Origin of the sequence: Phascolarctobacterium sp., assembly GCF_045124115.1 — a bacterium.
Lineage (GTDB): Bacteria > Bacillota > Negativicutes > Acidaminococcales > Acidaminococcaceae > Phascolarctobacterium_A.
In genome coordinates this window covers 1-164897 of sequence record NZ_JBGVLF010000031.1, presented here as the reverse complement: position 1 = coordinate 164897, position 164897 = coordinate 1, and the positions used below count along the sequence as shown (strand labels likewise).

The 164897-nt window shown below is 45.6% G+C and carries 159 protein-coding genes, 7 tRNA genes, 1 riboswitch and 2 other annotated features; of the genes, 124 read left to right on the top strand and 42 right to left on the bottom strand.

The window, feature by feature from the left end:
* Positions 1-578: 578 nt before the first annotated feature.
* The 4 genes from ACJMM4_RS05135 (at position 579) to ACJMM4_RS05120 (ending at position 5586) form a co-directional block, all read left to right on the top strand.
* Positions 579-1616, top strand: coding sequence for an ABC transporter substrate-binding protein (locus ACJMM4_RS05135; protein ID WP_405383400.1), 1038 nt, complete (start codon positions 579-581; stop codon positions 1614-1616).
* A gap of 161 nt (positions 1617-1777) precedes the next feature.
* Positions 1778-3451, top strand: a complete 1674-nt coding sequence (locus ACJMM4_RS05130; protein WP_405383398.1) for an ABC transporter permease — start codon at positions 1778-1780, stop codon at positions 3449-3451.
* 17 nt (positions 3452-3468) lie between these two features.
* On the top strand, positions 3469-4512 hold the full coding sequence (locus ACJMM4_RS05125; RefSeq protein WP_405383396.1) for an ABC transporter ATP-binding protein: 1044 nt from the start codon (positions 3469-3471) through the stop codon (positions 4510-4512).
* Between the two features lie 63 nt (positions 4513-4575).
* Positions 4576-5586: an extracellular solute-binding protein gene (locus tag ACJMM4_RS05120; protein WP_405383394.1), complete on the top strand. Its 1011-nt coding sequence runs from the start codon at positions 4576-4578 to the stop codon at positions 5584-5586.
* Between the two features lie 351 nt (positions 5587-5937).
* Here the strand turns inward: ACJMM4_RS05120 and ACJMM4_RS05115 are convergent, their stop codons facing one another.
* From ACJMM4_RS05115 to ACJMM4_RS05105, 3 genes are read right to left on the bottom strand one after another with little or no spacing between them, the layout of a single operon-like run.
* Positions 5938-6414: a DUF523 domain-containing protein gene (locus ACJMM4_RS05115; protein ID WP_405383392.1), complete on the bottom strand. Its 477-nt coding sequence runs from the start codon at positions 6412-6414 to the stop codon at positions 5938-5940.
* On the bottom strand, positions 6411-7154 hold the full coding sequence (locus tag ACJMM4_RS05110; RefSeq protein WP_405383390.1) for a ThiF family adenylyltransferase: 744 nt from the start codon (positions 7152-7154) through the stop codon (positions 6411-6413). The genes ACJMM4_RS05115 and ACJMM4_RS05110 overlap by 4 nt, the downstream gene beginning before the upstream one ends.
* Positions 7155-7165: 11 nt before the next feature.
* Positions 7166-7855 carry a hypothetical protein gene (locus tag ACJMM4_RS05105; RefSeq protein WP_405383388.1) on the bottom strand — a complete coding sequence of 230 codons (690 nt, stop codon included), beginning with the start codon at positions 7853-7855 and terminating at the stop codon, positions 7166-7168.
* Between the two features lie 290 nt (positions 7856-8145).
* Here ACJMM4_RS05105 and ACJMM4_RS05100 point away from each other — a divergent pair, with 290 nt between their 5' ends.
* The 8 genes from ACJMM4_RS05100 to ACJMM4_RS05065 all read left to right on the top strand — a co-directional run bounded on the left by ACJMM4_RS05100 (position 8146) and on the right by ACJMM4_RS05065 (position 15998).
* Positions 8146-9045 carry a radical SAM protein gene (locus tag ACJMM4_RS05100; RefSeq protein WP_405383386.1) on the top strand — a complete coding sequence of 300 codons (900 nt, stop codon included), beginning with the start codon at positions 8146-8148 and terminating at the stop codon, positions 9043-9045.
* Between the two features lie 36 nt (positions 9046-9081).
* Positions 9082-10962 carry a sigma-54-dependent Fis family transcriptional regulator gene (locus ACJMM4_RS05095; RefSeq protein WP_405383384.1) on the top strand — a complete coding sequence of 627 codons (1881 nt, stop codon included), beginning with the start codon at positions 9082-9084 and terminating at the stop codon, positions 10960-10962.
* Between the two features lie 92 nt (positions 10963-11054).
* Positions 11055-11501 (top strand): hypothetical protein, encoded by a 447-nt coding sequence (locus tag ACJMM4_RS05090; protein WP_405383382.1) that lies wholly within the window; start codon positions 11055-11057, stop codon positions 11499-11501.
* A gap of 2 nt (positions 11502-11503) precedes the next feature.
* Positions 11504-11788 (top strand): hypothetical protein, encoded by a 285-nt coding sequence (locus ACJMM4_RS05085; RefSeq protein WP_405381283.1) that lies wholly within the window; start codon positions 11504-11506, stop codon positions 11786-11788.
* Between the two features lie 66 nt (positions 11789-11854).
* Entirely contained in the window at positions 11855-13054 is a 1200-nt protein-coding gene (locus tag ACJMM4_RS05080; RefSeq protein WP_405381281.1) for an LL-diaminopimelate aminotransferase, read from the top strand.
* Between the two features lie 211 nt (positions 13055-13265).
* Entirely contained in the window at positions 13266-14378 is a 1113-nt protein-coding gene (locus ACJMM4_RS05075; protein ID WP_405383380.1) for a hypothetical protein, read from the top strand.
* Positions 14379-14496: 118 nt separating this feature from the next.
* Positions 14497-15252, top strand: coding sequence for a hypothetical protein (locus ACJMM4_RS05070; RefSeq protein WP_405383378.1), 756 nt, complete (start codon positions 14497-14499; stop codon positions 15250-15252).
* A gap of 173 nt (positions 15253-15425) precedes the next feature.
* A complete protein-coding gene (locus ACJMM4_RS05065) occupies positions 15426-15998 on the top strand; it encodes a DUF2284 domain-containing protein (protein WP_405383376.1) in 573 nt (190 codons plus the stop codon).
* Positions 15999-16076: 78 nt separating this feature from the next.
* On the opposite strand, the gene ACJMM4_RS05060 is transcribed toward ACJMM4_RS05065, so the two are convergent.
* Positions 16077-16286: a 2-hydroxymuconate tautomerase family protein gene (locus ACJMM4_RS05060; RefSeq protein ID WP_405383374.1), complete on the bottom strand. Its 210-nt coding sequence runs from the start codon at positions 16284-16286 to the stop codon at positions 16077-16079.
* 212 nt (positions 16287-16498) lie between these two features.
* Here ACJMM4_RS05060 and rsmI point away from each other — a divergent pair, with 212 nt between their 5' ends.
* The 24 genes from rsmI (at position 16499) to ACJMM4_RS04940 (ending at position 44642) form a co-directional block, all read left to right on the top strand.
* On the top strand, positions 16499-17353 hold the full coding sequence (rsmI, locus tag ACJMM4_RS05055; protein ID WP_405381275.1) for a 16S rRNA (cytidine(1402)-2'-O)-methyltransferase: 855 nt from the start codon (positions 16499-16501) through the stop codon (positions 17351-17353).
* Positions 17353-19308, top strand: a complete 1956-nt coding sequence (gene metG / locus ACJMM4_RS05050; protein ID WP_405381273.1) for a methionine--tRNA ligase — start codon at positions 17353-17355, stop codon at positions 19306-19308. The genes rsmI and metG overlap by 1 nt, the downstream gene beginning before the upstream one ends.
* A gap of 1 nt (position 19309) precedes the next feature.
* Positions 19310-20089 (top strand): TatD family hydrolase, encoded by a 780-nt coding sequence (locus tag ACJMM4_RS05045; protein WP_405383372.1) that lies wholly within the window; start codon positions 19310-19312, stop codon positions 20087-20089.
* Between the two features lie 55 nt (positions 20090-20144).
* Positions 20145-21017 (top strand): DMT family transporter, encoded by an 873-nt coding sequence (locus tag ACJMM4_RS05040; RefSeq protein ID WP_405381268.1) that lies wholly within the window; start codon positions 20145-20147, stop codon positions 21015-21017.
* A 57-nt stretch (positions 21018-21074) separates the two neighbouring features.
* Complete coding sequence (larA, locus tag ACJMM4_RS05035) at positions 21075-22352, top strand: nickel-dependent lactate racemase (protein ID WP_405381266.1); 1278 nt, start codon at positions 21075-21077, stop codon at positions 22350-22352.
* A 99-nt stretch (positions 22353-22451) separates the two neighbouring features.
* On the top strand, positions 22452-22874 hold the full coding sequence (locus ACJMM4_RS05030; RefSeq protein WP_405381264.1) for a helix-turn-helix domain-containing protein: 423 nt from the start codon (positions 22452-22454) through the stop codon (positions 22872-22874).
* Between the two features lie 18 nt (positions 22875-22892).
* Positions 22893-22968 (top strand) — tRNA-Thr (locus ACJMM4_RS05025).
* A 174-nt stretch (positions 22969-23142) separates the two neighbouring features.
* The gene (locus ACJMM4_RS05020) at positions 23143-24534 is read left to right on the top strand and encodes an ATP-binding protein (protein ID WP_405381262.1); all 1392 of its coding nucleotides are present in this window, start codon (positions 23143-23145) and stop codon (positions 24532-24534) included.
* A gap of 480 nt (positions 24535-25014) precedes the next feature.
* Positions 25015-25140, top strand: a complete 126-nt coding sequence (locus ACJMM4_RS05015) for a hypothetical protein (protein ID WP_405381259.1) — start codon at positions 25015-25017, stop codon at positions 25138-25140.
* Positions 25141-25457: 317 nt separating this feature from the next.
* The gene (locus ACJMM4_RS05010; protein WP_405381257.1) at positions 25458-25781 is read left to right on the top strand and encodes a heavy metal-binding domain-containing protein; all 324 of its coding nucleotides are present in this window, start codon (positions 25458-25460) and stop codon (positions 25779-25781) included.
* A gap of 144 nt (positions 25782-25925) precedes the next feature.
* Positions 25926-26198: a hypothetical protein gene (locus ACJMM4_RS05005; RefSeq protein ID WP_405381255.1), complete on the top strand. Its 273-nt coding sequence runs from the start codon at positions 25926-25928 to the stop codon at positions 26196-26198.
* Between the two features lie 215 nt (positions 26199-26413).
* Positions 26414-27094, top strand: a complete 681-nt coding sequence (locus tag ACJMM4_RS05000) for a bifunctional precorrin-2 dehydrogenase/sirohydrochlorin ferrochelatase (RefSeq protein WP_405381253.1) — start codon at positions 26414-26416, stop codon at positions 27092-27094.
* The gene (gene hemA, locus ACJMM4_RS04995; protein ID WP_405383370.1) at positions 27030-28334 is read left to right on the top strand and encodes a glutamyl-tRNA reductase; all 1305 of its coding nucleotides are present in this window, start codon (positions 27030-27032) and stop codon (positions 28332-28334) included. The genes ACJMM4_RS05000 and hemA overlap by 65 nt, the downstream gene beginning before the upstream one ends.
* Complete coding sequence (hemC, locus tag ACJMM4_RS04990) at positions 28306-29226, top strand: hydroxymethylbilane synthase (RefSeq protein ID WP_405381249.1); 921 nt, start codon at positions 28306-28308, stop codon at positions 29224-29226. The genes hemA and hemC overlap by 29 nt, the downstream gene beginning before the upstream one ends.
* Before the next feature lie 41 nt (positions 29227-29267).
* The gene (gene cobA / locus ACJMM4_RS04985; RefSeq protein ID WP_405383368.1) at positions 29268-30788 is read left to right on the top strand and encodes a uroporphyrinogen-III C-methyltransferase; all 1521 of its coding nucleotides are present in this window, start codon (positions 29268-29270) and stop codon (positions 30786-30788) included.
* A 5-nt stretch (positions 30789-30793) separates the two neighbouring features.
* The gene (gene hemB / locus ACJMM4_RS04980; RefSeq protein WP_405383366.1) at positions 30794-31777 is read left to right on the top strand and encodes a porphobilinogen synthase; all 984 of its coding nucleotides are present in this window, start codon (positions 30794-30796) and stop codon (positions 31775-31777) included.
* Positions 31774-33075 carry a glutamate-1-semialdehyde 2,1-aminomutase gene (gene hemL / locus ACJMM4_RS04975; protein WP_405383364.1) on the top strand — a complete coding sequence of 434 codons (1302 nt, stop codon included), beginning with the start codon at positions 31774-31776 and terminating at the stop codon, positions 33073-33075. The genes hemB and hemL overlap by 4 nt, the downstream gene beginning before the upstream one ends.
* Positions 33076-33250: 175 nt before the next feature.
* Positions 33251-33538, top strand: a complete 288-nt coding sequence (gene gatC / locus ACJMM4_RS04970) for an Asp-tRNA(Asn)/Glu-tRNA(Gln) amidotransferase subunit GatC (RefSeq protein ID WP_405381241.1) — start codon at positions 33251-33253, stop codon at positions 33536-33538.
* Between the two features lie 15 nt (positions 33539-33553).
* The gene (gene gatA / locus ACJMM4_RS04965; protein WP_405383362.1) at positions 33554-35023 is read left to right on the top strand and encodes an Asp-tRNA(Asn)/Glu-tRNA(Gln) amidotransferase subunit GatA; all 1470 of its coding nucleotides are present in this window, start codon (positions 33554-33556) and stop codon (positions 35021-35023) included.
* Positions 35023-36468 carry an Asp-tRNA(Asn)/Glu-tRNA(Gln) amidotransferase subunit GatB gene (gene gatB / locus ACJMM4_RS04960; RefSeq protein ID WP_405383360.1) on the top strand — a complete coding sequence of 482 codons (1446 nt, stop codon included), beginning with the start codon at positions 35023-35025 and terminating at the stop codon, positions 36466-36468. The genes gatA and gatB overlap by 1 nt, the downstream gene beginning before the upstream one ends.
* A 179-nt stretch (positions 36469-36647) precedes the next feature.
* Complete coding sequence (locus tag ACJMM4_RS04955; protein WP_405381235.1) at positions 36648-38030, top strand: ATP-binding protein; 1383 nt, start codon at positions 36648-36650, stop codon at positions 38028-38030.
* 587 nt (positions 38031-38617) lie between these two features.
* Positions 38618-41908 (top strand): type I restriction-modification system endonuclease, encoded by a 3291-nt coding sequence (gene hsdR / locus ACJMM4_RS04950; protein WP_405383358.1) that lies wholly within the window; start codon positions 38618-38620, stop codon positions 41906-41908.
* Positions 41905-43335 (top strand): N-6 DNA methylase, encoded by a 1431-nt coding sequence (locus ACJMM4_RS04945; protein WP_405383356.1) that lies wholly within the window; start codon positions 41905-41907, stop codon positions 43333-43335. The genes hsdR and ACJMM4_RS04945 overlap by 4 nt, the downstream gene beginning before the upstream one ends.
* Positions 43336-43340: 5 nt before the next feature.
* On the top strand, positions 43341-44642 hold the full coding sequence (locus ACJMM4_RS04940) for a restriction endonuclease subunit S (RefSeq protein ID WP_405383354.1): 1302 nt from the start codon (positions 43341-43343) through the stop codon (positions 44640-44642).
* Positions 44643-45252: 610 nt separating this feature from the next.
* On the opposite strand, the gene ACJMM4_RS04935 is transcribed toward ACJMM4_RS04940, so the two are convergent.
* Positions 45253-45312, bottom strand: a complete 60-nt coding sequence (locus ACJMM4_RS04935) for a putative holin-like toxin (protein WP_405383408.1) — start codon at positions 45310-45312, stop codon at positions 45253-45255.
* Positions 45313-45643: 331 nt separating this feature from the next.
* Between ACJMM4_RS04935 and ACJMM4_RS04930 the strand changes: the two genes are divergently transcribed.
* The 12 genes from ACJMM4_RS04930 to atpC all read left to right on the top strand — a co-directional run bounded on the left by ACJMM4_RS04930 (position 45644) and on the right by atpC (position 56629).
* Positions 45644-47188 carry a [FeFe] hydrogenase, group A gene (locus ACJMM4_RS04930; protein ID WP_405383406.1) on the top strand — a complete coding sequence of 515 codons (1545 nt, stop codon included), beginning with the start codon at positions 45644-45646 and terminating at the stop codon, positions 47186-47188.
* A 270-nt stretch (positions 47189-47458) separates the two neighbouring features.
* Positions 47459-48472: a glycosyltransferase family 4 protein gene (locus ACJMM4_RS04925; RefSeq protein ID WP_405379169.1), complete on the top strand. Its 1014-nt coding sequence runs from the start codon at positions 47459-47461 to the stop codon at positions 48470-48472.
* A gap of 15 nt (positions 48473-48487) precedes the next feature.
* Entirely contained in the window at positions 48488-49645 is a 1158-nt protein-coding gene (gene wecB, locus ACJMM4_RS04920) for a non-hydrolyzing UDP-N-acetylglucosamine 2-epimerase (RefSeq protein WP_405383352.1), read from the top strand.
* Positions 49646-49738: 93 nt separating this feature from the next.
* Positions 49739-49987, top strand: a complete 249-nt coding sequence (locus ACJMM4_RS04915; RefSeq protein WP_405379175.1) for a hypothetical protein — start codon at positions 49739-49741, stop codon at positions 49985-49987.
* A 61-nt stretch (positions 49988-50048) separates the two neighbouring features.
* Positions 50049-50399, top strand: a complete 351-nt coding sequence (locus ACJMM4_RS04910; RefSeq protein ID WP_405379178.1) for a hypothetical protein — start codon at positions 50049-50051, stop codon at positions 50397-50399.
* Positions 50400-50415: 16 nt separating this feature from the next.
* On the top strand, positions 50416-51126 hold the full coding sequence (gene atpB / locus ACJMM4_RS04905) for a F0F1 ATP synthase subunit A (RefSeq protein WP_405379181.1): 711 nt from the start codon (positions 50416-50418) through the stop codon (positions 51124-51126).
* 55 nt (positions 51127-51181) lie between these two features.
* Complete coding sequence (gene atpE, locus ACJMM4_RS04900; protein WP_405379183.1) at positions 51182-51445, top strand: ATP synthase F0 subunit C; 264 nt, start codon at positions 51182-51184, stop codon at positions 51443-51445.
* Between the two features lie 45 nt (positions 51446-51490).
* Positions 51491-51970: a F0F1 ATP synthase subunit B gene (atpF, locus tag ACJMM4_RS04895; RefSeq protein WP_405383350.1), complete on the top strand. Its 480-nt coding sequence runs from the start codon at positions 51491-51493 to the stop codon at positions 51968-51970.
* Positions 51971-52061: 91 nt separating this feature from the next.
* Entirely contained in the window at positions 52062-53888 is a 1827-nt protein-coding gene (atpA, locus tag ACJMM4_RS04890; RefSeq protein ID WP_405378546.1) for a F0F1 ATP synthase subunit alpha, read from the top strand.
* Positions 53889-53895: 7 nt separating this feature from the next.
* On the top strand, positions 53896-54780 hold the full coding sequence (atpG, locus tag ACJMM4_RS04885; RefSeq protein WP_405378548.1) for an ATP synthase F1 subunit gamma: 885 nt from the start codon (positions 53896-53898) through the stop codon (positions 54778-54780).
* A gap of 29 nt (positions 54781-54809) precedes the next feature.
* Positions 54810-56222 (top strand): F0F1 ATP synthase subunit beta, encoded by a 1413-nt coding sequence (atpD, locus tag ACJMM4_RS04880; protein WP_405378550.1) that lies wholly within the window; start codon positions 54810-54812, stop codon positions 56220-56222.
* 2 nt (positions 56223-56224) lie between these two features.
* Positions 56225-56629: an ATP synthase F1 subunit epsilon gene (gene atpC / locus ACJMM4_RS04875; RefSeq protein WP_405383349.1), complete on the top strand. Its 405-nt coding sequence runs from the start codon at positions 56225-56227 to the stop codon at positions 56627-56629.
* 147 nt (positions 56630-56776) lie between these two features.
* Here the strand turns inward: atpC and ACJMM4_RS04870 are convergent, their stop codons facing one another.
* The 11 genes from ACJMM4_RS04870 to ACJMM4_RS04820 all read right to left on the bottom strand — a co-directional run bounded on the left by ACJMM4_RS04870 (position 56777) and on the right by ACJMM4_RS04820 (position 66459).
* Positions 56777-57076, bottom strand: coding sequence for a helix-turn-helix domain-containing protein (locus ACJMM4_RS04870; protein WP_405378554.1), 300 nt, complete (start codon positions 57074-57076; stop codon positions 56777-56779).
* 175 nt (positions 57077-57251) lie between these two features.
* Positions 57252-58046, bottom strand: a complete 795-nt coding sequence (locus ACJMM4_RS04865) for an ABC transporter ATP-binding protein (RefSeq protein ID WP_405378556.1) — start codon at positions 58044-58046, stop codon at positions 57252-57254.
* Positions 58047-58928 (bottom strand): ABC transporter permease, encoded by an 882-nt coding sequence (locus ACJMM4_RS04860; protein ID WP_405383404.1) that lies wholly within the window; start codon positions 58926-58928, stop codon positions 58047-58049.
* A 59-nt stretch (positions 58929-58987) separates the two neighbouring features.
* Positions 58988-59992, bottom strand: a complete 1005-nt coding sequence (locus tag ACJMM4_RS04855) for an ABC transporter substrate-binding protein (protein ID WP_405383347.1) — start codon at positions 59990-59992, stop codon at positions 58988-58990.
* A gap of 145 nt (positions 59993-60137) precedes the next feature.
* A complete protein-coding gene (locus ACJMM4_RS04850; protein ID WP_405378560.1) occupies positions 60138-61145 on the bottom strand; it encodes an ABC transporter substrate binding protein in 1008 nt (335 codons plus the stop codon).
* A 172-nt stretch (positions 61146-61317) separates the two neighbouring features.
* The gene (locus ACJMM4_RS04845; protein WP_405383345.1) at positions 61318-62220 is read right to left on the bottom strand and encodes a sugar-binding transcriptional regulator; all 903 of its coding nucleotides are present in this window, start codon (positions 62218-62220) and stop codon (positions 61318-61320) included.
* A 1-nt stretch (position 62221) separates the two neighbouring features.
* Complete coding sequence (locus ACJMM4_RS04840; RefSeq protein ID WP_405378564.1) at positions 62222-62539, bottom strand: hypothetical protein; 318 nt, start codon at positions 62537-62539, stop codon at positions 62222-62224.
* Positions 62539-63420: a 3-hydroxy-5-phosphonooxypentane-2,4-dione thiolase gene (gene lsrF / locus ACJMM4_RS04835; RefSeq protein ID WP_405383342.1), complete on the bottom strand. Its 882-nt coding sequence runs from the start codon at positions 63418-63420 to the stop codon at positions 62539-62541. Before lsrF ends, ACJMM4_RS04840 begins: the two co-directional genes overlap by 1 nt.
* A gap of 24 nt (positions 63421-63444) precedes the next feature.
* Entirely contained in the window at positions 63445-64437 is a 993-nt protein-coding gene (locus ACJMM4_RS04830) for a dihydroxyacetone kinase subunit DhaK (protein ID WP_405383339.1), read from the bottom strand.
* 38 nt (positions 64438-64475) lie between these two features.
* Positions 64476-65093 carry a dihydroxyacetone kinase subunit DhaL gene (dhaL, locus tag ACJMM4_RS04825; protein ID WP_405383337.1) on the bottom strand — a complete coding sequence of 206 codons (618 nt, stop codon included), beginning with the start codon at positions 65091-65093 and terminating at the stop codon, positions 64476-64478.
* Between the two features lie 208 nt (positions 65094-65301).
* On the bottom strand, positions 65302-66459 hold the full coding sequence (locus ACJMM4_RS04820; RefSeq protein ID WP_405378571.1) for a peptidoglycan DD-metalloendopeptidase family protein: 1158 nt from the start codon (positions 66457-66459) through the stop codon (positions 65302-65304).
* Between the two features lie 419 nt (positions 66460-66878).
* Here ACJMM4_RS04820 and ACJMM4_RS04815 point away from each other — a divergent pair, with 419 nt between their 5' ends.
* Complete coding sequence (locus ACJMM4_RS04815; protein ID WP_405383335.1) at positions 66879-67568, top strand: hypothetical protein; 690 nt, start codon at positions 66879-66881, stop codon at positions 67566-67568.
* 251 nt (positions 67569-67819) lie between these two features.
* Here ACJMM4_RS04815 and pyc read toward each other — a convergent pair whose 3' ends face one another.
* The 4 genes from pyc to ACJMM4_RS04795 form a co-directional block, all read right to left on the bottom strand.
* On the bottom strand, positions 67820-71263 hold the full coding sequence (gene pyc, locus ACJMM4_RS04810) for a pyruvate carboxylase (protein WP_405378575.1): 3444 nt from the start codon (positions 71261-71263) through the stop codon (positions 67820-67822).
* Positions 71264-71564: 301 nt separating this feature from the next.
* Positions 71565-72323 carry an amino acid ABC transporter ATP-binding protein gene (locus tag ACJMM4_RS04805; RefSeq protein ID WP_405378577.1) on the bottom strand — a complete coding sequence of 253 codons (759 nt, stop codon included), beginning with the start codon at positions 72321-72323 and terminating at the stop codon, positions 71565-71567.
* Between the two features lie 9 nt (positions 72324-72332).
* On the bottom strand, positions 72333-72977 hold the full coding sequence (locus ACJMM4_RS04800) for an amino acid ABC transporter permease (RefSeq protein ID WP_405383333.1): 645 nt from the start codon (positions 72975-72977) through the stop codon (positions 72333-72335).
* 132 nt (positions 72978-73109) lie between these two features.
* A complete protein-coding gene (locus ACJMM4_RS04795) occupies positions 73110-73889 on the bottom strand; it encodes an amino acid ABC transporter substrate-binding protein (RefSeq protein WP_405378581.1) in 780 nt (259 codons plus the stop codon).
* Between the two features lie 186 nt (positions 73890-74075).
* Between ACJMM4_RS04795 and ACJMM4_RS04790 the strand changes: the two genes are divergently transcribed.
* The 12 genes from ACJMM4_RS04790 to ACJMM4_RS04735 all read left to right on the top strand — a co-directional run bounded on the left by ACJMM4_RS04790 (position 74076) and on the right by ACJMM4_RS04735 (position 86082).
* Complete coding sequence (locus tag ACJMM4_RS04790; RefSeq protein ID WP_405383331.1) at positions 74076-74981, top strand: VirK/YbjX family protein; 906 nt, start codon at positions 74076-74078, stop codon at positions 74979-74981.
* 54 nt (positions 74982-75035) lie between these two features.
* Entirely contained in the window at positions 75036-75965 is a 930-nt protein-coding gene (locus tag ACJMM4_RS04785; RefSeq protein ID WP_405383329.1) for a hypothetical protein, read from the top strand.
* A gap of 119 nt (positions 75966-76084) precedes the next feature.
* Positions 76085-77593 carry an organic solvent tolerance protein OstA gene (locus ACJMM4_RS04780; RefSeq protein ID WP_405383327.1) on the top strand — a complete coding sequence of 503 codons (1509 nt, stop codon included), beginning with the start codon at positions 76085-76087 and terminating at the stop codon, positions 77591-77593.
* 15 nt (positions 77594-77608) lie between these two features.
* A complete protein-coding gene (gene gmhA / locus ACJMM4_RS04775) occupies positions 77609-78172 on the top strand; it encodes a D-sedoheptulose 7-phosphate isomerase (RefSeq protein ID WP_405378589.1) in 564 nt (187 codons plus the stop codon).
* Positions 78162-79652 (top strand): D-glycero-beta-D-manno-heptose-7-phosphate kinase, encoded by a 1491-nt coding sequence (gene rfaE1, locus ACJMM4_RS04770; protein WP_405378591.1) that lies wholly within the window; start codon positions 78162-78164, stop codon positions 79650-79652. Before gmhA ends, rfaE1 begins: the two co-directional genes overlap by 11 nt.
* Positions 79649-80623 (top strand): ADP-glyceromanno-heptose 6-epimerase, encoded by a 975-nt coding sequence (gene rfaD, locus ACJMM4_RS04765; RefSeq protein ID WP_405378593.1) that lies wholly within the window; start codon positions 79649-79651, stop codon positions 80621-80623. Before rfaE1 ends, rfaD begins: the two co-directional genes overlap by 4 nt.
* On the top strand, positions 80613-81110 hold the full coding sequence (gmhB, locus tag ACJMM4_RS04760; RefSeq protein ID WP_405378595.1) for a D-glycero-beta-D-manno-heptose 1,7-bisphosphate 7-phosphatase: 498 nt from the start codon (positions 80613-80615) through the stop codon (positions 81108-81110). Before rfaD ends, gmhB begins: the two co-directional genes overlap by 11 nt.
* Entirely contained in the window at positions 81111-82154 is a 1044-nt protein-coding gene (gene waaC / locus ACJMM4_RS04755; RefSeq protein WP_405378597.1) for a lipopolysaccharide heptosyltransferase I, read from the top strand. It abuts the gene before it with no gap.
* Positions 82154-83224 (top strand): glycosyltransferase family 9 protein, encoded by a 1071-nt coding sequence (locus ACJMM4_RS04750; RefSeq protein ID WP_405383325.1) that lies wholly within the window; start codon positions 82154-82156, stop codon positions 83222-83224. The genes waaC and ACJMM4_RS04750 overlap by 1 nt, the downstream gene beginning before the upstream one ends.
* A complete protein-coding gene (locus tag ACJMM4_RS04745) occupies positions 83214-83873 on the top strand; it encodes a hypothetical protein (protein WP_405383323.1) in 660 nt (219 codons plus the stop codon). Before ACJMM4_RS04750 ends, ACJMM4_RS04745 begins: the two co-directional genes overlap by 11 nt.
* A gap of 255 nt (positions 83874-84128) precedes the next feature.
* Positions 84129-85382: an S-layer homology domain-containing protein gene (locus ACJMM4_RS04740; protein ID WP_405383321.1), complete on the top strand. Its 1254-nt coding sequence runs from the start codon at positions 84129-84131 to the stop codon at positions 85380-85382.
* Between the two features lie 148 nt (positions 85383-85530).
* A complete protein-coding gene (locus ACJMM4_RS04735) occupies positions 85531-86082 on the top strand; it encodes a hypothetical protein (RefSeq protein ID WP_405383319.1) in 552 nt (183 codons plus the stop codon).
* A gap of 50 nt (positions 86083-86132) precedes the next feature.
* On the opposite strand, the gene ACJMM4_RS04730 is transcribed toward ACJMM4_RS04735, so the two are convergent.
* A complete protein-coding gene (locus ACJMM4_RS04730; RefSeq protein ID WP_405383317.1) occupies positions 86133-86519 on the bottom strand; it encodes a thioesterase family protein in 387 nt (128 codons plus the stop codon).
* A 201-nt stretch (positions 86520-86720) separates the two neighbouring features.
* Between ACJMM4_RS04730 and ACJMM4_RS04725 the strand changes: the two genes are divergently transcribed.
* The 9 genes from ACJMM4_RS04725 (at position 86721) to ACJMM4_RS04685 (ending at position 94904) form a co-directional block, all read left to right on the top strand.
* The gene (locus ACJMM4_RS04725; protein WP_405381670.1) at positions 86721-87095 is read left to right on the top strand and encodes a DUF190 domain-containing protein; all 375 of its coding nucleotides are present in this window, start codon (positions 86721-86723) and stop codon (positions 87093-87095) included.
* A 93-nt stretch (positions 87096-87188) separates the two neighbouring features.
* Positions 87189-87698 (top strand): hypothetical protein, encoded by a 510-nt coding sequence (locus ACJMM4_RS04720; RefSeq protein ID WP_405381668.1) that lies wholly within the window; start codon positions 87189-87191, stop codon positions 87696-87698.
* Positions 87699-87727: 29 nt separating this feature from the next.
* Entirely contained in the window at positions 87728-89110 is a 1383-nt protein-coding gene (locus tag ACJMM4_RS04715) for an NAD(P)/FAD-dependent oxidoreductase (protein WP_405381666.1), read from the top strand.
* 3 nt (positions 89111-89113) lie between these two features.
* On the top strand, positions 89114-89506 hold the full coding sequence (locus tag ACJMM4_RS04710; protein ID WP_405383315.1) for a hypothetical protein: 393 nt from the start codon (positions 89114-89116) through the stop codon (positions 89504-89506).
* 148 nt (positions 89507-89654) lie between these two features.
* Positions 89655-90092 (top strand): universal stress protein, encoded by a 438-nt coding sequence (locus ACJMM4_RS04705; protein ID WP_405381662.1) that lies wholly within the window; start codon positions 89655-89657, stop codon positions 90090-90092.
* A 1-nt stretch (position 90093) separates the two neighbouring features.
* On the top strand, positions 90094-90510 hold the full coding sequence (locus tag ACJMM4_RS04700) for a universal stress protein (protein WP_405383313.1): 417 nt from the start codon (positions 90094-90096) through the stop codon (positions 90508-90510).
* Between the two features lie 201 nt (positions 90511-90711).
* The gene (gene nifJ, locus ACJMM4_RS04695) at positions 90712-94221 is read left to right on the top strand and encodes a pyruvate:ferredoxin (flavodoxin) oxidoreductase (protein ID WP_405383311.1); all 3510 of its coding nucleotides are present in this window, start codon (positions 90712-90714) and stop codon (positions 94219-94221) included.
* Positions 94222-94366: 145 nt separating this feature from the next.
* On the top strand, positions 94367-94642 hold the full coding sequence (locus tag ACJMM4_RS04690; protein WP_405381656.1) for a hypothetical protein: 276 nt from the start codon (positions 94367-94369) through the stop codon (positions 94640-94642).
* A complete protein-coding gene (locus ACJMM4_RS04685) occupies positions 94626-94904 on the top strand; it encodes a DUF4160 domain-containing protein (RefSeq protein ID WP_405381654.1) in 279 nt (92 codons plus the stop codon). Before ACJMM4_RS04690 ends, ACJMM4_RS04685 begins: the two co-directional genes overlap by 17 nt.
* A 75-nt stretch (positions 94905-94979) precedes the next feature.
* Here ACJMM4_RS04685 and trxA read toward each other — a convergent pair whose 3' ends face one another.
* From trxA to ACJMM4_RS04670, 3 genes are read right to left on the bottom strand one after another with little or no spacing between them, the layout of a single operon-like run.
* Positions 94980-95285: a thioredoxin gene (gene trxA / locus ACJMM4_RS04680; protein ID WP_405381652.1), complete on the bottom strand. Its 306-nt coding sequence runs from the start codon at positions 95283-95285 to the stop codon at positions 94980-94982.
* A gap of 30 nt (positions 95286-95315) precedes the next feature.
* A complete protein-coding gene (locus ACJMM4_RS04675) occupies positions 95316-96182 on the bottom strand; it encodes an NAD(P)/FAD-dependent oxidoreductase (RefSeq protein ID WP_405381650.1) in 867 nt (288 codons plus the stop codon).
* 1 nt (position 96183) lies between these two features.
* A complete protein-coding gene (locus ACJMM4_RS04670) occupies positions 96184-97251 on the bottom strand; it encodes a mechanosensitive ion channel family protein (protein ID WP_405383309.1) in 1068 nt (355 codons plus the stop codon).
* Between the two features lie 163 nt (positions 97252-97414).
* Here ACJMM4_RS04670 and ACJMM4_RS04665 point away from each other — a divergent pair, with 163 nt between their 5' ends.
* The 6 genes from ACJMM4_RS04665 (at position 97415) to ACJMM4_RS04640 (ending at position 102393) form a co-directional block, all read left to right on the top strand.
* Complete coding sequence (locus tag ACJMM4_RS04665) at positions 97415-97921, top strand: DUF456 family protein (protein ID WP_405383307.1); 507 nt, start codon at positions 97415-97417, stop codon at positions 97919-97921.
* An 11-nt stretch (positions 97922-97932) separates the two neighbouring features.
* Positions 97933-98301 (top strand): VOC family protein, encoded by a 369-nt coding sequence (locus tag ACJMM4_RS04660; RefSeq protein WP_405383402.1) that lies wholly within the window; start codon positions 97933-97935, stop codon positions 98299-98301.
* Positions 98302-98331: 30 nt separating this feature from the next.
* Positions 98332-99294, top strand: coding sequence for a 2-hydroxyacid dehydrogenase (locus tag ACJMM4_RS04655; protein ID WP_405383305.1), 963 nt, complete (start codon positions 98332-98334; stop codon positions 99292-99294).
* Entirely contained in the window at positions 99291-100577 is a 1287-nt protein-coding gene (locus ACJMM4_RS04650; protein WP_405383303.1) for a CHAD domain-containing protein, read from the top strand. Before ACJMM4_RS04655 ends, ACJMM4_RS04650 begins: the two co-directional genes overlap by 4 nt.
* A 27-nt stretch (positions 100578-100604) precedes the next feature.
* Entirely contained in the window at positions 100605-101675 is a 1071-nt protein-coding gene (locus ACJMM4_RS04645; protein ID WP_405383300.1) for a macro domain-containing protein, read from the top strand.
* A gap of 79 nt (positions 101676-101754) precedes the next feature.
* Positions 101755-102393: a vWA domain-containing protein gene (locus ACJMM4_RS04640; RefSeq protein ID WP_405381638.1), complete on the top strand. Its 639-nt coding sequence runs from the start codon at positions 101755-101757 to the stop codon at positions 102391-102393.
* 73 nt (positions 102394-102466) lie between these two features.
* On the opposite strand, the gene ACJMM4_RS04635 is transcribed toward ACJMM4_RS04640, so the two are convergent.
* The 3 genes from ACJMM4_RS04635 to ACJMM4_RS04625 all read right to left on the bottom strand — a co-directional run bounded on the left by ACJMM4_RS04635 (position 102467) and on the right by ACJMM4_RS04625 (position 105397).
* Complete coding sequence (locus ACJMM4_RS04635; RefSeq protein WP_405383298.1) at positions 102467-103594, bottom strand: type II toxin-antitoxin system HipA family toxin; 1128 nt, start codon at positions 103592-103594, stop codon at positions 102467-102469.
* A complete protein-coding gene (locus ACJMM4_RS04630; RefSeq protein ID WP_405381634.1) occupies positions 103572-103871 on the bottom strand; it encodes a helix-turn-helix domain-containing protein in 300 nt (99 codons plus the stop codon). Before ACJMM4_RS04630 ends, ACJMM4_RS04635 begins: the two co-directional genes overlap by 23 nt.
* Before the next feature lie 149 nt (positions 103872-104020).
* Complete coding sequence (locus ACJMM4_RS04625; protein WP_405381632.1) at positions 104021-105397, bottom strand: NAD(P)-dependent oxidoreductase; 1377 nt, start codon at positions 105395-105397, stop codon at positions 104021-104023.
* Positions 105398-105623: 226 nt separating this feature from the next.
* Between ACJMM4_RS04625 and ACJMM4_RS04620 the strand changes: the two genes are divergently transcribed.
* The 3 genes from ACJMM4_RS04620 (at position 105624) to ACJMM4_RS04610 (ending at position 108254) form a co-directional block, all read left to right on the top strand.
* Positions 105624-106931: an amidohydrolase gene (locus ACJMM4_RS04620; RefSeq protein ID WP_405381630.1), complete on the top strand. Its 1308-nt coding sequence runs from the start codon at positions 105624-105626 to the stop codon at positions 106929-106931.
* Positions 106932-107001: 70 nt separating this feature from the next.
* Positions 107002-107808: a DUF3100 domain-containing protein gene (locus tag ACJMM4_RS04615; protein WP_405381628.1), complete on the top strand. Its 807-nt coding sequence runs from the start codon at positions 107002-107004 to the stop codon at positions 107806-107808.
* Positions 107808-108254 carry a DUF340 domain-containing protein gene (locus tag ACJMM4_RS04610; protein WP_405381626.1) on the top strand — a complete coding sequence of 149 codons (447 nt, stop codon included), beginning with the start codon at positions 107808-107810 and terminating at the stop codon, positions 108252-108254. Before ACJMM4_RS04615 ends, ACJMM4_RS04610 begins: the two co-directional genes overlap by 1 nt.
* A 76-nt stretch (positions 108255-108330) precedes the next feature.
* On the opposite strand, the gene ACJMM4_RS04605 is transcribed toward ACJMM4_RS04610, so the two are convergent.
* From ACJMM4_RS04605 to ACJMM4_RS04590, 4 genes are all read right to left on the bottom strand, one after another.
* Positions 108331-109893, bottom strand: coding sequence for a helicase HerA-like domain-containing protein (locus ACJMM4_RS04605; protein WP_405381624.1), 1563 nt, complete (start codon positions 109891-109893; stop codon positions 108331-108333).
* Between the two features lie 13 nt (positions 109894-109906).
* On the bottom strand, positions 109907-110137 hold the full coding sequence (locus ACJMM4_RS04600; protein WP_405381622.1) for a hypothetical protein: 231 nt from the start codon (positions 110135-110137) through the stop codon (positions 109907-109909).
* A gap of 19 nt (positions 110138-110156) precedes the next feature.
* Positions 110157-111107, bottom strand: coding sequence for a magnesium transporter CorA family protein (locus tag ACJMM4_RS04595; RefSeq protein ID WP_405381620.1), 951 nt, complete (start codon positions 111105-111107; stop codon positions 110157-110159).
* Between the two features lie 69 nt (positions 111108-111176).
* Entirely contained in the window at positions 111177-111416 is a 240-nt protein-coding gene (locus ACJMM4_RS04590; RefSeq protein ID WP_405383296.1) for a TIGR03905 family TSCPD domain-containing protein, read from the bottom strand.
* 315 nt (positions 111417-111731) lie between these two features.
* Here ACJMM4_RS04590 and ACJMM4_RS04585 point away from each other — a divergent pair, with 315 nt between their 5' ends.
* The 12 genes from ACJMM4_RS04585 to ACJMM4_RS04530 all read left to right on the top strand — a co-directional run bounded on the left by ACJMM4_RS04585 (position 111732) and on the right by ACJMM4_RS04530 (position 118816).
* Complete coding sequence (locus ACJMM4_RS04585; RefSeq protein WP_405383294.1) at positions 111732-113162, top strand: sodium:solute symporter family protein; 1431 nt, start codon at positions 111732-111734, stop codon at positions 113160-113162.
* 3 nt (positions 113163-113165) lie between these two features.
* The gene (locus tag ACJMM4_RS04580) at positions 113166-113606 is read left to right on the top strand and encodes a HutP family protein (RefSeq protein WP_405383292.1); all 441 of its coding nucleotides are present in this window, start codon (positions 113166-113168) and stop codon (positions 113604-113606) included.
* A gap of 12 nt (positions 113607-113618) precedes the next feature.
* The gene (gene sdaAB, locus ACJMM4_RS04575) at positions 113619-114284 is read left to right on the top strand and encodes an L-serine ammonia-lyase, iron-sulfur-dependent subunit beta (protein WP_405383290.1); all 666 of its coding nucleotides are present in this window, start codon (positions 113619-113621) and stop codon (positions 114282-114284) included.
* Positions 114285-114294: 10 nt separating this feature from the next.
* Complete coding sequence (sdaAA, locus tag ACJMM4_RS04570) at positions 114295-115188, top strand: L-serine ammonia-lyase, iron-sulfur-dependent, subunit alpha (RefSeq protein WP_405383286.1); 894 nt, start codon at positions 114295-114297, stop codon at positions 115186-115188.
* Positions 115189-115208: 20 nt separating this feature from the next.
* A complete protein-coding gene (locus ACJMM4_RS04565; protein WP_405381096.1) occupies positions 115209-115583 on the top strand; it encodes a RidA family protein in 375 nt (124 codons plus the stop codon).
* A 105-nt stretch (positions 115584-115688) separates the two neighbouring features.
* Positions 115689-115764: transfer RNA gene (locus ACJMM4_RS04560), tRNA-His, on the top strand.
* Positions 115765-115797: 33 nt separating this feature from the next.
* A tRNA-Gln gene (locus tag ACJMM4_RS04555) sits at positions 115798-115873 on the top strand.
* A gap of 3 nt (positions 115874-115876) precedes the next feature.
* A tRNA-Lys gene (locus tag ACJMM4_RS04550) sits at positions 115877-115952 on the top strand.
* A 45-nt stretch (positions 115953-115997) separates the two neighbouring features.
* Positions 115998-116082: transfer RNA gene (locus ACJMM4_RS04545), tRNA-Leu, on the top strand.
* Positions 116083-116208: 126 nt separating this feature from the next.
* The gene (locus ACJMM4_RS04540; RefSeq protein WP_405383284.1) at positions 116209-116622 is read left to right on the top strand and encodes a hypothetical protein; all 414 of its coding nucleotides are present in this window, start codon (positions 116209-116211) and stop codon (positions 116620-116622) included.
* Complete coding sequence (locus ACJMM4_RS04535; protein ID WP_405383282.1) at positions 116613-116801, top strand: hypothetical protein; 189 nt, start codon at positions 116613-116615, stop codon at positions 116799-116801. The genes ACJMM4_RS04540 and ACJMM4_RS04535 overlap by 10 nt, the downstream gene beginning before the upstream one ends.
* Positions 116802-117583: 782 nt before the next feature.
* The gene (locus ACJMM4_RS04530) at positions 117584-118816 is read left to right on the top strand and encodes an S-layer homology domain-containing protein (RefSeq protein ID WP_405383280.1); all 1233 of its coding nucleotides are present in this window, start codon (positions 117584-117586) and stop codon (positions 118814-118816) included.
* A 574-nt stretch (positions 118817-119390) separates the two neighbouring features.
* Here the strand turns inward: ACJMM4_RS04530 and ACJMM4_RS04525 are convergent.
* From ACJMM4_RS04525 to ACJMM4_RS04510, 4 genes are all read right to left on the bottom strand, one after another.
* Entirely contained in the window at positions 119391-119756 is a 366-nt protein-coding gene (locus ACJMM4_RS04525) for an endonuclease domain-containing protein (protein WP_405383278.1), read from the bottom strand.
* A 423-nt stretch (positions 119757-120179) separates the two neighbouring features.
* The gene (locus ACJMM4_RS04520) at positions 120180-120383 is read right to left on the bottom strand and encodes a hypothetical protein (RefSeq protein ID WP_405383276.1); all 204 of its coding nucleotides are present in this window, start codon (positions 120381-120383) and stop codon (positions 120180-120182) included.
* Positions 120384-120498: 115 nt separating this feature from the next.
* Positions 120499-120774: a helix-turn-helix domain-containing protein gene (locus ACJMM4_RS04515; protein WP_405383274.1), complete on the bottom strand. Its 276-nt coding sequence runs from the start codon at positions 120772-120774 to the stop codon at positions 120499-120501.
* Complete coding sequence (locus ACJMM4_RS04510; protein ID WP_405383272.1) at positions 120771-121142, bottom strand: type II toxin-antitoxin system RelE/ParE family toxin; 372 nt, start codon at positions 121140-121142, stop codon at positions 120771-120773. Before ACJMM4_RS04510 ends, ACJMM4_RS04515 begins: the two co-directional genes overlap by 4 nt.
* Positions 121143-121432: 290 nt before the next feature.
* Positions 121433-121645: a binding site (T-box leader), on the top strand.
* Between the two features lie 42 nt (positions 121646-121687).
* On the opposite strand from ACJMM4_RS04510, the gene ACJMM4_RS04505 reads away from it, so the two are divergent.
* From ACJMM4_RS04505 to ACJMM4_RS04470, 8 genes are all read left to right on the top strand, one after another.
* A complete protein-coding gene (locus ACJMM4_RS04505; RefSeq protein ID WP_405383270.1) occupies positions 121688-124342 on the top strand; it encodes a valine--tRNA ligase in 2655 nt (884 codons plus the stop codon).
* 69 nt (positions 124343-124411) lie between these two features.
* Entirely contained in the window at positions 124412-125716 is a 1305-nt protein-coding gene (locus ACJMM4_RS04500; protein ID WP_405379319.1) for a bifunctional folylpolyglutamate synthase/dihydrofolate synthase, read from the top strand.
* A 24-nt stretch (positions 125717-125740) separates the two neighbouring features.
* Positions 125741-127039, top strand: a complete 1299-nt coding sequence (locus ACJMM4_RS04495; RefSeq protein ID WP_405383267.1) for an O-antigen ligase family protein — start codon at positions 125741-125743, stop codon at positions 127037-127039.
* A gap of 266 nt (positions 127040-127305) precedes the next feature.
* Positions 127306-127567, top strand: a binding site (T-box leader).
* Between the two features lie 92 nt (positions 127568-127659).
* On the top strand, positions 127660-128664 hold the full coding sequence (metA, locus tag ACJMM4_RS04490) for a homoserine O-succinyltransferase (RefSeq protein ID WP_405379317.1): 1005 nt from the start codon (positions 127660-127662) through the stop codon (positions 128662-128664).
* Positions 128665-128893: 229 nt separating this feature from the next.
* A complete protein-coding gene (locus tag ACJMM4_RS04485; RefSeq protein ID WP_405379316.1) occupies positions 128894-130186 on the top strand; it encodes an O-acetylhomoserine aminocarboxypropyltransferase/cysteine synthase family protein in 1293 nt (430 codons plus the stop codon).
* A gap of 77 nt (positions 130187-130263) precedes the next feature.
* Positions 130264-130349, top strand: a tRNA-Leu gene (locus ACJMM4_RS04480).
* 132 nt (positions 130350-130481) lie between these two features.
* Positions 130482-131063 carry a hypothetical protein gene (locus tag ACJMM4_RS04475; protein ID WP_405379315.1) on the top strand — a complete coding sequence of 194 codons (582 nt, stop codon included), beginning with the start codon at positions 130482-130484 and terminating at the stop codon, positions 131061-131063.
* 8 nt (positions 131064-131071) lie between these two features.
* On the top strand, positions 131072-131566 hold the full coding sequence (locus ACJMM4_RS04470) for a hypothetical protein (RefSeq protein WP_405379314.1): 495 nt from the start codon (positions 131072-131074) through the stop codon (positions 131564-131566).
* A 232-nt stretch (positions 131567-131798) separates the two neighbouring features.
* Here the strand turns inward: ACJMM4_RS04470 and ACJMM4_RS04465 are convergent, their stop codons facing one another.
* Entirely contained in the window at positions 131799-133016 is a 1218-nt protein-coding gene (locus ACJMM4_RS04465; protein WP_405379313.1) for a DUF401 family protein, read from the bottom strand.
* A 163-nt stretch (positions 133017-133179) separates the two neighbouring features.
* Between ACJMM4_RS04465 and ACJMM4_RS04460 the strand changes: the two genes are divergently transcribed.
* The 10 genes from ACJMM4_RS04460 to ACJMM4_RS04415 all read left to right on the top strand — a co-directional run bounded on the left by ACJMM4_RS04460 (position 133180) and on the right by ACJMM4_RS04415 (position 143934).
* Positions 133180-134496, top strand: coding sequence for an AAA family ATPase (locus ACJMM4_RS04460; protein WP_405383265.1), 1317 nt, complete (start codon positions 133180-133182; stop codon positions 134494-134496).
* Positions 134493-135272, top strand: coding sequence for a retron system putative HNH endonuclease (locus tag ACJMM4_RS04455; protein WP_405379311.1), 780 nt, complete (start codon positions 134493-134495; stop codon positions 135270-135272). The genes ACJMM4_RS04460 and ACJMM4_RS04455 overlap by 4 nt, the downstream gene beginning before the upstream one ends.
* Positions 135273-135399: 127 nt before the next feature.
* Entirely contained in the window at positions 135400-136767 is a 1368-nt protein-coding gene (locus ACJMM4_RS04450; protein ID WP_405383263.1) for a phosphomannomutase, read from the top strand.
* Positions 136768-136781: 14 nt separating this feature from the next.
* Positions 136782-137657 carry a UTP--glucose-1-phosphate uridylyltransferase GalU gene (gene galU / locus ACJMM4_RS04445; protein ID WP_405379309.1) on the top strand — a complete coding sequence of 292 codons (876 nt, stop codon included), beginning with the start codon at positions 136782-136784 and terminating at the stop codon, positions 137655-137657.
* Position 137658: 1 nt separating this feature from the next.
* Positions 137659-138657, top strand: coding sequence for a UDP-glucose 4-epimerase GalE (gene galE / locus ACJMM4_RS04440; protein ID WP_405383260.1), 999 nt, complete (start codon positions 137659-137661; stop codon positions 138655-138657).
* Between the two features lie 212 nt (positions 138658-138869).
* Positions 138870-140189, top strand: a complete 1320-nt coding sequence (locus ACJMM4_RS04435) for an ATP-binding protein (RefSeq protein WP_405379609.1) — start codon at positions 138870-138872, stop codon at positions 140187-140189.
* A gap of 183 nt (positions 140190-140372) precedes the next feature.
* Positions 140373-142316 (top strand): ABC-F family ATP-binding cassette domain-containing protein, encoded by a 1944-nt coding sequence (locus ACJMM4_RS04430; protein WP_405383258.1) that lies wholly within the window; start codon positions 140373-140375, stop codon positions 142314-142316.
* Positions 142316-142801 carry a tRNA adenosine(34) deaminase TadA gene (gene tadA, locus ACJMM4_RS04425; protein ID WP_405379611.1) on the top strand — a complete coding sequence of 162 codons (486 nt, stop codon included), beginning with the start codon at positions 142316-142318 and terminating at the stop codon, positions 142799-142801. Before ACJMM4_RS04430 ends, tadA begins: the two co-directional genes overlap by 1 nt.
* Positions 142802-142858: 57 nt before the next feature.
* Positions 142859-142949 (top strand) — tRNA-Ser (locus ACJMM4_RS04420).
* A gap of 397 nt (positions 142950-143346) precedes the next feature.
* On the top strand, positions 143347-143934 hold the full coding sequence (locus ACJMM4_RS04415) for a hypothetical protein (protein ID WP_405383256.1): 588 nt from the start codon (positions 143347-143349) through the stop codon (positions 143932-143934).
* A gap of 1161 nt (positions 143935-145095) precedes the next feature.
* Here the strand turns inward: ACJMM4_RS04415 and ACJMM4_RS04410 are convergent.
* Both ACJMM4_RS04410 and ACJMM4_RS04405 read right to left on the bottom strand, forming a co-directional pair.
* On the bottom strand, positions 145096-146166 hold the full coding sequence (locus ACJMM4_RS04410) for a LacI family DNA-binding transcriptional regulator (RefSeq protein WP_405383254.1): 1071 nt from the start codon (positions 146164-146166) through the stop codon (positions 145096-145098).
* 251 nt (positions 146167-146417) lie between these two features.
* A complete protein-coding gene (locus tag ACJMM4_RS04405; RefSeq protein WP_405379615.1) occupies positions 146418-147146 on the bottom strand; it encodes a glycerophosphodiester phosphodiesterase in 729 nt (242 codons plus the stop codon).
* A 274-nt stretch (positions 147147-147420) separates the two neighbouring features.
* Here ACJMM4_RS04405 and ACJMM4_RS04400 point away from each other — a divergent pair, with 274 nt between their 5' ends.
* The 6 genes from ACJMM4_RS04400 (at position 147421) to ACJMM4_RS04375 (ending at position 153673) form a co-directional block, all read left to right on the top strand.
* Positions 147421-148452, top strand: a complete 1032-nt coding sequence (locus ACJMM4_RS04400; protein WP_405379616.1) for a C4-dicarboxylate TRAP transporter substrate-binding protein — start codon at positions 147421-147423, stop codon at positions 148450-148452.
* Between the two features lie 122 nt (positions 148453-148574).
* Entirely contained in the window at positions 148575-149051 is a 477-nt protein-coding gene (locus ACJMM4_RS04395; RefSeq protein WP_405383252.1) for a TRAP transporter small permease, read from the top strand.
* Positions 149051-150328: a TRAP transporter large permease gene (locus ACJMM4_RS04390; protein WP_405383250.1), complete on the top strand. Its 1278-nt coding sequence runs from the start codon at positions 149051-149053 to the stop codon at positions 150326-150328. The genes ACJMM4_RS04395 and ACJMM4_RS04390 overlap by 1 nt, the downstream gene beginning before the upstream one ends.
* 73 nt (positions 150329-150401) lie before the next feature.
* The gene (glpK, locus tag ACJMM4_RS04385; RefSeq protein WP_405379619.1) at positions 150402-151910 is read left to right on the top strand and encodes a glycerol kinase GlpK; all 1509 of its coding nucleotides are present in this window, start codon (positions 150402-150404) and stop codon (positions 151908-151910) included.
* An 18-nt stretch (positions 151911-151928) separates the two neighbouring features.
* Positions 151929-152870: a cation diffusion facilitator family transporter gene (locus tag ACJMM4_RS04380; protein WP_405383248.1), complete on the top strand. Its 942-nt coding sequence runs from the start codon at positions 151929-151931 to the stop codon at positions 152868-152870.
* Between the two features lie 44 nt (positions 152871-152914).
* Complete coding sequence (locus tag ACJMM4_RS04375; protein ID WP_405383246.1) at positions 152915-153673, top strand: sulfite exporter TauE/SafE family protein; 759 nt, start codon at positions 152915-152917, stop codon at positions 153671-153673.
* Positions 153674-153932: 259 nt separating this feature from the next.
* Here the strand turns inward: ACJMM4_RS04375 and ACJMM4_RS04370 are convergent, their stop codons facing one another.
* Positions 153933-154760 carry a 4Fe-4S binding protein gene (locus ACJMM4_RS04370; RefSeq protein WP_405379622.1) on the bottom strand — a complete coding sequence of 276 codons (828 nt, stop codon included), beginning with the start codon at positions 154758-154760 and terminating at the stop codon, positions 153933-153935.
* 11 nt (positions 154761-154771) lie between these two features.
* Positions 154772-155374: a flavodoxin gene (locus ACJMM4_RS04365; RefSeq protein WP_405379623.1), complete on the bottom strand. Its 603-nt coding sequence runs from the start codon at positions 155372-155374 to the stop codon at positions 154772-154774.
* 202 nt (positions 155375-155576) lie between these two features.
* Between ACJMM4_RS04365 and crcB the strand changes: the two genes are divergently transcribed.
* Complete coding sequence (gene crcB, locus ACJMM4_RS04360) at positions 155577-155948, top strand: fluoride efflux transporter CrcB (RefSeq protein WP_405379680.1); 372 nt, start codon at positions 155577-155579, stop codon at positions 155946-155948.
* Between the two features lie 74 nt (positions 155949-156022).
* On the opposite strand, the gene ACJMM4_RS04355 is transcribed toward crcB, so the two are convergent.
* Positions 156023-157288: an FAD-dependent oxidoreductase gene (locus ACJMM4_RS04355; RefSeq protein WP_405383244.1), complete on the bottom strand. Its 1266-nt coding sequence runs from the start codon at positions 157286-157288 to the stop codon at positions 156023-156025.
* 266 nt (positions 157289-157554) lie between these two features.
* Here ACJMM4_RS04355 and ACJMM4_RS04350 point away from each other — a divergent pair, with 266 nt between their 5' ends.
* The 8 genes from ACJMM4_RS04350 (at position 157555) to ACJMM4_RS04315 (ending at position 163102) form a co-directional block, all read left to right on the top strand.
* Positions 157555-157776 (top strand): ferrous iron transport protein A, encoded by a 222-nt coding sequence (locus ACJMM4_RS04350; protein ID WP_405379625.1) that lies wholly within the window; start codon positions 157555-157557, stop codon positions 157774-157776.
* Positions 157777-157784: 8 nt separating this feature from the next.
* Complete coding sequence (feoB, locus tag ACJMM4_RS04345) at positions 157785-159941, top strand: ferrous iron transport protein B (RefSeq protein WP_405383242.1); 2157 nt, start codon at positions 157785-157787, stop codon at positions 159939-159941.
* Positions 159942-159972: 31 nt separating this feature from the next.
* On the top strand, positions 159973-160113 hold the full coding sequence (locus ACJMM4_RS04340) for a FeoB-associated Cys-rich membrane protein (RefSeq protein WP_405379627.1): 141 nt from the start codon (positions 159973-159975) through the stop codon (positions 160111-160113).
* An 82-nt stretch (positions 160114-160195) separates the two neighbouring features.
* A riboswitch (ZMP/ZTP riboswitch) is annotated at positions 160196-160277 on the top strand.
* A gap of 75 nt (positions 160278-160352) precedes the next feature.
* Positions 160353-161564: an OFA family MFS transporter gene (locus ACJMM4_RS04335; protein ID WP_405379628.1), complete on the top strand. Its 1212-nt coding sequence runs from the start codon at positions 160353-160355 to the stop codon at positions 161562-161564.
* Positions 161565-161704: 140 nt separating this feature from the next.
* Positions 161705-161854 carry a hypothetical protein gene (locus ACJMM4_RS04330; RefSeq protein WP_405379629.1) on the top strand — a complete coding sequence of 50 codons (150 nt, stop codon included), beginning with the start codon at positions 161705-161707 and terminating at the stop codon, positions 161852-161854.
* 196 nt (positions 161855-162050) lie between these two features.
* On the top strand, positions 162051-162347 hold the full coding sequence (locus tag ACJMM4_RS04325) for a BrnT family toxin (RefSeq protein ID WP_405379630.1): 297 nt from the start codon (positions 162051-162053) through the stop codon (positions 162345-162347).
* Positions 162334-162648: a BrnA antitoxin family protein gene (locus ACJMM4_RS04320; protein ID WP_405383240.1), complete on the top strand. Its 315-nt coding sequence runs from the start codon at positions 162334-162336 to the stop codon at positions 162646-162648. The genes ACJMM4_RS04325 and ACJMM4_RS04320 overlap by 14 nt, the downstream gene beginning before the upstream one ends.
* Positions 162649-162688: 40 nt before the next feature.
* A complete protein-coding gene (locus ACJMM4_RS04315) occupies positions 162689-163102 on the top strand; it encodes a nucleotidyltransferase domain-containing protein (RefSeq protein ID WP_405383238.1) in 414 nt (137 codons plus the stop codon).
* Between the two features lie 165 nt (positions 163103-163267).
* Here ACJMM4_RS04315 and ACJMM4_RS04310 read toward each other — a convergent pair whose 3' ends face one another.
* Positions 163268-164611 carry a GTPase family protein gene (locus ACJMM4_RS04310; protein WP_405383236.1) on the bottom strand — a complete coding sequence of 448 codons (1344 nt, stop codon included), beginning with the start codon at positions 164609-164611 and terminating at the stop codon, positions 163268-163270.
* Positions 164612-164897 lie beyond the last annotated feature (286 nt).

The following is a 164897-nucleotide window of genomic DNA, read 5'->3' as shown; positions in this document are numbered from 1 at the left end:
AACCCTAAGCCGCTTGCAGGATTCCGGTTACTAGAAGTAACGCACGCATGGAGAGCTACATTTACGGGAGGAGTTCTTGCTCTAGAGGTCTATACGCTCTTGCGCGTGCGAAGGGATGTGTCCGTTGCTGGCGCAATGTGTGCAAACATCGTCTGCTACCGTAGCCGTAATCCGTTCCTGTCTGCGCGGCGCGTGCTGGCGACATTCTTGGCTCCCTCTTGGAGGGAGCTGTCAAGCGTACCGCTGTGGCGGTGCGCTTGACTGAGGGAGTGGGAATGAAGGCTCACCCTAACAGAGGGAGCGTTATAACCTGAGAAGGAAACTTTTTATAATTACTTTCAACAAATGGGACACAAAATGTCCGTGTAGGACAAAAAATGTCAAATGTAATTTCGTGGTGGAATGTCTATCTAAAAAGCGTAAAAGTGACACAAAAAGCGAAATATTTGTTAAAATAATGTAAAGTGTAAGCAGGGAAAAAGCTGTCTTTAGCGAATTTTTCTAATAAAGGTGTATAATGTCGTTTACACTATCCAGATTATATATCGAAGTGGATTGAGAAAAAGGAGTGTTTGTGTATGAAAAAATCTAAATGGATGCTTGGTGCAGCTGCAATTCTGGCTTTGTCTGTAGCATTAGCTGGCTGCGGCGGCGGTGACAAAAAGGCTGACAGCAAAGCTGGCGGCACTAAAGGTGAATTGATGGTTTATACCTCCATTTATCCTGACATCATCGACAATATGTGCAAACCTAACGTAGCTAAAGCTTTCCCCGACATGAAAGTTAACTGGTTCCAAGGCGGCACTGAAAAAGTTGTTACCAAGATTACCGGCGAAATCAAAGCTAAGAAGATTGCTGCCGACGTACTGATGGTAGCTGATCCTTCCTACTACCTGAAACTGCAAGACCAAAAATTGCTGTTACCCTACAAATCCAAAGAAGAAAAAGCTTTGATCAACGATAAAGCTGAAGATGGTTCCTGGTATGCAGTTCGTGTTTGCAACATGATCATTGCTTACAACGGCGACAAACTGAAAGCTGAAGACGCTCCGAAAAACTGGACCGATCTGACTGATCCGAAATGGAAAGGCAAAATCGCTATGCCTAACCCCATGCTCTCCGGTACCGCTTATGTAGCAGTTGGCGCACTGGCTGACAAATATGGTTGGGAATACTTCGATAAACTGAAAGCAAACGGCATCCGCGTTGAAGAAGGCAACTCTGCTATTCAAAACAAATTGCTGACCGGCGAATATGCAGCTGCTATGATTCTGGAAGAAAACATTCTGAAATTGGCTGCTACTAAGAAAGAACCCTTGAAGGTTTCCTATCCTACCGACGGTGTAGTTCAAGTTCCTTCCCCGATCGCTATTTTCAACACTACCAAGAATCCTGAAGGCGCTAAAGCAATGGTTGACTGGTGGCTGAGCAAAGAAGGCCAAGAAGCAGTTGTTAAAGGCTGGATGCACTCTGTTCGTGGCGACGTTAAAGAACCTATCGGTTCCGTACCGACCAAACAACTGACCGACTCCAAGATTAAAGTTGACTGGAGAAAACTGGCTGACAACAACGCTAAGATCAAAGAAGAATTCCGTAAACGCGTAATGGACAAATAATCGAACGTAGATTATGAGGCTAATAGGCAAAACAGGGGACGCTTTGGGCGCTCCCTGTTTTTCCTGCTTTATCACAAAACACTAAAATAACCCCATTTTTGTAGGAAACTTCGCTTCAATGAGGTTCCTTAGATTCTGAGGGAAGGAGAAACATACTTTCCATGCTATCATCAAGAATTAACAGTAAGACTATCGTTATTTCGATCTCCGTCCTCCTGCTGCTGTACTTTGTAATTTTCCCCATGGGAATTTTGCTCTTCGACAGTATCGTTAAGGATGGTGCCATTAACTTAGAAAATTACCGCAATGTGTACAGCGCCGACGTCAACTGGAAAGCATTGACCAATACTGTGGAGCTGTCCCTGTTGGTTATGATTGCCAGTGTTATTATTACTTTCCCGCTGGCTTGGCTGGTTGGCCGTACAGATATGCCCGGTAAGAAAGCTTACCGCACTTTGCTGGTATCCAGCTATATGATTCCGCCTTATGTAGGTGCTATTGCTTGGGTGCAGCTGTTGAACCCTAGCGTAGGCTATTTGAACAATATTTTTAAGTGGATGTTTGGCTTGAACGCAGCACCCTTCGACATCTACACTTTCTGGGGTTTGGCTTGGGTATTGACTTTGTTCTATTCCCCCTTCGCTTTCATCACCATCTCCCGCGCTATGGAGAAGATGGATCCCACTTTGGAAGAAGCTGCCCGCGTTTCCGGTGCTTCTCCTCTGCGCACCGTTATTGACGTAACTCTGCCTTTGATGGCACCTTCCATTTTGGCAGGCGGCCTTTTGGTATTTATCGCTGCAGGCTCCTGCTTCGGTATTCCCTCCATCGTCGGTATGCCCGGTAATATCGAGGTTATGACCACCCGTATCGTAACCTACATCTACATGGGCGATGATGCAGGCGTACGTGATTCCACTGCTTTGGCAGCATCCTTGATGTTCATTGCCAACTTCCTGCTTATGGGCATGACTTGGATGATGGGCCGCAAGGACTACACCACTATTTCCGGTAAATCCACCCGCCCCAACATCGTTGAATTGGGCAAATGGAAATGGCCTGCCTTCTGTGCAGTTGGTCTGTACGGCGCTATTGCTGTAATCATTCCCTTGGGCTCCATCGTGCTGACTTCCTTCCTGAAGTCCATGTCCAAGCCTATCGAATGGTCTAACATCGGTATTGAACCGTGGATCCCCGTTATCACCAGTGCTCAGTACATGGAGAGCGTATGGAACTCCGTAATTTACGGTGTAATCGCTGCTACCATTGGTACTGCTCTGTCCCTGTTTGTTGCATACTTGGCTGTTAAAACCCAGCTGAAAGGCCGCAGCATTCCGGACCTTTTGGTAGTAATCGGCGGTTCTACTCCGTCCATCGTTATTGCTTTGGCTTTGATTATTACCTTCAGCGGTAACTATGGCCTGAATATGTATTCCACCATGTGGATTATTATCGTCAGCTACCTGGTTAAGTACATGACCATGTCCGTGCGTACTATTGCAGCGGCATTGAGCCAGGTACACGTATCTTTGGAAGAAGCTGCTTTGAACTCCGGTGCTAACTGGCTGCGTGTGTGCAAGGATATTATCATCCCCTTGATTGCACCTTCCGTAATCGCTGGCTGGTTCCTGATTTTCATGCCGTCCTTCTACGAATTGACCATGTCCCTGCTTCTCTACGGCAGCGACACCAAGACCATCGGCGTATTGCTGTACGAGCTGCAAACCTATGCTGATACTCAGAATGCTTCCGTACTTTCCGTAATCATTCTGATGATCGTATTGATTGGCAACCTGATTCTCAATAAAGTTTCCAAAGGTAATGTTGGTATTTAACAAGGAGTGAAAGATAAATGTCCGAGGTAAGAATTGAGCATGTATTTAAACGTTTTGGCAGTGTAACTGCTGTAAACGATTTTGATTTAGTTGTTAAGGATGGCGAATTCGTTTCCATCCTGGGTCCTTCCGGTTGCGGTAAAACCACCACCCTGCGTATGATTGCAGGCTTTGAGCGTGCTACCGAAGGTGAAATCTATATTGGCGATGCCTGCGTAAGCTCTTCCATTAAGGGTTCCTTTACCCCGCCGGAAAAACGCGACATCGGCATGGTATTCCAATCCTATGCAGTATGGCCCCACATGACCGTAGCAGAAAACGTTGGCTATCCTTTGAAAATTCAAAAGGTAGACAAGGCTGAACGTGAACGCCGCGTACAGGAAATGCTGGAACTGGTTCACTTGGGCGAATATGGCAAACGCTATCCTAACCAATTGTCCGGTGGTCAGCAACAGCGTGTTGCTTTGGCACGTGCTTTGGTTGCACAACCGGGACTGCTGCTGTTGGACGAACCCTTGTCCAACTTGGATGCTAAGCTGCGCGAATCCATGCGTTTTGAAATTTTGGAAATTCAAAAGAAAACCGGTATCACCGTTGTTTATGTAACCCATGACCAAGGTGAAGCAATGGCTATGAGCGACCGCGTAGTAGTAATGAGCATGGGCGTAGTGCAACAAATCGGCGCTCCCCACGAAATTTATACTAAACCTGCTAACAAGATGGTTGCAGACTTCATTGGTCTGGTTAACTTTATGGACGGCGAAGCTAAAGGCGACCGTGTCTTCCTCAAAGGCACCAATCTGTCCTTCCCCAACCACAGCAAAGTTACCGGCGAAGCTACCATTGCTGTTCGTCCGGAGAACATTACCATGTCCGCAAATGGCGGCCAATTGGAAGGCGTGCTGACGCACCGCTTCTATTTGGGCGACTCTGTAGACTATCGTGTTGCTGTTGGCGACCATATTATTCGCGTTATCGTCAAAGGTGCGGATCTTGATGCCTTCAAAGATGGCGAAACCGTATATCTGGACTTTGACCGCGTAATGGTTTTTGAAAAATAAAATCTCGTATGTTATCCGCTTTTCTATGCTATAATAGGAGTATAGAAAGGCGGATTTTTTTAATTGAAAAAAAGACTTTTATGCTTATTAAATATTTTCATAGTGGTTATGGCAGTTCTTATTGCCGGTTGCGGTGGCAGGGAGGAAAAACCTAAGGAACTTGCACTTTGCAGCAGTATGAGCAAAAATCGGACGGAACTTTTTGCCAATGCCTATAGCAAGGCTAGCGGAACTAAGGTTCGTATTAGCTATCTGCCCGGAGGCACGCTGCAGGAACGCCAGGGTTTCCTGCGAAAGCACAAGTTCGACGTGTGGCTGGGTGGAACTAGCGAGGAATACTTCCTAGCGGATGAGCAAAATATTTTGCAGCCCTATGTAGCGAAGGATTCCTATAAGGTACCTGCGGAGCTGCGCAACAGGACGGGGCAGTGGACCAGCTTGTATTTAAGCTATATTGCTTTGCTTAGCAATAAGAACAATCTGCATTCTTATGGATTGTATGCACCGGAAAGTTGGGATGAGCTGCTGGATCCGCAGCTGAAGGATGAAGTTGCCATGGCGGATTTCAATTTGGGTGGCGCCAGCTTTGGCATGCTGACTAGCATTTGGCAGCTGCGCGGCAAAGCATCTGCTTTGGCGTATGCTGCCAAGTTGAATAAGCAGAACCCTGTCTATACATCAGGCTTTGGGGAAGCAGTTGATATGGTGTATATTGGCAAGAAGACTGTGGCTGTAGTGCCTTTGGATTATGCTTTGCTGATGGAGATGCGCCATAGTCATTTGTTTGCTACTGTTCCCAAGGATGCCAACCGTAATATGCTGACAGGCGTAGCGATTATGCAGGGGGCTCCCAATGTGCAGGAAGCCCAAAGGTTTATCGACTATTTGATGAGCGACGAAGGAGCGAAGCTGCTACCGGAAAATGGCTACCATTATATGTGGCACGTAAAAAATTATCCCAATAATGTGGGACGCAGGGAGCTGATTGGTAATGTGCAGGTGCCTGTGGACGATTTGGGATGGACTTCTACTTATAAAAATGAAATTATACGGCAGTGGCTGGAAGCGAAATAAGCACTGCTAAAACAATGAGGCTGTGACATATATTGTCATGTCATCACATCCCCGCCTCACGAGCGATTTTTGACGCTCATTTCGAACCCCTCAGTCACCTATACAGCGTTCAGCAGTATAGGTGACAGCTCCCCTCAATAGGGGAGCCGAGACACTTTGGGCTTGCTTCCGATTGTTTACTAGATATATTCTAAGTATTCTTACGGAAAATATGTTATAGTGCCTCGTTCCCCCTGTTTAGGGGGATGTCATCGACGCGTAGCAAGATGACAGGGGGTGTTTGTGCGAGCTAAAATCGCAAATGATTCGTCTGGGGATATGATGAGCATGACTACTGTCACAGCCTCGCTTTTATTCTTCTAATAATTTTTTTAATAGTTCTTCCGTGAGGTCTTCTTCTCCGTAGATGGTGATGCCGTGGGCGGCAAGGAGGGCAGCGGTGGTGCCCATGCCGGGGGTGCGGGTGCCGGAAAAGGTGCCGTCATAAATTTCTTTGCTGCCACAGGAAGGACTGCGTTGTTTTAAAATAGCGGTGGTGATGTGGTGCTTTTGACAAAGTTCTAAGCACTGCTCAGCACCGCTTTTAAATTCTGCAGTAACGTCCACGCCTTGGTTGTTGATTAACGTAGCTTGTCCGCTCCAAATTTCCGCACCCGTGCCGCCGCGGATTTCCGCAGGTGGGCGGGGAGTGGGCAGTCCGCCTGCACATTCGGGGCAGAAGGCGAGCAACTTAGGCGAGTCTGCATATTGCATGAGCAGAGGACAAGGGTTGCCGTCGCCTTTATAGCGGACGGGGTGATTAAGTAAGCAGGCGCTGACTAAAATCATTGGGCTACCCCTTTGCGTTGTCCGCCTGTCCAACCAACTAAATCTTTAATGACTTCGGAGGCTATAATCAAGCCTGCTACGGAGGGGGTGAAGGCGGTGCTGCCAGGTAGGGCTCTACGCCCCGGTGCTACAGTTTCTTCCGTGCTCCCAATGGCTTCCAAAGGCAGTTCGGTGGAATAGACTACCTTTAAATTCTTTACGCCGCGTTTCTTCATAGCTTGGCGGATAACGCGGGCGAGGGGGTCGACGGAAGTCTTATAAATATCAGCAACTTGGAAAGCGGCAGGATCCATTTTATTGCCTGCGCCCATGGAGCTGATAACAGGTACGCCTGCTGCCTTGGCTGCCATAATAATGGCGATTTTGGCAGCAACGGTGTCGACGGCATCCACAACGTAGTCATACTGGCTGAAATCAAATTCGTGGGCGTTTTCCGGAAGAAAGAAGCATTGACGGCAGGTGACTTCAGCATCAGGATTAATATCAGCAATGCGGGCAGCCATTACTTCTACCTTGGGCTTACCGATAGTGCTGTGCAGGGCGACGATTTGGCGGTTGATATTGGTGAGAGAAACAGTGTCGTTGTCAATAAGCTCCAAGGCACCTACGCCGCTGCGGGCTAAAGCTTCCGTTACGTGGCCGCCCACGCCGCCAATGCCGAAAACTGCGACTTTGGCATGGTGCAGTTTATCCATGGCATCTTTGCCCACTAAAAGTTCTGTACGGGAAAACTGATTCATATCTTGCTCCTTTATTCTTCTTCCTTTATCTGCAGGATTACTTGTCCCTGTTCAACATCTTGATTGTTTTGCGCTTTGATTTCCACAATGGTGCCTGTACAAGGACTGGGAGCTTCTTGGCCCTGCTGTTTTTCTTTAGCTTGCGCCAGCTGGAGTTTCAGCATATCCACTACTTGCTGCTGACCTTTAATGGCTTGGGGAGAAGCGGGCTGTACGCTGATGGTGTTTGCTTGGGAGGCAGCCTGCAATCGCGCTGTAGCCTGCTGCAGTTCTACCTGCGCTGCTTGGGCTTGGTTGCGGGAAACAGCGCCTTGAGCCAGCAGATTATTCATTTTAGCAGCCTTTTGCTGTGCTGCAGCTACCTCCATTTGCAGGGCGGTGGTGTCCGCTGCAGGTTGGGCGTTGATGGTGCCGTTTTGCAAGCGTTTCAGTTCTGCCTCTGCTTTGGCTAGCTTGGTGGACAGGTCTTTGACTTTGCCGTCCAAAGCAGCGTCGCTAATGGCGAAAAGGGGTTGGTCCTTGCTGATGCGCTCGCCTTTTTCGGCAATTAAGCCAAGGACTTTGCCCGTAGCAGGCGCAGTTATATCGTGGATGGCAGCTTGCTTGGCTGTGTTGGTAGGCTGCAATGCGGGGGAGGCGCAGCCGTTAAGGAAAAGGGCAGCACCTAAAAATAATGTATAGATAAGCTTCTTTGTTTTCATAATCTACCTCGGATTCTAATCACTGCACTCTATTATAACATTATCCCGTGGCAAGTGTGTGACAATTTTACACTCTCACTACAGTTCACAAAATCTTTGTATAAAAAGTAACAAAAAGTTTTCAGTTTACCATTACAAAACCGCAAAAATCGTGTATAATATAGTTGAAAGTGTTTTAAATTTTACACTTGCGGCAAAGTGTAGCTAGCAAAAAGAGCTTTGCCCATACCGGCGCCACTGTTTTTTATTGTTTTTCTTTTTAATTTTATTTTTTATGAGTGAGGTAAACTATGTTTTTTGATTCTTATGACACACCGGTATTTCGTCCGCCCAGTGAGGCGAGAAGCTTTATTTTAAGAGTAACCAGAGGCTGCGCCCATAATAAATGCACTTATTGCAATATGTATCGCGGCGTACCTTTCCAAATATTAAAGGACGAGGAAATTTCCCGCCAGATTGCTATGGCCGCTTATTACGGCAAAGATAAAGTGCGCAGGGTTTTCTTGGCTGATGGTGATGCTTTGGTACTGCCTACGGCCAAACTTCTGAAAATTTTGCAAGCTTTGCGGGAGCAGTTCCCCAAACTGCAGCGTGTATCCAGCTACGCAGCACCTAAAGATATTTTGCGCAAGAGCGAAGAAGAACTGCGTCAGCTGAAGGAAGCAGGGCTGCAGCTTTTGTATTACGGCATGGAAACAGGCGACGATGCTACGTTGAAAGCCGTGAACAAAGGCGTCGATGCGGAAGAAGCCATTGAAGCAGGCCGCAGGGTAACTGCCAGCGGCATGAAGCTTTCTATGATGGTTATCCTTGGCTTAGCAGGGGTGGAGGGCAGTGCCCGCCACGCTTTAGCAACTGCCAAAGCCATCAACATTATTAAGCCCACCCACTTGAGCGCATTATGCCTGATGCTCTACCGTGGCAGTGAGCTTTTAGACCAATTTGAAGCAGGGCAGTTCAATCCCCTGTCCCCTGCAGGGCTGATGCAGGAACTGCATTTAATGCTCAAAAATATTGATTTGCCTGCGGACCACCATTGCCTATTCCGCAGCAACCATGTTTCCAACTACGTACAGTTGGCTGCAACTCTGCCGAAAGAAAAGGAGCGCCTACTCCGTCAGGTAGAAAGTGCAGTGGCCCAGCTGAGCAAGTTGAAGACTTGGGATGTTTATAATAACACTGAATACTGATGAGATAGATAAAATTTAACCGGGAGGGTCCAGTGTATGATTAGAGAGAGAAGAAATAAGGAGAAACTGGCTTCTTATTACAAAAAATTCATGGACGAGGGAGTTGTCGATCCCAACGTCCATCCTTGGGTTGCAGAAAGCTGGCAGCGTTGCCGCGCTATGAATCTGCCCCATGAAACCATGCCTAAAATCAACAAATTGAGCCGTGAGGAGATTATTGAACACCAAAAAACTCATGAGTTCATTGTTAAATATGTAGACGGTCTTTACGAGCAAAGCAAGCAGCATTTCAATATTCATAATCTGAGTATGCTGCTCATTGACGAAAACGGCTACGTTATTAAAAACTATGCTATGCCTTTCTTCCAACGCATTATCGAAGATATCCAAGGTATGCGTGTTTTGGAGGAAGATGTTGGTACCTCCAGCATCAGCGTAGCACGTGAGCATAATGTGCCCTTTTTGATGTTTGGCCCGGAAATGTGGATTAAGGACAGCCATTCCGGCGATGCCTGCAGTGCGCCTATCTGCGTAAACGGCAAAATCCGCTACATTATTTCCTTCTTCTCCTTGGATCAGAACGATCTGCCCTATGATTTGCTCCTTTCCCTGCTGTTGACCATGAAGTATTCCATTGAACAGCATTTGGCAATGTTGGAATCTTGGACCATTAACCGCATTATGATGGAGCAACTGCCCGTAGCTGTGTATTGGCTGGGCAAGGATGGCAGCGTAAAATATGCCAACGAAAACGGCAAAAAGCGTTTGGACGGTCATGACCGTTTGGACAGTGTGTTCTTGAACTATGAGCATATTCCCATCAAAAAAGCTTTGCGCGGCGTGCCTACCCAAAGAAGAGAAATTACTTGGATTACCCAAGATAGAACTTACGAAGATATTACTACTGTTATGCCTATTAAAGTGGGCAGCGAAGTGGAAAGCGCTTTGGTGCTGTCCATGTCCATTGAAGATTTGAAGACCACCATTGCCCATGCCACCGGTTATAGCAGCCGTTACAGTCTCTACAGCATGGTTGGCGAAACCAGCGAATTCTTGGCATTGCAGCACAAGGCTAGCCGTGTAGCCCGCACTGAGCACAACATCCTGCTCCAAGGCGAACCCGGTACCGGCAAGCAGCGTCTGGCTCATGGTATCCATCAAGCCAGCCCCCGTGCTGCTGCTCCCTTGATTGCCGTAAAATGCCACAATGCGCCTTTGGCTGAATTGGAAGAAGAATTCTTTGGGGCTAAGGATGGGGACCAACAGTCCGCAGGCAAGCTGGAATTGGCTATGGGCGGTACCCTGTTCTTGGACGAAGTAGAAAAACTGCCTATGGAAATGGGCGATAAATTGGCAGATGCTCTGACCCATGGTCTGCCTTCCTCTAAAAAAGGCGGCAAACCCCGTACCTTCGACGTACGCGTTATTGCAGCCTGCGACTCTAATCTGAAACGTTTGGCAGACAAGGGCTTGTTCAGCCGCAAACTGTACGAACTGGTGCTGGATACTACCATGCGTGTTCCGCCTCTGCGTGAGCGTGTAAAAGATATCGAAGTTATTGCAGGCCATATCTTGGTGGAAATGTCCGCACAGCACAACCTGCCGCAAAAACGCCTGTCTCCTGAAGCTGTGTCCCTGTTGCTCAGCTGCAGCTGGCCCGGCAACATCAAGCAACTGCAAGGCGTTATCGAGCAAGCTTTCTTCCATACTCCCGGTAGCATCATCGAAGCAGAAAATATTAAACTGCCCGGTGATAAGACTTTGGAGCGTTCTTGGAAGTACGATAAAGAAGCCTTCATTGCAGCTTGGAAATCTGCTGGCGGCAACATCAGTAAGCTGGCTTCCATGTTGGATGTAAGCCGTGTAACTTTGTACCGCTATTTGAAGAAGTACGGTTTGGGTCCCAAAACAAAATAACGTAAATTTTGCGTCTTCCCGCAAGGTTAGCTTATTGAAATAATTGGCAAGCTAGAGTAAAATATTACTATAAATCATGAGGAGGTATCATCATGTCTGAAATTTTAGCAGAAGCAACATTCCCCAGCGTGGTGCATAATAACGAAGTTTGCGAAGAAATCGTTAAGTGGGGCAACAAAAATGGTTTCCCTCTGAAAAAAGCAAAATTATACAATAAAATGGATGGCTATGTAGGTTTTTCTCCGGACAACTACTTTATTAAAGCAACTCGTCTGCCGCCTGTTCCCGGTGGTTGGAAAGTTGTTGTAGAAAAGTACGAAGCTGAAACCCGCATCATTCCTTTGAACGTAAAACCGGGTACCGGTGAAGTAAACCGCTTCATCCTGAAGATGATCGAGGAATACGAAAAAGAAGGTCTGAAGATGGAATTGGCTGACGAGACTTACGAGTCCTACGGCACCTATCTGCGCGACTTGAAGGTTATGGGTCATCCCGTACTTATCAACACCTTCGAAGATTTCATTGAAAACATGCGCTAATTATGAGCGTGTTAGAAAAACAGCTGGCAAGGGCGCTGGATAAGCGCTTGGCAGTGTTCGCCGCGAAAGCGGCGGACGGCAGCCTGCTGCAGGACGAAATGTCCCTGCGGGCTGCAGCCTATATGGCCAGTGAAATAATCATGCCCTGCTGCTGTATGCTGTGCAATAAAGATAAGCTGGCGCAGCTTTTGGGGCAGACAAGTTTGTGCAACGGTCAGCAGGAGCTGACTACTAAGCTGGCAGAACTTGTTTATGCTGATTTGGCCCGTTGCAACGGCTTGGGCTAAGCCAAAATCGCTATTATTTTAATACCTGCCTCTGGGTGGGTAAATTGTTTTTATGGGGGTTCTAAAATGGCGTTTGTTAACGAAAATTATTGTAACTTGAAAGAAAGCTTTTTATTTGCAGATATTGCGCACAAGGTAGAAGCATATAGCGCTGCACATCCGGAAAAGAAAATCATCCGCTTGGGCATTGGCGACGTAACCCTGCCTTTGGTTCCTGCTGTTATTGATGCTATGGCTAAAGCAGTACAGGAAATGGGCGTAAAGGAAACCTTCCGTGGCTATGGTCCCGAACAAGGCTACACCTTCCTGCATGATGCAATTGTAAAATATTATGCTTCTTTCGGCGTAGAGCTGGAAAGCAACGAAATCTTCATCAGCGATGGTGCTAAGAGCGACTGCGGTAACATTACCGATATTTTCAGCAATGCTAATACTATTTTGATTCCTGATCCGGTATACCCCGTATATCTGGATACCAATATTATGTGCGGCCGTAAAATCGTTTACATGGAAGGCAAACCGGAAAACAATTTCCTGCCCATGCCGGACGAAAACGTAAAGGCTGACGTAATCTATCTGTGCTCTCCTAATAACCCCACCGGTGCTGCTTACACCAAGGAACAATTGGAAGCATGGGTTGCTTACGCAATGAAAAATGATGCAGTAATCCTCTATGATGCTGCTTATGAAGCTTATGTAGCAGATGCATCTATTCCTCGCAGCATTTTTGTTGTAGAAGATGCTAAGAAATGCGCTATTGAACTGTGCTCCCTGTCCAAAACTGCAGGCTTCACCGGTACCCGTTGCGGTTACACCGTTGTGCCCCACGCACTGGTTCGCAAAACTGCAGGTGGCAAGGATATGGAACTGAATAAAATGTGGCTGCGTCGTCAAACCACTAAGTTCAACGGTGTTCCTTATATCATCCAACGCGGTGCGGAAGCAGTATTCAGCGAAGTTGGCATGGCACAATGCCGTGAAAACATTGCTTATTACATGGAAAATGCCCGTCTGATCAAAGAAGGCTTTGAAAAGATCGGCGTACAATGCTTTGGCGGCGTACATTCTCCCTACATTTGGCTGAAATGCCCCAACGGCATGAGCTCTTGGGAATTCTTCGACTACCTGCTGGATAACCTGGCTATTGTTGGTACTCCGGGCGCAGGCTTCGGTACCATGGGCGAAGGCTATTTCCGTCTGACCGGTTTTGGTAGCCGTGAAAACACCATTGAAGCTGTTAACCGCATTGTAGAAGGTTTGAAATAAGCGGCAATAGGTTGTGCTTGAGTAAAAATTAAAGAGTCGCGCGCTTTGTTCCTTTGGGGAGCAAGGTGTGCGGCTTTTTTTGTGTTGTGGGGAGTTTTTTTAATAATAATACGCATCGTAGGTTTGTAGGAGGATTTTGGGATAGTTAAGGAGTATAATAGAATTAAGGCTTTAAAATTTGACTATTCGCTATGCCGAAGGGGGAATACGCATGAATCGCAAGCATTTAGACATTGTTATAAGAAATTATATCGCTAAGTTTGCAGAGATTAATTATAATCCAGCTAATGACGAGGGGTATAAGTTGGTTGCTATTGATTGCTTTCAAAAGCATTGGGATATAAATGCGAAAGACTTTCAGCAAATGTTTAGCGATGCTGTGGCTGAAACGTATAATCTCATCGATAATACAGTTCAACCTCTAGGTGGTATTAAAAAATTACTAACTTTCGAAGAAGAGGTAGACTTTGTTAAAAGTTGTTTTGCTAAATTGTTTGTGGAAGATGGTGAAGATTTAGCAGAAAGGCTAAAACGTATTGATACATTTGTTGATGATGTTAATGGACGTATCGCTAAATATTATCCTAAGTCTTGGAGATATCAACAAAACAGAGCTAGTGTTATTCTCTATTTAAATCTTTGGGCTCCATATGACAACTATATTTATAAAGCGACAGAAGTTAAAGAAATGATGAACTGTATTGAATATAGTGATGATTTTGGTGGTGGGCAAAGCTTTTCCTTGGCTAAATATTATAAAATGTGCGATGCAATTCTTGCAGAGCTGCCAAGATATCCTGAGCTGTTACGATTACATGATGAGCTTCGCAATAAGAAAAATATTAAGGTCAAGGATGATTTGCACGTATTAGTATATGACCTTATATACTGTGCAGATTATTATAAACTTTATGACGATATTCCTGTAACGAAAACAGCTGCCAAAAAGAGTAAGGCTATGGGAAAAACTGTTGAAGACGCAGAAGAACGAGAAGCTCTGCTAGAACAATTAGTAACGGTGGAGCAACTTTTGACAGAAGTTTTAGCTGAGAAATTAGAATATCCTGATGTAGTGGGATTGCATGTAGTCCATAAAAAATTTGGCGAAGGTGTGGTAACAAGTGCTACCGCTGAAATGGTTACTATTGATTTTGCAGGGACTATAAAGAAATTCCAAACTTTAACCGGATTCGTTTCCAAATATTTTACTTGTGATGATAGTGCTGTCTTTACGCAAATAAATCGTATCGAAGAACATGAGCAGAAAAAAACTGCGTTGGAAACAGAGGTTAAAACGCTAAAAATGAAGTTGGCGAGATTCTAAGAGAAAGCAATCTTAGTAATGCTTGCATATAAGATTAAATGATAGTATGATAGTATTAGTATTTTAAATTTAATGTAATACTATGCTGAAATAATGCTTGTTGATGGGAGGAATAATTATGGTAAAAGCTAATCGATTTGCGGCAACTGTTTTAAGTGCATTACTTTTATTCAATGGGGTAGGGGTTCCTGTGGCTTGTGCTGCTTCTAATACCACTATGGCTGTTGTTGATGAGAATTATGATCCATTTGCTGAAGAACAGGTAGAACCTGCTGTAGATGAAAGTAAATTGACTTTTAAACAAAGGTTGCAACTTAAAAAAGAGCAAGAAGAAAAGCAAAATGCTAAAATTACAATCAGCAATGTTTTACCAGGACATGTATATATACCTAAAAAGACATTGCTAAATGTAGAACTGATTGAAGAAGCAAATTCTAAAAAATGCAAGAAAAACCAAATTGTAAAATTCCAAACAACAGAGAATTTAATTATAAATGGTGTTGTCGTAATTCCGAAGGGTACTGTTGGGCTAGGTTATGTATATGAAGTTCAAAAGGCTGGTGGATTTGGGCGCAAAGGCGTATTGCGCATAGCTGGTAAAGAATTGAAGACTATTAACAATGTGACTGTTCCGTTACGTCAAGGTTTAGAAGGAAAGGGGCATACTGATGGTGGTGCTGTGGCAGTTGCCGCTGCAGTTAGTCTAGTTGGTGGTTTGTTCATGAAAGGTAGCAATATTAACTATCCTGTAGGAACGCCATTCCAAGTAGAAGTAAGGGAAAATGTTGATTTGGAAGCAACACCGGAGAATCTTGCAGAGGTCATGAATCCCAATGTTCCACATGGACAAGAAATAGTTGTTGATGTAAGATAAAACTTGATTGATGCTAAAAAGGCGTGCTGTACAATTTGCAGTACGCTTTTTGCATATTGTGTCATTTGAAATCTTTGGAGAAAAAGTGTTAAAATAGATTTGTACATAATAGCATTTTTACAATGTATTTACTAAAGATACGATGGGACTAGTTTTATCAAGGAGGCTATCCGATGGAAAAAGAGCTTTTACAACAAAACTTGCAAAAATTAATGGACAAGGCTTTGGCTATGGGCGCCAGCGCGGCGAAGGTGGTGAGCGTGCCGCAGATTAAGACCGGTGCGTGGACAAGGATGAAGTGCCAATACGGCTGCCCTAATTATGGTGCCACTTTGTGCTGTCCTCCGTATACTCCCGATTACGAAGCTACACAGAAATTTCTCTCCGAATATGCATACGGTATCATTGTAGAATATACCATGGAACTGCCGGAAGGCGCAGGCCCAGGCGCCTTTACCAGTGCCGATTTAAAAATGTCCAATGGGTTGCTAGAGATTCTCCTAGGTTTGGAACGGGATGCTTTTTTGCTGAATAATTATCGTGCTTTCGCCCTCAAAGCAGGTCGTTGCCGTTTGTGCGACAAATGCAATCTCCAAAAATGCGTTAACCCCACTAAAGCACGTCCTTCCCTGGAAGCCTGCGGTATTGACGTCTTTGCTTTGGCTAACGACAATGGCTTTAAGATGGAAGTAATCACAGGGCCTATTAAGGAATTAAAAATTTACGGTTTACTATTGGTTGAATAACAGTTTAAGTCGTTGATGAAAAAACAGCGCTGGTTGCAACGTAGGAGCTGCAATCAGCGCTGATTAATTTAGCGTATGTTATTTTTTAGCGTTCTTGCGGATTTCTGTAACAGGTACGCCGCCGATGCCCCAGTTATCCACGTCCACTTCGTCGATAACTACAACGGTAGTAGCTTTGTTTTTGCCCAAAACATCATGGAGCAGATTGGTAGCACCTTCGATAAGCTGACGTTTTTGTTCCGGGGTAACATTACCTTCTTTGGTGATTTTAATATTTACGTATGGCATGCTAATGCCTCCCTTCGTAAAAATAACTCTGTCCATATTGTACGCCAAAGCCAAAAAGGGCGCAAGTGCCATTATCTTTATGAAAAAAGGCGCATATTCACCAGGATGATTGCTTTATTTCTTTCTTGCGTTGTGATAAAATAAATATATTATGGATTGGCCTGCGCTTTTAGTGACAAGTGCTGCCGAAGACCGTAGAGGAGGCGACGCTGTTGGCAGAAACTGAATATGGAACACTGTACCTGTGCGCTACGCCCATAGGCAATTTGGAGGATATGACTCCCCGTGCTTTGCGGATGCTGCAGGAAGCAGATATGATTGCCGCGGAAGATACCCGCCACACCCTACAGCTTTTAAACCATTTCGGTATTAAAGGTCGTCTTGTCCGTTATGATGAACACAGCAAGGAAAAGCAGGGCGCTTACCTATTGGAGCAGCTTTTGGCAGGGAAGAATATTGCCCTCGTTAGCGATGCAGGTTTTCCCGGTATTGCCGATCCAGGCGAAGCTTTAGCGAAAGATGCTATTGCTGCAGGCGTACGCGTAGTACCTGTCCCCGGCGCTAACGCTGCTTTGTGCGCGTTGATTGCCAGCGGACTGCCTGCCTATCCGTTTTTCTTCGGCGGCTTTCTGCCCAAGAGCAGACGTAACCGCAAGGAGCAGTTGGACGCATGGCGCTACATTCCTGCTACCATGCTTTTATACGAAGCACCCCACCGTATTGAAGAAGTTCTCAAGGATATTCTGGAATGTTGGGGGGATCGTCCCATGGCAGCGGCCAGGGAGCTGACCAAGCTTCACGAGGAGTTCTACCGTGGCACCATTAGCGGCTGTTTGGCTTGGCTGGAAGAAAACGGTGCTCGAGGCGAGTTCTGCCTAGTTATTGGGCCCAGTACCGAAGAAAGACCGCAAACAGAAGAAGTCCTAGAGCCTTTGGACGAAGTGCGCAAGCTGATTGCTGAAGGCATGGATAAAAAATCCGCCTTGGCCCAGGTAGCAAAACAACGTAAAATCCCCAAGCGGGAGCTATATAATCAATTAATTTCTGAAGAAGAAGGGGAAGCATAATGACAAAACCGAGTTACTATATTACCACTCCTATTTATTATCCCAGTGACAATCTGCACATTGGTCACGCATATTGCACCACCATTGCTGACAGCTTGGCACGTTTCCACCGCTTGAAAGGCGAAGATGTATTCTTCCTTACCGGTAGTGATGAGCATGGCCTGAAAATCCAACGTAAAGCAAAGGAAAAGGGCGTAACTCCCATCCAATATGTTGATGCGATTATTGCTAACTTCAAACTGCTGTGGGAAAAACTGCACATTTCCAATAACGACTTTATTCGTACTAGCCAAGAACGTCATCACAAAGTAGTACAAGACGCATTGCAAAAAATTTATGAGCAAGGTGATATCTATAAAAAGAACTATGAAGGTCTGTACTGCGTACCTTGCGAATCATACTGGCTGGAACGCCAACTGGATGAAAACGGCTGCTGCCCCGACTGCCATCGTCCTGTAGAAAAAATGCAGGAGGAAAGCTATTTCTTCAAAATGAGCAAATACGAAGGCTGGTGGCTGGACTTTATTGAAAAGCACCCTGACTTCATCCAACCTGCAAGCCGTCGTAACGAAATGATTAACTTCGTAAAACAAGGCTTGGAGGATTTGTGTATTACCCGTACTACCTTCGACTGGGGCATTCCTGTTCCCTTCGACAATAAGCACGTTGTATATGTATGGTTCGACGCACTGCTGAACTATCTGACCGGTATTAAATATGGCACCGATGATGCCTTCTTCCATAAATATTGGCCTGCAAGCCTCCACCTGGTAGGCAAGGAAATCGTACGTTTCCACACTATTATTTGGCCCATTATGCTCCACGCTATGGGTTTGGAAATGCCTCAAGAAGTATACGGCCACGGCTGGCTGGTAGTTGATGGCGACAAGATGTCCAAATCTAAGGGCAATGTTATTGATCCCTTGGCTTTGATTGACGAATTTGGCGCTGATGCTATCCGTTACTTCCTGCTCCGTGAAATCAATCTGGGTAGCGATGGCAACTTCTCCCGTGATGCTTTGATTAACCGTGTAAATGCGGATTTGGCTAACGATTTGGGCAACTTGCTCCACCGTACTGTTTCCATGATCGAAAAATATCATGGCGGTATTGTTGAAGACACCGGTGCTGCAGAGCCTATTGACGACGAGCTGAAAGCATTGGTTGCTGAAACCGTTGCCAACTACACCAAAGCCATGGACAACATGGAAATCAACAGCGCAATTAAAGGCGTATGGGCTATGATCAGCCGCGCTAACAAATATATTGATGAAACTGCTCCTTGGATTTTGGCTAAGGACGAAGCTAAGGCTGATCGTCTGAAGACTGTTATGTACAATTTGGCAGAGGTACTGCGTATTACCGCCATTCTCATCAGCCCCTATATTCCTACCACCAGCCCGAAAATCTATACCCAACTGGGCTTGGCAGTGCCGGAACAGTTCCTGCTGGCTGATGCAGTTTGGGGTGGTTTGGCTAACGGTACTAAGGTTGCTAAGGGCGATCCTCTCTATCCGCGTATTGAAGTTACCGAAGATGGCGCAACCATTATCGGTGGCAAGCGCTACGAGCCCAAGGTTGCTGCACCTGCTCCCAAGGAAGAAGAAAAACCTGCTATGGAGCCCATCAAACCGGAAATCTCCATTGATGACTTCAACAAGGTAGATTTGCGCGTTGGCAAGGTACTGGAAGCAGAAAAAGTAAAGAAATCCAAAAAGCTTTTGAAATTGCAAGTAGAAATCGGTGGCGAGGTTCGCACCATCGTCAGCGGTATTTCCCAATACTATGAACCTGAAGCTATGGTAGGCAAGAACGTAGTAGTAGTTGCTAACTTGGCACCGGCAAAACTTATGGGTATTGAATCCTATGGTATGCTGCTGTGCGCTTCCGATGGTCAAGGCAATTTGGTTCTGGCAGACGCTCCGGGCATGGCAAGCGGTAGCAGAGTAAAATAAGATGAGCAGGACTGGTTTGTGGGATTCTCATGCCCACCTGGATTCTGATTATTTTACTGACGACAGGGAAGAGCTCATTGCCAAGCTGCAGGAGGATCTTGACGGTATCGTCAATCCCGGCTGTGATGGACCTACCTCTGCTTTTGCAGTGGAGCTGGCGGAAAAATACGATTTTATTTATGCTGCTGTAGGCTGGCATCCGGAGGAGTTGAAGGGTATTCCTGCGGATTATCTGGAGCAGCTGGCTGCTTGGGCAGTGCATCCCAAGGTGGTGGCCATTGGCGAAATAGGCTTGGATTACTACTGGAAGGAAAACGAGCCTAAAGAGGTACAACAGCGCATTTTCCTTGAGCAGATTGATCTTGCTAAGCAGTTTGATTTGCCCATCATCATCCATGACCGCGATGCTCATGGGGATATGCTGGAGCTGTTCCAAAAGGAAGTCAAAGGGGTGCAGGCTGTGTTCCATTGCTTTAGCGGCAGTTTGGAAATGGCTAAGGAGCTTGCTAAACGAGGCTATTACTTTGGCTTCGGTGGCACTTCTACCTATAAGAACAACCAGAAGACTCGTGAGGTTATGCAGTACGTGCCTAAGGAGCTGTTGCTCTTTGAAACGGATAGTCCGTATTTGAGTCCTGTGCCTTTTAGAGGCAAGCGCAATAATCCGGGTTATGTGGAATACACTGCTCGTCATGCGGCAGAGCTTTTAGGCATGGATTTTGCAGAGCTGGCAGCTTTGACTGCGGCTAATACTAAGAGGCTCTTTAAGAAAATAAAATAGTAAGGTTGGGACGGTTTCGTCCCAGCCTTTTATGTTTTTATATCGAGGTTAGTCTATGCTGAAAGGTATAATTTTAATCGTCTGCGCTGCCAGCTTTTGGGGCTTGGGGGGCGTAGCGGGACAATTTCTTTTTAAATATTATGCCATGGATCCTTTTTGGCTGGTTATGGTACGCCAAATTATTGCAGGCAGCTGTTTTTTAGGCTATGCTGCTTTAGTGCATAAGGTGGATGTGTTTGACTTCCTGCGCAAGTATCCTGTGACCATGATCAAATTTTCCTTCATCGGTATTCTGGGGGCGCAGTTAGGCTTTTACTATACCATTAACCTGTGTAATGCCGCTACTGCTACGGTGTTGCAGTATTCCGCCCCTGTGTACGTAATGCTGTGGATGAGCTACACCCAGCGCCGTATGCCGGAAGGACGGGAGATCATTGGTATTTTTGGCGCGATTGTGGGCGTCTTCCTCATTGCGACCCATGGCAGTCTAAATAGTTTGGCGTTGAGTCCTGCAGCGTTGTTTGTAGGTCTGTTATCCGCCATTTCCTATGCTTATTACAGTATCAAGCCTGTGGATTTGTTGAAGGTTTATCCTGCTTCCGTCATTATCGGCTGGGGGCAGTTGATTTCCGGTTTATCCTTAATTTCCATGCGCAATCCTTTAGTTGTTCCGGTGGAGTTAGATACTATGGCTTGGGTGGCAATGGTGTACTTAATTTTGGGCGCTACTATTGCCAGTTATGGCTTGTACCTTGGCGGTTTGAAAATTGTCGGGCCTACCAAGGCGAGCCTGATTTCTTGCGCCGAACCTTTGGCATCCATTATTGCGGTAGTGCTGCTTTTAGACACTAAGCTGGTACTGCCTGACTACGTGGGCATGGGCTGCATTATTTTCACGGTATTGCTTTTGTCCTTGCCGAAAAAATAATACCCACGCCTGCATCCGTATGATACAATATAGGTAGCTGAAAACGGAGGTGTTACAATGACGGCAGTAACATATAAGTACAAATATGGTCATGGCTACAAAAGCTTTACTTTGGAAAAAGAGCATGTGTTGGACGAAATTAAAATTGCTCAATTTCCGCCTTTGGAAAATTTAAAGGCTGCAGTGCTGGATGCACTTTATCATCCTATTGATAGCGCGCCTATTAACGAACTGGTGGGCCCGGGGAAGAAGGTTGCCTTTATCTGCAACGATTCTACCCGCGTAGCTAATACCCATAGCTTTATGCCTATTTTGGTGGACGAACTGAATAAGCTGGGCGTGAAGGACGAGGATATGCGCATTGTTTTCGCTTTGGGCACCCATCGCAACATGAGCCACGAAGAAATGGTTGAGCAGGTTGGGGAAGAAGTGGCAGCACGTATGCCTATGTACAACAGTGATTGCCATAAGGATGAAGATTTTGAGTATTTCGGCGAAACTTCCTTTGGCACCCCTGTGTGGCTGAACAAGCTAATTTGTGATGTGGATCTTGTTATTATGACGGGTACGGTGGTGTACCATTTCTTCAGCGGCTTTGGCGGCGGGCGCAAGGCAATCCTGCCCGGTGTGGCGTTGATGGAGACTGTACGCAAGAACCACAGCCTGATGATGAGTCCCCATTCCCAACTGGGCAAGCTGCACGGCAACCCTGTTTACGACGACCAAATGGAAGGTGTGCGCCTTTTTGCTAAGGAGCATAAGCTGTTCTTGTTCAATCCTATTTTGGATGCACAAAAGAACTTTTTGAAGATTTTTGCAGGACATTGGGACACTGCTCATTTGGCAGCCTGCAAATTTGTAGAACAGGTTTATGGTGCGCCTATTGCGGAGCCTGCTGATATTGTTATTGCCAGCTGCGGCGGTTATCCTAAAGATATCAACATTTACCAATTGCAGAAGACTATGGACAATGCGTGGTGCGCAGTTAAAGAAGGCGGCGTAGTTATTATCTTGGGTGAATGTGAAGAAGGCAGCGGCAGTGCTGCTCTGGAAAAGGCGTTGCAGGAGCACCCTTCTCCCGATGCTATCAAGGAGCAGTTGGCGAAGAACTTCGTTATTGGCGCGCATAAAGCCTTTGCCATTACCCGCCTGATGAAGAAGGCGAAATTTATCCTAGTTTCCGCATTGGATAAAAAGCTGGCGAAGGATCTGCTCTTCGAGGCAGTGGATGATGTGGATGCAGCTATTGCCTTGGCGGAGCAGTACGTAGGTCCTGATTATAAAATCCTGCTGATGCCCCAAGGCAGTTTGACTGTACCGGTGCTGAAAAAATAAGCGCGGTAAATTTTCTTCGGCTTTGCTTGCCTTTTAGCGTTTTTTTCGATATAATTATAATGTTATATTAAGGTGTATCTAGATAAGGAGAGAAGATTAGTGACATTAGACATCGATTACAAGGCTATCGGCCTCAGAATTAAGGCTGCCCGTGGGCGCAAGGGTTTGACCCAGGGACATATAGCCCAGTTAACCGGTCTTTCAACTCCTCATATTAGCAATATTGAAACAGGCAACACTAAGTTGGGCTTGCCAACCATTATCCATTTGGCTAATGTGTTGGATGTATCCGTGGATGAGTTGCTGTGTGACAGTATTCACCGTAGCGAGCAAGTGTATAGCCACGAGCTGTCCGACTTATTGCAGGACTGCACTGTGGATGAACTGCATATTATTTCCGAGCTGGCCAAGGTTGTAAAGAAGGCTGGCATCAACAGTGCGAAGAAGGTGCGCAAGCGCCGCACGAAAGCGGAGATTGCAGCTGCGAAGGCAGCGGAGGCAGATAACGAAGTCGCTGTATAAATTTTATAATGCTTAATCGCTACCGTAGCTCAGCTGGTAGAGCAACTGATTCGTAATCAGTAGGTCGCAGGTTCGAATCCCGTCGGTAGCTCCAGTAAACATTGCCCCCAGACGCAAGTTTGGGGGCTTTTTGTATGGGTGGGGAGTCTAATGTGTTTTGTGTCCTAGGCTATTTTGCTTTATGATAGGAGTCCTTTTTTATTTATCTTGCAATTTTGTATAATCTAGATTATAATAATCGTGATTATACAGATTGGAGGAAATGCTTATGTTCATTGGCAGAGAGATGGAGTTAGGCTTTTTGGAAGATAGATATCAATCAGCAGGCGGGCAATTAGTCGTTATCTATGGTCGTAGACGTGTGGGCAAAACGGAGCTGTTGCGCAAGTTTTGCGAGGGCAAGGAGCATTTGTTTTATTCCTGCACCGAAAGTCTTGATGCTCAGCAATTGACGACCTTTAGTGAGCGTATGCTGCAAAAGAATATTCCTGCAGCTAAGTACATAAGCTGTTTTGCTAATTGGGAGCAGGCCTTGGGCAGTGTTCTTGAACTACCGGGGAATGGGAAAAAGCTTCTCATTATAGATGAATTTCCCTATATGGTAAAGGGAAATGCTTCCATTCCCTCTATTTTGCAAAATCTTTGGGATGCACAGCTAAAGAACGCCAATGTGATGATTGTACTTTGCGGTAGTGCTATGTCCTTTATCGAAAAAGAAATTTTAGCAGAAAAAAATCCTCTTTATGGACGTACTACAGGTATTTTAAAGGTACTTCCATTAGATTTTTATGATTCGGCAAAGTTTTTGCCCAGTTATTCCATGGCGGATAAGATTGCTGCCTATGCTATTTTGGGCGGTATACCTCATTACCTAAAACAGTTTGACGATGGATTAAGCTTGGAACAAAACATTTGTAAAAGCATTTTATCCCGTGGCAGCATCCTTTATAGCGAAGTGGAATTCCTTATGCGGCAGGAGCTGAGGGAAACATCTACCTATAATATGATTATCGAAGCCATTGCTCTTGGCAATACGGGCTTAAACGATATTTATCAAAAAACGCAGATTGATAAAACGAAGTTGAGTGCCTATCTGAAAAATTTGCGGGAGCTTGGAATTATTTATCGGGAGTTTTCTGTGGAAAGCTCGGTGAAGGAGCAAGCTAATGTGCAGCGTGGGTTGTACCAGCTTACGGATAACTACTTCCGTTTTTGGTACGCTTTTGTTTTCCCTAATTTATCCGAATTGGAGACTGGGGATGCTTTGGGCATCTGGCGTTATGTGGTGCAGCCTAAGCTAGATTTATTTATCAGTAGGATTTTTGAAGATATTTGTCGCCAATACCTGCGCAGACAGAATCGTAAAAACGCTTTACCGTTTCACTTTACTAAAATAGGGCGTTGGTGGAATAAGACGGATGAAATTGATATTTTGGCGATGGATAATCGTAAGCAGAAGTTGTTGCTAGGGGAGTGTAAATATAAAAATACTCCTATGCGCAAAGCTGATTTGGAGCATTTGCAAGGAAAGATGAAGTTTGCAGGGACAACGGAAGCATACTACTATTTGTTCTCTAAAAATGGTTATAGCGATGATGTTTTAGCTGCTGCTCAAGACGAACACGTTGTGGCGGTGGAGTTTGAACGGTTGTTGGATTAGTGTTCAGATTTGCGGAAAAGAACTTGACACTTCGCAGTGGATTCTGTACAAGTGCGACCAAAAAGATTTTGTGAAAAACGATTGAGAACAAAAAGGTTGTACATGTACAGTATAGGTTCACGTCGTTGTCAAAAAAAGACGTACTATATGTTGATACGGAAGGGATTTTTCCGATTGAAATTAAACGCGGATAGCTTCGAAAAAACCAACTAAAAATTTCAATGTTCTGCAAAAATACAATATGACTATAAAAACCGGTATTGTTCTTGATTCTACGGACAGAATCCGACCCTTGAACGATGTATCCTATTGTGTTCCTGTGACGATGCTGTAAAAGAAAATAACCCTAGCAGAGGAAGGAATGCAGAACATTTTAGGCGAAACAATTAGAAGAATCATATCTAGTTCTCAGATTCCAACACAATTGTATATAAGACTAAGACTACCAAACACGTTTCTAAAGAAAGAAGGGAAATGAATATGAAGGGTGAAGTTAATAAGACTAATCCAAAGCGATTTAGTGTTCCTGAACAATTTGAAGGAATTTGGTCCTTATTGTTGTTTGGAATAGGTGTCGCAAGTGGTTCATTGCTTTTCATTTTTTAAGTAGGTTGTAAACATTCTTAATTTGGCTTATGTTGTAAATATATTTATTTTTAAAAATATGTTATTCGTAATCAGTAGGTCGCAGGTTCGAATCCCGTCGGTAGCTCCAGTAAACATTGCCCTCAGACGCAAGTTTGGGGGCTTTTAATTTTTTAGGAGACGATTAATGTCGGAAATGTAGTAAATTTATCCACTTATCCACCGCACTTATACACATTGTGGATAACTTTTTGTGGAGAATGTGGAAAAGTAGCTTGTTACGAGGGTGTTGTGGTATAATTAATAAAAGATAAAATATATTCTAAGGAGGAAGAACCATGATTATTACGACTACTAACACTATTGAAGGCAAGCGTATTGTAGAATACAAGGGCCTTGTTTTTGGTGAGGTTGTTTCCGGCGTCAACTTTATTAAAGATTTCTTCGCCGGTTGGACCGATACGTTAGGCGGACGCAGCAGCACCTACGAATCCGAGGCGCAGGATGCACGTGACGATGCTGTTAAGGAAATGGCTAAACGTGCAGAAAAAATGGGTGCCAATGCTATTATCGGCGTGGAACTGGACTACCAAATCTTAGGCGAGAAAAATGGTATGATTATGGTTAACGTAATTGGTACTGCTGTAAGAGTGGAGGACTAATTTTTACAGCGTGGAAAAATTTCTATGAATTTTGTGGGCGTGGTTTAACAGCCTAATATTAGTACATAGTGAATGCTATAATGACTGCGAAGATGATGAATAAGAAAAAATACGTAAGAAGAAGCATTTTTGCAGGAGGGTATTATGGCAAGCACTAAACACGCACTACTCCGAATCTTGAAATTTATGGTAAAAACAGACGCGGATCATCCGGTGAATTCTTCCCAGCTATGCAAGCTTTTGGAAGAAACGGGACTGAAGGCGGAACGCAAATCCGTAACGGATAGCATTCACTGTCTCATGGACGAAGGCTTTGGCATCAAGCAATGCGAAAAGCAAAAGCTTGGCTTTTACATGGACAGGGAAGGCAAGCTACAGTTGATTCGTTATTTGGAAGAAAATCTAGAAGTTGGTTAAGAGAACCGGTGGGAGCAATCCTGCCGGTTTTTCTTTTGCCGAGATTTAAGGTGCGACTATTATTTTTTACTCTTTAGGGTTGTGATTATCTGCAGCTGTTTAAAATGTGAAATTTCCTTGGCAAAGCTTTCTTAATTTCCAAAACTATGGTAGTATATAGGCATATATAATTCTTAATAGAACTAATTATTGTGGATTAAGAAAAGGGTTAAATTATGCTTAATAAGAACAGTTTCGTATATTCAGCGATTATTAATCTGCAACAGAAAGAATGTGTCGTTGTAGGCGGGGGAAGGGTGGCAGAGCGTAAGCTAAAGGGCTTGATTGCTGCGGGTGCGGAAGTGAAACTGATTGCTCCTGAGTGTAGTAAACAAGTTGAAGAATTGGTGCAGAAGTACGCTTTTACATATGTGCAAGATGTATATAAAAAAGACTATGTTACCAAGGCTTTCTTAGTGATTGCTGCTACGGATGACAAGGCTGTAAACAGACAGATTTGCCTTGATGCACCGTGCTTATGCAATAATATCATGGAACCTCATCTTGGTAATTTTATCATTCCCGCTGCATTTACTAAGGGAGATATTACGGTGGCTGTAGCCACCGGTGGTGTACCTGCCTTTTCCCGTCTGCTTAAAGAGCGTTTGCAAGTGCTGGTTACGCCAGAGGTGGCGGGATTTAACAGTTTCCTAATGTCTGTGCGGGAACAGGTAAAAGCAATTCCTTCAACTTCTGCAGCACGGACGAATTTTTGGCGGCAGGTACTTACAACGGAAATTATGGAAATGGTAGCAACGGGAGAGGTTGCTATGGCAAAGGAGAAAGTTTTAGATGCAATTAGCAGTTTTAGGGCTCAATCACAAAACAGCACCGGTAGCAGTACGGGAGAAGTTTAATTTTCCCAATGAACGTGCCTGTGCTGTTTTGCGACGTTTGCGTAATTACGAGTATATTTCTGAAGCAATGCTGCTTTCCACATGTAATCGCACGGAGTTATACATGGTATTGGATAATGCGGCGGAAGCAGTGCCTTTTATCAAACGTTTAGTGCAGCATTGGGCAGGAGCCGACTATGAATCAGAATACTTCTATAACTTGTCGGGAACACTGTGTGTTAAGCACCTTTTTTATGTGGCTTCCAGCCTTGATTCTTTGATTATCGGGGAAGGGCAGATTTTAAGCCAAATTAAAAATGCCTATCAACTTTCCCGTAATATAGGGATGACGGGAACAATCTTGAATACTTTGCTTAACAGGGCGATTGCTGTGGGCAAAAAAGTCAGAACGGATACGCGGATTGCCTATAGCAGCGTTTCTGTTTCCAGTGCCGCTGTCGACATGGCTATAGCTGCTTTGGGGGATATTACTTCCGCGCAGATTCTAGTAGTTGGTGCAGGGCACATGGGCGAATTGACAGCGCAACATCTGCTTGATAAAGGTGCTAAAACGATCATTGTCAGCAATCGCAATTTCCGGCATGCACAAACTTTAGCAGAAAAGTTTAATGGTAGGGCGATTCCTTTTGATGATATGTTTAACCAAGCTGTGCGGGTGGATATTATCATTACTTCCACAGGTGCGCCTCATTATATCTTGACCAAAGAAAATTTAGGCCCTTTACTTCCCTTGCGCCAAGGACGGCCCTTGCTTGTCATAGATATAGCCGTGCCCCGTGATGTGGATCCTGATTTGGCGGATATGGCTGGCGTTACGGTTTACAACATTGATGATTTAGAAAATGTAGTGGATATTAATAAAGGCCTGCGCGCTAAGGAAGCTTACTTGGCTGAGCAGATTATTGAGGAAGAGATTGCCGCTTTGAAGGAACGCTTGCGGTATTATACCATGCGCCCGGTAATGGTACAGCTGCATGATAAGATGAACTTTATGCGGCAGAAGGTTTTGAAGAAAGCCTTTGTAAAAATGCCTGAATTGACAGATGCGCAACGTCGTCTGATTAATTTAATGACCCAGCGTTTAGAACACAAATTCCTGCGCGAACCCATGAAGGTTATGAACGCTATGGCGGGGACACCGCTGGAAGAGCAGTATAAGGAAACGATTCGTGATATTTTCTTGTTGAACGAAGATGGAGAGGAGTTCGGTGATGAAAGCTATATTGAAGATTGGGACTAGGAAAAGTCTTTTGGCGCTGTGGCAGAGCAATTACATCGCTGACAGTTTGCGGAGGGAATATCCTGAGTGTGAAGTGGTTTTAGAAAAAATCGTTACCAAAGGCGATAAAATTTTGGATGCGCCTTTAGCACAAATCGGTGGCAAGGGGCTTTTTACGAAAGAAATAGAGGAAGCTTTACTTACAGGCAAAATTGATTTTGCTGTCCACAGCTTGAAGGATATGCCCACTGTGTTACCGGACGGATTATGCCTGACCGCCATTACGGAGCGTGCTACAGCAGGAGATGCTTTTGTAAGCAATAAATATGCCAGTCTCAAAGATTTGCCTGCAGGAGCAGTAGTAGGTACTAGCAGCCTGCGCCGTAAGGCGCAGCTTTTAGCACTGCGACCAGATCTTGTGTGCCAAGATTTACGGGGCAATGTGGATACCCGTTTGCGCAAACTTGACGAAGGTATGTATGACGCCGTGATTCTAGCTGCAGCAGGATTGGAACGCTTGGGGCATGGGGACCGTATTACGGAACTGTTGCCTGTTAGCGCAGTTATGCCTGCAGTGGGACAGGGTGCTTTGGCTATAGAATGTCGCGCAGATGATCAGGAAACACGCGCCATGCTTGATTTTTTAAACCATTTACCTACGGTGCAAGCTACCAATGCGGAGCGGGCATTGCTGGGGCTTGTAGAAGGTGGTTGCCAAGTACCATTGGGCGTACACGCTACAGTGGCTGACGACAAGGTGCATATAGAAGCAGTTATTGCCGCTCTTGATGGTTCCAGCGTATTGCGGGATTCTGTTGACGGGCCTGCGAAAGAGGCAGTGTCCTTGGGGCGGGAGTTGGGACGACGCTTGCTTACTAATGGCGGACAGAAAATTCTTGATGCGATTTTATAAATGATATCGATATATTTAGACTAACTGAGGAGAGTGACATAATGAGAAAGCAGGGGAAAGTATATTTGCTTGGCGCCGGGCCCGGAGACCCAGGACTATTAAGTTTGAAAGCTAAAAAATGCTTGGAAAGTGCGGATGCAGTGGTCTATGATCGGTTGGCAGACCCGCGGATTTTGGCGTTCGCCCGCAAGGATGCAGAAATGATTTATGTGGGCAAAGCCAGTGCTAACCATGTTATGCGTCAGCCGGATATTAATAAATTGCTGGTAAAGCTGGCTGCGGAAGGTAAGACTGTGGCGCGGCTTAAAGGGGGCGATCCTTTTGTGTTCGGACGTGGCGGTGAGGAAGCCTTGGAACTTCAGGAAGCAGGGCTGCCTTTTGAATTTGTTCCCGGTGTAACCAGCGCTATTGCTGTGGCGGAGTACGCAGGGATTCCTGTTACCCATCGCCATGTGGCAACTTCTTTCGCTGTGGTTACAGGTCATGAGGACCCTGCTAAGGGTGCATCTACTATTAATTGGCGTGGCTTGGCTAAGGCGGTGGATACTTTAGTTTTCCTGATGGGCGTAGAAAATATTGATAAGATTAGTAGTCAGCTTGTTGCTAACGGACGCAGTGCGTCTACGCCTGCAGCGGTCATCCGTTGGGGGACCCATCCTGAGCAACGCACTCTTGTTACAACTTTGGGACAGGCTGCGGCGGATGTAAAGGCAAATAATTTGCAACCCCCTGCTATCTTCATCGTTGGCGAAGTGGTAAAGCTACGGAAACAGTTACAATGGTTTGATAATAAACCGCTTTTCGGCAAGACTGTCGTAGTTACTCGTGCCCGCGCCCAAGCCAGCGTGCTGACGCAAAAGTTAGAAGCATTAGGTGCTAAAGTTGTGGAAGTACCTGCTATTAAAATTGTACCTGCTGCAGACTACGCTCCTCTTGATAGTGCTATCGCTCATCTTGCAGACTATAGATGGCTTGTCTTTACTAGCGCTAACGGTGTGGAATTCTTCTTCCAACGTTTGGCAAAAGAAGGTAAGGATACCCGTGCACTTGCTGCAGTGAAGGTGGCAGCCATTGGCAGTGCCACTGCTGACGAACTCAGAGCTTACGGCGTTACTGCGGATTTGGTGCCTAGTGCCTATAAGGCAGAGGAACTGGCGGAAGCGTTGGCAGGCCAAGTGGCAGCGGGAGATAAAATCCTTATTGCCCGTGCTAAAGTGGCGCGGGAGGTGCTGCCTGTTGCTTTACGCCAATTGGGAGCCCAAGTAGATGTGTGCACTGCCTATGAAACTGTTAGCGATTGCGATAACAAAGAGGAACTTTTGGCAGCGTTGGCTCAAAAAGGTACGGTGGTTACTTTCACCAGTTCCAGCACCGTTACCAATCTGCTCCAAGTATTGGGTGAAAACAAAGAAATGCTAAAGAATGCAGTTCTTGCGGCAATTGGCCCTGTAACAGCAGCGACACTGCAGAAGCAGGGATTGAATGTGGGTGTTGAGGCTGCAGAATTCACCATCGACGGACTGGTCAAGGCAATTGAAGAATATTATAAATTTAAGGAGTGATAAGGATGACGGGTTTTCCTATTTATCGTCCCCGCCGTACCCGTGCTACGGAAAATCTGCGTGCCATGGTGCGTGAGACGAATATTAGTGTTAAAGATTTGATTTATCCGATTTTTGTAGTTCCAGGTAATAATATTAAACATGAAATAGAATCCCTGCCTGGAAATTACCATTGGTCCATCGACCGTTTGTCTGAATGTATGGATGAGGTTGCTGCCTTAGGCATTCCTGCAGTGTTGCTTTTTGGCGTTCCTTCCTACAAAGACGCTGTAGGAAGCAGTGCTTGGGATATGCAGGAGCCTGTACAGCAAGCCTGCAAATTAATCAAAGCCCAATATCCTGACATTGTAATTATCACCGACGTGTGTATGTGTGAATATACGGACCACGGTCATTGCGGCGTTTTGGAGCGTGGCTGCACTGTTAATAATGACGAAACTCTGCCTTTGCTGGCGAAGGTTGCCCTGTCCCACTGTCAAGCAGGAGCGGCTATGATTGCCCCTTCCAACATGATGGATGGCTATGTGCGCTCTATTCGTGAAGCATTGGATACTAATGGTTTTAATCATATTCCCATTATGGCTTATTCTGCTAAATTTGCTTCTGCGTACTATGGTCCTTTCCGTGCGGCTGCGGATTCTGCACCTTCCGCCGGGGATCGCAAAGGCTATCAAATGGACCCTGCCAACAGCGAGGAAGCGTTGCGCGAGGTAGCGCTGGACATTGAAGAAGGCGCAGATGTTATTATGGTCAAACCCGCCTTGGCGTTTTTAGACGTTGTGCAGCGTGTCCACGAAACTTTTAATCGTCCGTTGTGCGTATATAATGTCAGCGGGGAATACGCTATGGTCAAGGCTGCTGCTGCTAAAGGCTGGATTGACGAAAAACGTATTGTTATGGAAACCATGTTGGGCTTTAAACGAGCAGGTGCGAAGATGATTATTACGTATCACGCTTTGGATGTAGCGAAATGGCTTCAAGGAGAATGAAGATGAAGAATGAAAAATCTGCTGCGGCCTTTGCCGAAGCACGCCAGTATATCCCCGGCGGTGTGAATAGCCCTGTGCGTTCCTTCCGTAGTGTAGGCGGGGTACCTCCTTTTATCGTGGGTGGCAAAGGCAGCAAAATTTATGATGTGGACGGCAATGAATACATTGATTACGTACTTTCCTACGGGCCTTTGCTGCTGGGGCATTGTCCGGAGTCTGTAACGGAAGCAATCAAAGCTGCAGCGGAATGCGGCACGTCCTACGGAGCACCTACGGTAGCAGAGATTGAGTTGGCGAAGCTGGTGTGCCGTCTAGTTCCGTCCATGGACATGGTGCGCATGGTTAATAGTGGTACGGAAGCGACTATGAGCGCATTGCGTTTAGCCCGCGCTTATACAGGCAGGGACTGCATTGTTAAATTTATTGGTTGCTACCATGGCCATCACGATAGCCTTTTGGTAAAGGCTGGCAGTGGCGCTACTACCTTTGGCGTGCCTGATAGTCCCGGTGTTCCTAAAGCTGTGGCAGCAACTACTCTTACTGTGCCTTTTAATGATATTGCAGCTTTGGAAGAAGTTTTTGCTGCCCGTGGCGAAGAAATTGCTGCTGTAATTATGGAGCCTACTCCTGGTAATATGGGTTTGGTGCTGCCTAAGGAAGGCTTTTTAGAAGATGTGCGGGCGCTGACGAAAAAATACGGTGCCCTTTTGATTTGTGATGAAGTAATGAGCGGTTTTCGCAGCGCCCAAGGCGGCAGCCAGAGACTTTATAATATCGACCCGGACATTACCTGTTTGGGCAAGGTTATTGGCGGGGGCCTGCCTGTAGCGGCGTATGGCGGCAAGCGGGAGATTATGGAAATGGTTTCGCCTGCAGGCCCTATGTATCAAGCAGGCACTTTAAGCGGTAATCCCTTGGCAATGGCAGCGGGGATTGCAGCATTGACTTATATGGAAGAGCATGATGTCTGTGCTAAGCTGGAAGGTATGACTGCAACTTTAACAGACGGTTTGGAGCGTGCCGCACAAGCTGCAGGGGTGCTTGTACAAGTGCATCGTTTAGGCAGCATGTTTACGGTGTTCTTCAATGACAAACCTGTAACTGATTATGATAGTGCTGCTACTAGTGATTTGGAAGCCTTTAAGATTTACTTCCATGCTATGTTGGAGCAAGGCATCTATCTGCCTCCGTCCCAGTTTGAAACGAACTTTATGTCTTTGGCACATACTCCGGAAGATATTCAAAAAACTATTGACGCTGCTGCCGTGGCTTTCGCTAAAGTTGCAGCGAGCAGATAACAGCGTTATGTTTGCTCACTAAAATATATTGTTAACCGGTGGGAGCAATCCTGCCGGTTTTTCTTTTGCCGAGAATATTTCCCTTGGTTGCTGTTCACATTTGCGCGCAAGTTGTGCTATAATATAGCAAGGTATTTCTTTAAATAAATTTATATATTACTAGGATGGTGAAAAAATGAAAGTATCTGCTGAAGACGTTAAGCACATCGCACAGCTTTCCCGTTTAACTGTTCCTGAGGCTGAAATGGAAAAGTTCACTGAACAGTTCAACCAGATTCTTAACTATGCCGATATTCTTGAAAAAATCGATACTACCGGTATCGAGCCGACTCCCTACGTGCTGCCCGTTAGCAACGTATTGCGTGAGGACGTGGTTAAAGGCAGCGTATCCCATGAGGATGCTTTGCGCAACGCGCCTGCTGTCCATGAAGACGGCTTTAAAGTACCGCGCGTAATCGAATAAGAAGGAGGCACTACTGTGGAACTGTATAAATTGACAGCACACGAGCTCCACGACAAGCTCGTTAATAAAGAAGTCAGCTCCGTCGAACTGACCAACGCCCTGTATGAGCGTATCGACGAAGTTGAAGGCCAAGTTAACGCCTACGTTACTTTGGACAAGGAAAATGCTTTGGCACAAGCTGCTAAAGTTGACGCTAAAATCGCTGCCGGCGAAGCAATTGCTCCTTTGGCAGGCGTGCCCGGCGCTATTAAAGATAATATCTCTACTAAGGGCCTGCGCACCACTTGCTCTTCCAAAATGTTGAGCAACCTGATTCCCATTTATGATGCACATGTAATCAAAAATCTGCGTGCTGATGAAACCATTTTCTTGGGCAAAACCAACATGGACGAATTCGCTATGGGCTCCACCACCGAATCTTCCTTCTTTGGTCCTACCCACAACCCTTGGAACTTAGACCGCGTACCCGGTGGTTCTTCCGGCGGTAGCGCTGCTGCTATTGCAGCCGGCGAAGCAATCTGGACTTTGGGCTCCGATACCGGCGGTTCCATCCGTCAACCTGCTTCCTTCAATGGCTGCGTTGGTATTAAACCCACCTATGGCCGTGTATCCCGTTATGGCTGCGTAGCATTCGCATCCTCTTTGGACCAAATCGGACCTATCACCAAAGACGTAACCGACGCTGCTATCGTGCTGAACACCATTTGCGGTAAGGACGAAATGGACTCCACCTCTTTGAACGTAGAAGTTCCTGACTTTACTAAAGCATTGGTTGCTGACGTAAAGGGCTTGCGCATTGGTCTGCCCAAAGAATACTTTGGCGAAGGCATCAACCCGGAAGTTAAAGCAAAAATCCAAGAAGCAGTTAAAAAATACGAAGAGCTGGGTGCTGAAATCGTTGAGGTTTCCCTGCCCCATACTGAATATGCAGTAATCACCTACTACATCATTGCTCCTGCGGAAGCAAGTGCTAACTTGGCACGTTTTGACGGTGTTCGTTATGGCTACCGTAACATGAATGCAACCTCCGCACCGGAAATGACCACCATGAGCCGTACTGAAGGCTTTGGTCTGGAAGTTCGCCGCCGCATTATGCTGGGCACCTACGTACTGAGCAGTGGTTACTATGATGCTTACTACAACAAGGCAATGCAGGTTCGTACTTTGATCCGCCGCGACTTTGAAGCTGCTTTCGAAAAATGCGACGTATTGCTGACCCCCACCTCTCCTGTTCCTGCTTACAACATTGATGGTAAAATGGATCCGCTGACCATCTACATGCTGGACGTAACCACCATCCCTGTAAACATGGCCGGCCTGCCCGGTATTTCCATCCCCTGCGGTTTTGCAGCAGATGGTATGCCCATCGGTATGCAGCTGATTGGTAAGGTTCTGGATGAAGAAACCATTCTCCGTGCAGCTTATACCTTTGAACAAGCAACCGAATATCATAAAGTATTCGCACCGCTGGGAGGTAAGAAATAATGACTAGATATATTACCGTTATCGGCTTGGAAGTCCATGCCGAACTGAAAACTAAAACTAAAGCTTTCTGCGGCTGCTCCACTGCTTTCGGCAGCACCCCCAACACCCATGTATGCCCCGTATGCCTGGGTATGCCCGGTGCTCTGCCCGTACTGAACAAGCAAGTTGTAGACTTTGCTATTAAAGCAGGCTTGGCTTTGAACTGCGATATTCAAAAGTTCAACAAATTCGACCGTAAAAACTATTTCTATCCTGACCTGAGCAAGAACTACCAGATTTCCCAATTTGATAAACCCATCTGCTTGGGCGGTCATATTGATATTAAGCTTTCCAACGGCGAAGGCAAACGCATCGGCATTACCCGTATCCACATGGAAGAGGATGCAGGCAAGCTGAACCACAGTGGTGCAACCATCTCCACCTCCGACTCCTCCGCAGTTGACTACAACCGTGCCGGCGTACCTCTGATAGAAATCGTATCCGAACCCGATATGCGTAGTGCAGAAGAAGCACGCGCTTATATGGAAAACTTGAAGGCAATTTTGGAATACACCGATGTTTGTGACTGCAAGATGCAAGAAGGCAGCCTGCGTTGCGATGCTAACATTTCCATTATGCCTGAAGGCGCTAAAGAGTTCGGTACCCGTGCCGAAATCAAAAACCTGAACTCCTTCCGTGCTTTGGAACGTGCCATCAACTACGAAGTTGAACGCCAAAAAGAGATTTTGGAAGATGGCGGTCACGTTGTACAAGAAACCCGTACTTGGGACGAAGCAAACGGCGTAACCCTGTCCATGCGTTCCAAGGAAGAAGCTCATGACTATCGTTACTTCCCTGAACCTGACCTGGTTCCTGTGGAATTGGACGATGCTTGGATTGAGCGCATCCGCGAAACTCTGCCGGAACTGCCTGCTCAACGTCAAGAACGCTTGATGAAGGAACATGGTCTGCCGGAATATGATGCTTCCCAAATCGTTTCCAGCAAAGCTATGGCTGAATACTTTGATGCAGCAGTTAAAACTGCTAAAGACAGCAAGGGCGTTTCCAACTGGCTCTTGGGTGATGTTTCCGCTTATATGAATAACGAAGGCATTACCATCAGCGAGTTCAAGGTTGCTCCTGAGCACTTGGCAGAACTGGTTAACTTGATCAAAGACGGCGTACTGTCCAGCAAGCTGGCTAAGAAAGTATTCGCTGAAATGATCAAGACTGACGAAGCTCCTAAAGCTTTGGTTAAGAAGCTGGGGCTGGAGCAAGTAAGCGACGAAGGCGCTATCTTGAAGCTGGTTGAAGAAACCTTGGCAGAAAATCCCCAATCCGTTGCTGACTACAAGGCTGGCAAGGATAAAGCTATTGGCTTCTTGGTTGGTCAAATCATGAAAAAATCCCGTGGTAAAGCAAACCCGGGCATGGTTACCAAGATGCTGAAGGAGAAAATGCAATAAGCATTTTTCCTGCTAACTGAATAAAAACTTACACCCTGCGTTGACTGTAATGTTGGCGCAGGGTGTTCTTGTTGTGGGGGAAAATTTGTGATACAATTAAATATATCGTGATTAACATGATTACGATTAACATAATCATGATTTACATAATTTGGATATATCTAATTGGAGGTGCGAAGATGTTTGTAGGTAGAAGTTATGAGTTAGAGCAGTTAGAAGCGTTGTATAAGACTGAACGTTTTCAATGCGTAGTAATTTGGGGACGTAGACGTGTTGGTAAAACGACATTGATAAACCATTTTGTTGAGGAAAAACCGGTTATATATTTTACAGGTACGGAAAGTACTGCCAAAGAAAATTTAGAAAATCTAAGTAGAAGCATTGCTGCCTTGCAGGATGATGATTTTGTTGCACCCATATATCCTACTTATGAGATGGCGTTAGAGAAAATCTGTCAGCTTGCACAAAAGCAAAGAATAGTGTTGGTCATGGATGAATATCCATATTTGGCAAAGTCTTATAGTCCGATTTCGTCTGTATTACAAAAATATATTGATTTGAAATTTAAGAACGATAGTAAGCTTTTTATAATCCTGTGCGGCTCTTCCATGTCTTTTATGGAGAACCAGGTACTTGGCTACCAAAGTCCTTTATATGGTAGACGTACTGCACAATTCCATATTAAGCCTTTTAACTTTTTTGAAGTACAGGAATACTTTCAAAATTTTAATAGATATGATTTGGCCACAGTATACGGCATTACCGGTGGCATTCCTCAGTATTTGGCTTTTTTCGATGATCATTTAAGTTTAAAAGACAATATCATTAATAATTTCTTGAGACAAAATGGCTATATGTATGAGGAAGCCAATAACTTTATGAAGCAGGAACTGCGCGAGCCTGCGATTTATAACGCTATAATCAAGGCTGTTGCTACAGGCAGTTCTAAAAATTCGGAGATAGTTTCCAAGGTAGGGCTCGAAAGTTCCGCACTTGCAAATTATATGGATAAGCTTATAGAATTGGGAATTATTGCTAAGGAAAAACCTATAGGAAACCAGTCTGCCCGTAAAGCAATATACAAAGTCAAGGATGGCATGTTCAGGTTCTGGTATAAATTTATTCCGGATAATAATATGTTGATACAGCGTAATAGGTCGGAGGCAGCATGGAACAATATTGAAAAACTGATTCCCAATTATATGGGTAGTGTTTTTGAAGATATCTGTATGGATTATTTATGGGAAGTTTATGATACACTACCTGTTTTTTATAACGAAATAGGGCGTTGGTGGGGTGCAAATCCTAAACTGAAGCGGGAAGAAGAAATAGATATTGTTGCGGCGAATGATGAAGAGGCCATTGTGTGTGAATGTAAATGGCGTAATGAATTGACTGATGTGGACATAATTCATACTTTGTTGGAAAGAGCGAAGCTTTTGCATTATAAACGTTGCTATTACTACGTGTTCTCTAAAGTAGGATTTACTGAGGGAGCCAAAGCCTTCGCAGCAGAAAGACAAGATATCAAGCTGATCGAGTTTGCAGAGATGGTGAAATAAGTGTTGTGTCATTTTTTCTCGAGGGTGAGAAAATGGTAGCAGTGCTCCCTGCAGTTCCGCGTACTGTCACTTTTTCTCGTGGGTGAGAAAAAGTAACCAAAAAGAACCCTAAGCCGCTTGCAGGATTCCGGTTACTAGAAGTAACGCACGCATGGAGAGCTATATTTACGGGAGACGTTCTTGCGTTAGAGGTCTGTACGCTCTTGCGCGTGCGAAGGGATGTGTCCGTTGCGAGCGGAATGCGTGCAAACATCGTCTGCTTCCGTAGCCGTAATCCGTTCCTGTCTGCGCGGCGTGTGCTAGCAACGTTCAAAACCCCCTGTCGCTACGCGACATCCCCCTAACAGGGGGAACGAGGCGCTGTAGAGTGCTTCTGCTAGTGTACGTAGAGCTTTTAGTAACCATTGGGAAGTAATCTCAAAGTGCCTTGGCTCCCCTATTGAGGGGTGGTGCCGAGTGCAGACTGAGGGGTGGTGCATACATAAAAGTGCTCAGGAAAAGAGGATTTTTAGCGCTTTTTAGAGAAATAAAAAGGTTATATACTATGCAGTTAGCTTTACTGAATATATTGTAAGGGCGTGGATGTTATGAGTAGTAATTTCGCATTTTTACAAGAACATTTTCCTGCGTTGGCAAAGTTGGGCCAATGGGCGGAAGAATATTGCTATAGGGATGCCAACTCCTGCTTGATGAAGTTGGGAATGATGGGGGAAACCATCGTCAATTTAATTATTCAAATGGACGGCGTTGCCGTTGCTGACGGTGCTACCGCCGTGGATAAAATCAAGGCTTTGGTGTACGAGGATTTACTGCCTGCGGATTTGGCAGATATTCTGCATGGGTTACGCAAGGCACGGAATAAGGCGGCCCATGAAAACTATGCTTCGGAAGAAGAAGCCAAGAATCTTTTACAGACTGCTTATGGTTTGTGCGAATGGTTTATGCAGGTATATGGTGACTACCACTATGAGCATCATGATTTCGTGCTACCGCAGCCAGCTGCTGCTCCTGCCGTTACGGCAGTTTCCGTGGTCGCTAAAGAGCGGGAGGCAGCGGAAGAAGAAAAATTGGTAGCAGCTACTATGGCGCAAGCTGCTGCTGTTCCTGCAGTTTCCAAAGCGGAGCGTAGAAACCGTGCTAAGCAATTTGCCAACCAGCGCGTTCTGAGCGAAGCAGAAACCAGGATGCTGATTGATGAGCAACTAGAGCAGGTTGGTTGGGAAGCGGATACGGAAAATTTGCGCTACAGCAAGGGTACACGTCCGCAAAAGGGACGTAATCTTGCCATTGCCGAATGGCCTACGGATTCCACTGTGGGCAAGCAGGGTTTTGCTGACTACGTATTGTTCTGCGGGGAGCAGATGGTGGCGACGGTGGAAGCCAAAGCGATTCATAAGGATATTTCCTCCGTTATTGACTACCAATGCAGGGATTATTCTAAGAATATCCGTGCTTGCGACATGAAGTATGTACCGCAGGTTTATGGCGAGTATAAGGTGCCTTTTACTTTTGCTACCAATGGCAGACCCTACGTAAAACAATTGGATACTAAGTCCGGAATCTGGTTCCGTGATTTGCGCCAAGCTGCCAATACTCCCAAGGCTTTGAGTGGTTGGATCAGTCCCATGGGTATGCAGGAAATGTTGGCAAGGGATGTGCAGGGAGCTAATGCACGCCTTTTGGCTACGGATTACGATTTGCTGCAGGATGAGGACGGACTGCATCTGCGTGATTACCAGATTAGGGCGATTAAGGCAGCGGAGCAGGCAATTATCAATGGTCAGCAGAGTGTGCTTTTGGCAATGGCTACAGGTACGGGCAAAACACGTACTGTGTTGGGCATGATTTACCGTTTTCTAAAGACAAATCGCTTTAAACGTATTCTCTTTTTAGTAGATAGAAACTCTTTGGGCAAACAGGCGCAGGATGTTTTTAAAGATGTAAAACTGGAAGATTTGCAGCCTTTGACCAATATTTACGAAGTAAAGGAATTAGAAGATAAAACTATCAATGCGGAAACCCGTGTCCATGTGGCTACGGTACAGGGCATGGTGAAGCGTTTGCTCTATAACGCTGGGGAAAGCAAGCCTGCAGTTTCCGACTACGATTTGATTATTATCGACGAAGCCCATCGTGGTTATATTCTGGATAAGGAAATGACGGATAGCGAAAGCCTTTTCCGCGACCAAAGCGATTTTCAAAGCAAGTATCGCTCCGTTATTGACTATTTTAATGGGGTGAAGATTGCTTTGACGGCTACCCCTGCTCTGCACACCACCCAAATCTTTGGTATGCCTGTGTTTAAATACACTTATCGCGAGGCAGTTATTGAAGGTTATTTGGTGGACCATGATGCACCTTTCATGCTGCAGACCAAGTTGAGCCAAGAGGGAATCACCTATAAGAAAGGCGATAAGGTCAATGTGTACGACCCTGCTACAGGGGCAGTGGTTCCTTACGAGCTGATGGATGACGAACTGCATATTGATGTGGAAAACTTCAACAAGCGTGTTATTGTAGAAGGTTTTAATAGGGCGGTGTTGGAGGAAATCTCCGCGCATATCGACCCTGAGTCCAAAGAAAACGGCAAAACTTTGATTTATGCGGTTAATGACCAACATGCAGATTTGATTGTAAAGATTTTGAAGGAAATCTACAGCGCTAAGGGCATGGATACGGATGCCATTATGAAGATTACCGGCAGCGTGGGCGGTGGCAACCAAAAGAAGATCGAAGAAGCCATCAAGCGTTTTAAGAACGAGCGCTATCCCAGCATTGTGGTAACGGTGGATTTGCTGACTACAGGTATTGATGTGCCGGAAATTACGAAGTTGGTCTTCATGCGCAGGATTAAGAGCCGTATTCTTTTCGAGCAGATGTTGGGGCGTGCTACCCGACTGTGTCCTGCGATTCATAAAACCCATTTTGAGATTTTCGACCCCGTAGGCGTATACGAGGATTTGGAGCCTGTAAGCGAAATGAAGCCTACGGTGACGGATGCTAATGTGTCCCTTACGAAGTACATTCAGGATTTGGAGCATATTGACGATGATGCAGGGATTCGCGGCATTGTGGATGCCATTGTTGCCAAGCTGCAGCGCAAGAAACGCAATCTTACTCCTGCCAAGGAAGAGCGTTTCAAGGTGCTGACAGATGGTTTGACTATTGATGAATTTATCCGCCAACTGCTGCAGGACGATGCTCCTAAGAATAAGGCGAAGCTGCTGCTGTGCGGTGAGTTGTTCAAAATGCTGGATGAAGGCAAGTATGGTAAGGGCAAAGCGCCCATCCTCATTGATAACCAGAGCGATGTGGTTTTGAACAAAGGTTATGGTTATGGCATAGATAACAATATGCAGCGCCCGGAGGATTATTTGGACGAGTTTGCCCATTTCGTCAAGAACAATGTGAACAAGATAGATGCTTTGAACATTGTCTGCACCCGTCCCAAGGATTTAACGCGGAATCAGCTGCAAGAGCTGTGCTTGGCGTTGGATGACGAAGGCTATACGGAGTTGAAGTTGAACAATGCTTTGCAGCATGTGACTAACGAGGACATGACGGCGGATATTATTTCCCTTATCCGCAGGTTTGCCATTGGCTCCACCTTACTGAGTCATGAGGACAAGGTGAAGAAGGCAGTGAAGCGTTTGTTGAAAGCCCATGACTTTAACCAGATTCAAAAGAATTGGATTGCAAGGATAGAGCAGTACATGCTCAAGGAGTCCGTGCTGAATATGCAGACTTTTGATGAAGCGATGGCCTTTAAATCCAAAGGTGGCAGCAAAAGGCTCAATCTGCAGTTTGATGGCAAGCTGCAGGATGTGGTAACGGAATTGAATACGTATTTATATGATGATGGAGGACGAGTTGCTTGAATACCCAAGAGATTGTTAGTAAGCTGTGGAATTTGTGTAATGTGCTGCGTGATGATGGTATTACCTATCACCAATATGTTACGGAGCTGACTTATATTTTATTTTTGAAGATGGCGAAGGAAACCGGTGCGGAAAAGAATATTCCTGAGGAGTATCGCTGGGATAAATTGGTGGCACTGGATGGTTTGGAGCTGAAGAAGTTCTACAAGAAGCTTTTGGAACAATTGGGGGAAAGCAGCGGCCGTATTCGCGAGATTTACCAAGGTGCAAGCAGTAATATTGAAGAGCCTAAGAATTTGAAGAAGATTATTACTTCTATTGATGCTCTTGACTGGTATGAGGCGAGGGAAGACGAAAAGGGAGAAAATCTGGGTAAATTGTACGAGGGCTTGTTAGAGAAGAACGCTAACGAGAAAAAGAGCGGTGCAGGGCAATATTTTACTCCCAGATGCTTGATTAATGTGATGACACGCTTGGTGAAGCCTGCGGTGGGGGAACGCTGCAACGATCCTGCCTGCGGTACTTTTGGCTTTATGATTGCTGCCCATGAGTATGTAAAGAAGCAGACTGATGACTTTTTTGCCTTGACTGATGAGGAGCAGGAGTTTGAGGCGAAGCAGGCTTTTACCGGGTGCGAGCTGGTACACGATACCCATCGTTTGGCCTTGATGAATGCTATGCTCCATGATATTGAGGGCGAGATAAAGCTGGGTGATACTTTGTCCCCGGATGGAGCGAGTATGAAAGGTTATGACGTGGTGTTGACCAATCCGCCCTTTGGCACGAAAAAAGGCGGTGAGCGTGCTACCCGTGACGACTTTACTTATCCTACCAGCAATAAGCAGCTGAATTTTTTGCAGCATATTTACCGCAGCTTGAAGGCGGATGGCAAGGCGCGTGCGGCAGTGGTGCTGCCTGACAATGTGCTTTTTGCGGATGGCGATGGTGAAAAGATTCGTGTGGACTTGATGGATAAATGTAATCTGCACACTATTCTGCGTTTGCCTACGGGTATTTTCTACGCCCAGGGTGTTAAGACCAATGTGCTCTTCTTTACCCGCGGTGTGGAGGACAAGGGCAATACTAAGGAGGTATGGGTGTATGATATGCGCACCAATATGCCTTCCTTTGGCAAGACCAACCAATTGAATGAGAAACATTTTGCTGCTTTTGAGGCTGCTTATGAGGCGGAGGACCGCAGCAAGGTGGAGGATGAGCGTTGGCATTGCTTTACTCGTGAGCAGATTGCGGAAAAGGGGAATAGTCTTGATATTGGGTTGATTCGTGATGATTCCATTGTGGATTACGAGGACTTGCCCGACCCGGTGGAGAGCGGGGAGGAGGCTATTGCCCAACTGGAAGAAGCGGTGGATTTGCTGCAGAGCGTGGTCAATGAGCTTAAAGCATTGCGGACAGCGGAGGCGTAAGGATCATGGCGAAGAAAAAAGTGGAGCTTACGCCGGAGGAGAAGCTGGCACAGGCTTTGGTGCCTAAAGAGGAACAGCCTTATGAGATTCCCGAAGGGTGGAAGTGGGTAAGGCTAAGTGGAGTTTATCAAATTAATCCTAAAATAGATGCTCCTAAAGAGATTGATGCTGCGTTTATCCCTATGGAAAAGATTTCTGCAGGTATGGTTAGTGAATTTTCTTTTGATGTTCAAACATGGGAGAAGGCTAAAAAAGGTCATACTCAGTTTGCTGATAATGATGTTGCTTTTGCTAAAATTTCTCCGTGCTTTGAAAACAGAAAATCTATGATACTACAGGGATTACCAAATGGAATTGGTGGTGGCACTACTGAGTTAATTATATTGCGCTCTGAGTTTGTAATACCTAAATTTACATTCTGGCTTGTTAGTGATGAAAATTTTATTAGAGGTGGAAAACAAACATATAGTGGAACTGTTGGTCAGCAAAGAATAAGCATGGATTTTGTGAAAAACTATCCTGTTCCTCTTCCTCCTCTCGCAGACCAACAACGTATTGTGGAGCGTATTGAAAGTCTTTTCTCTAAGTTGGACGAGGCGAAGGAAAAGACACAGGCAGTGGTTGATGGTTTCGAGTTACGCAAGTCTGCAATTCTGCACAAGGCGTTTAGTGGGGAGCTGACCGCTAAGTGGAGGGAAGAACACGGCGTTGGCTTGGAGAGCTGGGAGAAGAAAGCTCTGAAAGATATACTAGATGTAAGAGATGGCACGCATGATTCTCCATTGTACTATGATGAAGGGTATGCTTTGGTTACTTCTAAAAATTTGAAGAACGGTACAATTACAGATGATGGAATAAAGTATATTTCTAGAGAAGATTTTATAAAAATCAATGAGAGAAGTAAAGTTGATATAGGAGACATCCTATTTGCCATGATTGGAACTATTGGTAATCCAGTAGTTGTTGAAAATGAACCTAATTATGCAATAAAAAATGTTGCGTTGTTAAAAAATGTTGGAAAAGTAAATCCGTATTACGTTAAGTATTATTTGGAATCACAGTATGTTAAGGACAAGATGAAGAAGGAGGCAAAAGGTTCTACGCAACGTTTTGTTCCCTTGGGTTATTTGAGAAAATTTGAGATTGTAGTTACGATTAATGATGAGCAAAAGGAAATCGTAAGGATTTTGGGCAGTTTGTTGGCGAAGGAGGCGCGTGCGAAGGAGGCTGCGGAGGCGGTGCTGGAGCAGGTGGAGGTTATGAAAAAGGCGGTGCTGGCAAGGGCGTTTAGAGGGGAGCTGTGTTAACCCCCTGTCGCTACGCGACATCCACCTAACAGGGGGAACGAGGCACTATAGAGTTTTTCCGCTAGTGTACGTAGAGATTCTAGTAACCATTGGGAAGCAAGCCAAAAGTGCCTTGGCTCCCCTACTAGGGGAGCTGCCGAAGCGTAGCGAAGGCTGAGGGGTGGTGTAGCGGTGCGCTTGACTGAGGGAGCGTTATAGCTGAGGGGTGGTGCTGTACTAACTACTTCTACCTTTAGCTTTACTGTAACTTTTAGGTAGAACAAGGAAGCTATGCTAACGCATAGCCTTGATGATACTGCAAGAAGAAACCGGAAAGAGAAAACCAAGTAAAAGAGAAAGGCAAAGAAGAAGTTCTATATATACAATTGCTTTTTTTGCTTGTTTTTTAAACCATTGGTTTGTGAATTATTTGTGAAATCTGCGATTAGAGAAAAGAAAAGCTCCCATCGCAAAGCAATCGGAGCGTAAAAATCTTTATTGCAAAATTGTGGAGAAATGATATAATATAAATACAAAGGCAACCGTCCACTAGGTGGTTTAGCCGGAAAGATTGTAGATTAACTACCCTGTTTCTGTGCCAAAGTTGAGGGTAGTTTTTCTATGTGCGGTACTACTTTTTCACAGTGATGAATGTGAGTAACGCTATGAGAAAAAGACCAAAGGACATCATGTCCTGAAAGGTAAAAATCTCCACAGACATCACCTCCGTTCTTTAAGAACCTCGGCGATAACCACCCGTAACACGGTTGCGGTAATATTATATCACGTTTTATGCTAAAATTAAATAATTTGTTTGTTTCGAACACGTATTATGCAGATGCGTGTTCTTTTTGTTTGTTTTATTTTTCGTTATTAGCCCTGCCAACTCGCTACGCTCGTTGACATCTCCCTAATTTAACATTTCCTCCTCTTTACACCCAAAGCTTTCTGTGCTAAAATAATAGAAAAAGCTTATGGATTATCATTAAATAATCATTATTGACAATATACAAGGAGGAATAATTATGGAGCATCTTTCTCTCGACATTCGCGTACCTATCGACCTTGACAACGAAGCCATTATGCGTGATGAGGACAAGTGCATCAAATGCGGTATGTGCAAGGATGTGTGCCAAAAGGCTATTGGCGTTCATGGTACCTACACTTTGGAACAGACCGGTGGCAGAGGCATCTGCGTGCATTGTGGTCAGTGCATCAACGTGTGCCCCACGGACAGCCTGCATGAACGTAAGGAAATCAATCCTGTGCGTATTGCTGTAGCAGATCCTGACAAGGTTGTCATCGTCAGCACTTCTCCCAGTGTGCGCGTAGGCTTGGGCGAAGAATTCGGTATGCCTGCAGGCAGTTTCGTGGAAGGTAAAATGGTCGCTTTGCTGCGCAAGCTGGGTGTGGACTACGTTTTGGACACCAACTTTGCTGCGGATATGACCATTGTGGAGGAAGCAAGCGAACTGATTGAACGTGTTACCAAAGGCACTGCGCCCTTGCCCCAGTTCACCAGCTGCTGCCCTGCTTGGGTAAAATTTGCAGAGATGTATTATCCGGAAATGCTGCCCCATATTTCCAGCGCCAAGAGTCCTATTGGTATGCAAGGCCCCACTATTAAAACTTACTTTGCTAAGAAGATGGGCATTGACCCTGCCAAGATTGTCAACGTTGCTTTGACTCCCTGTACTGCCAAAAAGTACGAAATCCGTCGCGAAGAAATGGGCGATGCAGGCAAATACTTAGGCATTGAAGGCCTGCGTGATATGGACTGCGTTATCACCACCCGTGAACTGGCGAAATGGGCGAAGGATGCGGATATTACTTTGGACGAATTGGAAGACAGCGCTTATGACCAATTTATGGGTGAAGCCAGCGGTGCAGGCGTAATCTTTGGCAATACCGGCGGCGTTATGGAAGCTGCTCTGCGTACTGCTTACGAATACATTACCGGGGAAGAAGCTCCGGAAGTGCTGTTGAACTTAGAACCTGTCCGTGGTTACGAAGGTATCCGCGAATCCACGTTGATTATTGGCGATAAAACTATCAACGTGGCTGTGGTTTACGGCACTGCCAACGCCCGCAAGATGATTGAGCGCGTAAAGGAAGGCAAGAAGCAGTATCATTTCATCGAGGTTATGACCTGTCCCGGTGGCTGCATTGGTGGCGGCGGTCAGCCGAAAGATGTGTTGAAAGATATGGATGCAGTGCGCAAGGAACGCATTGCCAGCCTGTATAAACGCGATGGGGAGCTGAAGGTACGCAAGAGCCACGAGAATCCTTCTATCAAGAAGTTGTACGAAGAATTCTATGGCAAGCCTTTAAGCGAACTGGCGGAAGCAATGCTGCACACCATGTACACGGATAAGAGCGGTTTGCTCCATGTTAATCCGGACGCTGCTCCCGTAGCACCGGCGGAACCTGCAGCGGAAGAGCCTGTTAGCGGCGGTGTAAAATGGAGATGTTCCGTCTGCGGCTACATCTATGACGGTGACGAACTGCCGGAAGGTTTCGTTTGCCCAGTTTGCAAACAGCCTGCCAGCGTTTTTGAAAAAATTTAAGATTACGTAGCGACGAGCGCTAGCTGTAGCTAGGGTGGAGATGGAGCCTGCGCCTGCCAGTGATGCTTATGAAATCGTTGTAGAAAAAGAAAATTTATAACTATTTACAATGGGGACCGAAGGTTTTCGGTCCCTTTTTGTGATTTTTGTTACAAAAAGAATTGACGCTTTGGCTAAAGATGATATACTATATAAAAGGCGAGGGCGAAGTATGTGCCCTTGGCAACAGACCTGTTTCGTGTTCGTGTGTAAATCTGGAGATAAATAACAATGCTTAGTGCTTATGGTTTTCCTTTTTTGCTTGCTGCTTTAGTAAGCTATATATTGACCCCTTACATTAAAAAATTAGCCTTCCTCATCGGTGCTATCGATAAGCCCGATAACCGCAAGGTGCATAAGAAGATTATGCCGCGCTTGGGTGGGTTGGCTATCTATATTGCCTTTATGGTAGCCGCAGTGGCTAGCTTGGAGATGACTTGGGATATTGTGGGTATCCTTATCGGTGGTACGGTGATTGTCGCTGTGGGCGTTTTGGATGACAAATACCAACTTCCTGCTAAAGTAAAGCTGCTGGGGCAGATTTTTGCTGCCTGCGTACTGGTTCTGTTTGATATTCGTATTGAATGGGTCAACAATCCTTTTGGCGGCTATTTTTATTTAGAGTATTTGTCCATTCCGCTGACTATCTTCTGGGTAATCAGCTTTACTAACGTGGTGAACCTGATTGACGGTCTGGACGGCTTGGCAGCAGGTGTATCTGCCATCGCTTCCTTGACTGTTATTTTGGTGGCTGTGCAGATGGGGTACTATCATATTGCGGTGATGACTGCGGCTTTGGCTGGCGGCATCATTGGCTTTATTCGCTATAATTTCAATCCTGCCACCATCTTTATGGGTGACACGGGCAGTATGTTTATCGGCTATATGCTGGCAGCTATTTCCGTATACGGTGCAGTAAAGACTGCTGCAACCGTGGCGTTGATTGTGCCCTTCATTGCTTTGGGCCTGCCCATTATGGACACTGCCTTTGCTATTATGCGCCGTTATACTAACGGCCGCCCAATTTTTCAACCGGACAAAGGCCATCTGCACCACCGTCTGTTGGCTATGGGTATGAACCAGAAGCAGGCAGTGCTGCTGATGTACGCGATTACTGCTGTGCTGGGTATTGCAGCAGTGCTGTGGGCTGAGGTAGACGGTTTCTACGCTGCTTTGATTATTGCAGTAATTATTACGGCTGTTGCCGTAGGTGCAAAAAAAATCGGTATTCTGAACGACAGATAAAGGGGAGGAAGAACCGTGGAGAAAATTAAACTGATGACTGTTTTCGGCACGCGTCCGGAAGCAATTAAAATGTGTCCGTTGGTGTTGGAGATGCGTAAGTATCCCGAATATATCCAACCCATTGTGGCAGTAACCGCCCAACACAGAGAGATGCTGGATCAGGTGCTGGATTTGTTCGGCATTAAACCTGACTATGATTTGAACATCATGACCAGCGGGCAAACGCTGTACGATGTAACTACTCGTGCTTTGATGGGCTTGAAGCCTGTTATGGAAGAAGCTAAACCCGACATGGTGCTTGTCCATGGCGACACCACCACTACCTTTGCCGGTGCTTTGGCTGCCTTCTATGCGCAAATTCCTGTAGGCCATGTGGAAGCAGGCTTGCGTACCGGGAACAAGTATTCCCCCTATCCGGAGGAAATGAACCGCAAGCTGACAGGCTCCATTGCTGATATGCACTTTGCGCCCACTTCCACCAGTAAGGGCAACCTGCTGAAGGAAAATGTGGATCCTGCTACTATCCTGGTAACAGGCAACACCGTTATTGATGCTTTGCAGACTACTGTTAAGCATAACTACCAATTTGCTGATGAATCCTTCAATAAAGTTTTTGAAAGCGGTCATCGCCTGATTCTGATGACCACCCATCGCCGTGAGAACTTGGGCGAGCCTATGCGCCACGTTTACCGCGCATTAAAGAGTGTGCTGGAAACCCATTCTGACGTAGAGGCAATTTTTCCTGTGCACAAGAATCCTAAAGTACGTGAAATCGTTAATGAAGAACTTGGTCATCTGGATCGCGTACACCTGATTGAACCCATGGACTACGAGCCTTTTGCTAATCTGATGGCGAAGGTGGACATCGTCCTCACTGATAGCGGCGGTATTCAAGAGGAAGCGCCTGCTTTGGGCAAACCTGTTCTGGTACTGCGCGACACTACCGAGCGTCCGGAAGCAGTGGATGCAGGTACTGTCAAACTGGTGGGCACTGCTTATGAAGACGTACTCCGTGAAACAAATATGCTCCTAGATGATGCAAATCATTATCGCTCTATGGCGGAGGCTGCTAATCCTTATGGTGATGGCAAGGCCTGCGAGCGTATCATTAAGGCGATTTTGAGAAAAAATGGCTATGATGTAGAAATTTTTTCCGAATTTCAGCATAATTGAGTAGACATTATTTGTGAAATAATTTAAAATTATAGTGTGCCATTCTGTGAACTATGGGTGGCCTATTAAGTGTGTAAAAATAAAAGGAGCAGTATGGACAATCGGAAGGAGAGCAAAGAACGCGCAAAAATGTTGAGCGCTTTGGCTACAGTGTCGTCATTGGCAATGATGATTGTGTGCGATTTTATGCTCGCTTATTTCGGTGGCGATTGGTTGGACAACTATTTTCAAACCGGTGACCATACCTTTAGGGTAGCCTGTATCTGTCTAGCTATTGCAACGGTGTTCCTAACATTTTTTAAGCTTATTTATTCTGTGATTGTTGACAAGGACGACGATTGATAAAGTTATGATGCACTTTGATTTAGGGCCCGCAATAAAAGGGGGCTACAAACGCTTTCTTATGGGTCCGGCTCTGGCAGGGTTGGCCTTTGTTGCTGTGCTCTACGGAGCGGGCAAGCCCGATTGGGCGCTAGCGCTGTTCAGAGGCATTATCTTGGGCCTGTTGGATACGGTTATCCTGATTCATGGTATCCGTAAGGCTATGCCTTACGATAAGGAGCCCAAGAAGGGGTTGGTTATTATGCGCCGGTACCGTTGGTATCGCATTATTGCCGCCTCCAGTATTATTATCTTGTTGTTGAGGCAAGGGTCCGCTGTGGCAGGTGTCTGCCTAGGGCTTTTGTTGATACATATATTTTTACTTTTTAATTTAACATTTATCGCGTACCGACTGAATAAGGAGGAGACGTGAAGAAAGGAGTAAAAGAATGGGAAATGAAGCAGCAGCAGCTCAGGAGCATTCCGGCGAGATTATCCATTATCTTGCACAGGAAGTAGCACCTGGCATCGTTATCAACATGCAGACTATGTACATGACTTGGATCACCATGGCTGTAGTACTGGTCCTCTTTGTGATGGCTTCAAGAAATCCGAAGCTGGTTCCCAGCGGTTTACAAAATGTAATGGAATTTTTTGTCGACTTCCTTAATGGTCTGATGGAAGGTACCCTTGGTGCTAAAGGAAGCAAATATATGGCTCCTTTTATCATCACCCTCTTTATGTTTATCTTCATCGCCAATGAAATCGGCATGCTTCCGCAAGTTGGTGTACACTGGACTTCTCCGACCAACGACGTTAACACTTGCTTTGGTCTGTCTCTGACAGTAGCAATCGGTGTTTATATCGTAGGCGTAATGAAGAACGGTTTGGGTCACTTCAAACATTTTGTTAGCCCTTCCCCGGCTTTCTTGCCTCTGCATTTGTTGGACGAACTCACCAAACCGCTGACCATGGCTCTTCGTCTCTTTGGTAACATCCTGGCAGGCGAAATTCTGTTGATCGTTCTGTATCAACTGGCACCGTGGGTAGTACCCGAACTCTGGGTAATGTTCAGCTTGTTTATCGGCTTCTTGCAGGCCTTTATCTTCACCATGCTGGCTCTGACCAGCTATGCTATGGTATTCGCTCATCACGAATAAATAGCGCTTCCGCAAGGTTGTTAATTAAAAATTAAAAATCACTTAGTTTGAAAGGATGAAAGAAATGACTGAAAACGCTATTATCACTGCAGCATCTATGGTTGCTGTTGGATTTATCTGCTTGGGTGCCGCTCTTGGCGCTGCTATGGGCAACGGCAACCTGACCGGTAAAGGTCTGGAATCCATGGCTCGTCAACCTGAAGAATCTGGCAAGCTGTTCACCAACATGCTGGTTTCCGTAGGTCTGGTAGAATCCATGCCTATCCTGTGCTACGTTATCGCTGTAGTACTGGTATTCGCTAACCCCTTCGTAAAATAATTCCGTATCCCCTAATTAAGAAAACAATAAAGGAGAGTGCTATAATTGGTTAATATTAACGCAACACTTATCGCGCAAATCCTGAACTTTTTGGTTCTTGTTTTCGTTCTTGCCAAATTCGCTTACAAACCTTTGCTGGGTATGATGGAAGAGCGCAAGAATAAAATTGCTAGCGATTTAGAAACTGCTGAACAAGCTAAAAAAGACGCTGAAGCAGTTAAAGCTGAATATGCTGCAAAATTAGCGGATGCAAGACAGGAAGCACAGGCTATTATTGATAATGCTCGCAAAACCGCTCAAGCAGCTCATGACAAGATTATGGCTGACACCAAGGTTGAACAAGAGCAATATGTAAATGCTCAAAAAGAAATCATTGCTACCGAGAAGAAGAAGGCTATGGACGAAGTTCGTGCACAAGTTATCAGCCTGTCTATGATCGCTGCCGGCAAGATTGTTGAGCAAAAACTGGGTTCTGAAGAAGACAAAGCATTAGCAGGCAAAATCGTTGATTCTATCATGAAATAATTTTGCTGCTTTCCCTATTAGGCCGGACGAAATCTGCTGAAACTGCGAATCAGCAAGACAAGAGCCGGTATTCGGAGGTGATTGGTACAATATGAAGAGTGAAGAAAATATTGCTTTACTGAAGCAAGAATTATCCGACTTCAACATTGATCTGGGTTCCATTAAAGAACTCTTAGACGTAAACGTTACTACAGCTAAGAAATTGACTGTTGACGAGTATCAATCCATTTCTGCAATTCTGACCGAGAAACTGGGTCGCGAAATTTTCTTGAACAAGAAAGTTGATCCTGCAATCCTCGGCGGCATCATCGTACAAGTTGGCGATAAGGTATTCGACGCTTCTGCAGCTCGCAAACTGAAGAAGATGGAAGTTGCCCTGAGCGGCATCGACATCCACGAATACACTAAACCCGAAGCTATGGGTGATGCTCTCAGCGCTAAGCTGGAGAATTACAAAGTGGACACTGATCTCGAAGAGGTTGGTATCGTTGAAAAGATCGGTGACGGCATCGCAACCGTTATCGGTATGAAAAACGCAATGGCTGGCGAATTGGTAGAACTGCCCCACAACGTATCCGGCATGGTATTGAACCTGAACCCGGACTCCGTTGGTATCGTATTGATGGGCGGCGAAACCAAGATTAAAGAAGGCGACGTTGTTCGCCGTACCGGCCGCATCATGGAAGTTCCCGTTGGCGAAGCTCTGCTGGGTCGTGTAGTTTCCGCTATCGGTGCTCCTATCGACGGCAAAGGCGAAATCGCTGCTGCTGAACATCGTCCTGTTGAATCCCCTGCACATGGTATTGCAGACCGTAAGTCCGTAGATACCCCGTTGCAGACCGGTATTAAATGTATCGACGCCCTCGTTCCTATCGGACGTGGCCAGCGCGAACTGATCATCGGCGACCGCGGCACCGGCAAAACTGCTGTTGCTATCGATACTATCATCAACCAAAAAGGCCTGGGCGTTATCTGCATTTATGTAGCTATCGGCCAAAAGGCTTCCAACGTTGCCCGTATCGTTCGTACCCTCGAACAACACGGCGCTATGGAATACACCATCATCGTTGCCGCTACTGCAGCTGACTCTGCTCCGTTGCAATACCTGGCTCCGTACGCTGGCGTTACCATGGCTGAGTACTTCATGGATCAAGGCAAAGACGTTCTGTGCGTATACGACGACCTGTCCAAGCACGCTGTTGCTTACCGCGCAATGTCCCTGCTGCTCCGTCGTCCTCCCGGACGTGAAGCTTACCCCGGCGACGTATTCTATTTGCACTCCCGTCTGCTGGAACGCGCAGCTAAGTTGAATGACGAGCTGAAGGGCGGTTCCATCACTGCACTGCCGGTTATCGAAACCTTGGCAGGCGACGTAGGCGGCTTTATTCCGACCAACGTAATTTCCATTACCGACGGTCAGATCTTCCTGGAATCCGAGCTGTTCTATTCCGGTATCCGTCCGGCTATCAACTCCGGTCTGTCCGTATCCCGTGTAGGCGGTGCAGCTCAGATTAAAGCTATGAAACAGGTTGCAGGTACCCTGCGTCTGGATCTGGCACAGTTCCGCGAACTGGCAGCATTTGCTCAGTTTGCTTCTGACCTGGATAAAGCTACCAAAGCTCAGCTGGATCGTGGCCAACGCTTGACCGAAGTTCTGAAACAAGGTCAATACAGCCCGCTGTCCGTTGAGAAACAGGTTATGGCTATTTACCTTGGCACCAAAGGCTATCTGGATGACGTAGCAGTTAAAGAAGTAACTCGCTGCGAAAAAGAATTCCTGGACTTCATGGAAGCTAACCATCCTGAAGTTGGCGCAGATATCCTGAAAACCAAGAAAATCACTGACGAAAATGAAGAAGCACTGAAGAAAGCTATCGCTGAGTTCAAAGAAACCTTTGTGAACAGTGAAGGCAGGTGATTAACTAATGGCTACTGCACGCGAGATTCATCGCCACATGAAGAGCGTAGGTAACATTGGTAAGATCACTAAGGCTATGAAGATGGTTGCTGCTGCCCGCCTGAGACGTGCTCAGGAACGTGCTGCTGCTAGCCGTCCTTATGCCATCAAGATCAAAGAAGTGTTGTCCAACGTTGTGAGCGATCCGAGTATTCTTGCAGGCCTAAGTGCCAAACAACACCCGCTGCTTCAACATCGTGAAGTGAAAAAAGTTGGTTATCTGGTGCTCGCCTCTGATAAAGGTCTGGCAGGCGCATATAGCTCCAACGCTTTGAAAATGGCAGTTGCTGAAATCTCCGCCTGTGAGGACGAGGTTGTCGTTATCACCAGCGGCCGTAAGGCAAGAGATTTCTTCACCCGTCGCGGCTATAATGTGCTGAGTTCCCATTTCGGCTACTCTGACAGACCCTCTTACGATAACGCAGTAGAAATTGCCCAAGATGCTGCAAAACGTTTTGCTAGCGAAGGCTTTGACGAACTGCGTATCGTATTCACCGTATTTAAAACTGCTTTGTCCCAAGTTCCTACCTGCGAAAAGATTCTGCCGGTAGAAGCTCCTAAAAAGGAAAAAGGCAAAGCTGAAGCAAGCTTTATGTTCGAACCCGGCGAAAACGAAATCCTGCAAGTACTTGCACCCAAGTACCTGGAAACCGTTGTATATGCCGCACTGGTTCAATCCGCAGCCAGTGAGTTGGGTTCCCGTATGACCGCTATGTCTTCTGCTACTGATAACGCTGCTAAGCTGGTACAAAACCTGGAACTGTCCTATAACAAGGCACGTCAGGCATCCATTACCCGCGAGCTCAACGAAATCGTTGGCGGCGTAGAAGCACTGAAGCAAGCACAACAATAAACTGAAACATTCGTAGGGAGGCTAAAACCTTGAATACAGGTAGAATCGTACAAGTTGTTGGCCCTGTTATCGACATCGAGTTCCCTCCGAAGAGCATGCCCGCTATCCTGAACGCAATCCACATCGATGGCACCACTGATGACGGCAAGGTAAAAATCCACCTGACCGCTGAAGTTATGCAACACATCGGCTACAATGTAGTTCGTGCCGTTGCTATGAGCTCCACCGATGGTTTGGTTCGCGGCATGGAAGCTGTAGATACCGGCGCTCCTATCAGCGTACCGGTAGGCCCCGGCGTACTGGGCCGTATCTTCAACGTGCTCGGCGAGACTGTTGACCATGACGATACTCCGGTTGAAGCTGCTGATCATTGGCCGATCCACAGACCGGCTCCCACCTTCGACCAACAGGCAACATCTACTAAAATTTTGGAAACCGGCATTAAAGTCGTAGACTTGATCGCTCCGTATGCAATGGGCGGTAAAATCGGTCTGTTCGGCGGTGCTGGCGTAGGTAAAACCGTTATTATTATGGAATTGATCCATAACATCGCTACTGCACACGGCGGCTATTCCGTATTTGCAGGCGTAGGCGAACGTACCCGTGAAGGTAATGACCTGTGGGGCGAAATGAAAGAATCCGGCGTTATTAACAAGACTGCTCTTGTTTACGGCCAGATGAACGAACCCCCCGGAGCTCGTATGCGCGTAGGCTTGACCGGTTTGACCATGGCTGAATACTTCCGTGATGTAGGCGGCCAAGACGTATTGCTGTTTATCGATAACATCTTCCGTTTCATCCAGGCTGGTTCCGAAGTATCCGCATTGCTGGGCCGTATGCCTTCCGCAGTAGGTTACCAACCCACCCTGGCAAACGATATCGGCGCTTTGCAAGAGCGTATTACCTCCACCAAGACCGGTTCTATCACTTCCGTACAGGCCGTATATGTACCTGCGGATGACTTGACTGACCCGGCTCCGGCAGGCACCTTCGCTCACTTGGATGCAACCACCGTATTGTCCCGTTCTATTGCAGAACTTGGTATTTATCCGGCAGTTGACCCGCTCGACTCCACCAGCCGTATCCTGGATCCGCTGGTAATCGGCGAAGAGCACTACAAAGTTGCCCGTGGCGTACAAGCTATCCTGCAACGCTATAAAGAATTGCAAGATATCATCGCAATTCTGGGTATGGAAGAATTGAGCGAAGAGGACAAAGTTACCGTTGCTCGCGCTCGTAAGATTCAGAAATTCCTCAGCCAAGCATTCTTCGTTGCTGAACAATTTACCGGTACCCCCGGCCAATATGTTCCTCTGAAAGAAACCATCCGTGGCTTTAAAGAAATCCTGGAAGGCAAGCATGACGACCTGCCCGAAGGTGCTTTCTACATGGTTGGTACCATCGACGATGCAATCGCTAAGGCTGCAACTATGAAGGATTAATAATGGCTACTCCGTTTACATTTGAAATTGTCACGCCGGATAAAATGCTTTTTTCCGCTGAAAATGTAACCTATGTAGGCTTCCGCTCTTTGGCAGGCGGTATGGGTATCAAGGCAAAGCATTTGCCTGTTATTGCATCCCTGGATATCGCTCCCATGAAATTGGAATTTGAAGACGGCAGCACCAAGACCTTCGCTGTATGCGGCGGTTTCTTGGAGATGAAAAATAACAAGTGCACCGTATTGGCAACTATTGCTGATGCAGACACTGATATTGACACTGTTCGTGCTGAAGCTTCCAAAGAACGTGCAGAAAAACGTTTGGCTTCCAAAGAAGCTGAAATCGACCATGCACGTGCGGAACGCTCTTTGAAGAGAGCTATTACCCGTCTGAAGGTTGCAAGATAAGCTGTCAAAAGCTTAAGACAATGCAATGAAACATTTAAACCCCCGTTCCTGGAACGGGGGTTTTTTGCATATAAAAAATACAGGAAAAAAGCCGTTGGTCATACAACCAACGGCTAATTATTACACGATTCATTGTGTAAAGGGATGTTAATTTTGCTTAGTTTTTTTCAGCAACTTCGCTAATTGCAAAACATCATTGAGACTGATGTCAGTTTGCGTTTCTTCCTCTACATGATCTAAGTCAACAAAGAAGGAAGCCATATTGCAGTTTAACAAATCATGAAGCTTCAACAAATTAGGAAGCGTGACCGGTACGCGGCCGCATTCAATATTGCATAAATGGGTCTGGGAGATACCCATTTCTTTAGCCAAACTTGTTTGGGTTAGACCTTTGGCAGTACGCAACAATCTGATTCTACGACCTATAAGTTTTATTTCCTCTTGCATATTTCTACATCACCTTTCGGATAACTCACAACAAATCATCTACACACGGATTTCTATATAAGTGTATCACGAAATAGAATTTTTTCAAGAGTATTTTATTAGATTTTATTAAGTTTTCACAATGTTTTTATATCTATAGTAATAAAAACAAATTAAAAGAACAAAACGGAATGCATCAACCCAAAAGCAGGCGGTCGCTAACCATTTCGGAACCACTGGCTTTTTCAAACATTTCCAGCAAATCAGGAATTTGCAGATGCTTCTTTTCTTCCCCTTGTACGTCGATGATGACACGGCCGTTATGGAGCATAATCAAGCGGTTTCCATAGCTAAGAGCATCACGCATATTATGGGTAATCATTAAAGTGGTGAGGTTATCACGGGTAACGATTTTCTCCGTTAGAGCTAATACCTTAGCTGCAGTTTTGGGGTCTAGCGCTGCAGTATGTTCGTCTAACAACAGCAGCTTAGGCTTTTTCAAGGTAGCCATGAGCAGGGTCAAGGCTTGGCGCTGACCACCGCTGAGCAAGCCAACCTTAGCAGTCATACGGTTTTCCAAACCCAAGTCCAATTCCTTCAACAATTCATAGAAACGATCATGTTGGTCGGAAGAAAGGCTCCAGCCTAAACCGGGAGTTTCGCCGCGACGGGAAGCCAAAGCAAGGTTTTCTTCAATCATCATGCCTGCAGCAGTACCAAGCATAGGGTCCTGGAAGACACGGCCGATATATTTAGCACGTTTGTGTTCAGGTTTTTTAGTAATGTCTTCGCCATCGATAATAATGCGTCCGCTGTCAATAGGGAAGACGCCGGCAATGGCATTCAGAGTAGTGGATTTACCGGCGCCATTGCCGCCGATTACAGTAGCAAAGTCACCGGGACGCAGATTTAAGGAAAGATCCTGCAGGGCACGTTTTTCGTTGATAGTGCCGGGGAAAAAAGTTTTGGAAACGTGTTCAACTTGCAGCATTTAACGAACCGCCTTTCTACCGCTTAATTTGCCTTTGATGAGGGGCATGGACAATGCCAGAGCCACCAGTACGGAAGTGAAGAGTTTCAAATCGTTAGGCGGCATACCCATTGCCAATACAGCGGCAATAACGATACGGTAAACGATGGAGCCAAGGACTACGGAAATCAGGCAGTTCTTAAAGCTACGGGTGCCAAAAAGCACTTCGCCGATAATAACGGAGGCCAAGCCGATAACGATGGTACCGGTGCCCATGCCTACGTCGGAGAAACCATTGGATTGGGCTACCAGAGCGCCGGAAAGGGCCACCAGACCGTTGGAAAGCAACAGGCCTAGGATAATAGTCACGTCAGTGTCAACGCCTTGTGCACGAATCATTTGTTGGTTAAAACCTGTAGCACGGATAGCGGCACCGATTTGAGTACCGAAGAACCAGTACAGGAACACGCCCACAACAACAGTGGCAATCAGGCCGACTACGAAGGTGGTTTGTGCCATATTCAGGCTCAACATATTCCTAGCGATTTTAAAGCAGGTATCTACGCCCAGCAAAGACAAGTTAGCTTTGCCCATAATACGCAGGTTGACGGAGTAGAGGGCGATCATGGTGAGGATGCCTGCCAAGAGGGCGGGAATCTTCATCTTGGTATGCAAAAGACCGGTAACAACACCTGCCAGCATACCGGTAATGAAGGCTGCTATAAGAGAAGTAAACATCCCGTAGCCTGCCACCATCAGGGAGGCAGCAGTAGCTGCGCCCAGAGGGAAGCTGCCTTCAACAGTCAAATCCGCTATGTCCAGCACGCGGAAGGTTACGTATACACCTAAAGCCATCAGTGCCCAAAGTAAGCCTTGGGCTACTGTTGGGATTAACAAATCTATCATTTATTTCCATCCTTCCTCAAGGTAAAGCGCGTTTACGCACTTTCCTACCTTCGTTATTATTTAATGATTTCTGCGTCCTTCAGCAGTGCTTCCGGAAGCTTGAGGCCGATTTTTTCTGCAGTCTTCATGTTAAGCAGTACCTTGAATTCCTTTTGGGGCTGAATGGGCATATCTGCAGGTTTGGCTTTACCAGCCAAAATATCAGCAGCCATTTCACCGCTTTGGAAGCCTAACTTGTAGTAATCTACGCCTAAGGTTGCCAAGCCACCGTCCATAACAGTACCTTTTTCGCCACAGATAACAGGAATCTTTGCTTCTTGGGTAATGCCTGCTACCGTAGGCATAGCAGAAGCGATTAAATTGTCCGTTGGTACGTAGATAGCATCCACCTTGCCCACAAGGCTGTGGGTGGATTGGAGCAGGTCGTTAATAGTGGTGACAGGGGCTTCCTGTACTTTAACGTTTTTTGCTGCCGCAGCTTTTTTCAAGATATCCACCTGCAGTTGGGAGTTAACTTCACTAGAGCAGTAGAGCACGCCCACAGTTTTAGCAGTGGGGACGATTTGCAGCAGTAAATCTAACTGTTTGGCTACAGGGTTCATATCAGTGGTGCCGGTAACATTTTTACCAGGCTTGAGCGGATCCTGCACCAGTTTAGCCGTTGTGTAATCAGTTACAGCAGTGGCAACGATGGGGATATCCGTGGTGGCGTGAGCCATAGCTTGGGCAGCCGGAGTAGCAATAGCGCAAATTAAATCTGTTTTTCTGGTTATAAAACGGTGTGCGATATTGGCAAGATTGGACTGGTCGCCTTGGGCGTTCTGGCGGTCAAAAGTGATGTTCTGACCTTCCTTATAGCCTTTGGCAGCTAAGCCGTCCACAATGCCCTTTGCGGCTGCATCAAGGGCCTTATGCTCTACTACCTGCACAATGCCTACAGTGGGCTTGGCGTTTTTGGCAGTATCCTTTTTCTCGTTGGCGCAACCAAAGGCACCAAGGGCAAGGGTAAGCATCATAGCGGCAGCAACAGCCTGCATACCGTGTTTTTTGCGTAATAGCATTCCTACCATCCTTCCATACTTATAGTTAATGTTATTATAACATTTTAAGTGCTGTTTCATCAACTAAAGCGGATAAATTTTCAGACAAATAAAGAGGACCGGAGCTTGCGCTCCGGCCCAAATAGGATTTACTTTTGAGAAAAGCTTATTTAACGATTTCAGCGCCCTTGAGTACGTCTTCAGGAATCTTCAGACCAATTTTTTCAGCTTCTTTAGCATTGATGATGGCTTTGAACTCTTTTTGAGCTTGGATTGCCATATCTGCAGGTTTGGATTTGCCATCCAGAATATCAGCAGCCATTTCGCCTGCTTGGAAGCCAAGTTTGTAGTAGTCTACGCCCAAGGTAGCAACGCCGCCTGCTTTAACCATGCCGCCTTCACCGCAGATAACGGGGAGTTTAGCTTCTTCGGTTACGGTTGCCAGAGTAGGCATTGCGGAAGCCAGAATGTTATCGGTAGGAACATAGATTGCCTGTACTTTACCAACTAAGCTACGAGCAGCTTGTTGAATATCGTTAACGTTGGAAACAGTTGCTTCTTTAACAACTACGCCTTTGTCAGCAGCAGCTTTTTTCAGAATGTCAACTTGCAGCTGGGAGTTAACTTCGCTGGAGCAGTAGATGGTACCAATGGATTTAGCATGGGGAACAATCTTCAACAGCAGATCCAACTGTTGGGCAACAGGGTTCATATCGGTAGTGCCGGTTACGTTGGTGCCAGGTTTAGCATTGTCTTTAACAAGTTTAGCTGCTTTGTAGTCAGTTACAGCAGTTGCTACGATAGGAATATCGGGAGTAACGTTAGCTACAGTTTGCGCAGCAGGAGTTGCAATTGCGCAAATCAGATTAACTTTGTTGTTAACAAAGCGGTGAGCGATGTTTTGCAGGTTAGATTGATCTGCTTGTGCATTTTGGCGGTCATAAGTAACGTTTTGACCTTCTTTATAGCCTTTGGATGCCAAGCCGTCTACAAAGCCCTTGTTAGCAGCGTCCAGTGCAGCATGTTCAACAAGTTGAACGATACCTACATTAACTTTTTCTGCTTTTTTAGGAGCATCTTTTTTGTCGCCACCGCAGCCAACTACGCCGAGAGCCAAGGTGAGCATTAAGCCTGCAGCCAAAGCTTTAATTTTAGAATTTTTCAAAGAGAACATGATAACCATCCTTCCGTACTACATTATTTTGTGTATGTTGTAGATAGAATTATTGTATACTCTTTATTGGTAAAAGTAAAGAAATTCTGTCTAAATTTGGAAAACTTTGTGAAATAGCCTTAATATTGTACATTTGATACAAAAAATGCTAAAACAAAGCTCTTTCATTCTCCTACAGCAGCCTTCGCGCTTGCTCTTCATTAACGATTAAGTTGGTAATAAGACCTGTGGCAAGTGCGCCTAAGATAGCTTTATCCGTGGTATTGGTACCAATGGCGATAACTTTGCGGCAATGGCGCAGTTGCGCTAAAGGCACATGGATACAGAAATCATTATTACCGCTGATAAATTCGCCCCGCTCGTTATAATAGTAGGACAAAAAGGAGCCTACAGCCTTCTGCTGCTTTAAGGCGTCGCCAAAGCGGGTGGCCGTTGCTTGATCGGGAACGCTGGGGAAGCCTTTAAGATGTACAATCGCAGCGTCCATCTGCTGCCATAAGTTTTGTAATTTACTAAAGGAAGCAGTGGATTCCAGCCTGTCACGTTCTTCAGCAGAGTCGGGGAAGGCAGGGCAGTTCAAAGGGAAACCGCTGCGCCCTGTAGCTTCCGCCCATGTGTGCACAAGGTCGTCGGGGTGATAGCCTCGATGGGGGAAGTGAGCAGTGCCAACTAAAGGGTAGATGCTGCCATTCTGCGGTTGTATGGGGAAGGTGCCTAGCACGGAGCAGATTTCCCCAAGAACATAGCCCCAGCCTAAACCGAGGTTGCTGTCGTAGCTTGTTTCTGCAACCAGGTAGCGGGCAATTTGCTGCCACAAGTTTTTATCTGCAGGGAGTACGCAGCCACCTAAAAGGCCGTAGCGCAGCTGTAGCTGCTCTAACAGATCGGCATCGCCTTCAGCACCGGCGCAGATTTCAATGCGGACAATTCCAACTTCTCGGGCCTTGGTGAGCATTTTGCTGACGGATGGACGGGAGATTCCCAGCTTTTGTGCTACCTGGGCCTGGGTTAAATTGTCTTCATAATACAAACGGGCAGCAGCAATAAGCTGTGCCCGTTCGCCCGATTGGAGCATTTTATTTAACTTCTTCCATCAATTCAAAAAGGATACCGTCCTTCATAATGAAAGCAATGCGAGTGTGCTCGTCAGCCATCCAAGGTTCTACAACAACCTTGTTTTCTGCTAACTGCTTATCCAAATCGTCAACTTTGTAAGCTACATGGACCAAAGTCTGCAGTTCTTCCGGCAGGGGAGTATCTTTTTCAAAGCGCAGGTACTCAATATGGAATTCGTTGGTATCGGGAGTAATGATGTGGGTTTTAATGCCTTCGGCATAAATTTCGCCTTCGCGGGCAATATCAGTAGGAACGCCTACATGCATAAATTCTTTCATTATTTCACATCCTTCTTCAACAATTCATAAGCCTTGAAGGCTTCTTCCGGTTTAGCGTTTTCATGGACAACCATGCGGATAGCCTGCAACATAGCGATGGGGGATTCTGCTTGAAGCACATTACGACCCATATCTACGCCTGCAGCGCCTTCGCTGATAGCACGATAAGCCATATCCAATGCTTCAGCTTCGGGAATCTTTTTGCCGCCGGCAATTACGATAGGTACGGGGCAGGCAGCAGTGATTTGTTCAAAGTTGTCGCAGTAGTAGGTTTTGATAATATGGGCACCGTTTTCTGCCAAAAGGCGGGTTGCCAAGGAGAAGTATTTAGTGGTGCGCTCCATTTGCTTGCCTACAGCAACAACGCCTAATACGGGGATGCCGTATTTTTCACCATTGTTTACATAGTAGGATAAGTTTTTAAAGGAATCCATTTCGCCATCAGAGCCGATGAAGCATTGTACTGCCAAGCAGGAAGCATTCATGCGGATGGCATCCTCAATATCTACGTTGGTAGTACCAAAAGACATATCGTCTTTGATTACGCTGGTATCGGCAGTGCAGCGCAGTGCTACAGCCTTGTGATGGTTAGAGGGGATGCAGGTGCGCAAAGCACCGCGGGTTGCCATCAAGCAGTCAGCATATTGCATAATGGAGGGGATTACGAGATCCAAACGCTCCAAGCCTGCAGTAGAGCCCATAATGTAGCCGTGGTCGAAAGCCAACATAATGGTGCGTCCATCGTCACTGAAAATTTGGGATAAACGGCTTTGCATGCCCCAGCCTGCACATTGATGACCCTTAACGGGGAAAATGCGTGTAGGCGGTTTAATGCCGATGCCGTAGTCTTTTGCTAAAATGTTACCGTCTTTATCTGCCATTTTAAACCTCCACTAAGATTATTCTTAGTTCTTGAAGTACGGAGTACGTGCCGGAGCGTTCCAGTAGCCAAGCAGTTCGTCATCCATGCGGGCAATGAACATTTGGAAACCTGCGGTTTCTTGTACAGTCAGGATTTCGCCAACCATGTTAGCAACGATTTCGATGCCTCTTTCAGCCAACAACTTGTGGCAAGCACGGAAGATAATCAATTGTTCCATCAAAGTGGTAGCGCCGCTGCCGTTGATGCAAACCATCAATTTTTCGCCTGCTTTAACGTCCAAGTCTTTCAGCAGAGCAGTCAGCATGATTTCTGCAGTTTCGTCAGCAGTTTTCATAGGTTGGCTGCCGCCGCCGCCTTCGCCGTGTTGGCCCATGCCGACTTCCATATAACCATCTTCAATATGAGCGATTTCCATACCGGTTGCAGGATGGGTAGCGCCTTTAGTTGCTACGGCGATGGTAGCCATGTTGTCAGCAAATTTTTGAGCGATAGCAGCAACTTCTTCCAAGGATTTGCCTTGAGCTGCAGCAGCACCGGCAATGTGGTACAGAGGTACGCAGCCTACCAGACCGCGACGATCGTCTGCGTTTTCACGAGGAGCATTAGCAATATCTTCTTGAGTTACAACTTTGATAACGGGGATGCCCAGTTTTTTGATTTGTTTCATGGTCAGGTTGCCGGTCAGCATATCGCCTGCATGGTTCAATACAACAAAAAGTACGCCGTGACCTTTATCTGCCATTTTAATAGCTTCTACGCAGGCTTGGGGGCCGGGAGCTGCAAAGATATTACCGGCAACGGAAATATCAATCATGCCTTCGCCAACAAAGCCGCTGATAGCAGGTTCATGACCGGTGCCGCCCAAAGTAACGATGGTTACACGGTCAGCTTCTGCCAGTTTTTTGTTAACGATTAAGTTACCTTGTTCACAGGTGATCAGATCAGCATTGGAAAGAACAAGACCTTCTAACAGTTCGCTGGTCAGATTTTCAGGATTGTTGATAAATTTTTTCATAGTGAATACCTCCGTTTTTAATGCTTTTTATATACACGTTATAAGGCTTGCGCCATGGAAACAAAGAGGATGGAAAGAGAAACAGCACCGGGGTCCTTGGTGCCTAGGCTGCGTTCGCCCAAGTTTTTCGCTCTGCCAAAACGGGCTACCATGTCAGCAGTAGCATCCGCACCTTTTACTGCAGCCTCTGCCATAGCTGTAAAGATAGCTTTGGCGTCGCCTGTAGCTGCCATACCTGCGTCTAAAGCAGGGTAGAGAGCGTCGACCATGGTTTTGTCACCAATCTTCGCTTTAGAGATGCATTCAAAGTCATCCTTTGCGCCTTCCAACATAGCGTGGATGCCCGCTTCGTCCAACTCTGTAACGCCTTCTTCAACACCTTCTGCCATACCTTCAAAAACAGTGCCCCATAAGGGACCGGCGCTGCCGCCGTTAGTGTTCATAAAGGCCATGGACAGATCGTCTAACAACCCTTTGATGTCGGTACTATCATTTGCAGCTATTTTTTCGTTAATAGCATCAGCAATACGGGCAATGGTCAAGCCGTGGTCGCCATCACCGCATACGCCGTCTAATTCACAAAGCATCAAGCTTTTATCCTTCAGCTCTACAGCAGCTGCTAATAGCATCTTTTGCAGTAATTCTAAAGTAAGCATAGTATCACCGTACCTTTCTTTAGCACCATTGTAACATTTGTTAGAACAAATGTAAACTGTTATCTGAAATTTTACATTGTTCAAAAATCGGGACCGATAGCGTCCGCTAGGGACATAACTGTGCATCTGCTACACAAAAAAGCTGTTGGAACACTGCCCTCGAAGGGACGGTCTTCCAACAGCTTTTGGTAAGCGTTGCAATATGTTATTAGATGTAGCGCAGGGGGTTTACTTGTTTGCCGTAGCGCATTAATTCAAAGTGCAGATGCGGACCGGTGCTGTAGCCGCTGGAGCCGACATAGCCGATGATTTCGCCTTTTTCTACGTATTGACCGCTGGAAACTGCCAATCTGCTCATGTGGCCGTAGGCAGTTACATAGCCATAGTCATGGTTGATACGGATGTAGCGGCCATAACCGCCATACCAACCGGATTGAGCTACGTAGCCTGCTGCACTGGCATAGACCGGTGCGCCATAGTAGTTGGCAATATCAATTCCGGGATGCCAATCAGGGCTGTAGCCATCAAAAGGATTAGCACGGCCGCCAAAGTAGGAGGTAATTTCGCCACCATCAGTGGGCCATTGGCTGGGGGTCATTTCCTTGCGATAATTTTCATTTTCAATGGCGCTCAGCAGGTTTTCCATATCTGTGCGTCTAGCTTTAGCTTCATTGCGGATATTCTTTTCCTGCTCCAGCATATAGCCTACAGGGCTGCTATCACCCAAAGAAGGACCACCTTTGCCTGCAAAGGTGCTGACATCAGTCTTGGGAGGAAGTTCAGTACCGTTTTTAGCCATTTCCTTACGTACCTTGTCTTCCAGTTTAGTCAGGTAAGCAAGCTGCTTTTGGTTATCCTCAGCAATTTTTTGTAATTTTTGGATTTTAGCTTCCTGTTCTTGTTTAGTAGCCTTATATTCAGCGATTTCACGCTTTTGGTTTTCATTTTGAATAGCAAAGTGAGCCAATACGCCAATGGTAATGGATACAACTACCAAAAAAGAAGCCACACCGGTAAAGGCGTATTTAATATGTTTCTTTTTAACATGGGTCTTGGTTACGTGCTGTCCGTTGGCAGGGATCAACCAAAAGGTATAGTGCTGGTTGATTCGCCACGTGCGACGCATTGCATCGTATTTTTTCTGCATACGATAGGAGCAATCGCGGGCACGAGCGTCTGCACGATTGATAGCAGCTTCTGCATTGGCATGGATTTGGGAGTAAATGTCTTTTACTCTAGTGTTTACATCTTCGTATACAGCTAAGGCATACTTGCGGACACGGGTGTAGCGCATTTGCCACTGAATTTTGGCTACAGCCAATGCCACTTGCAGCTTCGCTAAAAAACATTGCCAGAAAAAATTCACTTTTGCCAAAATAATTTCCTTGCAGTTTGAAAATTTTTCTGTACACATTTGTATAATAAAATCTAACTTCTCTTGTAATCGCTGTTGCATATTACGCTCCTTCTACTAAAAAAACCAAAAAACTTATCACTAATCACAGCGTTGCTTGCTAATGTTTACAAAATAACGCTAATATTGTAACATTTTTTGGGATAATAGTCAAAAAAATTTACTTGTTTAATAGTGAAAAATGAATAACGGAAAGCAGATTTTTTCGAAAATTCTAGTATTTTTATATGGACTTATTCTAAAAAAGTAGTATAATAAATAGTAACAAAAATAAAATAAGGATAAATCACAAAAAGAATTATTAGATTGTATTTAAAGATTATTAATAAATTAATAAAGTGATAATTGCGTGGAAAGAAGGCGTAGTTAAATTGGGGAAGAACTATTACAGTGTAGCTACGGAGCGGGAAGTAAATAGGTTTATGCAACGCTATTGCAAAAATGAAAGCAGTAGGTTGCGCATAAGCAAATGGTTCCTTGTGGATGCGGAAGTATATGAGGATTTAGCGCCGGGGCAACAAGTGTACAGTTGGATTTGTGGAGGAAAACTTATTGGCGAATCCATCATGACCTTAAAAGTTAAGGACTTTGCCCATATGAAAATTTATTATCCGATTTTTCCTGCAGATATGGGAAGAAAGTTATTGCGGAGCTGGAAAATAGAGATGCCGCCTAAATGGAGTGTTTATGCAGATTCTTACCGGCATGAAAACGTGGAAGCGTTGAATTTAGAGATGCGTCATCTTTTGGTTTACGCAAGATTGTTTATCTCCATGCAACGGAAAAGTTCTAGTGCTATGCCTTACGGTTTTAAAGAAATTTACCTGCAGTTACACGCTTTTCCTGACCATACTGTTGACGCCAGTGTTATTATGCTTGTTAACAATATTCTGGGTCAGTATTTGCATTTGGAGGGTAACTGCATAAATTGGGAAAATTTGCAGGAATTCATCACTTATCTGCATAGTAAATATACAATGCTAAAATTTGTGGATGCCGATTTCTCCGGATTAAGGCAGATTTATCAACAGCAAGACACTGATGAACCTTGTTATTTTTAAAACACAATATAAAAGAGGCTGGGACATATATAGCCATGTTACCATATTCCGACTCACGTGCAATTTCTTAACGCTCATTTCGTGCAGAATCACAACGAAGATTCGCGGCCGATCTTGTTTGCAAAACAATTTGCTGTTCGGCTCGCTTCACTTCGGTGATTCTAAGCACTTATGAGCTGAAATCGCAATGATTCGTCTAGGAATATGGTAACGATGACTGGTTTTGTCCCAGCCTCTTTTTACATCTGACGTTATTGCATTTGTGTTTTGATTTCCATGAGGCAGTCGCCGCTTTCAACGCGTTCGCCGGCGTTGACATGGATAATGGAAACGATGCCGCTAACAGGAGCGGAGAGCGTAGTTTCCATCTTCATGGCTTCGGTAACGATCAAAGGAGTGCCTTTAGTTACGGCTTGGCCTTTTTCTACTAGGATTTTAACAACGGAACCGGAAAGAGAAGCACCAATTTCGCCTGCTTTAGACTTGTCAGCCTTCTTACGGGTTACGGTAGTTGCCTTTGCGTTACGGTCTTTAATGAGGATATCACGGGGCAGACCGTTGAAGTCGAAGGTAACAGTACGCATACCGGCAGCATTGGCTTCGGAGATATGGTCCAGTTTAATAACGAGAACTTTGCCTTGTTCAATTTCAACTTTGATGGTTTCACCGGGAGTCATGCCAAAGAAGAAGGTGGGCGTATCCAGTACGGATACATCGCCAAATTCATTGTAACGATTTACCCAATCGGTGAATACTTTGGGATACAGGCAGTAGGAGCTGATAGCTTCATCAGTAGTGGGTGCACCCATTTCTTCTAATTGAGTACGAACTTTGTCGAAGTCCACCGGTTCTAAAGCAGCACCGGGGCGTACAGTAATGGGTTCTCTACCTTTGAGAATGATCTTTTGCAGCTTTTCAGGGAAACCTTGGTAGGGTTCACCTATACGGCCTTCAAAGAATTCTACGACGGAGGCAGGGAAGTCTAAAATATCGCCTTTAGCATAAACATCCTCTTCGCTGAGATCGTTTTGTACCATAAACAAGGCCATGTCGCCAACAATTTTAGAGGAAGGAGTAACCTTGATCAAATCGCCAAACATCATGGATACGCGATGGTACATATCTTTGATTTCTTCCCAACGATGGATGAGACCTAAAGCTTGGGCTTGTTGTTTCAAGTTGGTGTATTGGCCACCGGGCATTTCGTGTACGTATACTTCAGGGTTGGGGAAGTTTTCTGTTCTATCCGCAGCTTTGTAGTAGGGGCGTACAGTTTCCCAATAGCGGGACAATTCGTTAAGAGAATCCACGTCTAAACGGGGTTGGCGGGGATGTCCGCTTAATGCGTAGTACAGGCTGCTGGTGGAAGGTTGGCTGGTACCGCAGCTCATAGCGCTCATAGCGGTATCTACAATGTCTACGCCTGCATCGATAGCACGGGCATAGGTGTAGATAGCGTTGCCGCTGCCTTCGTGGGTGTGCAGGTGAATGGGCACGCCAACATAGGATTTGAGGCTGCTTACAAGGCGGAAGGCTGCTTCAGGTTTCAAGAGACCTGCCATATCTTTAATAGCGATGATGTTGGCACCTGCTTTTTCCAGCTCTTTAGCCATATTGATGTAGTATTGCAAATCGTATTTATCGCGATGGGGGTCAAGAATATCACCGGTGTAGCACAGGGCTGCTTCCGCAACTTTGCCGCATTCGCGAACGGTGTCGATGGACAGGCGCATATTGTCAAGACCGTTAAGGCTGTCGAAAATACGGAAGACATCAATACCATTTTTAGCTGCCAATTGGATGAATTGTTTAACTACGTTGTCAGGATAACTGGTGTAGCCAACAGCGTTAGCACCACGGAGCAGCATTTGGAAGAGAATATTGGGCGCAGCTTCGCGGAATTGTGCCAAACGCTGCCACGGGCTTTCGTCCAAGAAACGATAAGCTACGTCGAAGGTAGCACCGCCCCAACATTCAAAGGAGAACAGTCCGGGCAGCTTGCCTGCAGTATCGCGCATTACACGGAGCATATCGCTGGTGCGCAGACGGGTAGCGAACAGGGATTGGTGGGCATCACGGAAGGTGGTGTCGGTTACAAGGACTTCTTGTTGGGACATAACCCAATCAGACAACCCTTCAGGACCACGAGTGTCCAGAATGTGTTTTGCACCCAGTGCTAAAATACCATTGTAAGGCTTGGGCATATTCAGGGGAGCAAAGTCCGGTTTGGGCTGTACGCCTACGTTGGAGTAACCATTAACAGTAATGTCCGCAATGTAATGGAGCAATTTATTACCACGGTCCAAGGTTTTGGGGAAGACGAAAAGTTCAGGAGTCAGATCCACAAAGTCCGTAGTATAGTCGCCTTTAACGAAATGTTCGTTTTGCAACACGTTTTCCAGGAATTGAATATTGGTCTTAACGCCGCGGATACGGAATTCCTTCAAGCAGCGCAGCATTTTGGTAATGGCGATTTGGTGGGTAAGGCCCCAAGTAGTTGCCTTTACCAGCAGGGAGTCATAGTAGGGGGTGATGACGGAGCCGGTGAAAGCATTACCGCCATCCAGACGAATACCGAAACCACCGCCGCTGCGATAGGTAATCAATTTGCCGGTGTCAGGCATAAAGTTGTTGGATGGGTCTTCTGTAGTAATACGGCATTGGATAGCATGGCCGATAGTGTGCAGGTCTTTTTGTTCAGGCAGAGCGATTTCCGGGCTGTGGAGGCTGTAGCCTTCAGCAACTTTGATTTGGGTTTGCACAATGTCGATACCGGTAATTTGCTCTGTAACGGTATGTTCTACTTGGATACGGGGGTTAACTTCGATGAAATAGAATTTGCCATCGGGAGTAGCAAGGAACTCTACCGTACCTGCGCTGACATAGTTAACATTCTTCATCAGCTTGACTGCAGCGTCGCAGATAGCTTGGCGTTGTTCCATGGGCAGGGAGAAAGCAGGAGCAATCTCTACCAGCTTCTGGTGACGGCGCTGTACGGAGCAGTCACGCTCGAACAGGTGCATCAAATTGCCTTGGTTATCACCAATAATCTGTACTTCAATATGTTTGGGATTCTGCAGATATTTTTCTAAGTAAATTTCATCATTACCAAAAGCTTTTTTTGCTTCGCTCTTGGCTAAGTCATAGGCAGTTACTGCTTCTTCCGCACTGTTAACGACGCGCATACCGCGGCCGCCACCGCCGTTTACTGCTTTGATGATAATGGGATAGCCATACGCTTCGCCAAAGTCCAATACTTCTTGCAGGCTGTTGACAGTGCCGTCACTGCCGGGAATCATGGGGATGCCTGCCAGTTTGGCTTGTTCACGAGCATTGATTTTATCGCCGAACATAATCAAGTGTTCCAGGCGGGGACCGATGAAGATTAAGCCTTCTTCAGCACAGCGACGGGCAAGATTGCTGTTCTCAGACAGGAAACCATAGCCGGGATGAATAGCATCTACATCATGCTCACGAGCAATGCGCATAATGTCTTCAATGTCTAAATAAGCATCGGTGGGGCTTTTACCTTCGCCAACAAGGTATGCTTCGTCAGCTTTATTACGATGCAAGGAGAGAGTATCTTCCTTGGAATATATAGCAATAGTACGAATTCCTAATTCGTTGCAGGCGCGAAAAACGCGGATGGCGATTTCGCCACGATTGGCAACTAAAACGGTATTAATCTTAGCCATAGTTGAACCTCCTTTATGGTTACAGGCTAATTGTATATAAAAGTTATAAACTTTGCAAGATTTGCAATGCATGTATACAGGTATATTTAAAAAACGTACTTTTTGCATATAAAATTAGGGCGTGCCCTACGAACGGACACGCCCTAAAAAGGAGAGGTGTATGATGAAAAAGATATGTCGAAAAGAGTAGGTTCAGATAGATTGCTTGCCTAGGGCAACCATCTTTCCTTCCTCGCTTACTATTCTAACAAATGGATTTGACCAAAGTACGTAAAATACGTAAAAAGAATGTGAAATAAGCTTATTTCAGAATAACATTCAAAAAGGCTTTTAAACGGTCGTTTTTAGGATTGTCGAAAATTTCTTCCGGAGTACCTTGTTCCTGTACTTTACCGTCAGCCATGAAGACAACTTTAGTAGCAACTTCTCTAGCGAAGCCCATTTCGTGGGTAACTACTACCATGGTCATTTTTTCTTCGGCTAATTCACGCATGGTCTTTAAAACTTCGCCGGTAAGCTCCGGGTCCAGGGAAGAGGTGGGCTCGTCGAAAAGCATAATGGCGGGCTTCATTGCTAAAGCGCGGGCGATAGCGACACGCTGCTGTTGACCGCCGCTCAGCTTGCGGGGATATTCGTCGCGTTTGTCGGACAGACCTACTTTGGCTAGCAAAACTTCTGCCTCGGCAATGACAGTAGCCTTGTCACGTTTTTGCACGTTAACAGGGGCTTCAATCAGATTTTGCAGTACGGTCATGTGGGGGAACAGGTTGAATTGTTGGAACACCATCCCCATCTTGCAGGCGATGCGGCGTACTTCGTTATTGTCAACATATTCCGTACCGGTAGCGGTTTCTTTGCACAATGCTTCGCCATCAATGATAACGCTGCCACGGTCGACGGTTTCCAATTTGTTCAAGCAGCGGAGCAAGGTGCTCTTGCCACCGCCGGAAGGACCGATGACAGCAACAACTTCGCCTTCGTTGACTTCCAAATCGATGCCTTTGAGGACTTCTAATTTATTAAACTTTTTCCAAATGTTTTGCGCTTTAATCTTGTTCATGGGCTCCTCCTATTGTTCATATCTGGAGTAGTGTTTTTCCAGACGTTCGAAGATCATTGTCAAAATCAAAGTGGCAGCTAGATAGAATACTGCTGCTACAATGAAGGGCATGATGCTGAAGTCCCGTTGTACTAGGTTGCGGGCTGTACGCATCAAATCGTTCATAGCTAAAACGTATACCAAGGAAGTATCTTTGACCAAGGTAATGGTTTCATTGCTAATAGGAGGCAGGATAATGCGGATAACTTGGGGCAGGATAATGCGGCGCATGGTTTGAACATAGTTCATGCCTAAAGTGTGGGCTGCTTCGTACTGTCCTTTAGGAATAGCTTGGATGCCTGCACGGAAGATTTCGCAGAAATACGCTGCATAGTTAAGCACGAAGGCTACAATGGCGGATTCAAAGTCCGGCAGACGGATACCCACGGAAGGAAGAACGAAGTAAACAAAGAAAATTTGCAGCATCAACGGACTGCCACGCAGTACCCATACGTAGAAGCCAATAACTTTTTGTAAAATCTTGATGCCGGATACACGGCCTAAGCTCAGCAGTACGCCCAAGGGGATACTGAGGACGATGGTGATAAGGAATACTTGGGCGGACGTAATGCAGCCTTCAAGCATTTGGGGGATAATTCTAATAACGTAATCCATAATTCTCTCCATTTAAATAAGATAGTAATAATACGTTCTTTATTGTATCACTTTGCTAAAGGATTGACAAGAAAAAAGGCGGGAAGCTAAGAAAAAAGGACCGAATTTCTTCGGCCCTTTCAAAACTTAGGATTAGTATTTAATAATGTCGGCGCCCATCCATTTTTCGGAAATCTTTTTGCAGGTGCCGTCTTTCTTCATTTCGTCCATAACTTTGTCAATGCGTTGCAGGAATTCTTTGTCGTCTTTACGGAAAGCAATTGCTACAACTTCATCGCCCATGGTTTCATCCAGCATCTCGTATTGGCCGGGTTTCAGTTTGTCATAATAACCGCGAGCTAAAACTGCGTCAACAATAGCTGCATCAACGCGTTTGTTGTCCAGTTCCATGTAGATAGCTGCGAAGTCAGGATATTTACGATAGTCTTTCAGGCTGTCTTTCAATTCCTTGTTTTTGGGGAGTTCCAACAGGTAGGAGCCGGTGCTGTCGTCTTGAACTGCAACTACTTTGCCTTTCAAGTCGGAAATCTTTTTAATGTCGGAGCCTTTGGGAACAACAACCAATTGGGAGTTTACCAGGTAAGGCTTGGACAGGCCATATGTTTTTTCACGTTCCGGGTTAACGGTGAAGCAGTTCCAAATAGCATCAATGCGTTTGGATTTCAGTTCAGCTTCCTTAGCACCCCAATCGATAGGTTTGAATTCAACTTCCATGTTCAAGCGTTTGCAAGCTTCACGAGCCAAGTCGATATCCATACCAACGATTTCGTTTTTATCATTGCGGTAGCCCATAGGAGCAAAGTTATCATCCAAACCGATAACGATTTTTTTAGGACCGCTGCTGCCGCAACCGGCAACCATCATCAACATCATCATGAGACCCATCAACAGGGCTAACATTTTTTTCATCATTAAACACCTCTCATTAAAATTTTGCTTGTTTAAGCAGCTCTCATTGAGTATGTGTTTATTATACTTTAACGTATTAAATTTGTAAAGTGGTAAACGAAAAAATTTTATAAAATTTTTTCTGGCTTACGCTGCAGCGCGGTTTTGTGTTATAATGTTAATAACTATAACGTTGATTAGAGGTAAGAGATGGATAAAAATATTTTAGAATATGTAGGCAAGAGCCTTTACAATACTAGCGTTTTGAAAGAAATGAAACGGTACTTGGTTTTTCGTACCCGTTGCAAGCTGCACAGCAGCGCTGTTAATGATTTACTGGACTTCTTCGCAGAAAAGCCTCAACGCATGGCTTGGCTGAAAGGCTGTCCTGCGCTGTTAGAGCAAACTACCCGTGCTTTCTTCTATAGAGGCTCTACTTGGGACGAACGCATGGAACTGGTGAAGAACCATATCCTGATTATGGAGCAATATTTCAAACCGGAACTGATGGACGAACTGTATGCCGAGAAGAAAATGGTGCAACTTTGGGAGGATACGTATTTGGATAAACCGCTGACACTGCATTTGTGGTTTCATGCCGGTCAGCGAAAAGAAGGCTGTTTATCCCTTGTGTTGATGTATGAAGGGCAGGCTTTGTACCAGATTATGTTCTGGTTAGCAAAGAATATTGCGGATGGTAGAAATGTAATTGCTATTGGTGCGCTGCAAGGCCCGCAAAATGGTAACGAATTGATTAAAGGTCTTACAAAGGCTTTCTTCGGCTACCGTACTAAGAACCTTGTTTTCTACGGTCTGCGTTCTTTTGCCAAGGCTTTGGGTATTTCTAATATTTATGCTGTGGCTAATGAAGGTTACTATGCTATGAACCATATCCGTATGGACCGTAAGCTGAAGACGGACTTTGGTGCCTTTTGGCAGGAGTGCGAAGGCAGCCAATGTGCTGACCGTCGTTTCTACATTATGCCTGTTGCGGAATACCGTAAGTCCATGGAAGAATTGAAGCCTTCCAAACGTGCTCAGCATCGTCGCCGTTTCGCTAAATTGGATGAAATGGAAGCTGCAGTAGCTGCGGCAGTGGAAAAGTGGCACAAGTAAGACTTGTATGCTATAATTAAGGAAAATATAATCATTTGTTAGGAGGTAAGTAAATTGAAAAAGCAATTAGCATCCCTTGTACTCACCTTTATCTTCTGCTTTACCATGGTGGTGCCCGGCTTTGCTGCTGACACCAATCTGTCCGTAGCAGAAAAAATTGGCGCTATGGAAAAAATTCTTTATGGTACTGAACAAACCGGCTCTTTGATCCAACGTGTAGACAGCTTGGAGGACGATGTTTATGGTGCCTTGACTACGGATGCAGTACTGACCCGTGTAGACAATATGTATGATTATTTGGAAGGTACTCCCGATAGCGGTGAAGCGTCCTTCGCAACTAAACTCAATGTAGTTGAATGGCGCATGAATGAAAGCATGTCCGGTGGTCCTGCGAAAAATAGGATTGAAGCTCAGGAAAAACTTTTATACGGCCAAGCGCAAGCGGGTTCTCTGTCCGGTCGTTTGGAAGAACTGCTGAAATTGGCTTCCTACACTGATGGCAATGTGCCTGTACAACAAGTTACTCTGCCTAAAGATTCTGTATTTAAGATTACCTTTACTAAAGAAATGAGCACTAAAATGACTCGTCAAGGCGACGAAGTAAACTTTAAAGCTTCTGACAACCTGTACGTTAATGATGTGCTGGTGCTGCCGAAAGGCGCTACCGGTATTGGTGTAGTGAAGAAGGTCGTACAGCCCGGTATCTTTGGTAAGGATGGCCGCATTGATATTACCTTTACCCATATTTATGGCGTAGATGGTACTAAGATACCTCTGACTGTTGGCGAATTGGCACAACAAAAAGCTGAAAGCATTGCGGGCGCAGCCGGTGCAGCTATTGGCGGTATGGTTATTCTTGGCCCTGTAGGCATTGTTGGCGGTGCATTCGTAAAGGGCAACAGCGTGACTATTCCTGTTGGCTGCGAAACTTTTGTACAAACTGCTGAGGATATTTCTCTGCAAGGTGTCGTTTACCAAGAATAATAAGAAGAAAACACAAAAAGCTCACTCGAAAAGGGTGAGCTTTTCTTTTTTTTGTGATATAATGATAAATGGCTAATTATGAGTATTTTACTTTTCAACTATACAAAAGGAGCATTCCCATGAAAAAATCATTATGCGCAGCTGCTTTGGCTATGAGCTTGTGCGTTCCTGCCTATGCAGCTCAATTTACCAATTCTGATTCTAGCCGTTATGATAGTCCGACATTTGCTGATGAAGCAGAAGATTCTACTGTTAATAAATCTGTAGAGCCTAAGCGTTCTAAGGAAGTGGTGGAGGCTCAAGAGGTCGTTCCTATTCATTTGACTGCAGAGCATGTAGAGTATGACAATGTCAGCGGTGATTTCCATGCCCAAGGTAATGTGACTGTTACCCAAGGCAAGGAAAAATTAGTTACTACTTATGCCCATGGCAACATGAAGACCGGTGATGTCTTTTTGAGCCAAGGTGGTACGGTTGTGCAGCCGGACAGTGTTATGCATGGTAAGTGGGCTCATTATAATTTCAATAATAAGACTGGTGAAATTAAAGAAATCAGTGGCAGCAGTTTGAAAGATATTTATTCTGCACCGCATGCTACTATTTACCCTGATAAAATGGTGGTGGATGAAGGCGGCACCATGTCCCGTTGTCCTTCTGTAAAACATCCGTCCTGCCTATCTATTACTGCTAAAACCTTTGAAATTTATCCTAAAGTAAAAATGGTTGCCCATGATGTAAAGGTTTATGTTCGTGGCAGACACGTATATTCCCGTGATATTTGGGTAAACAACTTTAATGATGAAGGCAAGACTAAGATTATGCCTCGTCTTGGTTATGATGGCAGCGATAATGGCGCTTATATCAAGTTGGAACTGTCACAGCCTGTTACGGAAAAAACCATGGTAAGTATGGAACTGCCAAAATATTCCAAAGTTGGCTTCAAGCCTGTTTACAAGATTGACCATAACGAGCGTAATTTTAAAATCTCTTACCTGCATGGTTGGGATGAAGATGATGGCGATTGGTATAAGAAACAAAATACTTGGCGCTTTGATTACAAAAACCATCATATTGCCGATGGCCTGCCTTTGAGTTATTCTGCGTACTATGAATATGGTTTGTGGAATAGATGGTATGAAGGCAGTGGCAAAAGTGGTCCCAAGAGCTGGCATAAAGAGTATGCTGTTTACTTAAACCATGATCCTATCTATTTGTTCAATTCCAAAAATACAGTGTTGAATTTGACTGTTGGCAAGAAATGGGTTAATGATAGCTTGAGCGGTGACACCAGATCTACCGACATGTATTACGCAACCTTGGGTCAAAAATTGACTGATAAATGGCGTACTTGGGTTGGTTACTATTGGGAAAAAGAAACCAGTACTTTATTTGATTTAGGCCAACCTGATATGGAACGTGAACTGCGCAATGGTTTGCAATGGTCTCCAGACTCTAAAAATGTGCTGAGCGTTGTTAATCGTTATGACTTAGGCAAACACAATAATTACGAAACGGATTATCGTTGGCTGCATAAATTCTGCTGCTGGGCTTTGGAGTTTACTTATGAAGACGAGCAACAAGAAGGTGATGGTACCTTCAAGGTAATGTATTATTTCTATAATCTGTAATATTTGAGGTATAAAATGGACAAGCTTATCCGACAAAGATTTTTAGATCATTTAGAGGTTGCCCAAGCCGTTATAGATAGCGGCATTTTGGCGCAAATCGCTACTATTGCCCAGGAAATAAAAAAAGCGTTAGCTAATGGGCACAAGGTGCTTTTCTGTGGTAACGGCGGCAGTGCTGCCGACAGCCAACATCTGGCTGCTGAGTTTGTAGGCCGTTTCCAAAAGGAACGTGCCGGTCTGCCTGCTATTGCTCTTACTGTTGACACTTCTATCCTGACTGCTGTAGGCAATGACTATGGTTATGACAAAGTTTTTGTCCGCCAAGTAGAAGCTTTGGCGCAGGCAGGCGATGTGCTGGTGGGCATTTCTACCAGCGGCAATAGTCCTAATGTTGTACAAGCTATTGAATTGGCAAAAACCAAGGGCGTGTACTGCGTAGGCATGACTGCTGCAGGTGGCGGCAAAATGGCAAATCTCTGTGATGAGTGCATTGCGGTGCCTGCTAAAGTTACTGCCCGTGCTCAAGAAATGCATATTTTGATTGGTCACATTCTGTGTGAGCTGGTGGATGGTGAATAAAGTGGCTGATTTAGCAGTAACTACCTTTTTAGCTGAACATATAAGTAAATTGCGCATTGCTGTTATTGGCGACGTAATGCTCGATCGTTATTTTCACGGCGAAGTAAAGCGCATTTCTCCGGAAGCACCTGTGCCTGTAACTAAAATCAACAAAATCAAGTCCGTTTTGGGCGGTGCCGCTAATGTGGCTGCTAACTTGGCTCATTTGGAATGTCAAGTATTTATGGGCGGTGTTACCGGTGACGATGACAACCGTGTACTTTTGGAGCGCTTGATGGATGACGCGGGCATTGATCACAGCGGCCTGGTGAAAAGCTCCTACCGTAAGACTATTACTAAATTGCGCGTGTTAGGCGGCAACCAGCAAATGCTGCGTCTTGATTTTGAAGAAACAGGGGATTTGTATCCTGAAGAAATTATAGAGTTGCGCCATTGGTTAGCTAATTTATTAGACCATGGTTTGGACGGCATTATTGTTTCCGACTATGCTAAGGGCGTTTGCTCCGATGATTTTTGCCAATGGGTGATTGCTCAAGGTCATGCCTACGGTATTCCCGTACTCATCGATCCTAAAGGTGCAGATTGGACTAAATACAGCGGGTGCGATTTTATTACTCCTAATCTGAAAGAAATGTGCGAAGCTGCAGGCTGTCAAAAGGACAACGAAGACGCTGCTGTAGTCGCTATGGCTAGGGAAGCCCGGGATAAATTCCAGATTAAGAATGTAGTTGTTACCCGTAGTGAACGCGGTATGAGCCTTGTTAACGAAAAGGACGTGCTCCATAGTCCTGCTACTGCCATCGAAGTTTTTGATGTATCCGGTGCCGGTGACACTGTTGCTGCTACCCTGCTGGCAGGTGTGGCAGGTAAGCTGGAGCTGGCGGATGCTATCTATATGGCGAACCGCGCTGCAGGTATTGTAGTAGCTAAGGTTGGCACTTATCCTGTACATCGTGACGAATTGCTGAAAGATTTGCTGACGGAAGAACGCAAACAGGGCAAAGGCTACCGCACTTTAAGTTGGCAGGAAATCGCTTCTTTGGCGGCTACGTGGAAAGCTTGCGGTGAAAAGATTGTCTTTACTAATGGTTGCTTTGATATCCTCCATGTAGGTCATGTCACTTACTTGGAGAAAGCGCGTAGCTTAGGCAAGCACTTGATTGTGGGGTTAAATACGGATGCTTCTGTCCGTCGCTTGAAGGGCGAAACCCGTCCCTTGACTCATGAGCTGGACCGTGCTAGAGTGTTAGCTGCTTTGGCGTGTGTTGATGCCGTGGTGCTTTTTGACCAAGATACGCCTACAGAGCTGATTGAAAAAATCCGTCCTGACATCCTTGTTAAAGGTGGCGATTATAAGCCTGAAGAAGTTGCAGGACGGGAATATGCGGGCGAAGTCCGTATTATAGATTTTGAAGAAGGCTACTCTACTACCGGAGTAGTGGAAAAGATTGCTAAAATGGTGAAGGAGGGCAAATTATGATTATTGTAACCGGTGGTGCCGGCTTTATCGGCAGTAACATTGTTAAAGGTTTAAACGATCGCGGTATTGATGACATTCTCGTTGTTGATAACCTGACCAATATGGTAAAATTTAAAAATATCCAAGGCTTGAAAGTGCATGACTACATGGATAAGTTTGCTTTTATGGATGCATTGAAGGCAGGCAAATTCAACCATGAAAAGATTGACGTTATTTTCCACGAGGGCGCTTGCTCCGATACTATGGAATATAATGGCAAATACATGATGGAGAACAATTTCGAGTATACTAAGAATGTGCTGCATTTCTGCTTGGATCGTAAAATCCAAATGATGTATGCTTCCTCTGCTTCTACTTATGGCAGTGGCGCTCACGGCTTCCGCGAAGAGCCTGCTTGCGAAGAAGCACTGAATGTATATGCTTTCTCCAAACTTTTCTTTGATAACTATTTGCGCCGTTTGCTGCCCACTGCTCAAAGCCAAGTAGTTGGTCTGCGTTATTTCAACGTTTATGGTCCTCAAGAAAACCATAAAGGCAAAATGGCTTCCATGATTTACCAAATGTATAACCAATGGAAAGCAGAACATAAAGTACGTCTCTTTGGTGAATATGCAGGCTATGGTCCCGGCGAACACACCCGTGATTTTGTCTATGTAAAAGACGTTGTCAAGGTTAACCTGTATTTCTGGGAACATCCGGAAATCAGCGGTATCTTCAACTGCGGTACCGGTCATGCGCACCAATTCAACACTTTGGCTAAGGCTGTACTGAATCACTTTGGCAGCGGTGAACTGGAATACGTTCCCTTCCCGGAAGTATTGAAGGGCAAATATCAAAGCTTTACTGAAGCAGATGCAACCAATTTGTTGGCTGCAGGTTATGACGGCGGCTTCACTCCTATTGAAGAAGCTGCTGAAGAATATTGCCAATTGCTGGATAAGACCGGCGGTTACTACGTATATGAAGGCTAAGGCGGTCTTTTTTGATAGGGACGGTGTCCTGAATGTGGACGTTGCCTATCTGTACAAAATAGAAGATTTACAATGGGTGGAAGGCGCTAGGGAAGCTGTCGCCTATCTGACCCGGGCGGGCTATAAGATTTTTGTAGTTACCAACCAAAGCGGTATTGCCCGCGGCTATTATACCGTAGAGCAAATGCAGGCGCTCCATGAGCACATGCAGCAGGAAATCGCTAAAATGGGCGGTGCTATCGAAAAAATCTATTATTGCCCCCATCATAAAGAGGGCAAAGTGCCTGCATACACTTGTGACTGCAGCTGCCGTAAGCCTAAACCGGGTATGCTGCTGCAAGCATTTGCTGAATATGAGATTGATAAGGAAAACAGTTTCCTCATCGGTGACAGTCCCCGTGATGTAGAAGCGGCGGAGGCCGCAGGCATCCGCGGTTATCTGTTTAAGGGTGGCAGTCTCCTAAATTTTGTGAAAGAGTTAGTTTAAATGGAATACAAAAATATTTTACTGATCAAAATGAGCTCCTTGGGCGATATTCTGCACACGTTGCCCTTTGCAGCAGCGCTGCGTAAGCGTTATCCCCATGCCCGTATTACTTGGCTGGTGCATCCTCAGTTTGCAGGCTTTGTGCCTGATCCGCCGGTAATTGATGAGGTTTTGTACTTTGACAAAGTTAAATTTAACAAAATGGGCTTAGGCGAGAAGCTGAAATATTTTTGCGAAATGCGGGATTTACTCCATAGCAAGCATTTTGATTTGGTCATTGATATGCAGGGTCTTTTTAAAAGCGCTGTTTTGGCAGCTATTTGCGGTTGCAGCAATCGTATCGGTTACTGCGAAATGCGCGAAGGCAGCGGTTTTGTAAGCAAAGCTATTAGCGGTGCTCACAGCAAAGATCATGTTATCGAGCGTTATCTTGATGTAGCTCGTTATTTGGGGGCTAAAGTGGAATCTTTAGATGATGTGGAGTTCCCTATGCCTGATTTGTCCAAGGAAACAGCATCTGTTAAGGAAAAACTGCACAGCTTGGGCTGGGATGGCAATAAATACGTGGTCGTTGTGCCCGGTGCCCGCTGGTGGACCAAGGAATGGCCTGTGGAGCATTACGTTGCTTTAGCAAAGATGTTGACCCAAGATGGTACCAATGTAGTCTTGGCAGGTGGGCCCGACGATGCGGCCAAGGGCAAAGTTATTGCCGAACAATGTGCTACGGGAAGAGTGTTGGATATGACTGGTAAGACTTCCCTGCGGGAGTTGGCTGCATTGATTAAAGATTGCAGTTTCTATATCAGTGCCGATACAGGTCCTTTGCATTTTGCGGCAGCATTGAAAAAGCCTTTAGTAGCTATGTATGGTCCTACTAAGGCGGACCGTACCGGCCCTTATGGCAGCAAAAATTCCACTGTGCTGCTTTCTCCCGCCAAATGCGCAGGTTGTTTAAAGAAAAAATGTGATGATTGGCATTGTATGCATGATATTACCCCAGAAATGGTTTATGAAATCTATGTGAAAAAGGTGGAGCAAAAGTAATGGCAAAAGCAGTAGAACTGAATGGTAAAAAAATATTGGTAACTTTTTTGATGCATTTGGGCGATCTGACTTTGACCACCCCTTTTATTCATGCTTTACGTAAAGCTGCACCTGATGCTCACATCACCTTTCTGGCGGATGAAAAGCTGAAGGATGTAGTTTTGCACAATCCGTATTTGGATGAGGTTATTACCATTGACAAAAAGGGCAGGGACAACAGCCTGTTGGCTTTGGCTGCCTGCGCCCGTCGTTTAAGCAAGATGGACTTTGACGTGCTGATTAATCTGCATCCCAACGAGCGTTGTTCTTTTATTTGTGCGTTGACTAAGACCAAATTGCGTACAGGTACTACCCATACGCTGTTTAAACCTTTATGGGATGTTTTCACTCCGTTGAACCGCCAGATTCATGCTGCAGATATGTACTTGAATGTGCTTACTCAGTTGGGCGTGGAAAAATTGGAGCATAATGGCTTGGAAATTTTCCCCAGTGAGGAGCATTTTCACAGTGCGGAAGAATTTTGGCGCGAGCATGGTGTCTTCGGTACTGATAAATTAGTGGGCTTTAACATTGGCAGTGCCGTAGTAACCAAGCGTTGGGCACCGGAGCGTTTTGCCCAGGTTGCTGATGCATTGGCTGCCAAAGGCTACAAGCCTGTTTTCTTCGGCGGAACTATGGATGAGGATATGGTGCAGGAGGCTGTTAGCCATATGCAGACTACTCCCGTAGTGGCAACAGGTTACTTTACCATCGGCGGTTTGGCTGCTGCTATGCGTCGTTGCAGCTTGATTATCACCAATGACAGCGGTCCTATGCACGTGGCTATTAGCCAAAAGGTACCCATTGTGGCTATGTACGGTCCTTCTATTCCTAAACTGTATGGTCCCTATACTGATGATGCTACCATCGTTACATCCATTCCCCGCTGCATGGGCTGTGCCGATGGCATGAAGCACAAGTGTGACGATATGCGTTGTATGCGTGAGCTGACCGTGGCACAGGTGTTGGAGGCTGCGGAAGCAATGCTGGCAAAGCATGGCGTAACAGCAGGTGCTAACGATGCTGAATAAAGTAAATAAGCAGGAGTTCTTCCTTAGCGGGGAACTCCTGCTTTTGTGCGAGCGGATGGAAATGGCGCGCTTTCTGCGCGTTTACCTGCATCATCTTTTCCGTAAGGGATTGGTGCTGCCTAAGGTACAATTTTATTGCTATCGCAGTATGGAGCAGCTGCCCATGGTAGTGGAGCAGCTCCCTGTTATGGAGGGTAGCGGTCAAGTGCGCAAGGTAGTGCTTTTTGCTGATGCAGGGGACAATGTGGATGCCCGCCGTAATATTATGGATATAGTGCGCGACAGTGCTTTCTTAGCAACAAGGGAGTACTGCGCGCATTTTTTCTTCCCCGGCAAGGGCAGGGGGCGACGGTGGCGCAAAGGCTGCTTAGAGGATCTGCTATTGGAAGCTTTAGCAGAGGCAGATGTAGGTACGCAGCTTAGTCTACTGAATGTGGCACGGGAATATCTATTTTCTGTGGACAATGTGCGGGGAAAAATGTCGCTTCAGAGTGGTAGACGCTTGCTGCACACATATTTAGCAGGAACGGAAGAATATGCAGGTTTATCCCTCAGCGATGCTGCCCAAGCAGGCGCTTTTGACTTGGATAGTGCTGCTTTAGCAGGCTTACGTAGCTGTTTTGCAGCTTTAGTGGATAAAATGGATTAGAAAAACTAATAATTTTATAAGAAAAATTGTATACATGCTGTTTTGCTATTGCGTAGGCAGGGTGTGTATGCTACAATAAATTCATGAAAATTTTGCATGGACTTAACACATGCTTAACAAGGATTAGTGGATTCTTGTGGAATAGTAGAGGAAACAAGGCAACTCTTACCACGAAGCAAGGAACAAACTCCAAGGAAAGCGTGTTGCGGAACGTGCAGGATTTTCAAATATACACCCCTATTGGAGGAATTTACAATGAAAAAATCTTTAGTACTCGCAATGGCTATGGCACTGGGCGTAACCGCTTCTGCTTATGCTGCAAATCCGTTCTCTGATGTTCCTGCTGGCCACTGGGCTTATGACAGCATTAACAAACTGGCTGCTGCCGGCGTAATCGACGGCTACGGCGACGCTACCTTCGGCGGTGACAAACTGATGACCCGTTATGAAATGGCTCAAATCGTTGCTAAAGCAATGGCTAAAGGCGCTAACGTTGACAAGCTGGCTGCTGAATTCGCTGACGAACTGGACAACCTGGGCGTTCGCGTAGCTAACCTGGAAAAGAAAGCTGACAACGTTAAAATCACCGGTCAAGTTCGTGCTCGTTATCATTCCTATGATGGTCGCGGGGATGAACATGATTCTTCTTCCCTGCGTACTCGTCTGTGGGTAGAAGGTCAAGTAAATGAAGACTGGACCGCTACTGCAATGATTCAAAACACTCAAGATTTCACCAATGACAATGGCGACGAAAAGACTGAACTGTTGCGCGTTTATGTTGATGGCCGTATTGGTGGCTTAGACGTACATGCTGGTCGTTGGGATGAATGCACTTCCACCGCTAACATTCTGGATTCCTATGTTGACGGTGTAAAAGTTTCCTATGGCGACAAAGTTAAAGTATACGGCATGGCTCTGAAAGGTGCTGATGGCGATGCTGCATCTGCATTTGATAAAAATCTGACTGTTGATAGCAACGCTCGCATTTATGTTGTTGGTGCTGAAGCTCAAATTGGTGCAGTAAACGCTTATGCTAACTGGTTCAAAGCTGACGATGTAGTAAGAGATGGCAAATGGATTGATGATAAGAAGACTTTCACTGTTAAAGAACATGGTGAAAAAGAAATCTACAATGTAGGTCTGTCTTTCGACGTTGCTAAAGATTTGAATTTGGCTTATGAATACATGTGGGCTGATAAGCAATATGACAAGCGTGTTTCCAAAGACGGCTATGTAGCTACTTTGGCTTACAAAGGTGCTGATGCTGCTACTCCGGGTACTTGGGGCCTGCATGCAACCTACTTCGATCAACCCATCAATGCAATCCTGAGCCCGACCACCGATGCTGATTCCTTCATGGATGAAGGCGGTTACAAAGGCTGGCAAGTAGGCGCTGACTACGCTTTGGCTAAAAACATCACTTTGGAAGTTAACTACTTCGACACCGAAGCAAAAGCTGGCAAAGATGACGACAAATCCATCTACGCTGATCTGTACTTCGCATTCTAATCTAACTGCAAAAGTTCGCAAGAATTTTCAAGGAGTCTCCTCAAGGAGACTCCTTTTTTGTAGCAATTTTTCCTTAAAGTATGGGCAGAGTTTTACTTTTATGATATAATGAAATCTGCTTTATTTGGCAAATGAGGAGGAAAATATAATGAAGAATATTGTACGTTATTTAGTAATGACTGTGTTAGCTTTGTGCTTGAGCGTTCCCTGCTTCGGTACTGCTGCCGAGGCTGCATCCGTAGCCCTGCTGCCATTGATTAACAATGTGGAAGGCGACCAATTGGCTAACCAAGTATACTATAAGGAAGCTATTAAAGCATTAAACGCTAAACAGGGCTTTGTTCTAGTGGAAAACGATGCTTTGACTGCTGTGATTGACAGCGTAGGTGCGAAGACTGCTGTCCCCACTAAGGAAGAACTGGTAAAGATTGCTAAGGAAGGCAAAGTTGATATTGTTATTTCCATGGAATTGGATAGACTTACTTCCAAAGCTTTGCTGCGTTCTCGTGAACGTGAACTGAAGCTGGATATGCGTGGCAAGGCTGTAGCTTACAATGCTTTGACCGGTGCTTATTACGAGCATAATATTTATGGCGATAAGATTATTGACGAAGCACTGACCAGCCGTTTCGATTGGACTCACGAAGAATTTGGCCGTGCAGTAGTAAAAGAAATTAATCGTGCTTTAGCAGCAAAATAAATTAGGAAAAAAATCCGGAGCGTCAGCTCCGGATTTTTTTTTGTACGCTTTTACTTATTCACCTTCGCCATGAACTTTTCGTTGTCAATAATGAAACGTTCATGGGTGCCTTTGCCAATGATGTCTTTGCTGTCGCTGGCTTCAACGCTGTAGGTCAGCTTGCGGCCTTCTACCGCAGTCAAAGTTGCAGTTGCCGTAACAGTGTCCCCCATTTTGGTAGCACGGTCGTGGGTAATGTTCAGGCTGATGCCTACGCTGCCGCTACCTTCCTCCAGATAAGCGTTGACAGCCGCACAAGCTGCTTCTTCCATCAAGGCGCACATGGCGGGAGTAGCAAAAACAGCCAAACTGCCGCTTTTCATGGTGGCTGCAATATTGGCAGTGGTTACAGTGGTGGTGGCGGTGCCTACAAGGCCCGCAGTTAAAGTATTGCTCATATAAATCTATCTCCTTTATCACAAAAATATACTTGCTAGCTTATATAATAAATTAAGTGAGGGATGATTACAAGGGAAAAATGTATCAATAGAACAAATTTGTATAATTTGGATTTATCTCACAAAAATTTCTTACACAAGTACGGAGAACGTGCTATAATTGAATCAGAAAGAGCATTGCAACTATTTGGAGGTGGGCTTATGGCTTTAGAATTCAGACAAGTTACATTTCTAAAAGTATATACCGGTGAAGATGTGCTTTATAATGACATTCCCTTATACAAAGCGATTTTGCGTGAAGCGCGCAAGCTTGGCTTGGCAGGTGGTACCGTTATGAAAGGCATTGAAGGTTATGCTGCGAAAGTGCGCGGCATGGGACGTGCTGTAAATAATCTGATGAGCGGTAATGCTAATCTGCCTGTTATGGTTGAGATTGTCGATAAACACGAAAATATTGAAAAGATCCTGCCTTGGCTGGAAAAGAATGCAGCGCATTCTTTGGTTTTAGTAGAAGACAGCACTTTTATGGTTACTGACTATATGCGTGAGAAAGTTCTTACGGATAACAAGAAATAGTCTATAGTTATAGGGATAATGTGATTAAAAAGCTAGGATGATTTGCCACGGGTATTTTTTCCTAGCTTTTACCATGTTTGAAAGGAGCTCGTTATGACTGAAGAAATGAAAGACGATGTTAAGGTTGCAGAAAATGTAGAAGTTATTGACGATAGAGTTCGCGAGGAAGAAGCGGAGTCCCTGTGCCGTTGGGCTGCTGCCCGTGCCGGCGTAATCGTTGTTGCTCCCTTAGTTGGCACCATGAGCTTGATTGCCAACGAAGTCTACATGATTATGAAATTAGGCAAAGTATATGGGGAAGAAATGAACCAACAGGCAGCTGTAAGCGTATTGGGCAGCCTTAGCGCTTATTTTGTAGGCAGCACTTTGACTACCTTGATTCCCTTTGCACCCTTGCAAATACCTGTAGCAGTGGGCACCACCTACGCTTTAGGCCGTGTAGTTACGGAATGGCTCAAGGCAGGCAAGCCTAAGGATATGAGCCCGTTCAAAACTGTTTATGACGATGCTATGAATATGGCCAAGAAAAACTTGGATATCTTCAAGAACGACCCCCATAAGGACGAGCCTTTGGGCGACGAAAAGCAGCATTACGAGATTTAAGCTTTTAGTATATTATTTGGAGGATGACTATGTTTGATGTAGCCATTATTGGCGGCGGTCCTGCCGCAATTTTTGCAGCCTATGAATTTGTGTTGAAGTATCCTAAGCTGAAGATTGTTATGCTGGAAGCAGGCAACTCTATTGAGAAACGTTTCTGTCCTTTGGCAGCGAAAAAAGTTGACCACTGCATCAACTGCAAACCCTGCAGTATTATGCGTGGTTTTGGTGGTGCAGGTGCCTTCTCCGATGGTAAGTACAACTTTACTACGGAGTTCGGTGGTTGGCTGAACGAATACCTGCCTGAAGATAAAGTAATTGAGCTAATCGACTACGTAGACGAGCTGAACTGCCGTCATGGTGCCCCCGGTGAATACTTCACCACTAAGAACAGCCACATCGGTCAAAAGGCTTTGCGTTACGATTTGCATTTGCTCAACGCTAAAGTACGTCACTTGGGTACGGAAAATAATTTAGTAATCATGGAGAACATCTACAAGTTCCTCCAAGATAAAATCGAAATCCGTTGCAATACTGCTGTGGAAGAAATCATCCGCCAAGAAGATGGTACTTTTGAACTGCAGTTGTCCCAAGGAGAAAAGGTAGCTGCCAAGTATATCATTGCTGCGCCCGGTCGTGCCGGTGCGGAATGGTACACGGAGCAATGCCGCAAAATGGGCTTGTCCTTTATCAATAACCAAGTTGATATCGGTGTGCGCGTGGAAGTGCCTGCTGATGTGTTCAAACATATTACGGACGAAGTGTACGAAGCAAAAATTTTGTATCGTACCCAAGTTTATAATGATATGGTACGTACTTTCTGCATGAACCCTTATGGCTACGTTGTGGCAGAAAATACTGATGGTATCATCACCGTAAACGGTCACAGCTATCGCGACCCCAAACTCCACAGCAAGAATACCAACTTTGCCTTATTGGTAAGCAGCAAGTTTACAGAGCCTTTCCATGAGCCTTTGCAGTACGGTAAACGCATTGCTTCCTTCTCTAATATGTTAGGCGGTGGCGTTTTGGTACAGCGCTTCGGCGATTTGATTAAAGGTAGACGTACTAATGAAAAGCGCCTGCAAAAGAGCTTTACCAAGCCTACTTTGAGCGCAACTCCCGGCGATTTAAGCTTAGTCTTGCCTAAACGCCAATTAGATGATATCATTGAAATGATTTATGCTCTGGATAAGATTGCTCCGGGCATGGCTAATGCTGATACCCTGCTTTATGGTGTAGAGGTAAAATTCTACAGTGCACGCTTGGAACTGGATGGCAATTTGGAAACGAAGGTTCCCAATATGTTTGCCATTGGTGACGGTGCAGGCATCACCCGCGGTTTGTCCCAAGCCAGCGCCAGTGGTGTGTGGGTAGCAAGGGTTATTGGCGAAAGAATTGAGGAAGGTGTTTAATCAGTGAATTTTGAGTTCTTTGCATTCTTAGTGTTTATGTCCTTTACTTCCTTTGCTATGGCCTTTTTGGCTTATGGCATGGTAGTTCGTTTCATGGGTAAGGAAAGCTTTGCTTCCCGTATGGCGCAGATTGTGCTGGTGCCTGCCTGCATCGTTATTTATGACTTTATTACCATTGCTTCCCCCAGTGGCTATCGTTATTGGGTAGGCGGTGCACCGTTACTGTTGTGTGCAGGTATTGTTATTTATTATCGCTTTATCAAGGGTGAAGATTTTACTGAATCCCAAAAGAGCCCTATGGAGTTGGCACAAATGCAGGCTAATAGCGAGCCGAAAAAGTTTAGCAAAAAGTCCGCCCGTATTCACGAAGCGCGTAAAAAACGCGGCGGCAAATAAGTTACATATTGTTTACAAAAACCGCTGATTAAATTTCTTTAGTCAGCGGTTTTTTGCAGGAAAAAAGCAGGCGAAGCAAGAATAATATAGACAAAGAGTGGATTGCTTCTATCCGGTTTGACCGGTTCATTTTTATGGAGGTGTTATTATGTTTAAAAAAATTCTTGTTCCTGTAGATGGTAGTGAAGGCTCCTGGAGAGCGTTGAATACAGCAGTAGAACTGGGGAAGAAATTCGAAAGCGAACTGTTGATAGTAAATGTAATCCAACCTTATAACAATGCAGCTTTGTTGGCAGTGCCTTTGGATCATGCCACCGTAACCCAAGGCAACAGCGAATTGGAAAAAATTGGTGACAGAGTTCTGGAAATGGCGGAAGAACATTTGGGTTCCTACCCCTACAAGACCGAATACAGCTTGGAGGTAGGACATCCTTCCGAGCGTATTATTGCGTTGGCTAAAAAGGCTGATGCAGATGCTATCGTTATCGGTAGCCGTGGTCTGTCCGGCATTGCGGAATTCTTCTTGGGCAGTGTAAGCTCCAAGGTTTCCCAATATGCTTCCGTTCCTGTACTTATTGTGAAATAGTATGTTAAAACGTATTTTGGTGCCTATAGATGGTACCGAACATTCCTGGAGGGCATTGGAATATGCTTGCGAGCTGGTTGCTTATACTAGGGGCAGCTTGGTAATAATGACTGTGTCCGGAGGAATGACAAAGCAACCCGTCATTGAGAGCAACGGGGACATCCTCTATGCTCAGATTGGCGACGAGGTGCTGGATGCTGCCCATGCTATGCTTTTGGGTAAGAACATCGATTGTACCTATCTGTTGGAAAATGGTGGCAATATAGCAGAGAATATCCTCCGTACAGTGGAGGAGGAGCGTTGCGACGGTATTGTTCTGGGTAGCAGAGGTTTAGGTGTTTTACAAGGTTTGTTACGCAACAGCGTTAGCCATACAGTGTTAGAGAACGCAACTGTGCCTGTAACAATCGTCAAATAATCTTCGAGGGGAGGTGGCTGTAGAGGCGCCTCCCTTTAGCTTTTACACTTGTAAAAATTTTGTAATACAAGTGTTACTTTGCTTGCTTTTGATTTTACAAAACAAGTCAAATAGGGTATACTATTTTTATGCAGATTAAGTCCGTTTTCATGCGGGCTTGAAGATTTTATTATGTTATTTTCAACGAAAGAAGGGGATCCAATGGTCAAAATGAAAACTATGGATGGCAACACTGCTGCTGCGTATATTTCCTACGCTTTTACTGATGTTGCTGCAATTTATCCTATTACTCCGTCCTCTCCTATGGCAGAGGTTGTTGATGAATGGGCTGCCCAAGGCAAAAAGAATGTCTTTGGTCAAACTGTTAAACTGCTGGAAATGCAGTCTGAAGCAGGTGCTTCCGGTGCAGTGCACGGCTCTTTGCAGTCCGGTGCATTGACTACCACCTACACTGCTTCCCAAGGCTTGCTTTTGATGATTCCTAATATGTATAAAATGGCCGGTGAACTTTTGCCTGCAGTATTCCATGTATCTGCACGCGCACTGGCAACCAGCTCCCTGTCCATCTTCGGCGATCACCAAGACGTTATGGCTTGCCGCCAAACCGGTTTCGCTCTGTTGGCAGAAGGCAGCGTACAAGAAGTTATGGACTTGGCTGGCGTAGCTCATTTGGCAGCTATTAAAGGTCGTGTTCCTTTCCTGAACTTCTTTGATGGCTTCCGTACTTCCCACGAAATTCAAAAAATCGAAGTGCTGGATTACGAAGATCTGGGCAAATTGCTGGATAAAGAAGCAGTTGCTGAATTCCGTCATCGCGGCTTGAACCCTGATAACCCGGTTATCCGCGGTACTGCCCAAAACCCCGATATCTACTTCCAAACTCGTGAAGCAGTAAATGGCTACTATGAAGCTCTGCCGGAAATCGTTGAAGAATATATGGGCAAAATCAACGAACTGACCGGTCGTGAATACCATCTGTTCAACTACTATGGCGCTCCTGATGCAGAAAACATCATCATCGCTATGGGTTCCGCAACTGAGACCATCCGCACTGTTGTAGAAGCAAAAGTTGCCAAAGGCGAAAAAGTCGGCGTACTGTGCATCCATCTGTATCGTCCTTTCAGCATCAAACATTTTATGGACGCTATTCCTGCTACCGTAAAACGTATTGCTGTTCTGGACCGCACCAAAGAACCCGGCTCCTTCGGCGAACCCCTGTACTTGGACGTTCGTGGCGCTTTCTATGCTAGCGACCGCAACCCCATGATCATTGGCGGCCGTTATGGTTTGGGCTCCAAAGATCTGTTGCCCGGCGATATCGTTGCTGTATTTGATAATCTGGCTAGCGCTGAACCTAAGAACAACTTTACCCTGTCCATTATTGATGACCTGTCCAACACCTCCCTGCCCACTGTTGAAGGCGTGGATGTTACTCCTGCAGGCACCAAAGGCTGCAAATTCTGGGGCTTGGGCAGTGATGGTACTGTTGGCGCTAATAAGAGCGCAATTAAGATTATCGGCGACCACACCGATATGTACGCACAAGGCTACTTCTTCTATGATTCCAAGAAGAGCGGTGGCGTAACCGTATCCCATCTGCGTTTCGGTCATACCCCCATCATGGCACCGTACCTGATCAATGCTGCTGACTTTGTAGCTGTTCACAACCAAAGCTATGTTGATAAATATGACGTAACTGCAGGCTTGAAAAAAGGCGGTACCTTCCTGCTGAACTGCAACTGGAGTGCAGAAGAGCTAGATGCTAAGCTGCCCGGTCAGTTGAAACGTTATATCGCTCAAAACGACATTAAATTCTATATCATTGATGCTGTAAAGATTGCTCAAGAAATCGGTCTGGGCGGTCGCATCAACATGATTATGCAATCCGCATTCTTCAAACTGGCAGACATTATTCCTATTGAAGATGCAGTTAAATACTTGAAGGACGCTGTAGAACATTCCTATGGCAAGAAGGGCCAGAACGTTGTTGATATGAACAACGCTGCTATTGACCAAGGCATCGGTGCTATCGTTCCTGTAGAAGTTCCTGCTGCTTGGGCAGAAGCTGCTGACACTGTAACCGCTGCTGCTACCGGCAATGACTTCATTGACAAGGTACTGGTTCCCATGAACCGTCTGGAAGGCGACAAGCTGCCCGTAAGCACTTTCAAAGATTATGCAGACGGCACTTTCCCCAGCGGTACTGCTGCTTTTGAAAAACGTGGTATTGCTATTGATGTTCCGGAATGGCAGATTGATACCTGTATCCAATGTAACCAATGTGCTTTCGTTTGCCCCCATGCTGCAATCCGTCCTGTACTGCTGACTGATGAAGAAGCAGCTAAGGCTCCTGCAACTTTGAAATCCAAACCTGCTATTGGCGCTAAAGGTTTGAACTTCGCTATGGCAATTTCTCCGCTGGACTGCACTGGTTGCGGCAACTGCGCACAAGTTTGCCCTGCTCCTAAAGCTAAGGCTCTGGTTATGAAACCGCTGGCTAGCCAACTGGATAAGACCGCTGCTTGGGATTACAGCCAAAAAGAAGTTGCTCCCAAGGCTAACCCCATGAACAAGAAGACCATGAAGGGCATTCAATTCGAGAAACCCTTGCTGGAGTTCTCCGGTGCCTGCGCAGGCTGCGGCGAAACCCCGTATGCTAAACTAGTTACCCAATTGGTTGGCGACCGTATGATGATTGCCAATGCTACCGGCTGTACTTCTATTTGGGGTGCTTCCGCTCCTTCCATGCCTTATACTAAGAACGAAAAAGGTCATGGTCCCAGCTGGGCAAACTCCCTCTTCGAAGATAATGCTGAATATGGCTTGGGCATGTTCCTGGGCGTAAAACAATCCCGTGAACGTGTTGCGCAAATGATTGAAGCTCTGCCTGCTGAAGCTCCTGCAGATTTGCTGGAAGCTGCTAAGGCTTGGCTGGAAGGCATGAACGTTAGTGAAGGTACTCGTGAACGTGCAGAAGCACTGACTGCAGTACTGGAAAAATATAAAGACGAATGCGATAAATGCGCTGCCCTCTATGCAGAGAAGCAATTCTTTGTAAAACGCAGCCACTGGATCTTCGGTGGCGACGGCTGGGCTTATGATATCGGCTACGGCGGTTTGGACCATGTACTGGCATCCGGCGAAAACGTAAACGTAATGGTATTCGATACCGAAGTTTACTCCAACACCGGCGGTCAATCCTCTAAATCCACTCCGACTGCTGCTATTGCTAAGTTCGCTGCTAGCGGCAAGAAGACCAAGAAGAAAGACCTTGGCATGATGGCTATGAGCTATGGTTATGTATACGTAGCACAAGTTGCTATGGGCGCAGACAAGAACCAAACTCTGAAAGCTATTGCTGAAGCAGAAGCTTATGACGGCCCGTCCCTGATCATTGCTTATGCTCCTTGCATCAACCACGGTTTGAAGGTTGGTATGGGCTGCAGCCAATTGGAAGAAAAACGTGCTGTTGAATGTGGTTACTGGGCAACCTACCGCTATAATCCTGAACTGAAGGAAGAAGGCAAGAACCCCTTCATTCTGGATTCTAAGGAACCCACTGCAAACTTCCGTGACTTCCTCATGGGCGAAGTTCGTTTCAGCTCCTTGCAAAAACTGTTCCCGGACACTGCAGAAGCCCTCTTCGAAAAGACCGAGCAAGATGCTAAGAACCGTCTGGATGGCTACAAAAAGCTGGCAGGCAAGGAATAAGCGATACGCTTAGTTAAAACTAAATAAAACACAACACCCCCGCTTGCGTGCTACCGTAAAAGTAGACGTAGGCGGGGGTGTATTTGTTTTTATTAGTTAAAATACCGTTGATGTGTTATAATGTACTTAAAAAGAGAGGAGGCGCGTGGCTGTGATTTATCCTTTTGTTGAATTAGCAGATAAAACAGAGATTGTACATTCTGAAATGAAACCTGACGGACGTGTGATGGTTTGCATTGAAAAGCCTATTGAAGGCGGTTTCAAGAGTGCTGTATGCTGGTTGCCTAAATATGAATGGGAAGATATTGATGGTTATAGCGAAGCAGAGATTGAAGAACTGCAGCATAAAATTGAAAATTGGGCGCATTTAATCATGCAATTTTCTCAAGAGGGGGGATTCGCAGGTGCCTCAAGTTTTTAAAATTGGTTCCTATATCGTTTACTTTTGGGTAAATGAAGGCTTGCCAACAGAGCCCATCCATTTACATGTAGCAGAAGGGACGCCCAGTCCTAATGCTACTAAAATATGGATTACTAGAGCAGGAAGATGCTTGCTGGCTAACAATAAAAGCAAAATTCCTGATAAAGCTTTACGAAATATCATGGCAATTATTGAGGCTGATAGTGATAGTATAAAAGCCTTTTGGGAAAAACGCTTTGGTGAAATCAGTTATTACTGTTAACTAAATAAAACACAACACCCCCGCTTGCGTGCTACCGTAAAAGTAGACGTAGGCGGGGGTGTATTATTTTGCGTGTTATTCTACTAAGGCTTCCAACCCTTTTTTATCGTGGAGGCCCACAGCATTATTCACCAACTTGCCATCTTTGAAAACAAGCAGAGTGGGGATGGACATAATGCGGAACTTTTCGGCTAACTCGCCTTGTTCATCCACATTAACCTTGCCAACTTTTACTTCGGGATGTTCCTTGGCAAAAGCTTCTAAAATGGGACCTTGCATACGGCAGGGACCGCACCAAGTAGCCCAAAAGTCGATGAGCACAGTGCCCTTGTAATCTAATACTTCAGCGACAAAATTTTCACGAGTAAGTTCTAATTCCATGTTTATTCTCCTTTACAAATAAAATTATATTTACAGATTTCTAATATATTTTACAGCAGACATACCTGCCAGAGAGCCTTCGTAAACTGCTTTGGCAACTTGGCGTAAGCCGCCGGTACAGTCACCTGCTGCAAAAAGACCGGGGACGTTGGTCGCACCTTGTTCATCAATAGCAACATAGCGTTCCTTTAATTGGGCGCCTAGCTTGCGGGCTAAATCCGTGCTATCGGCAGTGCCAAGAGCGAGGAAGAGACCATCCGCCTCCATAGTAGTGCCATCGTCAAAATGAACAGCTTCCAACCTGCCATCGCCACTAACCTTTGTCAAAGGTGTAGTAATGGTGGCGAAGCCTGCTTCTTTAGCAAGGCTGTCCTCCTTGCCGTTGGTTAAAATAGTGACGGAAGCAGCCAAGTGCTTCAAGTGTTCTGCTTCGTGGATAGCGTAAGGTCCATTGCCAACTACTGCTACCTTTTTCTTGCGGAAGAAGAAACCATCGCAGACAGCGCAGTAGCTGATGCCTCTGCCTTCTAAGGCTGCCAAGCCTTCAATGGCAAGGGAGATGTTCTTGGTGCCTGTAGCCAGGATAATAACAGGCGCAGTCAATGGTTCTGCAGTATTTTTGAGGGTTACCATGTAGCTGCCCGTGTACTCTACGGCTAAAACTTCATCTTGGATAATGGTTGCGCCTAAAGCTGCAGCCTGCTCCAAACCTTCTGCGTACATCTTGATGCCGCTGGCAGAAATGCCGTAATAGTTATCGATTTTGTGGGCTCTGGCTAAAGCACCGGGTCCGTTTTCGATAATGGCGGTGCTGATATTGGCACGAGCCAGATAGAGCGCTGCACTAACGCCGGCAGGTCCACCGCCGATGATAATTGCTTGAAAATTAGTAGTCATTTTACTTATCTTCTTTCTGTGTTAAAGGGTTTTCAAAATAGATACTTTGGCTGGGGAATGCGCAGGATACGCCTTCCTCTTTCATTAAAGTCATAACTTTAAGGTTGATTTCCTGGAGAATGTTCAAATATTCTACTTGGCTGCCTGTGCGGGCGTAGCAAGCTACTGCAACGTCTAAACTACTACCGTTATACGTAGTAAAATGCACGCGTACATCATCATCGTAGATTTTGGGGTTGTGTTCCAGATAGCTTTTCAGCATAGCGATGAAATGTTCTAAATGTTCCGCAGTGGTGCTGTAGGTGAGTCCCAAGGTGAAGGTGATGCGGCGCTTTTCCCTCAGCGTGTAGTTGATAATGGGGGTGTTGCTCAACAGAGAGTTGGGGATATACACCAATTCCTGGGGGAAGGTGCGGATGCAGGTACTGCGGAAGGAAACCTTTTCAACAATACCTTCAACATTGTTCGCCATAACCCAATCGCCGATTTTAAAAGGCTTATCTAGGATGATGACTAAGCTGCCAAAAACATTTGCCAAAGCATCCTTCGCAGCGAATGCTACAGCAACGGAACCAATACTTAAGGAGGCGATGAAACCGGTAATGTCGTAGTTCCATTCTTTGGCGATAGTAACGAAGCAAAGCACAACTACTAAGAGGCGCAGGATGGTGGAGCACACATTGGAAAGTGCTTCCTCAGAACGAATGCCGATTTTTTCCAAGGTATCCAGCATAATGCCGTGAGTAGTGTCGCTGACATTGTACAAGCCCCAAAAGAAACACAGGACGATGCTGCTGCGCAGTACTTTGTCTAAAATAGGCAGCAGACGGACAAATTCCGTGGGTGCCAAGTTAAAAGCAGAATAGATTGCCAGCACATAGAGCATGGCATTAATAGGACTTTCAAAAGCATCTAACAAATCTTCGCCATGTTTGAAAGAGATGATGTTGTTGATTCTGCGTACCAGGTTCAGCAGTACATTTTTGTGCAGGTAACGGAGCACGGTAAAAAAGCAAAAGGCACCGATGGACGGTAGCCAAGGGGTAAGAATAGACATAAGATCTTCCACTGGGTATCCTCATTTCCTTATAAACTTTGTATCTTTATTTTATCATTTTGTGCAGCGCAGGACAATGATTTTACATTTATTTCGAATTCTTGTGACATTATTTTGTAATTGTGTTTTACTATATATGATATAATAGGACTTAATAAATACGAGGAGGTTCGGTATGGATTTCTTTCTGGAACGGGCGTTAACCGCTTTTCTAGTAGTTTTCTGTCCTTTATTAAGTATATTTGATTTGCCCGGCAATTCCTTGCTGCTGCTCAGCGCTTTTGGCTTTGCTTTTTGGAACGAGGGCGCATATTTTAACGGACGCTTGTTGTCCGCTATGGTGCTTGTCTATGTGTTGGGTGAATGTTGGGAATTTGTGGTCGGACTGTTTGGTATCAAGAAAGAAAAAGTTTCTTGGCTTGCGGTGTTCCTCATAGGTGTCGGCGGTTTTGCCGGAACTATTATGGGCACTATGGCTGTGCCTATTTTGGGCTCTGTTGTGGGCGGCATTGCCGGTGCTGCGGCGACTGCTTTCGTCTACGAGTTTATCCGCACAGGTATGCAGGCGGATGCAGCACACTTGGCGTGGGCTGCTGCCAAAATGAAATTTTTAGCTGTTATTGGTAAAATTGCAGCAGGCATTACTTTGGCTGTGCTGCTTGTTAAATTAGTATATTTTTGAGGAGGATTATGATGAATTTTACTTTTGCACACAACAATTTTAACGTTTTGGATTTGGAAAAAAGCTTGAAGTTTTACGCAGAGGCACTGGGCTTGAAGGAAGCACGCCGTAAGGTTGCTGACGATGGTAGCTTTATTCTGGTATATTTGACCGATGGTGTTACTCCCCATTTGTTGGAGCTGACCTGGTTACGCGATCGTAAAGAGCCCTATAATCTGGGTGAGAACGAATTCCATCTGGCGTTCGAAGTAGAAGATTACGAAGCTGCTCATGCTAAGCATAAGGAAATGGGCTGCATCTGCTACGAAAATCCTGCTATGGGCATCTATTTCATTATTGACCCGGACAATTATTGGCTGGAAATTGTGCCGAAAAAATAAGCTTAAATTAGTATGCCGGAGGGTGTTTTGATGAAAGAATATGTAGTTGTGGCCAATGGCAAGCTGCGCCAATGTGCCTATGATAAATTAAACGAAACTGTTACTCTGCTTGGCTGGCAGCAGGGCGGTAAAATGCCTAGGGAAGTGTTGGAAGAAAGATTAGCCAACGCTGACGCCCTTTATTCCACTGGCGGTATCCGCATTGCTGAAAGTTTGCTGGCGAAAGCACCTAAGTTGAAGGTGGTTGCCCAAGCTTCCGTAGGTTACGACAATATTGATGTTGCAGCCTGCACTGCCCGTGGTATTCCTGTGGGCAATACTCCCGGGGTGTTGGTGGATGCAGTGGCAGATACTGCTTACGCATTGCTTTTGGACAGTGCCCGTCGTATTGTTAAGGCCCATGAACACGTAGCCAGCGGCAAGTGGGGCGAACGCAAGCCCTTTGGTCTGACTGTGGATTTGGCAGGAAAAACTTTGGGTATTATCGGTATGGGGGATATTGGCAGTGCTATTGCCAAACGCGCCCAAGTGAGCAAGATGCGCGTTATTTATAACAACCGCCATCAACGTCCTGACGATGCAGAGTTGGGCGTAACCTTCGTAAGTAAGGAAGAACTGTTGGCGGAGGCGGATTTTGTGCTGCTTGCCGTAACGCTGAACGAATCTACCAAACATCTGCTGAACAAAGAAACTTTTGCCATGATGAAAAAGGGCGCCCGCTTGATCAATATCAGCCGTGGGGGCGTAGTGGATACGGATGCCCTCTATGATGCTTTGGCAAGCGGTCACTTGGCTTATGCTGCCCTCGATGTAACGGATCCTGAGCCTTTGCCCGGAGACCACAAGCTGTTGACTCTGCCCAATATCACTATCACTCCCCACATGGCAAGCGCTACCGTGGAAACACGCGATGCTATGGCTATGCTGACGGTGGATAATATTTTGGCAGGTTTGGCAGGCAAGCCTCTGCCAGCTCAAGTAGGCAGAAAATGAAGGGCAAGGTTTGTCTGCACGGCGTTGGCATCAAGCACCAGTCCCAACTTTTGGGGCAGTTAAAGCGTTTGTTGCCCAGTGCTGCCGTAAAATATAAAGTCAAAGAAAAATATTTCCATGATAACGATATGTATAAATGTCGTTTAGCACGTTTTCGTACCAAAGGTAAAGCCTATCTGCGTGCTACCTGTGCCTGGGGCACTTTGGTTGTCTGCGATAAATTGCTGCCCGTAGCAGATATTACGGTAGAGTTCGATTGCAAGGATGCGGCTTCTGTGGCAGCAGCGGACGAACTTTTAACGCGCTTGTTAAACGGCAAAGTCCAATACGTGGTAGAGGAACCTGACTTGTCCCTGCGTATTGACAGTTTGCGTGGCTGTTTTTGGCCTGCCAATGTGGAGGCTTATGACGCTAGTGATGCAGGCACCGCTTTGGTGTGCCACCTGCCGTGGCAGGTTTACGGCATCAGCAGGCTGTGGGAGCAGGTGTTGGCGCAGGGTGGCGAACGCCAGCAGTGGCGCCAACTAAGGGTAAAGCTGCGCCGACTGCGTTCTTCCTTAGTTTTGCTCAAACCCTTGCTGCCTACTGGTGAGGCAACCGTATGGCAGCAGGCGTTGAAAAACAGGGCTGCAACTCTGTCCGCAGTGCGGGAGTACGATGTACTGCTGCAAAATTGCGCGCGCTTGCGCTTTGCTCCCGGAGCTGGTTGTGACGACCAGCAGGAAGCAGTACCTTGTTTGGCTGCAATTTTACGTGATTTGCGGCAACAGGAACTGGATAAGGCTTTTGCATCCTTAAAGTTGAACAAGCTGACTTTGGAATTGGCGCGTTTCTTGCTGTGGCTACAGCAGGGGGCAGTGGCACAGGATGTTTCCATGAAGGATTTCTTCCGCAAACGTTTAAACAGTTGGGCGGAAAAACTGAAGGAAGCACCGGAGAAATCACCCAATATGCGGGATATGGTACAATTGCACCGCTTGCGCATTAAGCTGAAACGCTTCCGCTATGCGCTGCAGTCCGTACCGGAGATTGCTACCTCCGCCCGTTTGTTGCGCAGTTTGAAATATCTGCAGGATGCCTTGGGTGTGCTCCATGACGATTACGTCAATGGACAACTGCTGGAGCAGTTAGTACAGGAGCATAGCGAGGTGGAAGAACTGCGCTACGAAGCAGCCATGCTTTCCGGATGGGAGCAGGCACGGGCTGATGTGGCAATGGAACAGCTGCCTAACCAGTGGGAAGAGTTTTGCATCTTATTGGAGGAATGGCAGCAGGAACTGTAAGATGATCTTGACATAGGGAGGGGTACTATGCCTTTACGGTTTATTCGCGCTGATTTGGCACGGGTACAGGTAGACGCTATTGTTAATACGGTTAGCAAGCGGCCCATAGTGGGTAGCGGAACGGACGGGCATTTAAATACTGTCGCCGGACCGGAACTGTTGGCTGCGCGCAAGCAGATTGGCTATATGCATCCGGGAGAGGTGGCGGTTACGCTTGCGTTCCATCTGCCTGCCAAATACGTTATTCACACGGTGGCGCCTCATTTTCTGCGGGATACACAGCCGGAAAAGTTATTGCGCCAGTGCTATCTGGGCGCTTTGCAGGCAGCAGTGGAGCGTGGCTGCCAATCCATTGCTTTTCCTCTCTTAGCTACAGGGTATAGAAGCTTTCCCAAGGAATTGGCTTTTAATATTGCGGTAGAAGCATTTACGGATTTTTTAGCGGAACATGATTTAGATATTTCCCTAGTGCTTTTTGACAAGCAGTCTTTGGCAATTCCCAGTCCTTTACTGCAGGATGTACAAAGCTTTATTGATGACCATGCTTGTGGACATTTGTTGGCCATGGAGCGCAGGCGTAGGCAGTGGCGCGATGAAAATAGAAACTACTGCAGCGAGCAGCTTGAAAATCTTGATCATGAAGACTTTCAAGCTATGTTCGAGTTAGATGACGACCTTGTTGCTAAGGATGTTGGAATAGCATTTAATAAAGCATATTCTCCAAAAGCATCTTTGGAGGATATGGTAGCGCATCTTGATTCAGGCTTTTCCGAAACGCTGCTCAAATTGATTGACGCCAGCGGACATAGTGATGCCGAAGTGTATAAGAAAGCCAACATGGACCGCAAACTGTTTTCGAAAATCCGCAACAGTAAGGATTATCGTCCTAAGATGCAGACAGTTATGGCGTTGGCGATTGCCTTGGAGCTTGATCTGCCCACTACGGAAGATTTGCTTAGCCGTGCAGGTTACGCTTTGAATTCTAGCAAATTGTTTGATGTCATCGTCAAATATTTCATCATCCATAAAAATTACGATATAGTCAAAATCAATGAGGTGCTGTTTGAATATGATCAGCAACTTTTAGGTTACAATTAAAATGTCGCTTGACAAGCGACCTAAACCTCCTTTGAATCTTGTAAAATTAAGACAACAAGAAACGAAGGAGGTTTTTCTTATGACTACAGAATTGATTTTTATTTTGGACCGCAGTGGTTCTATGTATGGTTTGGAAAAAGATACGATTGGTGGGTTTAACTCCATGCTTGACAAGCAGAAAAAAGAAGGTGGCAATGTCTACGTTTCTACAGTGCTTTTCAATCAACACAGCAAGGTTATTCATGACCGTGTGCAGTTGGAAAAAGTAGAGCCTTTGACGGAAAATGATTACGAGCCTTACGGATGCACGGCTTTGTTGGACGCCATAGGTGATGCTATTCATCACATGGGCAACGTACATAAATACGCGCGCAAGGAAGATGTGCCGGAGAAAACTTTGGTGGTTATCACTACGGATGGTTTGGAGAACGCTAGCCATCGCTATAATTATGAAAAGATTAAGAAGATGATTGCCCGCCAGCAGGAAAAATACGGTTGGGAATTTATCTTCCTGGGTGCTAATATTGATGCAGCTGCAGAGGCAGGACGCTTTGGTATTAGGGAGGATCGCACTATTAACTTCATCAATGACGATATCGGTATCAGCACTTGTTATGCTGCTGTGGGCGAGGCAGTAACCAGTATGTGTATGGCGAAACCTTTAAGTGCGGATTGGAAAGAACGCAACGAGGAAGATTTTGAGAAGAGAAAGAAATGAAGGGAGAAAAAGAACAACAACGCACCCTGCGTGCTTCAGTAAGTTGGGAAGTACGCCAGGGTGCGTTTGGCGTTTAGAGATATTCTTTTAAGTATTCATGCACGTATTCTTCTGTTGTTTTAGCAATGCGGAGTGCGGGGGATTCCTCCATGCCAATGTTTTTAGCTACAGCTAGCAAATCATCTAAGCTAGGATTTGTACCGTTACCATGTATTGTGGTAGCGTGCTCTCCGCCTATGGAATAGCTATAGGTTAAGTCGTAGGCAGGAGATAGTTGCCATCGAGATTCTTCGTCGTTATATACGAAGGTAAAATTTTTGGAATGATCATCTCTGTTGTGAGCGTAGACGTTAAAGCACATCAAGCGGTAGAGTTTTTCAACTTCGCTAAAACTTTTTGTCAGATTCAAAGTTAGCTTCATGAGAATGTCGTAATCAAGATTGGGGATTCTATGGGACGTTTCTAAAAGACCGCTAGCGGTAATCATGTGAACTCGCTCTGTACCGCGTACAGTTTTTATGCGGTCAAAGCGTTTGGTACCGAAATAACCACTGCAAATTTGTGAAGGGAAAAGGCGTGTTTCGCTCATCTCAATACCGCAAGCTTTAGCACATTGGGAATAGTCATATTCCTGTTTGCCGATGTTTTTATCATCACTGCTAGCGGGAAACTTGATAATCCATTCTTCATCGTTTATGGAAGTGAGAATTTTAGGACGTGCACCACCGGAAGAGCCACCAAGGTAGAATAGCGTATCCAAATCATCTGTGGATTCTGATTGCAGAATTTTGCTACATTCTTGCGCAAGTTTATCTAAATCTAAGCTTGGTTGTGTGCTTGGCAAATTGACTTCCGGTTCGTAGGTCAGGGCACCCATGCCACTGTTGCCGACGATAGCCAAACGGTCTAAATTAGCGATTGTGCGTGGATTGACTCCATTTTTCAATAACACCCTATCAACCAACAGTCTACCCCAGCCATCAGGAAGGCTGTCGGCAAAAACACCGAAGAGGCCATCTAATGGATCTAGCTTCGGTATAAAAACTTGCTTACGCAAAGGCAGGGAATAAGGGCTGATAGAAAAACCATTGGTAAGCCATTCGTCGCTATATTCAAATGCGCAAAGATAATTCTTTACTAGGCACATAGAGCCAACTATGCGGCCCTTGTACATTACATTAAGCTTTTTGTTTTTGTTCATTTTCTATCTCCTTAAGGGACAAATAGGGAACGTCGCTGAAAAGAGTGCATAGCTCTTTTTCAATATCTAGTGCAATCGCGATTTTGGTTAAGGATAGCAAAGAAATTTCGCCACTTGTCTCGAAGCGTTTCACAGAACCTAAGCTTACTCCTGACAACTCGCTTAGTTTTTTCTGCGTTATTTTACGGCGCTTGCGGATGGTACGTATTCTTTGGGCGATACCATTATTTATATCCACCGGGGACGTGTTTTGAAAAAGAAAATCAAAGTTGTTCATAGCTAATATTTTAGCTTAAAATACCAATTTTAGCAAGAAAAAGCTAATATATTAGCTGTAAAATTTGTGCTTAAAAATACAACAACGCACCCTGCGTGCTTCCGTAAGTTGGGAAGTAGCCAGGGTGCGTTTAGCTTTTTTATTCTCTTTTACTCCAGATTGCAGTCTTCCAAAAGCTTTTTAGCGTCGATGTATTGGGCGATGCCTGCAGCAACTTTTTTGGATTCCTTCATAGCCAAAACTACAGTTGCAGGACCGTGTACCACATCACCGCTGCTGAAGACGCCGGCACGGGTAGTCATGCCGTAGGGGCGGTCGCGGGTAATGACAAAACCGCGCTCGTCCACTTGGATGCCTTTAGTGGTGCTGACAATGCGGGCTGCAGGCTTTTGTCCCACCGCCAAGATTACGCAATCGCAGGGGATAACTTCCTGACCACCTTCAGCAACGAATTTGCCATCAGCGGTTTTTACAATGTTTTGCACTAAAAGACCTGCCAACTTCGTTTCGTCCGCAGGGGTAGCCTGACGGCGGATGTTGTTGACTGCACGCATTTGTTTCTTATTAAAATAAGCAATAGGCTGTTTCAAGAATTTGAACTGTACGCCTTCTGCCACTGCTGCTTCGTATTCAGAGGGGAAGGCGCTAACTTCGGCATCGGTTTTGTGGTAGACGATGGTAACATTTTTCGCACCACGGCGTACCGCAGTACGGGCTGCGTCCATAGCTACGTTGCCTGCACCAACGACGATAACGTTGTCACCGGTGTGGAGCAGCGTTTCACTAGCGTCCAGTTTACCTTCGTTGGCAAGTACAACCATGCGCAGAAAGTAGGTTGCGGTCAAGATGCCGCTTAACTCTTTGCCGGGCAGGTCGAGAATACGGGGCAGGGAAGTGCCTGTACCCATAAAGATAGCGTCATAGCCTTGGCTGAACAGGTCGTCCACAGTAAAGTCTACGCCTGCCAATTGGTTGGTTTTGATTTCTACGCCGATGGTCAGCAGTTCGTCGATTTCACGACGCACTACGTCTTTCTGCAGGCGGAATTCCGGAATGCCGAAAAGCAGCACGCCGCCAGGTTCGCCTTGAGCTTCGAAAATAGTAACATCGAAGTCCATTTTTGCCAAGTCGCCTGCTACAGTCAAGCCTGCAGGACCGCTGCCGATAACGGCAACCTTACCACGTTTTTTGCTGGAGGGAGAGGTGGGTTTCAAATCATTCTTATGGGCGAAATCGGCGATGAACATTTCCAAGCTGCCGATTTCAATACCGCTGTGTTTCTTCGCCAAAACGCAGTGAGCCTCGCATTGGCGTTCGTGGGGGCATACCCTGCCGCAGATAGCAGGCAGATTGCTGCGTTCGGAGATGATTTCGTAGGCCATGCCGATATTACCTTCGCTGAGGGCACGGATGAACCCGGGAATATTGTTTTCAATGGGACAGCCTGTGCGGCACAGGGGGCGGGTGCAGTTAAGGCAGCGGCGCGCTTCCTGAATCGCTTCGGCGGTAGTTAAAACTCTGCTCATGATCTATTACCTCGTATTTACAATGGAGTAAATTTACACTATTCGTATCTTATATCATATCATAGCAGAGGCAATGGGTAAATAAAAAAATGTAAAATTTGCGATGGAAAGGGTTCTGTGTACCTGCTTGTGTTTGACAATTGCACAATAAGTGCTATAATATAAACAAAATACTTAAATTTTTCGATGTTTGTCTTTTGTATACAAACATCATGGAGGCTTACTAATGGATAAAGAATTATTGAAGCAAAAGGTGTGCGCAGCAATTGATGCGTCCGCTGATAAGATAAAAGCCATTGCCGGCAGCATTGAAAGCGAACCGGAACTGGGCTTTAAGGAGGTAAAAACTTCTGCTAAAGTTGCGGAATTTATGCGTGAATTAGGCTTGGAAACCCAAACCGGATTGGCAATCAATGGCGTCAAGGGCCGTGCCCATGGCGGCAAACCCGGTCCCACCGCCGCAGTTTTAGGCGAATTGGACGCAGTGGGCTGTCCTGAAAGCGCTAAGGCAGATCCTTTGACCGGTGCTGCTCATGCTTGCGGTCATAACCTGCAAATCGCCACTATGCTGGGTGCTGCCTGCGGTATTATGAAGTCCGGTGTGCTTAGCGAATTGTGCGGTGACGTTGTCTTCTTCGGCGTGCCTGCGGAAGAATACATTGAAATCGAATACCGCAAAAAATTGGTGCAAGCAGGCAAGCTGCACTTCCTCAGCGGTAAAGGTCAATTGATTTACGAAGGCGCTTTCGACGATATCGACATGGCAATGCAGATGCATGCAGATAAGAATATGCCTCGTCCCACCGTTTCCATCGGCGACAGCAGCAATGGTTTCGTGGGCAAGACTGTGCAATATGTTGGCAAAACTGCCCATGCTGCCGATGCTCCCCATGAAGGCATCAATGCTTTGAATGCTGCTATGTTGGGACTTATGGGTATCAACGCTCTCCGTGAAACCTTCCGCGAGCAGGACGTTGTCCGTGTACATCCCATCATTACTAAGGGTGGCGACTTTGTTAACAGCGTGCCTGCGGACGTACGCATGGAACTGTATGTGCGCGCGAAAACCATGAACGCTATTGATAATACCCATAAACGCGTGGACGCAGCACTCAAGGCTGGCGGTGACGCTATTGGTGCAGAAACCATTATTACCACTCTGCCCGGCATGATGCCTTTGAACTGCAACCGTCGCATGAATGAATTGATGGTAGCAAACTCCCGTAAGGTAAATCCTGATGTGGATATTAAGGATGCAGGCCATTTCAGTGCTTCTACCGACATGGGCGATGTTTCCCATCTGATGCCTGTTATCCATCCCTTTATTGGCGGTACCGACGGCTTGCTGCACACCGGTGGCTTCCATGTAGTGGATTTTGATGCGGCAGTGCTGCTGCCTGCCAAAGCTTTTGCCATGATGCTGGTTGACCTGCTGGCAGATGATGCGCAAGAGGCAAAAGGTATTTTGGCTGACTTTACTCCGATTCTGACTAAAGAGGAGTACGTTGCCAAAATGGAAAGCTATTTTGGTTAAGACTGCTAACAAAGTGGTTGCTTTGTTTACGGCCTTTATGAAAATAGAATTTTTTTAGGAGGGGTTTGTAATGAAAAATATCAAATTACATGCCATTATTCTGGCGCTGATTATCGTTGCAGAGCTAATCGGCACTCACACAATTACTATTGGCATTGGTCGCATTGTGCTGCTGCCCATGCTTTTTGCTCTGCTGTTGGGTATTTTGACTACTCCCAAATTCCTTAACCTGTCCGGTCAAAAGGAAATGGTTGACGCAAGCAGCTTGATTGGTGTAACATTGATGCTGCTTATGGCTCGTTATGGCACTTTGGTAGGTCCTACTCTGCCCAAGATTCTGGCTGCTTCCCCGGCATTGATCCTGCAAGAGTTTGGTAATCTGGGTACTGTACTTCTGGGCGTTCCTGTTGCAGTTTATCTGGGACTCAAACGCGAAACCATCGGTGCTGCTCACTCTGTAGCTCGTGAACCTAACGTTGCTCTGATCGGTGAAAAATATGGTCTGGACTCCAGCGAAGGTCGCGGCGTTATGGGCGTTTACATTGCAGGTACCGTATTCGGCACCATCTTCTTCGGCATTATGGCCAGCGTTGCTGCTTCTACTCTGCCCATCCATCCTTATGCATTGGCTATGGCTGCAGGCGTAGGTTCTGCCAGCATGATGACTGCTGCAGTTGGTTCTTTGGTTGCTATGTATCCTGATATGGCTGACCAATTGGCTGCTTTCGGTGCTGCTTCCAATATGCTGTCCGGCTTGGACGGTCTGTATATGTCCGTATGGCTGGGCTTGCCCATGACCGAATGGCTGTACAAAAAATTCTATAAGCTTAAATATGGTGTTGAACCTGAAGAACCCAAGAAAGGAGAGGAAGCATAATGAAAGTTAAAGATACTCTTATTGTTTTAGCAATCGTATCCTTCATGAGCCTGTTCTCCAATGTGTTGGGTACTAAAGCCAATATAATTCAATCCATCCCCGGTTTGTTGATTTTGGGCGCTATTGCCTTTGTAGGCATGATGATGTCCAAGTATCTGCCAGGTGGCATTCCGGCTGCTGCTTACGTTGTAACCATTGGCTGCATTCTGACTGTTCCCGGTGTTCCCGGTGCGGATATTATCAATGCTTATGTTAAGAATGTAGGCTTCGTTGCTCTGTGTACTCCGATTCTGGCTTATGCAGGCGTTGCGATTGGTAAAGATTTGGATGCTTTCGCTAAATCCGGTTGGCGCATCTGCGTGCTGGCCATCGTAGTATTCGTTGGCACCTACATCGCTAGCGCAATCATCGCTCAAGGCATCCTGAAATCCTTAGGTCAAATCTAAGAATTTCTTAGCTAACTAAAAATTGCTAAATTTAAAGGCTCCGTCCTCGCTTGGGGACGGAGCCTGTTTTACTATATTATTTCTTTTTCAGTAAGCTGCCAAGGAGGCCGCGTGCTAAACCGGTAGCTATGGATCTACCAAAGGTTTGCAGGGCGCTGGTAGCAACTTTCTCCAGTACGCTGGGCGCTTCTTTAGGCGCACGGCTGGAGGTTCTGCGGGCAGAAGTTTTGGCAGTGGTACTGCGCCCACTGGTGCTGCGAGGAGCGTTGCGGCGTACTTCCTCACGCAGGCTGGTAGTTTCTTCGTCTGCGTCTTCGTCGCACTCTTGAGTTTCTGCTTCCGCTTGTTCAGCACGTTTCATCAGTACTTCGTAGGCGGATTCGCGGTCGATGGCCTCTGCATATTTGCTATAGAGAGCATCATTCTTTATAGCCTTTTGGCGCATTTCGTCGCTGCAGGTGCCCAAATAGCTTCTGGGAGGCATAACGTAAGCACGCTGTACCATGGTGGGCACGCCTTCTGCATCCAGCAGAGAAACGAGGACTTCGCCCGTACCCAGTTCGCCTAAAGCAGTTTCTGCGTTCAGTTCGGGGTTGGGGCGGAAGGCTTGGGCTGCTGCCTTTAAGCCTTTGCGCTCTTTAGGCGTATAGGCGCGCAGTGCGTGCTGCAACTTATTGCCCAACTGCGCTAAAACACTGTCGGGGATATCCGCAGGCTGTTGGGTGATGAAGTAAATGCCAATACCTTTAGAACGGATAAGGCGGACGATTTGCTCTACCTTGTCCAATAGGGAGCGAGGTGCATCCTTAAAGATTAAGTGGGCTTCGTCAAAGAAGAAGACCATCTTGGGCTTTTCTAAATCGCCTGCTTCCGGCATCATTTCGTACAGTTCGGAAAGCATCCACAGCAGGAAGGTGGAGTAGAGCAAGGGATTTTGGAAGAGCTCTGTGCAGTGGAGCAGGTTGATAACGCCTTTGCCGTCTTCAGTAGCAAACCAGTCTTTAATATCCAAAGCAGGTTCGCCAAAGAAGATGTTGCCGCCTTGGTCCTCCAAACGCAGCAATGCACGTTGGATAGCGCCTAAGCTTTGGGAAGAAACGTTACCGTATTTCAATTTAATATCTGCCGCATTATCGCCAACGTATTGCACCATGCTGCGCAAATCCTTTAAATCAAGGAGCAGCAGGCCTTGTTCGTCAGCTACGCGGAAGACGATGTTCATAACACCGGATTGGGTGTCGTTTAATTCTAACAAACGGCTGAGCAGTTCCGGACCCATTTCGGAGATGGTGGTGCGCACGGGCAGACCCATTTTGCCATACACATCCCAAAAGCGCAGGGGATAGCCTTGGAACTTCCAATCCATTTCCAAACCCAGTTTATTCTTAATGCGCTTTTGGAAGCCTTCGCTGTCTTCGCCGGGCAAGCACATGCCGGAAACGTCGCCTTTAATATCGGCCAAGAAAACAGGCACGCCCATTTCGCTAAAGCCTTCTGCCATAACCTTCAAGGTTACGGTTTTACCGGTGCCGGTAGCACCGGCAATCAGGCCGTGGCGGTTTGCCATTTTCGGTGTCAGATAAATGCCGCCGTTGGCGTTTTGACAGAGCCACAGCTTATGTAATTTTTCGATATACATATAATCCTCTCCTTTAAAAAGAGCGTTTTCCTAATAGGGGATGGCTGCAGGGGCGTAGGCTCAGGTGCTGTACCATGTCGGATGCTTCCTCCAAGGGCAGGTCTTCTTTGCTGCCTTGACGCTCCAGCACGCAGAGGGGATTATCCACGCCAACTTCGCCACCGGGGAGATAAATATACTCTTCATTATCTGCGTCGCCGAAAATATAACCGGCGGACAGTTTTTCTGCAATAACTTTGGACATAATGCTCCTTTAATCTACTTTAGAACATGCGCCGCTTCCACAGGAGCCAAGCACTGCCGATGGCAACGGTGAAGGCGATGGCGACAACAAAGGCGAAACCGTAGGGGCTGTCTGCAAAGGGAACGGCAACGTTCATGCCCCACAGGCCGCTGATTAACGTAGGGATTGCCAGCAAAATGGTGACGGACGCCAAGAACTTCATGACAAGGTTCAAGTTGTTACTGATGATGCTGGCGAATACTTCCATCATGCTGTTAAGAATGTGGCTGTACATCTCAACCATTTCTACCGCCTGCTTGTATTCGATGATAACGTCTTCCAGTAAATCTTCGTCTTCCTCGTACACTTTGATTAAATGTTGGGAGGCAGTGGCGCTGCGCAGGCGGAGCAAGCGCTCCATAACGATGGAGTTGCTACGCAGAGAGGTGGAGAAGTAGGTCAAGGACTTCTGCAGATCCAGCAGGTTGAACAGCTCGTTGTTTTCCATGGACTGACGCAGGTGGATTTCCAATTCGTCAGTTCTGCGGATGATGATACGGATATATTTCAAATAGAGGGTGGCAGATTTATACAGGATTTGGAACAGGAAACGGGTTTTCTTGAAGGTGCTGAACATGCGGCTGTTGTGGGTGCCGAAGTCAGCAGTAACGCCGTTAGGTTCCAAGCAGATGGTAGCAATGCCGTCCGCTGTAATGACGATGCCCAAAGGCAAAGTGTCGTAATCCTTATTACTGCGTAGGAAAGGAATGTCCACCAAAATCAAGATTTGGTCATCTTCCACTTCGATACGGGATTTTTCTTCTTCGTCCAGTGCGGCGCTTAAAAAGTCCATTTGGATATGGGTTGCGTCGGCGATTTCCTGCAGCTCCTCTTCAGAGGGGGCCACTACGTCCAGCCAATAGCCTTTTTCCAAACGGTCCAGCTCCAGCTCATCCAAGCCTTGGTCCGTGCTTTTTACAATTTTGTACATGGCGCTCCCTCCTCTCTATGGTCATCTCTTCGAACTCACTTCGTCAGAGACTCCCACGTTTTCTAATATTTATAATCTTTCTAAAATAGCTTTAGACAGTTGGTCTGCACAGCTGGTGCCGCGGCCGCGGCAGTCGTTGCCTGCCAAAATTTCGGCAACTTCGCGGGCATCCTTGCCTTCTACCAGTTTGCCGATGGCGAGCAGGTTGCCTGGGCAGCCGCCAATGAATTCTACGTTGTGCAGTTTGCCGTCAACAATATCAAAATTTATTTTACGGGAGCAAACTCCCACAGGTGTGTAGCTATACATATTTTTAACCTCCAGTGGATTGTTCAATTTGAGACAGTCTGACAATATACAGTAAGAATTTCGACACAAAGAGAAAAAATCCTTTTTTACTATGTAAAACGTAGAAAAAATTTCCGTGTACGTGGCAGATGGATAAAAAGTAAATTTTGTTTAAAAGTTCTTCCTTTTGAGAGCAAATCTTGCTATAATAAAAGGTAATTTATTACCGTGTCGTAGTATGGTAGTAGGGGCTGTAGGAACAAGTAGGACGTGTAGAGTTTCTGCGGCATATTGTACGTGCATTTTGTAGCATGGAAGAAAGGTAGTGTATTTTTTATGTCCATCCAATTAGTTATCGTCTGTCTTTACATTTTGTTGCTCTTCGGCATCAGCTTCTGGGTTAAGCGCCGTGCCGACAAGGGTTCCACCGAGTACCTGCTGGCAGGTCGTAAGCTGGGCACTTTGCTCATCGCTGTAAACATCACCGGTCTTGCTGTAGGCGCTGCTTCTACCGTAGGTGTAGCGGAACGCGCTTTCTCCATCGGTATGGCTGCAGGCTGGTACAACGCTGCTTGGGCTGCAGGCTCTGTAGTTATGGGCCTTTTTGCTGCAGGCAAGCTGCGCAAGATGAAGGTTTCCACTATTCCGGAATTCTTTGAAAAATATTATGATACTAAAGGTCGTGTAATCAGCGCTGTAGGCTTGATCATCATCCTCAGCGTTATCACTTCCTTGCAATATTTGGCAGGTGGTGCGATTCTGTCTTCCCTGTTGCCCAATATTTTCTCCTTCCAAGGCGGTATGCTTATGAGCGCTGCTGTGTTCATCGGTATTACCTTAATTGGCGGTCTGTGGTCCAGCGGTTTGGCAAACATCGTCAGCGTAGTGCTGATTTACTTGGGCATCATCTACTCCTGCGTAGAAGCTGTTGGTAACATTGGCGGCTTTGCTGCTTTAGAGGCTAATCTGCCCAATGCAGAAACTATGATTAATCCTTTGGGCGGTATTCCCATTGTTGTTATCGTTAGCTGGTTCGTAGTTATGATTACTCAAGCTATTACTTCCGGTCCTGTACCCATCGCTTGCGGTGCCAGCAGCGAAAAATCTGCCCGTAACGGCTTTTTGCTGGGCGGTCTTTTGATTTTCCCTATTGGCTTCCTGTGCGCTATTTTGGGCTTGGTGGCTAAGGTTATGTTCCCGGAAATCCCTGTAGAAAAAGCTGCTCTGGCTATGCCTAAAGTAGTTATGAGCTTGAACCCCATTGCCTCCGGTGCAACTTTGGCAGCACTGTGGGCTGCAGACGTTTCCACCGCTTGCACCATTTTGCTGGGCGCAGGCACTTTGTTCTCCCAAGATATTTACAAACGCTTTGTTGATCCCCAAATCTCCGATGAAAAATTCGTTAAAGTTAACCGCGTAATTATCTTTGCTATTGGCTTGGTAACTTTGTGGCTGGCATTTAATGCAGTTGGTATTTTGAAGACCATGATTACCGGCCTGTCCATGACCACTGCTTTGACCTGTATTTTCTTCTTCACCGTTTATGCTCCCGGTCTGTGCCGTCGCAGCAGCGCTTTCTGGACCACTTTGGTTGGTATCGTAGGCATTGTGCTGTGGTTCATGCCCGGTAACGTTTTAGGCTGCATCAAACCGATTTTCAAAGAAGTTGTATATTTTGAATGGGTAATCTGCATTATTACCTTCCTGCTTGTTTCCGTTATTGACAAGAACAAGATTAAGGAAGTAGAAGTTGCAAGCGAGGAATAAATTATGTACGAAAACTCCGGCAAAGGCTGTAGTAGTATTGAAGTAGGCCGTGCTGCTCTGCATATCGCCCTTACTGCTAACCGCTGTGAGGAAAACCGTATGAAGGAGCAGTTGGCATCACAGGGAATAAAATCTACCGCTGTTGATTTTGGCGGCGAATTTATTCCTTCCATAGTAAAAATTATTGAAAGGGCTGTAGTTGCAGCCCAACGCCAACATTTGGTGACGGAAACCCATGTAGGTGCAGGCGCTGTGGCAGGTGCTGCCCACGAAGCTTTAGAGCAAGTGAAAAACAAGGCTGTAGGCTTTAATGTAGGCGGCAAGATCGGCATTGCCCGCTGTGGCGAGCATTTATGCGTCGCTATTTATATGGGCGTAGGCGTACTGAACCTTAACGAAATGTGCGTGGGGCTTGCTCACCGTAGTTTGGCAAGTGATGAATAAGGAGGTCCTTTTATGAACCTTATTGATGTAATCGGCCCTGTAATGATTGGGCCTTCCAGCTCCCATACAGCAGGTGCTGCCCGTTTGGGGCTTTTAGCTGCCAGCATTTTAGGCAGCCGTCCCGTCCATGCAGATATCTACCTGCATGGCTCCTTTGCCGAAACCTACCAAGGTCACGGTACGGACATGGCGCTTTTAGCAGGGTTGATGGGCTGGTTGCCGGATGACGAGCGTATTCCGGAAGCTATGGACCACGCTGGGGAAGCAGGCTTGCAGTATGCTTTCCACAAGGTTGATTTGGGTAACGCTGCGCATCCCAACACGGTGCTGTTCAAATTGACCGGCGAAAACGGCGCTTACTGCGAAATTGTTGGTTCCTCCATTGGCGGCGGCCAAGTCAAAGTAACGGAAATTGATGGCTTCCCTGTGGAGCTGACAGGTCGTCTGCCGGCTATTTTAACCGTGCATACGGATACCAGAGGCGTTATTGCCCTTGTTACAGGTACTTTGGCTAACGCAGGGGTGAATATTGCCACCATGCGTCTGTTCCGCAGCAATAAGGGCGGCATGGCTTCCATGGTTATTGAATGTGACGAGGCAGTACCCCAAGAGATTTTAAATTTGATTGGCGCTTTGCAGCAGATTGAATCTGTTCGCTTTATCGCCAGTGTGTTATAAGGAGCATCCCATGAAGAAAGAAATGCTTTCATTGAACAGCTGGATAGAGGAGGCTACCCGTTGGCAGCAATCCATGGATGAATTCCTGCTGGATTATAATATGAGGGAAATGGAATGCAGCCAAGAAGATTTATTGGCGAAGATGCAGGAAATGTTGCAGGTAATGGAGAAATCTGTAGAGCATGGTCTTACAGGTGTCCGTTCCCACAGCGGTCTGACCGGCGGTGACGCTAAACGCTTGACGGAAGCTGCAGGCGGTGGCAAGTTTGCCGGCCTGTTAGGCGATAAAGCTTTGGATGCTGTTATTTATGCTACAGCAGTGGGCGAATGCAACGCTGCTATGGGCAGAATCGTGGCAGCGCCTACAGCAGGTGCTAGCGGCGTGCTGCCCGGTGTCTTCTTCTCTTTGAAGAAACACTGTAATTTAAGCGATGAAACTTTGGCTCGCGGCCTAGTGGTTGCAGGCAGCATCGGTATGGTCATCGGTCAACGTGCGTCTCTGGCAGGTGCAACAGGTGGCTGCCAAGCCGAATGCGGCAGTGCTGCCGCTATGGCAGCAGGCGCAGCTGTAGCTATGCTGGGAGGCACGCCTGCCCAAGTGGGTACTGCGGTAGCCATTGTCTTTAAAAACGTGCTGGGGCTTGTTTGCGACCCTGTGGCGGGGCTTGTAGAAGTGCCCTGCATTAAACGCAACGGCGCATGCGCATTGCAGGCGCTGCTGGCAGCGGAATTGGCGCTGGCAGGTATTGGCAGCTTTATTTCCGCTGATGAAGCTATTGACGCTATGAAGAGCGTAGGCGATAGTTTGCCTTGCGCTTTGAAAGAAACCGCAGGCGGCGGTATGGCCGCATGTCCTACGGCAGTGGCTTGGGCAAAAGCATATTTTGCCAAGTCCGCACAATAAATTACAAAGGAGAGATAATCATGAAAATTATTTGCAGTGACAAAGCTCCCGAAGCATTGGGTCCCTATTCCCAAGCAGTACAAATCGGTTTTACTCTGTGCATTTCCGGACAAATCGCTATTAACCGCGAAACCGGTGAAATGGTGCAATCCTCCATTGAAGCGGAGACCGAACAAGTAATGGCTAACATTGAAGCAATTCTGGAGGAAGCAGGCTATGGCTTCCGCAATGTTTGCAAGACTACTATCTATGCGACCGACATCAACGATTTTGCTGCGATTAACGGCGTATATGGTAAATACTTCAAAACCGAACCTCCTGCACGCTCCTTTGTACAGGTTGCAGCACTGCCGAAAGGCGCTCGTGTAGAGATCGAAACCATCGCTTCCAAATAATTTGAAAAAAATCTAAAGTTTTTTCAAAAAAGGTGTTGACATCTACTACCCAGTATAGTATAATTACATTCGTCGCCAAGCTATGAAGTTTGGAAACAAAATTTGGTGGCTGTGGTGAAGTGGTTAACACGGCGGATTGTGGCTCCGTTACGCGTGGGTTCGACTCCCACCAGTCACCCCACCTTTCGCAGAAAAGGGTTAACCAATTTAATCTTGGGGCGTAGCCAAGTCGGTAAGGCACGGGACTTTGACTCCCGCATGCGTTGGTTCGAGTCCAGCCGCCCCAGCCATGTGATTCACTAGCTCAGTTGGTAGAGCACCTGACTTTTAATCAGGGTGTCCCGAGTTCGAGTCTCGGGTGAATCACCACGAAATCCAGCCGTCCGTAGCAATGCGGACGGTTTTTGATTATATGCGAGTGTGGCGGAACTGGCAGACGCACTAGACTTAGGATCTAGCGCCTTACGGCGTGCAGGTTCGATTCCTGTCACTCGCACCAAAAAAATTATGGTCGGACGTTGGTCCGGCCTTTTTATTTTTCAAAATAAGTCAAGTTTGAAAAAAACTGTTAATTATGATATAATAACATGAATTTAGACTGAACAGTCAGTAAAGGATGGTTGTAGTGTTTCGTAAAGATAAGTGGTTTAAATTGGGTTGGGCTTATTTTGTTGTGATGTTTATATTAGAAATTATTCTGCCCGCATGGACGGGAGAAGAAAACGGTGTGATTGAAAACTTGCAGATGCTGTGGCTTTTTGCAGGGTTGTGGTACAGTTGGAAGATGATCCGCACCAAGCAGCGCTTTCTGGAGCAGGCAAAATATCTGTGGACTGCAGGCTGCGTATATTTCTTCCTATTGATTATGCGCGAGATTAGCTGGGGCAGAGTTTTCTTTGTGGATGAAAAAGGGCACATGGCGCAGTACAGCGATTTAGGGCTGTATGGCAAGCTGGTGCATCCTACGGTGGCAGTGTTTATTGTGGTAGCGCTGTCTGCCTGTACAAAGCGAAAATTTGGCGCACGTTATTGGCGGTGAAGCTGCCTATTAAATCTTTTGTGCTGCTGTTGCTCTTTATCTTTATGTCCTGGGTGGGCGAAAAGAGCAATTTCACCGGTTTCCATGGCGAGGTTGCCGAGGAGCTGGCGGAGTTTGGCGCCTACATGATGATGTACGTACTGACCAAGGATATGGGCAGACGGTTATTAGAAGAATAGAGAATTTGAGGGGGAGCGTAAAGCTCCCCCTTTTTTTTCGTTGTAAACACCACCCCTCAGGCAACTGCGCCTCTGCGAGGCTTGCTGACAGCTCCCAGAGGCACCACCCCTCAGCCTTCGCTACGCTTCGGCAGCTCCCCTATTAGGGGAGCCGAGACACTTTGGGAGTACTTCCGTATGGTTTAGGAATATTGCCAATAGAATGACCCCTCAGTCAGCTGCGCCTCTACAAGGCTTGCTGACAGCTCCCCTAGAAAGGGGAGCCGAGGCGCTTTGGGTGTGCGTCCGTATGGTTACTAACTACTCTAAGTACACTAGCGAAAGAACACTACAGAGTCTCGTTCCCCCTGCTAGGGGGATGTCAGTGAGCGTAGCGAACTGACAGGGGGTTTGTTATGGGGAATGCTTTTCGTTGCAATCGTTGTGCAACGAAAACGGTTATCGTTGCATTTCGTTTGCGACGCAAAATGCATTATCTTTCTTAACACATCTCTATATATTAGCAAAACGCTAGACTTTCATAAGTTTTACATAAATTATCAGATAAATCTATTGACTTGCGGGTCAAAATGGTATACAATAACCCTAGCGATGCAAAGGTCGTAAGGCAAAAAAGACTGTTGCATTTGCTACACACCCCTCGTATTATAAGGTCCCTGAGGCGCAGGTAATGACCGCATGGTAGAGGAAACAAGGCAACTCTTACCGGACTTGCGGAAATGAGCTTGGGCAAAGGGGTTTTGTAATAAATAAATATCTCTTTTGAAGAGGAGGAAATTATTATGAAAAAATCCTTAGTACTCGCAATGGCTATGGCACTGGGCGTAACCGCTTCTGCTTATGCTGCAAATCCGTTCTCTGATGTTCCTGCTGGCCACTGGGCATATGACAGTATCAACAAACTGGCTGCTGCTGGCGTTATCGACGGCTACGGCGACGCTACCTTCGGCGGCGACAAACTGATGACCCGTTATGAAATGGCTCAAATCGTTGCTAAAGCTATGGCTAAAGGCGCTAATGTTGACAAACTGGCTGCTGAATTCGCTGACGAACTGGACAACCTGGGCGTTCGCGTAGCTAACCTGGAAAAGAAAGCTGACAACGTTAAAATCACTGGCGAAACCAAACTGCGTTACTGGAGCTGGGATAACAAAGGCACCGACAAGACCGTTCAACGTTCTCGTGTATTCATCAACGGTCAAGTAAACGAAGATTGGAGCTTCACTGGTATGTTGGAAAACATCCAAAACTATGGCCATGACGATGATGGCGATGAAGATACTAACTTCCAACGTGCTTATGTAAACGGCAAAATCGGCGGCTTGAAAGTTCAAGCTGGTCGTTACAGCTGGGCTGACTTCAACGGCGGTCTGATTTATGATTCCCGTGTTGATGGCATCCAAGCTTCCTATGGCAAAGACATCAACCTGACTGTTGGCGCTGGTAAAGCTGCTAACGCTGATGGTAGCCATGTTGCTGAAGATATGCTGTATGCTCAATTGGGTGGCAAGATCGGCGTTGTAGAAGCTAAAGCTGGCTACTATAAATTTGACGATGTAAAAGACTTTGGTCCTAAGAATGGCGTAGATAAGGATGGCAAAGACACTTTTGATACCGCTGAAACCGAAATTTGGACTTTAGGTTTGGCTCTGCCTATCGCTAAAGACTTGAAACTGTCCGGCACCTATCTGAATGCTGACGTTGACGGCTATGATGGCGATGATGACGGCTATGTAATTGGTTTGGACTACAAAGGCGCTAAAGCTGCAAAAGCTGGTTCTTGGGGTCTGTGGGCTAAATATTATGACCAAGGCTTCGGCACCACCGTTGCTCACACCATGGAAGGTGACTACTACAAATCCATTGCTACCGAAGGCTTCAAAGGTTATGGCGTAGGCGCTAACTACACCTTCGCTAAGAACATCGTTGGTGCTGTTAAGTACTACGATTTGGAAGCTAAAGAAGGCACCAAAGAAGAAGAAACCCTGTACGCTGAATTGAACTTCATGTTCTAATTCCTGCGCTAGCAGAATTGAATAAACTTCAACATTTACGGGACTGCGTAAGCAGTCCCGTTTTTGTCGTGTTCGGTGTTCGCTTTAATGTCTTGGCTCTCCCTGGGGAGAGCTGTCAACGAGCTGCAAAGCAGCGAAGTTGACTGAGAGGGGAAGATAGAATGAATAAAAGCTAGAAAGCCCCTCTCAGACTGCATCGCCTCTGACGAGGCTCGCAGCCAGCTCTCCCGGAGGGCGAGCCGAGAAGTTCGGAGTTTGTTTTATTGTCTTGGCTCTTCTTATGAAGAAAGTGGAACGTGAAGTGTTCTACTACCACCCTTGGCTCTCCCTGGGGAGAGCTGTCAACGAGCTGCAGAGCAGCGAAGTTGACTGAGAGGGGAATAGAGAATGAGTAAAGGGAAAAGCCCCTCTCAGACTGCATCGCCTCTATGAGGCTCGCAGCCAGCTCTCCCAGAGGGCGAGCCGAGAAGTTAGCGTTATGCGACCACCCTTGGCTCTCCCTGGGGAGAGCTGTCAACGAGCTGCGGAGCAGCGAAGTTGACTGAGAGGGGAACTTGCCAATGTATATAGTCAACTATTTTTGTAAAGTTCTCTCTTTAACCATTTTGTCGATAGCTTCACACACAGAACTAAAATGTTGATTGATATCAATATTTGTAAACCGCATAACAAATAATGAATATTTTTCTAATACTTTACTCCTAAGATTATCATATGTCATACCGTCTTCTGAAAAATGTTGAGACCCATCTAGTTCAATTACAAGCTTTGCTTTATCACAATAGAAATCTACAATGAAATCATCTATTGGCGTTTGTTTTCGGAATTTTAGTGGATAGTTCCGCAGGAATAAATACCAGAGCTTTCTTTCTTCAGTTGTCATGGAGTGTCGTAAGGATTTGGCTTTAGTCAAATTTTCTTTTTTGTAATTTAGAACCATCAAGAGCACTTCCTTTCATGACAGAGTATAGCAATAAAAAACAATATGCGCAAGAAAATTCTGAAAATTATTAGGCGGTTGTTCCTAACCCCTCTCAGTCTGCTCGCCTCTATGAGGCTCGCAGCCAGCTCTCCCAAAGGGCGAGCCGAGAAGTTCGAAATTAGCTATATTGTCTTGGCTCTCCTTGGGGGAAAGGCGTACGTAAAGCGTTATGCGACCATCCTTGGCTCTCCCTGGGGAGAGCTGTCAACGAGCTGCGAAGCAGCGAAGTTGACTGAGAGGGGAAAATCGCGGTGCCCATTGCTATCTTAATTTCTTTATAAAATTAAAAGTCCGATGAGATTTAGAAAGTCTAAAATCTCGTCGGACTTTTCTTAAAGCGTTTTGCTCCAATCCCGCATGGAGATAATGGAGGGCTTTAGGCTATACAGCGATAGCTTTTACTTGCTCTAAAGTGAGTTCGGTTGCTTTGGCGATTTCCTCGTCGCTGAGGACCTTCATCGCTTTAAGATTTTTTGCGGTACTTAAAGCTTTTTGCAGCATGCCGCGTTTTTCGCCACGAGCCTCACCGCGGGCTTCACCACGGGCTTCACCTTCACGTTGAGCTATTTCTATAATTCCAGCCATGTTTTCATCCTCCTTCTTGATGTCTTCGTAAGTTATAATATTAGCAGAACTGCTAGCGTTCACGATTGACAGAAGATTTGCATTTTACATTTTGCAAGAACTCTAATTTTTCAACTTATGCTGGAGTAACTGTTAACTTTAATCCTAAGTTATGAAAGATCTTTAATAACGTATCGATATTAGGTGCAGTTTTCATGGTTTCGATGCGTGCAATAGAAGATTGCGGCATATTGCAAAGTTCTGCTAATTCTCGCTGACTCATACCTTTGCTGTTACGCTGTTTAATTATAGCAGTGATAATTTGCGCTTGTTCTTCTATAGCTTCCATATCATGTTTGTCAGTATCGTCGATTGCTTTTACATACTCCTTATAATCATTCCAGGTTTTCATTGATTACTGCCTCCGTTTCTGCTGAGATAATCATCGCGTTCTGCTTTAGCCTTTTCAATTTCACGTCTAGGCGTTTTCTGTGTCTTTTTTCTAAAGTGATGTAGAAGAATAAATTTGTTCTTGTTAAAACAGAAAAATAGGACTCTGTTATTTCCGGGACGTAATTCCCAAATATTTTCTTCTAGGTGTTTAACAATGTTTTCGTTGATATTAACACCGTTTTCTTGAAGCAATTCAATATAAAGAGACATTTGCTTGAATTGGATTCTAGCGTCTTTGTTTGTCGTGCTTTTCAAGCGCAATTCCTCAAGGAATATCCATAGGTTAGAGTTACCATTTCTGTCTTCGTAAAATTCTACTTGGTACAATTTGTATTCCTTTCTATTATAATAGCATAAATGCTATCACGATTCAACGATGTATTGGGTAAAAGTTTAGCTTGGTTCAAAGATTTCTTCTCCCATAATAAAAACCATCCCCACACTTCTATCTTATTATTTTCTCAAACACATTTCATTAACCATTTTTGTCACTAATGTGATTTCTGTGTGACGAGCAGTAGGCGTTGAGTACAGTAGAATTAATCGCTCTTCCCAAGTAAACACTTGACACAACCACTTTAAATTGTTAAGATATAGTGTGTACAATTTTAAAACACCTAATGGCAAGGAACGGAAGGGCTTTGATGGTAGCCGGCAAAGAGAGGCAGCGGTTGGTGCGAGCTGTGCGGCAAAGTGGAAGCTGTAGTCCGGGAGCCGCTTTGCTGAAATACCAGTAGGCAGGGCCGTGTAGCAGACGTTATTGCAAAGAGTGCCCTGCGCTGAGCGCGTAAGGAAAATAGGTGGTACCGCGGTTAATTATCGCCCTGTTCGTAATGGACAGGGCTTTTTTATTTGCTTAAGGAGGAAAACAAATGGCAGAGGAACACAATATTCCCAAAGTATACGATCCTGCTTCCGTAGAGAAGAAATGGTACGAGTTTTGGGAAAAGAATCGTTATTTTCACGCAGAAGTAGAGGAAGGCAAGGATGCATTCAGCATCGTTATCCCCCCTCCGAATATTACCGGCCAATTGCACATGGGCCACGCTTTGGACAACACCCTGCAAGACATCCTGATCCGTTGGCACCGTATGATGGGTCACAATACTCTGTGGATGCCTGGCTATGACCATGCAGGCTTGGCAACTCAAATCAAGGTAGAAGAAGTTATTAAAAAAGAAGAAGGCAAGACTCGTTACGACTTAGGTCGTGAAGAATTCCTGAAACGCGTTTGGGCTTGGAAGGAACAATATGGCGACCGCATCATCAACCAGCTGAAACATTTGGGCGTATCCTGCGACTGGGAGCGTAAACGCTTTACCATGGACGAAGGCTGTTCCAAAGCTGTACGCGAAGTATTCTGCAGCCTGTACGAAAAGGGCTTGATCTATAAAGGCACCCGTATTACCAACTGGTGCGTAAACTGCAACACTGCTCTGTCCGATATTGAAGTAGAGCATAAGGATGACCCGGGCCATCTGTGGTACTTCCGTTATCCCGTTGTGGAAGAAGAAGGCACCTATCTGACCATTGCTACCACCCGTCCGGAAACCATCCCCGGCGATACTGCTGTCGCAGTTAACCCCGAAGACCCCCGCTACGGTCATCTGGTTGGCAAAACTCTGCGCCTCCCTGTAAATGGTCGCATTATCCCCATCATTGCTGATAGCTATGTTGATTTGGAATTTGGTACCGGTGCTGTAAAAATCACTCCGTCCCACGACCCCAACGACTATGAAATGGGTATCCGTCACAACCTGCCCAGCATCGTAGTAATCGGCATGGACGGCATTATGACCAAAGAAGCCGGCAAATACGAAGGTCAAACCCGCGAAGAATGCCGCAAGAACATTGTTGCTGATTTGAAGGAAGCAGGCTATCTGGTTAAGATTGAAGAACATTCCCATGCAGTTGGCCATTGCCAACGTTGCGGTTGCATTGTAGAACCTTTGGTATCCACCCAATGGTTCGTAAAAATGGAGCCCTTGGTAAAAGCTGCTGTTGATTGCGTAGAAGACGGTCGTACTCAATTCGTACCGGAACGCTTCACCAAAACCTACACCGGTTGGATGGATAATATCCGCGATTGGTGTATTTCCCGCCAAATCTGGTGGGGACATCGTATCCCCGTATGGTACTGCGATGACTGCGGCGAAATGCACGCCAGCCGTACCGACCTGACTGCCTGCCCCAAATGCGGCAGCACCCATATCCATCAGGACGAGGATGCACTGGATACTTGGTTCAGTAGCGCCCTGTGGCCCTTCTCCACTATGGGCTGGCCGGAAAAGACTCCGCTCTTAAAACAATTCTATCCCACCAGCGTACTGGTAACCGGTTACGATATCATTTTCTTCTGGGTTGCACGTATGCTGATCATGGGCATGGAATTCATGAAGGATATTCCCTTTGAAAAGGTATTCATCCATGGCTTGGTACGCGACAGCCAAGGTCGCAAAATGTCCAAATCCCTGGGCAATGGTATCGATCCCTTGGAAGTTATTGATAAATACGGCGCTGATACCCTGCGCTTTATGCTGATTACCGGCAACACTCCGGGCAACGATATGCGTTTCTACTGGGAGCGTGTGGAAGCAACCCGTAACTTTGCCAACAAGATTTGGAATGCTTCCCGTTTCGCTTTGATGAACATGGAAGGCTACGATCCCAAGGCAGAGCTTGCTCCCTACACTCTGGCAGACAAATGGATTTTGAGCCGTTTGCAGCATACTGCTAAGAGCGTAACCGAAATGCTGGAGAAGTTCGAGCTGGGCGAAGCAGGCCGTATGATTTACGACTTCATCTGGGGCGAAGTTTGCGACTGGTATATCGAGCTGGCAAAACCCCGTCTGTACAATAAAGAGAACCCTGCAGAACGTGCTACCGCACAACATGTACTGGCTAAAGTACTGACTAGCGCTATGCAGCTCCTGCATCCCTATATGCCCTTCATCACCGAAGAAATCTACCAATGCCTGCCTCACGAAGCAGAAAGCATCATGATCAGCAAATGGCCTGAAGCTGATGCTGCATTGATGGACGATGAAGCAGAACGCCTCATGGGCGCTATTATGGAAAGCATTAAGGCTGTCCGCAATATGCGTGCAGAAGTAAATGTTCCTCCCGGAAAGAAAGTTCCTGCAACTATGCTGGTAGCTGCAGACTTGAAGGCCGGTGTAGAGGCTAATGCCGACTACGTACATCTGATGGGTGCTATTAGCGAGCTGACCGTGCTGGATGACAATGCTGCTAAACCGGAAAACGCTATGGCTGCAGTTGTAAGCGGTATTGAAGTATATCTGCCTTTGGCTGGCCTGATCGACGTGGAAAAGGAAACCCAACGTTTGAACAAGGAATTGGCTGCCATCGACAAGGAATTGAGCCGTGTAGAAGGCAAGCTGGGCAACGAAGGCTTCCTAGCTAAAGCTCCTGAAGCAGTTATTGTGAAGGAAAAATCTAAGGCTGAAGAACTGAATGGCAAGAAAGCTGCTATTAACGAACGTCTGGCATATTTGAAAACCCTGTAAGCAATATCTAATAACTAACAGAGAGGTTGGCTCGTCCAGCCTCTCTCTTTCCTATATGGAGGAAGCACTATGAATTATGTAGAAAGCCTTGGCTATTTAGATGGCTTGGGCAAATTCGGTATCCAGCTGGGCATGGAGCGTATTGAAGGCCTTTTGCGTGAACTGGGCAATCCGGAACAAAAGATTAAAACCATTCACGTAACCGGTACCAATGGCAAGGGATCCGTCACCAGTATGATTACCAACATCCTGTTGGCAGCAAATTTGAAGGTGGGCAAGTTTACTTCTCCCCATCTTGTGAAATACAACGAGCGCATCTGCCTCAATGGTAAGGATATTAGCGATGATGATTTTGCCATGGCTATTAGTGCAGTACGCGTGGCCGCGGAAAGCGTAGTGAAAAAAGGCGTGTGTCAACAACCCACCCAATTTGAAATCCTGACTGCTGCAGCATTTTTGTACTTCTATCTGCAAAAGGTGGATTATGCTGTCATCGAAGTTGGCATGGGCGGTTTGTGGGATTCCACCAATGTAATTACGCCTGTAGTCAGCGTTATTACTAACGTGGCTTTGGACCATACTGATCGTTGCGGTGCTACTGTGGAGCGTATCGCTATGCAAAAGGCAGGCATTATTAAGGAAAAGGTGCCCGTAGTAACTGCTGCGGAAAGCAACGAAGCTTTGGGACCCATCATCAGCTTTGCCATGTTCAAGGAAGCACCTGTGTATCTGTATGGCAAGGCATTTTGGGGGACGGAGGTAGAAAGCAGTATGGCAGGGCAGAAGTTCACCCTCCATGCAGGCAATACCTACGCCTCCGATTACGAAATCAAGCTGCCCGGTGAGCATCAAATAAAAAATACCAGCCTAGCAATTGTAGCAGCCAAACTGGTATCCAAGCAGGATGACCGCATTAACGAGGTGGCTTTGCATATTGGCGTTGCCAATACACTGTGGCCTGGTCGTTTAGAGCGCATCCATGTTAAGCCTGATATTATTTTAGATGGTGCTCATAACCCTAATGGGGCAGAAGCACTACGTAAAGCTTTGGATAAATATTACCCTGGTAAAAAAGTTACCTTCGTCTTCGGCATGATGGGAGACAAGGACATGACCGGTGTTATTAAAACTTTGATTCATGCTGACGATGTGGTGTACACCGTGCGTGCGGACCAAGGTGCTCGTGCAGCAGAGGCTAAGGGCTTGGCACAATTAGTGGGCCCTAACGCTATTCCTATGGCAAGTCTGGCGGAAGCTTACAGCACTGCTCTTGCTTCCGTAAAAGAGGACGACGTGCTCTGCGTTTGCGGCAGTCTGTATCTGGTTGGCGAATTTAAGAAAATGCTGTTGGAAGAACGCCAAAGCATGAACTAAAGTTATTAGCAAGGATTGGACAAAATGGATTGGCAAAAACTTGCAGATAAATTAGACAAAAAAATATACTTGATGTTGCTGTTTACGGTTGCTGTGATTCCTTTACGGCAGGAGTTCACTGCTTTCTGCGTCAGCATGACGTTCTTAGCAGCGCTTTTTGTGGCAGTGGTGCAGAAAAAGCAAGCACCGCAGGTACTGCGCCCTTGGCAGCAGGGAGCGTTATGGGTGCTTGTGGCAATCAGCATCATTTCCATCTATTTTTCCCGTGACCGCTTTATTTCCTCGTGGAATTGGTTGTACGTGGTGGGGCAGTACTGCGCCTTGTTCTTTGTATTGCTGCGCTACGGTTGGCGGGAGCAGGAAAGCTGTCAGGCTGCACTGCGGGAGCAGGGGAGCCTGTGGCAGCGTTTTCAAAGCTTGCCAAGGCCTTTGCAGCTAGTGGGCGCTTTTTTGGCAGTGTCCGTTTTTGTTAGTGCCTTGGGCATTCTGCAAAAAGTTTTGGGCATTGCGGGAGAAGGTATTTGGTCGGACCCGGACCAGTTCCCTGACCTTAAAGTGCGCGTTTATTCTACATTGGTCAACCCCAACATTTTAGCGGGCTACTTAGTTTTGGTCATTGCCTATGCTACCGCCTTTTTCAACGTAGCCAAGAGCAGACTGAAACTGCGCCTGATCTTCTTAGGCATTGGTATTTTGGCGGCGTTATGCCTGCTCTATACCTACAGCCGTGGTAATTGGCTGGCCTGCGCTGCCGTGCTTTTGGCGTTCTGCATCTTGTTCTGCCATAAAGCTTTTGTGCCCGTGTTGGCAGGTGGCGCTGCTGCCTTGGCAGTGGGCGGTGCTGCAGTTATGCAGCGTTTAGCTTCCATCACCAGCGGCGAAGATACTTCTGCTGCCTTGCGCATTGCCTATATGGAAAGCACTGTGGCGGTTATTGAAGATTTCCCTTGGGGTGTAGGCTGGTGCGGATATCGCTTTGTTTATCCTGACTATAATTTTTATTTGGATGATACCAGTGTCATCATGTACCATTGCCATAACATTTTCCTCAACGTTTTTGCGGAACTGGGGGTGCAGGGCATCCTTGCCTTCCTTTTGGTATGGTGGGGTATCTTCCTGCCTGCAGGCTGGCGTTTAGCCTACGCAGGGCGTACTTTGTGGCTGAAAGCTATGGGCAGAGGCTACGTGCTGGCAACAGTGGGCATTGCTATTGGCGGTCTTACGGATCACGTCTACTTTAATACTCAAATGGGCTTGCTCTTTTGGCTCTTAGGTGGCTTGACCATGCTGTGCGCTAAAATAAACTCTGATAGAAATATGTAAGAAATTTTACAGTTAGTCTGCAAAATAAAAATAAAATTGAAAATTTGTTAAAAATGGTTGACTTGAATTAAAATATAAAGTATACTCACTATCAAATTGAAAAAGAGGGAGCAAAGGCGAAACGAATTCGTACCGATGGCGAGAGATATTTTCGTATGGCAAGGAAGATGTCGCGCAGGAGTAGCAGAGCTACTTCAAGTGACATCTGACGCAGGCAGGCGGAAATAGATCCGGCATTGGGGCGGATGAGTAAGACTTTGTTCCCGATGTGAGCGATGATAAGAAGAGTAGTCAGGCGAGCTTGGCGCAGAGAGCCTCCATAATGGTGCAAGGAGGAGCAAGTGGTTCTGATGAAGATGGTCTTGGAGCTGATTGGCTGAGATGCGTGGCATTTAGGTCGTCCGGGAGCGCCCGTTACAGCGCCAGAGTATTAAAGGGTAGCCAATCCCTGCGTACTTGCTGAGGTCTACGCGGTGACGCGTGGATGAACAAGGGTGGTATCACGAAGCTATAGCTTTCGTCCCTGTATTTTTACAGGAACGGAAGCTTTTTTATTTGCCTCCGCAAGTATTCCTGTAAACAGCATTTTATTTACCAAGGAAGTTTAGGAGGAAGAACCAATGCCTATTAAAGTCAACGACAATTTAGCTGCTATTAGCCAATTACAAGAAGAAGGTATTTTTACCATGACCTTAGAACGTGCTCAAAACCAAAGAGTACGTCCTTTGAAAGTGTGCGTGCTGAACTTAATGCCTTTGAAAAAACCGACGGAAATCCAATTGCTCCGCCTTTTGGGCAACTCCCCGCTGCAGATTGAAGTTGATTTCTGCCGTACTGTCAGCCGCGAAACTACCCATACTGATAATTCTTATCTTGACCGCGCTTACTTAGAATTCAACGATATTAAAGACAACTACTACGATGCTTTTTTAATGACAGGCGCTCCTGTAGAAACCATTCCCTTTGAAGAAGTGGACTATTGGAAGGAGATTGAAGCTTATCTGGACTGGGCAGAATACCATTGCTATTCTACCATGACACTGTGTTGGGGTGCCCAAGCTGCGCTATACCATTACTACGGTGTTAATAAGACTGTTCTGCCTGCGAAAATGTTTGGCATTTTCCCCTACGGCTTGACTGTCAAGAACCATCCTCTGCTCCGTGGCTTTGACGACCGCTATTTTATTCCCCAATCTCGCCACACTGCAGTAGATGATGATGCTATTGATGCTTGCAAAGCGCTGCAGGTACTGTCCCGCTCCGTAGAAAACGGCATTAATATTTGCGCTACCAAGGACTTGCGTAGAATCTTCGTACTGGGCCATTTTGAGTATGACCGCTACACATTGGCAGACGAATACTATCGCGATAAAAAGAAAAATCTGCCCATCGAGCCGCCTAAATTCTACTTCCCGGAAAACGACACTACCCAAGAGCCTGTGTTCAAATGGCGCAGTTACGCCCACCTGTTCTACATGAACTGGTTGAACATCGTTTACCAAGATACTCCTTACGATCTGACTCAATTGGCGCCTGCGGAAGAAGACAAGCTGAATAAGGCTATGAACAATTACAATAAAGTTCTGCTGCAACTTCAACAGCTGCAACAAAACGTAACGAAATAAGAAATAGATACTACAATGAGAAAAATATAAATTACAGAGTGACTAGCGTTTTTCAAGATTGAATTGTTGGAACAATAGAAGGTGAGGGCGCAGAGAAGTAAAGCGAAAGCTAACAAATTGTCCCGCAACCTTCGTGATTGTTCCCAATGAAAGCGCAGAAAAACGCTTTGGAACGGAGTAATTTATATTTTCGAAGGTGATACATCAATCATGGAAAGGATGACATAAAATGACTAAGCAATCTATTAATACAACCTGCGTACAAGGGGGCTACCGTCCCGGAAACGGCGAACCGCGCCAAGTACCCATTATCCAATCTACCACTTTTAAATACGACACTAGCGAAGACATGGGCAAGCTGTTCGATTTGGAAGCAACAGGCTACTTCTACTCCCGCCTGCAGAATCCCACCTGTGATTATGTAGCAGCAAAAATTGCTGAGCTGGAAGGCGGTGCAGCAGCTATGCTCACTTCTTCCGGTCAAGCAGCCAACTTCTTTGCTCTGTTCAACATTTGCGAAGCAGGGGATCACATTGTTGCTTCCTCCTCCATCTACGGCGGAACTTTTAACTTGATCGCTGTAACTATGGCGAAGATGGGTGTTACCGCTACTTTTGTTTCTCCTGATTGCAGCGAAGAGGAACTGCACGCTGCTTTCCAAGAAAACACTAAGGCGGTTTTTGGCGAAACCATTGCCAATCCTGCACTGACGGTACTGGATATCGAAAAATTTGCTAAGGCAGCCCATGCTCATGGCGTACCCTTGATCGTGGACAATACTTTCCCCACTCCTATTAACTGCAGACCTATTGAATGGGGTGCCGATATTGTTACTCATTCTACTACTAAATACATGGATGGTCATGGTTCCTGCGTTGGTGGCGTAGTAGTGGACAGCGGTAAATTTGATTGGCTGGCCCATGCTGATAAATTCCCCGGCTTGTGCAGTCCTGACGAATCCTACCATGGCATTACTTATGCGGAAAAATTTGGTAAAGAAGGCGCCTTTATTACTAAAGCTACAGCACAATTAATGCGTGACTTTGGCTGCACCCAATCTCCCCAAAGTGCATTTATTTTGAACTTAGGTCTAGAATCCCTCCATGTACGTATGCCCCGCCACGTAGAAAATGGTCAGGCTGTGGCAGAATTTTTGGAGAAGCAGCCTCAAGTTGAATATGTAAATTATCCCGGTCTGCCCTCTAACAAATATTATGCACGGGCGCAAAAATATCTTGGCAATGGTGGTTGCGGCGTAGTGTCCTTCAACCTGAAGGGCGGTCGCAAGGCTGCGGAAACCTTTATGAAGCATTTGCGTGTGGCTGCTATTGAAACCCATGTTGCGGATGCACGTACCTGCTGCTTGAACCCTGCTACCAGCACCCATCGCCAAATGACCGATGAACAATTGGCTACCGCAGGCATTCCTGCAGGTTTGGTGCGTATTTCCTGCGGTTTGGAAGATAAAGCAGATTTGATTGCAGATTTGGCACAAGCCTTAGCAAAAATTGACGAAAAATAAAAAATACCTGTTGACAGTTTTGTGAACTTATGGTATTATATATACGTTGCTGATGCAACGGCAAACTTCAAAGAGATGCGGTAGTGGCGGAACGGCAGACGCGCTAGCCTCAGGAGCTAGTGGGGGCAACCCCGTGGAGGTTCAAATCCTCTCTACCGCACCAAAGAAATTTCGACCTAGGTTTTTAACCTAGGTCTTTTTGTTTTTCCGCTCTTGAATTATTAGTCTAAGTATGTGACAATATAGGTATATATTTTTATGGTACTGTACAAATAATAATGAAGGAGGGTGTAAAATGACCTTCTCCAGAGAATTGAAAGCTAAAGCTTTTGTGCTGACAGGTTTCTTTGCTATCGGCATTATTGCAGGCGCCTGCCACGCTTTAATCTCTAGTAATTCCCTAAACGTAACTAAATATAATGTGGGGCGCTTGACGGAAAACTTGCGCTATGCAGAGGTGCAGGAGGGCAGGCTGCAATGCGTAGTCTTGACCGACGGTGCGGAATTGTTTAATAAGCCTTCTGCATTGACGGGCACTGTGATTGACAGGATGTCCAAAGGTGTCAAAGTGGACTACGTAGAAACCGTGTCCGGCATGGATAAGGAAGATGACCAAGCTGTTACAACGGTGGAGCTGCAGTTCCAGCGCTTGTGGGGCAGGCGCTACGTTATTCCTGCAGGCAGCAAGGTGCAGATCCTGCGCCGTGGTGAGGATGAAACTAAAGGTCGCGTCCTTGTAGACGGCAAATATTTTGATAAAGATTTTGACAATGCTTACCTGCGTTTCCCCTACGTGGGGCAATGGCGTAAGGTGGAGTTCCAAGGCAAGCCCGGGTATATGCGTTTTGACGCTTTGTCCGAGGAAGGCTTGATGTGAGGTGTCCTATGAGTAAGAGAACGATAATGATAATCCTGTGCCTGCTGTGCTTTGTGGCAGGTTATGCTGTAGCGGATAATATGCTGGGCACCCGCATTAGGACGATTACGGTGCAGACAGGCGATGCTTTTTACCAGGAGCCTTCTTTGGCAGCGGCAAGCAGTACGGATTTGTTCAAGGTTGATGAAGAACTGCTGGTCATTGACAAGCTGGAATTGGACAAGCCTACGGCAGTGGTAATGCAGAAAAATCTGCTCCTGGAAAATAAAGAGCATGTTAAGTATAAGCTGGTTGCTGATGCTGTGTACAAGCTGGCAGAGGCTAATTTGGCGAAGCCTGCAGCTCCCTGCGTAATCGAGGTGCAGACTGTGGCAGGCAATACGGTGCAGTTGGAGGTGCCTAAGGAGGCAGTGCGTCCGATAAACGAAGGGACGTGGCTGCGGGTACGCCAAAAGCATGGGAAGCAGGAAGCGTGGAAGTTGAGTTCCACTAAATGGTATTAAAAAACGAAAAGAGACTGAACTTTATAGTATCATGTCCCATATCCCGACTCACGTGCGATTTTTTACGCTCATTTCGTGCAGAATCACAACGAAGATTCGCGGCCAATCTTGTTCGAAGAATAAGTTGCTCTGCGTTTCGCTTCACTTCTGTGATTCTAGGCACTCATGAGCTAAAATCGCAATGATTCGTCTAGGGATAATGGGACATGACTGGAGTTCAGTCTCTTGTTTTTTACCATACCATGTAGGTGTATGCGGAGAAGATGGTGAGGATGATGATTTCGCCTACGAGGATGGGCTTCAAAGTTTGGAAGAAGTTGGATTTAAAGTAGTCCACTGTTACTACTAGGCACATGTGGGTGGGAGTGAGCATTTGCCCTGCTACACCAAAGGCCATGGCAACACCGGCAAGGTTCAAGCTGCCTGTCTGCATGGCGGCAACAATGGGCATAACGATGGCTACGTGGCCTTGGCTCATGCCGGTGAGAACGCCGATGATGAAGCTGACACTGCCGATAATCACGGGAATGGGCAGGGGAGATGCTTGGAAGGCTACTACGATTTCGTTGAGCACGTTAGTAACGGTTAAGATTTGGATAAAGTAGAGGATGCAGAGGACATTGAAGAACATTTTCATATCCAAAGCACCGGTAACGATTTCCTTGATGCTTACAGGGCGTTTAGTGAACTGCAGGACGAAGAATAGGCCCACGGTTACTAAGCCCATGCCAACGGAGGCATTGAGGTTGCAGAAGACTACCAATACGAAGGTAAGCACTACAGGGGAAAGGGATAACCACAAATCTTGGGTGTTTTGATTTTTTTCCAAGGCGTCTTCTTTGTAGTCCGTTTCTGCATCGCATTTAATTGGGCGGATGAGGACGAACCAACCGGCGATGAAGGCTAACACGGTGAGCCAGCAGATATGCATAATGAAATCGCTGTAGGTAACACCGGCGATATTGCAGGCCATAATCATACCGGGAATAATGGGACTGGAAAATTCAAAGATGTGGCGGAACCAGAAGTTGATGGCTGCGCGATGTTCTTGGGTGATGTCCAAATCTTTGCTGGCTTCTTCAACAATGGGGGCGGAAAAACGGGCACCGCCCAAGGAGGGGAGCAGGCCGAGAAAAGCAGGCATAACGGCAAGGGTTACTTTGGTACTGGAAAAAATACGTTGCAAAGCGTGGACCATGCCTGCCAGGGCACCGCTGGTACGCAGTTCGATTTCTAGGCACATAACGAAGTACAAAGCCCAAAGAATATCGTAGGTACGGGGAAGGGTAAGGGTTTCCAGAAAGGCTTGGGCAAGAAAGGCAAAGCTGGGCGCCTTTACTGCCCAAATCAACAGACCGCCTGCCAACATACAGGGACCAATGGGGATGTGGCGCCTGAGCAGGATGATGATTAAGCCCATGGCGATGGTTAATAAAACAAATATATTCATTGCTATCTCTCCTTATGGTACTTGGCTTGGCGCCAAGAAATTTGCAGTCCTTATATTATAACACCAATTCCACAGTTTTGCCTAATCTTTGTCACAAAAACACTTATATTTACTATAAATTAGGGGTATAATGTTAAGAGAGAAACAGATCGGAGGAGAGAATATGCAGATAAATAAGCTAAAGGTGAAAAATTTCCGATGCTATGAAGATATGGAAATAGATTTTGATCCTCGCTTGACTGTTATTGTAGGCGAAAACGGCAAAGGCAAGACCGCGATTTTTGATGCTATTGCCATGGGACTAGAACCTTATTTGCAAAGTTTAGGTGTAGAGGGACGTAGGATTGGGGTTAAGGATGTTCGCCGTGTTCCGGAATATAAAGAGGATGGCGTACACATTGAGCGGATGGTTAATCAGTATCCCTTGGAGATTACTTTGACAGGTGAAACTTCCGGTAAGACCGTTAGCTGCACTAAGACTATGCATGAAGATGGCAGTGTTACTGTACGTGCTTCAGGGATGATTGAAGGCGCTGCCTCCTTGCGTGATAAGCTGGCTAAACATGAAGATATTGTGCTGCCTGCTTTTGCTTATTACGGTACTGCCCGCATTTGGGCGGACAGTAGTTTGATGGCGGATTACGATACTTCTCTGGAAAAGCGCGAGATTGGTTACAAAGAATGTATGGAGCCTTCTTCTTCCTATAATAATTTTGGTACGTGGTTTGAGCATGTTTCCCGTTGTGCACAGCAGGAGCATAAGGTTGCGGAAGAACTGCAGCGCCACCAAATGGTCAAGAACGCTATTCAAAGAGCTATTGATACGTGCTTGCAAAGCACAGGTTTCCATGATCTATATTATAATTTCCAATTAGGTGCTTTCGTAATTAATCATCCCGATATGGGCGAAATGTTGGTGGATGATTTAAGCGATGGCTTCCGTAGTGTGTTAAGCATGGTGGCGGACTTGGCTTACCGCATGGTACGCCTTAATCCGCAGTTAGGGGAGAACGCTGTAGTAGAAACTCCCGGTTTGGTGTTGGTGGACGAAATCGATATGCATCTGCATCCTGCGTGGCAGCAGACGGTGCTGCTAGATGTGCAGCGTGCTTTTCCTTTGGTACAGTTCATCGTTACTACCCACAGTCCCCAGGTGCTGAGCAGCGTGCCTGCGGAAAGCATCCGCGTGCTGATGTGGGGACGCCACTTCGAAGGTGTGCGCCGCGTATCTTTCGCTATGGGTGCTACCAGTACCCAGATTTTGCAGGATATTCAAAATGTGGGTCTGCGTGCAGAAAGTCTGCCCATTGTACAGGATTTGAAACGCTATTTGAATTTGGTTAGCCAGGACAAATGGGATACGCCGGAGGCATTGGCATTGCGCAAGCGCCTTGATGCTTGGGCCAAGGGCAATGAACCTGCACTATTGCGGGCGGATATGGATATCCGGATGCGTCAGTTCCGGAGGAAACGGTCATGAAACGTGTGTATAAAACCACCATCGAGCCGGAGGCGTTGAAACGTTACCGCCTGCGTTTTCCCGAAGAAACTTGGGAACATTTCCGCCGTCGCGCCCGTCATGGCTACCAAGAAGTGAAACAGCAAATCTTGAAGGATCAGCATGGCTTGTGTGCTTACTGCGAAATCAGCATCAAGTTGGCGGAGCAGGAAGGCGAAGTGGATGACTTCCGCGTGGAGCATTTCTTCCCTAAGAATGCGACCCAGGAGCATGGGCATAACTACCATTTGGATTGGCGCAATCTTTTAGGCGTATGCCACGGTGGCAGTCAGCCTTATGTGCCTGATGCCCAATGGCGCTTTTCTGCCAACAAAGGCGATCGTAGCTGCGATGTGCCTAAAGGTGGCAAACCCATTAGCGAAATCATTCTTAATCCTTTGAAAATACCTGGCGATGTCCGTATTTTCCGCTACGTGGAGCATACGGGGAAAATTGAAGTGGATGACACCAGCTGCCCCAAATATTTACGGCGTAAAGCCAAAAGCACCATCCGTGAATTGAATTTGAATGCTCCTCGCTTGATGCGGATGCGCTTAGCAGTAATCCAAAAGTTGGAGGATGAGATTGCTGCGGAACTGGAGCAGGGAGCACAGCTGGAAGATGTGTTGACGCTCTTAGCGGAAACCTGCCTTGTTCCTGATTATGAGGGACGGACGCTGCCTTTCTTTTCTGTTACCCGCTGGTATTTGGGCGAAGCTGCGGAAAAGATTATTAGCACCAGCGGTGACAAGCTTTGATTACGTAAAAAATCCTGCCAAAATCTTGTTATGGCAGGATTTTTCTCTTTAATGTAGAAAATATTACAGAAATATGCCAGAAGCATTTTTGTAAAGATAAATAATTTGTAGTAAAGGATGAGAAACGATGGAAGTTACAAACAAAGCTTTTAAAGCCTATGACGTTCGCGGCGTGTACCCCACCGAGGTTAATGAAGAAATGGCCTATCGTATGGGCCGTGTTTTTTCTGCCATGTTTGCAGCTGAAACTGTAGTTGTTGGTCACGATATCCGTTTAAGCGGACGTGCGTTGGTGGATGCTTTGACGGAAGGTCTGCGTCATGGCGGTACCAAGGTTATTGATATTGGTCAATGTGGTACGGAAATGATTTATTTCGCCACTGCCCATTTAAAAGCAGATGGCGGTATTATGGTTACTGCCAGCCACAATCCTAAGGAATATAACGGTATGAAGTTGGTGCGCCGTGATGCCAGACCCATTTCTGCAGATACCGGTCTGAAAGAAATCGGTACTATGGTGGCTGCATCCGACTTTGTGCATTGCTTGGCACCCGGTAAGGCTATGGGCGAAGTTGAGCAAGTGGATATTGTACCTGCCTACATTGAGCATTTACTGAGCTATGTGGATTTGACAGCGCTGAAGCCCATGAAGATTGTCGCTAACCCGGGTAATGGTGGTGCAGGTCCTATTTTGAAGGAACTGGCGAAGCACCTGCCTTTTGAATTTATCACTTTAAACGAAACTCCTGACGGTACTTTCCCCAATGGTGTACCTAATCCCCTGCTGATGCCTAACCGCGAAGCAACTGCTAAAGTTGTACGTGAAAGCGGTGCAGATTTGGGTATTGCATGGGATGGTGACTTCGACCGTTGCTTCCTCTTTGACGAAAACGCTGACTTCATCGAAGGTTACTATATTGTTGGCCTGTTGGCAGAGGTGTTCCTGCACAAAGAGCCCGGTGCCAAGATTATGTTCGACCCGCGTCTGACTTGGAATACGGAAGCTATTTTGGAGCGTGACGGCGGTGTGCCTGTACGTTGCAAGAGCGGTCATGCCTTTATGAAGGAATGTATGCGCAATAACGGTGTGCTCTATGGTGGCGAAATGAGCGCTCACCACTATTTCCGTGATTTCTCCTGTTGCGACAGCGGTATGATTCCCTGGCTGCTAGTAACGGAGTTGATCTGCCGTAGCGGCAAGACACTGTCCCAATTGGTAGGCGAGCGTGTAGATATGTACCCCTGCAGTGGTGAAATCAACCGCAAGGTTGCTGATTCTGCAGCAGTTTTGGCAGAGTTGGGCAAAAAGTACGCAGATGGCGAGCAGGACTTTATGGATGGTTTAAGCGTTGCTTATGACAAGTGGCGTTTCAATGTCCGCGTTTCCAACACTGAGCCTGTAATGCGCTTGAATGTGGAAACTAAAGGCGATAAAGAGTTGTTGGCTGCTAAAACCGCTGAACTGTTGGCGGTTATTGGTGGCGAAGAAGCATAAAGGAGCAAAAAATAATGAAACAAGTACGTAAAGCCGTTATTCCGGCAGCAGGTTTGGGAACCCGTTTCCTGCCTGCAACCAAAGCAACTCCCAAGGAGATGCTGCCCATTGTTGATAAACCTACCATTCAATACATTATTGAAGAAGCACTTGCTTCCGGGATTGAAGATATTTTGATTATTACCGGTCGCAGCAAACGCGCTATTGAAGACCATTTCGACAAGAGTATTGAATTGGAACTGAATTTGGAAGACCATGGCAAGCTGAAGGAATTGGAAATGGTAAGAGCTATCTCCAATATCCGCATTCACTACATCCGCCAAAAAGAACCGCGCGGACTTGGTCATGCTATTCTTTGCGCTAAGCATTTCGTAGGCGATGAGCCTTTTGCCGTACTTTTGGGCGACGATGTGGTTGATAGCAAAGTGCCTGCCTTAAAGCAATTAATTGATGTGTATGATAAAACCGGTGCCAGCGTTTTGGGTGTACAGGAAGTACCGCTGGAGAAGGTTTCTTCCTACGGTATCGTTGCCAGCCAACCTACGGAGGAAGCGCGTACTTTCGCAGTAAGCGATATGGTGGAAAAACCTGCAGTGGAAGAAGCTCCTTCCCGTTTGGCAGTGCTGGGCCGCTACGTTATTACTCCGGAAGTATTCGACATTTTGGAAGAAACTGCTCCCGGTCGCGGTGGTGAAATCCAACTGACCGACGCGTTGAAGGTGTTGGCGCAAAAACAGCCTATGTATGCTTATAATTTCGAAGGCCGTCGCTATGATGTAGGCGATAAGCAGGGCTTCTTGGAAGCAACTGTGGAAATGGCGCTGAAACGCCCGGAACTTCATGACAAGTTCTTGGCATATTTAAAAGAAATCGTAGCTAAAGAGGGTTAAAATGGAAAAGAAAAATATTCTTGTAACCGGTGGTGCCGGTTATATTGGTTCCCATGTGGTGGAAGAACTGCAAAAGTGCGGTTATACACCCATTGTTTATGATAATTTTTCTACGGGACATGAGGATGCAGTGCCGGAAACAGTGCAGTTGGTGGAAGGCGATATCCATGATGTACGTTTTGCCAAGCATATTATGGAGCAGTTTAAGATTGATGCTGTAATTCATTTTGCTGCTAGCAGCTTGGTAGGCGAGTCCATGACCAATCCTTCCAAATATTACTTCAACAATGTGGAGGGCAGTCTGCATTTGCTGGAAGCAATGCGTGGTGCAGGTGTGGATCGTATTGTTTTTTCTTCTACTGCTGCCGTATATGGTGAGCCGGAACAGGTGCCCATTACGGAAGACAGCAAGCTGCAGCCTACCAATGTCTACGGCCGTAGCAAGCTGATGATTGAAAGAATGTTGGCAGATTACGATATGGCTTATGATATGCGTTACGTGGCTTTGCGTTATTTCAATGCTGCAGGCGCATCTCCTACCAGTGATATTGGTGAGGATCACAATCCTGAAAGTCATTTGATTCCTTTGATTTTGAAAACTGCACAGGGCGTGCGCAAACAAGTAGCAATTTTTGGCACGGATTATCCTACGGAGGATGGTACGTGCATTCGCGACTATATCCATGTATGCGATTTGGCACGTGCTCATGTATTAGCATTGGAGCATCTGCTCAAGGGCGGTGAAAGCCGCGTGTACAATCTGGGCAGCGAAAATGGCTTCAGCGTGCGCCAGATGATTGATTCTGCGAAGAAGGTCACAGGTGTGGACTTTACCGTAGTGGAGGAAGAACGCCGTGCAGGGGATCCTGCGGTGCTCATCGCTTCTTCGGAAAAGATTCGCAGCGAACTGGGCTGGGTACCCACCCATAGCAGCGTGGATGAAGTTATCAGTACTGCTTGGAAATGGCATAAAGGCCATCCCAATGGCTATAATGGTTAAAAAAGCATAGTGAATTTTTAGGGCTGGACGTTCGCTTGAACGCTCAGCCCTATTTTTGCGCGTAAAAAATGTAAACTGCCACACTTTTTCGTTGAAAAAAATGTTGTTGCTTACATTTTTTCGGTGAAAAAAATGTAGAGGGTAACATTTTTTTCGTTGAAAAAAGTGTAATTCGGTGTTATGATGGTATCAGATGAAAGTGAGGTAGGCTTATGTATAGACAATTAATAGAAGCATTAAAAGCATGGAAAGCTAAGCTGAATCGCAAGCCATTGATTATAGAAGGTGCACGCCAAGTAGGAAAAACTTGGTTAATGAAGGAATTTGGCAGGGTAGCATATAAGGATAGTATTTATATTAATTTTGATGCTAATCCTCAAATGGAAACATTATTTGCTAAAAGCTTAGATGCACAGCATATTTTGGCAGGTATTGAGCTATATAGTGGCAAAAAGGTGGATCCCGAAAATACTCTGCTGATTTTTGACGAAGTGCAGGAGGTTCCGCGAGCTTTATCCAGTTTAAAGTATTTTTGTGAAAATGCGCCACAATACCATATTGTATGTGCAGGTTCTTTGTTAGGTGTGGCATTGCATCAGGGGACGTCTTTCCCTGTTGGCAAAGTGGATTTTTTGAAGCTTGCACCATTAAGCTTTGTTGAATTTTTGCAGGCAGTAGGGCAAGAAAATTTTGCAAACCAACTGTTACAGCAAAATTATGTAATGACCAATAGTTTTCATGATGTATATACGGAGTGGTTACGTAAGTACTATATTGTGGGAGGCATGCCGGAGGCTGTGCAATATTTTGCTGACACCGGTGACTTTACTGAGGTGCGTGCAATTCAACGGCGAATTTTAAATGCCTATGAGCAGGACTTTTCCAAACATGCACCAAGTGAAATAGTTCCTCGTTTGCGAATGCTTTGGCACAGCGTTCCTTCTCAATTAGCTAAGGAAAACAAAAAATTTATCTATGGCTTGGTACGTGAAGGAGCGAGAGCCAAAGAGTATGAAACAGCTTTGATGTGGTTGACGGATTGTGGGCTTTTGCATAAGGTAAGTCGTATTAGTACACCAAAGATACCATTATTAGCTTATGAGGATCTGAAGGCTTTTAAATTATTTTTACTAGATGTTGGGTTGCTTGGTTGCATGGCTGGACTTAGTGAACAACTACTTTTGAATGGTAGTCAGCTTTTTGTAGAGTTTAAGGGTGCGTTGACGGAACAGTTTGTTTTGCAACAGTTGAAATTACAAGAGCAGTTAAACATTTATTATTATACAAATGAGCGTAGTACGGCAGAAATTGACTTTGTAATTGATAATGGATTTAGTGTGGTTCCCGTAGAGGTAAAAGCGGAAACAAACAATAAGGCTAAAAGCTTAAAGACCTATATGGATAAGTTTCAACCGCAGTTGGCTTTGCGTGTGTCGATGAATCAATATCGCAAGGATGATAATTTGATTAATTTACCTTTATATGCAGTTAATCAAATGGCGGAAGTTGTGCAAACAACCTTACAAAACTAGAATATATATTCATATATAGAAAGATATATTTGTAAATAAAAAGTGAGAAAATAGGCGATGCATATTTCATGAGGATAAAAGCTGTAGTAGTTGCATATTTCATGAGGATAAAATATGCATCAGCCCTTGAAGGTGGAAAAATATGTTTCGCTTTTCGTGGATATAAAACTAGAGGTGTGCAAGATGCAATTAGTGGTAGATGGTATTGCCAAGGCTTTTGGCATCCATGAGATATTTAATAATGTAAGCTTTATGATTGAGCAGGGGGAACACGTGGGCTTAGTCGGCGTAAACGGCAGTGGCAAGACTACTTTGCTCCGCTGCCTGCTGAACCCCGATTATGTGGACAAAGGCAGCATCAAATTTGAACCCGGCATTAGTGTGGGCTATGTGCAACAGGGCTTTACGGAAATTAAAGGTACGATTTGGCAGTTTATGTCCGAAGCCTGCCCTGAGATTATCGCTTTGCGGAAAAAGTTGGCGCAACTGGAGGCGGATTCTGCCAACTTGCAGGGCGATGCTCTAGAGGAATGTTTGGAAGAATACGGACGTGTGACCAAGCGCTACGAATTTATTGATGGTTATAATTTCGAAAACCGCATTAAGCGTGTACTGATTGGTTTGGGTTATACAGAAGAGTGGTGGAGCCACGATGCTCAAAACTTGAGCGGTGGTCAAAAAACACGCTTGATGTTAGCGGCTGCTTTAGTACGCAATCCTGATTTTATGATTTTGGACGAACCTACCAACCATTTGGATATTCTGATGACCCAATGGCTGGAAAATTATTTGCGTGAATTTAGAGGCGGTCTTTTGGTTGTCAGCCATGACCGTGCTTTTTTGGACAATGTGGCTGTGCGCATTTTGGAAATGGAAGGTGGCAAGCTGCAAAGCTTCAAAGGCAATTACAGTCGTTACTTGGAGCAAAAGGCGATCCAAACAGCTACCTTGACTGCTGCCTACAATGCGCAGCAGGATTATATTGCGCGCACGGAAGCCTACATCCGTCGCTTTAAAGCTGGTATCAAGAGCAAGATGGCCCGTGGTCGTCAGTCCCAATTGGACAGGCTGGAACGCATTGACGCTCCTGTACAGAATGAAGAATTCCAGCTACGTCTGCCTCCTGCTGCAGAATGTGCTGACCGTGTGTTGATTATGGAAGACCTTGCTATTGGTTATGGGGACAAAGTGCTGGCTAAAGGTATCAACTTAACCCTGCGCCGAGGGGAAAAGGCTGCCTTATTGGGTGCAAATGGTACAGGTAAGACAACACTTTTGCGCACTATTTTAGGAGAGATTCCTCCTGTAAAGGGACGTACAAAAATTGGCAACAGAGTGCAGATTGGCTATTTTTCCCAAAGCTATGAACGCTTGGATCCCAAACAGACTTTGCTAGAAAACTTTGTGATTGAATATGGCTTTACTGAGGAACATACCCGTTCTATGCTGGGTGGGATGCTTTTCCATGGGGATGATGTGTTCAAAAAGATTGGCGAGCTTAGCGGTGGTCAAAAGGCACGTCTAGTTTTGCTCAAACTGGTACTGGACGGCGCTAACTGCCTAGTATTGGACGAACCTACCAACCATCTTGATATTATGGCTCGTGAAACTGTAGAAGCAGCTTTGGAAGCTTTTGACGGTACAGTATTAGTAGTCAGCCATGACCGTTACTTTGTTAATGAAGTGGCCGACCGCATTTGGGAGATTGAAGACCAAGAGGTTAAGGATTACAAGGGAAATTACGATTACTATCTGGAAGAACGCCAAAAGCAGGCCCAGGATGCAGCGGAGGCAGCCGCAGAAGCAGAGCGTCAGGCCGAATACGCAGCTAAGCAGCAGAAGGCTGTAGCAGAAACTGCTCCTGCACCGAAAATAACGCCTAAGCAGGAAAAACAGAAACGCTATAGTCCGGAAGAAGCTGCGAAGCTGCTGCCCAAAGTGGAGCTGCAGATTCGGGAGCAGGAGGCTATGATGGGGCTTTTAGAAAAGCAAATGGCAGATCCTGCCAACCATGCAGACCCTGCTCATAGTGCAGCAATGGCGGCGGAGCACGATGCTTACGAAAGCAAGATTGCGGAACTGATGGCGAAATGGGAGCTGCTGATGGAAGCAGCGGAGGACGCATAATGACTCACGAAGAATATATGCAGATTGCTTTAGCGGAAGCACGCAAGGCAGCGGCATTGGGAGAAATTCCCATTGGCGCAGTACTTGTTTGTGAGGGCGAAGTGGTTGCTCAAGCCCACAATATGCGGGAAACGTGGCAGGATGGTACTGCTCATGCGGAGATTATCGTCATCCAAGAAGCCTGCAAAAAGTTAGGCCGTTGGCGTTTGAGCGGCTGCAGTTTGTACGTAACCGTGGAGCCATGCCCTATGTGCAGTGGCGCCATTGTTAACAGTCGCATTGATACGGTTGTCTATGGCTGTCCTGATGTGAAAGCAGGAGGGGCAGAGTCAATCTTTAACATTATTACTAATCCCAATTTAAATCACTGTGCTACTGTAATCAGTGGAATTTGCGAGGCGGAGTGCGCCCAAGTAATGAAGGATTTTTTTAAACGCCGCCGCTTGGAAAACAAAGCCCGGAAGCAATGTTGCCAACAAGAGTGATTTAAGCTATAATACTATGTAGTTTATACAGCGCTTTCTTTAGAAAGCGAAATATTTGGAGATGTAGCGAAGTGGTCATAACGCGGCTGACTCGAAATCAGTTAGGCATTAAGTTGTCACGTGGGTTCGAATCCCACCATCTCCGCCAAGAAAAAGTTTAGAGGTTGGGACATATATAGCCATGTTACCATATTCCGACTCACGTGCGATTTTTAACGCTCATTTCGTGCAGAATCACAACGAAGATTCGCGGCCAATCTTGTTCGCAAAACAATTTACTGTTCGGTTCGCTTCACTTCGGTGATTCTAAGCACTTATGAGCTAAAATCGCAATGATTCGTCTAGGAATATGGTAACGATGATTGGTTTTGTCCCAGCCTCTTTTTTATTTTAGCTTAAATTAAGCTTGCTCTGCTACATTTGAAAAGACTAAAGATACCTTGACTGACCAGTCAGAAAATTTTATTAAAAGCTGTTCAAATTGGCAGAAATGTGTTAAAATAACAATAGTCTGTAATCATTTATAGGATTTGGAGGAATCACTAATGAAAAAAGTTCTGCGTTATTTATTAATGACTGTTATGGCACTGTGCTTGAGCGTTCCGTGCTTTGGTACTGCTGCAGAAGCTGCTAGCGTAGCTTTGTTGCCCTTGATCAACAACGTTGAAGGCGATCAACTGTCCAACCAAATTTACTACAAGAGTGCTATTGCTGCAATCAATGCGCAAAAAGGTTTCATGATTGTAGAAAATGACAAGCTGACCGCTGCTATTGATGCTGCTAAGATTGGCAAAGAAGTTCCTACTTCCGCAGCTCTGGCTAAAATTGCTAAAGATGGCGATGTAGACATCGTTATCGCTATGCAACTGGATAAACTGGAAGACTTGGCTCTGTACTCCAGTGAAGAAAACAAGCTGCAATTGGTTCTGGAAGGCAGAGCTGTTGCTTACAACAGATTGACCGGTAAAGCTTACAACCACAGAATTTATGACGATAAAGTAATCCCCGAAGCTCTGTCTTCTCGTTGGGATTGGACTCATGAAGAATTCGGCCGCAACGTACGCGCTGAAATCAACCGCATCTTGGAAGTAAAGAAAATCAACCTGGATGCTCCGAGAATGTCCGGTCTGTAATTTAAAAACGCATTTTAGTGGGACCTGCACGTGTGCAGGTCCTATATTTTTTTGAAAAAATTTAAAGTTTTTTCTGTCTGTGTTTGTGTAAAATCCATGTAAAACCGCATGGTTACTGGCTTTAGAGGCTTTTTACCAATACGCGGGACACAAAAAGTCCATACTGGACAAAAGCGCTCCAAGGTGCTATAATGTAACCATGTTAAGGATAGAACACGAAGGGAGTGAAAGAAATGACTTTTGAAAAATTCGTAGAAACTCTGTGCAGCTTCAAATGGTATATGGTTCACTAAGATTGGAGGAATGCAAAATGTTGGAAAGCTTCGTAAAAGCATTGTATGAATTAAACTTCTACATGATTCACTAATAGGTATAGAAAAATGAATAGCGACGTTAGATAAAGACGCCCTGCGAAAAAATGCAAGGCGTCTTTTTTGTGTGTGACAAACGCTTGGGCAACCATCAACCTTTCCCAATGTTTCGTGAAGGAATGAAGGTTTTTGTTGAAAAAATTAATAAAGCTAAGATTGATGCAAAACCTAAAAAGCATCTGAAATTAGGTTAATAGTTATAACATAATACACAAAGAAAGCGGTAAGGTATAAAGCTTTATTGCTTTCTTTTATATATTTATTAATACAAATTACTGATAAAATTATTTTAATAAAATGCTATTTAGAGTATTGACATTCTTAATGATAACAGTTATAATTAAAGCATCAAATCAATATTTCGTATGAAGCGCTAACTGGTGCAAATCCACACGGTCCCGCCGCTGTAACGGATGTAATCCGGAGTCAGCAAAGCGTTTGATACAAGCATTGCTTGACCTGCGGGTGACAGGAGAGATGTTAACAGATGAGGTGCTGTTTATGTGAGAGTGGCAGTGGCCTTAGATGCGTGCATTAATCCCTCCTGCGTTGTAGGAGGGATTTTTTATCGATGGTTACCAAGCAGGGCGAAATATTGATTTAGCTTTTCAAGAACATAAGCAAACCGGACATTTGCTTAGCATATACTGATTATGCCGTTCTGATTTCAAGTCATTTCCTTATCCTTTTCTCCTCCATAATGTTAGCTACTATTGAGAGTGGGAGCTAAATAAAAAGACCGCCATGAGGGCGGTTTTTTTATTGCCCAAATGGCGGTAGCAGAACGTATTTATTTTTGAGGCGCCGGTCCGCTGCTTTTGCGGGGAACTAGGCGGCATTTATATTCCACATGGGTAATGCTTTGGAACTTGCCATGGCGCTCGTAGTTGGCGATTTCTTCTTCCAAAAGGTGGAAGGCACTTTTGCCACATTCTGTCAAAGAATTGTCGATGGTCGTAAGACCGATGCCTTGGAGACGGGAGGGGAAGATATTGTCAAAACCGCAAAGGCTGATATCTTCGGGGATGCGCAAGCCTTGGTCGCAAATAGCATCATAAGCACCATAGGCAACCATGTCGTTGATAGCGACGATTGCCGTTGTTTCCGGACTCTGCTTGAGGCAGGTAGTGGCTAATTCATAACCAGTAGTGTATTCTACATCCACATTGGAAATTTCATAATCCGGGGTGATTTCTTTAGTGAAAACTTTCAAGCCTGCGCCTTGGTACGCTTTGCAGGCAGCTTCTAAGCCTTGGCAGCGGCGTACACGGGAAGTGTGTTGCTCGTTCAAGGTTGTGGAAATGTAGGCGATGTTGCGATGCCCGTATTCCAGCAGGTGCTTGCCCATCAACTGTCCTGCAGTGAAGTTGTTCATGTCCACTGTTGCTAACTCTAAATCACCGCAGCGATCACCGATAGCGACTACAGGTAGCTTGCGCCCCAGTTCGTATGCTAGTTGGGGCTGCTGGGGAATCATAGCAAAGATAACTCCGGCAACATTGAATTTGCGTGCCTGCTCCATAATGAATTTTTCTGTTTCCGTATCCCAATAGGTAGTGTGGACGCTGGTCACAAAGCCTTGCTTGCGGGCAGCGATTTCTATACCTTGAATAATGGTGGTGTAGAAGGGGTTGAAGACGGAGGGGCAGACAATGGTAATCAATGTGTCCGAAGGTTTGACTAGGCTATAGTTTTTTCCCTTGCTGCTTTGGTAGCCCATGGATTCTACGAGGGCGAAGACCTGCTCTACGGTTTCTTTGTTGAAACGGTCGATGCTGCGCCTGTTTAAAATCATGGAGACGCTGGCAGGGGAGATGCCTGCTGCAGCAGCAATATCTTTTAAAGTTACTTTCTTTGCCATCAGGCACTCCTTTCAATAAAGAATGAGGCTGGGACATATATAGTCATATTGCCATATCCCGACTCACGTGCGATTTTTTAACGCTCATTTCGCGCAGAATCACAACGAAGATTCGCGGCCAATCTTGTTCGCAAAACAAGATACGTTTCGGTTCGCTTCACTTCGGTGATTCTAAGCACTCATGAGCTAAAATCGCAATGATTCGTCTAGGGATATGGCAACGATGACCGCTTTTGTTCCAGCCTCAGCTTTTATTTGCCTACAACTTTAGCAGCGATGTCGGGATAGTTGGTAATCAGTACGTCACAACCACGGTCGATGAGTTCTTGCATCAGTTCGGGGGTGTTAGGGGTCCAAGCCTGCAGTTGTACACCATGTTTGTGCAGGTCGTCGGCAACGCCTTCTTTAGCACCGAAGTAGCTGCATGCGTTAACGCTGGCAGCGCCTTGAGAAGCAGCATATTCGCCAACATTCATCATCCAAGTGTCCATCAAAAGACCGACTTTAGCTTCGGGCATTAATGCTTTGATCTTAGCGCAGGTGTAGTGGTTGAAAGAAGAATACCAGATTTGGTCTTCCAGACCATACTCTTTTACCAAAGCGATGAGTTTTTCTTCAATGCCTTCGTATTCAAAAACACCGGTTTTCAACTCGATGTTGGTGATCAGCTTGGTGGTTTTCAGCCATGCAAAATATTCACGCATGGTGGGAATGGTTTGGCGGGGGAAGAAACCTTTTACGTTTACGCCTACAGAAAGCATTTTCAGTTCTTCCAAGGTGTAGTCTTTCAGATAACCGCTGCCATTGGTGGTGCGATCCAGCTTTTCGTCATGCATAATAACGATTTCGCCGTCTTTAGTCAGTTGTACGTCCAGTTCAATACCATCAGCAACAGTTTCTTCTGCTACTTTTTGGAAAGCCAGCATGGTGTTTTCGGGATAGTAACCGGAAAAACCACGATGTGCAAAAATCATAGTCATAATAATAACCTCCTGCGTTTTTACCGTTTTGTGAAAACGTTCAACAATATTCAACACAATAATACCACACCTTACACAAAAAAACAAGCGGGACATTCAAAGTCCATAGCGGACAAAAAATGTCCAAAACTCAGTCTGCGTGGGCGTTTCGTCAAATTACTGTAAAATTATTGACAATCTTGTAAAGCTCTGTTAAGATTGTATTCAGGAGCAATGTACGGGGACGTCCCGTAGAATTTTCAACAAAATTCAACAAAAGTTGAGGAGGATGGATATGAAAAAGATTATTGCTTTACTGATGATGGCCGTTATGATGTTGGCTCTGTGTGGCTGCGGCGGCGACAAAAAAGCTGAAAACAAACCTGCTAATGACAAGAAAATCGTGCTGAAATTGAGCCACGTTTTCTCTCCCGATGAACAACTCTACAAATCCATGGAGTTGGTTGCAGGCCGTATTAAAGAAAAAACCAATGGTCGTGTTGAAATCCAATGCTATGGCCAAAACCAATTGGCTTGCTACAAGGATGGCTTGGAGCAAGTAGCTAACGGTGCAAACTTCATTTCCGTTGAAGACCCCTCTTACTTGGGCGACTACGTTCCTGACTTCAAACCCTTGGTTGGTCCTATGCTGTACCAATCCTATGACGAATATGCAAAGATGATCGAAACCCCGTTGGTAAAAGACATGGTTGCTAAAGCTGAAAAGAAAGGCATTAAAGTTTTGGCTCTGGACTATGTATTTGGTTTCCGTAACCTGATTACCAACAAAGTTATCACCAAACCGGAAGATTTGAAAGGCATGAAACTGCGTACCCCCGGTAGCAAGCTGTTCATTGACACCATCAATGCTATGGGCGCTACTGCAACCAGCCTGCCCTTCTCTGAGACTCTGTCCGGCGTTTCTCAAGGCGTAGTTGATGGCTTGGAAGGCTCCGAATTCACCAACATCGGCACTAAATGCTATGAACATTGCAAAAACGTAGCAACTACTAAACACTTCCTGGGTACTTGCGGTGTATATATCTCCACCAAAGTTTGGGATAAGATTTCTCCGGAAGACCAAAAGATCGTTGCTGAAGAATTCGCTTATGGCGGTAAAGAAATGACCAAGATTGGTACCGAATCCTATAACAAGGTTTACAAAGAGCTGGAAAGCAAAGGCGTAAAATTCAACGATGTTGACCATGCTGCTTTCGAAAAAGCTACTGAACCCGTCTTCAAACAAATGGAAGAAAAAGAAGGCGCAACCCCCGGTATCTATGAAAAGCTGAAAGCTGAATTGAAAAAAATCCGCGCAGCTAAATAATTATTTCTGACTCTCTAAGCAAAGCGTTTCGCCTTTTCGCGGAACGCTTTGTTTTCCTAAGTAAGTACATATTTTTCCGTCCTACCCAGATGTCTGTGTCCCTTGGAGGTATTCTTTTAGTTATGAATGGTAAATTTATTTTGAAAAATCTCGAGGATATTGTGGCAGCGGTATTTATCTCCATTACCACTATTCTTGTTATCTTAAATATTATTATGCGTTATGGTCTTAATTCCGGTTTAGTTTGGTCCGAGGAGGTAGCAACAGGCTGCTTCGTATGGTCCGTGTTCATTGGCGCTGTAGCCGTATTCAAACATCGTGGGCACGTTGGTGTTGACCTAGTTGTAAAACGTTTTCCTGCGGTTGTCCAAAAGGCAATCCGCCTGATTACCGATTTGATTTTAGTTGTGCTCAATGGTTATATGGCATATCTTTCTGTGCTCTATATCCAAACCTCCTACACTAAGATGACTCCGGTATTGGGCGTTTCTTCTGCCTATATCAGTTCTTCCGTACTCATCGCTTTCATTCTGATGACTGTTTATTCTATTGTATTTGTTTATGAAGATATTACCGGTAAAAAGGAGGTTGAAGCATAATGGCTTATTTGCCCGTCATCATCGTCTTTATCCTCTATTTTTCCAGTATTCCTATTGCTTACGCGCTGTTCGGTGCTACAGTGTCCTATTTTACCTTTATCGATAGCGCTTCTCCCACCCACTTGATGTTCCAGCGTATTATTACTAGCACCCAAAGCTTCCCGCTGTTGGCAATTCCATTCTTCATTATGGCAGGCTCCATTATGAACTACGCAGGTATCAGCGATAAACTGATGAAGTTTACTGATGTGCTCATGGGCCACATGACCGGTGGCTTGGCACAGGTTAACGTATTGCTGTCCTTGCTTATGGGCGGTGTATCCGGCAGTGCCAATGCTGACGCTGCTATGCAAAGTAAAATGTTGGTGCCGGAAATGGAAAAACGTGGCTACAGCCGTGCTTTTTCCGCGGCGGTAACTGCTGCGTCTTCTGCCAGCACTCCCGTTATTCCTCCCGGTATCAACCTGATTATTTATGCGCTGATTGCCAGCGTATCTGTTACCAAGATGTTTATGGCAGGTTATGTGCCCGGCATTTTGATGGCTTTGTCCATGATGGTGGTTGTTGCCTATGTTTCTAAAAAACGTGGCTATAAGCCCTCTCGCGAAAAGGCTGCTACTTTTGGCGAAATTATGGCCCAGTTGAAGGAATCCATTTGGGCATTACTCTTTCCATTCGGCATTATTGCCGGCCTGCGTATGGGTATGTTCACTCCTTCCGAAGCAGGCGCTGTTGCTGTTGTGTACTGCATTTTTGTAGGCTCCTTTATTTATAAGGAGTTGAAATGGGAATATGCATGGCCTATCATGAAGGAAACTATTTACGGTACTAGCTCCGTTTGCTTGATTATCGTAGCTGCTTCCTTCTTCGGCTACTATATGAACTGGGAACGTATTCCCCAATCCATCACTAGCGCGCTCTTGGACTTCACTAAGAATCCGTATCTGATGTTGATGTTGATCAACCTTTTGCTTTTGGTTCTGGGGATGTTCTTGGAAGGCGGTGCTGCTTTGATTATTTTGGCACCGTTGCTGGTTCCTGTTGTAACCAAACTGGGCGTTGACCCTGTACACTTTGGCATTATCTGCATCGTTAATATTATGATTGGCGGTTTGACGCCACCATTTGGCTCCATGATGTTTACAGTGTGCGCCATTACGGAAACACCCTTGGGTGACTTCTTTAAGGAAGTTTTGCCCTTTATTATTGCTTTGCTGGTAGCATTGTTAATCGTTACCTACGTTCCGGGACTTGTAATGTTCCTGCCAAACCTGTAAAATAATAAATAACAAGTAACGCCACACCCCCTGCCGTTGGTTGGGGGTGTACGTGCTGAAAGGATGTGCAACTATGTCTGAGAAAAAATATATTATGGCTTTAGATTTGGGTACTACTAGCTGTCGTTGTATCCTCTTTAACAAGCAGGGAGAAATCTGCAGCGTAGCACAAAAGGAATTTACCCAATATTTTCCTAAGGCAGGTTGGGTAGAACATGATGCTGACGAAATCTGGGCTAACCAATTAGGCCTGATTCACGAGGCTATGGAAAAAGTTAATGCTTCTGCTGCTGATATCGCAGGCATTGGTATTACCAACCAACGTGAAACCACTGTGGTATGGGATAAAGTAACAGGCCGCCCTGTCTATAAAGCTATTGTGTGGCAGTGCCGCCGTACTGCAGAGTATTGCGACTTGCTGAAAATCAAAGGCTATTCTAATATGTTCCGCGAAAAGACTGGTCTGGTTTTGGATGCTTATTTCTCCGGCACGAAGCTGCACTGGATTCTAGAGAATGTTCCCGGTGTCCGTGAGAAGGCTGACAGCGGTCGCTTGTTGTTCGGTACCATCGATACTTGGATTATTTGGAAATTGACCGGTGGCAAGGTGCACGTAACCGACTATTCCAATGCTTCCCGTACTTTGATGTTCAATATTCATACCTTGGAATGGGATGACGAAATTCTGACCATTTTAGGCGTGCCGAAAGATATGCTGCCTGAGGTTAAACCCTCCAGCTGCGTATATGGTTATACTGACCACCGCCTTTTTGAAGAAGCGATTCCTATTGCCGGTGCTGCCGGTGACCAACAGTGCGCACTTTTTGGTCAAACTTGTTTTGCACCCGGTGAAGCAAAGAACACCTATGGTACTGGTGGCTTTATGCTGATGAATACAGGCGAAACTCCTGTAACATCTAAAAACGGTCTTGTTACTACCATCGCTTGGGGTGTGGATGGCAAGGTAGAATATGCATTGGAAGGCTCTATCTTTATTGCCGGTGCTGCCATTCAATGGCTCCGCGACGAGCTGGGCTTGATTCGTTCCTCTGCTGAGTCCGAAACTTTGGCTACCCAGGTAGAAAATTCTAATGGTTGTTATGTAGTGCCTGCTTTTGTAGGTTTAGGTGCTCCTTATTGGAACCAATACGCACGTGGCGCCATTGTGGGTTTAACTCGTGGCGTTAACCGCAACCATATTGTCCGTGCAACTTTGGAAGGTATTGCTTACCAAGTCTATGACGTATTGAAAGCAATGGAAGAAGACAGCGGTATCAAGTTGTCCTCCCTGCAGGTTGATGGCGGTGCTTGCGCTAACAACTTCCTTATGCAGTTCCAAGCGGATTTGATTGATACCCAGGTAGCACGTCCTGCCTGCGTTGAAACTACGGCAACCGGTGCTGCGTATTTGGCAGGCTTGGCTGTAGGCTTCTGGGAAAGCAAGGAAGAAATCAAAAAGAACCATATTATGGAGACTACTTTTGCTCCTAATATGGATGACGAAAAACGTCAAAAAATGCTGCATAGCTGGCATCGCGCTGTTAAAGCAGCTTGCGTACGCTTGCAGCCTGAAGAAGAATAGAGAGAAGGCTTTGGCTTTATGAACTTTGTTAACGAAGAAGAACGCATCGCCATGGTGGTGTCCTTCAACAGTATTATTGCCAATTTAGTGTTGTCCTTGGCTAAATTAGCTGCAGGCTTTATGGCTCATTCTGCAGCTATGATTTCCGATGGTGTGCATTCTGCTTCTGATGTATTCAGCACCTTTATCGTTATGGCCGGTGTAAAGCTGAGCAATAAGGCCTCCGATTCCCAGCACCAGTACGGTCATGAGCGTATGGAGTGCGTTGCTGCGATTTTGCTGGCAGTAATGTTGGCGTTGGTGGCAGTGGGCATCGGGTATAGTGGCTACGAGAAAATTTTTGCTACCGATCCGGAAGATTTAATCGTTCCTGGACAGTTGGCATTGTGGGCTGCCATTCTTTCCATTGTGGTTAAGGAAGCAATGTTCTGGTACACTAAAAATGCTGCGGAAAAAATCAACAGTGGTGCTTTGATGGCAGATGCTTGGCACCATCGTAGCGACGCCTTGTCTTCCATTGGCTCTTTTGTAGGTATTTTGGGTGCACGCATGGGCTATCCTGTTTTAGATCCTGTGGCAAGTATTATTATTTGCTTGATGATTCTCTATGCCGCTTACGAAGTGTTTAAGGACGCTATGGACAAAATGGTGGACCATAGCTGTGATGACGAAACTTGTAAGCAACTGGAAGAACTTATTGAACGAGTTCCAGGGGTAGAGCATATGGATGCGCTGCATACCCGTATGTTTGGCAGCCGTATTTACGTGGATACGGAAATCAGCGTTAAGGACAATCTTAGTCTTTTAGAGGCTCATTGTATTGCCGAAATGGTGCATACTGCTATTGAGGCAAACTTCCCTCTAGTAAAGCATTGCATGGTGCATGTTAATCCTTTAAGCGAAAAGATTCATGACGCTTGTCCTATGCTGCCGCCGGAGCTGCGTCCTAAATCTAAATAAAAGAAAAATTAGCAATAGAGTGAGAGAGTGAGTAAGGGATTGCGATGATTATTTTTGGTACATTGGCTTTAGGCTTTTTCTTGGGGCTTGTAGGTGCAGGCGGTTCCGGTATGACTATTACCCTGCTGTCCGTTGGCTACGGTGTGCCTATCCATAGCGCTTTGGGCGTTGCATTGGCAGCTATGAGCTTTACCATGCTGTCAGGCACCATCAGCCACTTCCGCGAAGGGGATGTGGATGTTAAAATCGGTGCTTTAGTAGGCGGTTTCGGTATGGTGGGTGCCTTTTTGGGCAGCCGTGTGGCTAACAGCATGCCTACGAAGGAGTTAACTGCTTTTACAGCTATATTGCTGATGTCTTCGGCCATCGTCCTTTACTTTCAGCTTTTCCATAAGGAAATGGTGCAGGCCTTTGTGGCTAAGCACGCTGCACCGACCAAAGGTGTAAAGTTCCTTATCTGTGGTGCTTGTATCGGTATTTTCAATGGCTTTTTATCCGGTGCTTTTGGCATTGGTGCTACCGCTTATATCCAAATAGCAATTATGTTGTTCTTTGGGGTGGACCTTTTCCATGCTATTGGCACAACCATGATGATTATTCTACCGATTTCTGTTTCCGGTGGTCTTGGCTATTTGCTTAGCGGGCATCTTGATTTCGGCATTTTTGTGCAGACTTTGTGTGGTCTTACGGCAGGTGCCTATGTTGGTGCGAAGTTTACTCGTTTGATACCTGCAACCTTGTTGAGGTGTTTGATTATCGGTATGCCTTTAACAGGTGGTGCCATCCTTTTTTTCAATCGCTAAAATAATACAAAATTTTTCTGAGAGGCTGTGACTTTTGTCGCAGTCTTTTTTTATATAAAATTCTAAAAAGTTTATAGGGTTATAACCGTAAAAGTTCTTGAAAAATAGAAGTTTATATGGTTATAACCGTAAAACTTTGTGGAAAGTAGAAGCTTATAGGGGTATAACCATGAAACTATTGATAAGTAACTGTTACAAACAAAAATCGAGCCGTAGGCGTGCTGCCTGCGGCTCGAAGTGTTTCTAGGGGTAGAAGCTGCTATTTAGTTTTGCTATATCTGCAGCCAAAGTAAATGCAGTTGGTAGGGCAGTGGCTTTTGCACTTACCGCAGGCGATGCATTCACTGTCGCCTATATGCTTTACATCCAAGAGGCAGTTACGGATGCAGGCATTGCAGCCAATGCATTGTTCTTTGTCCACACAGATGGCGTAGATGCTGATTTTACTAAAGAGGGCGTAGAAGGCGCCCAAGGGGCAGAAGAAACGACAAAACGCACGGTAGATGAAGATAGCTCCACCGACAAAAAGAAAGGCAATAAGCACTTTGGTACTGTTAATCAAGGCGTAACCAAAGCCGAAGCCTGTGCCTGTAGCAACCATAAATAGTCCGCTGAATAAACCATTGGGGCAAAGATACTCACAAAAAGTCGCAAGACCTTTTTCGTTAGCAACAAAATAATACAAGGGCAGGAGTATAACTGCACCTAGGAGCACTGCGTATTTTAGATAGGTGAGCTTAGCTGTATAGGAGTTTTTCATCAGCTTAGGCGTAGGTATTTTATAGAGCAGGTCTTGCAGTAAGCCAAAGGGGCAGAGCCAACCGCAGATAATGCGCCCCAAAAGTAACGCTATTAGCATAATACTGGCTAGTGCGTAAAAGGGCAGGCGCATTAAACCGCTACCAAAAGCGTACTGCAATGTGCCTACAGGACAGCCTGCTATGGCACCGGGGCAGTAGGCGCAGTTGAAGCCGGGGACGCATACCTTGCCTGCAGGAATGATTTTGCGAGGAAGATTGCTAAAAAAGTTAGCGTTATAAAGAATACTGGCACAAAATTGAGTAAGCATTCTGCTGAGTTCTAACATAGTTTTACACCTTAAAAACCGTATTTGCTAAGCCATTTTTCGGTGCCGTCAGTATCAGTGGAATAGAGAAGCAAACCTTCGCTGAATTTAGCATTGCTCAGTGCTTTTGCTAAACCGGGAGTACTTTCGCCAATGGGACTGCCACCGCTGGTGCAGAAGGAAATGACAGTTTTACCGCTTAAATTGTTTTGTTCGATAAAGGTATAAATCGCCATGGGAGCATCATGCCACCAAATAGGGAAGCCCAAGAAAACGACGTCATAATCTTTGATGTTGTCCACCTTGCCTTTAATGGGCGGGTGAACGTTTTGCTCTTTTTCTGCTTTAGCAACTTCGGTACATTGACGATATGCAGAAGGATAAGGGGTGATAGTTTCGATTTTAAAGAGGTCGCCTTTGGTTTTGGCTTGGATATCTTTAGCAACACGCTCTGTTTGACCGCTGTAGGAGAAGTAGGCAACAAGCACTTTCTTACCTGCTAAAGAGTTTTCTGCAGGTGCGGCACTAGCGGTTTTAGTGGCAGTGGCACTAGGCGTAGAATTGTTATTGCCTCCGCAGGCAGTAAGACCTAGAATACAGAAGGTAGTAAGAAGCATAGCTAAGAACTTTTTCATGACAAATCGACCTTTCTTTATTAATGTTTAACTTCATTATACAGGTTAAAGTTCACTTTAAGTCAAGAGGTATTATGTGAAAAATATGTTGTATTTTCTAGAGTTTTTAGCAAATCGTATACTTGCTATCTGATGTAGTAGGAGCGTATAATGTACCTATCGCATTTACAAGAAAGTTATACATACGGAGAGTGATTGTTTGATGAATTTATTGGCTGTTGGTTTAGGTGGCGCTTTGGGTGCTATTAGTAGATATTTGGTGGGAAATATAATTAGTAAAGCCTGTGGTAGCAGTCTGCCTTGGGGTACTTTTGTCATCAATGTTTGTGGCTGTTTTGCCATGGGCCTTTTGATGACCTTGATTGTAGATAGGGGGATGTTGCCTGCTTCCTGGCGTTTGTTTCTCTGCGTAGGTCTGCTTGGTGGCTTCACTACTTTTTCCTCTTTTGGCTATGAAACCCTGATGCTCTTGGCTGAAGGGCGTGTGCTACCTGCTTTTGCCTATGCAGGAGGAAGTATTCTCTTTGGCTTGGGGGCCGCGGCAGTGGGCGTGCTATGCGCAAGGATGGTGTAAATAGTAGTACTTCAAAATTAGAGCCGTAGGTTCTGCTTAATGGTAGCACCTACGGCTTTAGTATTTTCTTGCTATTAAAGGTTGCGCAGATAGTGGATTGCACTTTGGGCAGCAATAGCGCCGTCATTAGTGGCAGTAACTACTTGGCGCAGAACTTTGTCGCACACATCACCTGCACCGTAAATTCCGGGGATGGCAGTGGACATATCATTCTTGACCAATAGATAGCCTTTGTCATTAGTGATACCTAAATCATGGCAGAACTCCGTAGCAGGATCCGCACCGATATAGGGGAAGATACCTTTAGCCGGAAGCGTTTTTACTTTTCCACTTTGCTTATCTAGCACTCGCATACCGGCAACACGTTCATTTTCAATAACTACCTCTTGGGGAACATGCCAATTCAGTACGGTGATCTTGGGATGAGCAAGTACTTTATCCTGCACGATTTGCTCCGCAACGTATCTGTCGCTACGGACTAATATGGTTATATGGCTGGCAAAATCCGTCAGATAAAGAGATTCTTCAAAGGCAGCATTGCCTGCGCCCACAACAATAACAGGCTTGTTGCGGTAGAAGGCTGCATCACAGACAGCGCAGAAGCTGACGCCACGACCAATCATTTCTTCTTCGCCGGGAATGTGCAGTAAGCGTTCCACCGTTCCTGTAGCAATAATAACCGTAGGCGCAGTAAATTTGCGACCGCTACTGCAGTGGACAGTATGCAGTTTGTCTTTTTGCGTAATGCCCTCCACTTTTTCGTAAAGGTAGTTGGTGCCTAAAGCCATAGCCTGTTCATAGATGTCGTAAGCAAGTTGGGAGCCATTGACACTTTTTAAGCCAGGCCAGTTTTCCAGTTCGAAAGTTTTGATAAGCTTGCCACCGGGGGCAAAGGCTTCTAAAATCAACACCTTGAGGCCTGCACGACGAGCGTAGATTGCAGCAGTAAGACCGGCTGCACCGCCACCAATGATCACCATATCGTAGTTTTCTTCCGGCTCAGGCTCCGTAGGTGGTTCCTGTCCTAACAATTTTTCTAGGCGAGGCTGTAGGCGTTCTAAGGGAAGAAAGCCTGTATAGCGGTCTGCAATCTGTCCGTCCTTGATGAAGAAAAGGCCGGGGATAATAGTTACGTCCATTGCTTCTGTCAGCTCAGGCTCTTGATCAATATCTATCTTGACGATGTCTATACGGTCACCCATGTGTTTTTCAATATCATCTAAGACGTAGCTGAGCATTTTACAAGGTCCGCACCAAGTTGCGTAAAAATCTGCTAGAAAGGTACGCTTTTCTGCCAGCATTTGTCTAAACTGCGTTGCATTTACGTGCAAGATTGCCATTTATATCACTCCTTTAGGATAATAATTCTTTCTGCCTTCATTATACTATAATTTGTCAGCGTTATTTGTGAAAAAGTTAGGGAAAGTTTTGCGTAAAGCGTAAGCTAACTATATTGCGAGATTAGCTGTGACATTTATGAAAAATTCTTGACAAAAGAAAAGCTCATGTTGTACAATAAATTATGTAGTTAGCGAGTGTTAACTACATAATTTTTGACGATGAGTTAGCTTGTGCTTACTGCTGCGGAAAGAGGTGCGATAGATTTATGATGACGTTAAAAGATGTGTCCGTTGGACAAAAGGCAAAAGTTGTGCGGTTAGAGGGCGAAGGTCCTCTGCGTCGCAGAATTATGGATATGGGTGTGACTAAGGGCGTAGAAATTTATGTACGTCGCGTTGCTCCGTTCGGAGATCCCATGGAGGTAACACTGCGTGGTTATCAATTGAGCTTGCGTAAAAGTGAAGCAGAAAAGATTATTGTGGAGTGAGGTAGAAAATGCAGCAATATAAAATCGCTTTAGTTGGCAATCCTAACTGTGGCAAAACAACCATGTTCAACCAATTGACCGGTGCCCGTCAATATGTTGGTAACTGGCCTGGTGTTACTGTAGAAAAGAAAGAAGGCTCCCTGCAAGGTAGAGATGACGTTATTGTAACCGACTTACCCGGTATCTATTCCCTTTCCCCTTATACATTGGAGGAAGTAATCGCTCGTGATTATTTACAGAAGAGCAATGTGGATGCCGTCCTGAACTTGGTGGATGCTTCCAATATGGAGCGCAACCTGTATCTGACTACCCAGCTTTTGGAAATGGGCATTCCTGTTGCTATCGCTTTAAATATGATGGACGTAGTCCGCAAGTGCGGTGATAAGGTCAATGTGGAAGCTTTAGCAAAGGAGCTGGACTGTCATTTAGTAGAAACTAGTGCTTTGACCGGTGAAGGTACAGCGCAGGCAGCACAAATTGCACTGCAGCAGGCAGGCGGTCCCGCTCCCAAGTATTTACGCTTTAGCACGTCTGTAGAAGAGGCGTTGGTGCAGATTGTAGCTTTGGCTGGCGATAAAATCGATGGTCTTGCTAAGCGTTGGTTGGCAGTAAAAATTTTCGAGCGTGACAGAAAAGTGTTGGCAGCGCTGCAGTTGCACAAAGACGTGCGTGCAGAAATTGAAGAAGTAATTGCTGCTTGTGAAAAGCACATGGCTGATGATAGTGAAAGCATTATTACTAATGAGCGCTACACCTATATTGAAGGCTTGATGCGTAAATGCGTAGTGAAGGCTAATGTTGGTCGTACTATGTCTGATAGGATTGACGCTGTTGTTACCAATCGCTTTTTGGCATTGCCGATTTTTGCAGCAGTAATGTTCTTGGTATACTATATTGCCATTGAATCCTTGGGTACGATTGTAACGGACTTTACTAACGACACGCTGTTTGGCGAGTGGATTATGCCTTGGGCTGCAGAAAAATTGGAGGCCCTGGGTACGGAAGAGTGGATGATTTCCCTTGTTGTTGATGGTATTATCGGCGGTATTGGCGCACCTGTGGGTTTTGCACCCCAGATGGCGATTGTCTTCCTGCTATTGGGCTTCTTGGAAGATTGCGGTTATATGTCCCGTATCGCCTTTATCATGGACCGCATCTTCCGTCACTTCGGCATGAACGGCAAAAGCTTTATTCCTATGCTGATTTCCACAGGTTGCGGCGTACCCGGTATTATGGCAAGCCGTACTCTGGAAAATGAGCAGGACCGCCGTTTGACTATTATGACTACTACCTTTGTACCCTGTAGCGCTAAATTACCTGTAATTGCCCTGTTAAGTGGTGCTATTATGGGTGGCGAATGGTATATGGCTCCTTTAATGTACTTTATCGGTTTCTTTGCAGTAATTATTGCCTGCATCATTCTCAAAAAGAGCGAGCTGTTTGCAGGCGAGGCTGCTCCTTTCGTTATGGAGATGCCTCCTTATCACATGCCTTTGGCGAAGAACCTGTTCCTGCATACTTGGGAGCGCGTGTCCGAGTTCCTGAAAAAAGCAGGTACTGTTATCTTCCTGTGCTGCTTGGCAATGTGGTTCTTGGCATCCTGTGGTATTGTGGATGGCGGCCTGACGCTGGTAGAAGAAACGGAGCAAAGTTTTATGGCTGTGATTGGCGGAGCTTTGGCACCAATCTTTGCACCTTTAGGATTCAACAGTTGGCAGGCAGTGGCTGCAGCTTTCAGTGGTTTTGTGGCCAAAGAGGCAATTGTTAGTACCATGGCTATCTTGGCAGGTTTGGGCGAGGCTACGGAAGCAGAGCCTGATTTGTGGGCATCTGTTATGGCAATGTTCCCCAATGCGGTGGCAGCCTTTTCCTTCCTGATTTTCAATTTGTTGAACTCTCCCTGCTTGGCAGCGATTTCTACCATGAGCCAAGAAATGAACAGCAGAAAGTGGACTTGGGCGACTATCGCCTTCCAAAACTTGTTTGCTTACACCATCTGCTTGATTGTGTACCAATTAGGTAATGTGTTTGTAGGCGGTGCAGAGTTTGGTCCGGGGGCAGCAGTGGCTTGTGTGCTGTTAGTGGGCTTCATCTACTTGTTGCTGCGTCCGGCGCAAGGTAAAACAACTAATGGTAAATCTACGTTAAGTGTTGATGTACACTAAGATATAGCAATGAATTTCTGGAGGTGTGATTATGGCAACTTTGATTGTTGGTTTAATTATAGCCGGTGCGGCGTATTTGGCTTATAAGCTGACTGCGGAAGCACACAAAAATGGCAAGTGTGTGGGCTGCGGCTCTTGCGGTAAAGGTGCCTGCCCATTAAGAGGAAAATAAACAACATTTAGATGGTATTGTAAAATTTTCCACAAGATATTGACAATTGCATATTATAGGCTATAATAAACGTATAATTTAACAGGCAATGCAGATCCTGACGGATGAGTGGAGCTTACCACGTGGACTGCGTTGTGATATGGCCGACCGTCTGGGCAAGCAGCTGCTGCCCAGACTTTTTTATTGGGCGGAGCTGCTAGGTTTATCTATTTTTGATGTACAGAAAAGGGGTATTCGCAATGCAGCAACGCAAAAACAAATGGCTCATCGTTCTCGCCGCTATCGGCATCCACATTTCCATCGGTTCCGTTTATGCTTGGAGCGTCCTTACGCGTCCCATTATGGAAACTATGGGTTTTACTATGCAACAGGTTACGTGGGCTTTTTCTCTGGCAATCTTGTTTCTAGGCACTTCTGCAGGTTTTTTAGGTACTTGGGTAGAACGGCACGGTCCGAGGGTTAGCGGTTTAGTGGCTGCGGCCTGCTTTGGCAGTGGTATGCTGGGGACGGCGTGGGCGTTGAGCTGCCAAAGTTTAACCATGCTTTACCTTTGCTATGGCGTTATTGGTGGCGTAGGCTTGGGGGTGGGGTATATTACACCTGTGTCTACGTTGGTGAAATGGTTCCCTAATAACAGAGGCCTTGCTACCGGACTTGCCATTATGGGCTTTGGGTTTGCTAGCTTGCTCGCAGGACCTTTGATGCAGATGCTGATAGCAGCTTATGGTTTGGTAAACAATTTTATCATTATGGGCTGTGTCTATGTGGTAGTCATTGCTTGTTCTGCTTTGTATTTGGAGCCTCCGCAAATTAATGTGCAAGCAGCTAAGGGAACCCATAAAGCACAGCTGCCGGAGAATCTGCCGCGACAATATACAGTAAAGGAAGCAATGCGCACTTGGGAGTTTTACGCTTTGTGGTTAGTGTTCTTCCTTAATATTACCTGTGGTATTGCTTTACTGGCAGTGGCTTCTCCCATGGCGCAGGAGGTAATCGGCATGACGCCTATGGCAGCGGCTTCCATGGTAGGTATCATTGGTATTTTGAACGGTGGCGGACGTATTTTTTGGTCCACTGTTTCTGATTATATCGGCAGGAAGAACACTTATATTGTCTTTTTCGTTATTGAAGTCTTGGCGTTCTACCTTTTGGCAGGCGTAAAGGATAGCTTAGCTTTCCAACTTTTGCTCTTTATCATTATTACCTGCTATGGTGGCGGTTTTTCTTGTATGCCCGCATATTTAAGCGATTTGTATGGTACGAAGCAGTTAAGCGCCATTCATGGTCGCGTTTTGACTGCGTGGGGCTTGGCCGGTATTGCAGGGCCTTTACTGCTCTCCGTTCTGCATGAGTGTACCCATAGCTATACGGTGCCTTTATATTTCTTCAGCGGCTGCTTTGTGGTGAGCTTAGTCGTAGCAGTGCTGCTGAAATTGAAAGGTGGCAAATAGCGGATTTTACTACCTTTTAACATTACACTGACCTTATTTAATTTTTGTTTAATATTAGGATGTTATCCTATGAATAAATTAAGAGATCAGCATTTAGTGATAAGCACGAATGCGTAAATCTGCGGAGGTAGGATACTACTATGAAACTCTATAAAGATGATGTAATGTTTTTAGGTTTAGCAATGGTATTGTTAGTTAGCGTTATGTGCTTAGGTGATACAGATAGCAGTTTTGGTCAAGCACTCTATACTGCATTGGACTTCGTTGCTAGCGAAACACCGCACGTGTAGGACGAAATACGAAAATATATTTACAATTTGAATATAAGATGATATAATCAATGTAGTTGCACTGCATGCTGCACTCTGCAGTTGTATTGCCCGATTGTTTAAGTCGGTAGCTGCCCGCTGAGCTTTCAGCGGGCTTTTTTGTTTTTGTAGCATATAAAAAGTATTGTAAAAAGTAATACGAAAGGTTATACTTATTATGGATAGACAAGAAGAAGTTCAAGGTCGTCTGTTTGAGTGGGACGAAGCAAAAAATAGTATCAATATCAAAAAGCATGGCATAAGCTTTGATTTAGCCGCCTACGTTTTTGCTGATGAAAATAGAATAGAAATTTATGATGAAATACACAGCATTGACGAGGATTGCTATATTGTGATTGGTGTTGTAAATAAAGTGTTGTGTGTAATTTGTACTGAGAGAAATGATGCCACAAGGATTATTTCAGCACGGTTAGCTACGGTGAAGGAAAGGAGAATGTATTATGGCGATAACTAGAAAGGTAATTGATTTAAATGCTCCTGTTCCACAGGATTTACTTAAAGAACTGGAATTAGCTGCACAAAAACCTGCTATACCTGATGCAGATTGTCCTGAGCTGACGGATGAACAGTTGGAGCAGCTTGCGAAAATGGTTAGAAAACAAAAGTCAGAACGGGTAAAGAAGGTAGTATCTCTTCGCATTTCACCTGCAACATTGGAAAAGGCACAACGGTTGGGAAAAGGTTATACCGGTGTGCTAAGTAGAATACTGGAAAATGCATTAAATAATCCTGAACTGTTGAAACAATGCTTATAAGTGATTGGGCGATATTTCTAGCGTTACCGGAGGTGGAACAATGGATACAAGACAGTATTTATTGCAGCGTAAAAGTCCGAATTGGAAATTTTCTTTTATTGTTGATAAAGATTCATTTATGAATGTTAATAGAGTTCACCCGTTGAAGCAAAAGATTGTACAATCTATAGTTGCAGCAGCAAAAGAAGATAAAGAAGTTAAGAGGATAATCATCTTTGGAAGTTCTGTTAGATATGATTGTGATATTGATAGTGATTTAGATATTTGTATCGATTGGAAACAGGATTGCTATGACGCAGACGGGATTCTTAAACCGTTTACTAGGAATATGCGTAAAATAATCTCTGCTGTGACCAAAGGGTTGGCTGACGTAGTCAATTATCAGTATGTAGCGGGAACTGATATAGACGAAGCTGTCGAGAAGGGAGTTGTTGTGTATGAGTACAATGTATAGTCGTTCTGTTGTTATGTTGGATCAAGCAAAAACTGCACTTTCTAAAGTGGCTGACGATGATGCATATTTACGCAGATAAGAAACACAACAATATGGATATAAACAAAAATCTCACTTATCCAAGAAGCGGATAGGTGAGATTTTTTGATTTATATGGAGAGTTTGTTATTCAGCTTGAGAGGTAAGATTTTCGCTTTTTGTTTTTTCAAATTTTTCTTTTGCAATTTTAATAGGTTCATCATCAATATAATATGCAATAGCAGCTTCGCCGATTGCGAGAGTTCCATTTTTAGCAATAAATGCACTAACAGCAGAGCCGACACCAGGGAAGATTTTTGATGCTTGTTGTGCTAATAATTTAAGTGCAAAGCCAACTCCGGTCATACCAACCAAACTAAAGATAAACTCCATTGCAGTCTCAATAGATAGATTTCTGCCACTGAGAGAGGCTATTGTGGCTACTAGTAGGCTTTGCAATAGCAGAAGTATGTAAATATCTGATAATGGAATAGGAGAAAGGGCAATACATCCAGCTAATGTCGCAAAAATGTTATTCAGACGGTCAGCTAATTTATGAACGAAATCGTTAAGTCTAATTGCCATCATAAGTCCCATCCGTGCTTCATAACTATTAAGATTTTCTAATAAAATATCATGTAATTTATCTATTTGGTATCTGCCGTCAAAAGAAATTTGTAAATTTTCTACATCGGATGTTGATAATTCACTAATTTCATCAACATCTATTTCTCTGCCATCGGATCTTGCCCATTCAATTAAAGAAGATACTGCGATGATATGAGTATCAGCAATTTCCAATCCGTTTTCATTAATAATTTCTTTATAGTACTGTTTCATTTCAGTTATTTTTTCAATTTTTTTTGCAGAATATTCATTTGGATCCTTTTGCCTAGATGGAGCCATTTCATCTGATTTGTTGATTGCTACAATAATTGGGAGAGCAAGCTTGTTTTTTGCTTGATAGTCATTATTAAGCTTTTTTAAAAATTCTACATCTTCGCTGATATCATCACGACGGGTGCAGTTGAGCATAAAAATTGTTAAATCCGGAGAAAACTTTCTGATTTGTTGCACAAGCACATCTTCAGCAGTAATTGACTCATCAAGTTTCTTTGATTCGGCAATACCTCTAGTATCGTAAACATCCATCAATACACGATCGCCATGTTTGCATTGGTAGGCTTGTGCACTTTCTGTACAGCTACGTGTATCGCTTACTTTTGCTACATAGGCACCGCAAAGAGCATTGACAAGACTGCTTTTGCCAACTCCTGTTCTGCCCATGAGTAAAATTCTTGGCGGTCTATGCTTGTCTATACCATCCATGATATTTTTTAACTCTTCATCATCAAGTATAGTACTTTTCAAAAGCTTTTTTACATCTTTAGGAATAATGTCGGGCAATTCTTCAATCAGCTTGACTGTTTGCTTATAGAAGTTTTTTAGGTTTTGTAATCTTTCTTCAACTACAGTGTATTCATCTTTCATAACCATAACCTTCCTTCCGTGTATACATTGGCAGAAACTATATTTTCCACTACGTAAATTGTAACATTTTTACCCCCCCCAGACAAGATAGCTTGTGGTAATAAAGGAAAAAAGATTTTTAGAATGGGATAATTTCCTAGAGTGCTTTGAGGTGGTCCCCTAAAGTTGGACACGTCAAGAACGCAAAAAATTATTTTTGGTTTTCTTGAAAATCGTGTTATTATTATTTTAGGAGGCTCACAATATGGCTAGAGGAATTTTAACAGAAGAAGAAATTAAGATCCTT

Bases quoted from the DNA above. Each gene is read 5' to 3' on its own strand.
- ACJMM4_RS05125 (WP_405383396.1), top strand. From the start codon at position 3,469: ATGTCCGAGGTAAGAATTGAGCATGTATTTAAACGTTTTGGCAGTGTA.
- dhaL (WP_405383337.1), bottom strand. From the start codon at position 65,093: ATGCTTACTTTAGAATTACTGCAAAAGATGCTATTAGCAGCTGCTGTA.
- ACJMM4_RS05010 (WP_405381257.1), top strand. From the start codon at position 25,458: ATGATTATTACGACTACTAACACTATTGAAGGCAAGCGTATTGTAGAA.
- ACJMM4_RS04455 (WP_405379311.1), top strand. From the start codon at position 134,493: ATGAAACGTGTGTATAAAACCACCATCGAGCCGGAGGCGTTGAAACGT.
- gatC (WP_405381241.1), top strand. From the start codon at position 33,251: ATGAAAGTATCTGCTGAAGACGTTAAGCACATCGCACAGCTTTCCCGT.
- ACJMM4_RS04830 (WP_405383339.1), bottom strand. From the start codon at position 64,437: ATGAAAAAATTTATCAACAATCCTGAAAATCTGACCAGCGAACTGTTA.
- ACJMM4_RS04605 (WP_405381624.1), bottom strand. From the start codon at position 109,893: ATGTATATCGAAAAATTACATAAGCTGTGGCTCTGTCAAAACGCCAAC.
- ACJMM4_RS04635 (WP_405383298.1), bottom strand. From the start codon at position 103,594: ATGAACAAAAACAAAAAGCTTAATGTAATGTACAAGGGCCGCATAGTT.
- ACJMM4_RS04705 (WP_405381662.1), top strand. From the start codon at position 89,655: ATGTTTAAAAAAATTCTTGTTCCTGTAGATGGTAGTGAAGGCTCCTGG.
- ACJMM4_RS04855 (WP_405383347.1), bottom strand. From the start codon at position 59,992: ATGCTATTACGCAAAAAACACGGTATGCAGGCTGTTGCTGCCGCTATG.
- ACJMM4_RS04430 (WP_405383258.1), top strand. From the start codon at position 140,373: ATGCAATTAGTGGTAGATGGTATTGCCAAGGCTTTTGGCATCCATGAG.
- atpA (WP_405378546.1), top strand. From the start codon at position 52,062: ATGAAGAGTGAAGAAAATATTGCTTTACTGAAGCAAGAATTATCCGAC.
- ACJMM4_RS04340 (WP_405379627.1), top strand. From the start codon at position 159,973: ATGGCAACTTTGATTGTTGGTTTAATTATAGCCGGTGCGGCGTATTTG.
- ACJMM4_RS04525 (WP_405383278.1), bottom strand. From the start codon at position 119,756: ATGGTTCTAAATTACAAAAAAGAAAATTTGACTAAAGCCAAATCCTTA.
- ACJMM4_RS04870 (WP_405378554.1), bottom strand. From the start codon at position 57,076: ATGCAAGAGGAAATAAAACTTATAGGTCGTAGAATCAGATTGTTGCGT.
- larA (WP_405381266.1), top strand. From the start codon at position 21,075: ATGACGGCAGTAACATATAAGTACAAATATGGTCATGGCTACAAAAGC.
- ACJMM4_RS04465 (WP_405379313.1), bottom strand. From the start codon at position 133,016: ATGAATATATTTGTTTTATTAACCATCGCCATGGGCTTAATCATCATC.
- ACJMM4_RS04380 (WP_405383248.1), top strand. From the start codon at position 151,929: ATGAACTTTGTTAACGAAGAAGAACGCATCGCCATGGTGGTGTCCTTC.
- metG (WP_405381273.1), top strand. From the start codon at position 17,353: ATGACAAAACCGAGTTACTATATTACCACTCCTATTTATTATCCCAGT.
- ACJMM4_RS05045 (WP_405383372.1), top strand. From the start codon at position 19,310: ATGAGCAGGACTGGTTTGTGGGATTCTCATGCCCACCTGGATTCTGAT.
- nifJ (WP_405383311.1), top strand. From the start codon at position 90,712: ATGGTCAAAATGAAAACTATGGATGGCAACACTGCTGCTGCGTATATT.
- ACJMM4_RS04405 (WP_405379615.1), bottom strand. From the start codon at position 147,146: ATGACTATGATTTTTGCACATCGTGGTTTTTCCGGTTACTATCCCGAA.
- ACJMM4_RS04610 (WP_405381626.1), top strand. From the start codon at position 107,808: ATGAAAGTTAAAGATACTCTTATTGTTTTAGCAATCGTATCCTTCATG.
- ACJMM4_RS04585 (WP_405383294.1), top strand. From the start codon at position 111,732: ATGTCCATCCAATTAGTTATCGTCTGTCTTTACATTTTGTTGCTCTTC.
- ACJMM4_RS04365 (WP_405379623.1), bottom strand. From the start codon at position 155,374: ATGAAAAAGTTCTTAGCTATGCTTCTTACTACCTTCTGTATTCTAGGT.
- pyc (WP_405378575.1), bottom strand. From the start codon at position 71,263: ATGGCTAAGATTAATACCGTTTTAGTTGCCAATCGTGGCGAAATCGCC.
- ACJMM4_RS05110 (WP_405383390.1), bottom strand. From the start codon at position 7,154: ATGAATCAGTTTTCCCGTACAGAACTTTTAGTGGGCAAAGATGCCATG.
- ACJMM4_RS04780 (WP_405383327.1), top strand. From the start codon at position 76,085: ATGAAAAAATCATTATGCGCAGCTGCTTTGGCTATGAGCTTGTGCGTT.
- ACJMM4_RS05060 (WP_405383374.1), bottom strand. From the start codon at position 16,286: ATGCCATACGTAAATATTAAAATCACCAAAGAAGGTAATGTTACCCCG.
- ACJMM4_RS04325 (WP_405379630.1), top strand. From the start codon at position 162,051: ATGGATAGACAAGAAGAAGTTCAAGGTCGTCTGTTTGAGTGGGACGAA.
- crcB (WP_405379680.1), top strand. From the start codon at position 155,577: ATGAATTTATTGGCTGTTGGTTTAGGTGGCGCTTTGGGTGCTATTAGT.
- metA (WP_405379317.1), top strand. From the start codon at position 127,660: ATGCCTATTAAAGTCAACGACAATTTAGCTGCTATTAGCCAATTACAA.
- ACJMM4_RS04335 (WP_405379628.1), top strand. From the start codon at position 160,353: ATGCAGCAACGCAAAAACAAATGGCTCATCGTTCTCGCCGCTATCGGC.
- ACJMM4_RS05135 (WP_405383400.1), top strand. From the start codon at position 579: ATGAAAAAATCTAAATGGATGCTTGGTGCAGCTGCAATTCTGGCTTTG.
- ACJMM4_RS04450 (WP_405383263.1), top strand. From the start codon at position 135,400: ATGGAAGTTACAAACAAAGCTTTTAAAGCCTATGACGTTCGCGGCGTG.
- ACJMM4_RS05095 (WP_405383384.1), top strand. From the start codon at position 9,082: ATGATTAGAGAGAGAAGAAATAAGGAGAAACTGGCTTCTTATTACAAA.
- ACJMM4_RS05000 (WP_405381253.1), top strand. From the start codon at position 26,414: ATGCTTAATAAGAACAGTTTCGTATATTCAGCGATTATTAATCTGCAA.
- ACJMM4_RS04495 (WP_405383267.1), top strand. From the start codon at position 125,741: ATGGATTGGCAAAAACTTGCAGATAAATTAGACAAAAAAATATACTTG.
- ACJMM4_RS04370 (WP_405379622.1), bottom strand. From the start codon at position 154,760: ATGTTAGAACTCAGCAGAATGCTTACTCAATTTTGTGCCAGTATTCTT.
- ACJMM4_RS05020 (WP_405381262.1), top strand. From the start codon at position 23,143: ATGTTCATTGGCAGAGAGATGGAGTTAGGCTTTTTGGAAGATAGATAT.
- ACJMM4_RS04740 (WP_405383321.1), top strand. From the start codon at position 84,129: ATGAAAAAATCTTTAGTACTCGCAATGGCTATGGCACTGGGCGTAACC.
- ACJMM4_RS04620 (WP_405381630.1), top strand. From the start codon at position 105,624: ATGGATAAAGAATTATTGAAGCAAAAGGTGTGCGCAGCAATTGATGCG.
- atpG (WP_405378548.1), top strand. From the start codon at position 53,896: ATGGCTACTGCACGCGAGATTCATCGCCACATGAAGAGCGTAGGTAAC.
- ACJMM4_RS04845 (WP_405383345.1), bottom strand. From the start codon at position 62,220: ATGCTCCAATCGGGCGAACGGGCACAGCTTATTGCTGCTGCCCGTTTG.
- ACJMM4_RS04840 (WP_405378564.1), bottom strand. From the start codon at position 62,539: ATGAAAGAATTTATGCATGTAGGCGTTCCTACTGATATTGCCCGCGAA.
- ACJMM4_RS05085 (WP_405381283.1), top strand. From the start codon at position 11,504: ATGAGCGTGTTAGAAAAACAGCTGGCAAGGGCGCTGGATAAGCGCTTG.
- trxA (WP_405381652.1), bottom strand. From the start codon at position 95,285: ATGGAATTAGAACTTACTCGTGAAAATTTTGTCGCTGAAGTATTAGAT.
- ACJMM4_RS04310 (WP_405383236.1), bottom strand. From the start codon at position 164,611: ATGAAAGATGAATACACTGTAGTTGAAGAAAGATTACAAAACCTAAAA.
- ACJMM4_RS04460 (WP_405383265.1), top strand. From the start codon at position 133,180: ATGCAGATAAATAAGCTAAAGGTGAAAAATTTCCGATGCTATGAAGAT.
- ACJMM4_RS04660 (WP_405383402.1), top strand. From the start codon at position 97,933: ATGAATTTTACTTTTGCACACAACAATTTTAACGTTTTGGATTTGGAA.
- ACJMM4_RS05100 (WP_405383386.1), top strand. From the start codon at position 8,146: ATGTTTTTTGATTCTTATGACACACCGGTATTTCGTCCGCCCAGTGAG.
- ACJMM4_RS04350 (WP_405379625.1), top strand. From the start codon at position 157,555: ATGATGACGTTAAAAGATGTGTCCGTTGGACAAAAGGCAAAAGTTGTG.
- ACJMM4_RS04630 (WP_405381634.1), bottom strand. From the start codon at position 103,871: ATGAACAACTTTGATTTTCTTTTTCAAAACACGTCCCCGGTGGATATA.
- ACJMM4_RS04395 (WP_405383252.1), top strand. From the start codon at position 148,575: ATGAATGGTAAATTTATTTTGAAAAATCTCGAGGATATTGTGGCAGCG.
- ACJMM4_RS04590 (WP_405383296.1), bottom strand. From the start codon at position 111,416: ATGTATAGCTACACACCTGTGGGAGTTTGCTCCCGTAAAATAAATTTT.
- hemB (WP_405383366.1), top strand. From the start codon at position 30,794: ATGACGGGTTTTCCTATTTATCGTCCCCGCCGTACCCGTGCTACGGAA.
- ACJMM4_RS04600 (WP_405381622.1), bottom strand. From the start codon at position 110,137: ATGTCCAAAGTTATTGCAGAAAAACTGTCCGCCGGTTATATTTTCGGC.
- ACJMM4_RS04805 (WP_405378577.1), bottom strand. From the start codon at position 72,323: ATGAACAAGATTAAAGCGCAAAACATTTGGAAAAAGTTTAATAAATTA.
- tadA (WP_405379611.1), top strand. From the start codon at position 142,316: ATGACTCACGAAGAATATATGCAGATTGCTTTAGCGGAAGCACGCAAG.
- rfaD (WP_405378593.1), top strand. From the start codon at position 79,649: ATGATTATTGTAACCGGTGGTGCCGGCTTTATCGGCAGTAACATTGTT.
- ACJMM4_RS04640 (WP_405381638.1), top strand. From the start codon at position 101,755: ATGACTACAGAATTGATTTTTATTTTGGACCGCAGTGGTTCTATGTAT.
- ACJMM4_RS04650 (WP_405383303.1), top strand. From the start codon at position 99,291: ATGAAGGGCAAGGTTTGTCTGCACGGCGTTGGCATCAAGCACCAGTCC.
- ACJMM4_RS04470 (WP_405379314.1), top strand. From the start codon at position 131,072: ATGAGTAAGAGAACGATAATGATAATCCTGTGCCTGCTGTGCTTTGTG.
- ACJMM4_RS04925 (WP_405379169.1), top strand. From the start codon at position 47,459: ATGCTTAGTGCTTATGGTTTTCCTTTTTTGCTTGCTGCTTTAGTAAGC.
- ACJMM4_RS04850 (WP_405378560.1), bottom strand. From the start codon at position 61,145: ATGTTCTCTTTGAAAAATTCTAAAATTAAAGCTTTGGCTGCAGGCTTA.
- ACJMM4_RS05070 (WP_405383378.1), top strand. From the start codon at position 14,497: ATGGTAAAAGCTAATCGATTTGCGGCAACTGTTTTAAGTGCATTACTT.
- ACJMM4_RS04565 (WP_405381096.1), top strand. From the start codon at position 115,209: ATGAAAATTATTTGCAGTGACAAAGCTCCCGAAGCATTGGGTCCCTAT.
- ACJMM4_RS04320 (WP_405383240.1), top strand. From the start codon at position 162,334: ATGGCGATAACTAGAAAGGTAATTGATTTAAATGCTCCTGTTCCACAG.
- ACJMM4_RS05115 (WP_405383392.1), bottom strand. From the start codon at position 6,414: ATGATTTTAGTCAGCGCCTGCTTACTTAATCACCCCGTCCGCTATAAA.
- lsrF (WP_405383342.1), bottom strand. From the start codon at position 63,420: ATGGCAGATAAAGACGGTAACATTTTAGCAAAAGACTACGGCATCGGC.
- sdaAB (WP_405383290.1), top strand. From the start codon at position 113,619: ATGAACCTTATTGATGTAATCGGCCCTGTAATGATTGGGCCTTCCAGC.
- ACJMM4_RS04720 (WP_405381668.1), top strand. From the start codon at position 87,189: ATGACTGAAGAAATGAAAGACGATGTTAAGGTTGCAGAAAATGTAGAA.
- ACJMM4_RS04330 (WP_405379629.1), top strand. From the start codon at position 161,705: ATGAAACTCTATAAAGATGATGTAATGTTTTTAGGTTTAGCAATGGTA.
- galE (WP_405383260.1), top strand. From the start codon at position 137,659: ATGGAAAAGAAAAATATTCTTGTAACCGGTGGTGCCGGTTATATTGGT.
- ACJMM4_RS05080 (WP_405381281.1), top strand. From the start codon at position 11,855: ATGGCGTTTGTTAACGAAAATTATTGTAACTTGAAAGAAAGCTTTTTA.
- gatB (WP_405383360.1), top strand. From the start codon at position 35,023: ATGACTAGATATATTACCGTTATCGGCTTGGAAGTCCATGCCGAACTG.
- ACJMM4_RS05105 (WP_405383388.1), bottom strand. From the start codon at position 7,855: ATGAAAACAAAGAAGCTTATCTATACATTATTTTTAGGTGCTGCCCTT.
- ACJMM4_RS04475 (WP_405379315.1), top strand. From the start codon at position 130,482: ATGACCTTCTCCAGAGAATTGAAAGCTAAAGCTTTTGTGCTGACAGGT.
- ACJMM4_RS04435 (WP_405379609.1), top strand. From the start codon at position 138,870: ATGTATAGACAATTAATAGAAGCATTAAAAGCATGGAAAGCTAAGCTG.
- glpK (WP_405379619.1), top strand. From the start codon at position 150,402: ATGTCTGAGAAAAAATATATTATGGCTTTAGATTTGGGTACTACTAGC.
- atpC (WP_405383349.1), top strand. From the start codon at position 56,225: ATGGCTACTCCGTTTACATTTGAAATTGTCACGCCGGATAAAATGCTT.
- ACJMM4_RS04745 (WP_405383323.1), top strand. From the start codon at position 83,214: ATGCTGAATAAAGTAAATAAGCAGGAGTTCTTCCTTAGCGGGGAACTC.
- feoB (WP_405383242.1), top strand. From the start codon at position 157,785: ATGCAGCAATATAAAATCGCTTTAGTTGGCAATCCTAACTGTGGCAAA.
- ACJMM4_RS04675 (WP_405381650.1), bottom strand. From the start codon at position 96,182: ATGACTACTAATTTTCAAGCAATTATCATCGGCGGTGGACCTGCCGGC.
- ACJMM4_RS05075 (WP_405383380.1), top strand. From the start codon at position 13,266: ATGAATCGCAAGCATTTAGACATTGTTATAAGAAATTATATCGCTAAG.
- hemC (WP_405381249.1), top strand. From the start codon at position 28,306: ATGAAAGCTATATTGAAGATTGGGACTAGGAAAAGTCTTTTGGCGCTG.
- ACJMM4_RS04410 (WP_405383254.1), bottom strand. From the start codon at position 146,166: ATGGCAAAGAAAGTAACTTTAAAAGATATTGCTGCTGCAGCAGGCATC.
- ACJMM4_RS04375 (WP_405383246.1), top strand. From the start codon at position 152,915: ATGATTATTTTTGGTACATTGGCTTTAGGCTTTTTCTTGGGGCTTGTA.
- ACJMM4_RS04625 (WP_405381632.1), bottom strand. From the start codon at position 105,397: ATGAGCAGAGTTTTAACTACCGCCGAAGCGATTCAGGAAGCGCGCCGC.
- ACJMM4_RS04415 (WP_405383256.1), top strand. From the start codon at position 143,347: ATGAAAAAAGTTCTGCGTTATTTATTAATGACTGTTATGGCACTGTGC.
- ACJMM4_RS04530 (WP_405383280.1), top strand. From the start codon at position 117,584: ATGAAAAAATCCTTAGTACTCGCAATGGCTATGGCACTGGGCGTAACC.
- ACJMM4_RS04505 (WP_405383270.1), top strand. From the start codon at position 121,688: ATGGCAGAGGAACACAATATTCCCAAAGTATACGATCCTGCTTCCGTA.
- ACJMM4_RS04735 (WP_405383319.1), top strand. From the start codon at position 85,531: ATGAAGAATATTGTACGTTATTTAGTAATGACTGTGTTAGCTTTGTGC.
- ACJMM4_RS04655 (WP_405383305.1), top strand. From the start codon at position 98,332: ATGAAAGAATATGTAGTTGTGGCCAATGGCAAGCTGCGCCAATGTGCC.
- waaC (WP_405378597.1), top strand. From the start codon at position 81,111: ATGGAATACAAAAATATTTTACTGATCAAAATGAGCTCCTTGGGCGAT.
- ACJMM4_RS04915 (WP_405379175.1), top strand. From the start codon at position 49,739: ATGGACAATCGGAAGGAGAGCAAAGAACGCGCAAAAATGTTGAGCGCT.
- hemL (WP_405383364.1), top strand. From the start codon at position 31,774: ATGAAGATGAAGAATGAAAAATCTGCTGCGGCCTTTGCCGAAGCACGC.
- ACJMM4_RS04315 (WP_405383238.1), top strand. From the start codon at position 162,689: ATGGATACAAGACAGTATTTATTGCAGCGTAAAAGTCCGAATTGGAAA.
- atpB (WP_405379181.1), top strand. From the start codon at position 50,416: ATGGGAAATGAAGCAGCAGCAGCTCAGGAGCATTCCGGCGAGATTATC.
- ACJMM4_RS04725 (WP_405381670.1), top strand. From the start codon at position 86,721: ATGGCTTTAGAATTCAGACAAGTTACATTTCTAAAAGTATATACCGGT.
- ACJMM4_RS04865 (WP_405378556.1), bottom strand. From the start codon at position 58,046: ATGCTGCAAGTTGAACACGTTTCCAAAACTTTTTTCCCCGGCACTATC.
- galU (WP_405379309.1), top strand. From the start codon at position 136,782: ATGAAACAAGTACGTAAAGCCGTTATTCCGGCAGCAGGTTTGGGAACC.
- ACJMM4_RS04400 (WP_405379616.1), top strand. From the start codon at position 147,421: ATGAAAAAGATTATTGCTTTACTGATGATGGCCGTTATGATGTTGGCT.
- ACJMM4_RS04645 (WP_405383300.1), top strand. From the start codon at position 100,605: ATGCCTTTACGGTTTATTCGCGCTGATTTGGCACGGGTACAGGTAGAC.
- ACJMM4_RS04580 (WP_405383292.1), top strand. From the start codon at position 113,166: ATGTACGAAAACTCCGGCAAAGGCTGTAGTAGTATTGAAGTAGGCCGT.
- ACJMM4_RS04355 (WP_405383244.1), bottom strand. From the start codon at position 157,288: ATGGCAATCTTGCACGTAAATGCAACGCAGTTTAGACAAATGCTGGCA.
- ACJMM4_RS04390 (WP_405383250.1), top strand. From the start codon at position 149,051: ATGGCTTATTTGCCCGTCATCATCGTCTTTATCCTCTATTTTTCCAGT.
- ACJMM4_RS05015 (WP_405381259.1), top strand. From the start codon at position 25,015: ATGAAGGGTGAAGTTAATAAGACTAATCCAAAGCGATTTAGTGTTCCT.
- ACJMM4_RS04940 (WP_405383354.1), top strand. From the start codon at position 43,341: ATGGCGAAGAAAAAAGTGGAGCTTACGCCGGAGGAGAAGCTGGCACAG.
- ACJMM4_RS05005 (WP_405381255.1), top strand. From the start codon at position 25,926: ATGGCAAGCACTAAACACGCACTACTCCGAATCTTGAAATTTATGGTA.
- ACJMM4_RS04910 (WP_405379178.1), top strand. From the start codon at position 50,049: ATGGGTCCGGCTCTGGCAGGGTTGGCCTTTGTTGCTGTGCTCTACGGA.
- ACJMM4_RS04515 (WP_405383274.1), bottom strand. From the start codon at position 120,774: ATGAAAACCTGGAATGATTATAAGGAGTATGTAAAAGCAATCGACGAT.
- atpE (WP_405379183.1), top strand. From the start codon at position 51,182: ATGAAAGAAATGACTGAAAACGCTATTATCACTGCAGCATCTATGGTT.
- rfaE1 (WP_405378591.1), top strand. From the start codon at position 78,162: ATGGTGAATAAAGTGGCTGATTTAGCAGTAACTACCTTTTTAGCTGAA.
- sdaAA (WP_405383286.1), top strand. From the start codon at position 114,295: ATGAAGAAAGAAATGCTTTCATTGAACAGCTGGATAGAGGAGGCTACC.
- ACJMM4_RS04520 (WP_405383276.1), bottom strand. From the start codon at position 120,383: ATGGCTGGAATTATAGAAATAGCTCAACGTGAAGGTGAAGCCCGTGGT.
- cobA (WP_405383368.1), top strand. From the start codon at position 29,268: ATGAGAAAGCAGGGGAAAGTATATTTGCTTGGCGCCGGGCCCGGAGAC.
- ACJMM4_RS04485 (WP_405379316.1), top strand. From the start codon at position 128,894: ATGACTAAGCAATCTATTAATACAACCTGCGTACAAGGGGGCTACCGT.
- ACJMM4_RS04790 (WP_405383331.1), top strand. From the start codon at position 74,076: ATGGATAAAAATATTTTAGAATATGTAGGCAAGAGCCTTTACAATACT.
- gmhA (WP_405378589.1), top strand. From the start codon at position 77,609: ATGGACAAGCTTATCCGACAAAGATTTTTAGATCATTTAGAGGTTGCC.
- ACJMM4_RS04665 (WP_405383307.1), top strand. From the start codon at position 97,415: ATGGATTTCTTTCTGGAACGGGCGTTAACCGCTTTTCTAGTAGTTTTC.
- ACJMM4_RS04955 (WP_405381235.1), top strand. From the start codon at position 36,648: ATGTTTGTAGGTAGAAGTTATGAGTTAGAGCAGTTAGAAGCGTTGTAT.
- ACJMM4_RS05065 (WP_405383376.1), top strand. From the start codon at position 15,426: ATGGAAAAAGAGCTTTTACAACAAAACTTGCAAAAATTAATGGACAAG.
- ACJMM4_RS05040 (WP_405381268.1), top strand. From the start codon at position 20,145: ATGCTGAAAGGTATAATTTTAATCGTCTGCGCTGCCAGCTTTTGGGGC.
- ACJMM4_RS04715 (WP_405381666.1), top strand. From the start codon at position 87,728: ATGTTTGATGTAGCCATTATTGGCGGCGGTCCTGCCGCAATTTTTGCA.
- ACJMM4_RS04700 (WP_405383313.1), top strand. From the start codon at position 90,094: ATGTTAAAACGTATTTTGGTGCCTATAGATGGTACCGAACATTCCTGG.
- ACJMM4_RS04595 (WP_405381620.1), bottom strand. From the start codon at position 111,107: ATGTACAAAATTGTAAAAAGCACGGACCAAGGCTTGGATGAGCTGGAG.
- ACJMM4_RS04795 (WP_405378581.1), bottom strand. From the start codon at position 73,889: ATGATGAAAAAAATGTTAGCCCTGTTGATGGGTCTCATGATGATGTTG.
- ACJMM4_RS04800 (WP_405383333.1), bottom strand. From the start codon at position 72,977: ATGGATTACGTTATTAGAATTATCCCCCAAATGCTTGAAGGCTGCATT.
- ACJMM4_RS04750 (WP_405383325.1), top strand. From the start codon at position 82,154: ATGGCAAAAGCAGTAGAACTGAATGGTAAAAAAATATTGGTAACTTTT.
- hemA (WP_405383370.1), top strand. From the start codon at position 27,030: ATGCAATTAGCAGTTTTAGGGCTCAATCACAAAACAGCACCGGTAGCA.
- ACJMM4_RS05130 (WP_405383398.1), top strand. From the start codon at position 1,778: ATGCTATCATCAAGAATTAACAGTAAGACTATCGTTATTTCGATCTCC.
- hsdR (WP_405383358.1), top strand. From the start codon at position 38,618: ATGAGTAGTAATTTCGCATTTTTACAAGAACATTTTCCTGCGTTGGCA.
- ACJMM4_RS05090 (WP_405383382.1), top strand. From the start codon at position 11,055: ATGTCTGAAATTTTAGCAGAAGCAACATTCCCCAGCGTGGTGCATAAT.
- ACJMM4_RS04500 (WP_405379319.1), top strand. From the start codon at position 124,412: ATGAATTATGTAGAAAGCCTTGGCTATTTAGATGGCTTGGGCAAATTC.
- ACJMM4_RS04730 (WP_405383317.1), bottom strand. From the start codon at position 86,519: ATGAGCAATACTTTAACTGCGGGCCTTGTAGGCACCGCCACCACCACT.
- ACJMM4_RS04615 (WP_405381628.1), top strand. From the start codon at position 107,002: ATGAAAAATATCAAATTACATGCCATTATTCTGGCGCTGATTATCGTT.
- gmhB (WP_405378595.1), top strand. From the start codon at position 80,613: ATGAAGGCTAAGGCGGTCTTTTTTGATAGGGACGGTGTCCTGAATGTG.